The following is a 214,446-nucleotide window of genomic DNA, read 5'->3' as shown; positions in this document are numbered from 1 at the left end:
GGACGGTCCAGTTGTAGGGCACCTGGGCGTTCTTGCCGGTGCGCCCGGGCAGCGGATCGCCCTCGCTGAACGAGCCGAGGAGCGGGGCGGCGATCGGGAACAGGGCGAAGGGGATCCCGCAGGTCACGTAGCCCTCGTTGAGCAGGGCGTAATAGCCGGCCTCGGCGTCGCCCGGGACCTGCGGGCCCTTGGGGATCGGATAGCCCATGACGCAGGCCGCGGGCGGCGGGTCCTCGTCACCGGTGGTCGAGTCGCCGTGAGATGAACCGGTGGTCGGTGGCTCGACGCCCGTATCGGTGGGGCTCGTGCCGGGGCCGCCGGTCCCCGACCCCGTGGTCACGTCATTGCCGGTACCCGTGCCGGTGCCGGTGTCGCCGCCGTCGCTCGCCTGCCCCGGCGCTCCGGCGTCGCCGCAGGCGGCCAGGGCCAGGCACGTCACTCCGATCATCACTCTCTGTGTCATCGCAGCCATCGCGTCACTCCTTCTCCTGGACCGTCGCGCCTCCGCTCGGAGCGTCGACGGACAAATCGCCGCACACCGGCCGAACACCCGCCCGCGGCGAGCTCGGCCTGGACCCCGTGATCGACGCCAGGATGCCCCGCCGCGGTCGCGGCCGGCAAGGCGCGGCCCGCCGAACCACGAGCCGAGCGGCGCCGGACGTCGGCACGCGATGGCATGAGGTTCGGAGGGAGAGACGACATGTGGTGGACTACCCCCATTGCGGGGTCGATCGAGAGCTCAAGTTTGCGCCGCCCGCAGCGCGCGAGCGATGTGCTGGCGCATCAGCCCGTGCAGCTCCTTGACGGGGATGTCGGGGTTGACGAGCCAGCGGTAGAGCAGGCCGTCGACGACGCTGGCGAACAGCTCGGCCGCGAGCCCGGGGTCGACCTCGGCCGCGATCTCGCCGTGGGCCTGGCCCTCCTCGACCCACCGCGTCAACGCCCGCACGTGCGCCTTGTTCAGCTTGGCCACGTTGGCCCGGTACTCGGCGCTGGGGTCGATGCTGGCGTAGCGCAGCAAGTACATCGCCCGCAGCCCCTTCGGCTCGTCGACGATGAATTTGTAGAGCGCGTCGGTGACCCGCTGCAGCGCCGCCACCCCGGTGGCCCGACCCACCACCCCCTGCACCCGCCGCAGCCACTCCGCCGCGATGCTGTCGTGCACGTGGGCCAACAGCCCCGCCTTCGACCCGAAGCGATGCGTGACCAGGCCGCGCGAATAACCCGAGCGCTCGCCGATGCCCGCGAGCGTGGTGCCGGCGATCCCTCGCTCCACCAGCAGGCTCACGGCCGCCTCGGTCATCAACTGCTCGGACATCGCCGTTCGCTCCTCCTGCGTCCGCCTTCTTGCCTCGGAGATCATTGAGATTTGTTTCTTGTCAAAGCCTCGCGTTGTCAAAGCCTTCGGGGCGAAGGCGACTCTTACTTGCTGGCAGCAAGCAAGTTATGAAAAGTCCTCGCCCGCGTCAAGCCCTCTGTACGGCGTTCTGCGAGCGATCGGCCGCGGCCGGTGGGCGCGGGCGGGCGACACGGACGGCGATCGCAGGCCTCGCGGAACCGCGCGGCGGACACGATTCAGACCGCTCGTCGGCCGGCCGAGCAAGCCCGACCGCGAGGCCCGTCTCCAGGTCGACGACCGCGACCGCGGGCGCGTCGCCGCGGCCGTCCGCCACCGACGCGGGCTCGCGCGTGGGGATGGCCCGCGTCGGTGAATACACAGTCGTCGGCCCTCGCGATGCTCCTCCCAATAATGAGCGTCGGGCGTCACTCCCGCAGACCCGGCGAGGGCCGACGACTGCGAGGCAGCCGTGATCGAGGCCGACGCGCGCGCAAGCCGGGCCGAGCGACGAATGCATGCACGACGATCATGTTGGGAATTACCCTGGGCCTTCGCGGCCGGCGTCCGCGGCGAAACAGCGCCCCGCGAGCGCCCCGCTGTCGCGCTCGGTGTAGCGATTTCGCCCGGGCGAGCCGACGCCTTGCACTCCGCGCAAGACCCGCGTTCGAGCCGCAGGCGAGCGGCCGAACGCGGGTCCGTGACTGCTGTTTCGGGCGACGCGAGCGAGGGTGCCCACAATCGCCGCGGCGGGGGTTCAGCCGGACCGGGGCGTCCGCCCCTGGCCGCGGCCGACCTCGCGCTCCTGCGCCTGGCTCCGCTGCTGCTCGCCCTGGCGCCCGCTCGCCTGACTGGTCTGGCCCTGCTCCGACTCGGTCTGGCGCATGCCGCCCTCCATCGAGCGGCCACCCTCGCCCTGGCCCATCTGGGTGCCCCCGCCGGTCTGGCGCGCGCCGCCTTCCTGCATGCGCTCGCCCTGATTGCCCATGCCCTGGGTCGCGCCGGTCGAGCGGGTGCCCTGCTGCATGCGCTGGCCGCCCTCGCCCTGGCTGCCCATGCCCTGGGTCGTGCCGGTCGAGCGGGCCCCGCCCTCGCGCATGCGCTGGGACTCGCCCTGACTCGCCTCGCCCTGGCCCGCCATTCGGCCCTGCTGCAGCACCTCCACCAGGTGGCGCGTGGCCTCCCGCACGTGGTTCGAGTCCTGCTCGTGGATCTGGCGCAGCAGCTCCAGGCACTCCGGCGAATTCGCCTGCCTCGCGTCCTGCATGTATTGCTCGTAGGCGCGCAGCGCCTCCGACTTGTGCTGAATGATCGTCACCCAGTCGTATGCGAGATCGCTGAGCGGCTCTTTCTTGCTTCCCTGTTCGTCCATGGGGTCCTCCTTCGGGTGCCCAGTCCATGAGCGACGCCGGCGGCGGGGCCACAAAATAGTGCGGCCGTCCGGCGAATGCGGCGACCTCACCGGATGGCGTGTGCATGGCCCCGGTGGACCCGCGCGACGCGGCGAGGGTCGCGCGGCGGTCGCGGCCGCTGCCGGTCGCGAATACCCCGACGCCGATGGCCGCGCTGGACGCATTGATTCGCGCTGCTACGGTCTTTCCATGCAAACTCGCCTGATGACTCACCTGTGTGCGAGCGCCACGGCGATGGCGTTCGCGTTCGTCTCACTGGCCGCGCCCGCGGCCGCCGCCGCGGTGACGGCCGCGAGCGCCGAGCAACCGACCCCGCCCGCGCCCTCGCCGATCCCCAACCCCGATCCGGGGCCCACCCCGCCGCAGCCGCAGCCGCCGCCCAAGCAGCCGCCGCCGCCCAGCCCGGGCCCCAAGCCGCCCGACGCACCGCCTGCACCGACCCCGCCCGCGCCCTCTCCGACCCCGCCCGCGCCCTCTCCGCCGACGCCCCCGACCCCCTCGCCCCAGCCTCCGCCCACGCCCACGCCGCCGTGACGGCCATGAGGATGCTCGCGCGACCTCCCACCACGAATGAGCCGGCAAGACCCTGAGCGGCGAACACCATGGCTTCGCTCTTCGAACATCTCCGCGACGACCACCAGCAGATCAAGCGCGCGCTGCTGCGGCTGCGCAGCGCCCCGCGGGGCGAGGCCGCGGTGGCGCTGCTGCACGAGCTGCTGCGCCGCTACACCGCCCACGCGCGGGCCGAGGAGCACGTCTTCTACAGCTACATGATCCACGTGAAGGGCGTGCAGCAGCGGGCGCTCCTGGGCCTCGAGGAGCACCAGCGGCTCGACGCGCGGCTGCGCGAGGCCGAGAGCGTGGCGCCGGACGACCCGCGCTGGCGTTCGACGATCGTGGGGCTGTGCGACGCGATCCAGCAGCACCTGCAGGACGAGGAGAGCAGCCTGTTCACGCTGGCGCGCGGGGCCCTGAACGAGCGCGAGTCGACCGCGCTCGGGGCCTGCTTCGTCGCCGAGCAGGCCCGCATCTTCCGCGACATCAGCGGGCTCAGCGAATCGGCGGCCGCCCTCGCGGGCTCGCCGCGCTCGCGTCCCTGAGCCTGCATTCGAGTTCGGCGAGCCTCGATCCTGCGAATCGTCCTCCTCGCCGCGGCAGCCGCCCGGCGCGGCCGCGAGCTGCGCAACGCCTGGGGATCTCCCCGGAATCGCGGCACTCGCCCGGGCCGCGGCACAACGGCGCCGAGGCGCGGCGATTCGCCTCCCCGGCGGGCGCTCTGCCTCGGGCCGGTGGCTGCGAGGGGCCTGCTCACCCGTCATGATCGATCATAGTTGCGCCGACCTCGCCCCCTCAAGTTCCCTCCGACCGGGCCTTGCGCCCTCTGGTGAAACCATGTCTCACGAATTCGCGACAGCCTCGATCATCCTCCTCACCACCGTCGCGGCCGCCTGCGGCGGGTCGAAGACCGACGCCACCGCCACCGCCGAGCTGGCGCCGCTGGGGTCCAGCTCCGTCGACGGCACCGTGACGTTCACGCCGACCAGCAGCGGCCAGGTCCACGTCGAGGCGCGGATCAACGGCCTGCAGACCGGCGACCACGGGTTCCACATCCACGAGTTCGGCGACTGTTCGGCGCCCGACGGCAAGTCGGCCGGGGAGCACTTCAACCCCGACAAGACCGACCACGGCGCGCCCAGGGCCGCCCGGCACCACGCCGGCGACCTCGGCAACCTGGCGGGCGCCGGCAGCGGCAAGCAGACCACCCTCGACATGAACATCGAGGGGTTCACCCTCGACAGCGGGCCGCGGGGGATCCTCGGCCGCTCGGTGGTGGTGCACGCCGCCCCAGACGACTACACCTCGCAACCGGCCGGCAACTCGGGCGCCCGCATCGCCTGTGGCGTCATTCGTCTGCGCGGCGGCGACACCGAGCCGGTCACCGCGAACAAATGACGCGGCTCTCGGCGCACGAGGAAGGCCGTGCAGGGGTTTTTCCGCGTTGGCGAGGTCCACACCGGCCGATAGTCTTCCGGTTCCCGGCCCGCCGGCGCGGCCGCGGAGAACGATTGCACGGACCTCCCCCCACGCAGCGAACCTCGCCCGCAGGCCCGGTCTCGCGGCTCGGGCGGCCGCGCGTGCTGCTCGCGGAGGACCACACGCTGGTCCGCGAGGGCCTGCTCAAGCTGCTGGCGGACGAGCTCGAGATCGTGGGGGCGGTGGCCGACGGTCGGGCGCTGATCGGGGCGATCGAGCAATGTCGGCCGGACGTGGTCCTGCTCGACGTGTCGATGCCATTGCTCAATGGTTTCGAGGCGGCGCGGCAGCTGCGACGAATCGCGCCGCGCAGCAGCGTGGTGTTCGTGACGATGCACGCCGAGCCGGATTACGTGCACGAGGCGTTTCGCGCCGGCGCGCGCGGCTACGTGAGCAAGTACGCGGCCTCGGCCGAGCTGCTGTTCGCCATCCGGCAGGTGCTGGCGGGCGGCTCGTACGTGTCGCCGGCGCTCGGCGTGTCGCTCGCCGACCTCGTGGAAGCCCCGCGAGAGGCCCTCACCGACAGCCTGTCGCCGCGCCAGCGCGAGGTCCTGCAGCTCGTCGCGGAGGGCAGACCGGCCCGCGAGATCGCCGAGGTGCTCGGCATCTCGCGCAAGACGGTCGAGTTCCACAAGGCCAACATGATGCGAGTCCTCGGATTGCGCAGCATCGCCGAGCTCACCCGCTATGCTCTCGAGCACGGCCTCGTCGGAAGGGGCTGAGGCCGGGCGGCCCCGCCGACCAACCGCGCTTGAACGACGTCGGCGATGGTGTAACCTCGATACGAGGTGATGCATGCGCCCCAGCGTGATGCTCGTGGATGATCACACTCTGGTACTGGAGGCCCTCGCTGCGCTGCTGCGGCCCGAATTCGGCGTCCTCGGGCTGTTCACCGACGCCGCCGCGGCGCTGGCGGCGGCGCTCCGGCTGCACCCCGACCTCCTGTTGCTCGAGGTCGAGCTGCCGGGGCGGCAGGGCGTCGACCTCGTGCGACAGCTGCGGCGCAGCAACTCGGCGGTGCGCTGCGTGTTCGTCACCCAGCGGGCCGATCCGGTGCGGGCGCGCGAGTGCCTGGCCGCCGGGGCGTGGGGCTACGTGCTGAAAGACGCCTCGCCCGCCGAGCTGATCGCCGGCCTGCGCACCGTCGCGGCCGGGGGCGTCCACGTCTCGCCGCAGATCGAGGCGCTGCTGGCGAGGCGCGAGGCGAGCGCCCCGGGCCGGCGTCATTCGCTGGACCTCACCGAGCGCCAGCAGGAGGTCCTGGCGCGCGTGGCGGCCGGCATGGCGGGCAAGGAGATCGCCACCGACCTCGGCATCGCCCTCAAGACCGTCGAGTTTCACAAGTGCCGGATCTCCCGTCAGCTCGGGCTGAACTCGACCGCCGCCATGACCCGCTACGCGATCGAGCGCGGGCTCGTGCACGAGAGGAAGCGCGACTGATTCACGGCCCGGCGATCGGCACGCACAGCGCGACGCGCGTGCCGCGGCCGACGCCACTGTCGATGCGCACGCGCCCGCCGTGGCCGACGATCCGCTCCTGCACGCTGAGCAGGCCGAAGCTGCGGTTCGTCATGCGCTCGGCGCTCACCCGCTCGAGGTCGAAGCCGCGGCCGTCGTCGATCACGCGGATCACCAGCTGCTCGTCCTCCTCGTCGCCGACCTCGATGCGGACCGCCGAGGCACCCGCGTGCTTGACGACGTTGAGCAGCAGCTCGCGGACGCAGCGGAACAGCAGGTACTCCGGCTCGCCGACCAGCCGCGGCAGCGGCTCCTTTGCGGCGACGGTGATGGCGAGGCCGAACTGTCCGGTGGTCTCGCGGGCCAGCCAGCGCAGCGCGGCGACCAGGCCCAGGTCCTGCAGGATCGGCGGCCGCAGCTGAAGGGTGACCGAGCGGACGGCCTGGTGGGCCTGGTCGAGGATCTCGGCGATCTTCTTCAGGTTCTCGCGGCCCTCCGGGGCGAAGGCGGCGGGGGCGAGGGCGCCGAGCTGCAACCTGGCGGCGACGAGGTGCTGGCCGAGCACGTCGTGCAGCAGCGTCGCCAGCTCGCGCCGCTCGTTCTCCTCGACGCGGAACAGCGCGGCCGACAGCGCGCGCAGCAGCTCGGTCTGGCGCGCGGCCGCCTCGATGCGGCGCCGCTCGGCGCTGATGTCCATCAGCACGCCGACGACGCGGCGGGCCTGGCCGCCCGGCTCGCGCTCGGCCGTCTGGGCCAGCTCGCGCAGCCACACCGTCTTGCCGTCGCCGCGGTCGAGGCGGAACTCGGCGACATAGGTGGCGCTCTCGCCGGCGACGAAGCGGGCCCGCGCAGCCTCGCGGGCGGGCCGGTCGCCGGCGGCGATGCGAGCGTCGAACCACTCCCACAGCGCCGCGCCCTCGACCGGCGCGTCGACGTCGTGACCGACGAGCTCCGACCAGCGCGGGCTCGGACGCAGCTCCGCGGCCGGCCAGGTGTACTCGTAGAGCCCGGCGCCGCTGGCAGCGAGGGCCAGGGTCAGGCGCTTGTGCTCGAGCTGCAGCGCCGACTCGGCGTTGCTGCCCAGCATCGTCGCGGTCGCGTCGCGGTGAGCGTCGAGCGGCTCGTCGGGGACGACGGGCATCTCGCCGCCGCGGAGGTGCTGCGCCTCCATCTCGTCGATCAGCCGGGCGAGGCGGTCGACCTCGGCGTGCTGCTCGGCGTTGTTCGCCCCGGCCATCGGCGGTCTCGCCGTCAATCCTCACCCGTCAGTTCGCGCTCGCCGACGTCCCGAAGCGCGAGCACCACGATTGTGTAGGCCGCCGGCACCATCATCCTCCTTTATCACCGCGAGCGACGAACAGGCAAGTCCCTGGCGTCGTCTGCCGATGCGCATCGGAGATTTTGGTGAGCTGATTTACGAATTCGTCAGCGGCAGAATCGCGGCGCGCGTCGGCGCGCCGATCTACGAGCCCGCGCCAGCAGGCGCTGCCGTGGTGGCGTCGCCGGCCCCGTCGGTGCCGCCGCGAGCGGCGGGCCCTCCGCCGCGGTCTCGACAATCGCGACTCACGGGACAGCGGTGCTGCGATTGTCGACGGCGGCCGAGATCAACCTCTCCATGGCGATCCACGTCCGGTCCCACGAGCGCTCGCCGAGGAATGCGTCGGCCCGCTGCAACCACCGTCGCCGCTCGCTGCGCCGCAATTCGCACTCGACCGCGACGACGAATTCCTCGGGCGAGTCGGCGATCGCCGCCAGGCCCTGGACGCCGTACGGATCGATGAGCCCGGGCAGCGGCGTCGCCACGATCGATCTGCCGGCCGCGAGGTACTCGAGCGGTCGCTCGGGCTCGCGGACGCGGGTGTACGGCAGCAGCGCGACGTCCCAGCCGGCCAGGTACGCGGGCAGCCGGGCGTGCGGCCTGGCGCCGAGGTAGTGGATGTTGCTGCGCCGGGGCAGGCGGCCCGGCCGGACCCGGACGCCGCCGAGGAGCACGAGCTGGAAGTCGGCCCGCAGGTCGGCGATGCCGGCCAGCAGCTCGAGGTCGAGGTCCGCGTCGATCGGGCCGAGCACCCCGAGCCGCTGCCGCGGGATCGCGGCCTGGTCGAGCGGCTCGGGCAGGCGGCCGCGGGCCCGGCGGAAGTGCTCGATGTCCGCCCCGCCGAGGAACGCGTGCGTCGACGCCGGCGGGTCGGCCTCGGCGACGGCGACCTCGTGGCCGCTGACGAACACCAGATCGGCCGGGCAGGTCGATCCCCCGCCGCCGGACGGCGCCCAGCGCGGGTCGGTGCGATCGTAGACGGTGACGAGCGGGCGCAATTGTCGGCAGTCGCGGGCCACCTGCGGCGAATCGTGCCACAGCACGAATGACCGGACCGCGTGCGCGTCGATCAGCCGCTCGAGCAGCCCCGGCAGCGCCGCGGCGCGGTGGTCGCCGCGCGGCAGATACGGGGTGGCCACCACCAGCCGCGGCTCGGGCCGGTGGAAGTCGAGCCGCGGCGGACCGGCCGTGGCACGCGCGGCCTCGACGTAAAACACCCGCCGCCGGCGCGCGCAGCGGGCCAGCAATTGGCGGCACCACGGCGCGCCCCAGGGGCGGCCGGACACGCACAGCAGGTCGTAGTCGTCGGCGACGGCGGCCGGGGCGGCGCCGTCGCGGCCAGGGGCGCTGCCCTCGTCGCGCATCGTCACCGCGGTCTATGGACGAGCTCCCTGATCGTGCAACCCTCGGAAATACCACTGCGACGCGCGCCGGGAGGGCGTTCCGGCCGGCTGAGGCCCGCACGGGCGGCCGCCCTCTGCGCACGCGCCGGGCCGGCCTCGCCGCCGCCTTCGAGCCGCGCCGGTGCTGCGGCGGTCTCTGCAGAGTGACGGTCGTGCGAGTCGTCGCCGGCATCGAATCGCCGGCGCGACCCGTGAGGTACAGCGGCCCCGCGCTTGCCGCTCGCACGAGCGCGCCCACGCTCCCGGCACCGCGGGAGGAATCACCATGAACAAGCCCCAGATTTACGAGATCCTGAAGCTCGAACACGACGAGGTCGGCGAGCTGTTTCACCAGCTCGAGGAGGCCAAGGGCAGCGAGGCGGGCGAGCTGCTGAATCAGATCCGCCTGAAGCTGGTGCCGCACTCGCGGGCGGAGGAGGCCGTCTTCTACTCGCGCCTGCTCGAGGAGAAGACCACCGGCGACAAGATCCGCGAGAGCCTGGAGGAGCACCGTCAGGTCGACCTCCTGCTCGAAGAGCTCGACGCAGCCACCACCCGCGACGCCGACTGGGCGGCCAAGGCGCGCGTGCTCGCCGACATGGTCGGCCACCACGTCGACGAGGAGGAGGGCGAGCTGTTCCCGCTGGCGCAGCAGGTCCTGGGCGCGAAGGAGGCGCAGCAGCTGGCCCGGCAATACGAGGCCGAGCGCGACCAGATCGTGCAGAGCATGCTCGGCGAGGAGCGCGGCGCGGCCGAGTGAGCCGGCGACCGCGACCGCGGGGCCGCGCGGTTCCGCTTGCCGCCTTGCCCCCCCGATCCATACTGCAACCGACCACGGCGCCGAGAGCATAACAATCATCGCTACTTGGATTCAGGCTCGACGGCCTGACCTCGACGTCGCCCGTCGACGACGGACGAATCGACGGGCTCGATTCGTCACAGCAAGAAAGCGAGACACGTCATGGCAACCAACAAGGACGACCCCAAGCACCAGAGCCACGGACGCGGCGGCGAGCACAAGAGCGGCCGCGGGTTCGCCGGCATGGACGAGGAGAAACAGCGCGAGATCGCCAGCAAGGGCGGCCACGCAGCCCACGAGAAGGGCACGGCCCACGAGTTCACCTCGGAGGAGGCGCGCGCGGCCGGCCGCAAGGGCGGCGAGGCCGTCAGCCAGGACCGCGAGCACATGGCCGAGATCGGGGCCAAGGGCGGCCACGCGTCGCACGGCGGCCGCTCGCGCGGCGAGGAGGGCTCTCGCAGCAGCGAGGGCTCCCGCAGCGAGCGGCGCGGCGAGGAGGAAGAGGAGCGCCGCTCCCGCTCGCAGAGCGGCGGCCAGGGCCGCGGCGAGCGAGGCGAGCGCAACCGTTGAGCGCCGCGCACGAGGCTCGCAGCGACGGACGTCCGGCCCGGCTCGCCGGGCCGAGCGTCCGTCGCTCGCACATGGGAATGTGAGCACCCCGCAAAGCGCGGACCGCCCTTGACCTTCGCGCCGGATCGCCAAGCATTGTCGGCATGGCGACCGACGACGAATTCCCCGAAGGCACCCGCTCGCTGTGGCAGGACACCTGCGACCTGCCGACCTTCGTCCCGCTCACCCGCGACATCGAGGCCGACGTGTGCATCGTCGGCGCCGGGCTCGTCGGACTGACCGCGGCGCTGCTGCTCACGCGCGCCGGTCGTCGCGTCGTCGTGCTCGACAGTCACCAGCCCGGGGGCGGCAACACCGGCCGGACCACCGCGCACCTGTCGAACGAGCTCGACGACCGCTACTGCGAGCTCGCGCGCGTGCGCGGGCTCGAGGCGGCGCGGCAGGCCTGGGAGAGCCACACCGCCGCGATCGACTGCATCGAGGCGATCGCGCGCGACGAGGGCATCGACTGCGACTTCTTCCGCCGCGACGGCTACCTGTTCCTCGCGCCCGAGCACACCGAGGAGCTGCTGCGCCGCGAGCTGCAGACCGTGCACGAGTTCGGCTGGCGCGGGGTCGAGCTGCTGGCGAGCGCGCCGCAGTTCGACGGCCCCTGCCTGCGCTTCCCCGACCAGGCCCAGTTCCACCCGCTGAAGTACCTCGCCGGGCTGTGCGCCGCGATCGTGCGCGGCGGCGGCGTCATCCACGGCGACACGCGCGTCGAGGACGTCGAGGGCGGCGCCGTCGTCGTCACCAGGACCTCGCAGGGCGTGCACGTGCGCAGCGGCGCGGCGATCGTCGCCACCTGCTCGCCGATCTGCGACCTGTTCGCCATTCACAGCAAGCAGGCCTCGTACACCACCTACGTCGTCGGCCTGCGGGTCCCGCCCGGCAGCGTGCCGCCGGCGCTGTACTGGGACACCGGCGACCCCTATCATTATATCCGCCTGCAGGCGACGCTGGCCGGCGATGTCCTGATCGTCGGCGGCGAGGATCACAAGACCGGCCAGGCCGACGACGGCGAGCGGCGCTTCGCGGTGCTCGAGTCGTGGGCCCGGGCGCGCGTGCCGGCGGCCCAGGAGCGGCTGTACCGCTGGTCGGGGCAGGTGTTCGAGACGCTCGACGGCCTGGCGTACATCGGCGCCGACCCGGGCGGTGCCACCAATGTCTTCGTCGCCACCGGCGACTCGGGCATGGGCATGACCCACGGCACCGCGGCGGCGATGATGCTGAGCGCGCAGATCGTCGGCGACAACAGCCCGTGGGGCGGGCTGTACGACCCCAAGCGCCGGCCGCTGCGCAGCGCCAACGAGTACGTGCGCGAGAACGCCAACGTCGCCGCCCAGTACGCCGATTGGCTGCGCCCCGGCGAGGTCGACTCGGTCGCCGACGTCGCCCCCGGCTGCGGCGCGATCCTCCGCTCCGGCCTGTCGCGCGTGGCCGTCTACCGCGACGAGGACGGCGAGGTGCACGCCTGCTCGGCCGCCTGCACCCACCTGCTCGGCTCGGTGTCGTGGAACCACCTCGAAAAGACGTGGGACTGCCCGTGCCACGGCTCGCGCTTCGATCGCCTCGGCGACGTCATCGCCGGCCCGGCCCGCTCCAGCCTGCGCGTGCTCGACCCACGCACCCTGCGGTGATTTCGCCCGATCGGGTGCGCCCGAGCTCGCTGTCGATCGTCGATCCATGATCGATGGGCCGCGGGCAGCCGCCTCGCGGCCCCCCGGCTCGCTAGCCCAGGCCACGTCGACAACGCGGCCCGCGCTTTCCGGATCGGCGGCAGGCTCCGCCGGCGGGAGCGCGCCGAGCAACGGCAGTTCGGCGCCACCGGCCAGGCGACCGCGCGAGCGCGGCGCGGCAGGTCCTTCGCGTTCGTGGGCCCGCGCGAGCGCGACGTCGTCGAGCGCCCGCGAATCGAACATGTGCAGTGGCTGCATGTGGAAGGCCGCTTGCTCGAGGAGCTGACCCTCGATCTGGCCGCTCGAGCGGCGAGTGGGGCCGTCGCGGTCAATTCTTCTTGATCCGCCTTGCGGAATTCGATCGCCAATCCATAAGCGATTGGCATGAAGCACGCCCTTCTCGCCGGTGTTCTCGCAACAACCCCGGCTCCGGGTACCGGCGCTCCGGCTGACGAGCATACCCTCGAGACCGATGGCGAGGTGAACGGACACCGCGTACGCGTGCACTTGGCGGTCTCGGCGAATCCCGCGGTCGCGGAGATAGAGATGCGGATTGACGACCTCGTCGTGTTGGCATCCTCCGACGGCACCGAGGCCGGAAGCCGTAGTGTGATCCCCGACGAAGTTCTGGAATCCTCGGAGCTGATAGCGACCATGTTCGCCGCCCTTGCGGATGAGTCGCTCGTGCAGGCCTTGGAGGAAGAGCAGAGGGGCGCCTGCGGGTTCACAAAGTGGGGCCTGTCCGCGAAAGTGTAAGCCAGAATGCCCCATTCCTTGAGAGCTCTGCTGGTCCCGGCCGGGACCGGCGACGAGCGAACAAGGCTGTCCCAGCCCCAGCGGTGGTGGGTCATTCCGACCCTCGCTTTTTGGCATCGACGCACAGTCTGGCGGGTCGTCGGCCCCTGGTTCGGGCTGTTCGCTGCGACGTTCAGCACGGCTCTGGGGCTGGTCGCGCTGCCTTTTCTCGCCAAGATGGCGTTGCTGTTCGCCGGCAACACGCTCGCACTCGGGCTGTTCGAGCGCTACATTCGCCGGAAACTCAAGCGACGACGGCCCTGCGCGCTGCCGCCTCCGTCGGAACCGGCGCGAAGCATCACGAGCAGTGGGTGACGACAGTCAATGATCGATCGGCCGCGACCGCCCGCCTCGCGGCGCTCGCGTCTGGCCGAGCACCCGGGCCAACGTCGACAGCGCGCGGTCGAGGCGACGCAGCCCTCGCTGGGCCGGATCGGCGGCCACCTCCGCCGGTGGGAGCGCCGCGGGCAGCGGCAGCTGCGACGCGCCGACGAGCCGGTCGGCGAGCGCGCGGGCGCGGCTCGCCAGGTGCATCGCCTCCGCGTGGGCCCGCGCGCGCGCGGCCTCGTCGAGCGCCCGCGGGTCGAGCATCAGCAGCGGCCGCGCGTGGAAGAACACCGCCGCGAACGCGAAGAACAGCTGCGCTGTCTCGCGGGTCGCTCGCAGCGGCACCCCGCCGGCGGCGCCCTGGACCTCGCTCCTCACGTCGCGGAGCTTGCGGTCGCGGGCCCGCGCGGCCTCGCGGCGGGCCGGGCGATCGGGTCCGGGCACGGCGAACGCGGCCTCGAGGTCGCCGGCGAGCAGGTGCAGCCCCTCGACCATGTGGCCGCGGATCGTCGCGCGCGTCGACACCGGGAACACCAGCATCGCCACCGCCCCGCCGACGCCGACGCCGACCAGCGTCTCGACCACGCGCAGGTACAGCAGCTCGGTCGAGAACATGCCGAGCAGGCTGTACAGCACCGCGATCGCCGTCGTGAACGCGGCCACCATGAACGCGTAGGCGAACTGCAGCGTGTAATAGGCGACGAACATGCACCCGAACAGCACCACCAGCTCGAGGTAGACGTGGCCCTGCACCGCGTGCGCCACCAGCAGGCCGACGATCACGCCGGCCAGCGTGCCGACCAGGCGCTGCCACGCGCGCACCAGCACCGCCCCGCGCGTGTTGGCCCGGCTGAACACCATGAACGACGCCATCACCGCCCAGTAGGCGCGCGAGCTGGCGACCGCGTGACCGGCCGCCAGCGCCAGGCCGACGGCCAGGGTCGCCTGCGCGGCCAGGCGCAGCGACCAGCGCCACGTCGGCCGCGGCGTCGTCGCGCGGGGTTCGGCCGGCGCCGTGAGCCGCCCCGACGCCGGCGCCAGGTGGACGTCCGGGCGCAGCGCCACCAGCAGCGAGCGCAGCAGCGCGGCGATCTGCGCCAGCAGCTCCACGTCGCGGCCGTCGCTGCGGGCGAGCCGGTCGATCGCCGCGATCGCCGGTCTCACGGCCGCGTCCCCGCCCGCGCGCACGGCCTGGCGCACGGCCAGCAGCGCCGCCGCGATCGCCTCGCGCGTCGTCCGGTCGCGCGCCGTCGTCGGCACCACCGCGGCCGCCACCTCCTCGACCGCCAGCTCGAGCGCGAACACCTGCTCGCGCAGCGCACACCCCCCGGGGCCGCTCGGGTCGACGCGATCGATCTGCTCGTCGATCGCCAGCACCGACTCGTTGATCGCCCCGAGCGTGCGCCGCAGCGCCCGCATGCGCCGCGGCGCCTCGCGCCCCTCGACCACGATCGCCGCCACCTGGTGCAGCGCAACCGCGATGGTCCGCCGCAGCGCCGCCTGGCGCAGCGACAGCCGCGTCTCCGGCCGCTCGCGCACGACCCAGAAGCGGGCCGCGTAGGCCAGCGTCGAGGCGATGCCGACGCTCGTGAGCATCAGCGGCACCCGCGTCAGGTCGGCGCGGAAGAACAGCGCGAAGAAGTAGGCGAGGAAGGCGATCTGCCCGAGCGCCAGCCCGCGCGGGCCGTAGCGGCGCACCAGCACCGCGACGAACGCGAGCGCCAGGAACAGCACCTCGCGCAGCCCCGGCTGATGAGACACCAGCGCGCCGGCGACCAGCGCCGCGCCGGCGACGAACGGCACGAGGGCGGTGGTGATCCGCTGGGCCCGCGGCGTCGGGTCGTTGACGACGGCGACGCCCATCATCGCCACGTTGATCCCGACCAGGGCGATGCTCGTCGGCTGGCCGAGCGCCGCGGCGAGGCGGTGCAGCAGCGCCGCGGCGACGATCGCCGTCAGGGTCACGCGCGCGGCCTGGCGCAGGCGCACGAGCTCCGCGTCGGCGATGATCACCGCGTCGGCCAGCTGCGCCGCGTCGAACCCGCCCCGCCCGGGCACCTCGCCTCACTCCTCCTCGGAGCGTCGCCCGCTCGCGTGCGTCATGCCCGGCGCTTTTAATAATGGGCCGGAGCCGGCGCGCCACCCGCTCGACCGCGCCGGCCTCCCAGCGCCGGCGTCCCGGCCGAAGCGGCGGGTGGCGCGTCGGCGGCGCAGACCGCGACCATGCGCTTCACGACATGCTCTCCGGAGCATGTCCAGTACAACATGCCCTCGCGGACATGCTCCTCGGAGCATGTCCGAGAGTACCTGCTACGCCTCGACCGGCCGGTAGAGCACGTCGGTGCGCAGCACGAACTTCTCGCCGCGGGTGACCTCGCAGGCGCGGTGCATCACGCGGTGCTGGAACAGCAGCGCCCGCCCGCGCTGCGGCGTCACGCAGGCGTCGAGCTCGACGAAGTCGGTCGCCCCGCCGTCGAAGCCGTCGTTGAGGTAGAACACCAGCGTCAGCATGCTGCGCACCCCGTCGGCCAGCTCCACCACCGTGTCCCAGTGGGCCCCGTGGCGCTCGCCCGGGCCGTAGCGGTACAGCCGCAATCGCGGGTTGGCGCCGACCAGCGCCAGCCCCGACAGCCGCGCCGGCACCCGCTCGCGCACGCGGTCCAGCAGCGCGTCCGCCTCCGCGGCGTCGTCCCACATCACCCGGGTGTTGTTGCGCGTCTCCGGCTCGACCACCGGCCCCCCGCCGGCCCCGACGATCGGCGCCACCTCGGCCCGACCGGTCCGCATCTTCTCGACGTAGCTCGCGCAGTCGGCCGCGGACAGCGCGTCGTCGACGGTCCAGTACAGCGGGCAGGTCAGGTCGAGGAAGCCGGCGTACATCGGCGAATCATAGCAGTCCCCCGCCGGTCCCGGCCGCAGGCGCGAGCTCGCGCAAGCGCCCGCAGCGGCCCGCGCACGGCCACAGGAGGCCCCGATGGACGTCTCTGCGCGAGCGCGGCAAGATGCGCCGGTGAGCGGCACGCCCACCGAAATCGGCGACACCCAGGTGCCCGGAGCCCGCGGCACCGGCGACTGGGGCGACCTCGAGCTGCGGGGGATCCGCGGCCAGGTGATCGCGGGCCGCTACGAGCTGCTGGCGCTGCTCGGGCGCGGCGGGATGGGCATGGTGTTCAGCGCCCGCGACCGGGAGCTCGACGAGGTGGTGGCGCTGAAGATGCTGCACCCGTCGCTCAGCTGCGGGACGCAGGACCGGATCCGCCGCGAGGTCAAGCTGGCGCGCCGGATCACCCACCGCAACGTCGCCCGCACCTTCGAGCTCGGCGAGCACCAGGGCAGCCGGTTCCTGACGATGGAGTTCGTCGACGGCGAGCCGCTGGCGAACGTGCTCGAGCGCCAGCCCCGGCTGCCGGTCGAGCGCGCCGCGCCGATCTTCATCGCCGTGTGCGACGCGCTCGAGGCGGCCCACGAGGCCGGCGTCGTCCACCGCGACATCAAGCCCGACAACGTGCTCGTCGAGCCGCGCGGGCGCGTGGTCGTGACCGACTTCGGCGTCGCCGCCTTCAAGGACGAGTCGCAGGACGGCGGCGGCACCCCGGCCTACATGGCCCCGGAGCAGGTCACCGGCGGCGAGGTCACGCTGCAGACCGACCTCTACGCGCTCGGCGTGATGATGTTCGAGGTCCTGACCGGCGCCCTGCCATGGCCGGCCGACAGCGCGATCGCCAGCATGATGCGCCGCCTCGACGAGCCGCCGCCCGACGTGCTCGCCGCGGCGCCCGGCCTGCCGCCCGCGATCGCGGCGATCGTCGCCGGCTGCCTGGCCCGCGAGGCCCCCGCGCGCCCGGCCTCGGCCCGCGCGGTCGCCGAGGCCCTGCGCGCCGCGCTGCTCGAGGCCGACATCGACCCCGCGCTGCCGTCGTCGTCGACGCTGCTGGCGATCCAGGCCCCGTCGCGGCGCGACACGCCGGTCGCCGGCACGCCGGCGCGCACGCTCGCGGTCCTGCCCTTCGTCGCCGGGCCCGAGATCGACGGCTACGTCGCCGACGCGCTGGTCGAGGACCTGATCGACTCGCTCAGCGCGCTCAAGGGCCTGCGGGTCCGCGCGCGCACCCGCGTCGACGGCGAGCGCGACCCGCAGGAGGTCGGCCGCGCGCTCGCCGTCGGCTTCGTCGTCGACGGCTCGCTGCGCCGCCTCGGCCCCCGCCTGCGCCTCGGCCTGCGCCTCGTCGACGTCGCCAGCGGCTTCCAGACCTGGTCCGAGCGCTTCGAGGTCGCGCCCGAGCAGGTGCTCACCCTCGCCGGCCCGGCCACCCGCGCGATCGCGGGCGCGCTGACCCTCGACGAGCACGGCCAGGACCGCGAGGCCCCCACCGACCCCGCCGCCCTCGACCTCTACCTGCGCGCGCGCCATCACTACCACCTGTTCACCCCGCCCGACACCCTCCGCGCCGTCGAGCTGTTCCACGAGGCCGCCGCGCTCGACCCCGAGAGCCCGATGATCGCCTCGGGCCTCAGCATGGCCGCGGTCCGCCTGTCGTTCGTGCAGATGGACACCTCGTCCGCGCTGCTCACCACCGCCCGCGCCGCGGCCGAGCGCGCCCTGGCCCGCGCCCCGCAGCTCGGCGAGCCCTACCTCGCCCTCGCCAACCTGTCCCTCGTGACAGGCGACCAGGTGACCGCCGCCCGCCACGCCCGCAACGCGATCGCCCGCGCGCCGAGCTCGGCCGACGCGCACGAGCTGCTCGGTCGCCTGCTCCTCGAGGCAGGTCACGTCGAGGACGGCGAGCGCCGGCTCAGGGCCGCGCTCGAGCTCGACCCGCGGCTCAGCGTGGCCCGCTGGGAGCTGGTCCGCCTGGCCGCGTTCGACGGCGACTGGGACCGCCACGACCGCCTCGTGGCCGACCGGCCCGACCGCGAGCGGCGGGCCCCCTGGGCGGTGCTCGTCCGCTTCGCCACCTGGCGCGGCGACCCGGCCCTGCTCGCCCGCCTCGAGGCCGAGCTGCGCGACGATCCGGACGTGCAATTCCGCGAGCTGTACCTCGCCCTGCTCGGCGTCTACGACGGCCGCATGCCCCTGGCCCCGGTCCTCGCCGCCGTCGACCTCGAGCTCGGCCGCGCCGGCCACGGCACGCGCCAGCAGCAGTTCCTGCTGCAGCTCATGGTCGAGCTCGCGGGCGCGGTGAAGGACGACGCCACCGCGCTGAACCTGCTCGACCGGGCCGCGGCCGCCGGCGTGTTCGACCTGCTGTGGCTCGACCGCTGCCCGCTCTTGCTGCACCTGCACCAAGAGCCAGGTTTCGCCAGAGTGCGCGCGCAGATCCAGAGCCGCGCCGACGCCATCGTCGACGCGATCTGGAGCGGCTAGCCGCCCCCGGTCCTCAGGCGATTCGAATCATCACAGCTCGCCGTCGCTCAGATCGAGCGAGAGGGTGTGGCGAATCGAGGTCGCGGAGGTCGGCAGCCGGATGCTGTCGACGATCGCGCGGACGCAGCGATCGAGCGGCTCACTCGGATCGACCTCGACGTGCTGGATCTCCGCCAGCGCGACCCCTCGCCCGACATCGAGCGCCAGCGTGAGCCGGCCTGGCGCATCGGGGCAGCGGCGCAGCTCGGCGAGGTGCGCCGCGACAGCCGCGTGCACGTCGGCGCGCGTCGCCGGTGTCGCCGCCCGCCTCGGCGAGGCCGCCGTGTTCACCGGGATCATCGCCGCTCGTGCAGGAGGCGTGGGCGCAACGTCAGAACTCTGCTCCGTGTCGTCCTCGGTCGCGACCGTCGGGTCGAGCGCGGGCGCCGGCCACAGCGCCGCCGTCGCCGCTGCGAGCGCCGCGACGACGAGCGCGCCTGCAGCCATGATTCGGAGCGCACGCGACGGCGGAGCGTTCCGCTCGACGTGTCCGGCGGCCGGCCGAACCTCCGCGGCGGGGCTCCGCAGCTCGCGGAGCGCCTCGGCCTCGACGCGCAGCATTTCGAGCAGCCCGGCCATCGTCGCCGTGCGGCGCTCGGGCTCCGGCGCGAGGATGTCCTGAAGGTCAGCTGCGATGAATGTGTCGGCGAGCTCGGGCGCGCTGGCGATCACGCGCTCGCGGAGGCGTTCGCCGGCCGCCTCGCGCTCGCCCTCGGCGAAGAGCTCGCGCAGGGCCCCGTTGCCGCGCTGCTCGCCGGTGAGGAGGACGAACAGGACGACGCCGAGCGCGTACACGTCGGCCGCCTCGGACGGGTGCGCGCCGCGTCCCAGCTCGGGCGCGCAGAACGACGGATGACCGTGGATCGCGCCGACATCCGGCCGGAGCAGGGGAATCGAGGCATACCGCTGATCGGTCGCGGCGAAGAACGCCGCCGCGAGGCGGCACTCGCTGAGGTCGATGATACGCGGGCGCGGAGGCAGGCCGCGCTCGAGCAGGATGTTGCCGCCGTGGATGTCGCCGTGGACGATCCCGCGGGCGTGCGCCTCTGCCAGCGCCTCGGCGACCTCACCCACGAGCTCGACCGCGACGAGTGGGTCGATCGGGGCGCGCTTGAACGTCTCGCCCAGCGGCTCGCCGTCGATGTACTCCTCGACCATGTACCATGAGCCATCTTCGGCGTAGTCGCACTCGAGCACCCGCGGGAACGCGCGGTGCCTGAGCTTGTCGAGGGCCATGGCCTCGCGGCACAGCGCCGCCGCGACCTCGCCGTCGGGCAGCGCGCGCGGGACGATCTTCACCGCGACGTCGCGCCCGAGGGTGTGGTGATACGCCCGCCAGGTCTGGCCCCGTCGGCCCTTTCCGAGCAGCGTGCGCAGCTCGAGGCGCCGCTCGAACAGGCGCGGCGGGACCGTCGTGGTGCACGGCTCGCCGGCGCTCGCGCGCGAGCACTTCTCGACGAGGTCGGGCGCCGGCGCCTGACTGGACGGCGGCGGCCACACCTGCGGCGCCGGACGGAGCGGCAGCACGTCGGCGAGCGGCCACACCTGCGCGCCGGCCTCGCGCCAGCGGCCGCGAAACTCCCTCGCGCTGGCGATCCGCGCCGCCGGCTCGTCGAGCATGGCCTGCAGCACCACGCGTCGCAGCGGCTCCGGCACCTTCTCGAGGCCCGCCGGCGCGTCCTTCGCCGCGTTGCGCGTGAGCAGGCGATACAGCGTGCGCCCGAGGCCGAACACGTCGGTGCGGGCGTCGATCTGCACGCCGGCCTCCGGCGGGACGAACCCCGGCGTGCCGACGGCGACGCCGATCGCCGTGGGGTGGCGCACCGGCGTGACCTCGAGCTCCGCGTTCGCCTCGACCCTGGCGATCCCGAAGTCGATGAGCTTGACGACACCGCTCGCGGTCCGCATCACGTTCGACGGCTTGATGTCGCGATGGATCACGCCCCGTTCGTGCGCACAGTCGAGCGCGTCCGCGAGCTGGAGGCCCACCTGCCACACCTCCGCCAGCGGCAGCGGCTCGGCGTCGATGCATTCGGCCAGCGAGAGCCCGTCGACGAACGCGGTCACGAGGTAGCAGAGCCCGTCCCCGGTGCGACCGCAATCGATGAAGTCGGCGATGTTGGCGTGGCGGATGTTGGCGAGGATCTGGCCCTCGCGGCGGAATCGTTCCTCACGCCCGCCGTCGAGCTCGGGCCGGAGGATCTTGACGGCGACCGCCGCTCGCCCATGAAGATCACGGCCGCGGTACAGGCTCGAGGTCCTGGTGTAGACGACCCGCTCGTCCAGCCGAAAACGACCCGCCAGCGTCCTGCCGGTGAAGTTCTCGGGCGGCGCCTCCGCCGGTGCATTGTGGCTGGTCCAGGGATCCACCATCGCCTCGCCAGCGTGCCCGTCGAGCACGGGTCCGGTCAATGGCGGGTGACGCAAAAAAGGCTACCGAGGCAAAGGGTCCGGCCGGTGCGTGCATCATCAACGAACTCTCTCCTGGTTCGGGTTCAGCCACGCGTGAGGCTCGACGCAACGTGGGGTCGGAGGTCTACTGGTTTGCGTTTCAGCCACGCTTGCGACCCCTGGCGTCGTCGCACGAAAGTCCTACCGGCTTGCGTTCATCTGAGGCGACGCCCCGGCCGACGCCGGCAAGGCCGTCCCACGAGATTGCGTGCAGCCTCGCGTGAGGCTCGACACACCGGATGCTCCTCCCCTGCCCGTCTTCCGCCTCGCGGTCCGCACGGACGCTCCTACCGGGTTGTGTTCCGCCTCGCGTGCCGCCCAACCTCTGCACTACCGATTTGCCTTCTGCCTCGCGTGCCGCCCGCCCAACCGCCGCACTACCGATTTGCCTTCTGCCTCGCGTGAGGCACGTCGCAGGTACGCTCCTCCTTGTGTCCGCCTCGCGTACGCCCGGCCGACGTCGGGCCCTACCAGCTTGCCTTCAGCCGCGAGAGAGCCGGCCGACCTCGCCACTACCGACTTGCGTTCTGCCTCGCGTACGGGCCCCTGCGAGCGTCGGCACCGAGCCCTACCCGATTGCACGCAGTCGTGAGTGGGCCCCGGCGAATGTCGACACGGAGCGACGCGGACACCGCCGCATCACGGCGTTCGGCGACTTGACGGATCGATGTAAACATGGCCGCCGCTCACCTGGAGTACCTGACCCGGCTGCGCTCGTGGTACTCAGCGAGGGTGAGCACTGCTCTCGGCGTCCTCGTCTCGGCGGCGCTGGCCCTCGGCCCCGCTCCTGCCCGCCTCCCCCAGCGCTTCGAGGATCTCGAGGCGCTCGTCTCCGACCTCGCCGCGCAGAAGAGCTACCAGGCGCTCGCCGACGCGGCGGAGCGAGGCTTCGAGCGCCGGGACCTCGAGCCGTCGCAGCGCCGCTTGATGGCCTTCTTCGCCATCCGCGGCCTCCACGGCGTATACGAGGGCGAGGGCAAGGTGACGAACCTGTGCCGCGCCCGCCGTCTGCTCCGTCGCGTCGAACGAGACCCGGGCCTCGCCGACGACGCCTCGACCGCGGCGCGCCTGGCCAAGGTGACCGCGAAGCTGCTGGCGGCGGGCGGCGGCGAGAAGCAGTGCGCGAAGACCACGCCCCGGCCCGCCCTCGCGTCGCGCTCGCCGGCGAGCTCGACCGAGACCGCCGTCTCGCCGGCGCCCGCGACCGAGAGCTCCGCGGCGACGCCCGAGCCGGCCCCCACGGGCCAGCCGGGCACCGCCGAGCCCGCGGCGGCACCACCGCCGCCCGCGCAGGACGATCTCGTCGCGGTCGGAGGACGACCCGTGGGACATGCTCCAAGCGACATGTCCGAAGAGACCGGCGAGAACGCGCGAGCCGAGGGACCCGCGCGTCCGGTCCGCGACACTTCGCCGGCGGTGCCGTCGCAGCGTGAGGACGACCGCGGTCTGACGGCCCGCGCCCGCGGCGGAATCGCCTCGTTGTCGGTGGCAGCGGCGGCGGGGGCGGCGCTCGGCGTGAGCCTCCACTATCGAGGTCAGGCAGCAGGGCAGATCGCCGGCCTGGCGAGCCTCGCCGAGGCGCGCGGAGAGTCGACCCCCGCGGAGTACGCGGAGGCATACAGCCTCAACCAGAGCCACCAGCGCCTCACCGCGGCCGCCTGGGCCACCGGGTCCGTCGCGCTCGTCGGGCTCGTCACCGGCATCACGCTGCTGGCGGTGAAACAGCGCCGCACGACCACCGCCGCCGCGCCCTGGGCCAGCCCGACCGGCGCCGGCCTCACGCTCCGCGGCCACTTTTAAAAAGAAGAGGAAGAGAACAAAGGAGGACAAGTTCATGACGAACGCTCGCCTCGCCGTCCTTCTCGCCGCCCTCGCGCCGAGCGGCTGCCTCGACGCTCCCGCCTGGAAGGACTTCCCCAAACCGGGCAGCTCCGCCACCGCGGCCGACTCGTCGACCAGCAGCGGCGAGTGGCCCTCGCTCACCACCGGCAGCGGAGGCGGCATCCTGACGACGACGATCGACCCGGACCCGACGAGCACCGACGCCGTCACCGACACCGCCGGCACCACGGGAGCCCTGCTCGATCCGCTCATCGTCGGACACATCTTCGGCCCCGATCCGCTCGCGAGCGGCGGAGCGATCGCGGTGAGCATCGCCACCGAGCACGCCGACGGCGTCCGCATGCAAGTGGACGACGAGGCGCCGCTCGAGCTCACCGCCCTGGGCTCGGGCACCTTCGCCGGCGAGATCGTGATGGTCTCGGGCCTGGCCAATGGGACACATTCGGCGATCTTCACGGCCTGGCGCGCCGAGCTCGAGAGCGAGCCGCTCGTCGTCCCGTTCACGGTCGCGCTACCGGAGCCCGGCACCGAGCTGTTCTGGGAGAGCGCGGGGCTGATCGGCAAGGGCTCGATCGCCGCGCTCGCGGTCACCCCCGCCGGCGACGTGCTGGAATTCGGGACCTACTACCCGGCCAACCAGCCGCGCTGCTACCTGCGCCGGCGCGACCTCGCGGGCGCGTGGAGCGACGACGACCTGGTCGTCCCGCTGCCCGACACGACGTGCGCGGCGATCGACATGAAGGTCGCCCCGACGGGGGAGATCTTCACGCTCGCGAGCCGCACCGACAACAACGACACCCGCTGGACGCTCGGCAAGCTGACGAGCTGGGGCAGCCCGCTCGAGCACATCGGCCAGGGCATCGCGAAGGAGGACGCGTACGCGCTGGCGATCCACCCGGAGATGGTCGCGGTCTGCGGCGCACGCCCGCAGCCGACCCTCGACCTCGACGCGTTCGTGGCGATCTTCCGCCCGAACGCGCCGGGCCTCGTCAAGGCGTTCGACTACGTGGCGACCATGGAGCACGCCATCGACGAGACGGCGCGAGACTGCGTGTTCGTCGGCGACGAGCTCGCGCTCGTCGGCGAAGCCAAGGGACGTCACGACGGCGACATGCAACCTGAGCGCAGCCGCTTGTTCGTGCTCGAGCTCGCGGCCGACGCGCTTCAGCCGACCTGGACCGTGGCACCGGCGGGGCCGGGCACGCAGAGTGGTGCGACCGGCGTGGCCCTGGACGATCAGGGGCGCCTCATCCTCAGTGCCTACACTTGCGGCGACATCTGCGAGGCCGAGGGGGCGCTGCGGATGTTCACCCCGGGCATGGGCTTCGAGTGGCCCGTGTCACTGGGGCTCGGCATCAAACGCCCGCATGCCGTCGCATGGCACCCTGCGGGTTACGCCGTGGTGGTGGGAGCTCGCGAGACCGATCCCCTGTCCACCATCTTCTGGGCTCAGGCGTGGATCCCGGGGAGCAACCAGCCGCTTTGGACGGCCGAGCACAGCGACGCCGTGACGTTGCAGATCGCATACGCCGTCGCCGTTGGTCCCTATGGGCATGTGATCGCCGGCGGCATGGGTGCGCTGGGCTACCCCGCGATCGCCTACATCGGCGGCTAGCTTCAACCGGGGATGAAGGCCGAGCACGCCGTCTCGACCAGGTCGGTCGCCACATCGAACGCGGGTCCGAACGCCGGCACGTTGAGGCTCTCGATGTGGTGGTACGGGAAGTAGTACTTCGTCAACGTGCAGGCCGCATCATAGACGGGACACGTGGCGTCGCAGATCCGGAACATCACCACGGAGTCCGCGTCCCCGTGCTTCGCGTCCAGCAAGGCTTGCGCCCACTCCTTCGGCTTGCCCAGCGAATCCTGATCCGGCGGTCCGATGATCGTCACCATGAGAAGCGCGTCGTCTCGCAAAAAACCCTCGTTGCAAGCCCCAGACTCCGTCATCGCGGAGCTCACCGCAGCCGCCACCGCATCCCCGAGGCGGTTGTACCCCGAGGTGCCGACCTGCGCGAGACAGGTGAAGGTCTCGACCAACTCGGGCTGACCCTTCTCGATGTAGCGGCGCCCGCTCGCCAGCTCGCACGGCTTGTTCGGCGCGTTGAGCCCGGCGTTGAAGATCGTGCCTGCGCCCATATCCCCATCGCACGCGGACGGGGCGTGATCGCATGGATAGTCCATCGTCCCGCACAGGCCCTCCAGTTCCGGACACTGCGCAGTACACGTCGGCCAGCCCCAGTGATTATCCGCGTCCACAACCATGATGTGGTAGTCGAACTCGGCGAACTTCGTCTCGATCGTCTCGACGAAGTCCGGGAACGCAGCGACGAGCTTCGCCTGCCCCTCCGCCATGACCTGGTCGCGCGAGATCACGAACAGGAAGTCGATCTTCCCCTTGCAACCCGCCGGCTGCGGGCTCTCGACGTCCTGCTCCGTGCCGACGTCGAGCACGAGCGTCGTCGAGCCCGCGACGCTCGCGACGCTGTCCTCTCCGCTGCTGCCTGTCGCCGTCGTCGTGCCGGACGAACTCGCGGACGCCGCCGCGTCGCTCGTGCTCCCTGCGTCGGTCGTGCTCGGCAGCGTCGTCGCGATCGACGTCCCGAACGAGGACGACGCAGCCGCTCCCGGACCCTGGCAGGCCGCGAGCATGTACAGGCAAAGAAGTCGAGGCGTCGACATCTCTCGGAGGCTAGCGCGAGGGCGCGGATACGCGCAACCCTGGATACAAAACAGAACCGGGGCTCGCTCGCGCGGCTCGCACGACGGTCGCCTCCCCGCGCTCGCCCCTGTCGGCCAGAGTCTGTCGCCCCGTCGAACGGACGTCCGAACGCGGGCACGTCGAGACTCGCGGCGTGACGGTACGGGAAGTAGCACCTCGCCGAGGTACACACGCGAAACGTGATGACGCTTGATATTCAGTCGTCGACCCCGCATCGGCGACGGGCACATGTCGAGGGGCTGCGAGCGCAGCGCATCACCTGTGAAGCGTCGCCGCACCGTCGCCCGCTGGTATCCTGTCGCCGCCCGCGCATGTTCCTGCGTTGATCCCCACCATCTTCCGCAGAAGCACCCTTAGGCTTCAGCTTGCCGTGCGGTGTGTCCGCCCGGTTCCATTTCGTACAAGGGCGAGATGTCGCTCGGCGTCTCCATCCTCTCCTTCTTACTCCTGGAACCGACTGCCGCCTCCGGCGAAATTCCCGCACCGACACCGCCGTGCGGTGTGGCTCTGTCCCGACTCTTGGACTCAGCGATGAGCCACGGCTATTCCGTCGACATGGACGGTCAGGCGCTCAGCGGCACCAAGGGCACAGCTCGATTCAAGGCCAGATGCACCGACCACCATGTCGCGCTCGAGTTCGCCGAGGCGGCGGGCGGCACCCTGCACATCAACTTCAACCACGAGAACGGGCGGGCAATCTTGGAGCTCGTCGGCAGATACCCCGAGATCGGCACTGTGTCCCGCGTCTCCATCGTCGATGATTTCGGCGCCGAGCCTCTCACGGGGTCCACCCTGTTCGCCGCCGAGACGCCCAGCGAATCGGCCTTCGTGGAGCTCGACTTGTCCGGCGCAGTCGTCGCCGAATCCGGAGATGCACGGCTTCTGAACGCCGAGTTTGAGCCCGTTCTCTCCACGTCTACAGGCTGGTCTGACGCCCATGTCTTGATGTTCGCGCTCGCCGGCACGACTGGCGGCACCGAGGCCCAATCGATGGCCAAGCTCATGCTTACGGCCGTGGTGCCAGATCCGCGCGGCACCAAGAGCATCCTCGCGATGGGGGCAGCTTGCGGAACCTCTGCCGTGACGTGCACGCTCGCAGCGACCTGGTTTCCAACGCTTGCGCCCCCGTGCGTCAAAGAAAGCGTCATTTGCGGCGACATGATCGTCACCGCAGTCGGCTGCGCGGTGTTCTCCTGCGAGGACTAGTCGTGCCCGAGCGCCCCGCAAATCATCATCTGTCTCGCAGACAGCCCCTTGGCTTTCTGCCGACGTGGAGGTTCTGGAACGACTGGGAACGGCAACGCCTCGTCATGCCGCTCCTCCTGGCGGTCTCCGTGCCCGAGTCACTGCTGGTTATATTTCTCTGCATGTGGCTGGACGTCCCGTGGCTCTTGCCTCTATATGGCCTCCTGTCCGCACAATTGTTCTGTGGACTCGTCGAGCGACGAGTGCGCCGGGAGCTCCTTCGCGGAGGGGCGCGGCCGCTGCCATCATCCGAGGCACTCCGGCCCCATGACTGGATCTGGCTCGCCTGCATTGGAATCGTCAGCAGCCTGCTGCTGATATGGATAGCGGTGGCCTGGAGTCCAGTACCGGCGCTTTGCGGCACGCTGGCCCTGACCGCGCTCCTTACCGGCGCTGGGGTGACTTCGAGCCGTGCGCGCTTGGGAATGCGGTCGGCGAATCCGGCACTCCCGGACCGGCGGTGAAGGCTGGCGGCGGCCTGCTCGGCATGGTCGTGATCGTCGGCGCGTGCCTATTCGCGTCCTGCTTCGCCTCGTGCCCTCCTCCGGACCGACAAGTGACCGGTTGCGACAGCGGTGGCCGCCGTGTAAACCGGTCGTGTGTCCAAGCGCAACGCGCTCGTGCTCGCCGTCATCGCGGCAAACGTCGCGTGGATGCTCGCGTTCCGACACGCCGGTTTCGTACCTCGCGATGCCCCCGTGCTTCGCGGGGTGCTGTAGCCGCCCCCGGCATGTCGACCGCCATTCATTCCGTCAAAGTCACCGCGCTCAAGGGCGCCGAGATCAAGCTGACCGTGCGCTCGCTCGAGGGCAACCACGTCTCGTTCTGCCCGATCCTCGCCCTGCGCTGCCCGTCGTGCCCTTCGGAGCATGTCCTGCACAACACATCCAGGTAGCGGTCAGCGATGTCGCTACACGCTACCCGCCGCAGGCGCGGACATCCCACATTCTGCGCAGCTTCTCATCTCCGGCTCCTACGATTGTAACGTCGACCACACCGTCACCACGTGAACTTTGACGGACGGCCCGGATCACCGGCCGCCGCGCCGCGATCGGTTTACGAATACCGATGCGGCAGGATCCGCGTCCCTGGCGGCCGACAGCCACGAATCGTGGCGAGAGACTCTCGGTGATCGTCAGCGCGGGCCCTGTCCTACCTTTCCCCTCCCCGGTCGGCCATCTATCGCGCGCGACCGGCTCTATCAGGAGAACATCATGTCGAGCCGACGAAACGACCGCTATTGCCGTATCGGCCTGCTACTCGCGCAATTTGCCGTGATCGCCTGCGAGCCCGCCGACGCCGACGTCGCATATGACACGACCGGCGGCGACATGGAAGAACTCGTCGTGTTCGCGGAGCCCGGGGCCGCGGACGAGGACTCCTCGCAGCCGTGTATCACCCCCGAGGAATATGCGGTCTTGTTCGCCGACGTGGCGCGCAACACAGCCGCGCTCGGTCTGGACGATATGTCCTCCGGCGCGCGCCCGCGGCAGGCGGCGGTCCGGTTCGAGTGGCCGCTGCGGCAGGCGGGCGGCGCGGATCCGGGGTACCACGCGATCTCGAACTACGTCGATCACGCCGGTCCTGGTGAGGTCCTCGATCTGGCCTGTGGCAAGCGCAGCTACGACGGGCACCACGGTATCGACATCAGCTCGTGGCCGTTCCCGTGGCTCAAGGTGGAGACCTCGGAGATCGAGGTCCTCGCCGCGGCGCCGGGGACGATCGTCAGCCGCGCGGACGGGAACTTCGACCGGCGGTGCTCGTGGATCTCGGGCGCGAAGGCGAACTTCGTGGCGCTCAGGCACGTCGACGGCTCGACCTCGTACTATTATCATATGAAGTCGGGCTCGGTGACGAGCAAGCGGGTCGGCGACCCCGTCGCCGCCGGGGAGCGCCTCGGAGTCGTCGCCAGCTCGGGCGTGTCGACCGGCCCGCACCTGCACTTCGAGGTCCGCGACGCCGCCAACAACGTCATCGATCCCTTCGTCGGCGCCTGCAATCCCACGATCACCGAGAGCCGCTGGGTGTCGCCCCGCCCCTACTACGATCCGGCGATCGTCAAGCTGACGACGGGCTCCGCTGCCCCCGAGATGCCGGCCTGTCCGGAGCTCGAGGAGCCTCATCTCAAGCATCAGTTCTGCCGCGGCGACCTCGCCGTCTTCACCGCATTCTTCCGCGACCTCCTGCCGGACACCCCCGCCACGATGGTCGTACGCCGGCCCGACACGACCGTCGCGCTCCAGTGGCAACTGAACGTGTCTCGCCACCTGGCGAAGGGTTATTACTGGAAATCCTGGCAGCTGCCGGCGGACGCGCCCGCCGGGACCTGGTCCTTCGAGGCGACCTACGCCGGACAGAGCTTCACGCAGAGCTTCACCATCGCCAAGAAGGGCAAGGCCTGCGCCGCGAAGCAGTAGCGAGAGCTCGACGCCATCCAATCGCACCGCTCGGCCTCTGCGGAGCGCCTGCCCGATCCGGTCGAGGCCGCTCGCCGTCATGCGTGCTGCGCACAATCCGCTCTCGCTCTCGGCGCGGCCCGCGAAGCGAGCAAAGGCCGCGCCCGCCGGTTTGCGTGCGCTCGGCGCCCCGGGCCCTGCTTTCACCGCACGTTCCACGCCTCTGCTCGCCTTCCCGGCCGGCTCGCGCATACCTCCATCATCCCGACACCCCCGACGAAAGGCCCGCGGATGAGCCCGATAGGCATGAAAACGGTGATCGCCCTGTTCGACACGGCGGCCGACGCCAAGTATGCGCACGACGCCCTCCTCCTCCGCAAGTACGACCGCAGCGACATCAGCGTGGTCGCCAACGACCTCGCCACCTTGCACGAGGCGCCGCCGCACGCCGGCCAGATCGCCGCCGGGGCGCTGAGCGCGATCCTCGGCTCCGTCGCCTTCTCGGTCCCCTACGCCGGCCCTGTGCTCGCAGCCGGGCCGCTGCTCGGCGCGCTCGGCAGCGTCGGCTCGGAGGAGATCGATCAGCCCGACTGGCTGGCGAAGGCGCTGGTGAAGATCGGGGTCCCCGAGCCCGAGGCGCGCAAGTACTCCGACGCGTTCAACCAGGGCGGCGCGGTCGTCACGGTGCGCACGCGAGAGATCGACGCCGACAACGTCGCCCGCCTGCTCGCAGCCTGCGGCGCCGTCGACGTCGACGAGCGCCTGCGACCCGAGTCGCGCCAGCGCCCCACGGGCTGAGCCTCGCGGCGGTTGCCCCGCCCGCTCCTCGGCCGGAGTGACGTGGGCCATGCGATTCGCGCTCGTCGGCCGCGCAGAAGGCGAGCGGAACCGACAGCCGCGCACGAATCACCGCCGTCGCTTGCAGCGCCACGATTCACCGGCATAGCAGGACCACTGCTCGCAATCGAGCGTGATCCCCGCGCGCCCGGAGAATCGTGGCACAGCTCTTTCGCCCATCCGCCGATCGCCGCGTACGCCTGGTCCTGTGGGGCCTGCCGGTCGGCCTCTCGCTGGTCGGCGGCGTCGGCTACGCCCTGTCGCGCTCCGGGTGGAGCACCGGCGCCGGACGGGCCGTCGAGCAGCCGGTCCCGTTCAGCCACGAGCACCACGTCGGCGGCGTCGGCCTCGACTGCCGCTATTGCCACGAGACCGCCGAGCGGGCCGCGTTCGCCGGCGTCCCGGCGACCGAGACCTGCATGCATTGCCACGCCCACCTGTTCCCCGACAGCGACCTGCTCGCGCCGGTGCGCGACAGTTGGTCGACCGACCGACCGATCCGCTGGCAGCGCGTGCACGACCTGCCCGACTTCGTGTTCTTCGACCACAGTATTCACATCCACGCCGGCGTCGGCTGCGAGACCTGCCACGGCCGCGTCGACCGCATGCCGCGGATCCGCCAGTTCGCCGACCTGTCGATGAAGTGGTGCCTCGAGTGTCACCGCGACCCGACGCCGCACCTGCGCCCGCCCGACGCGGTGTTCGTCATGGGCTGGCGGCCCGACCCCGACGCCGCGCCCGTATCCCACGACGTCGACGCCCGCACCAGCTGCTCGGAGTGTCATCGATGAGCGCCGACCACGACCCCGGCCGCCGCGCCTTCTTGCAGCGCTCCCTCGCCGGCCTCGCCGCCGCCGGCCTCGGCGGCTGCCTGCAACGCGACCCGCCGGAGCGGATCGTCCCCTACGCGCGCCAGCCCGAGTACATCGTCCCCGGCGTCCCGCTGTTCTTCGCCTCCGCCTTCACCCTCGACGCCCACGCCTACGGGATCCTCGTCGAGACCCACGAGGGCCGCCCGACCAAGATCGAGGGCCAGCCCGAGCACCGCGCCAGCCTCGGCGCCACATGTCCCTTCGGCCAGGCGATGGTGCGCGAGCTGTACGACCCGCGCCGCTCGACCGGGGTGCGCCACGGCGGCGCGCCGAGCAGCTGGCCGGCGTTCCTGCGCGCGGCCCGAGCCCAGCTCGCCTCCGGCCGGCGCGTCGCCGTGCTGACGCCGCCGACCAGCTCGCGCATGCTGCAGCTCGGCGCGACGCGGCTGGCCGCGCGCTGCCCCGGCCTGCGCTGGTACACGTGGAGCTCGCTCGCGCGCGAGCCGGTGCACGCCGGCCTGCACCAATTGTTCGGCGTCCCGCTCGCCTGTCACCTCCGCCTCGACCGCGCGCGCGTGGTGCTGAGCCTCGACGACGACTTCCTGTTCACCGACCCCGGCCGGTTGCGCCACGCTCGCGCGCTCGCGCAGCGCCGCCGCGCCGAGCTCGGGCCCGACGACGCCCTGCGGCTGTACGCGCTCGAGAGCTTCCCAGGCCTCGTCGGCGCAGCCGCCGACCACCGCCAGGCCGCGCGCGTCGTCGACATCTCCGCGCGCGCGCGGGACCTGCTGCGCGGCCTCCTCGGCGATCACGTCGACGACCCGTGGCTCGCCGCCGCGATCGCCGACCTCAAGACCGCCGGGCCCGACGCCCTCGTCACCGCCGGCCCGCACCAGCCCGCGCAGGTCCACGCGATGGTGCACGCCGCCAACCATTTGCTCGGCGCCGCCGGCCGGACCGTCGTCTACACCGCGCGGCTCGAGCGGCAGCCGAGCGGCCCCGAGCACTCGCTCGCCGCCCTGGTCGACGCGATCGCCCGCCGCGAGCTCGACGCGGTGTTCGTCCTCGACTGCAACCCCGTTTACGACGCCCCTGCCGACCTCGACGTCGCCGCCGCGCTCGCCAGCGTCCCGTTCACCGCCCACCTCGGGCTCTACTGCGACGAGACCGGCCAGCGCTGCGCCTGGCACCTGCCGCTGGCGCACGCGCTCGAGGCCTGGGGCGACGCCGCCGCCGACGACGGCGAGGTCACCCTGTCGCAGCCGACGATCCGCCCGCTGTACGACGGCCTGAGCGCGCCCGAGCTGCTGGCCGCGCTCGCCGACGACCCGGCGCAGGGCCGCGACCTGCTCGAAAGGACATGGAGCGACCTGACCCCGGCCGGCGGCGACGTCGCGACCTGGTGGCGCGCCGCGATCCACGACGGCCGCCTGCCCGGGGCCGCCCCCACCGTGAGCCCCGCCGTCGCGCCGGCCGTGCTGGCCACATTGCTCTCGGAGCATGTCCCCGGGGACACCTCCGATGATTCGCTGGTGCTCGCGTTCCGCCCCGACCCGGCCGCCTGGGACGGGCGCTTCGGCCTCGACCCGTGGCTGCAGGAGCTGCCGCGACCGATCACCCGCCTCGTGTGGGGCAACGCCGCCTTCGTCGCCCCCGCGACCGCCGTCGCGCGCGGCCTGGTCCACGGCGAGCTCGCGCGGCTCACCGTCGCCGGCCGCAGCGTCGACGCGCCCGTCTACGTGCTGCCCGGTCACCCCGAGCAGCAGCTCACCGTCCACCTCGGCCACGGCCGCCGCGCCCCCGAGCCCGGCGCCGGCTTCGACGCCTACCGCCTGCGCACCCGCGACGCGCTGTGGGCCGCGCGCGACGTCGAGGTCGAGCCGCTCGGGCGATCGGGGCCGCTCGTCGTCGACCGCCACCGCGGCGGCGAGGACCAGCCCGGCGACGCCTACGCGCGCTGGCTCCCCCGCGGCGAGGTCGCCCAGCTGCCCTCGCCCGAGCTGCGGCCGGTGTCGCTGCACCCGACCCGCGAGTTCGACGAGCACGCGTGGGCGATGACCATCGACCTCAACGCCTGCATCGGCTGCAACGCCTGCGTGATCGCCTGTCAGGCCGAGAACAACATCCCCACCGTCGGCGCCGCCGAGGCCGCGCGCGACCGCATGATGCACTGGATCCGCATCGACACCTACGCCGACGAGCGCGGCGAGGGCCCGCGCTGGCGGTTCCAGCCGGTGCCGTGCATGCAATGCGAGCACGCCCCGTGCGAGGTCGTGTGCCCGACCGGTGCGACCCAGCACAGCCACGACGGCCTCAACGACATGACCTACAACCGCTGCTTCGGCACGCGCTACTGCTCGAACAATTGCCCGTACAAGGTCCGGCGCTTCAACTTCTTCGACTACGTCGCCGGCGACGCCGTCACCCTCCGCCTGCAGCGCAACCCGGACGTCACCGTGCGCACCCGCGGGGTGATGGAGAAGTGCACCTATTGCGTGCAGCGGATCCGCGGCGCCGAGATCGCCGCGCACCGCGAGGGCCGCAGCATGGGCGCGGTCGTCACCGCCTGCCAGGGCGTGTGCCCGGCCCGCGCGATCGACTTCGGCGACCTCGCCCGCGAGGACGACCCGATCCGCGCCCGGCGCCTCGATCCGCGCGCCTACGCCCTGCTGGCCGAGCTCGGCACCCGTCCGCGCACCAGCTACCTCGCCCGCCTGCACCACCCCAACACCGCCTTGCGCGGCCGCTCGCACGCAGAGGAGGACTGACGTGCCGTACCCGACCGACGAGACGCGCTGGATCGACGGCGATCACGACATCGCCTCGATCAATGACGCGATCGCCGACACCGTGCAATCGCCGCAGCACCGGCGCGCCTGGCTGCGCGCCCTCGCGGTCGCCGCCGTCGGGCTCGGCGCGCTGGCCGTGGCGGTGTTCGGCGTGTTCTGGTGGTACATCGGGGTCTGGGGCGTCGACGTCCCGGTCATGTGGGGCATCGCCATCACCAACTTCGTGTGGTGGGTGGGGATCGCCCACGCCGGCACGCTGATCAGCGCGATCCTTCTATTGGCCAATCAGGCCTGGCGGCGCTCGATCAACCGCTTCGCCGAGGCCATGACCCTGTTCGCGGTCGCCTGCGCCGCCATGTTCCCGCTGCTGCACCTCGGCCGGCCGGAGTTCTTCTACTGGCTCTTCCCCTATCCCAACACCTACGGCTACTGGCCGCAATTCCTCAGCCCGCTGGCGTGGGACTTCTTCGCCGTCGCCACCTACGGCACCGTCTCGCTGGTGTTCTGGTACATCGGCCTCGTCCCCGACCTGGGGACCATGCGCGACCGCTCGACCGGCCTGCGGGCGCGCGTCTACGGCGTGTTCGCGCTCGGCTGGCGCGGCTCGGCGCGCCACTGGGAGCGCCACCAGACCGCCTATTTGATGCTCGCCGGCCTGGCGACCACCCTCGTCGTCTCGGTGCACACGATCGTCAGCTTCGACTTCGCCGTCGCGCAGCTCCCCGGCTGGCACACGACCGTGTTCCCGCCCTACTTCGTGGCCGGCGCGATCTTCAGCGGCTTCGCCATGGTCCTGACGTTCCTGATCCCGGTGCGCGCCTGGCTCGGCCTCAAGGACTTCGTCACGATCCGCCACCTCGACCACTGCGCCAAGCTCATGCTCACCGCCGGCCTCGTGGTCGCCTACGGCTACCTCGCCGAGCTGTTCTTCGGCTGGTACAGCGGCGACCCGCACGAGCGCTCGCTGATCGCCAGCCACCTCCACGGCCGCTCCGCCCCGCTGTTCTGGACCATCATCGCCCTCAACGTCGTCCTCCCGCAGTCGCTGTGGTGGCGCCGGGCCCGGCGGCACATCGCCTGGCTGTTCGTGCTGTCGATCGCCATCAACCTCGGCATGTGGCTCGAGCGCTGGCTCATCGTCATCAGCTCGCTCGAGCACGGCCTGCTCCCGACCACCGGCGGCGCCTACTTCCCGACCTTCTGGGACTGGCTCACGCTGGCCGGCACGCTCGGCTTCTTCGCCTTCTTCATGCTGCTGTTCATCCGCTACGTCCCCGTGATCGCCATGTCCGAGCTGCGCGAGCTGGTGGCGCACCGGCGCCCGGAGGCCCCGTGAACGGCCTGCGCGGGCTCCTGGCCGAGTTCGCCGCCGGCGACGAGGTCCTGGCCGCCGCCCGCGCCGCGCGCCTCGCCGGCTACGTCGCGCTCGAGGTGTACTCACCCTGCCCGGTGGAGGGCGTCGCCGAGGTGCTGGCGTTCCGCACGCGCCTGCCGCGGGTCACCTTCGTCGCCGGGTTGCTCGGCGGCGCCGCGATCTTCCTGTTTCAGGTGTGGGTCCACGCGATCGAGTGGCACCTGAACATCGGCGGTCGGCGGGCGCTCGCGGCCCCGGCCTTCATCGTCCCGACCTTCGAGATCACGATCCTCAGCGCCGCGCTGCTCACCGCCTTCGCCATGCTGTGGCGAAACGGCCTGCCGCGGCTGCACCACCCGCTGTTCGCCGTGCCCGCGTTCGCGCGCGCCAGCCAGGATCGGTTCTTCCTGTTCATCGGCGCCGGCGATCCGCGGTTCCACGCCGGGCACGTGCGCGCCTTCCTCGAGTCGCTCGCCCCGCTGGAGGTCCACGATGTCCCGCGCTGACGCGATCGCCGTGCTCCTCGTCCTCGCCGCGTGCGAGCAGAAGATGCGCGACCAGCCGCGGCTCGACCCGCTCGAGGAGGCGCCGTTCTTCGCCGACGACATGGAGGCGCGGCGGCTCCCGCCGGGCGTCGTGCCGCGCGGGCAGGCGCGGCTCGATCGCCACCTGTGGGAGGGGCGCGCCGCCGACGACCAGTTCGTCGTCACCTACCCCTTCGCCCTCGACCGGGCCGACCTCGCGCGCGGCCAGCAGCGCTTCGACATTCATTGCACCCCCTGCCACGGCCGGCTCGGCGACGGCGACGGCATCGCCGTGCGGCGCGGCTACCCGGCCCCCCCGGGGTTCACCACCGCCCGGCTGCGCGACGCCTCCCCCGGGTACCTCTTCGACGTCGTCAGCCACGGCCGCGCCACCATGCCCGACTATGATCATATCGACGTGTTCGACCGCTGGCGGATCGTCGCCTGGGTCCAGGTCCTGCAATTGAGCCAGCACGCCCCCGCCGCCGTGCTCAGCGCCGACGACCGCATGCACCTCGTGGAGGCCTGGCGATGAGGTTGATGCTCGGCGCCACCCTCATCCTCACCACCCTCGCCGCGGCGGCCGGGCAGGCCTCGCCCGCGTTCCTGCGCGCGTGGCTGATCGCCTGGCTGCTGTGGCTCGGCGTCGCTCTCGGCGCCTTCAGCTTCCTGTGCCTCGCCCACCTCGTGCGCAGCCGCTGGGGCGTCGTCGTCGGCCCGCTGCTGCGCGCCGCCGCGAGCACGATCCCCCTGCTCGCGCTGCTGTTCCTGCCGATCGCGCTCGGCCTGCATCACCTCTATCCGTGGATGGACACCGCGTGGCTGATGGCCGGGCCCTTGCGCGCGGCCAAGGCGGCCTACCTCGACGCCTCGTTCTTCCTCGCGCGCGCGGTCGTCATCCTCGTCGCGTGGAGCGTGCTCGCGTGGCGGCTCGCGCACGCGCGGCGGCCCCGACCCGGGCTCGCCGCCCTGGCGCTCGTCGTCTACTTCCTCACGATCACGCTCGCCGCCGTCGACTGGGTGCTCTCGCTCGACCCGGACATGAGCACCAGCGCCTTCGGCCTCGCCGTCCTCACCGGTCAGGCCGTCGCCGGCTGGAGCGTCGTCGTCATCGCCGTCGCGCTCGTGCTGGGCCGCGGCTCGCACGCGCCGCTGATCCCGCCGGCGCGCCTGCAGGAGCTCGGCACCCTGCTGTTCGTCGCGTTGATGCTGTGGGGCTACATCGCCTTCACGCAATTCTTGTTGGTGTGGGGCGCCGACCTCCCGCGCGAGGCGCAGTGGTACGTCCGGCGGATCCGCGGCGACTGGGGCGTCGTCGCCTGGGCGCTGGTCGGGCTGCACTTCGCGGTCCCGTTCATCGCCCTGCTGATGCGCCCGATCAAGCGCGACGCCGCCCGGCTCGCCGGCGTCGCGGGCCTGCTGTTGCTGATGCACGCGGTCGAGCTGGTGTGGTTCATCGTGCCGTCGCGCCCGCAGCCGCTCGGCTGGCTCGACGTCGCCGTCCCGCTCGGCGTCGGCGCGTGGTGGGTCCTCGCATTCAGGCGGCTCCTCGCCGCCGGCGGATCACTGGTGGCCCTGCCCGCGGAGGACATCGATCATGTCTGAGCGTCGCTACGAACACGAAGATCTGGCCGACCACCGGCGCGCGCTGGCAGGGGCCGGCGGCGTCGTCGGCGGGCTTATCGCCCTCGGCTTCGTCGTCTCGGCCGTGGCCGGGCGGCTCGTCGGCGGCGCGCCGCCCGAGGGCGTCGAGGGCATGCTCCCGACCGACGAGCTGAACGCCTTGCGAGCGACCGTCGAGGCCGAGTGGGCCGCGCGGGCCGCCGCCTGGGAGTGGGTCGACGAGGCCCACGGCGTCGCGCGGATCCCCGTGTGGCGGGCCGCCGAGCTCGCGCTCGCCCGCGGGCTCCCGACCCGGCGCGACACGCCGCGGCCCGTCACCGCGCGGGGGTTGCGATGATCGCCAAGCCGTTCGACCTGCTGCCCGCGGCCGCCTCGACCACCAGCGGCGCCGTCGACCTCCTCATCATCCTCGTGTTCTCGATCATCGGCGCCGTCAGCCTCGGCGTGCTCGTGGCGATGGTCGTGTTCGCCGTCCGATACCGGCGGCGGCCCGGTCACCTCACCGGCGCCGAGCACTCGTCCGGGGTCATGTGGCGCACCGAGCTGCTGTGGTGCGGGGTCACCATGGTCGTGTTCCTCGGCCTGTTCCTGCTCGGCGCGCTCGGCTTCGGCCGCATCGAACAATTGCCGGACGACGGCGAGCCGCTCGACATCGGCGTCACCGCCAAGCGGTGGATGTGGTCGTTCCAGCACCCGAACGGCCAGCGCGAGCTGTCGCGCCTGCACGTCCCGGCCGGGCGGGTCGTCCGCCTCCACCTCACCAGCGAGGACGTGATCCACAGCTTTTACGTGCCCGCGTTCCGGCTCAAGCAGGACGTCGTGCCCGGCTGGCTGCGCACCGCCTGGTTCCGCGCGACCGCCCCGGGCACCTACGCGCTCGCGTGCGCCGAGTACTGCGGCAGCGAGCACGCGCGCATGCGCGCCGACATCGTCGTGATGGAGGCCCACAACTACGACCGCTGGCTGGCGCAGGGCGACGTCGACGGGCCGCCGCTGGCCGCCGCCGGCCGGCGGTTGTTCGAGCGCCTCGACTGCGGCGCCTGCCACGAATCGCACCTGCGCCGCCGCGCCCCGCCGCTCGAGGGCCTCTACGGCCGCCCCGTGGCCCTGCGCGACGGCAGCAGCGTCATCGCCGACGACGAGTACCTGCGCCGATCGATCCTCCGGCCCGACGCCGACGTCGTCGCCGACTACCAGGGCGACGTCATGCCGAGCTACGCCGGCCTCGTCAGCGACGAGGAGCTGCTGCTGCTCGTCGCCTACATCCGTTCGCTCGCGCACGCCGAGGGGGTGAGCCCATGAGGTCGTGGCTGACCACCACCGATCACAAGCGGATCGCCCTCCTCTACCTGGGGACGATGACGCTCTTCTTCGTCCTCGGCGGCCTCATCGCCACCGTGATCCGCCTCGAGCTGGCGACCGCCGCCTCCGACCTCGTCACCGCCGAGACCTACAACCGCCTGTTCACGCTGCACGGCGTGATCATGGTGTGGTTCTTCCTGATCCCCTCGATCCCCGCCTTCCTCGGCAACTACCTCCTGCCCTTGATGCTCGGCGCGCCCGACCTGGCGTTCCCGCGGCTCAACCTCGCCAGCTGGTACGTGTTCGTCGCCGGCGGCGTGCTCACCCTGAGCGCCATGATCGCCGGCGGCATCGACACCGGCTGGACCTTCTACACCCCGTATTCGACCACCTTCAGCGACTCGCACGTGGTGCTCGCGGTGCTCGGGGTGTTCCTCGCCGGCGTCTCGTCGGTGTTCACCGGCCTCAATTTCATCGTCAGCACCCACCGCCTGCGCGCGCCCGGCCAGACGTGGATGCGCCTGCCGCTGTTCGTGTGGTCGCTCTACGCGACCTCGTTGATCCTCGTGCTCGCGACCCCCGTGCTGGCGATGCTGCTCCTGCTGATCGCCGTCGAGCGCGGGCTGCAGATCGGCATCTTCGACCCCGGGGTCGGCGGCAGCCCGCTGCTGTTCCAGCACTTCTTCTGGTTCTACTCGCACCCCGCCGTCTACATCATGATCTTGCCGGGCATGGGCGTGGTCAGCGAGCTCATCCCCTGCTTCTCGCGCAGCCGCCCGTTCGGCTACGGGTTCATCGCCGCCTCGAGCCTGGCGATCGCCGTGTTCGGCTTCCTCGTGTGGGGCCACCACATGTTCGTCGCCGGCCAGTCGTACTTCGCCAGCGTGGTGTTCTCGTTCCTGTCGTTCGCGGTGGCCGTGCCGAGCGGGGTCAAGGTGTTCAGCTGGCTGGGCACGATGCGGCGCGGCGCGATCTGGCTGACCACGCCGATGATCTACGCGCTCGGCTTCGTCGGCCTGTTCACCATCGGCGGCGGCACCGGCCTCGCGCTGGCGATGCTCGCCGTCGACGTCCACCTCCACGACACCTACTTCGTCGTCGCCCACTTCCACACGATCATGGTCGGCGGCATGCTCATGGCCTACCTCGGCGGCCTGCACTTCTGGTGGCCCAAGATCAGCGGGCGCATGTACTCCGAGCGGTGGGGCCGGATCGCCGCCTACCTGCTGTTCGTCGGCTTCTTGCTGACCTTCCTGCCCCAGTTCGTGCTCGGCACCCAGGGCCTGCCGCGGCGCACCGCCTCGTATCCCGAGGAGTATCAGTTCCTCCAGAGCCTCTCCTCCGCCGGCGCGACGATCCTCGCGCTCGGCTACGTCCTGCCCGGCGTCTATCTCCTGCTCTCGCTGGTGCGCGGCCGGCCCGCCGGCGACAACCCGTGGGGCGCGACCGGGCTCGAGTGGCACACGACCTCGCCGCCGCCGCCGCACAACTTCGCCGTCCCGCCGCTCGTCCTCGTCGACCCCTACGATTACCCGCGCGCCCCCCAGCCCACGGCGGAGGCCCTCGATGCCTGACGACGTGCGCGAGCCGTTCGCCGATTCACAGCACCAGCGCGACGCCGTCGCGCTCGGGATGTGGGCGTTCCTCGGCCAGGAGGTGCTGTTCTTCGGCGTGCTGTTCGTGTTCTACACCAGCCTGCGCGTGCGTCACCCCGAGCTGTTCGCCGCCTACGGGCCGCGCCTCGACTGGCGCCTCGCCACGATCATGACGGCCACGCTGCTGGTCAGCAGCTTCACCATGGCGCTCGCGGTCCGCTTCGCCTTCACCCGCGCGCGCCGGGCCTTGCTCGTCGCGCTCGCGGCGACCATGGCGCTCGGGGCGGCGTTCCTGGCGATGAAGCTGTGGGAGTACGCGCACCACTTCGCGCGCGGCGAGACCCCGTTCGTCGACCTCGCCGGCAACGGCCCCGGCCCCGGCCCGCACAGCTTCTTCGGCCTCTACTTCGTGCTGACCGGCTTCCACGCCCTGCACGTGCTCGGCGGCCTGGTCGTGCTCGCGTCGCTGTGGCTGGTCGCCTGGCGCACGCCGGCCGCCCGCCTGCGCGCCACGCCGACCATGGCCGTCGGCCTCTACTGGCACTTCGTCGACATCGTGTGGCTGTTCCTGTTCCCGGCCCTGTACCTCGCGGCGAGGCTGACATGAATCACGACGAACACGACGTCCCCGCGCCGAAGCTCGGCACCGCGACGCTGGTGCTGCTCGCGCTGCTGCTGCTCACCGCGACCACCGTCGCGCTCGCCTTCGTCGCCCTCGCGCCGGCGCTGCACGTCGCGGCGGCGATGACGATCGCCGCCGTCAAGGCGCTGCTGGTCGCGGCGTTCTTCATGCACCTCGCGCGCGAGGCCGCCGCGACCCGCGTCGTCGCGCTCGTGTCGGTCATCCTGCTGGCGATCCTCATGCTGCTCGTGGTCGTCGACATCACCCACCTCGGCGGCGGCTGACGCCGCGCGAGCCGGCCTCACGAGCACCCCGCAGCGGGCCGTCCGGCGCGAGCAAACGACACCGCGCATACGCCCGGCATCGCTCGAGATCGACGGCGAGTCGCGGCGGCGCATATGTGCAGCGGTCGGGCGACTCTCACCGGCTGAGCCAGGTGCGGGCGGGCGAGCCCGAGCTCGCGTCTCCGGCTCCGCGGCGCGAGGGCGCTTCCGGGTGCACGCGACGCGCGCCTGCGCTAACGTCACGCCGTGCCCCTGGCCCACGCTTCTTCTCTCCAGGCGACGACCCTCGCGCTGGCCGGCGCTGCGGCGGCCCTGCTCCCGGACGACGCCGAGGCGTGCACGCCGGACGAGTGCGCCGGCGTCGACGTCTGGCGCGAGCTCGCGCCGCTCAACGCCGCGGCGATCCCCACCGACGGGGTGCTCGTGCTGTACGGCCTGAGGTACAGCGTCGTGTTGGATTCGGAGGCGGACTGGCTCGACGCCATCACCGTCACCGTCACACGCGACGGCCAGCCGATCGCCGGCGGCGTCGAGGCGCCGGGGATCCGCGGCGTCCTGCTCTGGCGCCCGGCCGCGCCGCTCGAGCCCGGCGAATACGCGGTGGTGGGCAGCCTCGACAACCCCGAACCGTGCGGCACCCACCTGGCGCTCGACTTCGAGTTCTCCGTCGCGGCCGAGCCCTCGGAGCCGCTGTCCCCGCCCAAGGTCGACACCTCCGCGGTGCTGAGCGTCCGCGGCACCACGACCTTTGAGGACCTGGTGTGCTGCGACGGGGCGATGCCGTTCACCGCCGTGTTCGACTGCCCGTCGCAGGAGCGCATCGAGTGGAGCGAGGGCTTCTGCGCGTCGCGCCAGGGCTTCGGGGTGCTGCGCGTCGACGTGTCGATCACCACCGACCTGCCGCCGGCCACCGACGCGCTGGTCGTGCGCGAGATGCTGGTCGACGGCGAGCCGCAGGGCGGCGACTTCCTCGACCTGCAGTCGGTCGGCGAAGCCAAGCCGTTCTGCACCGCGGTGCGGCTGACCAACCTCGCCACCGGCGAGGTCGTGGAGACCGAGGAGACCTGCCACGGCGACGACCCCGAGACCGCCGCCCAGCTCGGCATTCACGCGGTCGATCCCGGCGAAGCGCTGGCGATGCAGTGCTCGGAGAGCGCCTACACCTGCGAGCGCCACGAGGACGGCGATCGCTGGGACCCCGCAAATTGCTCGCCGTGGCCCGCCGACGCGGCGACGGGCGGCGAGCCGACCGAGGGGTCGTCGTCCGACGGGCCCGGCGGCGAGAGCAGCGACAGCGCCGCGTCGGGCGGCGCCGACGAGCCGTTCGGCCACGGCTGCGCGTGCGACGACCGCCCGTCTTCAGGCCCGCCCGGGGCGCTCGTGCTGCTCGGGCTCGGGCTGCTGCGCCGGCGCCGACGGATTACTCGGTGACGACGAGCACGTAATCGGTGGTGGTGGGCACCGTCCCGCAATCGGGGTTGTCCAGCGCCGGCCGGGCCCACAGCGTGAACGCGAACATCCCCGCCGCCGTCGGCGTGCCGGCGAGGACGCCCGTCTCCGCCGTGAACTCGACCCCCGGCGGCAGCTCGCCGAAGCTCAGCTCCCACAACGTGTTGCCCTCGAGCCCCGGCACCGTGAAGCTCACCTCCAGGGGAGTGTCGATCGCCACCGACTCGAGCGATTCGGGCATGATCGGCGGCAAGAAATTCTCGCAGCCCACGGCGGTCGTCGGCGGCGCCGTCGTGTCGCCGTCGTCCGTGGTCTCGCCGGCGGTCGCCTCGGTGTCCCCGCCCGTGTCCGTGGCGGTGCCCTCGGTGCTGTCCCCGTCCGTGGCCCCGGTCGGGTCGCTCGCGCCGCCGGTCGTCGTGTCCTGCGTGTCGGTGTCCGTGGTCTTGCCCTCGCCGTCCCCGCAGGCGACCAGAGTCAGGCTCAACATCCAGGCGCGCGCAATCCGTGAAGAAATTAGATTCATGCGCGGGCGTCTACCACGAGCTCGCGACAGCGTCGAGCGCCCCGCAGGCGGTGCACAGCGAACACTTTCCGCGGCTCGTCTTCGAACTCGCGCACGTGATCGCTCCGGTCGTGCCATCGGTGACCTCTTCACCCGCAGTCAGCGGCCTCCCGGTGCTCGACCTCGTCCGTCCATTCCTATCACCGCAACGAGCGCGAACAGGCCGGAACCACGCCGCGAATGACGTGCTGGTCGACGACGGTGAAGCTCGCCGGTCCTCGCTCCATTCGTATCACCGTCGGCCTCGCGGGACCCTGCGCCCGCGCCCCGCGATCGCCGGTCCTCGCCGCCTCAACGCCGCTTCTTCGCCGGCTTGCGCGCCTCACCGTCCGCCCCGAGCAGCGCGCCCGCCAGCATCCCCGCCAGCCACTCCTGATAGCGCTCCGCCGGCCAGCCGCGCACGAGCACCAGCGACCGGAACAGCTCGCGATTGGTCATCGCCCACAGCACGTCGCGCGCCGACTCGACGTCGAGCCCCTCGCGCAGGTGCCCGCCGGCGGCCAGCAATTCCACCAGCCCGCGCTGCGCCTCGCGGCGATCGAGCTCGCCCTCGCGTTCGAGCGCCGCCAGCTCGGGCGCGACCACCCCGACCCCGCGCAGCAGCTCGAGCTCGGCGCGCTCGCCCTCGTACACGGTGCGAGCGATCTTCGCCGCGAACGCCAGCCGCTGCCGCGGGTCCTCGGTCGCCAGCGCGGCCGTCACCGTCGCGTCGTAGACCGGCCCGAAGCGGGCCTGGTGGATCAGCTCCGCCACGATCCCGCGCTTCGAGCCGAACGCCGCGTACACCGTCGGCGCCGCCACCCCGGCCGCGCGGGCGATCGCGTCGATCGTCGTGCCCTCGTAGCCGTGCGTCGCCAGCAGCGTGCGGGCCGCGGCGACGATCTGCTGGCGCGTCGCGTCGGCCTGGCGCCGGCGCGACGGCGAGTGATACGGGCGGGCTTGCGGCTTCGCCATCGTGTCGTCTCTGCGCGGCCGACCTCGGCACGGATTCAATACGCGACCTCGACCAGCCTGCGCACCAGCGCCGGGTCGTCGACGTGCGCGAGCATGTAATCGGCGAGGTCTGCGCGGGAGATCGTCGCGGCCCCCGGCAGCGGCGCGTCGACGGCGAAGCGGACGTGACCCTTGCGACGTCCCTGCGTCAGTCGCGGCGGTCGTACGATCGTCCACTCGAGCGGGCTCTGCCGCAGCCGCTCCTCCATTGCGAGCAGGTCGGCGAATGGGTGGCGCAACAACGGCTTGAGGATGTGACGCACGAACAGACGCATCGGCCACGGCAGCAGCGCGGCGTCGCCGAGCGCGAGCGCGGACACGCAGGCGATCCGGCGCACCCCGCAGCGCTCCATCGCCGCCAGCATGTGGGCGACCGCGTCGCGGCAGATCGTCGTCGGCGCGCGCGTCGACGTCGCCCCGAGAGCCGAGAGCACCGCGTCGTGCCCGGCGATCGCCGCCTCGACGCCGGCCGGGTCGAGCACGTCCGCGCGGCGCACCGTCAGCCGCGGGTGCGTGAGCGCGACCGCCTCGGGCCGCCGCACCGCCGCCGTCACCGTGTGCCCGGCCGCCAGCGCCTGCTCGACCAGCTCGCGTCCCGTCCCGCCCGTCGCCCCGAACACCACCAGCTTCTTCGTCACGACGCACCTCCCCGCTCCAGCGACCCGCGCCGCACACCCGGAAATTTGGACATGCCGGACGATATTCAATATTGTTTGCTAAAGTCAAATGTCCGATTTCGCGCCATTCTTGGAGCGCTTCCGCGCAGCGCGGCTGGCCGGAGGAACCTGTCTTCGCGGACATATCGCACCGTATCAGCGAACTCGACAGTATCCGGCGTCGAATGCGAGCGCTGGCTGATCGGGCGGACGGCCACTAGCATGTGACAGCGGATGGACAGCGGACGACCGGACCACGAGGACTCGCGCGCGCGGCTCGCGGCGATCATCGACAGCTCGCACGACGCGATCGTCAGCAAATCGCTCGACAGCACGATCATGACGTGGAACGCCGCGGCCGAGCGGATCTTCGGCTACACGGCGAGCGAGGCGATCGGCCGCCCGATGACCCTCATCATCCCCGAGGACCGGCTGGCCGAGGAGACGATGGTATTGACCAAGATCCGCGCCGGCGAGGTCGTCGCCCACTTCGAGACGATGCGCCGGCGCAAGGACGGCCAGCTCATCCCGATCTCGCTGACCATCTCGCCGATCAAGGACCTCGACGGCAAGATCATCGGCGCCTCGAAGATCGCCCGCGACATCACCGAGAGCATGCGGGCCGAGCAGGAGCGGGCCCGGCTGCTCCTCGACCTGCAGCGCGCCAACCAGGCCAAGGACGAGTTCCTCGCCATGCTCGGCCACGAGCTGCGCAACCCGCTCGGCGTCCTCACCACCGCCGTGCACGTGCTCGAGCTCGAGCAGGACCCGCAGGAGGCCGCGCGCGTGCGGTCGATCATCGCCGCCCAGACCGAGCACCTGAAGCACCTCGTCGACGACCTGCTCGAGGTCGGCCGCGTCGTCGCCGGCAAGATCCGCCTCGACCTGCAGACCGTCGACCTCGGCGCGATCGTCTGCGCTCAGTTCGACGCGCTGCGGGCCGCCGGCAAGTTCGCCGACCACCACGTCTCGTGCGACGTCGCGTCGTTGCTGGTGCGCGCCGACCCGCAGCGCCTGCAGCAGATCCTCGACAACCTGCTCGGCAACGCCCTCAAGTTCACCCCGCCCGGCGGCACGATCGCCGTCGCCGTGCGCAAGGACGGCGGCGACGCCGTGCTCGAGGTCGCCGACAGCGGCATCGGCATGTCGCCCGAGCTGCTGCGCAGCGTGTTCGACCTGTTCGTCCAGGGCCAGCGCCTCCCCGACCGCGCCGAGGGCGGCCTCGGCCTCGGCCTCACCCTCGTGCGTCAGCTCGTCGAGCTCCACCGCGGTTCGGTCGAGGCCTTCAGCCCCGGGCTCGGTCAGGGCAGCCGCCTGGTCGTGCGCATGCCGCTGTCGACCGCCGACATCGCCGTCGGCTCGCCGCGTCCGACCCCGGCGGCCCGGCTCGCGCCGCAGCGGATCGTCCTCGTCGAGGACAACACCGACGGGCGCGAGATGCTGCGCCAGCTGCTCGAGTTCGTCGGCCACCAGGTCGAGGAGGCCGCCGACGGTCCCACCGGCGTCGAGAAGATCCTCGGCTGGCGCCCCACCGTCGCGCTCGTCGACATCGGCCTGCCCGGCTTCGACGGCTACGAGGTCGCCCGCCGCGTCCGCGCCGCCGAGCACGACGGCCCGCGCCCGCTGCTGATCGCCCTCACCGGCTACGGCCTCGCGGGCGACCGCAAGGCCGCCCGCGCGGCCGGCTTCGACCACCACCTGACCAAGCCCGTCTCGCCGAAGGACCTCGCGCGGGTGTTCCACGAGCACCAGCAGACCCGCGTCGACCCGGGCTGAGCGCCGCCCCGACACGAACGCGGCGCGGATCGCAGCCTGTCCCTTCAGGCATATCAACAATCTTCGCGATCCTGCCCATTTGGACATATCATCCCTCGCGCGGCGGTGCACATGTCTCTTCGGACACCTCGCCCCGCGAGCGATCCGCCGCTCCGGGCGACGCGGCCGCGAGGCGGGCGGGCGACAGCGCGTGACTTCTCGTCGCGGTCGTGCTGTCGTTGCGGCCATGCGTGACGCCCCCCGCAGCGAGACACCGATCCCGGGCCCTCCGCCCGATCCCTCGCGGCTGTCGACCGCTGCGGTCGTCGTCACGCTGACGCCGCTGGTCGGGCTGTTCGTCCTCGACATCGTGCCCGTCGGCCAGGAGATCGTCGGCGTGGCGCTCCTCGCCTGCCTGCCGGTCGGGCTGCTCCTCGGCATCGCCGCGCTGATCCAGCACTTCCGCAGCCCGCAGCTCCCCGGCATCGGTCGCGCGTGGTTCGCCACGATCGCCTCGCTCGCGCAGATCGCGTTGGTGGCGTCGGTCGTCGACGCGCTGCGCCACGGCCTGCACGGACGCGTGTTGCGCTGGCGCGGCCGGCCCGTGCTGCCGCCCGTGCGCGTGCTCGCCGGGCCCCCGCCGCCGATGATCGGCGCGCTCGAACCCGCCGATCGCCTGGCGCTGGCGAACCACTGGACCCGCGTCGCGCGTGAGGAGCACGCGTCGATCGGCGCCTTCGTCCGACTCGGCGCGGCGCTCCGGCATCACCGGGCTCCTCGCGCGCTCATCGACGCCGCCGCCGTCGCCGCCCGCCAGGAGGCCGACCACGCCGCCCGCTGCTTCGCGCTGGCGAGCGCCTACGCCGGCCGCTCGCTGGTCGCCGGTGAGCTCCCGCTCCCCGACGCCGGCCCACCGACGCTGGTCACCCTGGCCGTCGAGGCGCTGGTCGACGGCTGCGTGGCCGAGGGCACGGGCGCCGCCGAGGCGGCCGCGCTCGTGCGTGCTCGCAGCACCGTCGGCCCGGTGCACGAGACGCTCGCCGTCATCGCCCGCGACGAGGCCGAGCACGCGGCCCTGTCCCACGCCGTGTTGGCGTGGTGCCTCGCCGTCGGCGGTGAGCCGGTGCGGGCTGCGGTGACCCGCGCCGCCGCCCGTCTCATCGACCATCCCGCCCCGATGCACGGCACCACGAACAGCCCCGTGCGACGAGCCCACGGCATGGCCCTTCGCTTCGAGCGTGAAGCGGCGTGGCAGGCCGCGCTGGCGAGCGCCCTGACCAGGGCCGAAGAGTTCCAGCGCCCATGCGCCGCCTGATGCCCGATGGGCGTGCCTGCTCCCCGAGCGCCACGCGCGCGCCGCGGAGCTTCGCATGCCCCTTCGGACATGTCCCTGCGTTCACGCCGCCTTGAGCTTGCGATCGACCGCCTCGAGCACCCCCTTGCGGGCCTTGTGGTGCTCCTCGAAGCGGCGGATCTGCCGCAGCTCGTCGCGGCCGAGCTCGTCGAGCTCGCCGGCGATCTCCGGCACCGTCAGCTGCTCGTAGTCTGCGATCGCCAGCCCGCGGTCAGGAGAGCGACCGGCGCGGTCCTTCGCCTTCGCCGCCTTCGTCTCGCCGTACTCGCGCCGCTGCTTGTTGACGATCCGCGCCGCCACCTCCTCCTCGCGGCCCTTGTAGCGGCCCTCATGTTTGAACTCCTGTTTCAGCGCCTCGTACTCGCGCTCGCGCTTGGCGCTCGCTCCTCGTGGCATGGCAGCGCTCCTCTCCTCGCCGGAGACCATGCGCGACCTCCCGCGCCCGACAAGCGAGCGCGGCGGCCCGCGACGGCCTGTCCGAAGAGCCAGGCGAGGCCTCGGACCCGACCGCGCAATTTCGCGCATTCACCCGCCTGGCCGACCCCAGGCCCCTCTGAGGCCGGCTCAGAAACGCGCTTGCAACATTCACCCAAACGGGTGAATATCTCCACGCATGAGCCTCGACCACACCCTCGCCGCCCTCGCCGACCCGACGCGTCGGGCCATCTTGCAGCGGCTGAGCGGCGGCGAGGCGCGGGTCACCGACGTCGCGGCGCGGTTCCCGATCTCCCTCAACTCCGTGTCGAAGCACATCCGCGTGCTCGAGCGGGCCGGCCTCGTGCGTCGGCGGGTCGCGGGCCGCGAACACCTCCTCACCCTCGACCAGCGGCCCCTCGACGAGGTGGCGGCGTGGGTCGAACAGACGCGCGCGTTCTGGTCGAAGCGACTCGACGCGCTCGAGGCCCTGCTCGTCGCCGAAGACGACCACGATCACAAGGAACAGCCATGAGTGAACACGGACAGATCCTCGCCCCCGGCACCGTACGACTCGAGCGCATGCTCCCCGGCCCCATCGAGCGGGTCTGGCGCTACCTCGTCGACTCCGACAAGCGCGCGCGCTGGCTCGCCGCCGGCGAGTGGGAGCTGCGACCGGGAGGGCGCGCCGAGTTCCGCTTCGACCACGCCTCTCTCTCGGCGGAGAAGCTCACCCCCGAGCGCCACAAGGGCAGCGAGGGCGCGACCGGCACCGAGGCCGTGCTCGCCTGCGACCCGCCGCGGCTGCTCCGGCTCACCTGGGGCGGCCCCGACGAGCCCGCCGACGTCTTGTTCGAGCTCACGCCGGTCGACGGGCGCGTGCGCCTCGTCGTCACCACCCGGCGCCTGCGCAGCCGCGAGGAGCTGCTCGGCACCGCCGCCGGCTGGCACGCCCACCTGGCGGTCCTCGAGGACGTGCTCGCCGAACAGACCCCGCGCGGCTTCTGGTCGACCCACGAGGTCGCCGAGCAGGGCTACGAGCGGCGCATGCAGGTGATGGACGAGTATTTCCGCTGGTCCGCCGGCGTCGGCCGCGAGGTCCGCGATCACGGCGGCAGCTGGTCGTCGTCGATCCGGCGCCGCCTCGACGCCTCGATCGAGCGCGTGTGGGCGGCGTGGACCGACCCCGAAATTATCCCGAAGTGGTTCGGCAAGCCGGCCGGCACCTTCGCGGTCGGCGGCACCGTCGTCCTCGACCTCGCGCAGCCGCACCCCACGACTTGCAAGATCCTCGCGTGCGAGCCGCCCACCCGCCTGCGCACCACCTGGAATTACGGCGACCTCGGCGACAGCGAGGTCGAGCTCCGCCTCACCCGCGGCGACGTCGGCACCCTGCTCGAGCTCGAGCACTTCACCTGCCGCACCGCCGACGAGGCCCGCGGCACCGGCAGCGGCTGGGAGGTCGCCGTCCTCCACCTCGACACCTTCCTCCGCGGCCTCGCCCCGCCGAGCGACGTCATGCACCCGGCCATGGCCCACGCGTGGACCGTCGCGCCGGCGTGACGAATGTCCACAACGACATGTCCCTTCAGACATCTTTAAAAAAGACATGTCATGACGCTGCGCGCAGCGATCGACGCGTACGCGCTGCCGCCCGCGACGCGACGACAGGGCGCCCGAGCCGTCACGCCTCCCAGCTCACGGGCGCGAACGTCGGGCCGGGCGCGAGCAGAGCGGAGAATTCGTCGGCGGACAGGCGCCGCTCGAAGTCCTTGACCGCGATCCCGGCCTGACCGATCGCCGCGCTCACCGTCCACCAGGCGCCGGCGCACACGTCTCCGACCGCGTAGAGGCGCGGCGCCGAGGTCCGCTGGCGGGCGTCGACGCGCACGAACCCGGCCTCGTCGGTGGCGACCTGGCCGAGCACGAGCCCGCTGCACGGCGCCATGCCCACGCACACGACGACCGCCGCCGCCTCGACCCGGCGCTCGCCGGCGGGTCCGGCGAGCACGACCGCCTCGACGTCCGCGTCGCCGAGGATGGCCCTCAATTGTGTCTCGAGGAGCAGGTCGATCCGCGGCTCGGCGGCGACCGCCGCGCGAAAGTCGGGGCGCGCCCGCAGCTTCGGGCCGCGGTGGACCAGCGTGACCCGCGGGCACAGCCGGGCCAGCAGCGCCGCTTCCTCGAGCGCCACGTCGCCGCCGCCGACCACGACCACCGGGCGACCGGCGAACGCGGGGCCGAACCGTCGCGCCGCCGGCGACAGCCCGCGACCTGGAAGGTCGGCCTCCCCGGGCACCCCGAGGCGACGGCGGTTCGCGCCGGTCGCCAGCAGCACCGCCGTGCCGGTCAGCCGCTCGCCGGCCAGCTCGACGACGCCCGCGTCGACATCGATCCGCTCGACCCGCGCATCCACGCGGACCTCGCCGCCGAGCCGCTCGAGGTGCTCTTGCAGGCGGACCGCCAGCTCGGAGCCGGTCGCGACGTCGAGCCCCGGACAGTCGAGGATCGGCGTGTCGTTGACGAGCAGCTGGCCGCCGGGGCGCGCTCCGGCGTCGAGGACGACCGCTCGCAGGTGGAGCGCGCGGGCGGCGATCGCGGCGGCGAGCCCGCCCGGTCCGGCGCCGACGATGAGCAGGTCGTACTGCGCGGCCACGACCGAACTACCGGGGCTCCGCGGCGAAGTCGGCCGCCGTCCGCACGCACTCGACGGCGACCGAGCGGACCCGCGGCATGTCGAGCGGCTGCTTGACGATGCGCACCTTCGCAGTGACCTCGGGGTGGAGCTTGACGATCTCGCGGGCCAGGTCGACGGCGAGCGCCTCGATCAGCGCGTATCGCCGGCCCGCCACGTGCGCCGTGAGGTGGTTGGCGATCACGTAGTAATCGACGAGGCCGGCGAAGTTGTCGCTCGCGGGCCCGCGACCGAAGTTGGTCGTGAGCTCGAGGTCGACGAGCACCGTCTGCTGGACGCCGCGCTCGACCTCGTGGAACCCGATCTCGATGTCGAGCGCGAGCTGGTTGCAGTACACGGTGTCGCCCGTGCGTTGGTTCATGACGAGACACTCCTCGGGGGGGCTGCGGAGCAGCGAAGGTTCACGACGCGGAGACCTTAGCATGAACCTGCGGGCCGCCGACCGGGGGCGCACCGGCGGCTTCGGGCTCCGGCACCCAATTGCACAGGCTGATGCGTGCGGAGGGCCACGGGTCGCGCTCCCAGCGGTCGCCGACGTCGATGCTGCTGATCGAGCCGAACGCCTGTTCGAAGCGGACATAGCCGGCCGGGCCGAGGCCCGCCGCCGAGGCGAGCAAGATCCGCACCACCGTGTTGTGGGCGACCAGCGCCACCGCGGGCACCTGTCCCTCGGGACTGCCGCGGCGCGCGTGTCGGAGGATGATCGCCTCGATGCAGGGCACCACGCGCGCCGCCACGTCGAGCACGCTCTCGCCGCCCTCGGGCATGCGGAACTCGAGCATGTCGTCGTAACTGCGGCCCGCGAGCTCGGGGTAGCGCGCGCCCGCCTCGCTGAAGGCCAGCCGCTCGAGCACGCCGAGGTGCATCTCCCGCAGCGCGAACAGGGCCTCCGGAGCCGGGCGGGCCTCGCCGTGCGCGGCCAGCAGCCGCGCGCCGTCGGCCGCGCGCCCCAGGTCCGAGCTGTAGATCGCCACCAGCGGTCGCGCGGCCAGGGCTCGCGCCTGCGCCTGCGCCTGCGCCCTCCCCCGCGGCGACAGCGGCACATCGGCGTGGCCGTAGAACTCGCCGCGCAGGTCCGGCTCGCCGTGACGCAGGAGGTAGAGCCGCAGCGAGGTCACGTCGTCGTTCCTCCGAGCAACACGACAGCGACGACGGCCAGAGCGCGCATTTGCGGCGCAGAGTACCACGAGCACGACGCGGGGCGTAGCGCGCCGCCCCGCCCCTCTCCTCTCGCCGGCGCCCGACCGCCGGCCACGCCATCGGCCCGCCGTTCGTGAGGGAACCTCGCATCCGGGCGCCGCGGGCGCCAACCCTCGCCCTCGACCTCACGGCGACGGCGAGGTCGCGCTCCGCCCCACCGCCGCGGCGCCCTGCTCGACCGGCCACCATGCCAGGGACATGAACGTCGCGACATGTCCTTCGAGCAACATGACTGAAAGAACACATCATCACACCAATTCGCCGGGGACGGAACAGCGCCGTCCTCGCTGGCGTTATCGACCGCGCTCGTCGCCGTGTCGATACGTCCGCGCCGTCGTCCCACGCCCCTCACGCTCGCGTCCAGCCCGCGGGTCGCCCGGAGAGGCCGAGTTCGGCGACCCGCAGGGGCATCCCCGAGATCGCTCGCACGGGTGAGGCGCGAGCAGCAGCCATCCGAGCGCTGCGTCGAGGGCCGACGGGGGCCCGCAGGCAGCTCGCGTGCTCGCCACCGCGCATGGTCCAAGGGTCAGGTGAAAAACTGCCCCCCGGCGATCGCCTCCAGGCTCGGTTCCGGCCTACCATCTTCACATGCGCGGCAGCCCGTTCCCGCTCCTCCTCGTCCTCGTCTGCGCCTGCGCGGCCAGTCCCCCTGCGGGCACCGAGGGCGCCTCGACGACCGGCACGAGCGCGTCCGTGGGCCTCACCGACGCGACCACGAGTCCGGCCACCACCGAGGCGCCGGCCACCACCTCGACGACCGACGCCTCGAACTCCTCGCCGACCGGCTCCACCTCGCCGAGCACCACCACCAACGGCGCCAAGTTCGACCTCGGCGCGATGCCGGACGTCGGCGACACCGGCCCGGTCGACGAGAGCACCTGCGAGCTCGCGGCGATGAACCTCACCAGCGCCGGCTGTCTGTTCGCGCCGACCGTCGGCGACGACGGCACCGACCTGCCGTGGGCCGTGGTGGCCGCCAACACCAGCGGCAACGTCGACGCCAACGTCACCCTGTACGGCGCCGCCGGCGAGCTCCTCGAGGCCGCGGTCGTCCCGCCGAAGCAGCTCCACACCTTCATCCTGCCGGAGTTCTCGGCCGCCCTGTCGCAGCACGCCATGCCGGTGGCGACCGGCGTGCTGCCGCAGGTGCTGCGGCTCGAGAGCGACGTGCCGGTGGTCGCCTATCAGTTCAGCCCGTACTCGAGCTCGCAGGTGGCGACCGCCGACGCCTCGATCCTGCTGCCCGCGCACGCGTGGGGCCAGGACTACCTGGTGCCGAGCTATCACAACAGCGACTTCTCGGCGAGCTGGGTCAGCATCATCAGCATGGTCGACGGCAACGAGGTCACCGTCGAGATGCCGGCGACCATGCAGGGCGGCACCGAGGGCGGCGGCGGCGTGCCCGGGCTCGTCGGCGGGGCCAGCACCACGCACACCGTCGACGCCCAGCAGGCGCTGCGGATCGTCTCGCCGAGCGGCAGCGTCGCCGACTTCACCGGCATGCGGGTCAGCAGCACCGCCCCGGTCGCCGTCATGACCGGCTCGCCGGCGATGAGCCTGCCCGGCCCCGGCATGAACTATTACAAGGACTACCTCGAGGAGCAGGTCCCGCCGCGCACCGCGTGGGGCAAGGACTACGCGGTCGTCAAGTTCCGCCCGCGCAGCGACGAGCCCGACCTCTACCGCTTCCTCGCCGACAAGGACGGCACCGTGCTCACGTTCACCGGCGACCACCAGGGCGAGGTCGTCCTCGACGAGGGCCAGTTCCACGAGCTGCTGACGCCCGCCTCGTTCCGCGTCGAGGGCAGCGAGGCCTTCATGGTCGCCCACTACATGCTGAGCCAGGACCAGTCGAGCGGGCCGAAGAACGACGCCGAGTACCCCGGCGAATTCATCTCCAGCAATTGCGACGTGCCCTCCGACGACACCACCGAGCTCGGCGACCCTGCGATCACCTTCATCCCGCCGACCGCCCAGTACCGCAACAACTACACCTTCCTGACCCCCGAGACCTACGGCTGGGACATGATCACCGTGGTCGGCCCGCTGGCCGGCTGGGACACGATCGAGCTCGACGGCGCCGCGCTGCCGGCCGCCACCGACCTCGGCGTCGGCGGCCTCGGCTACGCGCGCTTCCTGATCCCCGACGGCCCCCACGACATCCGCAGTCAGACCGTCAAATTCGGCATCGAGGTCTACGGCTACGATTGCCGGATCAGCTACGCCTATCCCGGCGGCCTCAGCCTCGGCGAGATCAACCAACCGCCCGGGTGACCTTCGCTACAATCATCGCATGGTCCCGCCCGCCTTCAGTCCGCGCTGGCTCGTCGTCCTCCTCGTCACCGCCGCGCTCTGGATCGGCCTGGCCCTGCTCGCCGCGTCCCTCAACACCGGCCAGCCGCCCACGCTCGAAGCCGTGCAGGGCGCCTCGCTGTCACTGCTGCTCACCGTCGCCCTGCCGGTCGCGTTCGGCTTCCTCGGCGCCCGCCTCGGCTTCCTCGGCGCCCAGCTCGGCCTCGTCGTCGGCTACGTGCTGATGCTGCGCGCCTTCGCCGGCCCCAACACCGGCGGCTTCGAAGACCTGGCCGGCGTCGCCACCTTCCTCATGCTCGGCGCCGTCGGCCTCGGCGTCGGCACGCTCGCCGACATCATCCGCTACTTCGTCGGCAAGCCCCGCCCGCCCGCGTGACGATTGATTCGCAGGTCCCACGAAGCACTCGGCCTCACCCCGCCGCGTGCCGCTCGAAGATCGGGCGCAACCGCGTGATCAGCGGGTGACCGGGGAGCTCCTGCGCCTCGACGTCGAGCACGGCGACGAACGACTGGAACAGCCGCCGCACCTGCTCCTCGAACTTGCCGCTCCAATTCAGCTCGCCTGCGAGCGCGGCCGACTGCTTCTCGAGGACCGCCAGCACATCGTCGTACGGCGCCGCGGTCGGGATCTGGATGCGAAGGATCAGGCGCAGCAGCGCGTCGGTCTCGCTGAAGTCGTAGCGGCCCGAGGTCGGGTCCCAGAACCGCTCGAGCGGGATGTTCTCCCGGTGCAGCCAGATCCGCGCGTAGAACAGCGCATGCCCGACGCTCGACGCGGCGTCGATGTTCCACCCGGGAAAGCGCTGCGCCTCGCGCTCGGGCAGCAACGTGCCGCGCACGCCCTTCACCCGCAGTGATTCGCTCGCCGGCCTGCCCTCGGGGAGGCTGCGCACGAAGGTCTGATCGAACTCGAGGTGCTCGAGCGCCGGGAGCCGGAACACCACGTCGGGGAGCTGCCACATCAGCGCCACCCGGTGCCATCCGCCGAACGAGCGCCGCACGTACGAGTACGGATTGTTGGTGAGGACGAGGCGCTGCAGCTTCGTGCACCGCTCGAGGCTCGGCGGCAGGTCGACGAGACAGTTGGCCTCGAGCTCGAGGCTGCGGAGCTCGGCCAGCTCGCCGATCGAGTCGGGCAGCCGCTGCAGGCCGTTACCCCTCAGGACGAGCTCGCGCAGCCCGGTCAGCTCGCCGAGTCGGTCCGGCAGCGCGCGCAGCCGGCAGTGGGTGAGGTCGAGCTTGACGAGGTTGCGGAACGCGAACAGCTCGTCCGGCAGCAGCGTCAGGCCCTTGCCGGCGAGCGAGAGCGTCTTGACCTTCTCCCGGCTCGCCAGCTTCGGCGCCATCTTCCGCGCGAACTCCTGGCGGATGCTCGTCGGCGAGGCCACCAGGATCGAACCGCCCGCGGCGACCGAGCGCCGCGCCTGCTGGAGGTCGACGCTCTCGTTCCGGCGCACCGACGAGACGAACACGCCCGCCGGGTCGTAGGGGTCGGACTCGTCCGCGACGCCGCCCTGCACCGAGAGCACGTGGCCGCCCCAGCCGAGGTAGCGCAGCCCGTCGAGCCCGCCATCGGCCTGCACGGTGTGTTCGCTCGCGATCACGCGCGCCGAGAGCCGACCGCGCGCCCTGACGAGCCCGTGGTTGTACGCGCCGACGAGCTCCTCCGTGACGATGTCGCCGGCGACGTCGATGCGCGCCCCGCCGGTGGCGATCGCACGGGCGCGGAGGTTGCCCTCGACCTGCAGGAAGGGGCCGAAGTCGTCCTCGTAGCCGTAGAGCGCGCCGTCGATGTCGAGGTCGCCGCGCACCAGGATCCCGGCGAACGGCCGCCCGTCGTCGTCCTCGCAGCTCAGGATGCCCTCGCGGAATTCGATCCAGAGCGAGTGCGGGAGGCGCGTCGGACCGGGCAAGACGAGCACGCGGTCGGTCGGCTCCTCGCCGTTGCCGGGCCCGCGGAGGGCCGACGCGACATCCTCCCAGGCCGCGATCTCGTAACGGAGTGACGCGTCGACGAAGCCCTTCGCCACTCTCTGCTCGAGGCTCTTGCGCGCGAACGCGCGGGCCGCGTCCTCGCTCTCGAGCGACTTGCTCGTGCTCTTGCCGTCGGTCCCGACACGGCCCTGGGTCATCGTCACGGCCTCGCCGTCGATCACGTACGACCAGAAGTTCCTCGGCGCGACGAGACGATCGTGGAGGCGGAGGGCGGGAGCGATCGCGTCCTGCATCGCCGCGTCCTAGCAGAGAACCGGATGCGCGTGCGGCACGGGGCGACGCAGGGCGTCGTCGGATGAAAGCTCGGAGCGCGCATATCGTTCCAGGACAGCATGCCGTCCCGCCGCTGTGCGCTTCACATCTTCGCCGCCACCCCGCTGATGACGCTCGCCCGCCGGGTCCTCGCCCGTCCGGCGCGGAGCAGCCAGCCCGGCGAGGTCTACGACGGCGAGCTCCTCGCCCCCGCGTGGCGCGGGGACGAACGGCTCGATCCGCCCGTCCCGCGCGGTCGACTCGCGGTGACGACCTCCCGCGGCGAGCGGGCTGCCCTGTCGCGTCGGGTGCGGACGCGGCACCCGCGGGTGTTCTCGATCGCCAACGCGAACGATCGCTACAGCGTGTGGCTCGAGGGCTCCGGGGCCGCGACCCGGGCGCAGTTCCTCGTCCTGCCCGACGGCACCGCGGCGCCCGCGAGCAGCTGGGGCCCGGGCGGTGGCAGCGGCGGGACCGACACCGTGACCTTCCAGGTCGACGCCGCCTCGGCGCGCGGGCTCGCGGCGCTCTGGGGTGTGCCCGTCCGCGATCGATCACCGCTCGGCCAGGGCCTGATCGGGCGCTGGCGGCCGCGCAAGCGCCCGTTCAAGGCCGGCGAGCCGATCGAGATCGAGCTCGTCATCGAGAACACCGACGCCCGTGCAGCTCATGTCTCGGTCGGCGGTCGTCAGCGCGGGCCTCGCGACAATCGCTTCGAATTCGAGGTCCGCCGCGGCGACACGAAGCTCCCAAAGATCGAGGCCCACGACTTCGGCGGACCGATGACCTACGCGAAGGTCGTCCCCGGGGCCCCGATCACCCTGGCCGTCGACCTCCGCGCCTGGGCGGCGCTCGAGCGCGGGACCTACCAGGTCGCGTGCCGCCACGGCGTCGAGCTCGTCGTCGATCCGACGAACGGCGCGGGCTGGCCCGATCACGCCCACGAGCTGTGGCAGCTCGAGCTCAGCGGCGCCGTCGAGGTGCAGATCGACTGATCGACGGTCCGCCGCTCAGCCCTGGCCCTTCGAGAAAGCCTGCGCCGCGCGGAGGTTCTCCTCCGCCGCGCGCGTGCGCATCGTGACCGCGTCGATCAGCGTCTCGTCGCGCCGCGTCGAATCGATCCAGAAGCGCTGCGGGTCGCGGGGATCGTAGAGCACGCTGAAGATCCGCCCGGGCGTCAAGTCACCGATCTCGGCCGTGATGATGGGGAGGACCGCCTCGGCCACCACCTCCCCGCCGCCGATCGGCAGCAAGCGGACCTGCACGTGCATCGGTCGTCGCTCCTCGGAGACATGAACATGCTTGATCCCCCCGCCGCCTACTCTCCGCGACTCGATCGCCACTCGGATCACCGGCGGCTCGCCGGTCGGCTCGGCCCGCTCGACGCGCGCCTTGCAGAGCAGCCACGACTCCAGCGCCTCTTGGTGGCGCTTGCCTGCGGGCGACCGGTTCCACGCCTGGATCGCGGCCTGCTGTCGGATGATCGAACGGAGGAAGAATGCGGCCAGACCGCCGAACATGACCAGCCAGATCAGCGTCAGCCAGATGGGCATGCGACAGTCCTACGCTCGAACGGCGCGGCGGTCCAGTGCATCGCCGCCATGCACCGCGACCGCGCCTCGGGATGGGCGAACATCCCAGCAATTTCGGTCACGCCCGCGACCGCGCGCATCCGCCCCGACGCGCTGCGCCCCGCGCCTACGATTTCATCGGCAACACCGGCGCGAGCCAGGCCGCGTAGTAGGCCAGCACCTCGCGCGCCACGAACCACGGCTCCTTTAATAAACGCCGGCTCATCGTCGCCGGCACCGTGTATGCGAGCACCCCGGCGCGCTGGAACAGCAGCTTGACGCGCGGCTGGTGATAATAATGGCTGACCGCCAGCACGCGTCGCTCGCCGCGTTCGCGCAGCCAGGCCGCGGTCACGTCCACCGTCGCCGCCGTGTCGACCCCGAGCTCGTCGAGCACGATCGCCGCCGCCGGCACGCCGGCCGCGACCGCCCGCGCCTTCATCGCCGCCGGCTCCGAGCCGCCGTGGACTTCGTCGAGCGCCCCGCTCATCACGATCACCGGCGCCAGCCCGCGGTGGTACAGGCGGATCGCCTCGTCCACGCGATCGGCCAGCGCGTGCGACGGCCTGCCGTCGGCGTACACCCGCGCGCCGAACACCACGATCGCGTCGGCCTCGCGCGCGTAGCGGGTCGGGCCGAAGGTCAGCATCAGCACCAGCGGCAGCGTCCACGCCACCACCGCGGCGACCGCCAGGCTGCGCACGACCTGTCCCTTCGACCACGTCCGCGGCGGGCCCGGGCGCGCCGCCGTCCACGCCAGCGCCAGCGCCAGCGCCAGCACCAGCACCGAGCTGGGGAACGGCAGCGGCGTGGCGATCCGTCCGGCCGTCAGCAGGGCGAAGTAGACGATCGTGTCCCACGCCGCCGCCGCCGCGACGATCAGCAACGCGCAGGCCGCCGTCACCCGCGCCCGCCGCAGCGGTCCGAGCCCGCGGGCGATCAGCGCCGCCGCCAGGATCGCCTCGAGGAGCGTCGTACCTGGTCCCTGGGGCAGGCTGATCCACGCGCCCGTGACGTCGAAGCCGCCGCCGACCAGCAGCTCGCCGGCCACGTTGAGCGCGACGAACACGCCGAGCGCCAGGCCGACGTCCGCAAGCCAGGCGCGGGCGCCTGCGTGCTCTCCGCTGGACGAGGACATCGTCACCGGCTGCCACGCCCCGCCCGCGGCGAACATTCCCGCCGCCGCGCCCGATCTCGGCCAGCGGCCCCGCCCCCCGTGCAACAAATCGCGCACTTCGCGCAAACCATCTCTCAAAACATGCTCATAAGAACATGCTCTTATGAGCATGTTCTTATGAGCATGCTCTCACGAACATGTCCAATCGGTCACTCGCCCGCGTCACGCGGCGGCGCGCCGGCGCTGGCGAGGGCGGCCTCGGTCGCGCGCAGCAGCGGCTCTGCGGCCACCGGCGCCCCGGTCGCCTGCGTCATCCACAGGTCGGGGGTCAGCGCCCCGAGCGAGGCCATGCGCTCGAACTCGGGGCCGAGCTTGCCGGCCTTGTGGATGTGCTCTTCGATCTGGAACGCGATCAGGTGGCCGAGCGGGTAGTCGGCCAGGTAGAGCGGGTACGAGATCATGTGGCTGTAGATCCCGAGCAGGGGCGTGCCCGGGCTGCCGAGGACCGGGGCGTAGTAGCGGTCCCACGTGTCCTGGGCGATCTTCACCACCGCCTCGCGCAGCTCGGCCGGGCTCGCCTCGGGGTGGTCGTACATCCAGTGCCAGGTGGCGACGTCGACGAGGGCCACGCCGGCGATCTCGAAGGTCGCCCAGAAGTCGGCGAGCACCCGTTCGCGCTCGCTGGCGGCGTCGGGCTTGCCGACGCCGAGCAGCTCGAGGTCGCGGGCCTGGAACACGAACGCCAGCGCCTCGGTGAACGCGTTGTTCGGCACCCCGGCGAGCAGCGTGTGGTCGACGTTGTACAGCGAGAACACCTGCTCGACGTTGTGGCCGAGCTCGTGCACCGCGATGTTGTAGCCCTTGTAGTCCATGCCCTCGGCGCCGACGCGGGTGCGCAGGTGGGGGAAGTCGCCGCGGCGCAGCGACTGCAGCGCGTGGCCGGCCCCGCGCGAGGGGTCGACGAGGATGTGCTCGGCGAGGAACCTGGCGCGCGGCGGCGCGAACCCGAGGCCCTGGAGCAGCCGCGGCATGTCGCGCGCGAACGCCTCGGGCGTCGGGTAGCGGGCCTTCGTGCGCGCGTCGAGCTCGGCCTCGGGCAGCGACGCGTTGCCGCGGAAGCCGGCGTACCACAGGTCCTGCGGCCCGATCGGGCGGCCGAGGCGCTGCTCGATCAGCCGCGCCGTGCGACCCACCAGCGGCGACGTCAGCACCTGCTCGAGCAGCGCCTTGACGCGGGCCTCCGGCAGCTCGCGGCCGAGCTCGAAGCTGCGGGCGATCGCCGTCGGGGCGATCGGCACGAACGGGTCCTCGCGCTTGGCCGCGTGGAAGTTGGCGAGCAGCTTGCGGTAGCGGACGTCGTCCTCGCGCGCGCCGTCGGTGACCACCTCGCGGTTCGGCGCGTCGGCCTCGACCTCGCCCGCGGGCGCGGCGGTGACGGCGTTGGTGAACGGGTTCCAGTCGACGTGCGGGTTGTCGATCACCGCCGCCGGGATCGTCTGGGTCACGATCCGCTCCATCACCTTGACGATCGCCTGCTGCTTCTTCAGCCCGTCGGGGTCGGCGTAGCGGGCCTTGAGCTCGTCGCGCAGGTTCCAGTGGCTGATGAGGCGCAGGCCCGCGGGGAACAGGCGGGCGCCTGTCTCATCGACCAGGTGGTGCATCCACACGTTGTACTGGGCGATGTACAGGTCGGCGTCGGCGGCCGCGCGCGTGGCCGCCTGACGCACCTCCGCGGGGACGCGGCGGCTGAAGCGCGAGCCGAGGCGGGCCTCGGCCCACTGGCGCCGGCTGTACTTCGGGCCATGTTCGAGCCGCTCGGCCAGCGTCGTCTGCGGGAAGTTGAGCAGGACCACGAAGCCGACCTTGGCCTGGAACAGGTCCTCGGTGACGTGGGCGAACGGGTCGTAGGTCGCGAGCAGCGGGTCGACCGCGAGCATCGGACCGACGTCGACCTCGGTCGCGCGCCGGACCTCGCGCCCGACCTCGTGGGTGTGGCCGTCGATCTGCTCGAACACCGACTCGAGGCGGGCGAACGTCGCGTCCAGCTGGGCCTGGTCGCTGATGAACTGCTCGCGCACGAACGCCGCCAGGTCGCCGTCCTCCGGCCGCCACAGCGCCGCGACCTGCGCCACTCCGCGCTCGATCCGCGCGCGCTGGCCCTCCCCGTGCTTGCGCAGCAATTCGGTCGTCAGCGCCGTGAGGTCGGGCGGGGTCATCGGCGGGCTCTCCGGGATCGCGGTGGCGGGCGGCGCGTCCGGCTCGGCGGCCTTCGCCGGCCGCGCAACCGCCGCCGGCTGCGGCGGGGTCTCGCGGCGGTCGCAGGCGAGCGCGAGCACGAACGGGGCGATGGACCGGAGGCGGCGGAGGCGGCGGGCGAGGACGGACACGACCGGACGAGTGTATCCGGCCGGCCGGTCCTCGCGCATGTCCCGAGGGACAGATATCGGGCGGGAGGGCCCGCGGCTCAGTCGAGCACGTCGACGAGGGCGCTGGCGCTGGGGTGGCGGCCCGGGGCCTGCAGCTTGGCGGTGACGCGGTAGCGGCGGTGGTTGGCCGAGGGCTCGAGGTCGGCGGGCAGCTTGAGCACGAGGGGGACGCTGAGGCGCTCGCCGCGGGCCAGGTGGCGGCCGGCCAGCGGGATGGTGACGGCGGCGGCCTCGCGCCAGAAGTCGAAGTCGCCGTGCCGCGGGTTGTCGTAGATGAGCCGCTCCTCGTCGAGGCGGAGGAGCACGGCGTCGAGGTTCACGTCATGCTCGCCGCCGACCAGCTCCAGGGTGGCGTGGAGATCGTCACCCGCGCGCACAGCGCTCTGCAGGCCGCTCAGGGCGATCGCCTCGCCGTGGTTGCCGAAGGTGTGGCTGCCGAGCGTCTTGAGGCGGTCGATGAATCCCATGGGGCCCTCGACGGGCTCTTAGCACCACATGATGCTATCTTCATCTGAACCTATCTTCCTGTATTTCTTATCGGTGGACGCTAGTCCCGATTCTTGCCACTACATCCGGCCCCGGAACGATTAAGCTCTTTTCATCATCGATGGCGCCCTTGACTCCAGAAAAACAACCCTGGCACTCGCACCTCGCGGCCGACCTCCCGGCCGCGCTCGTCGTCTTCCTCGTCGCCCTGCCGCTGTGCCTGGGCATCGCGCTGGCCTCCGGAGCGCCGCTGCTGTCGGGGTTGTTCGCCGGGTTCATCGGCGGCCTCGTCGTCGGCGCGCTGAGCGGCTCGTCGGTGTCCGTCAGCGGGCCGGCCGCCGGCCTCACGGTGGTGGTCGCGGCGGGCATCACCGAGCTCGGCGCCTACTCCGCCTTCATCCTCGCGGTCGTCCTCGCCGGGGCCCTCCAGCTCGGCTTCGGCCTGCTGCGGGCCGGCGCGGTGGCCCACTTCGTCCCGGTCTCGGTGGTGCACGGCATGCTGGCGGCGATCGGCTGCATCCTGGTGCTGAAGCAGATCCCGCACGCGCTCGGCTACGACCTCGACTTCGAGGGTGACGAGAGCTTCGCCACCGAGGGCGGCGGCAACACCTTCTCCGACATCGTCCAGGCGGTCCAGAACGCCGACCTCGGCGCCTTCATCATCTTCTCCGCCGCGCTCGCGGCCCTGCTCCTGTGGCAGAAGTTCGGCAAGAAGTTGGTCGGCTCGTGGATGCCGCCGGCGCTGGTCGCGGTGCTCGTCGGCGCCGTCACCAACATCCTCTTCAAGCAATACGCGCCCGACCTGTACCTCACCGACGCCACGCACCTGGTCGCCATCCCCGACCTCAACGGCCTGTACGGCATCCTGTTCGCGCTGCCGTTCCCCGACTTCTCGCGCCTCGCCGACCCGGCCGTGTGGCGGATCGCCGCCACCATCGCCATCATCGCCAGCGTCGAGTCGCTGCTGAGCATCGGCGCCTCCGACAAGCTCGACCCGTTCCACCGCATCACCCCGACCGACCGCGAGCTCAAGGCCCAGGGCGCCGCCAACATCGCCTCCGGCCTGCTCGGCGGCCTGCCGATCACCGCCGTCATCGTCCGCTCGTCGGCCAACATCGACGCCGGCGCGCGCACGCGCATGTCGGCGATCCTCCACGGCGTGCTGCTGCTGCTCAGCGTCCTGGTGCTGGCGCCGATCCTCAATCACATCCCGCTGTCGGCGCTGGCCGCGGTGCTGATCGTCATGGGCATCAAGCTGGCCAGCCTGCGGGTGTTCCACGAGCAGTACCAGCGCGGCAAGGCCCAGTTCGTGCCGTTCTGCATCACCCTGGTGGCGATCTTGCTGACCGACCTGCTGGTCGGCGTGGCCATCGGCGTCCTCGTCGGCATCTACTTCGTCATCCGCAGCAACTTCACGTCGGCGATCGTGGTCGCCCACGAGGGCGACGAGTACATGATCCGGTTCGCCAAGGACGTCTCGTTCCTCAACAAGCCGTCGCTGCTGCGCGCCTTCTCGGCCATCCCGAACGGCGCCACCGTGCTGATCGACGGCACGCGGGCCCAGTTCATCGACCACGACATCGTCGACGCCATCGACGACTTCCTGGTGTCCGCCCGCGCCCGCAACATCACCGTCGAGCTGCGCCGCAGCGCCACCAGCCTCAACAACCACTTCAAGCAAGAGGCCGCCGCATGAACCCCGCCCGCCGCCTGCTCCTCGCCAACAAGTCGTGGGCGCAGGAGCGCCGCGCCATCGACCCCGAGTTCTTCGCCCGCCTCGCCTCCGGCCAGCAGCCGGAGTTCCTGTGGATCTCCTGCTCCGACAGCCGCGTCCCCGAGACCCAGCTGACCGTCACCGACGCCGGCGAGCTGTTCGTCCACCGCAACGTCGCCAACCTCGTCCGCGCCGACGACCGCAACGTCCTGTGCGTGCTGCAGTACGCGATCGAGGCCCTCAAGGTGCGCCACGTGATCGTCTGCGGCCACTACGGCTGCGGCGGCGTCAAGGCGGCCATCAACGGCGCCCCGCCCGGGCGCCTGTCCGAGTGGCTCGATCCGGTCGCCCAGATCTACGAGCAGCACCGCGCGCAGCTCGATCTCCTGAGCGAGGAGGAGCGCTGGGCCAAGCTCGTCGAGCTCAACACCGTCGCCCAGGTCCACCGCCTCGCCCAGACCGACGTCATCGAGAACGCCTGGGCCAAGTACAACTACCCGTATCTCCACGCGTGGGTCTACTCGCTGCCCGACGGCCTCATCCAGCCGCTGCTGACGCTCAGCCCGTCCGGCCCGCAGAAGCTGCTGTGATCCGCGCATGACGAGAAGGACATGTCCGTTTGGACACGTCCTATGTTTGACCAGGACGAGCGCCCCCTCGCCCGCGCCCGCGCCTGTGCGACCTGCGGCGAACGGGTCGGCTCCTCGCCCCGTCGCCGCGCCTCCTGCGCGGGGTTCCCCTCCATGTTCCCGGCGGCGCGACCTCGCCCGCCCGCCAGGCCCCGCCTCGCTGTGATCCGCGGCAAAAACGGCGATCTCGCGACCTCTTCCGGTCCCCACGCCGACCCGCCGCCGGCCGCGAGCGCGGCCCCGGGGAACGCGATATCGTGAGGCGATGTTGGCACCGCTCTCTGCGCTCGTGGTCGCGTCCAGCCTCCTCGCCGCCGCCGGGGACGAGCCGTCCACCGCGGCGACCGACAGCGCGAGCCCGCCGAGCTACATGCAGCCGGTCTACGTCGACCCGCCGCCGGGCCACTACGACCCGCCGCCGGGCTACTACGACCCGCCCCCCGCGTACTACGAATCGGACACGCCCGGCGGCGCGCCCGTCTACAAGGATCCGCCCGCCGGGTACTACGATCCACCGCCCGGCTGGTACGACCCGCCCCCCGGCTATTACATGCCGCCCGCCGGTCTACCCGCGCCGCTGCCGATCCCGCGCGAGCCGGTGGTGCTCGCCGACGACGCCTGGCAAAAGTGGGCCAGCCGCCACGATACCCTGCGCCGGCGCCAGATCGGCTGGGGCATCACCCTCGGCCTCAGCGTCCTCACCCTCGGCATGATCGCCGCCTTCCCCCCGGACGACTGTCGCGATTGCGGCCCGCTCGCCCGCCCGATCCTCGGCATCAGCGCCGTCATCATGACCAAGATCTCCCTGGTCTCGACGATCATCAACGGCGTCGCCCTGGCCCGCCACAACCGCAACCGCCCGGCCGCGACGCTGGCCCTCGGCCCCGGCTCGCTCCGCGTCGAATTTTAATTACAATCACGCACCTTTGGACATGCCGTATCGGGCAGGTCCATACGGTCATGCCCTTACGGGCATGTCCATAGGGACAGAAATTTTCTCACCACGCGACGGGCGTCGGCTGGGCCCGGTCGGTGACGCCGCCGTCGCCGAGGCCGCCGTACGCGTTGCTGCCCCAGCACAGCGCGCGTCCGTCGTCGGTGCGGACGCAGGCGTGGAGCTGGCCGACCACCACCTGGCTGGCCCCCGTCAGCGGCATCGGCGTGGGCACCGGGCAGTACGGCTCCGGCGGCGCCTGCCGGCGCTCGGTCGGCGCCGCGACGCTCACGTGCTCGCGCGGCTCGGCGCACTCGGGCCACAGCGCGCGCTCCCGGCCCCACTCGCGGCCCCAGCCGCGGGCCGTCCCGTCGAGCAGCAGCGCCGTGGTCCGGTACTGCCCGGCCGCCAGCTCCACCGCGTCGCGCAGGTCGACCACCGGCGCCGCCGGGCCGACGGTCGCCTCGCCGCCGTCGCCGCGCTGGCCGAACGTGTCGCCGCCCCAGCACATGGCTGTCCCATCGGCCAGCAGCGCGCACGCGTGGTCGAAGCCGGCCGTCAGCGCCACCGCGCCGGCGACCCCGGGCACCCGGTTCGGCGTCAGGTGGTCGCGGCCCGACGGCTCGCCGCACTGCCCGTACTCGTTCCAGCCCCAGCACAGCACCTCGCCGGCGGTCGTGCGCGCGCAGCTGAACGCGTAGCCGACCGCGACCTCCTCGACCGCCTCGAGGCGCACCACCGTGACCGGACCGATCGCCATCAGCCCGCCGTCGCCGAGCGCCCCGCGGGTGCCCTGACCGCGACAGACCACGCTGCCGTCGCCGACCACCGCGCAGTCGTGATCGAAGCCCAGCGCCAGCTGCCGGACCTCGCGCCAGCCCGCGACCGGCTGCGCCAGCGCGCGACCTCGCCGGACCTCCTCCTCGATCTCCGGCACCGCGTTGAAGCCCCAGCACCACACGCTCCCGTCGGCCCGCACCGCGCACGACCGATCGCCCTCGGCCGCCACCTGCACCGCGTCGTCGATGCCGGCCACGACCACGGGCCGGGCGCGCTGCGCCGCCGCGCCGTCGCCGAGCTGCCCGCTCGCGCCCATCCCCCAGCAGCGGATCGTCCCGCCGCGCAGGCGCGCGCACGTGTGGAACGAGCCGACCGCGAGCTCGGCGACGAACGGCTCCCCTGCGGTCTGCGCGGCCTCGTCGCCCGGCTCGGCCGGCGCGCGGCCGGCCCACCCGGACCCGCACCCGGTCAGCGCCGTCGCCACCATCGCCACGCCGATCCGCACGCCCCGCGAGCGTACTCGATCGCCGCGCTCCTGGGGCGCCCGCCGTCATGGTACAAGGCCGCTCGTGGATTCGCCGGCAGGACAGCTGCAACGCGCGCGAGAGCAGGCCCGGGGCCGCCTCGGCGACGGCTACGCGCAGGACCTGATCGACCAGGACACCCTCGACGAGCGCCTCGAGGCCGTCGAGCGCGCCGCCACGGTCGCCGAGATCGACGCCATCGTCGCCGACCTGCGCCCGGTCGAGACCACCGCCCTGGTCCCCGCGAGCACCGCCGTCGCCGTGTCCGGCCCGGCCGCTCGCATGCGCGTGCTGTTCAGCTCGATCGACCGCACCGGCGCGTGGCACGTCAGCCCGCGCACCCACGTGCGGGTCGTGTTCGGCAACGCCACCATCGACCTGCGCCAGGCCGTCCTCCCGGGCGGGCCGATCGAGCTCGACGTCCACCTCGTGTGCGGCAACCTCGACCTCATCATCCCGCCCGGCTGGCAGCTCGACAACGACTGCGGCGCGCTCCTCGGCTCCGTCGAGCAGCTGAGCGGCCCCCCGCCGCCCGGCAAGCCGCGTCAGGTGCTGCGCCTGCGCGGTCGCGTCATCTTCAGCAGCCTCACCATCCACGAGCGCCTGCCCGGCGAGAACGCCTGGGGCGCCCGCAAGCGGCGCAAGCGCGAGCACAAGGCCCTGGCCGAGCGCAGCGCCCGCGCGCTGCCGGCCGGCGACGATTGAGCGCCGCCTGCCGGGCCGTGCGCGACGGCGCATGCCCCTGCGCACATGTTCTTTTCAGCATGTCCTCTCGGACATGTCGATTCAGGCAGCCATCGCCGGCCGCCGGCCGCGCCGGTCGCGGAGCAGCGCCGCCGCGGTGACGAGCGCGCCGAGCCACTCCCAGGCGACCGCGCCGATGAACGACCCCGGGGCCGAGCCGGCCAGCATCAACCCGGCGAGCCCCCGGGCCCATGAACAGCCGCGCGCCGACGGTGAACGCGAAGAACCCCGGCCACCGGTCCGCCGCGCCGATCACGTAGAGCGCCCCCATGTCGACCGCGGCGACCGAGTTCGTCGCCAGGATACCGACGTGTCCGCTCCGGACCGCGGCCCGGAGACCCCGGTCGCCGCGCGTCAAAAAAATGTCCTTCGGGTCAGGTTGACGTCGTCGCCGGGCTTGGCGATCCTGCGCGGATGGAGCGAGTCATGCGTAATCGGAGCGTGCGGATCGGGGCGCTCGTGTGGGCGATCGGCTGGGGCGGCGGCTGCGGTCCGAGCGAGGGCGACACCGACGGCGCGAGCGGGGCCACCGGCGTCACCGGCGTCACCGGCGTCACCCAGGGCATGACGATGACCGGCGTCACCGGCGTCACCGGCGAGTCGAGCGGCACCGGGTCCGACTCCGGTGTGCCGACCAGCGGCGGCCCCGGCAACGCCACCGACGAGCCGACCGCCGGCGTCACCGGCAACGACTCGGCGAGCCCCAAGCTCGACCTGGCGATGGCCGACTTCGGCGCCCCGCCGCCCGGCGAGGGCTGCACCAAGGTCGACTTCCTGTTCGTGCTCGACAACTCGATCTCCATGGGCGACGAGCAGCAGAACCTCGCCAACAGCTTCCCCGGGTTCATCAGCACCATCCAATCGCAGGTGCAGGCCCAGGATTACCACATCATGGTGATCGACACCGACGACCAGGACAAGTGGGGCGAGAAGTGGGACAAGTGCCATGAGAAGTGCATGACCGACGATCCGGGCGACGGCTGCCTCACCGTCTATTTCCCCGACATCATCTGCGGCATGGAGCCGCCGGCGCCGGAGCCGTGCGATCAGACGCTCGGCGCCGGCCGCAGCCAGGGCGCCGGCGGCCCGCCGATCGCCTGCCCGATCGACGACGGCCTGCGCTACATGACGCAGGACCAGACCGACCTGCCCGGCACCTTCGATTGCGTCGCCAACATGGGCGCGACCGGCAACTCCAACGAGCGCCCGGCCGAGGCCCTGCTGCAGGCCCTCGGCCCGCAGACCCAGGACGGCGGCTGCCACCCCGGCTTCTTGCGCGACGACGCCGTCCTCGTCGTCACCATGATCTCCGACGAACAGGAGAACGGCTCGCCGGGCACCCCGCAGAGCTGGTACGACGATTTGCTGGCGCTGAAGGGCGGCAACGAGACCACCATCGTCATGCTGTCCCTCAACGGCGACGCCGAGACCATGGGCCAGGAGTGCATCCCCACCGCCAAGATGGTCGAGTTCGTCGGCTACTTCGGCGACCGCGGCATCATCGACAGCATCTGCGCCCCCGACTACAGCCCGTTCTTCCAGGAGGCCGTCGGCGTCATCGACTACGCCTGCGACGAGTTCGTCCCGCCGGGCTGACCGGGCCCGTCGCCATCCGCCACACCGCGGCCGCTCGCCCGCCTGCCACCGCGCGAGGTGCCTGCTCGCCGCGACATTACCGCGCGCCTCGGTCCGTTCGACCTCGCGCCCGCCCTGCGACGTCCCGGCGACTCCACCGACATCGCGGCCTTGCGCCGGCTCCCGGCGCGCCCCGGCGCTCGAGCCAGGCTCGATCTCCATGTGCACCGGCCACACCTCCGCGTATCGGGCCGCCGCGCGCCGCGCCCTCGGCTCGCTCGGCGCCGCGATCCTGATGATCACCGCAGCTGTCCAGGCGACCATGTCCGTCAAGACAGATGCCGCGGCCGCGACCCCGGCCGCCGAGCTCGAGCCGCGCGCCGACTCCGAGCCGGGCCGCCTCGCCGGCATCACCGGCGCACACAACAGCGTCCGCGCCGCGCTCGGGATCCCGGGGCTCACCTGGTCGCCCGCGGTGGCGCAGTTCGCCCAGGCGTGGGCCGACGAGCTCGAGGCCCAGGGTTGCGTCATGAAGCACCGGCCGGACGACGGGCCCGACGCGCAGCAGTACGGCGAGAACATCTTCAAGAGCTGGGGCTACCCGCCGCGAGCCGAGGACGTCGTCGCCAAATGGGTCGCCGAGGAGGCCGACTACGACGACGAGACCAATACGTGCAGCGGCGTGTGCGGCCATTACACCCAGGTCGTCTGGCGCGACAGCCGACGCCTCGGCTGCGGCATGGCCGTCTGCGGCGACCAGGAGGTCTGGATCTGCAACTACGACCCGCCGGGCAACATCACCGGCGAATGGCCCTACTGATTCGCCGGCCCTCCCGCGGGTGGGATGTCGTGCGCTCGGCGACGGCCGCGCCCGATCGCCGGGCGCTCGTACCGCAGCGGCGAAGAACCGTGGCAGGTGCCACGGACGCGGCGCGCCGGCCGATCTGCGTACACTCGCGCGTCATGCAGCTCCGCTCCTCCGCCTTCGAATCGATGGGCTCGATCCCCCGCAAGCACACCTGCGAGGGCGACGATCTGTCGCCGCCGCTCGAATGGAGCGACGTCCCCGAGGGGACCCGCAGCTTCGCGCTGCTCGTGCAGGACCCCGACGCCCCCGACCCGGCCGCGCCGCGCCGGATCTTCGTCCACTGGATCGTCGTCGACCTGCCGCCCGACGTGCGTCAGCTGCCTGCCGGCGCCGCGGCCAAGCTCCCGCCCGGCGCGCGCCACGGCAAGAACGACTACAACAAGGCCGCGTGGGCCGGCCCGTGCCCGCCGATCGGCCGTCACCGCTACTTCTTCGCCCTCTACGCCCTCGACACGCGGCTGCCCGACCTCCACGCCCCGACCCGCGACGAGTTCGAGGCCGCGGTCGCCGGCCACATCCTCGCGCGCGCCGAGCTCGTCGGCACCTATCAGAAAGAGGCCGCCGCGCCGCGCCGCGCCGGCTAACCGCCTGTCCTTGCGACCATGTTCGCTGTCTCTTCAGACAGCAACGGGTCCGCGCCGGGCCTGCGTCCTAGCCGATCATGATCTGCGGGAAGCCGGCGGTGATGACGCCGCCGTGGCTGGTCGCGTCGCCCATGCGGGCCGCGGGGGCGCCCCCCACCATCACCGTCGCCGAGCCGAGCGCGATCGTGTCCATGCCGCCGACCACGCACACGGCCGTGTCACCGACGCGGGCCGCGGGCTGGTACCCGATCATCACGGTCGCCTCGCCTTTGTTGATCGGGCCGCCGACGTGATACGGCAGCGGGCAGGTGTGAAGGTCGGTGACGCGGGCTGCGGGTGGCATGGCGTGACGTCCTCCTGTCGCTCAGGTGGGGGCCTGCTCGGCCGATGTGGGAGCGGTCGGCGCGGTCGGGCTCGCGTCCGCGGGCGTGCCGGGCGACAGCGCCGGCGAGGCCGAGCCGGCCAGCGCCGCGCCGCCGCTGTTGAGCAGGATCATCGTGCCCTGGATGCTGACGCCGTTCGCGTCGATGGTGACGAAGCCGCCGGGGCCCTGCAGGGTGATGCCGGCGGTCGCCTTCAAGATCAGCGTCGCGCCCTCGACCACCACCGTGCCGGTGACCTTGGCGCTGGCGTCGCCGCCGACGCTCACGGCGCTGTCGCCCGAGGTGGTGAGGTTGTGCGCCCCGCCGACCGAGACCTTCTGCGCCCCGTCGATCTTGAGGTCGAGGCCGCCGGCGATGCCGAGCGTCGTCTGACCGGTGATCGAGACGTCGACCGCCCCGCCGTAGCTCGCGGCCAGCGCTCCCCCGACCTTCGTCGTCACCGCGCCCTTGACCTCGGTGTGGGCCGCGCCGCCGATCTGCGTCCGCGCGTCGGCGCCGACGGTGCGGTGCTCGTCGTTCACGACCTGCGACATGCGGTCGTGCAGCACCTTGTGGTGCTCGTCGTTGCCGACGGTCTCGCGGCGGTCGTGCAGCACGCTGACGTCGACGTCGCGCTGGGCGTGGATGAAGATCTGCTCAACGCCCTTGGCGTCCTCGAAGCGCAGCTCGTTGAAGCCGGCGCCGGTGTAGGTCTCGGTCCGGATCGTGCTCTTGGTCTTGTCGTCGGGCAGCTTGTAGGGCGTGGCGTTGAGCCCGTGGTACACGCGACCGGTGATGATCGGGCGGTCGGGGTCGCCCTCGATGAAGTCGACGATCACCTCGTGGCCGACGCGCGGGATGAACATCGCGCCGTAGCCGTTGCCGGCCCACGCCTGGCTGACGCGGACCCAGCACGACGAGGTGTCGTCGGACTCGCCGAGGCGGTCCCAGTGGAACTGGACCTTGACGCGCCCGTGCTCGTCGACGTGGACCTCCTCGCCCTCGGGGCCGACGACCGTGGCCGTTTGCACGCCGCGGACCACCGGCCGCGGGGTCACGCGCGGCGTCCGGTACGGCACGTCGCTGGGGATGCAGGTGAACTCGCTGTGGTAGACGAGCTCCTGCTCGGCGGTGTGGTCGATGGTGCCGGGCTGCTCGCCGAAGTGTTGCACGCGCAGCAGGCGGTACTCGCCGTCGAGCTCGGCGCGCGGGTGGTCGGCGAGCGTGAACGCGAACCCGGGCAGGAGGCGCGGCGAGTCGCTGGTGCCGCGGCCGACGCGGCGCAGCGCCTGGGCCGCCTCGAGCTCGGTCTTCGCCAGCCGCTTGCCGAGCGCCGCCTCCTGGAACTCGCCGGGGTAGTCGTAGAGCTCGAGCGGCGGCCTGCCGGCGCCCTGCGTCGCCTCGAGCAGCACGTCGGGCTTGTGCAGGTTGAAGTCGCGCAGCGCCACCTGGTTGGGGCGGATCTCCTCGCTCACGCGGAACACCCCGACGTGCTCGTCGCGGACCATGTCGTCGATGCGGAACGGCAGCGTCGCCTCGCCCGGGATCATCAGCGCCCCGCCGGCGCGGTCGCTGATCCGCATCACGTGGCGGGTCGCCGCGTGCTCGAAGTAATAGACGATCCCCTCCTCCTCCATCAATCGGCTGATGAAGTGGAGGTCGCTCTCGCGGTACTGCACGCAGTAGTCGCGCGGCTGGTACGTGCCCGTGAGCTCGAACGAGACCTGGCGGCGCGGGTTGAGCCCGGCCTCCTCGAGCACCTGGCGCAGGATGTCCGGCGTCGACTTGTTCTGGAAGATCCGCGAATTCGTGCGGAGCAGCAGCGTGTACACCTGCGGCACCAGGGTGATGCGGTACATCGCCCGCGGCCGCATCTCGCCGGTGTACTCGGCGCGCAGGACGATGCCGTGGACCAGCCGCGGCTCGCCGGTGACGACGATCTTCAGCGCCGCGCTGCGGCCGACCAGCTCGCCGACCGCGATGTGCCGCGCGACCACGTCGAGGTGGAACTCGTACGGCGACGAGATCGCCTCGCTGCCGCTGAAGCGCACCACCCAGAAGTTGTCGGCGAGCCCCTCGATCTCGAAGGTGCACGAGCGATCTGCTTGACGCGCGACCAGCAGCAGCTCCGAATCCATCGCCGCCCTCCAGCCCGGCTCTTATCACGCGCGCGCACGGCGGCGCAACGAGCCCGGCCGGCCCGGGGCTGTTCCGCGCGACCCGGGCGGGACCGCGCTCCGGCTCGCGCACGACATGTCCATTTCGACATGACCTGATAGACATGTCCACGCTCCGCCCCGCGCCCGCCGCGGGCGCCGCCGGTCCGGGCTCGCCGCGGTCCTGGCGCGCTCACGCCCGGTTGGGCTACCCTGGCGCCCCCGTGGCTCACCCGTCGCGCCGCGCCCCGCTGTTCGCCGTGGTCGCGTTCGCCCTCGCGGCCGCGATCGCCTCGATCGCGGCCCGGGCGGTCCAGCACCGCGAGCGCGCGCGCAGCCACGACGAGCTGGTGCGCCGCACCCCGGCGATCGGGCGCGCCGGCTACGTCGGCTCGGCCGCGTGCGCGCCGTGCCACCCGGCGGCCCACGCCACCTGGGCGGCCACCTACCACCGGACCATGACGCAGCGCGCCGGGCCGGACAGCGTGCTGGCGCCGTTCGACGGCCGCACCCTGAGCGGCCCCGGCGGCCCGCACCGCCCGCTGCGCCGCGGCGACGAGTTCTGGGCCGAGCTGCCCGACCCCGAGGACAAGCTCGCGCGCGCGGCGGCCGGCTTGCCCATCGAACATGTCTCGGCGGTCATGCGCAGAGTCGTCATGACCACCGGCGCCCACCACATGCAGGTCTACTGGGTCGAGAGCCCGCGCGACCGCCGGCTGCACGCCTTCCCCTCGGCGTGGCTGACCGACGAGCAGGCGTGGGTCCCGGTCGAGAGCACGCTGCTGCGGCCGCCGCAGGGCGACGTCGTCTACACCTGGAACCGCGCCTGCGTGCCGTGCCACGCGGTCGCCGGCCAGCCGCGCATCGACGGGGCCGGCGTCGACACCCGCGTCGCCGAGCTGGGGATCGCCTGCGAGTCGTGCCACGGCCCCGGCCGCGCCCACGTCGACGCCCGCCGCAGCCCGCTGGCCCGCTACGCCTCGCACCTGTCCCCCGGACCAGATCCATCGATCGTCCACCCGGCCCGCCTCGACCACCGCCGCAGCGCCGAGCTGTGCGGCCAGTGCCACGGCGTCGCCCGCTTCCCCGACGAGGACGCCTGGCTGGCCCGCGGCGACCCGTTCCGCCCCGGCGAGCCGCTCGCGCCGCACCGCCAGCTGGTCCGCCACCCCGTCCGCGAGGCCCAGCCGTGGCTCGACGCCGTCCTCGACGAGGACCCGGAGTACCTCGCCGGTCGCATGTGGTCCGACGGCCACGTGCGCGTGACCGGGCGCGAGTACACCGCGCTGCTCGAGACCCCCTGCTTCCAGCGCGGCGAGCTGTCGTGCCTGTCGTGCCACCAGCTCCACGGCGCCGACCCCGACGACCAGCTGAGCGCCGCCGCGGGCGGCGACGGAGCCTGCGCTTCGTGCCATGTCCTTGCGGACATCCCGGCACACACCCGCCACCCGGCCGGCAGCGTGTCGTGCTACGACTGTCACATGCCGCGGACCAGCTACGGCCTGCTCAAGGCGATCCGCAGCCACGTGATCGACAGCCCCGACCTCGCCACCACCCTGGCCACCGGCCGCCCCGACGCCTGCAGCCTGTGCCACGTCGATCGCCCGCTGGCGTGGACCGCCGGCCACCTGCGGGCCTGGTACGGCCAGCCCGAGCCCGAGCTCGACGCCGACCAGCGGACCGTCTCGGCGGCTGTCCTTTGGGCCATCTCGGGCGACGCCGGCCAGCGCGCGCTGGCAGCCGACGCGCTCGGCCGCGGCGGCGACGCGGGGCCCGACTGGCGCGCGCCGATCCTCGCTCACCTGCTCGCCGACCCCTACGACGCGGTGCGCCAGATCGCCGCTCGCGGGCTGCGCGGGCTGCCGGCGGCCGCGGGCGTCGCCGTCGATCCGCTCGCGCCGGCCGCGGTCCGCGACGCGACCGCGGCCGCGATCCTGACCCACTGGCGCGCCGGTCCCCGCCCCGCAGCCGACCCCGCGCGTCTCGTCGACGGCGCCCGCGACCACGACATCGCCGCGCTGCGGGCCCTCGCCGACCGCCGCGACGACCGGCCGATCGACCTGAAGGAGTAGCCGATGCCCACGACGCGCGAGCGGACCCCCGAGGACTACGCCGCCAGGCACCTGCGCCGCGGCTGGCTGTGCCTGCTGGTGTTCCTCGCCGCCGGCCTCGCGCTCGAGTCGCTGCACGGCCTCAAGGTCGGCGCCTACCTCGACCTCGACCAGGCGGTGCGAAGGCACATGTGGACGCTCGCCCACGCCCACGGCGCGCTGCTCGGCCTGGTCCATCTCGGGCTGGCGGCGACGGCCCGCGCCCACCCGTCCCTCACGACATGTTCTCATGGACATGTCGCATCGAACAGCCTCGACCTCGCCAGCCTGCTGCTCCCGCTCGGCTTCTTCCTCGGCGGCCTGTGGCACTACGCCGGCGACCCCGGCCTCGGCGTGCTGCTGGTCCCGGTCGGCGGGGCGCTGCTGGTGGTCGCCGCCCTGCAGGTGCTGCTGGGCCTGCGCGCCGCGCCGCCGTGATCGTGCTATCTTGTCGACATGGCGACCGCTCGCAAGCTCGCGACCTACGACGACCTGCTCGCCTACCCCTCCGAGGTGAAGACGGAGATCTTCGACGGCGAGATCCACACCCAGCCGAGCCCCCTCCCCGGCCACGGCCGAGCCCAACTCGCCCTCGGCCGTTTCGTCGGCGGCCCCTTCGACGGGGACACGGAAGGGCCCGACGGCTGGTGGATCTTGCAGGAGATCGACGTCCGCTTCGAAGCCCACGACGTGGTCCGGCCCGACGTCGTCGGCTGGCGGCGCGCCCGCCTGCCCGATCCGTGGGATAAACGACCGATCGACGTCGTCCCCGACTGGATCTGCGAGGTCCTCTCGCCATCGACCGAGAAGGTCGACCGCGTGCGCAAGCTGCACCTCTACGCCCGCCACGGCGTCCCCTACTATTGGCTTGTCGACCCGGCCGCGCGCGTCCTCGAGGCGTTCGTCCTCGACGGCACACAGTGGCGAGTCGCCGGCAGCTACGACGACACCGCGCTGGCCCGCATCCCGCCGTTCGAGGCGATCGAGCTGCCCGTCGGGCGCCTGTTCCCGCCCCTGCCGCCTCCTGCCCCTTGAGACATATTGAATAGCGCATGTCTTTTCAGACAAGTCACTCGAGAGCGGTGTGCTGATCGGTGAGGTCGGCATTGCCCTCGATCACCCGGCTCGCGCCCGCTGTTGACCGAGGACGCCGAACCCGAGCGGTGGCTCATGGCCCGGCCCCAGCGGCCCGAGATCTCGGCGACGTCCGACGCCGGTCCTGGAGGCGAACCGCGTCGCCGCACGCGCCGCGGGTGGTCGCCGGCACGCGGGCGATCCGTCACTGCCCGCGCACGGGTTTCGCTCCGCGACGCTCTCTTGGCGCTGCGGCGCGGTCGGCCTAAGCTAGCCCGGCAGTGACTGCCCCGTCCGGAACCGCGCCCGCGCCCGCGCCCGAACAACCCGGCCCCGACGAGGCCGACCGGGCGATGGAGCAGCTCATGCGCTTCCTTGCGATCTTGCGCCGGCGCTGGCTCGTGGTCGCGGTCATGACGGTGGTCGCGCTGGCCGGGGCCGCGATCGCGATCACCGCCCTGCAGCCGCGCTGGCGGGCCAGCGCCACCGTCGTGCTCCACCTCGGCGGCCCGCAGGTGCTCGACAAGGTCAAGAACGTCACCGAGGACAGCGAGTCGCGCCTGCTGGCCTACAAGGAGTACTACCAGACCCAGCGCGAGATCATCGGCAGCCGCACCGTCGCCGAGCGGGCGCTCGCCGCCCTCGGCCTCGCGCAGGACCCGGTGTTCCTCGGCATCGCCGACATCACCTCCGAGGCCGAGCGGGTGGCCCAGGCCGCGGAGGTCGACCCGATCGAGCGGCTGCGCGGGATGGTGTTCGTCGAGGAGGTCCGCGGCTCGCGGGTGCTCAAGATCTCCGCCGACTACCCCGACCCGCAGATCGCCGCCGACATCGCCAACGCGCTCGCCGAGGCCTATCTCGCCCACGTCGACGCCTCGCGCGCGCGCACCGGCGACGCCGCCAAGGCCAACGTCGAGACCGAGCGGGCCAAGGCCCTCGCCGCCCTCCAGCTGGCCGAGCGCGCCCTGTCCGACTTCAAGCAGGAGCACGGCATCAGCTCGATCTCCCTCGCCGACCGCCAGAACGTCATCACCGAGGCGATCATCAAGACCACCGCCAACCTCAAGGACGCCGAGGCCGAGGCGTTCGCCGCCAGCGCCGTCCACGAGGAGGCCGAGCGGCTGCACAAGCAGGGCAGCATCGCCGGCGCCGGCCTGCTGCCGCCGCTCGAGCGACGTGTCTTCGAGGACATGCGCGCCGAGGAGCTCGAGGCCGAACGCGAGGTCGAGCAGCTCGCCATCAAGTACGGCGACAAGATGCCCGAGCTGCAGCAGGCCAAGAAGCGCCTGCGCGTGATCCAGGGCCGGATCGCCCGCGAGGAGAAGGAGCTGCTCGAGTCGCTCAAGGCCCGCGCCAACGCGGCCCGCAAGACCGAGAGCCGCCTGCGCGGCTCCCTCGACGGCGAGAAGGAGAAGGCGCTCGGCCTCACCCTGCTCGAGCGGCAGTACCGCGAGCTCGAGCGCGAGGCCAAGAGCGCCGCCGAGTCCTATGATTTGGTGTCGCGCCGCGACACCGAGATCGAGATGCTCGGCCGCGTGCAGTCGGAGGACATCGAGATCCTCGACCGCGCGACCCGGGGCCGCAAGCCGGTGTTCCCGCCCAAGGCCCTGCTGGTCGCCGTGGCCCTGGTCAGCGGCCTCACGCTCGGCGCGCTGCTGGCCCTCGGCGTCGACGTGCGCGACAACCGGATCCGCGGCCTCCTCGACCTCGAGCGCGCGCTCGCCGGCCTCGGCCTGCCCGTGCTCGGCCAGCTGCCGCTCCTGCCCGCCGACGCGCGGATCGGCGTCAGCAACCTCCGCGCCCAGCGACGCCAGCGCGACCTCCACACCCTGCTGTTCCCCCAGTCGCTGATGGCCGAGCGCGTCCGCGGCGTGCGGACCTCGCTCGGCTTCGCCGCCGGCAAGGACGGCCTGCGCACCCTCGTCGTCACCTCGCCCAACTCGTCGGAGGGCAAGAGCTCGACGGCCGTCAACCTGGCGATGAGCTTCGTCCAGGCCAAGAAGCGCGTCGTCCTCATCGACGCCGACATGCGCCGCCCGCGGCTCCACCAGGTGTTCGAGCCGCCGATCGGCCGCGAGGCCGACGGCCTCGCGCGCGTGCTGGCCGGCAAGTGCACGCTCGACGAGGCGATCATCACCGGCGGAGATGTCCCCGAGGGCATGTCCCTCCTGCTGTGCGGGGAGATCCCGCAAAACCCGTCCGAGCTGCTCGAGAGCCCGCAGACGCGCAAGCTGCTGGCCGAGCTCGGCGAGCGCTTCGACCTCGTCGTGCTCGACACGCCCCCGGTCCTGCCGGTCACCGACCCGCTGATCCTCGCCCGCCTGGCCGACGGCGTCGTCGTCGTCGCCCGCTGCCAGGCGACCACTCGCGCCGGCCTCCAGCGCGCCCTCGCCACCCTCCGCCGCAGCGAGGCCAACCTGCTCGGCGTGGTCCTCAACGAGGTCGACGCCCGCCGCGAGGAGGCCGGCTACGGCGCCGGTTATTATTCGTACCACGCCGATCCCGCGCGAGCCGCCGAGCGCGGCCCGGCCTGAGCGATCGCTACCGCGCGACATGCCCCCAAGGACATGTCCGCCTGGACATAACCGATCGAGCGAGGCCCGCGGGCCGCGGCGGGTCGAGGGGCCCCGCCCGCGACCCGCGCGTCACGTGCTCCGCTCGCCGCGCGTTTTCGTCGGCGCCCGCGTGGTACCGTCGCGCCATGACGAGACGTTCGCAGGTCTGGTCGTTGTCGGCGCTGCTCCTCGGAGCGTGCGGCGGCGGCGGCTCCGACGACACCTCCGGGTCGACCGCGTCGGCGACCGACACCGCCGATTCGACCGGCAGCGCGACCGACGATTCGACCGGCGCACCGACCGGCACCACCCCATCAGGCTCCACCGCCGATCCCACCGCAGAGCCCGACCCAACCGCCGAGCCCGACCCGACTGCCCCGACCACGAGCACCACCACCGGCGAAACCACGGGCCAAACCACGACTGCCACGAGCGAGACCACCGGGGACCCGGGCGTCGAGTTGCCGCCGCCCGACGGAGGCTTCGACTACCAGCTCGGCGGCGCCTACGACCCGCCCGAGGGCGTGCAGATCGTCTCGCGCGACCGCAACGATCCGCCCGCCGCGGGCCTTTACAGCATCTGCTACGTCAACGGGTTCCAGGCCCAGCCCGACGAGGAGAGCTTCTGGCTCGACGACCACCCCGACCTGGTGCTGCGCGACGGCATGGGCGACCCGGTGATCGACGAGGACTGGGACGAGATGCTGCTCGACACCAGCACGCCGGACAAGCGGGCCGCTTTGGCCGAGATCGTCGGCGGATGGATCTCCGGCTGCAAGGCCGATGGCTACCAGGCGATCGAGATCGACAACCTCGACTCCTACTCGCGCTCGCAGGATCTGCTCACGCAGGACGACAACGTCGCCTACATGGCCCTGCTGTCGGCCGCGGCCCACGCCGAGGGCCTGGCGATCGCGCAGAAGAACTCGACGGAGCTCCTCGATCGCGCGGACGAGATGGGCACCGACTTCGCGGTGGCCGAGGAGTGCAGCACCTATGACGAGTGCGGCGACTACATCGGCACCTACGGCGACGCGGTCCTGATGATCGAGTATGTCGCCGAGGACTTTGCGGCCGGGTGCGCCGCCTACCCGGGGATGTCGATCGTCCTCCGCGACCTCGACCTCACCACCCCCGGCGAGCCCGAGTACGTGCGCGACGCCTGCTGAGCGCCGCGTCCGACATGTCCTTCGAGACATGTCATGATTCAGCGGCCGCACAGCCGCTCGGCCAGCTGACGCTCGTACAGCGACTCGGGGACGAGGCCCGGCTGCCCGGTGCCCTCGATGTAGCCCTCGGGCTGGTCGAACGGCGCCGGCGGCTTTTTGCCCGAGAACGTGCCGGCCCCGCCGATCGCGTAGTTCTGGGCCGTGGGCGGGCGCTGGATGACCCCGACGCCCTGTTCGCCGGTGTCGTAGTTCCAGGCCACCGAGTGCACCGACGACCAGCCGTGGCTGGTGCCGTAGTCGCCGCGGTTGTACAGGCCGAGCACGACGAGCCCGGCCTTGGCCGGCTCGGACTCGACGATGTTGTCGTAGAGCAGCCCCATGCTCCAGCGCCGGTGGCCCTCGCTCGACGCGTTCGGGCCGGTGGACGTCGAGCGGTGGAACACCACGCCCGAGGTGTAGCTCGTGCCGTTCGAGACGAAGTGGTGGCGCCCGCCGGTCGCGTGACAGTGGGTGAAGAGGATCTGCTGGGCGTTGCTGACGTCGAAGTTGTACATGCGCTCGCCCGTGATCTGCGCCACCGGGTCGAGCGCCCGCGCATCGGCCACGGTGATCTGCGTGCCGGTCTGGATCGTCACCGCGGCGTAGCCGAAGTGCAGGGCGGTGAAGCGGCGCACCCACGCGTCCTCGAGCCCGCGCATGGCGATCGCCGACCAGGCGTGATCCTCGTCGTCGCCGCCGAGCGTCTCGATGTCGATGCGCAGGTCCTCGACGCCGACCTCGGTGACGAGCCCCTCGCGGTCGGCCTTGTAGACGTACGACTGCGACAGCGCGCGGTCGAGGTGGTTGAACACCGGCGCGTCGATCGTCAGCGTCGCGCCGTCGAGGCCCAGGACCTGGCGCTTGAACACCAGCGGCAGGGTGTTGCCGGCCCACGGCGCGTCCATCCCCGGCCCGCCGTGGTCGACCGCCGCCAGCCACGCGTCGGTGCACGGGTGCACGATCACCACGTGGTCGCCGACCGCGTAGAGCGACGGGTCGGCGACGTCGAAGCTGCGCGCGCCGACCGGCACCAGCTCGCTGACGATGTCGCTGCGCGTGTTCGGCAGCTCGGGCTGCCACTTGTGATTGTCGCCGCTGCCGACGACGATGACCACGCGCTGGTGCGGCTCGTCGCCGACGGCGCGGAGGATCGTGCTGCTGGCCGGATCGTCGCCGTCACCTGCGCCGCGCAGCACCACGCCGCTGTGGCGCAGGAGCACGGTGCCGTGGATCGGGTACTCGCCCGGCGCGAGCAGGACCGCCCCGCGCAGGCCGTCGACCCCGAGCGGCATGGCGCCGAGCTCGTCGATCGCCTGCTGGATCTGCGCCGTGTTGTCGCCGTCGACCGGACCGATCCCCAGGGCCATCGGCACGTCGGGGATCGCAGCCTCGCCGCGGTGGTAGCCGGCGTAGCTGAAGTCGGCGATCCGGTTGCCCTGATCGTCGGCGACGTAGGTCAGCGCGTCGCCCTCGACCGGCACGATCTGCGACGTCCAGCTCCCCGGCGGCTGCTCGAGCGGTGGCGGGCACTGGGCTGCGCCGGTCGTGTCGTCGCCGGTGCTGCTGGCCTCGCCGAGGTCCGGCACGAGCGTGGTGGCGCCCGGGCCGGTCGTGCCGACCCCCTCGGTCGTGCCGGCGCCCGTCGTCGGCTCGGTCGGCGTCGCGCCCGTGGTCGTCGTCGTCGCCTCGCCGGTGCTCGCGCCCTCGCTGCCGCTGCTGGTGGTCGTCGCGTCGCCGCCCGCGGGACAGGCCGCGAGCGCGCCCGACACGGCCATGCATCCCAGGCGAACGAGGCTCTCGCGCAATGTCATGCGGGAGGAGTATCAGCCGCATGGGGAGGCGACAAGCCGCGGGCGCCTGGGGGCACACCACCACGTCCGCACCTGCGGCTCACTCCTCGCAATATGTCCGAAAAAACATGTAAATCTCTCACGTCCGCGCGCATCGAACCGATCGCCATATCTCTTCTGACATGTTTTTTAAAACATTTTCCATCGGACATGTCCTTTAAGCCATCCAAACATCCGCCCTGGCGACCGCGCCTCGGCGGCGGCTGCGGAGTCGACGAGGTTCGAGACCGCTCGTGGCGTTGGCTCCGGGTGGCGCCGCCGCCCGGGCCGATGTCGAGCGGGCGGGCTTTTCGCGGGGGAAATGCGGCCGGGGACCACGGAGTAGATCTCCGGTCGGGCGCGGCCACGGAGGTGGGGGCAGGCCGCTCGCTCGCCCCCGGGAGCAGGCCCGAGGCAGCCCGACAGGCCAGGTCGAGCTCGGGCTAGTATCCTTGTCCGGTGCGTCAGGCCCCGCCGAACCGATCTGACGCGCGTTCTTGCCACTGACCTTGTCGCCCGATCCCCCCGTTCGCGGCTCCTCGTCGATGTCTCCTCCCAAGATCCCGTCCGTGGTGGTTCGCGGCCTCGAGCCCGAGGCCGCGGTCAGCTCGATCGCGCGCGACCGGCCGTCCCAGCCGCCGTGGTCGCGGATCTCGCTCGGGCTGGCGATCGCCGGGCCGGCGCTGTGGCTGGGTGGGGTGCCGTCGATCGTGGTGCCGCTGTTCTGCGCGATGGTCCTCGCGCTGTGGGTGCGGCTGTGTACGCGCAGCGAGAGCCCGCTGCGCGTGCCGTCGGGCGCGTACATCGGCCTGTTCGCGGCCGGCCTGACGCTGCTGCAGTGGATGCCGCTGCCGCTGTTCCTGCGCGAGCTGATGGCGCCCGGGCTGACCGCGCACGTGGCCGCGGCGCTGGCCGGCAGCGGGGCGACGCCGTGGCCGGGCCTCTCACCTGTCCCCGGGGACAGCGCCCTCGAGGCCGCGCGGCTGCTCGCCTTGACCGCGCTGTTCGTCGCCGCCGCGCAGATGTCGTGGCGGATCAGCGCCGGGATGGTCGCGCTGGCCGGCTCGCTGGTGGCGCTGATCGGGCTCACGCAGGCCGCGTTCGGCGTCGAGGCGATCTACGGCCTCTACCAGCCGCTGCAGGTCGACCCGACGGTCACGCCCGCGTTGCTGACGACCTTCGTCAACGCCAACCATCAGGCCGGCCTGTTCTTGCTCGGGGTCTTCAGCGCCGGCGCGCTGGCGGTGCACATGCGGATGCAGGGCCGTACGGCCACCGACCCGGGGCTGGTCGGGCGGCTGCGCGAGCGCCGGCTGGCCGCCCTGGCGGCGCTGGCGATCCAGGGCGCGGCGCTGCTGCTGTCGCTGTCGCGCGCGGCGATCGTCGCGCTGGCGGTGGTCGCCCCGGTGGCGCTGATGTTCGCCTGGCGCAAGGGACCTGCCCCTTCGAGCAGGTCGAGCCGCGACCCGCAGGACCGGCTGTGGCTGCAGCGCGGCGCGCTGGCGGTCGGGCTCGGGATGTTGGCGCTGGTGGTCGCGCGCCAGGGCGCGTGGGCCGAGCTGGCGACGCTGTGGCACGTCGACGAGGCCGAGACCAAGTTCCGGATCGCCTCCGACGCGGTGGCGCTGATCGACCTGTCGCCCGCGCTCGGCGTCGGCCGCGGCGCCTTCCTCGACCTGTTCCCGGCCGTCGACTCGCGCCCGCTCGGCGTCGTCCACACCCACCTCGAGTCGGCCCCCGCGGCGATGCTGGTCGAGTGGGGCCCGCTCGGCGGCGGTCTTATCGCGCTCGGCCTGCTGTGGTGGTGGATCGCCGCCATGTACACCACCGGCAGCGGCCGGCAGGTCAACGCCCGCCGCGTCGCGCTGTGCGGCCCGCTGGCCCTGGCGATCCACAACCTCGCCGACTTCAACCTCGAGTTCCTCGGCGTCGCCGCCCCGCTGTGCGCCCTGGCCGGCTCGCTGTCGGAGCGCCGCGGCTTCGTGCGCGCGCCGGCCCGCGCCGCCCTGCTGGTCGGCGGCCTCGTGCTCGCCGTGGCCGGGTCGCTGGCGCTGTGGGCCCAGCCCTACACCTGGCAGAACCGGTCCGCCGGCGACGAGGCGATCGTCTCCGGGGACATGTCCCCGGAGGCAGCTCAGCGCATGCGCCCGCTCGACGCGTCGCTGCACATCCTGCTGGCCCAGCGCGCGCTCGAGATCGAGGACTGGGCCCAGGCGCGGGCGCGGGCGACGGTGGCGAGCGAGCTGCAGCCGGCCAACTCCGACGCGTGGCTGCGGCGGGCCCACGCGGCGCGCGAGCTCGGCGACGCGGCCGAGTCGGCGAGCGCGCTGGCGCGGACGCTGGCGACGATGCGGCACCCGCCCGACCTCGACCTCACGCGCTACCTGCTGGTCCGCTACCCCAACGCCGAGGAGCTGGCGCCGCTGATGCCGAAGGAGCTGGCGCCGTGGGCGGTGGTGATGGAGTCGCTGATCGCCGAGGCCCCGGCCTACGCGGCGATCCTCGCGGCCGCGCGCAGCCAGGTCGACGGCCGCGAGCCGCCGGTGCTGCACATGCAGGTCCGCCTGGCCCTCGCGCTCGACAACCCGTCGCTCGCGCTGCACTACGCCCGCCTGCTGCGCATGCTGGCGCCGCACGAGGTGCACAGCCACCTGCTGCTGGCGCGCGCGCTGGAGAGCCAGCGGATCCCGCGGGAGCGCGAGCTGCAGCGCGACCTCGAGGAGGCGCTGTCGCAGGGCCTCGTCACCGACCCGGCCCAGGTCGCCCTGATCGAGGAGACCCTGCTCGGCTCGTTCCTCCGCGACGGCCAGCCCGACGCCCTCGCCCGCGCCCGCGAGCTGCTGCCCCGCCTGCTCGCCCGCCCCGGCGACCGCGCCGCGCTGCAGCGCCGCCACGCGCTCGAGCGGGCGCTCGCCAAGACTGGCCGCTAGGACAGGTGATCACAAAGGCGCCGCCGACGGCGCCATGTGGACTCGCAGCAGCTTGTCACGTGCGGGCTCGAGAATGCGCCGACCCTCGTGCCAGCTGTCCCGGCGGACAGGTCATGTGCCTGCCCGAGAAAGCGCCGAGGGCGGCGCGATTGCTCGCACCGCCCTCGACTCGCGGACCGTCGCCGCGCGGGCCTCAGCCCTTCTTGTTGCCGGCGTACTTCTTGATGAGTTCGTCCTGGACCTGGCGGGGGACCGCCTCGTAGCGCTCGAACTCCATCGTGTACTCGGCCTTGCCCTGCGACATGCTGCGGAGCTCGGTGGAGTAGCCGAACATCGTCGCCAGCGGGACGTGGGCCTCGATGACGCTGATGCCCATGCTCGACTCCGAGTTGATGATGTTGCCGCGGCGACGGACGAGGCCGCCCTGGATGCCGCCCTGGAACTCCTCGGGAGTCTCGACGGCGACCTTCATGATCGGCTCGAGCACCTGCGGAGAGGCCTTGGGCATGGTCTCCTTGAAGGCCGCGCGGGCGGCGATCTGGAACGCCATGTCGCTCGAGTCGACCGCGTGGGCGGCACCGTCGTTGACCTCCATCTCGACGCCGACGACGGGGAAGCCGATGAGCACGCCGCGGTCGAGCGACTGGCGGAAGCCGTTGTCGCACGACGGGATGTACTCGCGCGGGATCTTGCCGCCGACGACGTTGTCGACGAAGCGGTAGGTCTTGTCGGGCGCGTCCTCGGGCAGCGGGCGCATCACCCCGCCGATCTTCGCGTACTGACCGGAGCCGCCGGTCTGCTTCTTGTGGATGTACACGAACGGGACCTCCTGCGTGATGGTCTCGCGGTACGCCACCTGCGGCTCGCCGACGGTGGTCTCGACCTGGTACTCGCGCTTCATGCGCTCGATGTAGATGTCGAGGTGCAGCTCGCCCATGCCCTGGATGATGGTCTCGCCCGACTCCTCGTCGCGGTGGACGCGGAAGGTCGGGTCCTCCTTCGAGAAGCGGTTGAGCGCCTTCGAGAAGTTGGCCAGCATCTCCTTCTTCTGCGGGGTGACGGCGTAGCTGATGACCGGCGCCGGCACGAACATCGAGCGCATCGAGTAGATGACGTCGGACCCGGTGAAGGTGTCGCCCGACGCGCAGTCGATGCCGAAGAACGCCGCGATGTGACCCGCGCCGACCTCCTCGATGTCGACCATCTCGTCGGCGTGCATGCGCACGAGGCGACCGACCTTGTTCTTCTTGCCCGTGCGGGTGTTGAAGATCGTGTCGCCCTTCTTGACGTGACCCTGGTAGATGCGGATGTAGGTCAGCTGGCCGTACTTGCCCTCTTCGAGCTTGAACGCGAGGGCGCACAGCGGCGCGGCCTCTTCGCTCTTGAGCTGGACCTCGGTCTCCTTGCCGTCGCCGGCGATCTGGTAGGCGACGTTCTTCACCTCGAAGGGCGCCGGCAGGTACTTGACCACGCCGTCGAGCAGGTGCTGCACGCCCTTGTTCTTGTAGGCCGAGCCGCAGAACACCGCGGTGAAGTTGAGCGACAGGGTCGCCTTGCGCAGCACCGGCACGATCTCCTCGGCGGTGACGTTGGCGCCCTCGCCCTCGAGGAAGCGCTCCATGATGCCGTCGTCGAAGTCGCCCAGCGCCTCGACCAGCTTGAGGCGGTACTCCTCGACCGCCTCCTTGAGGTGCTCGGGGCACGCCTCGCGGCGGATGTGCTCGCCGTTGTCGCCGTCGAAGTACAGCGCCTCACGGGTGAGCAGGTCGACGACGCCCTCGAACTGGTCCTCGGCGCCGATCGGGTAGGTGACGAGGTGGGCGTTGTGACGCAGCTTCTCGCGCAGCTGGCGGGTGACCTTGAACGGGTCGGCGCCCGAGCGGTCCATCTTGTTGATGAACGCCAGCCGGGGCACGTTGTAGCGCTTCATCTGGCGGTCGACCGTGATCGACTGCGACTGCACGCCGGCGACCGAGCACAGCACGAGGATCGCGCCGTCGAGCACGCTGAGGGCGCGCTCGACCTCGATCGTGAAGTCGACGTGTCCGGGGGTGTCGATCAGGTTGAGGAAGTGGTCCTTCCACTCGAGGAAGGTGGCAGCCGACTGGATCGTGATGCCCTTCTCGCGCTCGAGGTCCATCGAGTCCATCGTCGCGCCGACGCCTGACTTGCCCTTGACCTCCTCGATCTTGTGGATCTTCCCCGAATAGAACAGGATGCGCTCCGAGAGCGTCGTCTTGCCGGAGTCGATGTGCGCGGAGATCCCGATGTTTCGGACCTTTGCGAGTTCCATGGTAGTGCTCTGCTGACCTTGCCGATGACGTGTGCAGGAGTCGGGGGTCCGGGCGTTCCCGGCAAAAGGGCGCGAACAAGTCCGCCGCCTGGCCCTCCGAGCCTGTTGTGCTGCTCAACCCCGCGGCCCCGCGCCTGGATGGCCCGCGGCCGAGAGGTTGAAGTTTTGCCCTGAAGCTCGAAAGGCAACCCCTTGGGATTGCTTTTGAGCGGGCGGAGCATGCCACAAGGTGCCTCGCTTGGCCGCTTGAGGCCGCCCGCCGGGGCGTGATCGTCCGCACCCCTCAGGCGCGCCGCAGGCGCCTAGGGGAGCGAGAGCCAGTGCTTCACCAGCGCCGCCGGCGTGAAGCCGAACCGCTCGGCGAGCAGCTTCCCGGGGGCGCTGGCCCCGTAGTGGTCGAGGCCGTGCTGGTGGGCGGCGAACCGGTCCCAGCCGAACGTGGTGCCCGCCTCGACCGACAGGCGGCGCGAGATCCCCGGCGGCAGGACACTGTCCTGGTAGGCCTTCGGTTGCGCGAGGAAGGCCTCCCAGCACGGCATCGAGACCACCCGCACGCGCTGGCCGTGGTCGGCCTGGAGCGTCTTGGCCGCGGCCAGCGCAGTCGCGACCTCGGAGCCGGTCGCGATCATGATCCCGTCGAGCTCGCCCTCCGGTTGCCACAGCACGTAGGCGCCTTCGTCGATCGCCTCGCGCGTCTCGGCCATGATCGGCAGGTCCTGGCGGGTCAGCAGGATCGCCGTGGCGCCGTCGCCGTGCCCGCGCTGGAGCGCCAGGCGCCACGCCGCCGCCGTCTCGCGCGCGTCCGCCGGCCGCACCACGTACAGGTCGGGGATCAGCCGCAGGCTCATGAGCTGTTCGATGGGCTGGTGGGTCGGTCCGTCCTCGCCGACCCAGAAGCTGTCGTGGCTGAAGATGTAGACCACCGGCGCCTTCATCAGCGACGACAGCCGCAGCGCCCCGCGCAGGAAGTCCGAGAACACCAGGAAGGTCGCGCCGTAGGCCCGCACGCCGCCGTGCAGCGCCAGGCCGTTGCAGATGCCGGCCATGCCGTGCTCGCGCACGCCGAAGTGCATCACGCGGCCGTCGGGGCGGGTCCGGCTCTGGGCCGGCAGCTTGAGCTCGACGCCGTTGGAGCCGGCGAGGTCGGCCGAGCCGCCGATCAGGGTCGGGTGGGCCTTCACCAGCGCCTCGAGGATCTTCTGCCCGGCCTTGCGGGTGGCCACGGCGGTGCCGGGCTCGAAGCTCGGGATCGCCCGCAGGACCTCGGCGGGGACCGCGTCGCTCTGCAGCGCCTCGAACTGGGCTGCCAGCTCGGGGTGGGCCTTGCGGTAGGCGTCGAGGCGGGCCTCCCAGGCCTTGCGCTGCTCGCCGAGCCCGCGCCGCTGCTCGGCGAGGGCGGCGCGGACCTCGTCGGGCACGCGGAACGTCTGGTCTTCGGGCCAGCCCATCGCCTTCTTGGTCGCCGCGACCTCGGCGTCGCCGAGCGGCGCGCCGTGGGCCCCGTGGGTGCCGGCCTTGTTGGGGCTGCCGGCGGCGATGACGGTGCGGCAGGCGATCAGGCTCGGCCGCCGGGTCTCGCCGCGGGCCAGCGTCAGCGCCGCCGCGACCTGCTCGGGGTCGCTGCCGTCGACGTGCTGCACGTGCCAGCCGTAGGCGGCGAAGCGGGCCGTGACGTCCTCGGTGAACGCGAGGTCGGTCGAGCCGTCGATCGAGATCTTGTTATCGTCATACAGGAAGACGAGCTTGCCGAGTCCGAGGTGTCCGGCCAGGCTCGCGGCCTCCGAGGCGATCCCCTCCATCAAGTCGCCGTCGCTGCAGATGCCGTAGGTGAAGTGATCGACGATGTCGTGACCCGGCCGGTTGTAGGTCGCGGCCAGGAAACGCTCTGCCAGCGCCATGCCGACGGCAGCCGCGAATCCCGTACCGAGCGGACCGGTGGTCACCTCGACCCCGATGGTATGTCCGTACTCGGGGTGGCCCGGGGTCTTGCTGCCCCACTGACGAAACTGCTTGAGCTCGTCGAGCGGCAGGTCATATCCCGTGAGGTGCAGCAACGCGTAGAGCAGCATCGACCCGTGGCCGGCGCTCAGCACGAAACGATCGCGGTCGGGCCAACGCGGATGCTCGGGGTCGTGGACGAGGAATTGCGTCCATAGCACCGACGCCATCACCGCCGCGCCCATCGGCATCCCCGGATGACCGGAGTTGGCCTTCTGCACGGCGTCGATGGCGAGGGTCTTGATCGTGTCGACGAGGAGCCCCGAAATTCGGGGATCGGGGCTCGAGGTCGCGGGGAACTCGCGGGGCGGCACGGCGGGCATGGCGGGTGCCTATCACGATTGCGCCGGCGCAGGCCGGCCCGGCCCCGGGACCTCGACGTGACCGAACGCCGGACTCTTTCGGCCGACGCCGACGAATCCACCGCACGGCCCGCGAATTCGCCTCACACGGGACCAGGCAGGAGATCGGACAGCCGACCCCCGAACAGCAGAACAGCAATGGCGGACCCGGCGCCCGGGAGGCGCCGGTGGCCACCGGCGAGCGACGCCGGTGATTGGCTCAGACGGCGGTGTACCGAGTGCCGCGCGCCTGGCCGGTCCACGTCACGGCCCCGCGCTCGATGAGGCGAGCCAGGGCGGTGCGGACCTGCAGCGGGGTGCCACCGACCACGGCCGAGAGGTCCGGCGCGGCCTGCGGCCCGGAGGCGTCCTTCAGGGCGTTCAGCATGGCCTGGTCGTAGGCGTCGCGGCCCGCGGGCGTGCGGGTGTCGACGACCGCCTTCGAGCCGCCGCGCTTCGCGGCCGGCGCGGGCGCCTCCTTGGCGGGCGCCGCGGCGCCGCGGCCCTTGCGGCCGGTGGGGGCCTTGGCGAGCGCCTGCGGGACCTTGACGGGCTTCGCGCCGCCACGGCCGCGCGGGGCCGCCGGGGGCGCTGCGCCGCCCTGGCCCAGCAGCTCGCCGATCGTGATCCCCTTCAGGAGCGAGCCGAGCTCGCCGGTCGCGAGCTTGCCGAGCTCAGCGAGGCTCATCTGGGGATTTGAACGGATCTGTTCGATCATCACGTCGCGCTCGGCATTCGCGACGGCATTGCGGAAGGTCGTCTCGAACCTAGACATCGTCTTAGCTTTTTGCATGACCCGAGATCCCAGGTCAATCCATATTCGTCAGTTCCGGGCAAAAATCTTCGTTCGCTCAGTCCCACCACTTGGCGGCTGCTACCACTCCGGCCAGTCGACCCGTTCGACGCGGTACTGCTGCGCCAGTCCCCGCCCACTTCGATTTCCCCCCGCGGCCCGGGTCCCCAGAACGGGCATCCCCCAACCGATCGGCCCATGCGGAACGATTGGATGTCCCGCGTTTACACGCCCGTTTCGTTTGCCCGCCCGCTTCGTCGGACCCGCGTCTTTGCGCCCCCGACCGTCGACCGAGCGCTTTGCGGCCTGCGCGGGCGCTTTGGGGCGCTCGCCCGGTTCGCGCGGGACCCCGGATTCGGCGACGGCCGTCCGGCGACACTGTTCATACCGGCGGCGACGCCGGCCCGACTCGTCGGCATCGGGCGGCTACCTGCGCGAACGCTCGCGCGCCCCCTCTACTGTATGCCGCGAAACGGGCGTCGGTCCGATATTAGCTGCGCCCGTACTTCGTTTTCAGCGGACGCTCGTCCGCCGGCGCAGCGTATGCGCGGGCGCGCGCAGACATTCTCTTGAGGTGACTCGCTACGTGACCACCTTAAGTAAGGAGGCCAAAACGAAGAGGGGGACGGTCGCAGCCGCCCCCCTCACAGTCGGGACATCGCCGCACCAGACGACCGGTGCGGCGGTCCGGGTCAGTAGCGGTAGTGCTCGGGCTTGAACGGGCCCTCTTGCGAGACCCCGAGGTATTCGGACTGCTTCTCGGTGAGCTTGGTGAGCTTGGCGCCGAGCTTTCCGAGGTGGAGGCGGGCGACCTCTTCATCGAGGCGCTTCGGCAGCACGTACACCTTGCCGCGGGCATAGCGGCTCTGCTCGGTGTAGAGCGACAGCTGGGCGAGGACCTGATTCGTGAAGCTATTGCTCATCACGAAGCTGGGGTGCCCGGTGGCGCAGCCGAGGTTCACCAGGCGGCCGCGGGCCAGCAGGATGATCGCGTGACCGTCGGAGAACACGAAGCGGTCGACCTGCGGCTTGATGTTGATCTCGCGGACCGACTTGTCGGAGGTGAGCCCGGCCACGTCGATCTCGCTGTCGAAGTGGCCGATGTTGCAGACGATCGCCTCGTCCTTCATCCGCCGCATGTGCTCGAGCGTGATGACATCGCAGCAACCGGTGGCAGTGACGAAGATGTCGGCGACGCCGGCCGCCTCGTCCATCGTCGTCACCTGGAAGCCCTCCATCGCCGCCTGCAGGGCGCAGATCGGGTCGACCTCGGTGACCAGCACGCGGGCCCCGAACCCGCGCATCGACTGGGCGCAGCCCTTGCCCACGTCGCCGTAGCCGGCCACGACCACGACCTTGCCGGCGACCATGATGTCGGTCGCGCGCTTGATGCCGTCGGCCAGGCTCTCGCGGCAGCCGTAGAGGTTGTCGAACTTGCTCTTGGTCACCGAGTCATTGACGTTGATCGCCGCGATCTTCAGCTCGCCGCGCTCCGCCATCTGATACAGGCGGTGGACCCCGGTGGTGGTCTCCTCGCTGACGCCGAGGCAGTGCTCGAGCGAGCCGATGTGCTCCGGCCGGTGCAGCACCAGCGTCAGGTCGCCGCCGTCGTCGAGCAGCAGGTTGGGCGGGCTGCCGTCGGGCCAGCGGATGGTCTGCTCGACGCACCACCAGTACTCCTCCTCGGTCTCGCCCTTCCACGCGAACACCGGCACGCCGGTGGCCGCGATCGCCGCGGCCGCGTGGTCCTGCGTCGAGAAGATATTGCACGACGACCACCGCACCTCGGCGCCGAGGTGCGTCAGCGTCTCGATCAGCACGGCTGTCTGAATCGTCATGTGGAGGCAGCCGGCGATCTTGGCCCCCTTGAGCGGCTTCTCCGCCCCGTACTTGGCGCGCAGCGCCATCAGCCCCGGCATCTCCTTCTCGGCCAGCGCGATCTCCTTGCGCCCCCAATCGGCCAGGCCCATGTCGGCGACCTTGTAGTCGGGCGTGGTGGGCGGTTGAACCTTCACAGTGCTTGCAGTCATCGTCTACCTTGATCCTCTCGCGAACAATGCGAATCCAGTCTCGTCAAGCGCGGTACTCCGGCACCCAGCCGGCGGCGTCCTTGAACAGACGCACGCAGCGGATCTGCCGCCGCTCGGTCAAAAAGAAGCGGTGGTAGAGCATGGCCGGGACCACGATCAGGTCGCCGCGCTCGACCTGGACCCGGATCCACCGCTCGTCGGCGCCGCGGATGTCGAAGATCCCCTCGCCCTCGAGCACGAAGCGGACCTCGTCGTCGCGGTGCAGGTGCTCGTCCTTGAACTTCGCCAGCAGCCCGTCGAGGTTCGGCGTGTCCGGCCGCAGCTCGATCACGTCCTGCGTGACGTAGCCGCGGGCCTCCCGCAGCCGGTCGAGCGCACCCTGGAAATCGTCGTCCGGCAGGCGCTCGTAGAGCACCCCGACCGCCGCGAGGTCGGCCAGCGTCGGCCCCTCGCGCCGCGCGTCCGAGCCCGCAGGGCCGTGAAGCGAGTCCTCGAGCCAACCGAGCTGCATGGTCCCCTCCTCCGCGTCACTTGGCGCCGAGCGGCAGGCCGAGCCGATGCGACTCGACCACCGCGCGGAACAAATAGTCGTAGCTCTCCGCCTGCGTCTTCGCCTGCACCCAGTCGCGGCCCCACACGTACACCCCGTGCCCGGCCACCAGCACCGCGTCGACGTCGGGGTACGCCAGCATCGCCTCGGCCATGCTCGCCGTCAGCTGCGACTCGCGCGGCGTGTTGGCGATGATCGGCACCCGCAGCGTGTCGAAGCAGCCGAACCCGCGCAGGCCCTTCTGCATCTCCAGGCCCTGGCACACGAATTCGCCCGGCCCGCCCTGGGGCGCGAACAGCCGCGCCGCCAGCACCGCCCACACCGAGTGCGAGTGCATCACCGCGCCGGCGCCGCGCAGGCGGTAGGCGTTGAAGAACAGCGGCCGACACTCGCTGACCTTGAGGCCATGTTGCGGCCCGCGCACCACCTCGCAGTCGTGCTCGCCGGTGGCCTCCGCGCTCAGCAGAAAGATGTCCTCCGGGCGCAGCCGCTCCTTCTGCACCCCCGACGGCGCCATATAAATGCCGTCGGCGCCGCGGATCGAGATGCCGCCGCCGGTGCCGCTGACCCACCCGAGCTGATAAAACAGCCGACAGAGCTCGCAGATGAGCTCGGGAATCGACTGGTTCGACGCGTCTTCGCGGGGCGCTGCGGACATCGAGGCGGCGGGAGTCTACCCCCTGCCCCCAGGCCCGTCACACCGCGCCGAGTGTGGATCCTCGCTTCCCGCGCCGGCCCCAGCGACGTTCCACATCGTTCGCGCCGCCCGCCGCGCGGCCCCGCGGCCCCGGCGAAACCTTACGTACGCCGCGCCGCCGACGTGATTCATCGCCGTGGTCGGCCGCTCCCGATTGTCAGCCCCGGCGGACGTTCGACCGGGCGCCGGCTCCGGCGTATTCGTAGCTGTCTCTCGGGACATCTGTTGCCGCGACGAAATCCTCGCAGCGCGCCCGGCCGTCGGCGTCACACCAGGGCCCGAGCGAGGCCGCTCGCGGGCGCCGCGCAGCTGCAACCTCCGCCTCGTCCCCCGCGGGGGAACCGTCGCATGCAGCCGTCGTCGTCGCCGAATCGTCGGGGTCCGTCGGACCCTCACTGTCCGCATCGCCGGCCCCGCCGCCGCAGTCGACGAAGTTGTGGTCGCACGACCCGACGGTGCCCAGCATCGTCAATCCCTGCCCCGGATCGGCGCGCAATGTGCGTTGCTGCCGATCGGTGACATCGACCCGCGAAAGCACCTCTCGCGGCGGGCGGCGGCGCGAGCGGCAGCGCGGACGCCTCGCCCGCGAGCGGCGCGCCGGTGACGAACGCCACCCATTCGAAGCTCCGGCGCGCGCAGCCGGTCACCATCAGCGTCTCGCCGACGAACATGTACTCCTCACGGTTCGTCACCGCGGCTGCCGGCGGCGCCGTCGCCGGATCGGGGCCGTGCACCACCCCGGGCGGCGGGCCCAGGTGGCGAACGGCGGTGCCAGGTGTGGCCGAGGACGCCGTAGGGGCCCGCAGGCGACCCCCTGGTGTCCCACGCGACCCCCGACGGCGCCCCCGCGAAGGCGATCGACCGACGCGCGTCATCGGGGATCCGACGGAAGCAATCGCCGTACTCGCTGCTGGTCTCGAGGACATCTTCGAGGCCGGTCTCCGTCGGCAGATTGCCGAGAGACGACTGACACCCGTTCCAGTCGGTGACGTCGCGCTGCGAGATCCACCGAGCAACCACTTCTGGGAGCTGCGCGGCGGACCGCGACGATTGCGGACGTTGCGAGATCTCGCGAGGGAATTGCAGCACCGTCATGCACCGCGTGTCGCTCGCCCAGCCGACCGGCGTGCGCGCCGGCGCGGCCGCGATCGGCGACACTGTCGCAATCGCGCCACTGCCCGACGATATGCCGGGACTTCACGGGTATCCCGGCCGGCGCCGGCCCGGGACCGCCAGACCGACCAGCGCGAACAGCCCGAGCGCCGCCGGCGCCGGGGCGCCCTCGACCCCGCACGCGCATCCACGCCCGCCGAGTCCTGAATCCTCCATCGGCGGCCCGGACGACGACTCCGAGGAGTCCGGCGAGCCGCCGGGCATCGGGCCCTCGGAGCTCGTCGGTGGCGCTTCGGAGCCGCCGGGGTCCGCGTCCGGGCCGGTCGCCGGATCTGCCGTCGTGGTGCCGTCATCGCAGCCGAGGAGCGACCCGCACTCGCCCGGGTCGTCGTCCTGGGCCGGCAATACGACCACCAGTTGCAGCGGGTGGGCCGCGAACGTGCGCTGTGCCGGATCGGTGACATCGACGCGCAGCGCCACATTCTCCCCGACGGCCTCCGGCGGGGCGCGAAACGGCAGCGCGAACGTCTCGCCCACCAGCGGCGCGCCGCTCGACGCCAGCTGCCAGTCGAGCTCGCCGCCGTCGGCGATCGACCACCACAAGCTCAGCGTCGAGCCCGGCAGCGCCCGCGCGCAGCCTTCCAGCTGCAGCGACGCGTCGGCGAACATGAAGTCGTCGCGGGTCGTCACCGCGGCCGCGGGGGTCACGTCGAGACCTGGCCCATCGACCACGTGGACCACGCCCGGACGCACCTGCCACACATTGATCGCCGGCTCCCAGGTGTAGCCTTCGACCACGTAGGGCCCCGCCGGCAGCGACGCGGTGTCCCAATCGACGCCCTTCGCCGCCTGCGCGAACGAGATCGGCCGGCGATCGTCGTCGGCGGTGATCCGATGAAAGCACGGCGCCCATTCGCTGGTCTCGAGCACGTCGGCGTCGCCGAGCTCGTCCGGGACGAGCCCGAGCTCGCCGGCCGCCGCCACGTCCGTCCACGACAGCCAGGTCGGCAGCGGCGTCTGTCGGCTGTGGCCGCGGCAGAACGCGACGAACTGGTGCCGCCGACTGTCGGCCACCTCCATCGGCGGCGGCGGGACCATCGTATCCTCGTGGGGGATCTCGTAGTCGAGGTGCAGCAGCGTGCTCTGGCTGCGATCGACCACCGTCATGCACGGCGTGTCCTGCGGCCACACCACCGGCGTGCGCGGGTGGTGGACGGGCGTCTGCGGCAGCAACAGCACCGCGACCGCCGCGATCGCCGCGCCCGGCATCACCGCACGGCCCGTCGTCGGCGCGGCCGCAGCAGCAGTCCCAGCGCGGCCCACCCCGCGCCGCCGCTGCTGCGACAGCCACAACCGGTCGAACCCGGCTCCGTCTCGGGCGTGGTCGTCGCCGCGTCGCCGGTGCTCGTCGCCTCGGTGCTCGTCGCCTCGGTGTCCGTCCCGGTCGTCGGGCTGTCCCCCGTGGACCCCCTGCTGCCCCCGCTGTCCCCGCAGGTCCCCGAATCACCGCCCATGAGGAATGACCCGCCGTCGCTGCAGCTGCCGCCCGTGTCGGTGTCGTTCTTCTCGAGCACCACGAGCAGCGAGACCGGGTAGGCCGAATAGGTCCGCTGCATCGGGTCGGTGACGTCGACCCGCAGCGCCACGCTCTGCGCGACCGCGTCGAGCGCCGGCGTGAAGGCCAGCGCGATCGTCTCGCCCTCGAGCGGCTGGCTGGCGAACTCCTGCCACTCGAGCGTGTCGACCGGGGCCCAGTAGCCGGTCAGCGTCGAGCCGGGCATCGCCCGCGCGCAGCCCTCGAGCACGTACGATTCGCCGGGGAACACGAACGCGCCGTCGTCATTGGTCAGCGCCGCCGCCGGCGGGGCGGTGGCCGGGTCCGGGCCGTCGACCACGTGCACGACCCCCGGCCGGCGCGACCAGCGGTTGAGCTCGGGCTCCCAGGTGTAGCCGTCGATCCGCCAGGCGCCGGCGGCCAGCCCCGCGGTGTCCCACACGACCGGCAGCATCGCCTCGGCGAAGGTGATCGGCCGGCGCTCGTCGTCGGGGGTGATCCGCACGAAGCAGTCCTTGTAGACGCTGCTCGTCTCGAGGACATCCTCGTCGTCGATGGGCGCCGGCTCGATCATCGTCTGCGCCGCCCAATCGAGCCACACCTCGGCGTCGGCCCAGGACAGCCACACCGGCGGCGGCGTCTGCGGGCTGTCGTCGCGGCAGAAGGCGACGAATTGGTGGCGCCGACTGCTCGGCAATTCGTCGGGCGTCAGCTCGATGTCTTCGTAGGGGATCGTGTACTCGAATTGCAGGGTGCTCGCCTGACTGCGATCGACCACCGTCATGCAGGCGATGCCCTCGGGCCAGACCACCGGTGTGCGGGGATGGCCCCCGTTGCCGGCCCAGGCGGCCCCGGGCGCGGTCAGACCGGCGATCACGAGCGCGACGCGAACACGACCTCGCACGGCTCCACTATACCGCGAGGTCGACGCCGGCGCCGCGCGCGGCCGGGCCCGCTCATCCGCGCGGGGGTGCGAAAGCCCGCGTCCGCCGCCGACGCAGCCCCAGCAGCACCAGCCCCGTCCATGCCCACGAGCCCGCGAGCCCGCCGCTGTGACAGCCGCACGCGCCCGGCGACGTGCCGTCGATCGGCGTCGTCGTCGCGGCGTCGCCGGTCTCGCCGGTGGTCGAGCCGGTGGACGAGCCGGCCGCTCCGGTCGAGCCGGTCGGCTCCGGACCGTCGCTGCTGTCGGGCCCGCTGCTGTCGCCCGCGCTGCTGTCGTCGCCGCAGCTCATCATGCCGATGAAGTTATTGGTGTCGCTGCAATCCTCGCCGGTGGTCGTCTCGCCGTTGCCGGGCAGGATGACGACCAGCGCCCGCGGAAACGCCGAGAACGACCGCTGCATCGGATCGACGACGTCGACCCGCAGCGCCACCGTCTGCCCCACGGCCTCGAACGGCGGCTTGAACGGCAGCGCGATCGTCTCGCCCTCGAGCGGCACGCCCTCGGCGAACACGTGCCATTCGAGCCCCGACTGGCCGGTCAGCGACCAGTAGCCGGTCATCGTCGAGCCCGGCAGCGCCCGCGCGCAGCCCTGCAGCATCAGCGTGTCCTCGCCGAACAGCAGGTCCTCGGTGTTCGTCAGCGCCGCCGCCGGCGGCACCGCGGCCAGGTCGGGCCCGTCGACGACGTGCACCACCCCGGGGCGCTTGCTCCAAATGTTGAACGCCGGCTCCCACGTGTAGCCCTGCAGGATGTAGGGCCCGGGCGCGAGCGCGGTGGTGTCCCAGTCGAAGCCCTTGGCCGCCTCGGCGAAGGTGATCGGGCGCCGCGCCTCGTCGGCGGTGACGCGGACGAAGCAATCCTTGTAGATCGCGTTGGTCTCGAGGACCTCCTCGTCCGTGTAGTCGGTCTTGTCGGCGATCCCCGCCGCCTCCGCGAGCTCGACGTCCTTCCACGCCAGCCACACCGGCAGCGGCTCCTGCGGCGTGTGATTGCGGCAGAACGCGACGAATTGGTGGCGCCGGCTGTCGGCCACCTCGTCGGCGGTGACCATCGTGTCCTCGAACGGGATCTCGTAGTCGAAGTGCACGATCGGCGACACGCTGCGGTCGATCACCGTCATGCACGCGGTGGCCCCGGGCCACTGCACCGGCGTCCGCTCGTGGATCCCGTTGCCGGCCCGCGCGGTCGCCGGCGAGAGCAGCGCCGCCGCGACCAGCGGCAGCCCGAGAGTGCACAGTCGGACGGGGCGCATCACCGACAATCTACTCCGGCCCCGGGCCCGCGGGAACCTCGCCGGCGACGAACCGAGCGCAGCGGAGCACCGGCAGCCGCGGGTACTTCGGCCAGCTCGGATCGCGGTCGTGCTCGGCGCAGCGCCAGAACGTCGACCCCCTGGCCGAGTCGATGCGGCGCCCCGACACGCAGCGCGCGCACAGCCCGGGGTCGGGCGAGACGGGGGTCACGCGCCTCCGTCCCCGCCGCCCGCGGGCGGCAAGATGAGCTGCTCTTCATGCGCGAGGATCCCGAGCCCGACCGCGAGGCGGGCGGCGAGCATGGTGCGCCCGCTGAGCTGCCCGCGGCGCAGCGCCGACGCGCCGACCAGCAGACCGACGCCCCACGCCAGCAGCGCCGCCACCTGCGAGTTCTCCAGCAGCAGGTAGCCGATGATCGCGCTGAAGATCCAGATCATCAGCACCGTCCGCGCCGCGCCTTGCACCGGCTCGCTGGCGTCGGCGACCTGCCCGGCCACGCGCAGTTCGAACTCGCCCTCGACCACGCGCAGGCCGATGTAGTCGGGCCCGATCCGCAAGAACCGCAGCATCGGCTTGAGGCTGCGCATCATCTCGTCGGCGCGCAGCACCGTGCGCCCGCGCAGCACGATCGCCCCGTCGGCCGGGTCGCGCTCCTGCAGCCCGCGGCGGAAGCCCTCGGTGTACAGGTCGATCGCCGCCTGCCCCGCCGGCAGCCCGGCCTCGCGCGCGGCCGCGACCTGCAGCGCGTGCTCGTCGCCGCGCCAGCCCTGGCCGGCGCGCGCCAGCTGTCCCTTGGAACCTGTCTCTTGCACCGTGTCGTTCGAGTCAGTCATGTTCGGACATGTCCCTTCAGGCACGTTGCAGCCGGCGGCGCATCGCCGCGGCCACCGGGGCGGGGACGTAGCGGGCGAAGTCGCCGCCGTGGCCGGCGATCTCGCGGACCAGCGAGCTCGAGACGAACTGGTGTTCGGGGCCGGGGATGAGGAACACGGTCTCGATCTCGGGGCGGAGGTCGCGGTTGGCGGAGGCGATCTGGAACTCGGGCTCGAAGTCGCCGTGGGCGCGCAGGCCGCGGACGATCACGCGCGCGCCCTGCTGGCTGCAGAAGTCGATCATCAGGCCGTCGTACCGGTCGGCGCGCGCGCGCGGCAGGTGGGCGATCGACTCGGCGATGAGGGCCACGCGCTCGTCGACGCTGAAGTAGCCGGTCTTGGTCGGGTGGCGGCCGACGGCGACGATCACCCGGTCGAACAGCCGCAGCGCGCGCTCGACGATCTCCACGTGACCGCTGGTGATCGGGTCGAAGGAGCCGGCGTACACGGCCGTGAGGGGGCGCGGGAGGTCGGTCGACGAGCCGGGGTCGGGTGCGGACACCGGCGCAGTATACTCCCCCGCATGCTCCGCCCCGCACCGGCTGTCCTCGTCGCCGTCCTGCTCGCCGCCTGCGGTGGCACGCCGACCCCGCCGGCGCCGACGAAGGTCGAGCAATCGACGCACCCCGTCGATCACCAGCCGATCGCCCGCGACCCGCACAACCCGTTCCGCCGCCCCGACCGCGACCCGCCGCCGCCGCGGTCCGAGCCGCAGATCCCGGCCGCCGAGCTCGACGCCGCCCTGGCCGCCGCCGCCGCCGCGCGCACCGCCGGCGACGACGCCGAGGTCGCGCGCGTCCTGTTCCCGTGCGCCAACAAGATCCCCAAGAGCACCCGCTGCGAGGGCGAGCTGGCGATGGCCCTGGCCAAGTCGCCGGGCCGCAAGGCCGAGGTCCAGTACTTCCTCGACCACGCGATCGCCGACGACGATCCCGCCGCCGACGCCGACTTCTACGCCCGCCTCGCCGACGCCCTGCTCGGCCAGTCGATGCAGCAGCAGGCGGCCGTCGCGCTGCAGCGGCGCCTGACCCGCCTGCCCGAGCCGGGCGCCGCCGACTACGCGAGGCTGTCCGAGGTCCTGCAGGGCGTCCCGCAGCGCGAGGCCGAGGCCGCGGAATGGCTGCAGCGGGCCTTCGAGCGCGACCCGTTCAAGCTGCAGTACCTCCGCGACGCCGGCGTGTTGTTGTCGCAGGTCCCGGGGCGAAGTGCGGAAGCGCTCGTCCTCCTCGAACGCTACCGCGACGCGATCCGCGGCATCCAGCCGGAGGAGATGGACTCCCTCGAGCGGCGAATCGCGCAGGTGCGCTCCCAGCTCGAGCCGGCGCCGGCCACGGCGCCTGCGCAGGGTCGGGGAGCGAATCGCGGTACTCCGGACTGAGCGCCTCGCAGGCGGCGGCAGGGCCCGCAGGAAAGCGCCTAGTTTGACCAGCCGCCGCGCGATGTGCGACCCTTGAGCGCCCCCGTGGACAATAAGCGCAACGGATCCGGTCCTCCTCCGCCCCCGCGCAACGGAGGCCGCCAACCTTCGCCTCCGGGCCGCGCTGCGCCGTTTCAGTTCACCGACGACGACGACGAACCGGCCCCGCAGCGCCCCCAGGGTCCGGGGGAGAGCTTCCCCGAGCTCGCGGCCGACCTGGTCGACGACGAGGCCGCCGCCCAGGACGGCGAGCTCGGCGATTCGGGGCTGAACCAGGGCCAGCAGCAGCGGCAGCCGCCGCCCTCGCCCCTGCGTGAACGCCGCGGCGCCTTCCTCGACGACGGCGAGATCGCGCTCCCGCCCGGCCTCTCGCAGGTCGTGCGCAGCCAGGCCAGTCGGTTCCCCTTCCGCGACGTCGTCGACGACGACGACGCCGAGCTCGGGGCCGCCTTGACCCCCGCCGACGACGAGCCCGCCCCGCCGTGGGCCGACGACGACGACGACGCCCCGACGCAGGCGCTCGCGTCCGCGAGCAGCCCCGACGCCCCGACCACGACCTGGTCCAAAGAACCTGTCCTCAAGGCCAGACCTGCGCCCGGCGAGGAGGACGACTTCGGCGAACTCAACGAGCAGTCGCGGCTGGTGATGCCCGACCTGTCGCGCAGCGGGCGACGGCCCGCGCGCGAGGAGGACGACTTCGGCGAGCTCAACGAGCCGTCGCGGGCGTTCCCGGCCGCCAAGCCGCGCCCCTCGGGGCCCGAGCGCGACGCGCCGACGGTCAAGCGGCGGGTCGACTCGGCGGCGGTGGGCGCCGCCATCGATCAATCCGGGCTGGCGCCGGCGCTCGAGGTCACGCTCCACCCGATCGACGACGCCCCGCTGCCGCCGCCGCCGATGGCCCAGCTGGCCGACGACGAGACCTTGCCGCCGCTGATCGCCACCCACGCGGCGCAGAGCGGGGTCGCGTTCACCCGCGCCGACGTCACGGGCGAACTCGCCGACGAGCCGGCCCCGCCGCCCGACGAGTCCGAGCCGACCCGGCCGCTCTCGGCCCTGGCTGTCTCTCAGGACAGCTCGCGTCAATCCGTGCTCACCCCGATCCGCGTCGCCGACATCGATGACGACGACGACGACAGCGGCGACAGCATCGTCGCCCCGGTGCACCTGGCCCCGCCGCCCAGCGAGCCGCTCGGCGAGCCGTTCCCGCTCGACCTGTGGAGCGACCCCGACGAGCTGATCGGGCGCGACATCGGCCGCTGGCGCCTGGTCAAGCCGCTCACCCACGGCATCACCAGCCGCGTCTACGCCGCCGTCGACGAGCAGGAGGACGGCCGCCACGTCGCCGTGCGCGTGCTCGGCCCGATGCACTCGCCGACCGGCCGGCGCGGCCGTCAGTTCTTGTACGAGGCCCAGCAGCTGGCCAAGCTGCGCCACGACTCGATCGTCGAGGTCCTCGACGCCGGCATCACCGCCGACCACCTCACGTATTACGTGATGGAGAAGGTCGAGGGCGACTCGCTGGCCGCCGTGCTGCGCGCCGAGGGTCCGCTGCCGTGGCAGCAGGTCGCCATCCTCTTCACCCAGATCTGCGAGGCCCTGACCGTCGCCGCCGACAAGGGCATCGTCGCCACCGACCTCAACCTCGGGGCCGTCGTCCGCCTGCACACCAGCGACGACGAGGCCCGGCGGCGCCAGCCGATCAAGGTCCTCGGCGTCGGCATCGCCCCGGTCGCCAGCACCTACCGTTCGGCCGAGGGCCTCGTCGAATCGAAGGGCACCCCGCCCGGACAGGCCGAGTACATGGCCCCCGAGCTCGCCAGCGGCGGGATCCCGGGCGAGGCCACCTCGGTCTACGCGCTCGGCGTCATGATGTACGAGCTGCTGACCGGCCGGACTCCGTTCCGCGGCGACAGCTTCCTCTCGATCATCAAGAAGCAGATGTACGACGAGCCGAACGCGCCGCGGCTGGTCGTCCCGCAGCAAGAGATCGCCGAGCCGTTCGAGGAGGTGGTGCTGAGCGCGCTGGCGAAGGATCCGTCGCGCCGCTACGCCTCGATCCGCGAGCTGCACGAGGCCGTCCTGGCCGCCCGCGCCCGCGAGGGCGAGCTGCGCCGCGCCACCGCGATCCTCGCCCTCGACCCGACCGACTGGGACGAGGAGAACGCCCGCCGGGCCGAGCCGCCGGAGGTGCGGGCCGCCGCGGCCCAGGTCGAGCCGCAGCCGCTGGCCACCTTCACCGCCGACCTGCGCCAGCGCGACCCGGCGCTGGCCGCCGCCGTGCTCGACGCGCCGCCGCCCCCCGCCGCCCGGCCGGTCCGGAGCACCCCCGTCCCGCAGCCGCGGGTCTCGCAGCCGTCCGAACCGCGCGCCATCCCGATCGCCCCGCAGGTCCGGAACGCCGCGCCCTCGGGCCCCGCCGCCCGGCCCGAGCCGAGCATGATCCTCTCGCACCTGGCCCCGCCGATCCGCGCGCCCGAGCCGGTCCTGCCGCGGCCGAAGACCGCGCCCCTGCCGGTCATCGTCGTCTCCCCGCCGGTCGCCCCCGCGGCCTCGCCCAACTTCGTCCGCAACGTCAGCCTCGCCGTCATCCTCGGCGCCGCGCTGGTGTCCCTCGTCCTCATGGTGTCGCGCCGCCAGCCCACGCCCGCGCGCAAGGACGACCCCGTCGTCGACGCCCCGCGGCGCGCCAAGGACACCCCGCGCCCGCGCAAGCCGACGCGAGACACCCGCTCCGCCAAGACCGTCGACGAGGCCCAGCCGATCGTCGTCGGCGCCTCCGGGGCGAGCGCGCCGGAACCTGTCCCCGAGGCCATCCCCGCGCCGCCGCAACCTGCCCCCGAGGCCATCCCCGAGCCGCCGCCGCAACCCGTCCCCGAGCCGACGCCGGCGGTGGTCGCCCCGACGCCCGAGCCCGAGCCGCCGCCCGTCGCCAAGCCCGAGCCGACGCCGCCGCCCGTCGCCAAGACCGAGCCGCCGCCCGTGGCCAAGACCGAGCCGGCCAAGACCAAGCCGAAGCAGCCCAAGCCGGCCAACAGCGACCTGCCGCTGCGCATCGAGCCGACCCGCCTGAAGTCCTACTTCAACGCGATGGCGCCGCGCGTCGTCAAGGCCTGCGGCGGCAATCCGGCCGCGGCCGGCACGAAGGTGACCGTCAAGATCACCGTCGACGTCAACGGCAACGTCAAGGCCACCGCGCAGGACAAGGCCAAGGGCACCACCCTCGGCAACTGCGTCGAGAACTTCGTCGAATCGAGCCGCTTCAACGAGACCCAAAAGGGCGGCTCGCACACCCACGTGTTCGGGTTCTAGCCGGCCCAGCGCCATGCCGCCGGATCCCACCCGGCGGCCGCATCACCGCCGCGCAGCAGCGGATCGAGGAACGCCCGCACGGCGTCGCTCACCTCGGCGAGCGTCGACCACGGCAGATCGTGCTCCCTGGCCAGCGCCGCGTACGGCCTGTCCCACGCGTCCGGCGGATCGGGGAACAGGACCGGTACCGGATGCGTGCGGCGAAACGAGAACGTCAACTCGAGCGCCGACCGGACGCGAGACCCGTCGAGCGCGCGGATGCTCGCCAGGAGCGCGATGTCCGGGAGATCCTTGACGCGCGAGTTCATGTGTTTCCGCGGCAACGTGTAGGCGTGCAGCTTCTCGGCGATATGGGTCTCGAGCGGATACAACCGGAGCGACGGCGCCTGCACGCCGATGAAGGCGAGTGAGTCTTCGGCGACCCCGAGATCCGGCTCGCCGAAGGTCGGCTCGCCGAAGCCGACGTCGACGCCGAACGGGTTTCCGAACGGTTTGCCCGCCAGCTTGCACGTGACCCTGAACCGGCGTCCGCCATAGACGGCGCCGTCGTTGTCGATCTCCGGATGATCAGGGTCATCGTCGATCTCGAATCGCAGAAAATCGCCGAGCTCGGCGGCGACGGCCCCTCGTAGCTTTGCCAGCAGGTCCCTCGGCTCCCCCATTCAGCGCAGGTCCACGTCCTTCGTCGCCCGCGCGCGCTCGATGCGGAGTTCCAGGGCGACGCCCCCCTTCAGCGTGACCGCCTCACTGAATCCGGCGAAGACTCTGGCGAGAAACCGTTCGAACACCAGCCGCTGTCTTTGTCGTGGAAGCGAGTTTCTGGTCGTCACGGCCGCCCGCATCCGATCCTCGAGCGCCTTCTTGAACCCTTCAGGAGAGTGGTAGGTCTTGATGGTCATGACTTGATGCCGCCGAAGGGTTGAAGCGTGCGCTCGACGTCCGCGATCTCGCTGCGGGCGACCAGGCCTCGTCGGAGCGCCTGGGCGACCGCCTGCTGCAGGTGCTCGGGCGACAGCCCAGCCTTTGCGCAGTCCTGCAGCGTACGACGCACCGACGTGATCGGCACGGCCCCGTGCCATGCCCGGTCCGCCTCGGGCACTTCGTCGAAGTGCACGACGAGCCCGTCGAGCAGCTCCCGCCGGCGCCAGCTCGGCGGCAGCGTGATGTGAACCCGCGCGGGCAGGACGTCGGAGAGCTCGTACAGCGCCAGCGCGGTCTCGTGGGAGAACACGCCTTCCTGATCGGACTGCAGCCAGATCGCCGTCAGATCTTCATGCTCGCCGGGGGGATACCGCACCAACCGGTACACCCCGCGATGCACCCGCAACACGCGCCCGCGCTTGAGATGCGCCTGCAGATTCGGCCGCGAGATACCGGCGGCCTGCGCCTGAGCCACCGAGAAGTGGCCGTCTTGCGCCGATGCGAATTCGAAGACCCGATCCCAATCGGGCCCATTTTCGCGCCGCCTCATACAGAAAAGTTAAATCCCATTTTACTTTTCTGCAAATTGGCTCCATCACGCATGTCACGCCAACAGAAAAGTTAAATCCCATTGAACTTTTCCGCATGGCTGCTTCGCCGCCCCGAACCTGCCCCCGAGGACACCTTCACGCCCGTTCGCGGATCAGCCGAAACAGCAGCCGATATCCGCGCCCGCTCTCCGGCTGCCAGCCTTCTTCTCGGGCCCGTCGCACCATCAGGCGCACCAGCATCGGCGTCACGGACGTCTGGTGCGGCGACGCGGTGTTGTCGGGGCGCGACAGGCCGACGTCGACGATCAGCACCGCCGGGGAAGGCGGCGCCACGCGCTGCACGGCCACCAGCATCGGCGTGATGCCGGCCGCCTGGCTCGCGGTGGCCTTGCGGCGGATCTTCCACACCCACTCCTCGTCGGCGATCCGGACCGTGCGGCTGCCGCGGGACTGGAGGCTCATGCGTTCAACTCGCCTGGCGCAGCAGCAGGTCGGCCCGCAGTTCGCGGGTCGCCAGGCAGGCCTGGTGCAGCGCCCACTGGCCCTTCGCGCGGTGCAGGTGATGTTCGCCGGCGCCCGGGAAGCGCTGTGGGTCCCAGCCGAAGTAGCGCTCGTTGAGCGCGTCGGCGGCGAAGCGGGCCGTCAGCTCGAGCGCGATCCACTCGACCCCGTGGACCAGGTTGCGCCGCTCCACCGGCTCGAGCGCGAAGCTCAGCGCCCCGAGGTAGCCGTCGAGCGCGGCGGCGAAGATGGCGGCGTCGAAGCTCGCCGCCCCGCGCTCCTCGCCGGCGGGGTTGCACCACGAGCGCCAGGCGTCGCCGAGCTCGTGGTGCAGCGGCATCGGCGCCACCGAGTCGAGGTCGATCAGGCAGCGCGCTTCGGCCTGTCCTTCGGGACCTGTCGCATCGAACAGGATGTTGTTGAACTTGAGGTCGCCGTGGCCGACGCGCAGCGGCGCCGCCGCCAGCGGAGGCAGCGCCGTCGCGCCGGCGAGCACCGCGGCTGCGAGCGGCTCGACCTCGGCGAACAGGCGGTGCTCGCGGTGCTCCGCCACCGCCTGGGCCAGCGTGCGCAGGTGGGTGGGCGTGTCGTGGAGCGTGCGGCGGACCGCGAACGGGTGGTCGAGGTCGACCAGCGTCGAGTGGAAGCGGCCGACCAGCGCCGCCGCCGAGCGGGCCTGGGCCGGGCTCGCCACCGCGTCGAAGCTGGTCCCCGGGACCCGCGTCATCGCCCGCCAGATCCCCGCCGGCCCGAGGTCGGCCCAGCGGGCCCCGCTCGTCGTCGTCAACAGGCGCGGGCTGGCCTCGCCGCGGCCGCGCAGGTGCTCCGTCACCGCCGCGATGTTGTCGTGGATCTCCGGGCTGAAGATCGGGCTGACGCGCTGGACCACGAACTCGCCGGCGGGGCTGCGCACGGCGAAGGTCGAATTGATGAGCCCACCGGTCAGCGGGCTGGCGACGCCGCCCGCGAGCTCGGCGTAGTGCGCGAGGGCGCGGGCGAGGTCGGCCGCGTCGGGGGCGGGGCGCGTCATTTGAGGTACTTGTTCATGACCCGGCGCAGGCGCGGGAGCATCAGGAGCACCATGAAGCAGGCGAGCAGCGCGCCGCCGAAGTTGAGGAAGAACACCCCGGACTTGTGCTCGAACAGCGAGAACAGGCCCGAGAGGATGCCGGACAGCTTGTTGCCGATCGACGTCGACAGGAACCAGCCGCCCATCATGAGCGCGGTGAGGCGCGGCGGGCTGAGCTTGGACACCAGCGACAGGCCCATCGGGCTCAGGCACAGCTCGCCGAGGGTGATGACGCCGTAGGTGGCGACGAGCCACATCGCCGAGCCCTTGTCGGCGCCGTTGTGGGTGGCGAAGGTGGCGGCCACCATCACCAGGGTCGAGAGCGCCGTGATGAACAGGCCGAGCGCGATCTTCCCCGGGGTCGACGGCTCCTTGCCCTTGCGGCGCAGGAACGAGAACAGGCCGACCACGAACGGCGTGAGCACCACGACGAAGAACGCGTTGACCGACTGGAACAGCTCGGTCGACACCAGCTTGGTCTGGGCGTCCTTGCACTTGGCCTGGGTCTCGGGCGGGATCACCTCGGCGGTGCACTCCGCGGCCGGCGGCTTCGGCCACTGGTCGCGCGGCATGTTGTTGAAGTACGGGTCGGGCCCGAGCTCCTTGGCGGGCTTGCCGTCGGGGCCCTTGACGGGGTCGCCGTGGCCGTCGCGGATGATGACCTCGCGCAGGCTGGTGTCGACGCGCTGGACGGCGCCGACGACGTCGGCCACGGGGACGACGACCTCGGGGATCTCGCGCCGCGTGTACTCGTTGGCCCATTTGGTCAGGGCGGCGCCGTTCTGGTGGAAGATGGCCCAGAACGCGATCACGGCGGCGAACAGCGGCAGCAGGGCGCCGATGCGCTCGCGGTCCTCGCCGTCGGCGCGGCGCCACAGCGTGAAGTAGTAGTACGTGACGGGGATGCAGGCGAACAGGAACGCGTCGTTGGACTTCGACAGGAAGACCGTCTTGCCGGCGCCCAGCACCATCTCGGGCAAGAACCACCCGAGCGCCCCGAACACCGCCGCCGGCCCGAACACCGCCGCGAGGATCTGCCCGACCGGCTGGTCGCCCGGCTTGGCCGGCTTCAGCACGTCCGCCTCGGCGGTGTGCTTCATGCCGCTGAGGAACCACGCCACGCCGAGGAACATGCCGATGCCGGCCGCCATGAAGGCGTAGCCCCAGCCGTAGGTGTTGCGCAGGTAGGCCGCGACGAAGTTGCAGATGAAGGCACCGATGTTGATGCCCATGTAAAAGATGTTGAAGCCCGCGTCCTTGTAGTCGCGGTAGCGCTCGTCGTTGTACAGGTTGCCGACCAGCGTCGAGATGTTCGGCTTGAAGAAGCCGTTGCCGAGGATGATCAGCAGCAGCGACAGGAAGAACGTCGGGCCGAAGCCCGGGATCGCCAGACCGCAGTAGCCGAGGCCCATCAGCAAGCCGCCGATCACGATCGAGCGGCGATAGCCGAGGACGCGGTCGGCCAGCAGACCGCCGATGAACGGCGTGAGATACACCAGCGCGATGTACGTGCCGTAGATGTCGCTGCCCTGCTCCTCCGACAGACCGAGCCCCGACTTGGCCGCGATCGCGTTGGGCCCCTCGGTCATGTACAGGAAGAAGATCCCGAGCATGAGATAAAAGCCGAAGCGCTCCCACATCTCGGTGAAGAACAGGACCGGCAGACCGCGCGGGTGGTTCTTGAACATCCGGCTCACGATAGGGCCCGACAAGCCCGGGCGACAAGCCCCGATCCGGGGCCCGGCGGCCGGGTCGCGGCGCGCCCGCAGCGGCGCAGGCTCACGGCTCGAGCGAAGCGACCGCGAGCGAGGCGACCGCCGCGGTCGCAGGCTCCGGCAAACACCGGTTCACTCGCCGTTCGGGCGGCCGACCGTGACAGCGCGACGTCCTGCGCACCCGCTCGCGCGGCCATCCTCGCAGCGGACCGAAACCGCGGCTCGCGCGGCCATCCTTGCGGCCCGGCAATCGTCGCAGCCGCCGAGCCGGACGATTACTGCTTCGGCTCCAGCCGCGCCTCGAGGGCCCGGATCCGGGCCAGCACGTCGGCGTGCTCCGACGACTTGGCCCAGTTGGCCTGGATCGAGGCCATCTGCTCGTCGTACTGGCGGTACATCACCCGCGCGCGGCGCAGCCGCTCGAGGTCGGGCGTGACCTCGTAGCTGCGCTCGTAGACCACCGCGAGGTTGAAGATCACCGCCCCGAGCACCTCCGGCGCGGCCGGGTCGTTGCTGCTGCGGATCAGCTCGTAGGCGGCGCGGAACTTCTCGATCGCCACGTCGAAGTCGGTCAGCTCGTAGGCCTTCTGGCCCTCGTCGTAGAGCTTGCGGGCCTTGGCCATCGGGTCGCCCGGCCCCGGCGTGATCGTCGACGGCGGCGGCGGCAGCGGCCCCGTGAGCGGCGGAGCGGCCCCCGGCTCGGCCACCGGCGGGGGGCCCGGCGGGAGGCCCGGCGCCATGCCGACCACCCGCGCGCCGACCACCTGGTCCGCCTCACCGTCGCGGCGCATGACGATCGTCGAGTCGCGGTCGATGTAGACCTGCGCGGCGACCTGCTTGCCGTCGGGCCACCTGGCCAGCAGCGCCGTCGGCTCGTCGTTCCCCGACACCGACCAGCGCTGCTCGCGGCTGGTGTTGCCGTCGACCGTGACCTCGGCCCCGGCCGGGTCGGTCTCGACGCGGACCACGTAGCGTGCACAGCCGAGCGCGGCCACCAACGTGAGGCACCCGAGGGTCGAGGCGAGCGCGGAGCGTGTCCCTGGCATGCGGGCGGTCAGGATACACTCTCGCCGGCGATGGAGAAACCCGGCCCGTGGCCGCCCCGGCCCCAGCTCGACGCCCTCCACGCGCGCTACGTGCAGGAGGTGGTCGAGGACCTCAGCCTGTGCCCGTTCGCCCGCAAGTGCCGCGAGCTCGGGCGCCTGCACCGGCCCACGTTCTTGAACCCGCCGAGCCCGCACGAGGCCGCGCGGCGCCTCGCCGACCTCGTGACCGCGCACCCCGACGCCGAGGTCGTGCTGCTCACCTTCGTCACCCGCGGCGCCCTGCCCGGGACGCCGCCGGCGCCGACCGCCGGCGAGCGGGCCTTCGCCGACACCGAGCGCTTCGAGGAGTTCGTCAAGGAGGTCCGCGACGTCTACGCCGGCCTCCCGCGCGTCCCCGCGCGCTTCTACATGGTCGCCTTCCACCCGGCGTACACCCGCGTCGAGTCCGGCCGCCCGCTCACCCCCGACTCGCTGGTCCCGCTGCTGCGCCGCACCCCCGACCCCGTGATCCAGTGCATCCGCGCCGATCTGCTCGACCAGATCCGCCGCCAGGCCCAGACCGCCGCCGAGGCCCGCTTCCGCGAGGAGATGGCCCGCCTCGGCCCCGAGTTCCTGATCCTCGCCGAACGCGCGATCCAGTCGGACCCCGAGCTCAGCCAGGACATCGCCCGCCACAACTTCGCCAGCGTCGGCGCCGGCCCCGGCCGCCAGCGCCTCGAGGCGACCATCGCCGACATCCTCGCCAGCCGCCGCGCGCTCGAGCGCGAGTGACGTGATTTAATAAGCCTTGTCGCAAGGACATGCCCGATCGAGCATGTCTTTTCTGACATTGTCTGAAGGACATGTCTGATACGACACGCCGGCACCGGACGAGCAGCCCGGGGGGCCGCGGCCGAAGCCGCGCGGAGCGCGGCCTGTGTCTCGCGCTCCATGTCGCTCGCACGCGCGAACCCGGTCGCGCGCCTGTTCCGCGAGCACGCGCCGGCGCGGCGACCTCTCGCGCTCATGTCGCTTGAACACGCGACATCCTCCGGAACGAGACGCACAACGTCCATGCCCTCAAGGACATGCCCTGAGGAACGCATGTTATTCGGCGAGGCCGCGCTCATCCGCCGCCTGCGGGCGCGGGGCACAGCGTCAGCGACAGCAGGGGCACGTACCCTGGATCGGCCTGCATGCTCTTCACCAGCACCGGCGCCGCCGCGGTGGACAGCACCAGGCCCTGCTCCGCGCCCGGGTCCGCCAGCCAGCTCGCCAGCAGGGCGCCGGCGATCGGCGTGCTCGCGCGGTACTCGTGCGAGCCGGCGATCAGCGGGCCGAGCTCGATCGTCGCCGCCGGGGTGCTGCCGCTCGCCGGGCCCTGTCCGCTCGACCAGGGGTGCTTCGCCTCCGCGCCCTCGATCCAGCGGTACTCCCAGCTCGAGTCGCCGACCGCGGCGGCCGCCGCGTTCTTGTTGCCCTCGACCCACACGTCCTCGGCCGCCACCACGCCGACGGCGAACACGATGTCCTGGCGGTCGCTGGCCCACCACGGCACGATCGCCAGCGTCGCCGACGCGATCGCCATGTCCGGGTGGGCCTGCATCGCCGCCGCCACCCCGAATTCGACCACGTACTCGCTGCGGCCCTCGGCGGTCGCGCCCACCGTCGCGTAGATCGTCTGGCCGTAGTTCTGCTGGGCGCACGGCAGCCCCGGGTTCATCACCGTCAGGTCGCTGTCCTGCCACGGGCAGTGGTTCCCCGCGCTGGTGATGAAGAACGCGTCGCGGACCGGCGCCAGCGGCCCGAGCTGCACCTCCTCGCCCGGGCAGGTCGGCGGCGCGTCGGCGGTCGTGGTCGTTCCGACATGTTCTGTCGTCACTGTCGCTTCGGACATGCCCATGAGGACATTCGTGGCCTCGACCGCGCCCGTGGTCGGCGCGCCGGTGCTCGTGCCGGCCGTCGTCGCGGCGGCGGACGTCGTCGACGCCGACTCGCCGGTGCCGTCGCTGCCGGCCTCCTGGCCGTCGTACGCGGGGTTTTGGCTCAAGCACCCGGCCAGCAGCGTCGCCGCCGCGGCCGCGAAGGGCAGGCGCATCCTCGATCTCCGCGCCTACTCTAACAGAACACGGTTCGAGCGCCGTCGTGTGTGCACCGGCCAGCCTGCCCCACATCGCCCTCCGCGCTCGTCCAGCAGCCTCAGGCATTGCCCGTCGGCGACGTCCGCCGACGGCGGCATGACCGCGCATGGCCGCGGTCCGGGAGGAGGATCATGATGGATCACGGAGGACGAGTGGTTCAGGGCGCGTTGAAGTACGCGTGGATCGTGTAGCCGGGCTGCGTCAGCGGCTTGACCGACCAGCGGTAGTGCTGAATCCACAAGTCGTCGGCGCAGGTCTCACCGCGCGGCTCGATCCGCAGCGTGCATTCGCCCCACGAGCCCTCGCCGAGCGGCTCGCACTGGAATTGCTCGCCCCAGTCCGCGCCGCCGGCGGGCGCCTGGGTGGTGTCGAAGGTCTGGAAGTGCAGCCAGCTCCCGGGGAAGTTGGGGAAGGGCGGCGCTTCGAAGCCCTGGATCTCGATCTTGAAGTCGTCACCGCCCGGGTACTGGTCGGCGTGGCCGGCGCCCGGGGCGCGGAAGATCATCTTCTGATCGTCGCAGTCGGTGAAGGCGTGGCCGTTCGGGTAGACGAGGACGGGGTCGTTGCTGGGCGGCAGCACGTCGAGGGGCGCGGCGGGCGGCGACTGGCAAGCGTCGGCGAACGTGACCTCGCCGGAGTGGGCGACGTCGAGGAGGCATGTCTCGCGGAGGATCGCCGGGCACGTCTCGCACGCCGTCTGCGCGAGCTCGTTGTACTGCCCGTTCGTCCCGACCTGCGAGGTCGGCATCAGGATGTACGGCTCGCCGCGGAAGGTGGCGGCGCTGGTCCCCCCGTCGTAGTCGAACAGCGACGCCGCCGGGTCGACCCGCCACGCCGCGTCGAAGGTCCCGGGGCCCTTGGCGTGCAGCTGCTCGAAGCTCACCGGGTGCGCCATGAACTGGCCGCCGCCGAGGCCGATGTCGTCGGCGCGGTCGCCGTCGGCGTCGCCGAGGAGCCCCTCGACCGCGCCGGCGCGCCCCCCGACCAGGCGGACGGCGATGTCGAGGTGCCGGCGCTCCACCACCTGCGCGCCGACCCGGGTCACCACGACCTGGTCGCCCGTCGGGTAGTCGATCACGTAGGTCTGCTCGTCTGTCCGCTCGATGCGCCCGCTCCCGAGCTCCTCGTCTTCCCCGGGCATCAGCGTCCTCGCGGTGCCGTCGATATACAGCTCACCTCCTTGCCGGCGGGTGTAGATGCCGACGCGGCGGCCATCGACGACGGTCGCCAGCGCCGTATTGAAAGAGAGCCCCAGGTTGCCGTCGGCCGGCTCCTGGCGGGTCTGCACCTCGAACGGCGCGCCCGCGGTCGCGCGCGTCAGCACGAACTCGCCGCCGGCCTGGAAGTCGAACAACAGACCGTCGTGCGACACGAGGTGGACGTCGCCCCAGGTCGCGCCGCCGGGCGGCGGCTCCGGCTCCGGCTCGCACAGCTCCGGCACGCTCGGCAGCTCCCAGCACTTCTTGAGCAGCTCGACCTCGAGCAGCGTCACCTCCTGCGGCTCGAACAGCTCGCCGCCCAGCCACACGTCCGAGTGCCAGCCGACCTCGGCCCCGCCCTCGATGAACGCCGTCAGGCAGCCCTTGCAGAATTCCTTGGTCGCCTTGGCGCCGAGGCTGCCCTTGAGCGCGGCGTAGGGGCCGGTCAGGAACGCGAGCCGGAGCTCGTTCTCCAGCGAGAGGGTGGCCTTCACCTCGCCCTCGACCTCGAGGCCGACCTCGGGCTCGAGGCCCTGGGCGTCGCCGCTGGCCTGCGGATCGACGGACGTACGCCAGCCGGCCGCGTCCTTGACGATCTCGAACGGCGCGCTGAGCGAGCCCTTGAGCGCCGCCTTGAGCGCCGCCGAGAACGAGACCTTCGGCAGCAGCCACACGCTGAGCGGCACCGGCAGGGGCAAGGTGCCGAGGTAGAACTCGCCGAGCTCGAGCGGGTCGCTCTCGAACTCCTGCTTCACCGCCACCGCGACCTCCGCCATCGGCTTGCCCTTGACCTCGACCGCGTCCATGCCGAACCACCCGAAGTCGAGGACGAAGCGCTCGATGACGACGCCGGCGAACACCTCGACCTCGGCGAGGCCGCCCTGCACGTCGGCGGCGATCTTCACCCCGAACTTGGACTCCTCGTCCTCCTCCGCCGCGAGCAGCGCGTCCTTCACCGGCCCGCCGGAGCCGGCGCCCGGCGGCGCGGCCACGGGCGTCAGTACGCCGGAACAACTGCCGCCCGGACAGCCGGCGTTCGTGGTGTCGATCTGGACGTCGCGGGCGCCGAAGAAGCCGCCCGCGATCGCGCCCTCGAGCCCCACCGCCTCGCCGATCACCACCAGCGACTCGCCATTGTGCACCACCTCGACCGCGCGGACCATGTAACCGCCGGCCCCGCCCTTGCCGACGATCACCTCGCCGGGCGCCACGCTGGGTACGTCGTCGGCGCCGGCGAACTTCAGCTTGACCGTCGCGAGCTCCGGCGGCTCCACCGGATCGACCACGGCCGCGACGAAGCCCTTCGCCTGCTCGGGGAAGCGGACCTCGGGCCTGAACTCGAGGTGGTTGGCGAAGATCGAGGTGGCGGCCCAGATCCGCCGCTCGCCGTCGCTGACGAGGAGCGCGGGCCGGTGCTCGCCGACGGCCGCGAAGGTGTGGGAGGGCAGCGCCGCGACCTTGATCCCGCCGGTGTCGAGCGGGCACGGATCGAAGGTCTGCTCGGGCTGGCCGTCGCCGTCGAGGTCGAGCGCGCAGCTCGGCTTGGTGTCCGGCGCGGCCGCGAGCTTCCAGCCGAAGTGCGCCGCGACAGGCGCCTCCCCCCAACCCTGCTCGGCCGGGTCGAAGCGCTCGACCGCGAGGCGCGGCACGTCCTCGCAGGACGAGTGGCCGCCGTGACCGGCGACGACCAACCTGCCGTCGGCCTCGTAGGGGTTCTGAGAGCTCGACAGTCGCTGCAGCGGCTCGCCGAACACGAGGTCGACCTCGAAGAAACAGGGCGGCAGGCGGACCCACAGATGGCCGCCGTCGGGCCCGATCGGCGCGGTGTGCATGTCGAAAGCCTGCGGCAGCGGCTTCTTCGTCAGCACGGCGGGCGTGATGCCCGCCGTCGTGTAGGAGACGAGCGAGACCCGCGAGCCGTGCTCCGCGGCGCAACCGGGATCGAGGCCGAAGCTCAGCTCGACGAGGTCGTTCGGGCGAGCCAGCGCCCCGAGGCCCTCGCCCAGCGAATTGCTGACGTCGGTGGTCCCGTCCTCGTGGTGCAGCACGAGCTTGAGATCGTCGAAGCAGCTCGCCGGCGAGAGCGCGAGCAGCTCTCCTTCTTCGAGCAGCTCCTCGCGGACGGTCGGCGCAGCCCCCGGCGGGGCGTCGCAACCGAGCACGCCGGCGAGGGTCAGCGAATGGATGAACAGGCGATGATGACGGTGATGCATGATCGATGATCGAGCGGAATCAAGGTCGATTGTCGGGACGTTCGAGCGCGCGCGGTCGCAACGCACGGGCGACCGATCGCGGGCGCGTGCATCTCGACGCCGGAGCTATTCGTGAGCGAGGCCGGCGGCGAGGGCGGTTCGTGGTTGCATGACGTCTCGGGCGGACAAGTCGGGGAGCCGCGGAATCAATTGCCGATTCTTCGAACTTTTTTCGCGCCCCCCACCGCGCGCCGGCGCGCCCGGCCGGCCCGGCCGATCCACGGGCAATTCTTCCGCCGTCCCGACGGGTGCGAAGCAACAACATGTCCTTCAGGCCATGATTGAATGCACATGTCTCCCCGTTCACGATCGGCCGCTCGCCGGTGAGCGGGACCGACGCGCGACCTTTCACGTCCCCGAGCTCGCACCGCGGAACCGAGGCCCAGCGACGGCCCGGGGCACGGACAAATGCCCGGTGCGCGCAAACCTGTCCGCAAAGACAGCGCGCAGGAGACGCGGAGGCATGCGCGGTAGCGGCCACGCGGCGGGCGTGAAGGACGGCCGCCGGAGCCTGTAGAATCGCGGCCATGGCCAGGGTCATCGACATCAAGTGCCCCACCTGCAGCGCCCCGCTGCAGATCACGCCGGGGGCTCAGCAAGTGACGTGCAAGTACTGCGGCGGGACCTCGGTGATCGACCGCGGCGCGGCGAGGCCGGCGGGCGGCGGGACCGTCGTCCAGGCGCCGAAGCCGAACACGGCGCCGCTCGTGCTCGCGGGGGCGCTCGCGGGGCTGGCGACGATCGGGGCCGGGGTCGCGCTCGCGGTCAACACCGCGAGCGTGGACCTGCCGGCGATCGCCCCACCGGGCGCGCCGGCGACGGCGGCCAAGGGCAGCGCGGCGGCTGTCCCCGACAAGCTCCGCTTCGGCGACCAGCCGATGCTCGCCGACGTCGACGGCGACGGGACGATCGACGTCGTCGGCAAGGTCGACCAGACGGGTGACCCGTACACGATCGCGGCGTTCAACGGGCGCGACGGCGCGATCCTGTGGCAGACCGAGCCGCTGACGAAGGACGCGCAGGACGGCTCGGCGAAGCGGGCGATCGTGCACGGGCGCCTGCTGTCGATCGACGGGCTCGGCAAGGTCCAGGCCTACGAGCTGCGCACCGGCACGCCGGCGTGGTCGACGCTGCTCGGCGAGAAGGCGCAGCGGGTCTGCGCCGGCGAGTCGCTGATCGTCGTCGAGACCGCCGACGAGGTCCGCCACGGCCTCGACCCCCCGTCCGGCAAGAAGCAGACGCTCGACAAGAAGACCCCGTGCACGCCGGTGTTCTCGTCGGACGAGGAGGAGACGCCCGGCTACACGATGATCGGCTGGTGGGACTTCGACAAGCACCGCCTCGACAAGAACGAGGTCGACGGCCTGTCGGCCCACCGCGCGCTGATCCCCGCCGACCCCGAGGCGCCGCGCTTCGTCCTCGGCAGCCGCGACAAGGGCACGTCGGTGGCGATGGTCGGCGCCGTCGCCAAGCGCGACGTGCTGTGGAAGGACGTCGTCCCCGGCGTCGACCCGCTGACGACCACCGTCAACGTGACCACGCAGCAGGCGGCCTACGCCGACGGCCGCCTGGTGATCCCCTACAACATGAAGGACTCCGGCGGCGGCGTCCGCATGGCCTGCTTCGACGCCAGGACCGGGACGCGCCTGTGGGACGTGCAGGTGCACAAGGGCAGCCAGGTCAGCAGCGGGATCGCCGTGACCGCCGACGACGTGTTCTACGCGACGTGGACCGAGCTCCACGTGCTGTCCCTCAAGACAGGCGAGCTCCGGTTCCGCCTCGGCAAGAGTTTTTGATAAAGATCGGCGCCGAGCCGCCCGGTGAATGTCGAGAGCCCGCTTGCGGGGCTGGCATGGCATACGGATCGCCGGCCGCTCGCGGTCGAAGCCCGCGAGTCCTGGGGACTCGCGGGCTTCCGGGCGAATCACCGGCGCGATCCGGCGGTCGTCCGGGCTCGCGTGTCACTGCTCGAAGCAGTAGAGGCGCTGCGCGGTCGAGCAGTTCGACGCGTTGACGAGGCCGGTGCTGGTCCAGTTGCCGTTGATGGCGTTGTTGCGGCCCTCGTAGCCGATGACGAGGAAGCCGCCGCTGGCGGTCCAGCCGCTGCAATCCTCTTCCAGCGAGAGGCCGCTCGCGGACGTGCCGGTCCAGATGTCGGCCTGGGGCGACATGTCGCCGAACTCGTTGATGTTGATCGGCACGTCGATCGTGCCGTCGACGAGGTCGGCCCAGGTCTGGGCGACCTCCTGGCCGTCGAGGCGGGCGTAGCGGGTGGTCGACTTGATGAAGCGGCTGGCCGGGTTGCTGGTGTTGTTGCTGACCCACGCGTCCCAGGTGCCGCCGAGGCCGGCCGCGTTGGCGCGGGCCTGGCACTTGGCCTTGGCGCCGGAGATGCCGCCGAGGTTGCCGTTCCAGCTGGTGCTGGTGTTGAAGACGCGCTTCGGCTTGGTGCAGTTGGCGTTGCAGAGGTCGCCGTTGGCGACGTTGCCGTCGTCGCACTGCTCGGCGGGCGAGGTGGTCTTGAGCACGCCGTCGCCGCACTTGGCCGTCTTGCAGGTGTTGAGGCAGGCGTCGGCGTTGGAGCCGTTGCCGTCGTCGCACTGCTCGGTGCCCTGCTTGAAGCCGTCGCCGCACTTCGGCAGGAGGCAGGCCAGGGTGCAGCTGCCGGTGTTGCTGTTGTTCGCGCCGAGGTCGCACTCCTCGCCGGGCTGCTTGATGCCGTCGCCGCAGCTCGCCATCTTGCACGCGTTGGTGCAGGTGTCGTTGTTGATGAAGTTGCCGTCGTCGCAGGCCTCGCCCGGGCCGACGAAGCCGTCGCCGCAGATCTGCTTGGTGCAGTTGGCCTTGCACGCCTTGGTGTTGCCGTTGTTGGCCCCGTCGTCGCACTGCTCGACGCCGGCGCGGATGAAGCCGTCGCCGCACACGGCGGTCTTGCAGGCGAGCGTGCAGGCGCCGGTGTTGCTGTTGTTGTTGCCGGCGTCGCACTGCTCGCCCTTGCTGGGCTGGACGTAGGCGTCGCCGCAGAACGGGAGCAGGCACTTGTCGGTGCAGCCGTCGTCCTGGTTGCCGTTCTTGCCGTCGTCGCACTGCTCGGCGCCGTCCTCGATGCTGTTGCCGCAGATCTCGAGCACGCAGGTGGCGCTGCAGCCGTCGTCGCTGGCGACGTTGCCGTCGTCGCACTGCTCGCCCGGGCCGACGTCGCCGTCGCCGCACACGTTGAGCTCGCAGTTGGCGTTGCACGCCTGGCCGGGGCCGTTGCCGTCGCCGAGGTCGCACTGCTCGGGGTTCAGGCCGAGGGTGTTGACGAGGCCGTCGCCGCACGCGGCCTCCTGGCACGACGAGGTGCAGTCGGCCTGGTCGGAGTTGAGGTTGCCGTCGTCGCACGCCTCACCGACGACGTCCTGGGTGAAGCCGTCGCCGCAGGCCGCCGCGGTGCACGAGGCGGTGCAGGCGTCGGTGTCGATCGCGTTGCCGTCGTCGCACTGCTCGGTGGCGGCGACGATGCCGTCGCCGCAGGTGGCGACGGTGCAGGCGTTGGTGCACTCGTCCATGTCGTCGTCGTTGCCGTCGTCGCAGGCCTCGCCGGGGCCCGGGACGCCGTCGCCGCACACGTTCGGCTCGCACGCGCTGGTGCACGGCTTGCCGACGCCGTTGTTGGCGCCGTCGTCGCAGGTCTCGTCGGGGCCGAGGATGCCGTCGCCGCACACGTTGAGCGCGCAGGCCCCCGTGCACGTGTTGTCCGGCATGCCGTTGCCGGGGCCGTTGTCGCACGCCTCCTCCGGGCCCTGGTCGCCGTCGCCGCACACGTTCGGCGAACAGTCGGCCTTGCAGGCCTTGCCGGGGCCGTTCTCCGGGCCGTCGTCGCAGCCCTCGCCGCCCGCGACGACGCCGTCGCCGCACACGGCCGGCATCACCCCCGTCGTGCTGTCGGTGTCGGTGCCCGCGGTGTCGGTGTCGGTGCCCGCGGTGTCGGTGTCGGTGCCCGCGGTGTCGGTGTCGGTGCCCGAGTTGCTGGTCGAATCGGTCGACGAATCGGTGGTGTTGCTGGTCGAGTCGGTGGCCGTGTTGCTGGTCGAGTCGGTGGCCGTGTTGCTGGTGTCCGTATTGGTGTCCGTCGCCGGGTTGGTGGTCGAGTCGGTGTCCGTCGCGGACCCGGGTCCCACGGTCGTCGTCGTCGGCGTGGAGCTGCCCTCGGTGACCGACGTCATGTTGGTGGTCGTCGGCACGGTGTCGGTCGACGGCGCCGTCGACGACGCGTCGGTCCCGCTGCTGCCGGACCCGCTGTCGGTGTCGGTCGACGCCGTGGCCGAGTCGTCGTTGTTGCAGGCGAACGCGAACAGATTCACGCACAACAGAGCCGTAGTGGTGGACAGACTATTTTTGCGACGCATACCGCGATGGTTACGCGCCGCCCCCTCGACCTTCAACCGCAAAGCTGAATCATGCATCAGGTCGAATGTGCGCATGTGCCCGCTGCGCCGGCTGTTCGCGCGCTGGCACGCGTGCACGCGGTCCGCGGGCGGAGACCCGCGCCGCAATTCTCCTGCGATCGAAGCGTGAATCGAGCCATGAATTCAACCTGTCCAACCTGTCCGCGGAGACAGGTTGTCGCCTGGATGCCACGTTGACAGCGACGGCGCACCTGTGGTGCCTTGACATGCGCTCCAGGAGTCCCCCGATGCGTCGCCACGCCGCCCTCGCCTCGACCCTCATCATCGCCGCCTGCCACGGCTCCGAGAGCGGCGAGACCGGCGAGACCGCCGCCACCGACGCGGCCGGCGAGACCGCCGCCACGGCTGACACCTCGACGACCTCCGGGGCCACGACGCCGACCACCACCGAGGCGCCGACGACCACCACCGACGACTCGACCGGCGCGAGCGCAGACGTGCCCGGTTGCGCCGGCGGTTCCTTCATACCTGTCCCGAAAGACACATCGTTGCCGGGGCCGTGGCCGGTCGGCGCCCGCACCGTGTCGGTCGGCGATCTGACGGTCGAGGTGTGGTACCCCGCCGCCCTCGGCAGCGAGGCCGGACACGAGCAGATCCGCTACGACATCCGCTCCGGCCTCCCGGACGCCGAGCAGGGCAAGGTGCCCGACGCCGACAACCCGTGGCAAACCTGCGAGTGCTGGCGCGACCTCCCGCTCGACGAAGACCACGGGCCCTACCCCGCGGTGCTGTTCGTCCACGGCACCGCCGGGTTCCGCTCGCAGTCGCTCGAACACATGGTCCACTGGGCCAGCCGCGGCTTCGTCGTCCTCGCCGCCGACCACCCGGGGTTGTGGCTCAAGGACCTGCTCGGGTCGCTGTGCGGCGGGCCCAACGTCCCACGAGACCTCGCCGGCGACCTCGCTCAGATGCTCGCGGCGATCGAGGCGCCGGCCGGCGAGCTGGCGTTCCTCGCCGACCACGTCGACGCCGACCGCATCGGCATGGCCGGCCACAGCGCAGGCGGCAGCGCGATCGCCGGCGCGGGGGCCTCGGCCCGCGTGCTGATCCCGATGGCCGCCGGCGGCGTCGAGGCCGGCGCAGCGCTCGAGTCGACGCTGATCCTCGGGGCGCTGAGCGACCAGGTGGTGGCCTACTCGGAGCAACAATCGGGCTTCGAAAACTCGCCCGCGCCGAAGCGCCTGGTCGGCATCGCCGAGGCCGGCCACCTCGCCTTCTCGAGCCTGTGCTCGCTGAAGAACGCGCAGGGCCAGGACTTCCTCGCCATCGCCGAGGCCAACGACGTGTGCGGGGCCCAGTTCGCCGGCTTGCTGTTCGACTGCAGCCCCGACTACACGCCCGACGCGACGAGCTGGGAGATCGCCCAGTTCGCGTCGTCGGCGGCGCTCGAGTCGGTGCTCCGCTGCACCGACGCGGCCGACAACTTCGCGGAGCTGCAGGCGAAGTTTCCCGCGGTCGCGGAGTATCAAGAGGCGCTGTGACTCGGGTCGCCCGCGGGGCTCGGTGTGGTGCTTCGCGAATTGCCGACTGCGCCTCGCGGGGGGTCCGGGGAAGGGTCGGCGGCGAGTTCAGCGTCCCGATGACCCCTCCTGCGTCGGGGTCATCTTGGCCTCGTATTCGCCGCCGACCCTTCCCCGGACCCCTGGCACGGCTGCAGCCGTGAGGGGCCGACACGCCGTCCTCGGCTTCGATGGCGGATGTCCCATGGGGCAGGTTATCTGCGCCTGTTCGACGGCCAGGGCTGGCCGCCGAACAGACGCTCTCTCAAATCATTACCGGCGTGTCCTCGGTCCGCGGCGAACGCTCTCGCGGTGCGCGGCGGCGATGTCCGCCGCACGCTTGCTCACGGCGAGAATCTGTGCTGCGATGGCGACTGCAGCTATCGCCGTTGCGCCGCGCACGTGGCGACAATGACCGCACGGGGACGATTCACACCCGCGGCACCGTGATGAGGACAATCGTCGCCACCGCGAAAACGTGACGCCGACGCTCGCGCTCCGAATCGCCGCGAATCTGCGAGTCAAGACACGCGCCGGCGAACGGGCGCTCAAGCTCCGGAATCGCCGCCGCTCGGCGGCCGGGGTGGATTGCGCAGGCGGTCGCGGATCGCCTTGAGCTCGGCCACTACCAGCAGATCTTTGGGTCGACCGACCGACTCCTTGATCGTGATCAGGTGATCGAGGGCGATGACCTTGCAGGTGGCGCCGAGGAAATCCACCTTCTCGGCGGCGCTGTCGAGCTCGGCGACGCTGGCGATCGGCGGCACCTCGCCGAGGACGTCGAGCCGGCCGCTGTCGGTGACGAGGTAGAGATTGCGATGACGGGCGAGCTGCTCCGGGGAGACGTCGAGCTCGCCGAGATCGGGGCGGGCGGCGTTGCGCGGATGCAACGGTCGCAGCGCCGCGAGCAGCCGCGCCATGTTGTCGGCGGTGAACACGGCCGCGACGTCGAGGTCGTCGGTGTTGTACGCGGAGCCGTGCACCACCGCCGCGACGCCGCCGAGGATCACGAAGTCGAATCCGGCGGCGAGCAGCCGCTGCAACAGGTCAGGCGTGTCTTGCACGGCTCAGCCCTGCGCGCAGGAGCGCCACCGCTTGCTGCGTGCGGTGCTTTTGCAAGATCCGCTGCTCCGGCGTGAGCGACAGGTTGCGCTCGAGCAGGGCCACGTCGATCCCCAGCTCGATCGCGCGGTCCCAGTCGGGGCCGTAGCTCGGCCAGTGCGCGCGGAAGACCGGACGGAGGTCGATCGGGGCGTCCACGGCGCCAGCGTAGCACGGCGCTCAGGGCGCCAGGAGCTTGAAGGCCCAGGTCGCGCCCTCGCGGATGTAGACGAAGCGCTCGTGCAGGCGGCCGTCGTGGCCGACCCAGAACTCCCAGGCGTCGGGCTCGACGGCGTAGCCGCCCCAGTTGTCGGGTCGCGGCACGGGGTGGTCGCCGATCTCGTGGGCCAGCGTCGACACGCGGTCGAGCAGCTGCTGGAAGTCCATGATCGGTCGGCTCTGCGGCGAGGCGACGGCGCCGAGCTGGCTGAGGCGCGGGCGGGAGGCGAAGTAGGCGTCGGACTCGGCCGCCGGCAGGCGGACGACGCGGCCCTCGACGCGGACCTGCACGTAGAGCGTCGGCCACCAGAACAGCAGCGCGGCGCGCGGGTTGTCGTCGAGCTCGCCGGCCTTGCGGCTGTCGTAGTTGGTGAAGAAGCGCAGGCGCCCGGCCGGGTCGAGGCCCTTGAACAGGACCATGCGGGCCGAGGGGCGGCCGCTCGCGGTGGCGGTGGCCAGCGTCATCGCCTCGGGCATCGCCATCCCGCTGGCGACCGCCGCCGCGAACCACTCCTGGAACAGGGCGAGGGGCTGGAGGTCGGGCTCGGGCTTGCGCACGGACATGGCCGCGATGGTGTAGCGCGAAACCCGGGCCCCGGCGCCCGCGCCGGCGGTGAGTCAGCGCTCGTTCACGGCCGCGATCGCCTGCCCCTTCGAACATGGCCCAGACACCATGTCCCGAAGAACATCCACGCGAGCCCGCCGCCGCCGCGCCCCGTCGCGCAGGCGCAGCCCGCGGACCCGGCCTCGGGCTCGCCGGTGTCCGTGTCGGTGTCGGGCTCGGCGCCGACCTCGATCACGACCGGCTCGGAGCGGGTGACGTGGCCGGCGGCGTCCTCGGCGACGGCGACGAGGGTGTAGCTGCCGCTCGGGAACACCGCGGTGCCGAATTTCCACGGCGGCTCGTCGTCGTGGCCCGGGCTCTCGCCGTCGATCTCGAGCGCGACCTCGGCGACGCCCCAGCCGACGTCCTCGGCCTCGACCTCGATCTCGAGCTTCACCTCGGGCCCCGGATACGCACCCGGGCTCGGGCTCGTGATCGCGACCGTCGGCGGCGTGGTGTCGGGCTCGGCGTCGAAGGCGGCGCCGCAGCTGGTGCCGGCCGGCCCGACCGGGGCGGCGGCGCAGAGGTCGTCCCACGCCCCGGCGCCGACGCTGTCGGCCGGCGCGAAACCGCTGCAGCGGAAGTCCGGCCGCCAGCTGCCGTCGTCGTCGTGGCACGGCGTGAGGTCGACGTCGGCCTCGGCCTCGATCCACGGGATCGCGTCCCACGCGTAGGCGTAGTGGCCGATCCCCCCGCAGCCGGCCGCGTGCACCGAGGCGACGCCGAACACCCGCCAGGTGCCGTCGGCGGTTTGGATCAAGGCCGGGCCGCCCGAGTCGCCGGCGCACACGCCCGGCTCGCCGAGGCCGCCGACCTCGAAGTAGTCGGCGAGCACGAGCCGCACCGGCGCGGCGGCCCAGCGCTTGGGCCCGTCGCCCGCGCCCGACTCGCTCTCGCCGTAGCCGACGATCACGGCCTCGGCCCCGGGCTCGACGAGCGCGGTCTCGCAGCCGAACGCGATCGGCACCACGGGCACCGGCGCGGGCTCGCTCAGGCGACAGAAGGCCCAGTCGGCCCCCTCGTCGCCGAGTCCCGCGTAGTCGGGGTTCGTACGGCAGAGATCGGGCTCGACCGCGTGGTCACGGTCGTCGGCCGACTGGCCGAAGCGGACCTGACCGATCGCGTCCCCGCAGTGCGCCGCGTACAGCACGACGCGCGGATGCACGAGCGTGCCGGTGCAGCGGGTGTCGACGCCGTCGAGCGCGACCACCCCCGGGAAGGCGCAGATCTCGGCCTCCGCGCCGCCGAAGATCGGCACCGGAGGCGTCGGTGCGGTGGTCCGCGCGCCCGCCGCTCGCGCCTCGCCGGCCGACACCACGGCCACGAGCGCCGCCCCCCGACATGCCCAGCGCCGCCACCGACGATGCATCGCGCGAGGATGACACATGAGCTTACCGGGGTGCAGCCGCGGCGCGACAATTGCTGACGCTGCCCGGCGCGGCGCGTATCATCGCGCGGCCGGCCGCGGCCGGACGACCCCCGACGCTCGGAGATGTCGATGCCCGTCAGCCTCTCGTGGCTCATCCTGACCCTCGCGACCGCCGCGGCCGCCGAGCCCGCGGCCACGCCCTCGACCTCCGAACCGGCCACCTCCGAGCCCGCGCCGGCAGCCGCCTCCGAGCCCGCGCCGGCGCCCACCTCCGCGAGCGAGGCCGACGCCCGCGCCGAGCAAGCCGCGGCGCTGTACGGCCAGCGCAAGTACCTCGAGGCCGCGCAGATGCTCGAGGAGCTGTGGAACTCGGTGCACGAGCCGCGCGACCTGTTCAACGCCGGCCTCGCGCGCCTGGCCCTCGGCCACCGCGCGCACGCGATCCGCTACTGGGAGCTCTATCTCCAGCAGCCCGGGATCCCCGAAGACGGGCGCGAGCAGGCCGTCAGCCGCAGCAAGAAGGCCCAGGCGGCCGCCACCGGCGTGCTGGTGCGGATCGCCCCGTCGAGCGTGGCCGAGCTCGGCGCCATGCTGACGCTGACCCGCGTCGACGACGACAAAGACAGGCGCCCGCCGCTGGTGTTCGAGCTGCCGCCGCACGCCCCGGAGTTCACCTCGGGCGGCAAGACGATCTACGTCGACCCCGGCAAGTGGCAGCTGAAGATCGGCGCGCCGACCTACGGGACCTCGACCCGCGACCTGACCATCAAGCCAGGTGGAGCGGGCTTCGTGCTCGAGGTGGCGCTGGCCAGCGACCCGGCGTTCCGCTCGGCGACGTTCCAGGTCGAGCCCGGCGAGGCGGTGGCGGCCGGGGCGACGGTGACGCTGCAGCGCATGGTGCTCAACGCCGAGCCTGTCCCCTGCCCGCTCGACGGCCACGGCAAGTGTGCGGTGCGCATCGAGCCCGGCGACTGGGAGGTCACGGTGCAGGCGCCCGGCTACCAGCGCTACGTCGAGAAGGTCACCCTCGGCGCCCAGCCGACGGCGACCTTCGCCGTCGCGCTCGCGCCCTCGCTGACGCCACCCACGCCCGCCACGCCCGCGCCGGTGGAGGCCGGCGCCGCGCCGACGCCCGAGGCCCCCGCGCCGCCGCCGGTGCCGGAGCGCGTGCCGAAGAAGGCGCGCATGCGCCTGTCGACGGGCCTCATCGTCAGCGGCGTGCCGGTGTTCATCACCGGCCTCGCCGTCGCGGTCCACGGCAGCAACGTCTACGACGAGAAGAAATTGACCAAGGTCGCCAACGGCGACCTGGTGCCCGCAATGCGCATGCGCTCCGCCGGCGCGGGATTGATGGGTGGGGCCATCGGCCTGTGGGCGACCGGCCTGACCGCCGAGTTCGACGTGAAGCCGTGGGTGTGGTGGACCGAGCTCGGCGTCGGCGCGGCCGCCCTGCTCACCGGCGGCGTGTGGAGCGGCGTCAGCACCTCGCGCTGGAACTCCAACTCCACGTCCACGCTGGTCTGCAACAACAACGAGGGCGTCGATTGCTTCACCGCCCACCGCCTCGCCAGCGGCTTCTTCCTCGGCCTCGGCGCCGGCACGATCGTCGGCGCCGCCACCGGCCTGATCGTCCAGCGCTTCCATCTCCGCCCGTCCCGCGTCAGCTTCGCGCCCACCTTCTTCGGCGGACAGACCGGCTTCCTCGTCCAGGGGCGGTTTTGAGCGCTCGCAGCGTGTGAGTCTAGCCCGGCGCGAAGGCGGCGGCGGTGCCGCCCCCGGTCCTTCGCAAGCGGCTAGCATGCCGCAATGCTGACTTCCGTTCGTCACCTGGTCGCTGCGCCGCTCTGTCTCTGCACCCTGCTCCCCGCCTGCGGCGACGACGGCACCCCCGCCGCCAGCGACACCGAGGCCGGCACCAGCGACGGCACCAGCGGCGACGGCACGGCCACCGACGACACGACCAGCGCCGGGCCGACGACCACCGAAGACACGCCCACGACCACCGTCGAGACGACCGACGGCCCCGCGCCGACCACCGACGATCCCGACCCGACGACGACCACCACCGACCCCACCGGTGACCCGCCGCCCTCGCCGTGGGACGGCGAGCCGCTGCCCGACGCGCCGCCCGGCGAGTGGAACTGGATCGACTTCCCCGACTCGATGTGCCGCGACGGCAGTAGCGCCGGCATCGGCGTCCGCTACGGCACCGGCGACGGCCTGGTGATCTACTTCCAGGGCGGCGGCGCCTGCTTCAACGCGCTCACCTGCGCCCAGAACCCGTCGAGCTTCAACGGCGCCGGCTTCGACGGCAGCAACAACGGCATCTTCGACCCCGGGCCGATGAACCCGGTCGGCGATTGGACCCACATCTTCGTGCCGTACTGCACCGGCGACGTCCACGCCGGCGACCGCCCCGATCAGATGTCGGAGGCGGGCATCCAGCAGTTCGTCGGCTTCCGCAACGTCGCCGCCTACCTCGAGCGCATCGTCCCGACGTTTACCGGCGTCGGCCACGTGCTCGTCACCGGCGAGAGCGCCGGCGGCTTCGGGGCCGCCTTCAACTACGACCGCATCGCCGACGCCTTCCCCGGCTCCAGGGTCACCCTGCTCGACGACTCCGGCCCGCCGCTCGGCTTCGAGGTCGCGCCGCTGTGCCTGCAGCAGAAGTGGAGCGACCTGTGGGGCTTCGACGACACGATCCCCGCCGGCTGCGAGGACTGCTTCCCCAGCCAGGGGGGCGGCATCGTCAACATCGGCGCCCACATCGCCAAGAAGCACAGCACCCAGCGCCTGGCGCTGATCTCCTCGACCGGCGACTCGGTGATCCGCTTCTTCTTCGGCTTCGGCGGCAACGACTGCACCGCCCTGCTCCCCAACACCCCGCAGCAGGCGTTCGAGGACGCCCTGATCGACGCCCGCGACAACTACTACAACGAGCCCGCCGGCGTGTGGGGCAGCTTCTTCGTCGACAACAGCGAGCAGCACACGTTCCTCAGCGGCAGCCTCTACTCGGCCCAGTCCGACGGGGTCGCGCTGATCGACTGGGTCACCGACCTCGTCGGCGGCACCGCCACCCACGTCGGGCCCTGATCCCGAGCCCTGTCGTGAATAGCGCGAGGGACATGCTCGTAAGGGCATGTCCCTCTTCGCATGTCCTTTCAAACATGCCATGAGAGTCATGCAGCAAATCGACCCGATGGCCCATGGAAGCCCTGATGGAGGGTCGGGCCATCATCGCCCCAAGGGTGAGCCGGCTCTCGTCCTCGCGCGAGCGCTCGGCCTTGTCATCACAGACCTCTTGCTAGACTGCGCGCATGGTCAAATCGGCGCTCGTATCGGTCGCATCGTCGCTGCTCGTGGTCCTCGCGGCCTGTGGCAACACCACCTCCGACGGCGCCACCGACGGCCTCGGGACCACCACCGGCAGCACCACCGACGACGCGACCGGCACCTCGACCTCCGACACCGCGGTCCCGACCACCACCGTCGAGCCGACCACCAGTGATTCGACCACCGGCGAGGTCGGCCCGCCGCCGGTCGACTACGTCATCATCGCCGCCGACAAGCTGGCCGACGTCGCCGGCGAATTCGGCGAGCACCGCAGCGCCGGCGGGCACACCGTCGCGCTCGTGCGCATGAGCGAGATCCTGGCCGACGGCGGCGATCCGGTCGAGGCGATCCGCGAGCGCCTGCGGGGCTACCACGCCGCGCGCGACCCCGACCGGCCGCTGTTCGTCCTGCTCGTCGGCGACGCCGAGCCGGGCGGCCCGGTCGACGCCGACACGGTCCCGCTCGGCGAGGTCGTCCAGGTGCTGGAGATCGAGCCGCCGATGGCGATCCCCTCCGACCACCTCTACGCCGACCTCGACGACGACGACATCACCGACCTCGCCGTCGGACGGATCCCCGCCCGGGACCCTGCCGCCGTCACCGCCGCCCTCTTAAAAACCATCCGCCACGAGCAGGTCCGCAGCGTCGGCCCGCACAACCGGCGGATCAACATGTTCGCCAGCGCTCTCGGTCAGGGCGCCCTGGTCGACAGCCTGGTCGAGAAGCTCGTCAACACCGCCCTCGACGAGATCCCCTACGAGTTCGACATCACCATGACGTACGGTTTGCAGAGCTCGCCCTACGTCTACGTCCCCGAGCAGTTCAGCGACAAGGTCGTCGAGCGTATCAACGAGGGCTCGTTGATGGTCACCTACATCGGCCACGGCAGCCCCACCAGCTTTCCTCCGCTCGAGTGGAACGGCCAGCTCCACCCGCTGCTCGACGTCGAGGCCCTCGGCGACCTGGCGATCACCGGTCGCAGCCCGATCGTCACCCTGATCGCCTGCGCCATGGGCTCGTTCGCCGGCCCGGACGACAGCGTCGGCGCCTCGCTGCTCGCCGCGGCCAACGGCCCGGTCGCCGTGCTGTCCTCGACCGAGCTCTCGTACGTCTACCCCAACACGATCTTCATCCGCGAGCTCGGCCTCGTCATGACCGCCGAGCGTCCGGCCACCATCGGCGAGGCGTTCGTGCGCGCCAAGCAGCGCGTCATGACCCAGGTCGACGGCTTCCGCGCCCAGATCGACAACGCCTTCGGCCTCTCGCTGTCCGACGCCGACATGGACGCGCTGCGCCGCAGCCACCTGCACCTCTACACCCTGTTCGGCGACCCCGCGCTGCGGATCGGCTACCCGGAGCCGGCCGCCGTCGGCGTCGCTCCGGCCGCCGTCGCGCCGGGCGGCAGCGTCGACGTCGACATCACCGCCGCGGGCCTCGGCGACGGCCTCGCGCACATCACCCTCGAGACCGTGCGCTCGAAGATCCCCGGCGAGCTCGTGCCCGTCCCGCCCGACGGCGATCCGCAGCGCGACGCCGTGCTGGTCGCCAACTACGAGGCCGCCAACGACAAGGTCGTCCTCGGCACCGAGGCCGCGCTGGTCGGCGGCGCGGCGCAGGTCAGCCTGGCGGTGCCGGCCGATCTGCCCCGCGGCCGCTATCACGTCAAGGTCCGCGCCGACGACGGCAGCGCCGAGGCGATCGGCGCCGTCGAGCTGATCGTGGACGACTGACGGGCACGTGCTCGAAGCGCCGCGGGCGTCTCGGCGAAGCCGGCCTGTCGCAGATGACGCAATCAACATGTTCTACAGGACATGTTATTTTCAACATGTCCCATTGCACATGGCCTGAAGGCCCTGTCAGTCCGGCAGCCGGCACACGCCGTAGTCGGCCCACATCGGCGGCGCGTCGGCGCCGTAGACGGGCATGCAGGTCTCGGCCGCGCTGCCGCACTGGGCGGAGCCGTCGCCGACCTCGCACAGCGACGAGCAGCAGCTCGCGCCGTCGCAGCCGTCGAGCGCGGTCGCGGACACGCAGACGAGGCCGGCGCCGCACTCGCCGACCCCCTGGCACGGGTCGCCGGCTCCGCCGGGGACCACGACCTCGATGCAGGCGAAGTCGCCGCTGACCAGCGAGCAGGCCTGGAGGTCCGGGCAGTCCTGCGCGAGCGGGTCGCACGCGACCGACGGCTCCGGCTCCTTCTCGCCGGTCGAGTCGGGAGGGTCGGCGGTGTCGGTCGTCGTCATCGGGCCCATCTCGAATTGAACGCAGCCGGCGGCGAGCAGCGCGAGGACGGCGAGGAGACGCGGTTTGGCCATGGGCGCGAGCGTACCCCGGCCCGGGCCTCCACGGGCAGACGGCGATCCGACCTCGGGGCGTGGTAGTGTGCGCCGGTGAAGCACGAGACCCTCAGCCTCCCCGGAGACGGCGTGACCACGCACGTCCACGTGTGGACCCCCGACGACGGCCAGCCGGTCCGCGGGCTGGTCCAGGTGCTCCACGGCCTGGCCGAGCACGCCGGCCGCTACGAGGGCCTGGCGCGCGGCCTGTGCGACGCCGGCTTCGCGGTCGTGGCCCACGATCACCGCGGCCACGGCCGCAGCGCCGCCGGCCCCGACGAGCTCGGCTTCTTCGGCGAGCGCGACGGCTGGGGCGCCGTCCTCCTCGACGCCGCCCGCGTGCGCGCCCACGCCCGCGAGCGCTTCGGCGACGTCCCGTGGGCGCTGCTCGGCCACAGCATGGGCTCGGTGATCGCCCTGCACGACCTCGCCACCAGCGGCGCCAGGCCGGCCGCGGTGGTCCTCTCCGGCGCGACCGGCAAGGTCGGCGCGCTGCTGCGGATCGGTCAGGGCCTCATCCAGGTCGAGCTGCGCCGGATCGGCGTCCGCGGGCGCAGCAAGCTGCTCAACGCCACCGCGTTCGGCACCTACAACCGCGCCTTCCGCCCCAACCGCACCGAGTTCGACTGGCTGTCGCGCGACGAGGCCCAGGTCGACGCCTACATCCACGACCCGCTGTGCGGCTTCCTGCCGACCACCTCGCTGTGGCGCGACCTGGTCGGCGGCCAGGCCCGGCTGCAGACCGCCCCCTTCCTCGAGCGCCTGCCCCGCGTGCCCTACTCGGTCATCGGCGGCGACCTCGACCCCGTCGGCGGCAAGGGCCGCCAGGTCGAGGCCCTCGTCACGATGATGCGCAAGCTCGGCCTCCAGGTCGACCTGCGCCTGTGGCCGGGCGGCCGCCACGAGATGTTCCACGAGACCTGTCGCGGCGACGTCGTCGGCGAGACGGTCGGCTGGCTCTCCGGCCACCTCGCCCGCTGACCCGCGCCCGGGGGCGGATGCTCGGCTGGCCGCGAGGACAGGTCGCGCCTCCGGCCACCCCGCACGGCGACTGGTCGCCTGTCCGTGAGGACAGGCCTCAACCGTCGAGTCGACCGCCGTCCCGGACCGCCACCTGATGCTCCGGCGTGTCCCCTGGAACATGTCCATCGGGACACGCGAACGGCCCGCCGAACAGCACGCCGCCGACGATCCACAGGCCGACCGCCTGGAACAGCACGAACGCGGTCTCGAACGCGAGGCCGTCCGGCAGCGGCACGCCGAGCGCGGCGAACGCGACGAAACAGAGGTCGAACAGCCGGCCGATCGACGTGCCGCCGAGCGCCAGCGCGGGCCCGGCGAGGGCGATCGCCAGCGCCGGCGCGCACACGAGGGCGACCGCCAGGCACACCAGCGGGCGCGGCGGGAGGAGGGTCCGGCGCCGCGCGTAGTGGACCGCGGAGCCGAGCAGCAGCACCAGCGTGACGAGGCACGAGATCTCGGCGGCGGGGTCGAACGGGACGTACCAGAGCACGTCGAGCATCAGACCGACTCTCAGCACGATGTTGAGCACGGCGACGGACCCGACCAGCCAGAAGAACGCCCGCATCTTCACCAGGATACCCCGACGCCGCCCCCGTTCAACCCGCCGAACCCTCGCTCGTCCTCGCGTCTCGCCCCGATCGCGGCACGAACGTCATACCGTCACGACCGCGACCTGACGCGCCGATTCGCTGGATGTCCGAAGAGACAGGTCACGGGAAGTCGCCGACCTTGGCGCCGGGTGGGCTCGTGACTCGAGCGCCGAACACGCGGACCCGCGCACACTGCGCGGTGCCGCTGGCGGCATTCGCTGTAATATCCGGGCTGGCTCGCGTTACGGAGGGGACGCGATGGCCTCGCGCTCTCTCTCCCCTGCGCCGCGTGACCCGGAAGCCGCACGCGCGTCCGCCGTGGAGAGCGTCGGCGGGCTCGTCGAGCTGGCCCGCGGCGGCGACATGCGCGCGTGGTCGGAGCTGTACCACCGGCACTACGAGCGGATCTTCAACCGGCTGTGCTTCTACCTCGGCGAGGCGTCGGTCGCCGAGGACCTCACGCAGGAGACCTTCGCGCGCGCGGTCGTGGTGCTGCCGAGCTTCGACGGGCGCGCCGCGTTCTCGACCTGGCTGTTCGGCATCGCGCTCAACGTGGCGCGCAACTTCATCCGCGAGCGGCAGACGCAGCGCCGCGCCGAGCGACGACTCGCCGACGTCGAGGCGCTGCGCCACGGGCCGGACGTCGCCCGCATGCACCTGCAGCAGGCGCGCAAGCAGGCGCTGTACGCCGCGCTCGCCGAGCTGAGCGAGCCGCTGCGCGAGGCGTTCGTGCTGCGCGAGCTCGAGGAGCTGTCGATGGCCGAGGCGGCCGCGCGAGCGGGAGTGTCGGCGAACAACATGGCCGTGCGGGTGTTCCGCGCGCGTGAAAAAGTCCGGGAGGCGTTGATCCGCGGCGGCTGGTTGACGACACCGACGGAGGAGGCGGGTTGATGCACCTGGAAGATCCGCTCGACGGGTTCCTCGGCGACGCGCGCGAGGCGGTGCGCGCCGAGGCGGACCGCGGCGGTCGCCGGCGCGACTTCGCGGCGATGATCGCCCGGGCGCACGCGATCGACTCGCAGGGCGTGTCCCGCGAGGCGGTCGCCGAGGCGGCACGATTCGCCCCGGTGGTCGCGCTGCCGCGGCCGCGGCTCGCACCGGCCCCGGCGCGCGAGGAGGACTCGAGCCCGGCGCCGACGGCCCCGCGGCGCAGGCTCGGTTGGCTGATGGCCGCGGCCGCGGGCCTGCTGCTCGCGGGCGCGTTCGCGGGCGCTGCCACCCAGGCCCGGCGGGACGGCGCGGCGACGGCGAACGCGGCGCCGCTCGTCGCTCCGCAGCCGGATCGGCCCAGCACGACCGCGACGCCGCCCGGCGCCGGCGCACACAGACATGTCTCAAGGAACGTCTTTTTAAAGACAGGAGACGAAACATCGCCCCCCGAGTATGAAGACGGAGATGCCTCTGAGGACATGTTCTTGAAGACAGAAGACGAGCGCACCGCGCCGCCCGCCCGCGGGGAACGCGGACATGCCTCCGAAGACATGCCCGTCAGGACATGTGACGAGGACCCCGCGCCGCACCCCGCGGCTGAGCACTCTCACGATTCACAGAACATGCCCGTCAGGACATGCGATCAGCGCTCCGCGCCGCTCGCCGCGGATGATCACGTACATGCCTCAAAGGGCATGCCCAGCGAGACAGGACACGGCTCGGCGTCGCGGCGCGACGGAGCTCGCGGCGAGGCGACGCCGGAGCGCCAGGTCGCGGCAGATCGCGCGGACGAGCCGCCGCGGCGCCGCGGGGTCAGTTCCCGACGGCGCGCCGAACAGCCGCCGGCCGAGGCAGCGACCGACGAGGCCGCATGGGTCGCGCTCGATCGGGCCGCGCGCGAGGCGTGGCGGCGCGGCGACACCGAGGAGGCGCGCGCGCTGCTGTCTGCGCTCGTCCGCACCGACGCGGCGGCGAGCACGGTCGAGCTGGCGTACGGCGACCTGTTCGTGCTGACGCGCAAGGCCGGCGACCAGCAGGCGCTGGCGCGGCTGTGGCAGCGCTACCTCGCCCGCTTTCCGCGCGGTCTGTACGCCGAGGACGCGCGCGTCGGTCTGTGCCGCCGCGCGACCGGGGTCGAGGCGAGCGCGTGCTGGGACCTGTACCTCGGGACATGGCCCGAAGGCGCACACGCCGACGAGGCCCGCGCGGCTCGCGGAGGCGAGGGGCCATGAAGTTCGCCTGTAATGCCGGTGTTTGCCACCGGTACTCAGGGGCGAGCCGCCGTGAGCGCGGCCAGGAGCAGAATTAAAGATGATGTTGAATTCGATCTTTCGCGCCCTCATGGCGCTGGTGGTCTCTCACGGGCTGATCGCGTGCGACGTGATCAACATCGAGATCTCCGACGGAGACGACGACGACGACACGGCGACCGACGGCGAGCTGGATGACTCGACTTCCTCGACCAGCGCGACCACCGGTCCCGTCGAGGCCACGTCGAGCACCGGCACCGGTATCGAGACAGGACCCGGCGAAGGCACGTCGAGCACCAGCACCGGCTTCGAGACCGGCACCGGGCCCGGCGAGGCCACCTCCAGCACCAGCACCGGCACCGACACCGGCGAGGCCACCTCCAGCACCGGCACCGGCACCGACACCGGCGAGGCCACCTCCAGCACCGGCACCGGCACCGACACCGGCGAGGCCACCTCCAGCACCAGCACCGGCTTCGAGACCGGCACCGACACCGGCGAGGCCACCTCCAGCACCAGCACCGGCTTCGAGACCGGCACCGACACCGGCGAGGCCACCTCCAGCACCAGCACCGGCGTCGATACCAGCTCGAGCTCGTCGAGCGGTTGACGCATTCCTGACGCAGCACGCGTGCGGCTCGCAGTTCATGCCTCGGTCGTGTGCCTCGCGGGCTTGCTCGCGGGGACGACCGCGCGCGCGTCGATGCGGCGAGACGAGGCCCCGGCGATCGACAGGGCGGCGATCGTCGTCAGCGTGGGCGCGGGGCTCGACCCGGAGGCGCTGCACGAGGCGCTCGCGCTGCGCGAGCCGGGGATCCACATGCACGACGACGCGCAGGGCGAGCCGTCCTGTCGATCCTCGCGCCGCGATCCGGCAGACCGGCAACGAGATGGAACCGACGAGCAGCCCGGTTGCACGCTCGTTCGCATCGAGCGCGAGCCGACGGGGAGCCTGCGGATCTCCGTGCGGCTCGACGACGGACGGGTCTTTGTAAGATCCTGGTCGGCCACGCCCGCGGAGCCCGAGCGCGCCGCGGCGACCTCGCTCTCGCACCTCCTGGCGGCGATCGCCGACGGCACCGCAGAGCAGGAGCCCCCCGCGGTGGAGACGACGGTGCCCGCGTCCGCGAGTCCGACGAGCGCGCCTGAGGTGTCACCCTCGCCGGTCGCCTCGCGTCCGCTCGCCGAGCAGCCCTCGCCGCAGCCGCCGCGGTTCGAGTTCGGCCCGACGGTCGGGCTCGTGACGGCCTTCGGGGTCGGTCCACCGGTCGCCCTCGCCGGCTCGGTCGGCAGCGGCGGCCTCGTCGGCGTGGAGGTGCGCCATCGCAGCGGCTTCATCGTCGGCGTCGAAGCGCGCGGGCTCGGAGTCCGCGCCGACGAGCTCCGACTCGCGCGCCTGCGCCTGGCTGTCGCGCTCGGCCACAGCCTCCGCCGCGGGCGCTTCGAGCTGCGCACGCGCGCGGCCGTCCTCGTCGAACCGTGGTGGGTCGTCACGCGGGGCGGCGCGGCGCGCCCCCAGAGCGGCCCTCCCTTGCTGGGCGCCGCGCTCTCGCTGACGCCGGGGCTGTCGCTCCCGCTCGCGCCCGCAGTGCGCCTGGACGTCGGACTGCGCATCGAGGCGGCCGTGAGCGCACACGCGGCCGCCGGCGCCGCCGTGCAGTTGGTCGATTCGGCCGGCGCGCCGCTGTTCCGAATCGGCGGAGTCGAGCTCGCCGCGGTGGCGGAGCTCGGCGTGCGCTGGGGCCGGACGAGCCGCGCAGCCGCGGGGAAGCGGGCGCCGGCGAAATAGAAGTCGATCTCGGACTGGCGTCTTTCAGAACATGCCCGGTAGAACATGTCCATCAGGGCATGTCTTTAAAAACATGCCCGAACGGCTGTTTGGAATTAACCCCGCGGCAGCGGGTGGGCCGCCAGCCAGGCCTCGACCTCGCGGAGCAGGCGCTCGGCCTCGGGCTGGGCGCGGAAGATCGCCGCGGCCGACTCGGCGAGGCCGCGGGCGCGTATCCGGTCGCCGCCGCTGTCCCACAGCGCGCGGGCCAGCTCGTTGCGCGCGGCTCCGAGGTAGCGGGCGTCCCGCGGGCGGCGCTCGAACAGCGCGATCGCGGCCTCGAGCGGCGCGATCGCCTCGGCCGGGCGGCCCATCTCGGTCAGCGATATGCCGATGCCGGTGAGGTAGGCGCCGGTGTCGGGGTGGTCCTCGCCGAGGGTCTCGCGCTGCAGCGCCAGCGCCCACTCGAGCTGCTCCTTCGCCTCGGCCGGGCGGGCCGTGTTGATGAGCACCGACGACAGGTTGTAGGCGACCTTGGCCGCGTCGGGGTGCGGCTTCGGCTGCCTGGCGTAGATCTGCAGGGTCGTGCGATAGGCCTGCTCGGCGCGCGCCAGGTCGCCGCGCGTCGCCTCGAAGTTGGCGAGGTTGCCGAACGCCGCCGCGGTGCTGAGGTGCAGCGGCCCGTACACGCGCAGGTCGATCGCCAGGGCCCGGCGCAGCTCGGCCTCGGCGCCGGCGACGTCGCGCTGATCGAGCAGCGTCGTACCGAGGTTGTTGGCCAGGTCGGCGACGACCGGGTGGTCGGCGCCGAGGTGCTGCTCGGCCAGCGCGAGCGCGCGTCGGTACTCGGCGGCCGAGGCCTCGTGCTCGCCGAGGTCGAAGAAGCTGCGGCCGTACTGGCGCAGCGCGGTGAGCAGGCGCGGGTCGGCCGGCGGGGCGTGCTGGGCCAGCGCGGCCACGACGGCGCGCAGGCGCGTGTTCGCGGCCTGCCAGTCGCCGGAGCTGCGCTCCCCGAGCGCCGCCGCCAGCTCGAGCTCGGCGCCGAGCAGCGGGTCGTCGCCGGCGCGGGCGTAGGCGGCCCGGGCGTGGGCGACGGCGCGCCGCGCCTCCTCGGGGCGGGCCAGCTCGTCGGCCAGCAGCGCCGCCAGCCGGGTCCACGCGCGCGTCGCCGCGCGGTCGTCTCGCGCCGCCTCGGCCGCCCACAGCGACTGGTAGTAGGCCTCCTCGGCCTCGGCGCCGGCGCCCCGGCCCTGGCGCGCCTCGCCGACCACGCGCTGGGCGGCGGCGGCCAGCGCCTGCCAGCCGCGCACGCGCGCCGCCGCCCCGGCCGCCCCGGCGTCGGTCTCGGCGACGGCGAACCGCCCGGCCTGCACGAGCGCCGCCGCGCGGTCGACCTCGGCGCGGCCGCGGCGGGCCTCGTCGTCGTCGCCCTCGCCGTCGCGCAGCAGCGCCGCCGGGTCGCGGCAGGTCGCCGGCTCCGGCAATTCGTGGGCGATGGCGACCGCCGCCTCGACCACGTCGCGCTCGCCGGTCTGCAGCAGGCGCACGCGCTCGCGCAGGGCCGCGCGCCGCTCGTCGAGGCAGGCCGTCCGCCGCGCCAGCTCGACCTCCGTCTGGTGGCCGTACACCCGGGTCGCCTCGCACGCCGCCCGGCGCTCGTCGTGCCAGCGCGCCGCCCAGGCGTCGAGGGCGCTCACCGCCGTCCCGGCCACCGTCGCCGCGAACGGCAAGCCGCTGGCGGCAAAGCCCTGCCGCAGCGCCCGCGCGGCCTCGCGGTCCCACACGCCGTCCAGCAGCGACGGGTCGTCGCGGCACAGCTGCGGCGGCGGCGAGCGGCCGCCGCCCAGCAGCACCACCAGCGCGGCCGCCACGACCAGGCCCGCGGCCGCCAGCAGCGTGCCGCGGCGGCCGCGGTGCAGCCGGCGCTCGCACGCGTCGATCAGCGCCTGCATCCCCGACAAGCGCGCCTGCGGGGCGTCGGCCAGGCCGCGCAGCAGCAGCTGCCGCAGCCACCGGGGGAACGCCCGCCCGCCGCTCGCCGCCGGCGCGGGCTCGGCGGCCGGCGGGCCGCGCCAGGTGGTCTCCGGCAGGCGGTACGGCGCGCCCGCCAGCGCCTCCCACAGCGCGGCGCAGAAGCTGTACTGGTCGGAGCGGGCGTCGACCGCCGCGCCGCGCCACTGCTCCGGGGCCATGTACGCCGGCGTGCCGACCAGCGCGCCGGTGGCCGTCAGCGAGGCCGAGGCCAGCGACGCCGGCTCGCCCGCGCTCGCCTCGCTCGGCGCGACCGCGAGGCCGAAGTCGACCACCCGCACGCGCCCGTCGGGCCCGACCAGCGCGTTGCCGGGCTTGAAGTCGCGGTGCACCACCCCGGCCGCGTGGGCGTGCGCGAGGCCGCGGGCGGCCTGCAGGTACATGTCGAGGATCGCCCGCCACGGCCGCGCCGCCTCGGTCTGCCAGCGCGCCAGCGTCGGCCCCGGCACGAATTCCATGGCGATGAACACCTCGCCGTCCGACTCGCCGACGTCGTAGATCGGCACGACGTTGGGGTGGGAGATCCGCGCCAGCACCCGCGCCTCGCGGGCCAGCCGCTCGCGCAGGTTGGTCGCGCCGGCCTGCGGCCGCACCAGCTTGAGCGCGACCCTGCGGTCGAGCTCGGGGTCGTAGGCGGTGTAGACCACGCCCATGCCGCCCGCGCCGCGCACGTCGAGCACGAGGTAGCGGCCGCACGTCGAGCCGCGCGCGCGCAGGCGCGGCCCCGCCGGCCCGGGCTCGTCCGCGCCGGCCGGCATCGCCACGCGAGCGAGCGCCGCGAGGGCCTCCCGGCACGCCGCGCAGGCGTCGAGGTGAGCCTCGAATGCGCTCGACGCCGCGACATCGAGCGCGCCCTCGGTGTAGGCCACGAACGTGCTGTCGTCGGGGCAATCCACGTCGGCCGGCGCTTATACCCCGCCGCCCCGACGCCGTGTAGCATCCGCCTCCCATGTCCGGGCCTCTCGACCTGCTGACGGCGCGCTGGAGCGAAATTCCGCCGCCGCTGCGCGAGCAGACCGACGCGGCCGCGCTGGCCCACGCGTGGCAGACGATCGCCGAGGCATGGCCGGAATTCGCCGACGACCCGCCCGCGTTCTTCGCCCGCGTCGCCCCGCGCCTGGCCCCGCAGGCCGAGGTCGCGGCGATCGTGTGGCCCGACCTCGCGCTCGCCGACGCCTGCCTGCGCGCGCTGCCCGGCGCGCTGGCGGCCTTCGAGGCGGCCCACGGCGACGCCCTCGACGCCGCGCTCGGGGCCGTCGGCGTCGGCGCCGACGAGCGGGCCGAGGCGCGCCAGCGGCTGCGGCTGCGCCTGCTGGTCCGGGAGACAGGTGAAGCGCCGCGCCTCGCCAGCTACTCCGGCCGCGGCCCGCTGCGCGCGTGGCTGCGGGTGGCCACCGTGCGCGAGGCGCTGATGCTGGTCCGCTCGGCCCGCCGCCGCGCGGCCCACGAGATCGACGACGACGGCGAGCTGCTCGAGCAGGCCGCCGTCGCCGAGGACCCGGAGATCTGGCTGCTGCGCGAGCGCTGCCGCGAGGAGCTGCGCGCGGCCCTGCAGGCCGCCGTGGCCGCGCTCGACAGCCGTGAGCGCACCCTGCTGCGCCTGTCGCTGCGCGACCGCCTCACCGTCGACCAGCTCGGCGCGCTGTTCCGCGTCCACCGCTCGACCGCGGCCCGCTGGCTCAAGGCGCTGCAGGCCAAGCTGCACGCCAGCACCCGCGCCGAGCTGGCCCGCGCCCTCAACCTCGAAGGCGCCGAGATCGAGTCGCTGATCCGCGCGATCGGCAGCCGCATCGACATGAGCCTCGCCGGCTCGCTCGAGCCGCCGACGCAGTGAGCGCCTGACGACATGTCCTCAAGGACATGCCGGTCCTGCGCCCCGGCTCGCGCGCGACCTGTCCCGCGAGACACCTCGATCGCAGCCCGGCGTCCGGGCTCGCTCCAGCGCGCCTGCGACCTGCCCCCGCGCGCTCCCGGATGTGAGCTCGCACAAGCGAACGGGTCCGCGACGCGGCGCGACAGCGCCGATCGGCCGGCATCTGTCCGGTGAAGCGAAATCCAGGAGAACCAATGTCGATCGAGAAGAAGTTGTCTGCCCTGCTCGCCACCCTCCTTTTCTCGTTCGCGGCCCCGATCGGCTGCGGCAAGGACGAGGCGTCCGTCTGCGACGAGGGCGAGACCCAGGCCTGCGCCTGCACCAACGGCAAGATGGGCGCGCAAGCGTGCGAGGACGGCGAATGGGGCGAGTGCTCGTGCGACGGCGGCGACCCCAGCGGCGGCGACCCCACGGGCGGCCCCACCAGCGACCCCACGACCAATCCCACCACCGACCCCACCACCGACCCCACCGGCGACGACACCGGCGACGAGTCCAGCGTGGGCAACCCCTGCACCGTCCCGGGGGACTGCGCCGGCGGCACGATCTGCGTGGTCCAGAACGGCGACGACGTCCAGGGCATCTGCACCGTCGTCTGCAGCGACTGGACCGACTGCTCGTCGTCGAAGATCGGCCAGTCGTTCTGGGAATGCTGCGACCTGTCCAACGGCAGCTTCGCCTGCGCCCCCGACACCTGGGAGTGCGACGAGTAATTGATCAGGGGAATGTGCCGCGATCGCGGCCCCGAGACCCGGCTGGCGCTGCGGCGCCAGCCGGCGCCTCGACGGTGCCGACGCATTCACGGCACCCGGCAGCTGCGGGGCGTCGAGGCCGACTCCCCGGCGCGGCCGCTAATTGTCGAGGTGCAGGTGGATCTTCTCGAGCGCCACCTTCAGCGCCTTCTCCTTGGCCGCCTCGTTGCCCGCGGGCGTGCCGCCGTCGGCCTTGCCGCCGGCGCTGTCGAAGCTGTGGCCGGCGTCGGGGTACACGGTGATGTCGTAGAGGTTCTCGACGTTCATCTTGGTCGCGACCTGGCCGGCCTGGATCTGGCGCGAACCGGTGCCGTACTCGGTGCTGCAGTGCTCGACCAGCGGGTCGTCGCTGGCGTGGAGCACGAACAGGGGGGCGGTCGCCAGGTACTTGTTCTCGACGGCGGCGCTGTTGCTGGTCGACAGCGGCACCGTGCCGTCGAAGCCGCAGCCCGGATAGTAGGCGATCCCGACCTTGAATTCGGGCCGCCCGGGCTTGATGTCGGGGATCTCGATGTCGACGGTGCCGGCCTTGTTCTCGCGGAAGTACTGCAGCGCGTGCTCGACCTGCCAGTGCAGCCCGAGCATCGTCATCGTCCCGCCCTGCGAGAAGCCGAGCAGGCCCATGCGGTCGCAGTCGACCTCGGGGAGGTCGCACAGGTAGCGCGACGCGGCGTCGAGGTCGTAGATCCGCCCGAGGATCTGCTCGGTGTTGGCGTCGAAGGTCTTGGGCATCTTGTCGGCCTGGGAGTGCTTGTCGCAGAAGCCGCGGGCCGAGTAGCTCGACGGCAGCAGCACCGGGTAGCCGAGCTCGGCCAGGCGCGTCGACCAGGTGGCGAACTGCGACTCCATCTGGTCGCTGCACGGCCCGTTGTTGCTCTTGCCGTCCTTCAGCAGGCCGCCGGAGCCGTGCAGCACCATCATCGCCGGCCGCGGGCCCACCGGCTTCGACCACACCGGGCGCACCAGCTTGGCCGGAATCTTCAGCCCTTGCGCGTGCAACGACGCCGGGATCGTCACATCGAGGGTCTCAACCCCCAGGATCTCCGCGTCGGGATCGAGCCCCCCGCCGCCGCCATTGTCAGCACCACCGTCCGAGTCCGCGATCGGGAAATTCGGCCAATTCTTGCTCTCCTGCTCGTCGGGGGCATACGTCTCGTTGACACATCCGACAGCGAGCACAGCCACGCACATCGTCGACTTCGCCAGGGTTCTTGCGAGAATCATCGAGACACCTCCGAGGCCGACGATCTCGTCCCATCAACAATCCGTCAATGATGCGTGTCCTCCGCGCTCGCAATTGCGCGCGCGGCGGTGATTGCACATATGCCCTTCGAGACATGTCCTACCAGGCAGGTCACGAAGGACCCACGAGGCGTGAGTGATGTCTCCAGGTACATGCGCGGCGGCGGTCGGCGCGCTGGCCCCGACGCAGTCTGCGGAAGAGGTCACCCAGCCTGCCGCAAGAACGTGACTTTTTTCAACGGGGCAGCCTCATCCGTCAGCGCTCTGATCTTGGAACGGCGGCCATCCCGCCGACAGACTTCTCCGTTGTTCGGCGCCCGACGGCCCTCGTGGCGCTCCCAGGCGCCCACAGCGCCCGATGTGACGTCCAGCGCTTCGAGGCGTACGAGATCTGCCCTGTCATCTTCAACCCAGGCGCGGCCCCCCGCGACTTGACAGCCTTCGCGGCGCGGTCGGCCGCCTCACGGGCGCTACCGAGCGCGCGCGCCGGCGCGTGGCGAGGACGCGCGAGCGGTCTGCGCTCTTGGTCCTCACATTTGCCGGCGGCATTGTCTCGGAAGCCATATGAACATAGCTCCGGGGGCGTGCCGCCCCGACGCGAGTTCGCCGAGTCCCGCGAGTGAAGGACAGTAGCGATTCGTGCCCCGGCTGCGGCGCTCGCCGCCATCTCGCGTCGAGCTCACCACACACGACCGGCGGCGCATCGACGCCGCCGTGTTCGTGTTCTTTTAAAGGAGGCAGGTTCTCAGCCGAACAGCGGCAGCATGTCGGTGATGATGCCGAACTTCTTGGCGGCCGCGCTCTCGCTGAGGCCGGCCATCTCGCGCAGGGCGACGTGGACGTGGGGGGCGGTGATGACGATGCCGTCGTCGGACTCGTCGAGCTCGAGCGTGTCGGGGTCGACGCCGATCGGCAGCTGCTCGAGCTCGGTGGTCCCGCCGATGACGCGGCCGCCGCCGCCGAGCAGGCCCGGGTTGCCGCTCAGGAACATGGCCGAAGAGACAGGCCAGTGGTCCTTGCCGGACCCGGCGTCCATGCCGTTGTAGCCCTTGCCGCGGCCGAAGTCGGAGCCGACCATGACGATCAGGTTGGAGTCGAGGCCGGCGGCGGCGGCCTGGCTCATCACGTAGTCGATGCCCCACAGCAGCTTGGCCAGCTGGCGCACCTGCACGGTGTCGTGATTGGCGTGGGTGTCGAAGCCGCCGAGCTCGAGGTTGACGCCGACGGCCAGGCCGGCCGAGAACGCCGCCATCGCCAGCTGCGTCTGCTGGGCCATGCGCTCGAGGTCCCCCATCTCGTTCGGCAGGTCGATCAGCGCGTCGGGCAGCGCCACCGAGGCGAGCGCGTCGAGGTTGCCGCGCGCGAGGTACAGCTCACCGGCGGCGCGCTCGATCTTCGGCAGGTTCTGCTTGGCCTTGAACGCCGCCAGCCGCTCCTGCTGGGCCGCGGCCACCCGCGCGAACGTGTCGGCGTGCATGTACGTCGACGTGCTGTTGGGGTCGGCCGGGTTGGTGCGGTTGGGCTCGGCCAGCTTGCGGAACGAGCCGACCGAGTTGAGGCGCGTGACCGGGATCAGGTTGCCGGTGCCCGAGTAGCCGCCGCCGGAGATGAACGCGAGCGGGTGCTCGGGCGCCCGCTCGGCGGCCACCAGCGCGGCGAAGTTGGGGTACCCGCCGTCGTGGCGGCCCGACCAGATCGTCACCACGCCGCGGTCGTGGTTGTTGGTCTGCATGTTGAGGCCGTTGATCACGACCAGCTTGCTGGCGTACTTGGCGAAGAAGTCGGCGTTCTTCATCAAGTACTGCGGCGACAGCGGGTCGGTCACCAGGTTGGCCGGGAGCTGGATGTCGGCGTAGTGGATGTCGCCGACGGCCGTGGGGTCGACCGGGTCGTAGTCGTAGAGCCGGTTGAAGGTGCCCTTGGGCTTGGGGTCGCACAGGTACACCGGGTCCCAGCCGCCGCGCGCGCTGATCATGACGTAGAACGGCCCCTTGTAGGGCGGCAGGGCGGCGCGGGCGTGACGGGGCAGGGCGACGGCGAGCCCGGTCCCGGCGGCGATCTTGAGGAAGCTGCGGCGATGCATGGTCGTAGTCTCCGATCTCGCTGGGTGGGCTCACTCGTACAGGAAGGCGAAGTCCGACAGCAGGTAGGCGACGACGGCCTGCCAGGCGCGGATGGTGTAGAGCTCGTCCTGGGTGAGCTTCTGCTCGTCCGGCAGGGCGACGCCGGTGTTGGGGTCCTTGGTCGCGCCGCACGGGCCGAGGCCGGTGCCCTCGAGGTCGTCGGCGATGTTCTGCGCGCCGGCCAGCCAGACCTCGCGGTACAGCTCGTAGGTGCGCTCGAGCTCGGGGTCGTCGCTCGCCAGCACCTCGCCGAGGATCCGCTCGTGCAGGTACTGGATGTTGGCCTTGATCTCGGCCGCCTTGAAGTCGGGCGTGTCGGCCGGCTCGACCAGCGGGAACAGCAGGCGCGCGTCGGCCGGCTTGCTGAAGTCGAACGCGGTCGCGTTGCACGACACCTCGGCCGCCATGCGCTGGGCCACGCTCGCCATCAGCTGGTTGATCGACGACAGCCGCTGGACGATGTTGTTGGAGTCGATGCCGCCGTAGAGCAGCTTGAACTCGCCGTTCAGCAGGTCGCCGGTGCCGCCCCAGCGGACCCCGGTGGTGGCGATGACCTTGCGCGCCAGCAGCTCGGGCGTCGACAGCCGGCCGGTGCCGACGTGCGCGAGCTCGGCCTTGTGCGCCTCGCTCGGCTCGTTGGCGACCTGCACCCCGCGGTAGTACGGGCTCAGGATCAGCTTGACGATGATCGCCTTGAGGTTGTGATTGTCGGCCACGAACGCGGCCGCGACCGCGCGCATGAAGGCGTCCTGGGTCTGCCACGCCGCCAGCTGCTGCTGGTAGTCGGGCGCCTGCGCGTTGGTCGGGTAGCGCGCCGGCTCCTCGCCGGTCAGCGCCTGGTACATCTTGTAGGTGGCCGACAGGCTGAAGCGCGGGTCGGCCACGACCTTCTGCGCCAGCCACTGCACGCCGGTCGCCGCCAGGTCGGTCGGCATCAGCTCGAACTGGTAGCCGGGCGCGAACATCTCGGGGAACCACACCGGCTTCTCGAGCAGGAACTCCTGGTTGTTGCGGTCGAACATCTGGAACGCCCCGGCGATCGGGTCGATCGTGATGTGACACTGGGCGCAGGTCGGGTCGTCGCGCGTCGGGTTGGCGAACGCCGCCCCGGCGTCGGGGTCGATCGCCTGGCTGGCCAGCGCGAGCACGTCGGTGGCCAGGAACTGGTCGTAGACCTTGCGCGCGCGGTGGCGGTTGCGGTTGGTCGGCGTGGTCGGGAAGCGGTTCAACCACATCGGCGAGGTCAGCACGCCGGCGTGCGGATAGGTCATCTCCTTGCCGTTGCGCGTGACCTTGAGGACGCCGGGCTGCAGCTCGGTCGGGTCGCTCGGGTCCTCGAACTCCGCGGCCACGCCGTAGAGGAAGGCCGAGTCGGGCGTGAACACGGTGTAGTCGGCCGTCAGGACCTCGGTGAACGGGCGGTCGTTGCGGACGATGTACGTGATCAGGTCGAGCGGCTCGCGGGCGACCGCGCGGTAGATCCGCTGCTTCTGGTCGTCCGGCATCGGGTTCTCCTTGTCGAAGTACTTGGCGACGTTCGGCCAGTCCGGGTTGCCGGAGTTGATCGCGTTGAGCGAGCCGCCGCCGTAGTACATGTCGGTCAAGAAGGTGTCGTTGAGGATCTCGGTGAGGCGCGCGTAGAAGGCGTCCTCCGTCATCATGTCCTCGAGGACATCCACCAGCGCGGCCTCGCCGTCGGCCTCGACCGCGGCGACCTCGTCGTCCGCCGGCAGGCGGCCGACCAGGTGCAGCGCGGCCTTGCGCAGGGTCTGCACCTCGTCGAGCATGACGACGTCGGGGAAGCTCTCGTCGGCGCTCGGCGGCGGACACTCGATCGGGTCCTCGAGCTGCTCGAGCAGCGCCTGGATGTTCTTATAGAGCTCGCTCTCGGGCGGCAGCACGGCGCCGCCGCCGTGCTCGACGACGCCGCTCGGCTTGGCGAGGATCAGCGGCGTGTCCTCGAACTCGTAGCCGGCCAGGCTCTCGATGTTGGCCAGGTTGGCCTCGATGAAGCCGGGGTACACGGGCGTGAGCAGGCGGAACTTGGCGCCCTTGGCCGCGGCCGAGCCGGTCGGCTCGTGACACTGCACGCACAGCGTGCCCATGCCCTTGGACCACACCTTGTCGGCGAAGAAGTCGCGCGTCGAGTAGCAGTCGCCCGGCTCGCCGGTGGTGCCCTCGCTGCCGGCGCTGGTCGGCCCGTCGGTGGTCGGCGTGTCGCCGGCGCTGCCGGTCGTGCCGGTCTCCGCCCCGCTCGTCTTGGACCCCTCGGTGTCGACCTGCGCGTCGGGGTCCTGACACCCTGCCGCGAAGAGAGCTGCCCCGAGAGGCAGGTAGACCATTCGTCGGCTCAGCCGCGTGTTCTCGACCATCGCGTACGCCCCCCTCACCCGTGCGCGGCAAGGTAGCCCGCGGCGGCCGCCGGAGACAATCAGGAGCGGCGACGACGGCGGATGCAGGCGGGCCTGCGCCGCCACGATCGCGCATCGACGGCGCCGCACTCGCGACGGGGGTCCGGGTCACGCCGACGCGACGCCGGGCGAGCGCGCAGGCGTGGAGCGGCGCCGCGTGGTCGCCCGACCCCGGGCCAACGATCGCCGGGCAAGGTGCACCGATCTCCGTGATGTCGCCCTCGCGCCACACACGGGGGCGCGCGGGCGAATGCATGGATGTTTTTAAAGACATGTCACGGCATTCCGCGGGGCGCAGGCCGTGATCTCCGGAGCGCGGCGAGCCTGTCCGGGCAGCCCGATCGCCGCCGGACGGACGCCGCGGCGCGCCGGAACGGGGCGACGCGCCCGGCCGCCTGGAATGGGGACAGCAGCGTGACAATTTCGCGCGCGGCGCCGAAGCGCTCCGCCGGCCTGCGGGCCGCGGCCAGGTTCGCCGCTCGCTCCACTCGGGCCGCGTCGCCGAACCGCATGCTCGCTGCTGGGCTGTCGACGACCCGCGATCGTGGGAGGTCGAGGACGTAGCCGGCTGGTCGGCGACTGCGACGGGGACGGCCGTCCTCACCAGGCGCGGGCCGGCGCGAAGAAGACGAGCGCGAAGACGACGAGCGCGAAGAACACGAGCGCGAAGACGACGAGCGCGAAGAACACGAGCGCGAAGAACACGAGCGCGAAGAAGTCGCGCTCCAGCGCCACCACGCAACCTCAGCGGGCCCGCGCGCTCGTGGCCGTCGACTTCTTCGCCGCCGGCTTCTTCGCCGTCGCGCTCGTCTTCGTCGCCGGTTTTTTCGTCGCCGCCGGCTTCGCCGCCTTCTTCGCCGCCGCCGCCTTCTTCGCCGCCGTGCTCGTCTTCGCCGCCGCCGGCTTCTTCGCCGCTTGCCGGGCCCGGTGCTCGCGCGCCTTGGCGATGTACGTCACCGCGTCGGGCGTCTTGCAGTCGGTGTCGCCGTGGTCGACCGCGACCGGGCCGATCTCGCGGGCAGCGGCGGTGGCCAGCTTCGCCAGCGCATCGCTGCGCGCGCCGATGGCGATCAGCGTCCAGTTCATCGCCTCGCGCGTGCGGTTGGCGGCGCCGTGGATCTCGCGCTCGATACGGGGCAGCAGGGCGGCGAAGAAGCTGTCCTCGAGGTCCTGTGACTCTTTGGCCAGGTGCGAGACCAGCACCCAGCCGGCCCGTCGCCGCGACTCGTCCGCGTCGTCGAGCCAGGCGGCGACGGCCGTGGACGCCGCCGGCACGTGCACGCCGACGTGCCCGATCAGCGTGTCGGTCTGCAGGTTGCACGCGGACTCGGCCTGCCAGGCGCGCAGGGCCTCGAGGTCGAACGCGGCGGGGTCGGCGATCATGGCCGCGAGCACGCGCGCGTCGTGGTTGCCGCTCTGCCACAGCGCCCGCGCCAGGGCCTGGTCGCGCCCGAGCCGCTTGCGCAGCTTGTCGAGGTCGCCGAACTTGACCCCGAACATCGGGTCGACGGCGCCGTGGCGGCGATAGGTCTTGCGGGTCTGCTCGCTGCCGAGGGCCTCGAGCTCACGGAGGACGTCGCGGGGGGATGACATCACCGCCACGCTCGCGCGGCCCCCGGGCCGGCGTCAAGCGGTATACTCGCGGCGATGTCCTCGCCTGCCCCATCGGCCCACGCCGCCCGCGCCGGGGCGTGGGCGCTGATCGTCGCGCTGACCATCGACCTCGTGTTCTCCGTCCTGGGGCGGCTCTTGCCGATGCGGGCGATGGGCGCCGAGGAGCCCGGCGCCGTCGAATGGTTCCGCTGGCTGCAGTGGTTCGGCGACGCCAGCCTGCCGCTGCGGGCGATGGTCGCCGCGATCGCCGTGGTCGCGCTGCTGCGCCTGCGCCGAGGGACAGCCGATGCTGGCGCACGGGCCATGTTCCTCGGGACAGGTGCCTTGACGGCGCTGGCGACCGGGTGGGCCGCGTGGTCCGGCTGGGTGTTCGCCACCGACGCCGAGGCGGCGCAGGCGAGCGCGGCGACGGTCCGCGTCGTCGCCACCGTCCTCGAGCAATCGGGCGACGCGCTGCTGCTGGCGGCGCTGTGGCGGGCGCGGCGGGCCTGGGGCAGCGGAATCGGCCTGGCGTGGTCGTGCGCCGCGCTGTTCTACGGGTTGCGGCTGGCGCTCGTGCTCGGCTTCGCGTTCCTCGGCCCGACCCAGGTCGACCAGGCCGGCTTCGTGCGCCATCAGCTGATGCACCTCGCGTTCGTCGCCAGCTGGACCGGCGCGCTGATCGCCGCCCTGTTCGCCCACGCGCGCGCGGCCCCGGACGAGCCCGCGCGCGCGCGCCTCGTCGCGGCCGCCGCCGGCCTCGACATCTATTTCCGGGCGCTCGTCGCTCGCGTCACCATCGTCGTCGTCGGCGGGGTCGTGACCCTCGCGTTCGGGCTCACCTCGCCGGCGATGCGGGCGAAGCTGCTGTTCGCGGCGCTGGCGCTGGCGGTGCCGACCATCGTCGCGCAGGTCGCCGGCCTCACCCGCTACGCCGACGCTCCGATCAAGATCGGTCGCGGCGCCCTCGGCGTGGCGCTGCTGAGCAGCGGCGTCGGCCTGACGCTCGAGATCCTGACACTGGCGCTGTTCCACGCGGCCGTGTGGCCCGAATCCGCGGCGAGGTTCGGCCGCGGGGAGCAAGAGGTGCTGCAATCGTTCGGGCTGTGGGGCCAGGGCGTCGCGCTCGTCACCGCGGTCGCCCTCCTCATCTCGCTGCGCCGCGCGGCCACCGGCCTCGAGTCGGCCGCGCTGCGGCGAAGGGCCGCGAGGCTGGCGGTCGCGCTGGTCGCCGTGATCGCGTCGAGCTTCGCGCTGCTGCGATTGTTCGGCGAGGCGCTGGCTCGCGCCCCGCTGGCGCTGCTCGGCCTCGGCGCCGTCGCGCTCGTCGTCGGCGTGACGATGTTCATCTCGTGGCTGCGCCTGATCGAGGGCGTCGCGCAGGAGCTGCGCGCCCGAGCCAGGGTGTCGTGAAAGTCTTTCGGGACATGTGCGACACGGCCCGAGCTTCACGCTGACGCTCGCGGACACCACATCAAAAACCCGCGCGCGACATCGCTGGGCGGGCGTGGCCACGATCACCGTGGAATGTGCATCACGTGCTCGCAGCCGGCGTTCTGCGAGCATAACGCCGATATTGATAGGTTCTTGAGGTCAGGTCTCGAAGTCCTGATACCCACTTGATCATCGGTGCCCTTAGGCTTGAAGGCGTCGAGTTCGCCGTCGGCCGATTACGCATCGGCCGACACTCCGGGTCCCGACCGCGACATCGCGAATGTGGGCCGGACCACCCTCTCTTTCAAGGAAATGCTGCGCCATGAATCGACACGCTTCGACCGTCGCATTTGCCCGACCCACCGCCACTCGCCGGCGCCGCAGCGCGGCTGCCGCCGAGGAGCCGTCGCGTCCGGCTGAACTCGAAGAGACCGTGTTGCCGACCATCCCCGTCGACGTGAGCGACGCGCAGGGTCTGCTCGCCGCTTATTTCCGCGGGCTATCGGCGGTCGAGGTGATGAACAAGGACGAGGAGCTGGCCGCCGCGGTGCGGATCGCCAGCCTGCGCGCCACCTTCTGGCGCTCGATCCTGAATTATCCGCCCTTCATCGACGGTATCTGCGATCTGGCGCGCGAGGTGCTGCCCGCGGAGGTATCCCCGGCGGAGGCGCTCGACACCATGAAGCGGACGTCGCGAGCGCTCCGCGACCGCGATCTCCTGAGCCACCAGAAGGCGTTCGAGGCGGCCCGTGAGGCGCTGTCGGAGAAGATGGGCCTCGCGGACGTCGACAGCCTGGTGTCGGACCGGATCCTCGCCGACCTCGCCAACGTCGAGCAGGGCAACAACGACGGCCTGAGCATGCGCCTCAAGCTGCCGCGCAAGGGCAGCGTGCCGTTCCTCCAGTACCTCACCACGGTGCGCGCCAACCACGTCGCGCTCGTCGCCGCCAAGAACGCGTTCGTCAAGGCCAACCTCCGCCTGGTGGTGACGATCGCCCGCCGCTTCAACCACGGGTCGATGCCGCTGCAGGACCTGATCCAGGAGGGCAACATCGGCCTGATGAAGGCGGTCGACCGCTTCGACCACCGCAAGGGCTTCCGCTTCTCGACCTACGGCTCGTGGTGGATCCGCCACGCGATCAGCCGCTCGATCACCGACAAGGCCCGCAGCGTGCGCCTGCCGGTGCACATGACCGACGCCTACAACAAGGTCAAGCGGGCCCGCCGCGAGTTCGAGGCGCTGCACGGCCGCCGCCCGACCGACGAGGAGATCGCGACGCTCACCGGCGTCAGCGTCGAGCGGATCCGCCGCATGCGCTGGGCTCTGGTCGAGGCGCCGATCAGCCTCGACCAACCGCTGTCCGACGAGAGCGGCCTGACGATCCTCGACACCATCGAAGACGACAATCAGGTGTTGCCCTCGGAGCAGATCGACAGCGCGCTGCTGATGGAAGGCCTGCAGGAGGCGTTCGCCACGCTCGCGCCGATCGAGGCCGACATCCTCCGCAAGCGGGTCGGCATGGACGACGAGCCCGAGATGACGCTGAAGGAGATCGGCGAGCGCTACTCGCTGTCGCGCGAGCGGATCCGTCAGCTGCAAGAGCAAGCGCTGAGCAAGCTGCGCAGCGAATTCGAGAAGCGCGCGCTGCTCTGAATCGGTCGACCGCGGGTGAGCGAGTTGCGCACACCCGCGGTCGTCGGCTCAGAACATTGATCCTCTCGCATCGCCCCGGGTGCGACGCCGCCGAATCGGCGACGGCTCGTGCTCGCGAGCAGGGTGCGGGCTCCCCCTGCCCGTCCCCGGCGAGCTGCGGCATGATCGGAGGACTTCGCGTATTCCTGAATTGCGCCGTCGCACGCGTGCGTCGACGGTGACGTGTCCGAGGACCCGTGACCACCCGCCTCCACTCCCCCGCGCGCCGTCAATTCGTCCGCCAGGCGGTGCTCGACGCATTGCGCGAGCTCGACCCGCGCGTGACCGTGCGCCGGCCGCTGCTGCTCGGGGTGGCGCTGGCCGCCGCGCTGGCGACCGCGCTGGCGCTGCTCCGCCCCGACGCCTTCTCGGTCGCGACGTCGATCGCGCTCTGGGTCATGGTGATGGTGCTGGCGCTCAGCGCCGTGGTGGTGCGAATGGGGGCGAGCAGCCTCACGATTCGTCTGCAGCACACCGGCGACCTGACGGCGCGACGTCTGCGAGAGCTGAAGCGCGACGCGCAAGCCGAGGTGATCCCCGCGTCGCGCCTGCGTCGCGGCGACCTGGTCCACGTGCCCGCGGGCGACGACATCCCGGCCGACGGCGTGGTGGTGGCCGGCAGCGCGGTGATCCGCAGTACGCTGAGCGGGCGCTCGGTCCCGCTGGTGCGCGAGAGCGGGGCCGATCGCCGCGCGCTGGTGGCCGGCTCGTCGGTGCTCACCGGCTGGCTGATCGTCGACGTGTGGAGCAACCCGGGCGAGGACTTCCGCCAGCGCCTGCTGGCGCTGGCCGAGCGGGCCCGCCTGGTCGCGCGCCAGGAGCCGCAAGGTCTGGCGGTGCTGGTGCTGGCGCTCACGGCCACGGCGCTGGCGGCCGGCGCCGCGCTGCAGCCGTGGGCCGCGCTGGCGACCCGCGGCGATCCGGCGGCGCTGGTCGACCTGCTCGCGCTGCTGGCCTGCGCGGTGCCGACGAGCTTCGCCGGGCTGCAGGCCGCGCTCGACGTCGCGACCTTCAAGCGGCTGCTGCGGCACAACGTGGTGACCGGCGCGGGCTCGGTGGTGCGGGCGCTCGGCCAGGTCGACGTGCTGCTGCTCGAGCGCGCGAGCGTGGCGGTCCGCGGCAACTGCGAGGCCGACGAGCTGATCCCGATGCCCGGCGTGGCGGTCGAGGAGCTGGCCGGCGCGGCGTTCCTCGCCAGCCTGGCCGATGAGACACCCGAGGGTCGCAGCGTCGTCGCGCTGGCGGAGCGCCGCTACGGCCTCGTGCCGGCGGGGCTGCAGCACGCCCGCTTCCTGCCCGGCTCGGGCCCCGGGCGCCTCACCGGCGTCGACCTGCCGGGCCGACAGCTGCGCAAGGGCGACGCCGACGCGATCCGTCAATTCGTGCGCGAGCACAGCAGCGTCGAGCCCCCCGACGAGTTCCGCGCCGCGGTGCAGGCGGTCGCGGGCGAGGGCGGCGTGGCCATCGGCGTGGCCGACGGGGCGCGGATCCTCGGGGTGATCAGCCTGCGCTGCCGGGTCCGCGAGGCGCTGGCGCGGCTGCGGCGCTGCGGCGTGTTCACGGTGGTGTCGACGGCCGACACGCCGGCGGCGGCGGCGACGCTGGCGGCCGAGGCGGGCGTCGACGACTTCCTGGCCGAGGCGACGCCCGAGGGCAAGCTGGCGCTGATCCGCCGCCATCAAGCGGCGGGTCGCAAGGTGGCGATGGTCGGCGACGGCAACCACGACGGCCCGGCGATGGCCCAGGCCGACGTCGCGGTCGCGCTCAACGCCGGCCCGCTGGCGGCCCGCGAGGCCGGCGGCCTCGTCGACCTCGACGGCGACCCGACCAAGCTGGTCGAGGCCGTCGAGCTCGGCCGCCAGCAGCGCGCGGTCGGCCGCACGCTCGCCGCCTGGTGCCTCGCGAGCGACCTCGCCCTCGCGCTCGCGCTCGTGCCGCTGGTCATCTCCGAGGCGATGGTGCGGGCGTCGGGTCAGATGTCTCTCGGGACATGCTCCGAAGGACTGTCGCTGCTCGACCCGCTGGCGCTGCACTCGCCGCGCAGCGCGGTGCTCGCCGGCCTCATCGTCCACGCGCTGACCCTGGCCTTCGTGGCGCCCCTGGCGCTACGCTGGCGGGGCCCCGCGCGCAGCCGCCTCGGCGCGGCGCTGATCGGCGCCGCGGTCACGCTGGTGGCCGTCAAGTCGCTCGACCTGTTGCTGTTCGCCGTGTTCGCGCCAGACCTATGAGCCTGATCCACCCCATCGAGGAAAAGAGCGTGTCCGACGCGCGGCGCGGGCGGATGACGCTGTACTTCGGCGCGGCACCCGGGGTCGGCAAGACGTACGCCATGCTCGAGGCGGCCCAGCGGCTGCGGCGCCAGGGCGTCGACATCGTCGTCGGGGCGGTCGACACCCACGGGCGCCCCGAGGTCGCCGAGCTGCTGGTCGGGCTCGAGCGCCTGCCGTCGCGCACCGTGGAGATCCGCGGCAAGCTGGTCGAGGAGTTCCACCTCGACGCGGCCCTGGTGCGCCGCCCGGGCATGCTCATCCTCGACGACCTCGGGCACGGCAACGCGCCCGGCTCGCGCCACGCCCAGCGCTGGCAGGACGCCATCGACCTGCTGGCGGCCGGCGTCGACGTGCTGTCGACCCTGTGCGTGCAGCAGCTCGAGAGCCAGCACGACGTGGTCGTGCAGATCACCTCGATGCGGGTCCGCGACCTCGTGCCCGACGCGATGTTCGAGCGCGCCGACCACGTCGAGTTCATCGACCCGCCCAACAAGGAGGTGCTGGCGCGCCTGCAGGACGGCAAGGTCTACATCCCCGAGCAGGACGCCCGCGCGGCCGCGGCGATGTACCGCAAGAACAGCCTGCTGGCGCTGCGCGAGCTGGCGCTGCGGCGCATGTCGCAACGGACAGGTCGCGAGAACCTGATCTACCGCAGCGCCCCGCGGCTCGGCGCCGGCCCGGTGTCGGAGCGGATCCTCGTGTGCATCGACCCCAGCCCGCTCGGGCCGCGGCTGATCCGCGCCGCCTTCCGCATGGCCACCGGCCTGCGCGCCGAGTGGCTGGCGCTGTACGTCGAGACGCCGCGGCTGGCCCTCGCCGGCGAGTCGGCGCGGGCCCAGGTCGGCGAGACCCTGCGGCTCGCCGAGCAGCTCGGGGCCGAGGTCGTGCACATCAGCGGCGCCCGCATCGACCGCGAGATCCTCGGCTTCGCCCGCGCCCGCGGCGCGACGCGCCTCATCATCGGCAAGCCGCTGCAGCACCGCTGGCGCGACCTCCTGCGCGGCTCGCTGGTCGACGCCCTGGTGCGCGGCTCGGGCGACCTCGACGTGCACGTGATCGCCGGCGACATCGCCCCGCACGAGGTCGCGCCGGTGCCCGCGCTGCGCTCGCCGATCCGGGTCGCGGCCTACTTCTGGGCCGCGCTGACGGTCGCCGCGATCGCCGCCACGCGGCTGCTGCACCTGCCGCTGTTCTACGTGATCGTCCTGCTGCTGGTCGGCATCTCGCTGGTCGGCTCGCGCCTCGGCCGCGGGCCGGCGCTCGGGGCCGCGCTGCTCAGCATCCTCGCCGTCGAGGTGACGATGCGGATCGGCCCCGAGGCGACGCCGATCGAGGACCTGCAGCGGGGGGCGATCTACCTCGGCATGCTGCTGCTGGCGCTGTGGGTCTCGGGCCTGACCGAGCTCAGCCGTCGCCAGGCCGAGGCGGCCCGCATCGACGAGCGGCGGCTGACCGCCCTGTACCTGCTGAGCCGCGAGCTGTCGCAGCTGCGCAGCGAGGTCGACATCGCCGAGTGTGCGATCCGACATGTCAAAAAGACCATGTCCGCACGGACAGTCATCCTCTTGCCGGGGCACGACGACCAGCTCGCGCCGGTCGCCGGCACCGACATCGAGCTGACCACCGACGCGCGCGAGGAGGGCGTGGCCCGCTGGGCCTTCGAGCACGGGCCGGCCGGGCGCGGGACCGACACGCTGAAGGCCGCGCAGGCGCTGTACCTGCCGCTGACCGCCGCGGGGCGCACGATCGGGGTCCTGGGCGTCGCCCCGGACGACCCCGACAAGCTGGCCAGCCCGGCCGAGCGCCAGCTGCTCGACGCCATGACCGGGCCGGTGGCGCTGGCGCTGCAGCGGGTGCGGCTGGCCGAGGAGGCGCAGATCGCCGAGGTCCGCGCGCGCGAGGAGGAGCTGCGCGGCTCGCTGCTGTCGTCGGTCAGCCACGACCTGCGCACGCCGCTGGCCTCGATCACCGGGGCCGCCAGCGCGATGATGGACAGCGGCGACGCGATCGCGCCCGAGACCCGGCGCGACCTGCTGCAGACGATCTACGAGGAGGCCGAGCGGCTCGGGCGCCTGGTCGGCAACCTGCTCGACATGACCCGGCTCGAGGCCGGCGCGGTGGCCCTGCGGACCGACTGGGTCTCGCTCGAGGACCCGATCGGCTCGGCCCTGTCGCGCCTCGACCGCCGGCTGGCCGGGCGCGAGGTGCAGGTGACGCTGCCGCCGGACCTGCCGCTGTTGCCGCTCGACGAGGTGCTGTTCGAGCAGCTCATCCTCAACCTGCTCGAGAACGCGTGCAAGCACACCCCCGCGGGCAGCCCGGTGCGGGTGGTCGCGCGGGTACAGGGCGGGCGGGTCGTGGTCGAGGTCGCTGACCGCGGGCCGGGGCTGCCGGCCGGCGAGGAGGAGACGATCTTCGAGAAGTTCGTGCGCGGCAGCAAGGCCAACACCCAGGGCTTCGGGCTCGGCCTGGCCATCTGCCGCGCGATCGCGGCGGCGCACGGCGGCGAAATCACGGCCGAGAACCGCGCCGGCGGCGGAGCGGTGTTCCGGATCAGCCTGCCGATCGGCGTCGGCCCGCCCGAGCCCGGCCCCGACACTTCGCTCGCGTCGATGAGCGGCCCCCAGGGCGTGCTACACAACACGGCGAAGATCCTGCTCCAGCCCGCGGGGCTGGAGGCGGAGACGACGACATGAGCGAACAGGGGCCATTGGTACTCATCGTCGAGGACGAGGCGCCGCTGCGGCGGTTCTTGCGGGCGGCGCTGGTCGCCCAGAACTACCGCCTGGTCGAGGCCGAGACGGCGGCCGAGGGGCTGCAACGGGCGACCGAGCACAACCCCGACATCGTCCTGCTCGACCTCGGCCTGCCCGACGGCGACGGCCTCGACGTCACCTCGCGGCTGCGCGAGTGGACGCGCGTGCCGATCATCGTGCTGTCGGCGCGCGGGCAGGAGCGCGACAAGGTGCAGGCGCTCGACGCCGGCGCCGACGACTACCTGACCAAGCCGTTCGGCACCAGCGAGCTGCTGGCGCGGATCCGCGTGGCGCTGCGGCGGGTCGCCGAGCGCACGCCGACCGAGGAGCCGATCGTGTCGCTCGGCGAGGTCACCGTCGACCTGGCGCGCCGGCTCGTCACCCGCGCGGGCAAGCCGGTGCACCTCACGCCGCACGAGTACAAGCTGCTCACCACCCTCCTCAAGTACGCCGGCAAGGTCGTGACCCACAAGCAGCTGCTCAAGGAGGTGTGGGGCCCGCAGGCGGTCAGCCAGACCCACTACCTGCGCGTCTACATGGCCCAGCTGCGGCAGAAGCTCGAGGGCGACCCGGCGCGGCCGCGCTACCTGACCACCGAGCCGGGCGTCGGCTACCGCCTGCGCTCCGAGGACGACATCGCCGGGGGCGCCTCATGACCGGCACGCACGACCGTCGCGCCGCGCGCGACCTCCACCGCTCGCTGTTCCGCACCACCCAGGCGCTGCCGGCCGTGGCCGACGAGCTGCCGGTGCCGCGCCTGCGCCGGCTGATGTTCAAGGCGCTGGTCCTGCCGCTCGCCGCGATGCTGCTGCTGTGCGGCCTGCTCGCGCTCAAGGTCGTCGCCACCGCCGCGGACGGGGCCGAGTCGACCCGCGCCCGCAGCGTGATCGCCGAGGCCAACCGCGTGCAGCGGCTCGTCATCGACCAGGAGGCCGCCCTGCGCGGCTACGTGATCGACCACGAGGACATGTTCCTGCCGCCGCTGCACCTCGGGCACGTGATGGTCCCGGCGGCGCTGCGCCGGCTCGCCGAGCTGGCGGCCGACGACGGCGAGCAGCAGGCCCGCGTGGCCGCGCTGTCGGGCGCGTACGCCCGCTGGTCCGCCGCGACCGGGCTCGCGCCCGTCACCGGCAAGACCGGCGCGGCGCTGGTGCGCCCGGGCGAGGCGTCGCGGCTGCAGCTGGCCGCCCGCGAGGCCCAGCTCGACAACGTGCGCCAGCTGGTGCGCGAGCTGGTCGACGCCGAGGAGCAGCGCCTGCGCGCCGCCGAGACCCAGGGCGGCTGGGCGCGCGCGACCACGCTGGTGGGCGCCGCCGTCGCGCTGGCGCTGATCGGCTTCACCACCACCGTGCTGCGGCGATCGATCCGCCGCATGGAGGGCATCTACGCCAAGGCGCTGGCCCTGCGCCGCCACAGCGAGGCCAACGAGCGCGCCGCCCGACAGTCCGCCGAAGCCCTGGCCGCCGAGGTCACCGCCCAGAGCCGCGAGCTGCAGGCCCGCTTCCGGGCGATGCGCGACGAGCTCGAGCTGGCCCGCGCCAGCCTGCGCGCCAGCTGATCTTTCAGACATGCTTTGAAAAGCTTGTTGCGAGAGACATGTTCCTCGCGACATGCTCCCGAGTTCATCTCACTCGTCGCCGCCGACCTCGGCGAAGGCGCGCCTGTACAGCCAGGTCTTGACGTCCTCCTGGCTCATGCACCACAGCAGGTAGCCGCCGAACACCAGCGGCACGCCCAGCTGCAGCTGGAGCGACAGCGGCAGGTAGCTGATGAGCGCGCCGACCTGGAACACCGCCAGGATCCCGACCAGGATGTTGAGCACGCCGACCACCAGCGCCAGCGACCGCGCGCCCTCGCTGCCGCGGACGAGGCCGATCACCAGGAACAGCTTGAGCGCCAGGTTGACGTAGTTGGGGATCGTGTAGTTGCCCTCCGTGATGTGCATGACCTGCATCACCGTGGCGAGGGCGAGGAGCGCGAGAGCGACGATCAGCTTGACTGGCATGGGGGTATGAGGACGAGACCGCACCCGGCCGCGGGGGTCAAGCGGTTTCTCACGGGACGGCCGCGGCCGACGTCCACGTGGACGAGCGGCCGATGTCGCGGTGATGACATCCCACGCGGTGCAAACTGCTCGTTCCGGCCGACCCCTACCATTCATCGTCGCGCCGCTGCGGTAGCATGCATCGTCGTGTTCGATATGCACGACCGGCGCGCCACGAATCGCGCCGCATCTATACCCCTGATCCGTCGAGGTTGTCTCATGTCCCACAAGATCGTGGTCGCGCTCTCCGTTCTCGCCGTCGCCTTACCCGCAGCAGGTTGCAGCGACGACACTGTCACCACCGATTCGACCGACGCGCCCGGCACCACCGCGGGCCCGAGCACCGGCACCACCGCCGACGCCCCGCCGACCAGCTCGAGCGGCGCCGCCACCGAGACCGCCACCACGGGCGACGACACGACCACGAGCGGCGCCCTGCCGACGACGACGACGGGCGCGACGAGCACCGGCGAGGCCACCACGACCACGACCACGACCGCCAGCACCGGCGAGACCACCGACACGGGCGTCGCGGGCGCCTGCGACGACGGCGTCGCCTGGGTCCGGCACATCGCCGGCGCCACGCAGACGAACATGTTCAACGACCTCGCCATCGACGCCGAGGACAACGCGATCGCGGTCGGGCACTTCTATGAGCGGGAGACCGACTTCGGCGGCGGAAACCTGAACTTCGAGGGGTACGACGACGCGTTCATCGCCAAGTACGGCCCGGACGGCGAGCACCTGTGGAGCCAGAGCTTCGGCGACGAGGATGCGCAGGAGCTGTACGGCGTGGCCGTCGACGGCGACGGGCGGATCGTCGTCGCCGGCGAGTTCCGCAGCACCATCGACATGGGCGGCGGCACGCTGACGAGCGTCGGGAAGGACGACATCGTCCTCGCCGCGTTCTCGCCCGCGGGCGAGCACCTGTGGAGCCGCAGCTTCGGCAGCCCCAAGATCGACACGGGGGTCCGCGTGGCCCTCGACGCCGACGGCGACATCGTCCTGCTCGCGCGCTCGAAGGCGCCGGTCGACTTCGGCGCCGGACCGCAGGGCGACGCGTTGAACGTCGTCCACGTCGTCAAGTTCGACCCGGCGGGCGCGCTGCTGTGGCACCGCAGCTTCAGCTCGGGGGACATCGACGGCCATGACGTCGCCGTCGACCCGGTCGGTGACATCGTCGTCGTCGGCGAGTTCTCGGGCACCGTCGACTTCGGCGGCGGGCCCGAGGCGAGCGAGGACCTCAGCAACGTCTACGTCGTCAAGCTCGACGCCGACGGCCAATTCCTGTGGATGCGCCGGAGCGGCGGCTTCGCGGTCGACGGCAAGGCCTTCGTCGTCGGGGCGAAGACCGACCTCGACGGCAACATCAACCTCGCCGGCTGGTTCGGCGGGAGCTTCGACCTCGGCGGCCCCCCCCTGGTCTGGTTGGGCGGGTACGACCTGTGGATCGCCTCGCTGACCGCGACCGGCGAGCACCGCTGGAGCGACCGTTACGGCGCCGGCACGAAGGGCTGGCAGTTCGCCAGCGACGTCGCCGGCAACGATGCCGGTCAATTCGCCCTCGCCGGCAACTTCGAGGACTGGATGCAGTTCACCAGCGGCACCGTCAGCGCCCAGTGGGATTGGGCCTACGACGCCTGGCTCGGCCGCTTCGGGCCGGACGGCGTCGACGACCACGTGCGCTCGTTCGGCGGGCCCGGCAACCAGCACGGCGACGTCGTCGGCATCAACGACGACGGCAGCATCTGGCTCGGCGGCGTCTTCAACGCGCCCTTCATGGCCGGCGACGAGTTGCTCGAGCCCTCGGATACCTGGCAGGGCTACCTGCTGCGCCTGTGCCCGTGAGCGGCCGCCTCCGCCGCTCTGCCGTCTCTTGCCAGCCGCCGCGCGGCCGACTACGTTCGCGATCATGCCCCTGGTTTCGCGCCTGCCCCGTCTCACCGTCGCCGCGGTCCTGTTCGTCGCCTGCGAGAGCAAGGACCCGCTCGACTCCGCCACCAACCCCACGGCCGTCACCGACCCGTCCGCGGGGCCCGGCGGCGACATGACCGAAGGGCCAGGTTCGAGCACCACGGCCGACACCGGGCCGACCACCGGCGGCACCGCCACCGACCCCGAGCCGACCTCCGGCGGCACCACCACCGGCACCACCGACGACGACGCCGCCACCGCCACCGGCGACCCGACCTCCGGTGTGGAGCTCAGTCACGACCTCGACATCCAGCCGATCTGGGACGCGAACTGCCTCACCGGCTGCCACACCGCCGGCGGCACCGCGGCCTCCTGGTTCGTCCTCGACGTCGGCGCCGCCTACGACGAGATCGTCCTCCAGAGCTCTTTCGAGGTCGCCTCGATGGTCCTGGTCCAGCCCGGCGACGTCGAGAACAGTTACTTGTGGCACAAGATCAACGACACCCACCTCGAGGTGGGCGGCGCCGGCACGGCCATGCCCCCGCCACCCGCCGCGCAGCTCTCGTCCGCCGAGCTCGGGAAGATCGGCCAGTGGATCGAAGGCGGCTGCGCGCCCTGAGCCATCGCCGGCGCGAGTCGCCCCGACCTCGCGCTCACACCACCACGCAGATCCCGACGTCCTCGAAGCCCTGCGGGGCCATGCCCTGCTCCCACCAGCCGACGCACTGCATATCGTACGCGAGGCACGAGTCGGCGAGGTCGAGGTCGCAGAAGATCGAGCAGCAGTACAGGTCGTTGCAGCCGGCGACGAATTGGCTGTCGAGGCAGGTGTGGCCGGGGTCGCAGCCGTTGCTGTAGGCGCAGCCGTCTCCGACCGCGCCCACGTCGCCTGACGCGTCCGGGGCGCACACGAACACCTCGCCGTACGGCACGCACAGGTTTTCGAACCCGCAGTAGTCGAAGTCGAGCGGATAGCAGTGCTCCAGGCACTGCGGATCCTCGCCGACGATCGCGCAGGTCTCGCCGACGCCGCAGGTGATCGCGTCGCAAGGGTCGTCGCCGCCGCTGTCCGTGTCGGGGAGGATGAAGCCCCGCGAGTCGCTGGCGCTGTCGTCCCACGTGTCGGTCTCGACCCCGGTCGTGCGGTCGACGGTCGTCATCGGGTTCGAGACGTTCGAGGCGTTCGAGACGTTCGTCGTCGACGGGTCGCCGCCGGTCGTCGTGCCGGGGTCGTTCGAGCTCGCCGTCGTCGTCTGCGTCACGCCGCCCTCGGTGACGCCGTCGCTGACGCCGGTGGTCCCGCCGGTGGTCGTCGGGTCCTCGGGCTCGCCGTCGCTGTTGCCATTGCTGTTGCTGTTGCTGTTGCTGTTGCTACCGGCGCCGGGGACACACTCGTCGACGAAGCACTGCAGCCCCGCGAGGCACTGCCCCTGAATGCACGGCCCGGTCAACTGACCCGGTCCGCCAGTCAACTGCGGCTCGGAGTCGTTACAGGCGAACAGAAATAATGCACTGATTGTGAGCGAGTACGCGCGTATCATTGCCACGCGGGCACTTTAACACGGCGCGACTTCACGGCGTCAAGGCGACCACGGCGGCGGCGGATTCACGAGTCCCGGCGCCCCTGCGGCCTCCGCGGGCCGCCGCGAAAGCTCGCAGTCGCGGCGGAACATCGTCCCGGACGGCGTAGCCGGTCGATGCGCGCCAGCGACCCGCCGCGCTGTCTCCATCTCGCTCAGAACTGCGACGCGCTCGGCCACGGCGGCAGGGCCACCGCCTCGCTCAGCGCGGCCAGCGAGGTCAGAGGGATCCACGCGAACTGCGGCCGGTAGTCGAGCTCGTACGCCAGCTCGTGAAAGCTGCGCTCGATCACGCAGGCGCGCAGCAGCGGCGACGCCTGGGCGGCCGGCAGCGGCGAGCCGGGCGAGCCGGCCGCGTCGTAGCCGGCCAAAAACGCCGCCGACGTCGCCGCCTCCCAGTCCGGGCCGGCCCCGCCGACCAGCGCGGCGTAGGCGAACGAGCGCAGCATGCCGGCGACGTCGTGCTGCGGCAGCTGCCGCAGGCTGCGCTCGACCAGCGGGCGGGTCGGCTCGCCCTCGAAGTCGAGGATCGACCATGACCCCGAGGACGGGTCGTAAAGGACCTGTCCCAGGTGATAGTCGCCGTGGATCCGGATCTGCACCCCCGCGGCGCCGCGCAGCCGCTCCTCGGCGTCGGCCAGCAGGGCCTCGCTGCGGGTCGCCGTGAGCTCGGCGAGCTTGCGCGCCTCGGGCGGCAGCTCGCGGTAGCGGTGCGCCAGCCGCCCGAGCGCCGCGGCCGCGGTCTGGCGCAGCCCCTTGACCCACCGGGCCCGGTCGGCCGCCACCACCGCGCGCGTCGCCAGCCCGGTCGACTCGTCGTCGGTCGTCAGCGCCTCGTGCAGCGCCCGCGTGGCCGCCCCGAGCGCGCGCGCCGGCTCGATCATGTCGGGGCGCGACAGCGCGAAGGTCCAGCCGTCGACGCGCCCGGGCAGGAACGCGTGCAGCACCCCGGCCGCCGCCGAGCCCTCGCCGGTCTCGACCGTCAGCTCGGCCAGCAGCGGCGGCGCGTGCCGGAACCCGCGCGCGGTGAGGAAGCGGCCGAGCTCGATCTCCGGGTGGCGGCCGACCTCGACCCGGCGGAACAGCTTGAGCACGCCGGCCTCGCCGAGCACCACCGCGGTGTTGCTCTGCTCGCCGCCGACCAGCCGCGCCCCCGTCAGCGCGCCGGCGCACAGCGGGCTGCCGACCCGCGTCGACCAGCTGGCGCCCTCGCCGACGAAGCTGGCGCCCGCGCGCAGCCCGGCGGCCAGGGCGACGAACACCTCGGGCGCGTCGCTGGCCTCGACCAGCGCGATCTCGGCCCCGTCGGCGCGCAGGCGAATGCTGTTCCTTGGGACATGTTCGTGAGGACCTGCCCCATCGACCATCATCGTGCGCAGCAGCACCTGGGTGGTCCACGGCCGCTCGGCCTCGGCGACCAGCAGGCACAGGGCCGCGTCGGCGCCGACCCTGGCGGCGCCGACCAGGCGGACCGAGCGGGCGCCGGCGGGGAACCACCGCCGCCGGGCCAGGAACTCGAGCCATGTCCCGGAGGACAGCTTGCCGAGGGCCGCGAGGTCGAGCGTCGGCGGGGTCACGGCCCCTCCGGGCGCCAGCCGGGCGCTTGCAGGGCGAACCAGAAGAACGCGTGCGGCGACATGGTCAGGAGGTACGGCAGCTGGCCGATCCGCGGGAACGGGCGGTCGCTCCACAGCTCGACCGGGGTGTAGCCGTCGTAGGCGCGCAGGTCGAGCTCGGCGAACTGGGCGAAGCGCGACAGGTTGTGCACGCACAGCAGCAGCTCGTCGTCCTGGCGGCGGAAGAACGCCAGCACCGCGCGGTTGTCGGGGTGCAGCGCCTCGAAGCTGCCGCTGCCGAACGCCATGAAGCGCCGGCGCACGCGCACGAGCCGGCGCATCCAGCGGAGCAGCGACGTCCCGGTGCGCTCCTGGGCGTCGACGTTGATGTCGGAGAAGCTGTAGGGCGGGTCGACCAGCACCGGCGCGAACAGGGCCGCGTTGTCGGCCCGCGAGAAGCCGGCGTTGCGGTCGGCGTTCCACTGCATCGGCGTGCGCACCCCGTTGCGGTCGCCGAGGTAGATGTTGTCGCCCATGCCGAGCTCGTCGCCGTAGTACATCACCGGCGTGCCGGGCATCGACATCAGCAGCGCGCACATCAGCTCGATCTGCCGCCGGCCGTTGTCCATCAGCGGCGCCAGGCGCCGGCGGATGCCGATGTTGATGCGCATCCGCGGGTCCTTGGCGTACTCGCGGTACATGTAGTCGCGCTCCTCGTCGGTCACCATCTCGAGCGTGAGCTCGTCGTGGTTGCGGAGGAACATCGCCCACTGCGAGTGCTCGGGGATCGGCGGCGTGCGCGCGAGGATCTCGACGATCGGCGTGCGGTCCTCGCGGCGCAGCGCCATGAACATGCGCGGCATCAGCGGGAAGTGGAACGCCATGTGGCACTCCGGGCCCTCGTCGCCGCCGAAGTACGGCAGCACGTCCTCGGGCCACTGGTTGGCCTCGGCGAGGAACACCCGCCCGGGGAACTCGGCGTCGAGCGCGGCCCGCAGCTCGCGCAGCACCGCGTGCGTCTCCGGCAGGTTCTCGCAGCTCGTGCCCTCGCGCTCGCACAGGTACGGCACCGCGTCGAGGCGCAGCCCGTCGACCCCGAGCGCCAGCCAGAAGCGCATGACGTCGAGCACCAGCTTGCGCACCGTCGGGTTGTCGAAGTTGAGGTCGGGCTGGTGGCTGAAGAAGCGGTGCCAGTAGAACTGGCCGGCGATCGGGTCCCAGGCCCAGTTCGAGTTCTCGGTGTCGGTGAAGATGATGCGCGCCCCGGCGTAGCGGGTCGGGTCGTCGCTCCACACGTACAGCTCGCGCTCGGGCGAGCCCTTCGGGGCCCGCCGGGCCCGCTGGAACCACGGGTGCTGGTCGGAGGTGTGATTGATGACGAGCTCGGTGATGACCTTGAGCCCGCGCAGGTGCGCCTCGGCGAGGAAGCGCTTGAAGTCGTCCATCGTCCCGTAGCGCGGGTTGATCGACTCGTAGTCGGCGATGTCGTAGCCGTCGTCCTTGAGCGGCGACGGGTAGAACGGCAGCAGCCACAGGCACGTGATACCGAGCTCGGCCAGGTAGTCGAGCTTGGCCGTGAGCCCCGGGAAGTCGCCGTAGCCGTCGCCGTCGCTGTCGTGGAACGACTTGACGTGGAGCTGGTAGATGATCGCGTGCTTGTACCAGAGGGGGCCTTCTTCGCTCATGTGACCTCCACGTCGATGTAATTGCGCACCAGACGGAACAGGTGCCCGGGTTGGCCCGCGGGATCGAGGCGAACGTAGTTTCGGCTGCCCCGCCACTCGTAGCGCTCGCCCGTGACCAGGTCCTCGACCAGGTAGGCCTCGTCGGCGGCGATCCCGAGCACCTCGAGGGGCACCTCGACCCACCCGTCCTGCTCCTGCGAGTGGTCGCAATTGATCGCCACCAGCACGTCGCCGACCGGGCCGGCCGCGCGCTTGAGGTAGAACAGGATGTTCGGGTTGTCACATGGATGAAAGGACAGGTTGTCGTAGCGCTGCAGCGCCGGGTGCTCGCGGCGCAGCCGGTTGAGCGCCGTGATCTCGGCCGCGAGGCTGTCCTTGACCGCGTAGTCGCGGTGGCGCAGCTCGTACTTCTCCGAGTCGAGGTACTCCTCCGAGCCGGCGCGCAGCGGCGTGTTCTCGTACAGCTCGTAGCCGCTGTAGATGCCGTAGGTCGGCGCCAGCGTGGCCGCCAGCAGCAGGCGGATGCGGAACGCCGGGCGCCCGCCCTTCTGCAGGTGCTCCGGCAGGATGTCCGGCGTGTTGATGAAGAAGTTGCCGCGGTAGAACTCCTTCATCGGCCCCTGCGTCAGCTCGGTGAAGTACTCCTGCAGCTCCTCGGCCGTGGTCCGCCAGGTGAAGTAGGTGTACGACTGCGAGAACCCGGCCTTGGCCAGCCAGCGCATGCGCTTGGGCCGGGTGAACGCCTCGGCCAGGAACAGCACCTCGGGGTGCTGCCGCTGCACCTCGGCGATCATCCACTCCCAGAACGCCAGCGCCTTGGTGTGCGGGTTGTCGACGCGGAAGATCGTCACCCCGTGGGCGATCCAGAACAGCACGATGTCCTTGCACGCCTGCCACAGCGCCTCGCGGTCGTCGCACCAGAAGTTCAGCGGGTAGATGTCCTGGTACTTCTTCGGCGGGTTCTCGGCGTACTTGATCGTGCCGTCGGGGCGGACGAAGAACCACTCGGGGTGCTCCTTCAGCCACGGGTGATCGGGCGAGCACTGCAGCGCGTAGTCGAGGGCGATCTCGAGGCCGAGGCTCTTCGCGGTGCGGGCGAAGCGGTCGAACTCCGCCAGCGTGCCGAGCTCCGGCGCGACCGCGGTGTGCCCCCCGGCCTCGCCGCCGATCGCCCACGGGCTGCCGACGTCGCCCGGGTGGGCCACCAGGCTGTTGTTCTTGCCCTTGCGCGAGGTCCGGCCGATCGGGTGGATCGGCGGCAGGTAGACCACGTCGAAGCCCATCGCGGCGATGCGGTACAGCGCCCGCTCGGCGTCGGCGAAGCGGCCGTGCACGCCCGGCTCGCCGCACGAGCGCGGGAAGAACTCGTACCAGCCGCCGAAGCGGGCGCGCACGCGGTCGACGTGGACCGGCAGCACGCGCCCGTACTCGGTCAGGTCCTCGGGCGCGTGGTGTCGCGCCATCAGCGCCCGCAGCTCCGCGTCTTGCGCGGTGACGGCTCGCTCGGCCGGACCGCGATCGGGGTCGCGCAATTCTGCGGCGAGCCGCATGAGCAACCTCCGCTCGCCGTCGCCGGCGGCGCGCGCGGCGGCGTCCACCATCGCCGCGCCCTCGAGCAGCTCGGAGTGGATCGCCTGACCCGCCGCGAACTTCTTCTCGAGCTCGACGCGCCAGGTCGTGAAGCGATCGGTCCACGCCTCGATCGTGAATCCCCATGCGCCGATGCGGTCGAGAGCGACGCGGGCGTACCAGCGATCGCTGTCGTAGTCGTAGCGCAGCGGCGTGGTGTGCCACGCGCCGTCGGGGCCGTGCCAGCGCGCCTGCGCGGCCAGACGGTCGTGGCCGTCCTTGAAGATGTCGGCCTCGACCGAGAGCTCGTCGCCGACGATGCGCTTGACGGCGTGGCGACCGTCGTCGAGCGCCGGCGACACGGCCTCGATGATGATCCGTTCAGGGGTGCGGGAGGGGGAGCGGACGACGTTCGATGGCACGGCGGGGGTCTGGGGGCGAGTTGCCCGCCGGGGATGTAAGCGCAAACTCGGGACCATGTCACGCCTGCTCGTCGTCTCCAACCGCTTGCCCGTCACCGTGGGCGCCGCACAGGGCGAGGCCATCGTGACCCCGAGTATGGGCGGCCTTTCGACCGGGCTACGCGGACCCTTCGAGCGCTCGCAGGGGCTGTGGATCGGCTGGCCCGGCGACCTGTCCGGGCTCGACGACGCGGGCCGCGCAACCGTGATGAAGGAGCTGCAGGCCCTGCGCACGCTGCCGGTCGAGCTCACCGCCGACGAGCTCCGCAGCTACTACGAAGACTTCGCCAACGGCGTGCTGTGGCCGGTCTTTCACTACTTGCTCGACCGCATCCCGCTGCACTCCGGCGGCTGGGAGATGTACCGCCACGTCAACGCCAAGTTCGCCGCCGCGGTCGCCGCGCAGTACCGCCCCGGCGACACGATTTGGGTTCACGACTACCAGCTCCTGCTGCTGCCGGGCATGCTGCGCGAGCAGCTGCCCGGCGCGCGCATCGGCTTCTTCCTCCACATCCCGTTCCCCGCGTCCGAGGTGTTCCGCATGCTGCCGTGGCGCGAAGATGTCCTTCGGGGCATGCTCGGCGCCGACCTCATCGGCTTCCACACGCCGTCGTACGCCCGCAACTTCGCCTCCGCCGTCGTGCGCCTCCTCGGCCACGAGCCGGTCGTCGACGAACTGGCGGTCGCCGGGCGCAAGGTCCGCTTCCGGGCGTTTCCGATGGGCATCGACACCGAGACCTTCACCGCCCCGAGCCCGCCGCACGCCGGCGAGTTCCAGCCGCGCCCCGGCGAGCACCTGCTGCTCGGCGTCGACCGCCTCGACTACACCAAGGGCATCCGCCGCCGCCTCTCCGCCGTCGAGCGCGTGCTGACCCGCCGCCCCGACCTGCGCGGCAAGCTGCGCATGCTGCAGATCGCCGTGCCCTCGCGCGAGAGCGTCACCGCCTATCAGGACTACCGCCGCCGCGTCGAGGAGATCGTCGGCGCGATCAACGGCCGCTGCTCGAGCCTCACCGACTCCCCGCCGATCCACTACATGTACCGCGGCTTCCCCCAGGAGCAGCTCATCAGCCTCTACCGCGCCGCCTCGGTCATGCTCGTCACCCCCACCCGCGACGGCATGAACCTGGTCGCCAAGGAATTCGCCGCCTCGCGCACCGACGGCGACGGCGTGCTCGTACTCAGCGAATTCGCCGGCGCCGCCGAGGAGATGCCGGAGGCGCTGCACATCAACCCGTTCGACGTCGACGGCATGGCCCAGGCCATCGAGCAGGCGGTCGACATGGCCGAGGGCGAGCGCCGCAGCCGCATGGCCGGCCTGCGCGCGCGCGTGCTCCGCTTCGACGTCCACCGCTGGGCCGAGGACTTCCTGGCCGCGCTCGCCGACGCCGAGATCGGCGCCCCCCTCGAGCCCACCCCGCTCCTCGCGCTCGGCGCCGCCGCCGAGGCCGCCCGCGCCGCCGCCCTCGCCGGCCGCCGCGTCGTCATGCTGCTCGACTACGACGGCACCCTGGTCCCGATCGCCCCCCGCCCCGAGCTCGCCGCGCCCGACCCCGAGCTGCTGCGCCTGCTCGAGAAGCTGTCCACCAAGCCATGGCTCTCGATCCATGTCCTGTCGGGCAGGCCGTGCCCCGACGTCGACCGCTGGCTCGGCGCCCTGGCGATCGGCCTGCACGCCGAGCACGGCATGTACTCGCGGATCGGCGGCGAGTGGCGGGCCCGCGGCGCGGTGCCCGAGGACCTGCGCGAGAAGGTCCTCGCCACGCTCGAGCGCGTCGCCTCCAACACCCCCGGCAGCCACGTCGAGCTCAAGGCGGCCGGGCTGGCCTGGCACTACCGCCTGGCCGAGCGCGAGCAGGGCGCCCACCAGGCCCGCGAGCTGCGGCTGCACCTGCGCGAGCTGCTGGTCGGCACCTCGCTCGAGGTCCTGCTCGGCGACAAGGTCGTCGAGGTCCGCCCGCGCGGCGTCCACAAGGGCCTCATCGCCCGCGAGCTGATCCGCCCCGGCGACCTCGTGTTCTGCGTCGGCGACGACCGCACCGACGAGGACATGTTCGCCGCCGCCCCCGAGGGCGCCGTGACCGTCAAGGTCGGCCCCGGCGCCACCGCGGCCGCCAGCCGCGTGTCCGACGTCGCCGGCACCCGCGCGCTGCTGCGCGCCCTCGCCGAGACGCTGTGAGCGCGTGTCTGCACGGACATGCCTGTGAAGACATGTCCATGACCACATGCCCGGACGGACATCCCCTCGAAGACGCGCATTGAAGCCGTCCGCGCGGGCACGCCCGGGGGCGAATGTCCACACCACACGGGTGTGGCCAAAACGCCGCAGCTCGAGCGACCCGCCGCGGATCGATCGAGCATTCCGGTATGTGCAGAGGACAGGTCCGAGGATGGCAGGAGAGATCTCTCCAGGAACCCGCGCGCTCTGATGCAAATGCCAACCGGCGAGACATTGACCCGAGATTGCCGTAGAACTTGTATTTCTATTAAAAATGCCAAAACGAACATCGACCCCTTATACCCGGATACAGCTCGCCGGACGCTGCTGTGCCCGGTCGTCAGGGGTCCGAGCAATCGCAAACGTGTGAGCGCCATCGCCAGGTGAAGGATTCCGCGGAGCGAACGGCGGATTATCGAAACAGTGTCTTTGTCAGCATCGGGGGATTGTCGCGGCAGTTGACTTGTGGATATGGTGCCGCTGACCTCGGGATGAAATGATCCCACCTTGCCCGAGGGCAAGGGTTCTTCAGACATGTTCCAGGGGCCAGGCCACGCCTTCGTGGCGCTGAACGCCTCTGGAGGAGGAATTCGCATGCTTCGCGCCGCTGGAGTCTCGTCGATCGTCTCGTGTTTCCTGCTGTCGGCCTGCTACGTGGGGGGAGGTGAGGGAGACCCGCTCGCGCCGCGGGAGCGGGTGGTCACCGCGGACGAGGTGGCGGACCTGACCGGCGCGGCGGTGCTGGAGGTCGACCTCGGGGGCGAGGCGGTGCGGTTCTCGTTCGAGGCCGGGCCGATCGACTTCACGCGGGTCGTGGTGGTCGGGGCCGACGGCCGGCGGGCGCTGATGCACGACCTGCTGGCCGCGCACGCGGAGGCGTGGGGCGTGGCGCCGGCCAAGTCCGGGCTCGAGGACAGCTTCGTGGTCGACGCCGGGATGGTCGCGGCGGCGCTGAAGCAGGCGCCGACCAGGCTGCTGTGGGCCCAGCAGGCCGCGTTGCAGGCGCTGCCGCGGGTCGACCAGGTGGTGCTGGCGAACGAGGGGACGCCGGAGTTCGTGGCCGGCGACCTCGGGTTCCTGCCGAAAGGCGAGCCGCGTGCGGCCGCGCAGGCGTACCTGCAGGAGATGGCCCCGGTGTTCCGCATGCACGGCGGCACCGACCTCGAGCCGGTGCGCACGCGGGACGACGCGCTCGGCCAGGTGCACGTGAAGTTCCGCCAGTACCTCAACGACCTGCCGGTGGTCGGCGGCGAGCTGACGGTCCACGCCGACGGCGTGAGCGGGCGGGTCACCGCGGTGTCGGGCCGGTTCGTGGCCGGCGAGGCGCTGGCGCGCGACCCCGAGATCGAGGGCGAGGCGGCGCTGACGACCGCGCTGGCGACGCTGCCGGCGGACGCGGTGAGCACCGACGTGCCCGACCTGGTCTACGTGGTGACGCCGGAGTCGGTGCACCTCGCATGGATGGCCGAGGTGCAGTACACGAGCGCGGAGGGGCCGGAGCGCGACCTGGTGTTCGCGGACGCGAAGACCGGGGCGATCGTCGCGCGGCACCCCCAGATCCACCACGCGCTGTCGCGCAAGGTGTACACCGCGAACAACGGCCAGTCGCTGCCGGGCCAGCAGATCGCCGACCCCGCCAACTCGAACGACCTCTCGGCCAGGGACGCGTTCAACTACTCGGGCACGGTCTACAACTTCTACAAGGACCGGTTCGGGCGCGACTCGTTCAACGGCGCCGGGGCGACGCTGCACTCGACGGTGCACTTCGGCGTCAAGTACGACAACGCGTTCTGGGACGGCCAGCGGATGGTCTACGGCGACGGCAGCGGGCAGTACTTCTCGTCGCTGGCGCGGGACCTCGACATCGTCGCCCACGAGCTGACCCACGCGGTCACGCAGTACGAGGCGAACCTGGTCTACCAGAACGAGTCGGGGGCGCTCAACGAGGCCTGGTCGGACATCATGGCCGCCTCGCTGCAGGCGCACGTCAACGGCGGCGCGGTGTCGGACGCGACGTGGAAGCTGGCGGAGGCGTCGTGGACGCCGAACACCGCCGGCGACGCGATGCGCTACATGGCCGACCCGATCGCCGACGGGCAGTCGTACGACTACTACCCGACGCGCTACCAGGGCTCGCAGGACAACGGCGGCGTGCACATCAACTCGGGCATCGCCAACCTGGCGTTCAAGCTGCTGGTGACCGGCGGGACCCACCCGCGCGGCAAGACCAACACGCAGGTGACGGGCATCGGCATCACCAAGGCGTCGAAGATCTTCTACGACGCGCTGGCGACGTACCTGTCGGCGAACTCGACGTTCCAGGGCGCCCGCAACGCGACGGCGCAGGCGGCCACGGCGATCCACGGGGCGGGCTCGGCCGAGCTGGCCGCCGTCCACGCGGCGTGGACCGCCGTCGGGGTGCCCGGCGACCCGGGCGGCGGCGGCGGCGGCGGCGGCGGCGGCGGCGGGAGCTGCAGCGGGACGCCGTACCAGGGCACGCTCAGCCAGGGCCAGTCGCAGGCGCAGCCGAACGGGGGGTACTACTACCAGGCGAGCTCGAAGACCCACAAGGCGTGCCTCACGGGCCCGGCGGGCTCGGACTTCGACCTGTACCTGTACAAGTGGAACGGCAGCACGTGGGCGCTGGTCGCCAAGTCCGAGACCGCCACCAGCAGCGAGTCGATCAGCTACGCCGGCACCGCCGGCTACTACACCTACGACGTGGTCGCGTACAGCGGCTCGGGCAGCTACACCGTGACGCTCGGGGTCCAGTAGACCCGCACGGAGCCGGCGTGAAGGCCAGGGCCTCCGCGCCCGCTGAATCTGCCTCTCGGGGCATGCTGCAAAGCACATGTCCGTGCAGGCATGCCCGCGAGGACATGCCCGCACGGACACCCGTCACAGCTGCAGCCGCGCCCGCAGCTCCTGCACCCGCGCCGCCGCGGCCGGGTCGAACTTCGGCGCGCACTCGTTTAAAAAATCGGTCACGCGCGCGTGCGTGAAGGAGACCGCGCCCGCCTCGCCGAGGCTCTGCTGCTTGCTGAAGGCCCCGCAGCCCTTCGCCAGCGCCTCGAACCGCCACCCCGGCGCAGCCGCGGCCATGGCGGCCAGCCCCGGCGCGCACTCGCGGCCGCACGCGGGGATCTCGGCGCAGGCCGCCGCGAGGATCGGCGTCAGGGCCTCCGGCGCCACCGAGCCGGCCGCCTCGAGCACCACGACCGCGTCGGCGACGTCGAGCGGCCCCGGCGTCGCGTCGACCTGGGCCTGCAGCGCGTCGGCGAGCGGACAATTCGTCACGCCCTGGACCATGGCGGCCATCCGGACGGACACCGCGCGGAGCTCCAGGTCCATCGGCGTGTCCGGGTCGGTGGCGATCTTCAGGTCCCGCGAGACGGCGACCCTCGCCGCCGCCGCGATCGCCTCCTTGAAGCGCAGGTCGGGCTGACGCCTGGCGATCACGTGCGGCGGCGCATCCGCGGCGCACACCGCCGTGGCCTCGTGCCACCCCGGCGGCCTCTCGACCGGCACCGGCTGACAGGCGCACCCGAGCAGCGCTGCGAGCAGGAATCGTCGCGGCATCGAGCCCCAGGGTACCCGATCCGCGCCCAGAACGCCGAGAAGCTCGGCTCAGCGCCAATTGATCGTGCCCGAATCGCAGCAGGAGGTCGATACCGGCGCCGGGATCACGTCCTTCAGCCAGCAGCGGGGGTTCGGGCCCTGGTAGTGCGGGCGCACGTACGTGAAGGCCACGCACCTGGGATCGTTCCAACAGGCGGCCTCACACTCGGCAGAGCCGGCCCACCACGGCAGGTCGAAGTCGGAGTAGTCGCCGCCGGGCCGATCCCAGGCGATCTCGCGCGTGACTTGCTTGACGCCCGAGTAGCAGCAACCCGACGCCTGCGGCAGCGGAGCGGCGGACTTCAACCAGCACACGGCGCTCGGCCCTTGCACGCCGGGATGGACGTACGTGTACGCCTGGCAGCGCGCGTCCTCCTCGCACATGGTCTTGCAGATGTTGAAGTCGGCGGCGATCTCGACGCTGAAATAGTCGGCGCCCGGTCGGTCGACGCCGAGCTCGACGCTCGCGGGCGCGGCCGAAGCGGCCGGGGCGACGGCGAACAGCGACGCCGAGACCCATGCGGGCATGATGATGGATGCGAGCTTCACGATTCACCCTCCTTGCAAAGGCGCCGCACGGGATGGCATCGGCGCGAGGGAAAGCGAGTGGTCCGCGTCACTCGCACTCTGCCTCGCCGACCGCACCGAGACTCCTCGCCTCGTCGCCGACACGGCGCCGCCGCGCCGCCCGGGCTTCACGCTCCATCCGGTGGCTCGCTAGCCTCGCCGCCCGCACGTCAGGCCGCGCTCGCCACCACGATTGGCGAGGTCGTCCCGGCCCGTCGCGGCCCGTATGGGCCACGGACGGCGAGTTCAGCGAGCCTTCCAGGCTCGCCCGCTCGCCGACCTGGGCGAGTCGTCGAGCGAATCGGTGATCGAGAAATTCGCGTACGCCCGCGCGGTCCGCCGCGCAACCCGGGCGGAACTGCTGGAGGCCGATCGCCGCCGACCTCGCCCCTCCGTCGCGCGACGAGCCGCGACGACCTTTCCGCGCCGTCACGCCTTGCGCCGGCGCTGCAGACCGCGGCGAGCCGTTCGCCGCATCCGCGAGCGCGGCGAATTTTCGCAGAATTTCTCCGGCGTCGCGCCCGGCGCTTGCGAGCTCGGCCGTACTTCGCCGACGGCGCGCGCGATCTTTCGTCGCCGAGAGCGCAAGGAGCTCCGCGTCTGCGACGCTCGCGCTCGCCCGCCGGGTGCGCTACAACGCGGGCGCTCGTGACCCCGCGCGACCTCCCCGCGCCAGCGCGCCCGCGGCTGTTGCAGCCCCCGCCTCCGCCGCCGCGGATCCCCTGGCTGCTCGTGATTCTGTTTGCGATCGGCCTCGGCGTCGGCGCGCGCTGGTACGTCGACCGCGGGCGGGCCGCCAACCTCGACGCCACCCAGGTCCTGGTCGCCCGCGGCGGCCTCACCGACCTGCACGCCGCCGCGGATGCCTTTGCGGACATGTCTTATCGGACATCCTGCCGCTTCACCGCCGAGGCGCTGGTGCGGGCCCAGGCCGCCGCCGAGTACGACGACGATCGCGAGGGCGCGCGCGCGGCGATCGCCCGCGCCGAGCTCGAGCGGCCGCAGTGCGGCGACCTGGCGATCGCCGACGGCCTGCTCGCCCTGGCCGACGGCGACCTCGCCGCCGCCGCCGCCGCGCTCGACCTGCCGACCACCTCGCTGTCTCGACCCGCGCGCGCCTGGCTGCAGGGCACGCTGGCGCTGGCCGGGCGCGGCGACATCCCCGCCGCGATCGCCGAGATCGACGCCACCCTCGCCGCCCACCCGGCCGCGATCGCCCCGCGGCGGGCCCTCGTGTGGCTGCAATTCGAGACAGGTGACTTCGGCGCCGCGCTGCAGACGCTGGCCCGCGCGCGCACGGCCGGGCTGGCCCACCTCGGGCTCGCCGCCGACGAGGCGCTGCTGCACGCCCTGCTGCGGCGCGAGCTCAGCGGCGTGGCCGACCTCGCCGATCAGCTGCTCGCGCTCGACCCGGCCGCGCTCGGTGCGCGCGACCTCGCCCACGCCGCGCTCGCACGGGCCCTCGTGCACGTCCACGCCGGCGAGCCCGCGGCCGGCCTCGGGCGGGCCGCGGCCGCCTGGCCGGCGCTGGCACCGTGGGACGCGCACGCCCGCCGGCTCGCGCTCGAGCTGTCTCTCGAGGCAGGTGATGCCGAGCGCGCGCGCGAGCTGCTGGCCCAGCTCGGCGTGCCCGAGCCCGAGGCGTCGATCGTGCGCGCCTGGTCGCTGCTGGCCGAGGGCGACGTCATGGCCAGCCTCGTCGCCCTGTCCGCCTGTCCGCAAGACCACCCGCGGGTCGCCTACCTGCAGGGCCTCGCCCTCGTCGAGCAGCGCCGCTTCGCCGAGGCCGAGCCGTGGCTCGAGCGGGCCGACCGCATGTTGCCCGGCCGCGTCGAGGTCGAGGTCGCGCGCGCCCGCGTCGCCGCGCACACCCAGGCCGGCACCACCGCGCTGCGCAAGCTCGAGGGCATCGCCGCCGCCGAGCACTACGCCCCGCGCGCCTACACCGGCCTGGGCGAGGCCTACCTGTCTCTCGGGACAGACTCGAAGGACCTCCGCCAGGCCCAGCGCGCCCTGACCCGCGCCGTCGAGAAGGAGCCGCGCCCGGCCGAGGCCATGCTGCTGCTCGGCGACGTGTGGCAGAAGCGCCGGCTCAAGGTCCCCGAGGCCGAGCGCAACGCCCTCGCCTGGTACGAGCAGGCCGCGGCCGCCGGCCTCCGCCTGCCGCGCTACCGCGAGGCCCTGGCCCGCTACCTCGCCGACATCGGCCAGGGCGCGCGCGCCGAGGCGATGCTGCGCGAGCTGTCCAAAGAGCCAGGCATCGACCCCGCCACCCCGCTCGCCCTGCTCGAGCTGGCCCTCGCCCGCGCCGCCGACCAGGACGCCCCCCCGCCGCCCGAGGCCGACGACTGGCTGGCCGCCGCCGCGACCCTCGGCGCCGACCCCGACGCCCTGACCCGCGCCCGCGCCCGCCTCAACCTGGCCCGCGGGACAGGCCTCGCCCGCTCCGGCGGTGAGCTCGACAAGCTGCTGCGCCGGCGCCCGTACGACATCGACGCGCGGATCCTCGCCGCCCGCGTGCTCGTCGCCCAGCGCGACCTCGAGGCCGCCGAGACCCTGGTGCGCCAGGGCTTCTACGCCGCCGAGCCCGGGCGCGACGAGGTCGCCACCGCCCGCCTCTTCATGGCCTGGGCCGAGATCGCCCTCAAGCAGCGCAAGCGCAAGCAGGCCGCGCTGCACGCCCGCGCCGCCTTCAACCGCATGCTCGGCGAGCAGCGGCCCACCGTCGAGCTGCTGGCCGCCGTCGACTTCGCCACCGAGATCTTCCTCCGCACCGAGCAGCACAAGCTCGCCCTCGGCATGACCCGCGAGCTCACCGAGGCCCTGCCGTTCCACGGCGACGCCTGGCGCCTGCACGCCCGCGCCCTGTTCGACGCCGGCGACTCGCCCAAAGCCGCCACCCGCGCCGTCACCAAGGCGCTCGAGCTCGACCCCGACAACGTCCGCGCCCTCGAGCTCCGCGCCCACGTCGCCGCCCGCGCCGGCGACCGCAAGACCGCCCGCGAGGTCCTCGCCCGCGCCCTCGAGCTCGAGACCCGCGAGCCCGACCGCCAGCGCATGCGCGAGTTCCACCGCCGCCACCTCGGCGAGTGACACCTGTCCCGAGAGGCAGCCCCGGCCGTCCACCGCCAACAGTTCTTCTCCCCCGCGAGGCCCCTCATGAGCGACGACATCTCCGGCCGCGGCGACCCGCGCAAGACCCTCGAGCTGCTGTGGGGCCGGGCGCCTCGCCCCTCGCGCGGCCCGAAGGCCCGCCTCTCGGTCACCGACGTGGTCGCCGCCGCGATCGCGCTGGTCGACGCCGAGGGCCTCGCGGCCCTGACGACCCGCCGCGTCGCCGAGGATCTCGGCGTCTCGCCGATGTCGCTCTACACCTACGTGCCCGGCAAGCCCGAGCTGATCGACCTGATGCTCGACGCGCTGATGGGGGAGATCCGCGCTCCCACCGGCGCGACGTGGCGCGAGCGCCTGGCCGACGTCGCGCGCCAGAACTGGGCCCTCGTGCTGCGCCACCCGTGGATGATCGAGGTCGTCACCCACCGCCCCGGCCTCGGCCCCAACTCGATCGCCAAGTATCACCTCGAGCTGTCCGCCCTCGAGGGCATCGGCCTCGACGACCTCGAGATGGACCGCGCCCTCACCCTCGTCCTCGACTACGTCGCCGGCGCCGTGCGGGGCGCCGCCCGCGAGCGCACCGTCAAGGAGCGCACCGGCATGACCGACCGCGAGTGGTGGGCCCAGGTCGGCCCCTTCCTCGCCGAGGTCTTCGACGCCGAGCGCTTCCCGATCGCCGCGCGCGTCGGCCAGGTCGCCGGCGAGACCTACGGCGCCCACGACCCCGCCGGCGCCTTCGCCTTCGGCCTCGAGCGCGTCCTCGACGGCCTCGAGCTGCTCGTCGCCGGCAAGCCCCGCCGCCCCGCCTCGTGACCCTCGCCCGCAAAGCTCCGCTATGATGGACCGATGAGTGACACGCGAGTGAAGAAGTGGATCGTACTCGTCGCGCTCGTCGGGTGTGGCGGCAACACCTCCGACACGACGGTCGGCACGAGCACCGGCACGACCACGGGCACCACCACGGGCGCCTCGACGTCCGGCCCCGAGCCGACCACGGCAGAGCCGACCACCCACGCCCCATCGACGACCTCGACGTCGACCGGCGGCGAGCCGACGACCAGCGACACCACCACGGGCACCGCCACCACCGTCGACACGACGACCACCACGACCACAGGCTGCGCCGACGGCGACGGCGACACCCTGTGCGACGACGCCGACAACTGCCCGGGCGTGTCCAACCTCGATCAGGCCGACGCCGACGAGGACACTGTCGGCGACGCCTGCGACCTCTGTCCCGCCGTCGCCGACCCCGAGCAGCTCGACGGCGACGCCGACCTGATCGGCGACGCCTGCGACCTCTGCCCCACCGCTGCCGATCCCGAGCAGCTCGACGGTGACGCCGACCTGATCGGCGACGCCTGCGACCTCTGTCCCGCCGTCGCCGACCCCGAGCAGCTCGACGGTGACGCCGACCTGATCGGCGACGCCTGCGACCTCTGCCCCGCGGCTGCCGATCCCGAACAGCTCGACGGTGACGCCGACCTGATCGGCGACGCCTGCGACGTCTGCCCCGACGATCCGGACCCCGAGCAGGCCGACGCGGACGGCGACGGACAGGGCGACGCCTGCGATCTCTGCGCCTACGACGGCCCCGAGGCGGTCCTGTTCCCCGATCCTGCCATGACCCCGGACGAAGTGACGATCGCCGACGTGTTCTTCACCGCCACCGACAAGCCGGTCATCGTCGTCAGCCCCGGCGCCGCCATCCAGCTGCAGTTCGACTGGACCATCAAGAGTTGCCCGTGCCCCGGCTGCATCAACCAGGGCTACATCGGCATCCCGGACGAGACCACCGCCGCCTGCTTCTACAGCGGTCCTGCGGGCTGTGACGGTCAAATGGACCACGCCGTCACCGACTTCGTCGCCCCCGACACGCCCGGCACGTACCTGTTCGAGTTCCAGCGGGTCCAGAACTTCGCGTGCAACCCGAACGATCCCTCCTGGCCGTGGGACGTCGCCGTCGCCGCGGTCTGCGTCGTCCCGTGACGGCGGCATCGACGCCTCCACCGACGCACCACCTCGCGCGGCGGTGGCCGATTTCCCCGGCCTCTCGGGCCTGCGGACGCGGCAGCGCCGCCGCCTCCCCGCGCACGTCTCCCCCGCATCGCCCGCCCCTGCGAGCGGCCCCTCGTCGGGGCCCGGGGGACGCCCCTGCGCCGGCCTCGCCTCGACGGGCCAGGCGGCTCCTGGCATAGTCCCCGGCGCGCCATGGCTCCCCCCTTCGACCTCCTCGTCCGCGGCGGGACATGCGCGCTCCACGGTTCGGTCGCCGTCTGCGACCTGGGGGTGACCGGCGGTCGGGTCGTGGCGATCGGCGACCTCGCCGGGGCCGAGGCCGAGCGCGAGCTCGACGCGCGTCACCTGCACGTCCTGCCCGGCGTGCTCGACACCGGCGGCTACCTGCGCGACGAGGGCGGCAGCGCCCTCGTGCTGGCCGGCGTCACCGCGGTGTTCGACGCGCACCCGCACCCGACCACCGCCGCCGGCCTCGAGGACAAGCTCTCGCGGGCGCGCGGCCGCGCCCACTGCGACTACGCCTTCTTCATCGCCGCGGCCACCGACCACCTCGACGACCTCGACCGGCTCGAGCGCCTCCCGGGCTGCAGCGGCGTCGTCCTCTCGCTCGGCACCGACGACGAGCCGCTGCACCGGGCCCTCTTCTGCGGTCAGCGTCGCGTCACCGTCTCGTGCGAGCCCGACCCGCACCCCGAGCCGGTCGCCGCCGGCGCCGCCGTCGACCTCTACCGCGACGAGGGCGACGCCGCGCGCGCCCTCCAGCGCTTCCTCAACATGGCCAAACGGGCAGGTCGCCGCGTCCACGCCTCCAGCGTCGACGGCGACGAGGCCCTGGCCTTGCTGACGCAGCACCGCGAGCTCGCCACCGTCGGCCTCGCCGCCGCCGACCTCGACCCCGACGCGCCGACCGCCGCCGCGCTGTGGCGGGCCGTCGCCGGCGGCCTCGTCGACGCCCTCGGCAGCGGCCCCGAGGCCGCCCCCGGCGGTCCGCACCTGCTGCTGCCGGCCATGCTCGAGCACGTCCACGCCGGCCGGCTCGGCCTGCCGCAGCTGGTCGAGCTCCTGTCCTCGGGGCCAGCCCGGATCTACAACGTCGCCCGCAAGGGCCGGATCGCCCTCGGCTACGACGCCGACCTCGTCCTCGTCGACCTCGGCGCCGAGCAGACCCACGCCGGCGTCCGCTACCACGGCTGGCCGGTCGCCACCGTCCTGCGCGGCGAGCTGCTCGCCCGCGACGGCCGGCTCGTCGCCCCCCCCGGCGGCGCCCCCGTGCGCTTCTCCGACACCCTCCGCATGGTCGTCTTGTAGCCTGTCCCTCCGGACAGGCCCGGTCCCGCCCTGCGCACGGCCGTGCACACGCCTGCCCGCGCGGCCGCACGACCTGCCCCTCCGGACATCCTCGGTGCGGCGCCCGAGCCCCGAGCTCGACCTGTCCCTTCGGACATCCGACCACGACGTTCGGACGCCCCGGCCGCCCGCCGGCGCCCGCGCGCGCCGCCGCGCGACCTGTCCCTGCGGACATCCGCCGCGCGGCTCACGAATCCCGGCGCGCCCCTCCCGCGCGTCGCCGCGCCCACCTGTCCCTGGGGACAGCCGTCTCCCGTCTCCTCCCGCGCCCGGCTGTCACATGTCCCCAAGGCCAGGCGCGCCCGCGCGCCTCGCGGCGGTCGCGCGACCCATCGACCTGCCCCAAAAGCCAGCCGGTGATTTCACCCGCGGACGTCGCCGGCGCAGGTCGGGGCGGCCACCAGACGTCGGCGTCGCGCCGGCACGCGCTCGCCGGCACGCGCGCCTGCGAGCCCGCGCCGCCGCGGGTTTGCTGTACAGTCCCGCCGATATGCGTACACGGCGATTGACTCTGGTGGGTGTGTGGACCGTCGCGGCGACGGTCGGTTGCAGCGACGACGGCACGGGCTCGGCGACCGAGATGGTAGGTCCCACGCTGCCCGGCCCGACCGAGACCGACACCCTCGGCACGCTCACCGGCACCGCCGCGCCGACCACCAGCGAGGCGGGCACCGCCAGCGACGGCAGCGAGACCACGCCCGTCCCGACGAGCACCGACTCGACCACCGAGCCGGTCGACCCGAGCGCCACGCAGGGCGACACCGAGACCACCGGCGGCTGCGACTGTCCGGCCAACTTCAAGTGCAAGTACGACACCTGCATCCCTGACCTCGGCACCTGCACCACCCACGACGACTGCCCCGGCGACTCCTACTGCGACCCCGACGGCGAGTGCATCCCGTACGGCGTCCCCGAGGGCGTCATCAACGACCCCGAGTGTCAGAAGGACGACATCCCCGAGGGCATCACGCCGGTCGTGCAGTGCGAGTGGAGCGGCGTCGCCGACCCGATGAACGACCCGACCGCGAAGTCGACGTACGTCTACACCACCCCGATGGTCGCCGACCTCAACCTCGACAACGACCCCGACAAGCTGCAGCCCTCGATCATCCTCAACACCTGGACCACGATCGGCAACATGGGCCGGATCGGCACCCTCCGGATCTTCGACGGCCGCACCTGCGAATTGCAGCTGCAGGCCGGCGGCGCCGACGAGCCCGACGACTCCAACCGCCCCGGCTACTCCGCGCACTGGGCCATCGGCGACCTCGACGGCGACGTCCCGCAGGGCGGCCGGCCCGAGCTGGTCGGCTACCACCGCGTCACCAGCAACGCCGACAACGGCCCGCTCAACGTCTACGCGTTCCGGATCGTCGACGACGGCGACACGCCGAAGCTCGAGCGCATGTGGTACGGCCGCGACTGCGAGACCGACACCGTCCTCAACTTCGGCAGCGCGGGCGCGACCTACGGCCCCAGCATCTACGACCTCGACGGCGACGAGTTCCCCGAGATCGTCGTCGGCGACCAGGTGTTCGACGGCGACGGCTGCCTCCTCACCACCTGGGCCGCCAGCGGAGCGACGCACATGCCGGTCATCGCCGACGTCGACCTCGACGGCGGCATGGACTTCGTCAACCACCGCCGCGTCGCCGGCTGGGACCCGGTCGCCGGCGAGTGGGTCACCAAGCCGTGGTTCATGGCGGCCAACCAGCCCGGCGGCTACGTCGCCGTCGCCAACGCCGGCCTCTACTCGGTGGTCGACGGCGTCGACCCCGAGCAGACCCCCGAGGTCGTGGTGCTCAGCGTCAGCAACAGCATCGGCCGCCTGCGGATCCAGAGCATCACCGGCGAGACGGTGTGGGGCCCGATCCAGCTGTACGCCAAGCCCAACGAGGTGATCGGCCAGGGCGGCCCGGTCACGATCAGCGACTTCGACGGCGACGGCCAGGTCGAGTTCGCCAGCGCCGCCGCCACCTACTACGCCGTCTACGACCCCGACTGCGTCGCCGCCCTCAACGGCGAGAGCCCGCCCGAGCGCCCCGGCGGCAAGTGCGAGCGCTCCCCCGAGCAGATGGCCAAGAACCTGCCCGACGGCGTGCTGTGGGTCCAGCCCTCGCAGGACCTGTCGTCGAACATCACCGGCTCGTCGATCTTCGACTTCAACGGCGACGGCGCGGCCGAGGCCGTCTACCGCGACGAGTGCTACCTCCGCGTCTACGACGGCCGCAGCGGCGTGGTCCTGTTCAGCGCCCCGGCCTCGAGCGGCACCGGCAACGAGTACCCGTCGATCGCCGACGTCGACGGCGACTTCGCCACCGAGATCGTCGTCCCGCGCACCAACTACAACTCCTGCCCGGCCAAGGACCCGCTCTACCCGATGGCCGCCGATTTCGTGGCGCGCCCCGGCTTCGTCGTCTACCGCGACCCGCTCGACCGCTGGGCCAACTCGCGCCCGGTGTGGAACCAATATCAATACTCGATCACCCACGTCACCGACGACGCCCGCATCCCCTCCGCCGCCGCCTTCCTCAACAACTGGCAGCAGCCCGGCCTCAACAACTTCCGCCAGAACGACCAGGGCGACACCGGCAAGCTCAACATCGCCGACCTCACCATCGAGCTGACCGACCTCGGCACCCTGTGCCAGAACCAGGGCGGCATGATCGACCTCCAGGCCGAGGTGTGCAACCGCGGCACCAACCCGGTCCAGGACGGCGTCGTCGTCCAGTTCCTCGAGAACACCGACCCCAACGCCCCCGTCGACCAGGCCACCGTCGTCTGCGAGGCCACCACCACCAAGCTGCTCAAGCCCGGCGAGTGCGAGACCGTCACCTGCACCGCCAACCTCCAGGGCGGCGGCACCGTCTACGTCGACGTCGACCCCGAGGACAAGATCGCCGACTGCCACCCCGGCAACAACCTCGGCGCCGACGCCCTCGACATCTGCCCGGGCTGAGCGATGCGGCATGTCCTCTCGGACATGCCCCGAGCGCCAGCCACGCGACGCACATGAGCCCACGCATCTCCGCTACCCGAGCAGAGCGCGCTCGTGACGCGTCGCGCACGCGCGAGCGCACTGGCCTCGACCGGTCGCGTGCGCTACCGTGACGCTCGCATGCGGCCTGCAGGCCTCCGCCTCTTCCTCGGCGTCTCGCCCTGCCTCGTGGGCGCCTGCATCCCCGTCGAGCCCGAATGGGTCGTCACCGACGCCCGCTTCCGCGGCCTCAAGGTCGAGGTCGTCGAGCCCGGCGGCTACGCCTCGCTGCTCAACGTCCCCGAGGGCGAGTACCGGGCGACCGCGCTGCCGCTCGACACCATCGAGCTCACCTGGCACGCCACCGCCCCGGAGGCCGAGCTGCCGCCGCCGATCTGGCTCGCCTCCTCCGTTAATTTCTTCGTGTCCGGCAACAAGTTCGTCCTTCAGAAGCTCGACCTCGCGTCGCTGGAAGACTGCCCGGTGCCGCTGCCGCTCTCTCCCAGCAAAACCTGCCGCCTCGGCGAGGGCCGGCAGATCCGCGTCAGCCTCGGCGGGGCGTTCTCCGCCAGCGACGATTTTCCGTTCTACGTCCCGCTCGTCATCGTCGGCTCCCGGCGCACCGACCTGGCCTCCGCGACCTGCCTCGAATTCCTGGCCTCGAACCCGGTCCCCCCCGCCGGCTCCTGCCTGTTCACCGCAGACGGCATCCGGTTCGGCCCGCGATGGATCGTCCTCCCGTTCGACTCCGAGTCCGTCATTCCGCAGGAGATCCGCGAGCAGGACGTCGACACCAACCCCAGGATCGCCGGCTTCGCCGTCACGCGTGCGCGCGGCGACACGCGCATCGAGCTCGTCGCCGACCTCGATGACGACGTCCCCGTGCGCCGCGGCGAGCGAATCACCGTCGAGCCGATCTTCACCGCCGGCTCCGCGCAATCGTATTACATCATGGTGGGCGGCGACAAGGACGTGCCCTGGTCCGGCGAGCCGTCGCTTGAGTTCGAGGAGCTCCAGTGGCGCGGCTGGTTCAGCGCTCCAATCGAAGGCTACGAGCCGACCTACGACGAGTGGTCCACCCCCCTGCAATGGACCGTCCCGCACGACATCGTGCCGACAACGCTCTACGTCGACGCGAGGGACGACCGTAGCGGCGTCGACTTCGCCGAGCTGCGCTTCGTCGCCGACGGCTCCGAGCCATGATCCTCGGCCTCCTCGCCCACCTCGCCGTCACCGCCACGCTCGCCGCGCCCGCGGCCGTCGAGCGGCCCGCCCGCGCCGTCGCCCAGGGCCAACTGCGCAGCGCCGGCGAGCGCACCCCCGTCGCCGGCGCGCGCATCATCGCCACTGCGCGTCGCGGCCTGCAGTGGCAGCGCTCGGCCGTCTCCGGCCCCGACGGCCGCTTCGTCCTCGAGGACCTGCCGAGCCACGACTTCAACCTCGTCATCGTCGCCGCCGGCCACCAGCGTCTCGAGCAACCGACCCCCGCGAGCTTCTGGCGCCGCCGCAAGCCGCCGGTGATCTATCTGCAACCAGCAGGCGCAGGCGGCTATCGCACGATCGTCCAGCAGGAGCGCGTCACCCGGCCGAGCGCGACCAGCACGCGCCTCTCGCCCGAGGAGATCGCCAACCTCCCGGGCAGCCAGGGCGACCCATTGCGCGCCCTGCAAAATCTGCCCGGCGTCGCCCGCGTCCCCGGCGGCCTCGGTCTGCTCATTCTCCGCGGCGCCGCCCCCAATCAATCGCAGGTGTTCTTCGGCGAGCACCCGCTGCCGCGCGCCTTCCACATCCCCGGCCTCGCCAGCGTCGTCCAGCCCGGCGTCCTCCAGGGCCTCGAATACGTGCCCGGCAACTTCTCCGCCCACTATGGCAACGCCGTCGGCGGCCTCGTCCACCTCACCCCGCGCGTCGGCCGGCGCGACGGCGTCCACGGTCACGCCAAGCTCGACATCACCTCGGCCGGCGCGCTCGTCGAGGGCCCCTTCGGCAAGGGCGGCTCGGTCCTGCTGGCCGCCCAGACCGGCTACCTCGACCTCGTCCTCAGGAGCCTGCCCGAGGACGTCACCCGCGGAGACCTCGTTTCCCCCCGTTACCACGACTATCAATTCATCATCGACCACCCCGCGGGCCGCGGCGCCACCATCACCGCCCGTCTGCTCGGGGGCAAGGACACACTGAACATGTTCTGGGGCGGAGCCGAGCGGCACCTGTTCTCCAGCATGCAGAACGGCTTCCACCGCGTCGACCTTGCCTACCGCAAGCGCCACGGCTCGTGGGACTTCCTGCTCGCCCCGGCCGTCCGCCTCGACCGGACCATCAACAGCACGGACAGCTACCAGCGGCGCCGCAGTGATGTCGTCGGCCTCCTGCGCGCCGAGGCCAGCGTGCGCCCGGTGAAGCCGCTCCACATCACCCTCGGCCTCGACACCCAGCTCGACCGCTACACCACGCAGCTCAATATCTCGTACATCGAGAATCCGGTCGACGACTCCGGCCGCGACCTCTTGACCACCACCGGCCTGTATCTGTCCTCGCAGCTCGACGTCGGCCGCTTTGCGCTCATCGCCGGCGCGCGCTTCAACGCCTTCACCGGCGCAGAGAACCACGCGCTCGCGTTCGACCCGCGCCTGCTCCTGCGCTACACGCCGCACCCGCGGGTGCGGATCCAGCTCGCCGCCGGCGTCTATTCCCAGCCGAGCCTGCGCCGCTCGATCCTGTCCAGCGGCTTCATCTCACCCGACAACTCGATCCCGACCGACAGCTTCCTCTTCCCCAAGGTCGTCCTCCCCGGGGCGTTGCGCTTCCTCGATCCGCAGCTCGAGTTCGAGCCCACCGGCCGGATCGGCGCCATGCGGGCCACCCAGTACAGCGCCAACCTCCACCTCGATCTCACCGATTCGCTCGACCTCGAAGCCACCCTCTTCTATCGCCAGATCCGCGGCGGCCTCCCGCCGCTTCCACCCGGGACCGCCATCCCCGGCCCGACGCCACCCCAGAACGACTCGGCCGCGCTCGCCATCGGCTCGGCCACCCACGGCGTCGAGGTCATGCTGCGCCACGACCTCACCGCGCGGCTCTACGGCTGGCTCGCCTACACATGGATGCGCTCGACCGCCCACATCACCTTCTTCGACCACGTCGACCGCCGCCCCGCCGACTTCGATCAGCGCCACAACCTCGTCATGTTGGTCGGCTACAAGCTGCCGCGCCGCTGGTCGATCGCCGCCCGCTTCCGCCTCGTCACCGGCCTGCCCTACACCCCCTACGTCGGCAGCTTCGAAGGCGTCCAGGGCGATCCGATCCCCATCATCGGCGCCGCCAACAGCGCCCGCATGCCCGTTTTCCACCAGCTCGACCTGCGCATCGATCGCACGTGGATCTTGCACCGCAGCATCGTCGCCGCCTACCTCGACGTGCAGAACCTGTACAACCGCCAGAACGCCGAGGGCGTGCTCTACTCGCTCACCTACGCCAGCACGCGCGCGGTCGTCGGTCTCCCGATCTTGCCGATCCTCGGCCTCAAGGTCAGCTTCTGACCCCCCACGTCGCGCCGCATCACGATCGCCGGCCTCACGGATCGCCGTCGCGCCAAACCGCCACTACCAGCAACCCCGCACAGGCCGCGCTCACCCCCGCGTTGACGTGCAGGTCCGCGGGCGCGAGGCCGACGTGGTGCCCCCAGTACAGCCACTGCGTCGCCGCGTCCCACAGATAGAACCCCGCGTTCGCCAGCACGATCGCCCGCCGCTCCCGCGCCCGTCGCATGCGCAGCGCGATCGACGTCACCGCCGCCACGAACAGGTGGAAGCTGCCGATGCTGAACCACATGAACTCGCGCGTCGGCGTCATCGCCCCGCCGCGATACGTCGCGTCGAGCGGCCCCGGCGCGACGATCGCCGTGTACGCGATCAGCAGGTTGAACAGCACATACGCGACGACGATGAATTTGCTGGCCCGCGGCACGCCAGCATCGACGCTACCACGAGCGCGCGCAGTGTCGCCATTGCCGACCGGCCTGTCGACCAGGTGCACCACCCATCACTGGCACCGCCTCGGGCCCGACCACGAGCGCCAGTGCCTGCGCGCCGGCCTCGTCACCCCCCCCGCCTCGCGCGTCGCGGCCGTTCTCCACGTGTCTCACGCAACATGTCCCAAAGATCACATTTTATAAGAATGTCCCGAAGGACATACTCGCAGCTCGCGCAGCCCGGAGCCTCGACTCGTACCTGGTCCGACGCCGACGTCGCACCCACATGGAGCCGCGCGGCAGGCCGGGCGCGCGCCTGCGCGCCCGCGCAACTTCTGGTTCGTCCGCGTCAGGCGCCGGGCCGCGCCGCGTATACTTCGAGACCTCGGCCCGGGGGCGACGCTGCTGTTCTGGCTCGGCCCGCTCAACCTGTTCATCGGCCTGTTCAACCTGCTGCCCGGCTTCCCGCTCGACGGCGGGCGGATCTTGCGCGCGCTGCTGTGGCGGGCCACGGGCGACCTCCAGGGCGCCACGCGCTGGGCCTCGCTGTCGGGCCAGGCGATCGGCCTGGTCCTGGTATTCGCCGGCCTGTCGATGATCTTCGGCGCGCGCCTGCCGATCTTCGGCGCCGGCGTGGTCTCGGGCCTGTGGATCAGCGTGATCGGGTGGTTCCTCGCCAGCGCCGCCGCCATGAGCTACCGCCAGCTCGTGATCATGCACCTCGTCGAGGGCGTGCCGGTGCGGCGATTGATGCGCAAGGAGGTCGCCGCGATCCCGCCGACGCTGCCGGTCGCCCGCCTCGTCGACGATTATCTGATGGGCACCGACCAGCGCGCCTTCCCCGTGCTCACCGACGACCGCCTGGTCGGCCTCGTCTGCCTCGAGGACGTGCGCGTGGTCGACCGCGACGTGTGGAACGAGATCGAGGTCGGCACCATCATGACCCCCGTCGCCGCGCTCGAGACGGTCGGCCCCGACGACGACCTCACCGCCGCCATGCGCGCCTTCAGCCGCAAGGACGTCGAGCAATTGCCGGTCCTCCAGGGCGACCGCCTGGTCGGCGTGCTGCGCCGGCGCGACATCCTCAAGTGGCTCGAGCTGCAGGCGCCGCGCGGCGAGCGGCCGGCCCAGCCGCGACCGGCCTGATCGAGCAATGCAGCGACCAGGCCGGCGGCGGCCGGTCGGCGCGCACCCTCATTGTTCGTAGCAGCCCCCGCGCGACCGCGGTCCCACGATTCACCGGCGCTGGCGGGGCGGCTGGCGCCGGCGCGAATTCGTCGAACGCTGCGGATATGTCACGAATCAAGCACTCCCTCCCGCTCACGGTCGCGTTCGCCGTGGCCCTGCCGTGCGCCGCCGCGTTCGCCATGCCGCCGGACCAGCCGCAGCCGTCGACCCCGACGACCGGCACCCAGCCCCCGGGAACGGGCACCCGGACCCCGGGCACCGGCACCACCACGCCGGCCCCCGGCACCACCACGCCGGCGACCGACGGGCTCACCGACGAGGAGATCGTCACGTTCCTCGAGGTCTACAACGACGTCGGCCTCGACAACAACCGCAAGCACCGCAAGTCGATGAAGGACAAGCGGGTCAAGAAGTTCGCCGAGACCCGGATCAAGCACGCCAACGGCGCCAAGAAGCGCCTGACGACCATCCGCACCCGCAACAAGTTCAAGCCGAAGCGCAGCGGCGACGTGACGAACTACGAGACCACCGTGGTCGAGGCGTACGGGGACCTCGACAACACCAAGAAGGGCCGCGAGTTCGACACCGCGTACATCGACGACGAGATCCAGGTGATGACCAACATGGTCGACACGATCGACCGCGTCCTCCTGCCCAGCGTCGACCTGCCCGAGCTGCGCGACGAGCTCACCACCATGCGCACCGAGGTCCAGGGCGACATCCGCGAGGCCGAGAAGATCCGCGACAGCCTGCGCGAGCAGCAGCCCGTCACCTGAGTCGAGCCATGCGCGCCGTCCATCACCTCGCAGCCGCGGCGGCCCTCGCCGTCCTCGGCCTGGCCTGCCACCGCGAGCAGCCCGACACCGCCGCGCCGGCGCCCGCGACCGCGCCCACGGGGCCGAGCGAGCGCTTCTACGGCGCGCTGGCCCCCTACGGCACCTGGATCGACGACGCCGCGTACGGCTGGGTGTGGCTGCCGTCGCCGGCGATCGTCGGCGCCGACTTCTTCCCGTACATGACAGGCGGCCGGTGGCTGTACACCGACGCCGGCTGGATGTTCGACAGCAACTACTCGTGGGGCTGGGCGCCGTTCCATTACGGCCGCTGGGCCTTCGACGCCGGCGTCGGCTGGATGTGGGTCCCCGGCGACGTGTGGGGCCCCGCGTGGGTCGACTGGCGCTGGAACGACGGCTACGTCGGCTGGGCCCCGCTGCCGCCGGTCGTCGCCGGCGCGCGCGAGGAGCCGCGCTCGCACTGGATCGTCGTCGCCGCCAGCGACCTCACGCGGCCGCAGCTGGACGGCTACATCCAGCCGAACGCGCGCGGACAGGCGGTCTTCGCCGCCAACGCCACGCACCCCGCGGCCCAGCCGGGCTGGCGCTCCGGCCCGCCGGAGCAGTTCATCGCCGCGGCGACCGGGCACCCCGAGCCCCCCGTGCACCTGCCCCCGCCCGACACCAGCAGGCTCGTACGCTCGCGCGTCGCCGGCGACACGGTCGAGCACACGCCGGTCGAACCGGCGCCCCCGCCCGCCGCGACGATGTTCTCGCACAACCCGCCCGAGTTCCCGCTGCACAAGCTGCGGCCGCACACCACCCACGCCGAGGTGTTCGACGCCCCGCCCCGCCCCGCCGGCGGCTCCGCCCGCGGCCGCCACCGCGGCGAACGCTGGCTGTGACCGGGCCGCACATGCTCGTATGGACATGCCCACCAAGGCATGTCCGTACAGACATTGCGCGACGAACATGTCCTCTCGCGCCAGCGGCGCCTCAGTCCTCCCACACGACCAGCACCTTGCGCTGCTGCCACCATTGCTCGAGCGTGCGCCCCGGGTCGATCACGCAGGCGATCGTCAAGGGGCTGAGGCGCACGCTGATCGGGTGCGACGCCTTGCCGTCCCACGTGCCGATGTCGACCACCTCGGTCCCGGCCAGCTGCAGGCCGTGGCGTCGCAGGTAGTCGAGGATCGCCGGCACCTGCAGGTCGACCCCGGTCGTCGCCTCGGCGTGCGGGTTCCGCAGCGTCTTCGCCAGGCCGATCAGCTCGCGCAGATCCTCCGGGTGGGCCGCAAAATGTGCCTCGTAACTCTTTAAATAAACCGAATCGAGCGCCTCCTCCTGGCGCACGAATTCGCCGTCGATCTCGTAGCCGATCGCCCACCGGTCCTCGCCGTACTTGCGATCCCACTCGCGCTGACGCCCCGCGCGCTGCTTGACCCCGCCGGCCTTGCCCAGCCGGCGCTCCACCACCCGCCAACCCATGCCTCAGCCCTCCTTCGTCTCGCCGGCGGGTCGCAGCGCCTCGTTCAGCAGCTCGAGCAGCGGCGTCTCCTTCGTCCCCGCAGCACCCGGACCCGCCGCCGCGACGTCCTGCTCCGCGCGGATCGCCGCCGCGACCACATGCGCGCCCGCCGACTCCCCCGAACCTGCGACGAACGCCGCCGCCACGCCGAGCGCAGCCTCGCTCACCGCGGGCGCGCTCGTCGCGATCGGCTCGCTCGGCTCCGCCGGCCTCACGGGCTCGCTCGCCGCACCCGTCGCGTCTTCGGGCTCGCTCGCCGGCGGCTTCGCGAACGGCGTGCCGGGCAACAGCTCCACACGCAACCCACGCTCGCCGTCCGCCTCGGCCACCGGCGCGCGCGTCACCGGCAGCACCGCGTTCGTCGTCGGCGAGGTTCCCGGCGTGGCAGCCGGCGCGCTGATGAAGACGTGGCGGACGAGCTCCGGCGCTCCCGACCCCGACCCGCGGAAGACCGTCCGCTCCGCGCTCCGCGGCGCCCCCGGCGGGGCGAACCTCGGCAACGGCGCCGGCTCCCCCGGCACCAGCGTCCGCCCGCTCACCACCGGCTCTTCCGGCACCAAAGTCCGCCCCGTCACCACCGGCCCCTCCGGCACCACCGTCCGCCCCGTCACCACCGGCCCTTCCGGCACCACCGTCCGCCCCGTCACCACGGGCTCCTCCGGCACCAAGGCCCGCCCGCTCACCACCGGCCCTTCCGGCACCACCGGCCCTTCCGGCCCCGCCGTCCGCCCGCTCACCACGGGCATCTCCGGCACCGTCCCGCTCGGCAGCAATTCCGCCGCGAACGCCCCCCTCACCACACCGGGCAGCCCGTTCTCGAGCGATTCTCGGCTCATCGCATTCGCCGTGACCGCGGCCGAATCACTCGCCGCCGGCGTGCCCGCATTCCCGGACGAGCCGCCATTCGTCGCGGTGGTTACCGCCGCCCCGCCCGCAGGCCTCGCCCCTGCGACCCCCGCCACCACGCCCGCGCGCCCGGCCTCGCCGAGCACCTCGTCGACCGTCGATGCCGGTGCCGGCGCGCGCGCCGACACGACTGCCCCTTGGGGCATGTCCTTCGGCTCCTGTCCTCCAGGACCTTGCCCTCCTGACATGTCCTGAGCGAGGTGCGCGTGCCCCAGCGGCGAGACCGCCACCGAGAAGGCGACGCAGGTGGTCGCCACCGCCGCGAACACCAGCGTCGTCAGCGACTCGGTCCCCGGCACCGCGGCCGCCCAGGGCAGCGCGGCCAGGCCCGCGACCAGCATCCCGCGCGGCCAGCCGAGCGCCAGGGCCGAGAACGTGCGCTCGTCGACCCCGCGCAGCACGAGGCGGGCCGCCAACAGGCGCAGCACCACCAGCATGAGGCCGAGCACGATGCCCATCGCCACCAGGCCCCACGGCGGCCCGAGGCCCAGGCCGATGAACGTGAACAGCAGCACCCGGGTGATCTCGACCGTGCGCCCGTGGTCGTCGAGCGCCGCCCGGAAGTCCTCGTCGGCCGCCTCGACCACCGTCCCGCGCGGGCGGAACAGCGCCGCCACCAGCGGCCCCGCGTTGCTGACGACCGCCCCGAACACCAGCACCGCCAGCGCCCCGATCCCCCCGAGCGTGTCGGTCACCACGTACAGCGCCAGGATCGCCGCCAGCGTGTACGGGTAGACCCCCCGGCCGGGGCCGACGCGGCGGATCGCGGCGATCCACAGCAGCCCGGCGAACGCCCCGAACGCCAGCCCGAGGCCGAAGCCGGCGGCGATCGCCGCGTAGGCCTTGCCCGCCGGCACGCGCAGGCTCAGCAGGTCGATGCACACCGCCGTCGCCGCGATCGCCAGCGCCCCGGTGACCGCGGCCTCGCGCTCGAGCGTCGCCACCAGGCCGGGGTGGGCCCGCCGGGACAGCGTCGGCGCGTACACCTCCGGCGCGGTGCACAGCATCAGCGCCCCGAGCATGAACGCGTGCGTCCAGCCCCACGACGGCGGCAGCAGCTGCAGCCCCGCCAGCGCCAGGCTGAACAGCGCCACCAGCGGCACCACCAGGGCGGCGCCGACCAGCGCCAGCTTGCGCGCGCGCCCGACCTGCTCGCCACCTGCCCCGAAGACCATGTCGCGCCCGGCCTCGAACAGCACGATGATCAGCGCGACCGCGGCGAAGAACGGCGCCAGCGCGGCGATCGTCGCCTGAGGCACCAGCCCCGTGGCCCGCAGCCCGACCCCGAGCAAGATCAGCCACACCGCCTCGGGCACGCCCGAGCGCAGCGCCAGCGGTCGCACCGCCGCGGCCGCGGTCAACAGGCAGGCGATGGCGACGAGGAAGACGGTGACGGGCGCCATGGGGGACCGTCAGTGTGCCACAAGGGCCGCGACCTGCGCCCCGCCGCCACGGCCTGCGAGCGGCCCGGGTCTACTTGGCGAGCCGCCGCGCGAAGTAGAGCCCCGCGTAGACCTTGAGGTCGACGTGCGCCCCGCGGGCGACCCGCTCGGCCAGCCAGTCCTCGACCTCGGCGAGCGGCACCTCGAACACCGTGATCTGCTCGTTGCCGTCGCCGCCCCCGGGCCCGACCTTGCGCAGCCCGGTCGCCACGAAGATGCTGATGCACTCGCTCGTCAGCCCCGGCGAGCTCGGCCCGTGGGCCACCTGCTCGATCTTGTCGGCCTCGTAACCTGTCTCTTCGGTCAGCTCACGATTCGCCGCGGTCGCCGCCTCCTCCGACTCGTCGCCGGGCGTGTCGCCGACCAGACCGGCCGGCAGCTCGATCGCCACCCCGCCGAGCGCCGGCCGCGGCTGCTCGATCAGCACCAGCCGCCCGTCCTGGGTGACCGCGACGATGGCCGCCGCCCCGCTCGCCCCGGTGCGCTCCACGTACTCCCACTTGCCGCGGCGCACGAGGCGCAGGAAGCGCCCGCCGCCGATCGTCTCGGTCGCCGGATTGATCGCATCGGACAGGCTCGACATGCCCCCCGACTATCGCAGCCGCCGGGCGCTTTGGCCAGGGCTGCCGGTCACGCGCCGCCCCCGACCTTCACCCCGCGCGGCCGTCCGGGTAGCCTGGGGCTCCCCCGTGACGCCCGCCCGTCTGCTCAGCCTCGACGCCCTGCGCGGCCTCGCCGTCGTCCTGATGATGGAGCAGCACATGGCCGTGTGGCTGTGGCGCTCCGAACCCGGCGTCTCGCCGATCGCGCAGGCGCCGGTGCTCATGGCCCTCAACGGCCTCGGGGGCCTCGCCGCGCCGACCTTCATCACCCTCGCCGGCGCCGGCACCACCCTCCTCGCGCGCGCCCGCCCCACCGGCGTCGACGCGATCCTCGTCCGTCGCGGCCTCATCGTCATGGGCTTCGGCTGGCTGCTCAACCTGCTCACCCCGAGCTGGTTCTCCGCCGGCTCGTGGTTCGTCCTCCACCTGATGGGCCTCGGCATGGCCACCGCCCCGCTGTGGCGGCGCCTGTCCGATCGGGCATTGCTCATCGGACAGGCGCTCCTGCTGCTCGCCGCCCCGCTCGTGCAGCACTGGCTGCGGACCCCCGAGCTGCTGGTCAACGACCGCATGCGCCGCCTCGACCTCCCCGGCGGTCCGTTGCGCCTCGCCTTCGCCGAGGGCCAGTTCCCGATCGTCCCCTGGCTCGGCCTGTTCCTCGGCGGCATCGTCGTCGGGCGCTGGCTGCAGCAGGGCCGCACCGCCCCGATCCTGCGCATGGCCTCCGTGCTGCTCGTCACCGGCGTCGCGCTCGCGGCCGTCGCCCTGCGCACCGGCCCGCACGTGGGCGTGTGGGACCGGCTGTTCCAGATCCGCCTCAGCTTCTATCCGGCCACCCCGGCGATCGTCCTGTTGCTCCAGTCGGGCACGCTCCTCCTGCTGCTCGGCGCGCTCGCCCTCGAGAGGCGCGGGCGGATCGGCGAGCGCGGCTGGCTCGTCGCGCTCGGCCGCGCCTCGCTCACCTTGTTGCTGGTGCACGTCGTCGTCTTCCGCGAGCTGACGCGCCCCCTCGGCGCGTGGCAGGCGTTCAGCGCCGAGATCGCGCTCGCCATCGTGGGTGCCTGGGTGATCGTGTGCGCGCTCGCTGCGCGTCTGTGGCAGCGGGTGGGCTACCGCTACGGCGCCGAGTGGCTGCTCCGGATCTTCGGCGGTTAGACCGCTGGCGGAGATCGCGGCGCATGCTCTGGTCGCGTCTATGCAACCGGCCCAAGTGATCGCTGCCGCCGCCAGCGCCGCCGAATCCTCCGTGCGGCGCAAGTCGCGGTTCACGACCTTACCGCCGCAGGTCCTCGATTTCGCGCTGTCGCTCGCCTCGCAGGGTCGCGCCATCGTGCTCGTCAGCGTCGTGCTCGCGGTCGTCGTCGTCCTCGCCGCCGACCACACGCCGGCGGCGATCCTCGGCTGCGGCGCCTTCGTGCTGATCCAGGCGTTCTCGTTCTTCAACCCGCTGTCCTTCGACCGCGCCCGCACGCGCACCCGCGACCTCCTCCGCTACCTCGCGATCGCCGGCCTGCTCGTGCTGCTGCCCGGCCAGCTCGGCCCCGACGCGCCGGTCATGTTGCTGGGCCTCGCCACCGCCTGCGCCGCCCCGCTGTCCTTCGCCCCGCGCCTGGCCGCCGCCGTCGTCGGCGTCCTCAGCGTCGCCTGCGCCGTCGGCATCTTCGTCGCCGGCGGTCCCGCCTCCGAGGCCGTGATCGCGGCGCTGACCGTCGCCGCCGCCGGCGTCCCGCTCAACCTCGTGCTCGCGCACCACGGCCGCAGCGGCGAGATCCTGCGCAGCGCGCTCGGCCGGCTCGAGCGCGAGGTGGAGAGCCGGCAGCAGATCGAGGACCAGCTGCGGCGCACCCACGACGAGCTCGAGCGGCGCGTCGAGGAGCGGACGATCGCGCTCACCCGCGCCAACCGCAAGATGGAGTCGGAGATCCGCGTGCGCCGTCAGGCCGAGGAGCAGGCGCTCGAGGCCAACCGGATCAAGAGCTCGTTCCTCGCCAACATGAGCCACGAGCTGCGGACCCCGCTCAACGCGATCATCGGCTACAGCGAGATCTTGCTCGAGGACACCACCCGCCTCGGGCTCCGCCAGCTGCACGACGACCTCGGCAAGATCCACGGCTCGGCCGAGCACCTGCTCGCGCTCATCAGCGACATCCTCGACCTGTCGAAGATCGAGTCGGGCAAGATGGACATCAACGTCGAGGCGTTCAACCTCGGCGACGTGCTGAGCAGCGTCATGTCGCACCTCGCCCCGCTGGCCGAGCGCAACGGCGACACCCTCAAGCTCCGCTGCTCGCGCGACCTCGGCGAGATCAAGACCGACCGCACCAAGCTGCACCAGATCCTGAGCAACCTGCTCAGCAACGCCTGCAAGTTCACCCACAACGGCCGCATCGAGCTGTCGATCAAGACCCAGGCCGAGGGCGGCCGCTCGTGGTACCGCTTCGAGGTCAGCGACACCGGCATCGGCATCGCCCCCGACGTGCTCGAGCGCCTGTTCGCCCCGTTCGTCCAGGCCGACAGCTCCACCACCCGCAAGTTCGGCGGCACCGGCCTCGGCCTCGCCATCAGCCGCCACTACGCACGCATGCTCGGCGGCGACATCACCGTCCGCAGCCAGCCCGGCGTCGGCTCCGTCTTCACCCTCCGCCTGCCCCAGGAAGCCATCGACCCCCGCAAGGCCGGCGTCCTCCTCGTGTCGCACTTCTGAGGTGTTCTCTCTTTTTTAAAACATGCTCTTCAGGGCATGTTCGATCGAACAGCTCGCAGCGCACCGCGCGAACCCCCGCGCCGGGCCCATGGCCCGCCGCTGGACATCGCGCCGCAGGTCGGCGACAACCAGGACATGCGCCGTCGTCCCCCCCGACCCTGCCTCGCTCCGTGACCCGGACGTCTCAGCGCCGGCCGCCGCACGTGCTCACCCTCGGCGAGATGGGCGCCGGGGACAAGCGCTTGTACGTCGCCCGTGTTCAGGCCCCGATGCCGCTGCCTCCCGGCCCGCTCGTCTCGACCTTCTTCACGCTCTTCGTGTTCACCGCGGGCAGCGGGCGAGGGCAGCACCTCGAGGCGATCGATCTCCGCGCCGGCGACGTCCACCTCGTCCCTGAAGGCGTCGAGCACCAGCCGCTCGACATCGGCGACCTGCAGGGCTGGATCGTCGGCGTCGATCCACTGCTGCTGCGCGCCCTCGGGCCGCCGTGGTTGCCGGGACAGTCGCGGCTCCGCGGCGACGCGGTCCCCGCTCCGGCGCGCAGCCTCCTGGTGCGCGGGCTGCTGTGCCTGCGACCCGGGCCGGCCCGGGTCGGGCGGATCGAGCACCTGCTCGCCGAGATGGACGCGGAGCTGCGCGGGCGCAATTGGGGCGCGGAGATCGCCGCGCACGCGCTGCTCGCCCTGCTGCTCACGGAGCTCATGCGCGAGCTGCAGGAGCACGCGCCCACCGCGTCGCCGCTGCTCGGCGGGCTCGTGCGCGACGCCCTCGCCTTCATCGAGGCGCACTGCCTCGAGCCCCTCTCGCTGAAGGACGTCGCGGCCGCGGTCGGCCGCACCCCCTCGCACCTGGCCAACGCGATCCGCCACGAGACGGGCCTGACGGTCGGCGACTGGCTGCGCGAGCACCGAATGTCCGAAGCTCGACGACGCCTGCGCGACACCGACGCGAGCGTCGAGAGCATCGCCAGCCAGGTCGGCTACGCCGATGCCACTCACTTCATTCGCACCTTTCGCCGGGCCCACGGCATGACCCCGCGTGAATGGCGAGAGCGGCGGCGCGCCGCCCCGTGACCGCGTTCTCCACCGACCCCAATCCGCGCCGATCTCCGCCCCAAGCCGCGCTCTACCCCAAGCGTGGTCGGCCTCTACCCTCGGGGCATGACGAACAGCGCAACGACACCCCGCCGCCGCGTCCTGGTGGTCGGACTCGGGATCAGCGGCATCGCCACCGCCCTGCGGCTGCACAGGCTCGGCTGGGAGCCCGTGATCATCGAGCGCGCCGCCGGCCGGCGCCGCGGCGGCTACGCGGTCGCCCTGTTCGGCACCGGCATCGCGTCCGCGGCCCGGCTCGGCGTGCTCGATGCGGTGGGCAATCGCCTCGGCCCGCCAGTCCAGACGTTCGAGATCGATCGCAGCGGTCGCCGGCGCAAGGGTATGGGCCTCCCCGACCTGCCCAGCGGACCGCGGCTGGTGCTGCGCGGCGACGTCGAGAACGCGCTGTACTCCGCGCTCCCCGCCGACGTGGAGATCCGCTTCGCCACCAGCCCCGTCGCCATCGCCCAGGACGAGCGCGGCGTCGACGTGACGACCAGCAACTCGGCGACCGGCGCGACCGCGAGCGAACGCTTCGACCTCGTGGTCGGCGCCGACGGTTTGCGCTCGACCGTGCGGAGGCTGGTCTTCGGCCCGCACGAGCGGTTCATGCACCCGATGAACTACATGATCGGCGCCTGCGTCCTCAGCCGCCCCGTCCTCGGCCACCCCACCAGCGACGGATTCGTCATGGCCGAGGCCGGGCGCTCGGCGTGGGTGTTCCCGTTCGTGAATCACAACCCCACCGTGCTGTTCTCGTACCGCGTGGACGACGTCGCGGCGCAGTTCCGCCGCCCCGCCGTCGACTCGGTGCGCGCCGCGTTCGGCCCCGAGCCCGCCGGGCCCGTGCTCAGCCAGCTGTTCGACGACTACGCGGCGGCGGACGAGCGCCTGTTCGATTCGGTCGAACAGGTCCGCATGGCTCGCTGGCACGAGGGTCGGGTCGTCCTGCTCGGCGACGCGGCGTGGTGCCTGACGCTGTACTCGGGCATGGGCGCCTCGACCGGGATGGCCGGCGCCGAGCTGCTGGGCAACATGCTCGAAAAACACCCCGGCGACCTGCAGCGCGCGCTGAGCGAGTGGGAGGCGAAGCTGCGCCCGTTCACCGCGAGCCTGCAGCAGACGGCGACGACGATGCGCCAGCTCTTCACGCCCAGCGGCGAGCTGCCGCGGCTCCTCCGCGCCACGATCATCCGCCTGAGCAACAGCCCCGTCGCGCCGCTTATTAAACGGCTGCTCCGCCCCGGCGGCCTGACCGAGCTCGACATCGTTGCGGCCTGAGCTCAGGTCCTCGCATACCGCTCGGGTCCGTCAGGAAGCACATGCGACCGGTGCGCCTGCGCGACCGCGCCCCAGCGAGCAAAGTTGGCCCGGGCCTCGCGGAGGGTCATCCCGTTCGCGTTGCTGGGTCGATCGGGCTCGTCCATCCCGTCATCCTCCCAGAAGCAGACGCGGCAGATCGCGTACTGGCCGCGTTCTCCGAGGCTGCGGTAGCCGCAGCACAGGCACGGGGCGAGCAGCTCCGCCTCCCCCTCGACCGCCTCACGAACTCCGAGGGCGACGATCCGCCGCTCGAGATACGCATTGGTCACACCGAAGAACGACTGTGCGAGATGGAGGTCGAGCAGCGGATCGTAGCGAGGGTTCAGCGGATCCGTCGGTTCGGCGCCGGACTGGAGCTCGCCGCGGAGGGCCTCCGGGAGCTCGCTCCACAGCGGCCCTTCGCCTTCCGTCGCCCATAATTCCCGCAATTCTGCCTCGCGCTCGACCGGAGAGAGCCTGGCGCGCAGGTCACGAGCGAGGAGCTGAATCGCCTGTGCTCTGATCATGGTACGTCGAATGATCCGGACACATTTTTCACGTCGGGCCCTGCTCGACCAGCCACGCGTCGACGGCCGCGACCGACTCGCGCTGCTCGGCCGCGACGAACCCCTCGCGGGCCTTCTTCGCCTCCGCCAGCGCCCGGGCTCGGTCCTGCCCGACCACCGCTCGGGCCAGCTCGAAGCGCGCCGCCGGCTCGCCGGGCTTGCCGGCGAGCCTCGCCACCTGTCGCTCGAGCAGGGGCACCGCGACGAGCGGCCGTCTCTCGGCCACGTGGACCGCCGCGAGGTAGCCGAGCGTCACCGCGACCTCGCGATCCTCGCCGCCGAGGCTCTTCTCCTGGATCGCCAGCGCGCGCTCGAGCAGCCCCTGCGCCGTCGCATGCGCGCCGAGGGCCTTCTCCACCATCGCCAGGTTGCCGAGCGTCCGGGCCAGGTCGGGGTGATCGGGCCCGAGCGCCTTCTCGCGGATCGCCGCGGCGCGCTCCAACAGCGCCCGCGCCTCCGCCGGCGACCCCTCGGCCTGGCGCACCCCCGCGAGCGCGCCCAGCGTCGTCGCCACGCGCGGGTGCTCCGGGCCCAGCATCCGCTCTTCGATCTGCAGCGCCCGCGCGAGCAGCTCGGCCGCCTCGGGCAGCGCCCCGGCCCGCCTGCGCGCCTGCGCCAGGTTGCCCAGGATCGACGCGACCGCGCGGTGCTCCGGTCCGAGCGCGCTCGTCCGCAGCGCCAGCGCGCGCTCGAATTGGGCCTGGGCCGCCGCGACCGACCCCTCCGCCAGCTCGACGATCCCGAGGTTGATCAGGCGTCCGGCTTCGCGGAGCCCCAGGCGATCGCCCGCGCGGGCGATCGCCTGCTCGGCGCGCCCGGCCCACGCGCGCCCGTCTTCACCTCGGCCACGAGCGAAGCCGACGACGTCGATCAGGTCGCTCGCGACGTCTGCGGCCACGTCCCAGGCCTCGGCGCTCACGGCCGCGTGATAGGCCGCCACGCACGCCGCCTCCCCGTCCGCGTACGAACCCGACGCGGCGAGCAACACGCCCTCGAAGCCGCGCGCCGCGGCCCACAGCGGCGGCCATGCCAGCGTCTGTTCCACCTGCGCGCGCACGGCCGTCGCCTTCTCGAGCGCCTTCACCGACTGCCCGGCGAGGTGCAGCCTCCGCGCGCGCGCCAGCTCTGCGCGGGCCGTTCGCAGCGCCGCATGACCGTCGCTCGGCGTCGCCGGCTGGCGGCCCAGCCACGCCTCGTCGAGGCACGGCCCGATCGGCCGCAAGCCCGACGCTGGCAGCTCCGCCGTCTGCACGACCGTCGCGTCCGCCTGCGCGAACTCTTCCACCAGCACCTCGAGCTCGCTGCGGCGATCGGCGAGGCACCACTCCGCGCGTCCGCGGAGCTCGGCGCTCCACTCCGCCTTCGCGCAGACATCGACGCTCGCCGTCTGCCACGCCCGCGCCTGCTCCTCGACCCACGGCAGCACCTTGTCGGCGGTGGCGCCCGCGTCCTGTCCGCCGGCGGCCACGAACGCCTGGCGCACGCGCCCCTGCGCGCCCTCGTTCCAGGTCGCCTCGAGCTCCGCGCCGGCGGCCTCGCACGCCGGACGGTCCGCCTCGCGGCTCGCCCCGCCGCAGCCGCACACGAGCCCGACCAGCGCCGCCGCGAAACTTCGGGTCCGCACCATGCCGCGATCGTACTGCCGCCTGCGCCGGCGAGGAAGCGACATCGCCGCTCCGCGAGACCGTCGTCGCGCGGGCGCACCGGCCTTCACGCGAGCCTGCAGCGCATGTCGTGAGCGACACCCCGCCCGTCCTCACGACGGTCGCGCGCCGCACATGACCCGAAGACCATGTCCCAGGCTTCGGCAGGGCGCCGGTGCTCCTCGTGTCGCGCTTCTGAGCGGACGAGACCGTTCAGCGCCGTGGAATCATGCACGGCGAGCGCCGTGGCGGTCGCGGCCTGTCCTCGTCGACCCCTGGCGGCGACGGTCGAGTGGCAGAATGGAGCGAGCGCCGCCCCGGGTCGGCCCGAGACGCGTATATGCGGTCATCGATGACGCTCGCTCGATCGCCGGCTGCGCTGATTCGCACCCTCCGGGAGCGCCGATTCGGAGCTGTCCGATCTCACGCAGACATGTGCGACCGCTCACGCGCCATCTCGACATTTCCGTCTCGCGAATGCGAGGTGCATGATAGGGTGTTTGTCCGCGACTGAATGCAGAGCATGATGCATTCCATCGCACACGGCGTGGTTGGCCGAATGCGTCGACTCTCGCGCCTCGGCGCGACATTGAGCAAATGGGGGGGGACATGACGAGGATCGATGGCACTCCGACCGGACCGCTGAGGCTGTCCGGTCTGGTGGCGGCGCACGAGCAGGGTGATCTCGTGCAGCTCACGCATTGCGGAGCGCTGCGACGCTCGCTCGTGCCGGCCGCGGTCTATCATTGGTTGCGCACCGTCGCCTCGATCACGAGGGAAGCCGTGCGCGACGACTGGGACGACGAGTCGGTGCCGACGGTCCTGTCGTGGCTCGATCGGCTGTCCGAGGCCGGCATGCTCGTGCCCGGCGGCGCCGACGAGGTCGCCGCCCACTTCGAGGCGCTGGCGGCGGCCCCCGAGCCCCAGGCCGCGCCGCCCGTCGCGCTCGCGCGTCGCGGCGCCGCCCAGGCCCCCTCGCGCGCGCTGCACGTGGGGCTGTCCGGTCAATGCACGATTCAGCTGCTGGAGCGGGCCATCTGCACGCGCTGGGCCGCCCGCGGGGTCAGCTCGACCACCAGCTACGCCTGGTTCGACGCCGAGTCTCCGTTCCGAGACCTGCCCGACACCTGCGATTTCTTCGTGCTGCACATGTTCATCGTGCGCGAGCTCTTTCCCCTGTTCATCGCGTTCGAGAGCGGCGAGCGGGCGGAGGTCGACCACGAGGTCCAGCGCCTGCGCGAGCGCGTCGCCGGCACCGTGCAACGCGCCTCGCTCGCGGCCGGGAGCCGCCTCTGCATCGTCCACACGATGAGCCGCGCCTCGGTGTCGCCGTGGGGCGTCACCGACGTCGTCTACAAGAGGGCGCTGGACGCGATCAACGCCTCGATCTACGACGCGGTCGACGCCACCGACAACGTCCTCGTCCTCGACGAGGACGAGCTGCTGTCCGAGGTCGACAAGCGCGGCGTCGTGGACCATTTATACGCCGTATACGCGCACCACGGCTACGCGGCCGCGAACTTCCGCAACGTGATGCCGCCGTGGGGCGACGCCCGCGCCATGGACCGATTCCTGGCGCTGACGGTCGACCGGTACCTCGATCTGTTCCACGCCTGGTCCGGCATCGACCGGATCAAGCTGATCATCGTCGACCTGGACAACACGCTGTGGCCGGGCGTCTGCGGCGAGGAGGGGTTCAACTGGCACGACGCCGACACGGGGTGGATCTTGCATGACCCGTTCTCCGGCATCCATCAGGCGCTGCGATTGACCGCGGTCCGGGGCGTCCTCCTCGCCACTTGCAGCAAGAACAACCGCGACCACGTCCTCGACGACTGGCGCCGGCGCGCGGAGCTCTACGACGAAGTGGGCCCGCTGCACCCCGATGAATTCGTGGCGCATTCGATCGACTGGGACCCCAAGGGTGCTCGCATTCGGGCCCTGCTGGAGACGCTGGGCGTGGCCGCCAGGGACGCGCTGTTCGTCGACGACAACCCGGTCGAGCGCGCCGAGGTCAAGCGCGCGGTGCCGGACATCGAGGTCTTCGACGGGCCGATGTACGCGGCGCGAGCGTTTCTGCTCGAGCACCCGCGCCTGCAATTCGCCAGGATCTCCGACGAGGCGCGGATGCGGGCGAGCTCGATCAAGGCCGGCTTCGAGCGCGAGGCCCTGCGCGAGCAGTCCCGGTCGGACCAGGACTTCCTGCGCAGCCTCGACGTCCGGTTGCGCGTGGGCCCGGCCGGGCACGACGACATTCATCGCGTCGCCGAGCTGCTCGCGCGGACCAACCAGTTCAACACCACGCACGAGCGGTTGGGTCGAGACGCGCTCGAGCCCCTCGTGCGCGAGGGCAAGGTGTGGGTCATGCACGTCGCCGATCGATTCATGTCGTACGGCCTCACCGGCGTCGTCGTGTTGAACGAGGCCGGCGTGCGCCTGTTCGTGATGAGCTGCAGGGCGCTCGGCCTGCGCGTCGAGCTGCCGTTCATCGGTGCGGTGCTGCGGGCGTCCGGGCTGGCGCACCGCGAGCCGCTGGCCGTGCTGCGCGAGTGTCCGCGCAACGAGCCCTGCAGGTCGGTGTTCCAGCGCGCAGGGTTCCAGCGCCGCGACCACGACACCTGGGTCCTCGCGCAGGAGTCGGACCTCTATCGAGACGACGCCGGCATCTACCACATGGAAGTCGCCGCGGCCGGCGGCGCGCGTTAGGCTCGCCGGTCGCCCCGTGGCGCCTCGCGGGCGCTCACCCGCGAAACGCCCGCCGGACCGGGCCACGCCGCGAGCTGCACTCGACGGCGTCGCCGATGCACCACGAGACGATCTGCGTCCTGGCGCCCGCGGCCCTCAGGTGCTCGTCCAGCTCGCCGAGGAGCACGCCCTCGGAGTCCGGCGCGCCATGCTCACCCGAGACCGACCCGAGCTCGCCCCACCAGTGCGCGTACGGCAGGTAGTAGGCCGCGTCGACGGCGGCGCACACCTCCGCGACGCCCGACGGGGCGAGGGTGAGCAGGTGGGAGCACATCGACGGCAGCCGCTCCATCTGCGCGGGCGACAGCGTCGTCCAGTACAGCCCGTTGTCGATGTAGAGCGGGCTGAACACGCTGAACGACCTCAGGTTGCTCAGGACCATGTCGATCGGCCCCAATCGCTCCCGGACGCGCTCCGCGACCTCGCGCATCGAGCCCCTGGCGTCGTTCCCCGAGTCGACGAGCAGCCACGAGCTGTAGTCGTCGTTGCGGACGACGTAGGTGTTGCCCCAGCTGCGGAGGTCCGCGTCGTACGGGTGCTCGAACCGCAGCGGCTGCTCGCCGTAGAACGGCAGCACGTGCACCTCGAAGTCCCCGAACTTGAGGGGTGGGTCCCACCAATCGACGGCGAATACGTTCACGAAGCCGCAGCGGCGCAGCTGCGCCGCCATGTCGCCGCAGATGATGCTCGACCGCGGGACCTTCGGCACGACGATCGGCGTGTCCCTGGGGAACATCAGCAGCGTCGACAGGCACCAGTGGTCCTCGTGATGATGCGTGATGAGGATCGCGTCGACGCTGCCCTCCAGATCGCGCCTGTCGAAGTCCGTCACCTGCGCGCCGAACAGCGAGTGCAGGTGCGGATCGACGAGGATCCCCGTCGACCTGCTGCGGTACAGCAGCGACGCGTGCTGCAGGCGGTGCACGCCGCTCGCGAGCCCCACGAGCCGCGAAGGTCGGCCTGTCGCCTCGGTGAAGAGGCCGTCCTCCATGAGGATGTCGAAGACGGACCGCTGCGGCTCGTCGAGCCGCCGCCGGATCGTCGCCCGGTCGTGGACCCCGCAGGCGCCCAGGCTGAAGACCGACCGCAGCGTGGTCAAGCCGCCCTCGACCTCGCCGAGGTCGATCTCCGAGAGCGACCCGCCCTCGCTGATCAGCAGCCCGCTCGCCTCCCACTCCGCGAACAGGAACTCCGGCCGCAGGGCGAAGGACTCCTGCACCGTCTCGGGGTCGATGACGAAGAACTCCGCCGCGCGAGGAAATACCGCGTGGGCGGCGAGGACCGAGCGCCGCAGATCGCCTGTCTCCGCGATTCGCGCCCCGACGTCGGCGATGAACGGCTGCAGGGACTCCAGCCATTCGTGCTGGGGATAGCTGATCCTGAAGGTGACGTTTTCGCTGACACGGACCGCTGTCATGTCGCTCTCCTTCGATTCGCGGCGTCGTGACGGCGGCCGCGTCGCCCAATGCGCCGACGGACGCGGGAAATCAGAGGATTCGAGGGACGCGCCATGCGCGGCGATGCGCCGCCATGTCTACTGAGACTCGACCCCCGCGCCCGGATACTGCTCGATTCCACGGCCTCACCCGCCCATTCCGCCGGCCTCGATTATACACGCCATCTCTGCACGTACAGGCTCGCAGCCTGCGAGAATGCCTTCAGGCCACGGCTGCCGCTCGCTATTGCCCCGCGTGAACGATCACGAGGATGAAGCCCCGGGCTCGGAGGCCGCGACGCGGCCTCGCACGGGCATGATGCCACGCGTCGAGCGCGCGTCGTGAGACTGTCCACGACACCGTCGCCGCCGTTCCCCGTCCATCGATCCCGATGTTCGTGGTGCGACCTCGCGCTCGACGGCCGGGCCAGGCCGCCGGCTCGAGCGTAAGGCTGGCAGAGATGACCTGCTCTCCAGAACATATTCGGAAGAACATAAACCAGAGGACATGCTTCATCGAACATGTCCTCTCGTCGCCTGCGCCCCTGCCTCAGGGCGGCGGCGTGTTGTCGTCGTCGTCGAGCTTGATCACCGGCAGCGGCGGGCGGGTCGGCAGCGGCGGCGGGCGCGGGCGGTTGCTCGCGGGCGGCGTGATCGCCTCGGCCACCGGCCGCACCGGCTGGGGTCCGCTGGCGTTGTGGCGCGCGATCGTCGGCCCGCGGGGGGCGTCGAGCTCGGCCTCGAGCGGCGGAGGGGCCGCCTCCATCGTGTCCGTCGTGCGGAACTTCGTCCGCGGGCGCGGCGTGTCCTCCTGGACCATCCCGCCGCTGTCCATCGACTGGCTCATGAAGATCGCCTCGGACACCCCCGACTGGTTGGCGCGCGGGGTCGCGGCCGGCTGCGGGCTCGTGCGGCCGACGATCGGCCCCGACTGGCGGCCGGGCGGCGGCGTCTTCGGCGACGGGCGCCACAGCGGGCGCCACAGCCCGCCCTGCGCCGCGCTCTGCCAGCCCCACGGCAGCCAGCGGATCATCGACCACGCCAGCCACAGCGCCCACGCCAGCATCAGCCCGCGGTACCACCACAGCGACACCGACAGCACCCACGGGCGCGGCATCAGCCCGCCGACGCCGTCGACGTACTCGATGCGGTCCTGGTACCAGCGCAGCGAGCCCGCGTACGAGCCGTTGCCCTCGATCTGCATGTCGGGCTGGCCGAGCAGGCCGGCGTGGACCGCCGCGACCAGGGCCGAGCAGGCCGCCAGCGTCCACGCCGCGATCGTCAGCTGGCGCAGCGCGAACCACCCCGGCGCCAGCTCGACCTGGCGGCGGCGCCAGCCGAGCAGCAGGAACCACCCGATCACCAGCATCGCCTCGGGCACCGGGATCGTCGACAGGCCGAGCCCGAGCAGGAACCACTGGTGGGCGCGCAGCGGCGAGACCGACAGGCGGCCGAGCACGCCCGCCGCCAGGAACAGCACCACGATGTAGCTCCAGAACAGCACCGCCGGCCCGAGCCGCGGCCCGCCGAGCAGCAAGACCCACCGGCTCGCCGGGAACTCGACGTGCACCTCGGCGTTGACCGCCGCCGCCCCGAGGTCGACCATCGGCGCGGTGTAGCGCTGGCCGAGCGTCGCCGCCTCGCGCCACTCGAGCTGCACGCGCTGCACCCCCGGCGCGATCGGCAGGCGCACCTGCTGGCCCTCCTGGCCGATCGGCTGCTGCGAGCCGTTGATCAGCACCTTCTGCAGCTGGGCCTCGGCCGGCAGCGCGACCGTGTGGTGGCCGCCGCGAGACGAGCGCAGCTCGAGCGCCAGCTCGGCGTCGACCGCCCGCATACCTGGCCGAAGGGTCAGGCGCGCGAAGTCGAGGGTCAGCGTCTCGCCGGGCACGCCGGCGGGGCGCGAGATGTCCAGAAGGACCTGTTCTCCGGGCCAGGGCATCCAGACCTGCAGGCCCTCGGCGCCGCGGCGGATCGGCGGGATCCCGCCGGCCTCGACGTGCCACACCGGCCCGACCATCACCTCCCAGACCTCGCTCCACGGCGCCCCTGTGGCCGCCGCCAGCACGATCTGCGGCGCGATCGGCAGCACCGACGTCCACTCGACCACGTCCTCGTCGGGGCGCATGTTGACGAGCACCGCGCCGGCCTCGACCCGCTGGTCCGCGGTCGTCACCGACTCGCCGGGCAGGAGCGGCACCTTGAGCACCACCGCCGAGCCGCGCGGCGTGGCGCGGATGACCCGGGTCGTCACCTCCCACGACAGGCCGAGGGTCAGCGCCCGCTCCACGCGGACGAACGGCGGCAGCGTGCCGACCTCGAGCGTCTCCGGCTGGGTCGCGTCCTGCTTGCTGATCCGCGTCAGCTGCAGCACCTCGTCGGCGAGCCCGTCCTCGTGCAGGCCGGCCACCGTCCAGCCCTCGGCCTTGGCGGTCACGCGGTGGGGTCCGACCGGCAGGCGCAGCTGGATCGTCTCGCGGTTGGGCAGCGGGCCCTCGAGCACCACCTCGTGGCGGCCCGGCTCGAGCGCGATCCGCAGCGCGCCGTCGGGGGTGCGCACCAGGCCGCCGGTCGTCGGCGAGCCGTCGACCGTCACCGTCGTCGGCAGCCAGTGGTCGGCCGAGCCGGGCAGCGGCGCCTCGACCTGGGCGGCCGCGTGGATCTCCACCACCAGCCGCAGCGCCGCCTGGCTGGCCTCCAGGCGCATGCGCGGGCTCGTCACGCAGTCGGGCAGGCACGCCGGCGCCTCGGTCAGGCGCGCGCGCAGCTGCTCGAGCGTGGCCGCGTCGGGCACCTGCGCCGCCGCGCTGCTCGGCAGCAGCAGCGCGGCCGCCAGCGTCATCATCACCGTCGCCCCGACCGCCGGGTTCGGGCGCTGCGCCGGCGGCACCGAGCGGCGGCGGCGGAACACCCCGAACACCGCCATCACCAGCGCCACCAGGAACAGCACGCGCACCCCGGCGAGCGCCAGGTTCACGTGCGGCGGCACCAGCAAGAAGCTGACCGTCTGCGAGCGCTCGACCGGCCCGCTCCAGCGCAGCGGCACCGAGCGCCACGACCAGCGCGGCACGCCGGGGCCGGTCTGGACCACCGTGCTCGCGTCGTACTCGCGCAGCTTCTTCTGTTGGCGCAGGCGGTACTCGCCGGACAGGCTGGCGCGCGACGACTGCACGATCGACTGCACGTCGATCGTCTCCTCCGACTCGTCCCACTGCTCCTTCTTCCCGCCCTTCATCGGGAAGCGGCCCTCGCCGCCGCGGCGCGCCGAGTCGGCCGCCCCGTCGAAGTCGACCTGCTGGGCCTCGAAGTCCGCCGCGGCGGGCGCCATCTCGGTCTGCGGCGGCGCCATTTGGTTCGCCATCTTGTCGGTCGCGAGGACCAGGCCGAAGTCGTCGCGCCCGCGCTCCTCGAGCGCCGGGTACAGCCCCTGGCGGATCTGCTGGATCGAGAACACCGCGCAGATCCCCGCCAGCGTCACCAGCGACGCCAGGCGGTAGCCGCGGACCGCCGTGCGCAGCCAGCCCTCCGGCAGCGCGCGGTGCAGCGCCTCGCCGATCAGCACGAAGATCCACACCGTGCGCGGCGCCATCCACTCGGGGAACACCAGCCCCAGCGTCACCACCGCCAGCACGCCCCAGGCGAAGCCGTACAGGCGGGCGATGGCGATGGCGATCACCAGCACCATGAACAGGTCGAGCAGCGTCCAGCGGCCGAGCCAGGTGTCGTCGACCTGGTCGACCCCGGTCGCGTGCAGCACCTTCCAGCCCGGCGGCAGGTGCAGCGTGCCCGACACCGCCGCGAAGTCGTGGTCCCAGTCGACCGCCGACACCTGCGGCTGCAGCCCGCCGGCGGGCACGCGCAGGTCGGCCGTCAGCGACACGTTGGGGTCGCGCAGCTCGACGCCGGCCCTGGCCGGGTCGTCGCGCGCCGTGATGAATTGCGGCTGCCCGCTGACCGCCACCGCGCCGAGGCGGGCCGCGCCTTGCACCTCGAGGCGGCGCGTGCCCTGGACCTGGCCCTCGATGCGGTCCTTGACGGTGAACCCGCGGCCGTCGAAGTCGAGCCACCAGTCGCGCGCCAGCGCCAACCGGTCGGGTCCGCGGTCGGCCTCGCCGCGCTGCGTCACCGTCAGCTGCAGCGCCTCGCCGGGGCGGGCGCGGAACGCCGGGAACGAGCGCCACGCGTCGGGCAGCTGGGTCTGCTGGGGGTCGACCGCGGTCAGCCCGGAGAATTCGACGCGGCGCAGCTCCGACGCCGGCTCGAACACCCACACTTCTTCGGCGGCCCACGGACCTTCGTTGCTGCCGAGGGCGATCTGCTGCAGGTCGCCCGGGTGGCGCGCCTCGATGCGGATCGTCCACGCGCCCGGGCGCACCTGCACGCGCACGCGGCCGTCGGGCTCGAGCCGCGCCGGCAGCTCGCTCGTCACCTCCATCGCCACGAAGTCGGGCAGGAGCGCCGTGCCGAGCAGCTCCTCGCGGCTCTTCCCGGCCACGTGCAGCGAGATCTCCGTCGTCAGCCGCAGCGGGATCGCGTCGCTCACCTTGCGGTGCACCACCACGTCGAGCAGGTTCTGCTCGCTGGCCGCCTCGACCTTCTTCTGCAGCCACAGCGTCCCGTCGTTGTCGCGGCGCGGGAACGACTCCGGCTTGCCGCGCAGCTTGAGCGCCAGCAGCCCCGTCTCGGCCGGCACGCCGAGCTTCTCCGGCATGCTGTCCCACAGGAACGCGCCGGTGATCCGGTGGGCCCCGGGCGTCAGCTCGACCGCCGGGCGGCCGCCGCTCGCCACCACCACCGCCGGCTGGCCGTCGACCTCGACGTCCTGCGGCCAGCGGCGGGCGTCGCCCGGCAGCGGCACCACGCCCCTGGCGTACAGCTGCCAGCGCTGGGCGAACGTCCCGCGCTCGTCGGTCAGCTCGAGCTCGAGCTGCGACGGCCAGGCGCAGCGGCGCTCGCTCGTACTCGCATGTACGTACGGACATGCCCGATCGGACAGGGGCTGGAGCACCCACGGGACCCACGGACGCAGCGCCTCCGGGATATCGGCGGGGAGCCCCGCGGCCGGCTCGGCCGCGGCCCGTGGAGGTGCGGCCGCGGCCTCGGCCGCGGACAGCAGCATCATCAGCGCGAGGACCCGGAGCAGCGGTCGAGGCGTGGAGCGAGTCATGTGGGGGAACCAAGGGTACAGCGAGCCCATGCGACCCGGACAGGGCGGTCGGCCCCCACGACGAACTCGACCTCGCCCACACGCTCCGACCGTGGCACCCTGCCTGCGTGTCTTCGCCCACCGACTCCGAGCTGCGTGACATCCTCGCGCGCACGCGCACGATCGCCGTCCTCGGCGCGCACACCGACCCCAACAAGCCCGCGTGCTACGTCCCCGACTACCTGCACGGCGTCGGGTACAGCGTCCGCGCCGTCAATCCGGTGTTCGCCGGGCGCGTCATGTGGGGTTCGCCCTGCGTCGCCGTGCTGACCGACCTGGGCCCGCTCGCCCCGGGCGAGCTCGACATGGTCGACGTGTTCCGCCGCCCCGAGTTCCTCCTGGACCATGTCCCCGAGATCCTGGCCGTGAAGCCGAAGCTCGTGTGGCTGCAGCTCGGCATCCGCCACGGCGAATTCGCGCGCACCCTCCGCGAGGCTGGCATCGACGTCATCGAGGATCGCTGCACCCTCGCCGAGCACCGCCGCCTCGGCGTCCCGCCGATCCGCGACTGAGCCGGCGCGCTCCCGCCCACCCCGCCGCGAACGGACCTGGCGCCCCGAGCTGAACCATCCTCGGCATCCTCGTCCGGTGCGCCGGAGCCTCGCCCTGCAGCTCGCCGCATGCACGCCGTACGTCGCGCTCGCCGACGGCGTCGCTGACGAGCATGCGCAGCGGCCGGTGGCGCTCCGCGGTCATGTCCGCCGCAGCGACACCGGCGAGCCGATCACGGGCGCCCTGGTCTTCATCGAGTGTGACTGCCTCGAACGCCCGCGCGAGGTCATCACCACCGGAGGTCCTTACGAGTTTACCGACCTGCCGCCCGGCAGCTACGACGTGTTGATGCTCCACGAGTTCGCGGTGCGCAGGAGCTTCACCGCGGCGCCCGGCGAGCGCTGGTACATCGGCTTCGACGTCCCTCCCGCTCGCTCGGGACGATGATCGTTGCCGCCGCAAACGCGACGACGCGCAGGCGGCAGCGCCTGCGCGTCGTCTCGGCCGCGAGAGGCCGTCACGCGATCATCGCGTCGATGACGCCCGGCTCGAGCTCCGGGTCGCCGAAGTCTTCGACGAGGTCGCCGGTGACCGCGCTGAGGATCGTGTTGTGGAACTGGTTGTGCGTCACGCCGCCGGCGTCGATGTACTGGCCGGTCTTGAGGTAGCCGCCGCAGCTGCCGGCGCACACCCACGGGATGTTGTTGTAGGTGTGGCTGACGCCGGCGCCGAGGTCGTTACACCAGATCGCCACCGTGTCGTCGAGCAGCGAGCCGACGTCGGTCTGCAGCGCCTGCAGGCGGTCGAGCAGGTGCTTGAACAGCTTGGCGTGCTCGCGGTCGATCACGTGGTGCTTCGACTGCGCGTCGGGGATCGGGTCGCCCTCCGAGCCGTCGGCGTAGATCCGGTGCGAGATCTGGTGGAAGCGCGGCAGCTGGACCCCGTCGATCCAGTACTGCGTGCCGTCGTTGCCGTCGCCGATCTGCAGCGTCGCCGCGCGCGTGTAGTCGCACGAGAACGCGAACGCGATCAGGTTCATCTGCATGCGCGTGACCGTCTGGATCAGCTCGTCGGCGCCGTTGTAGTCCTGCTGCGCCTCCATCTCCATGATCTCGGCGTCGGACGGCAGCTCGCACAGCAGCTCGATCTCGAGGTCGCGGATCGCCTCGAAGTGGATCTGCAGGCGGTCGCGGTCGGCCTTGCTCATGTCCTGCTTGCTCATGAGCGCCTGCATCTGCTCGCGCACGAGGTCGTTGACGCTGGTGCGGCGGGCCTTGATCTTCATCGCCACCTCCTGGGGCAGCGCGGTGATGCCGACGATCTTGGTGTACACGCTCCACGGGTTGCGGTCGGCCGCGCGCAGGTCCTTGGCCGCGCGGTAGCTGAGCACCTCGTTGATGTAGCCGGCCATGCGGCCCGCGTAGAGCGTCAGCGGGTCGGGATTGCTCGCCGGGTTGAGCTCGCGGGCGATGCGGTTGTCGACCGACTCGCCCATCGCCAGCGACAGGTTGCCTGACGGGTCGTCGGACACGCGGGCCGCGGTGAGGCACTGGTTGCCGCCGCCGGAGTGGCCGCAGCCGTTGCCGGGGAAGCCGAAGCGGGTGCCGCGGACCAGCAGCAGCTTGTCGGCGTAGTCGGCGAGCTCGCTGACGGCGCGCTCGGCGTCGACGGTCGACATGCTCTCGCTGGTGAGCTGGCCGAGGCTGACCGGCCAGAAGCGCTCCGGCTCGCCGTTGTCGGCCTGGGCGCAGCCGTTGGCCTGGCGCACGTACACGCAGTAGCGCGGGCGCTCGGTGGCCGCCTTGACGTCGCGGGGCAGGAGGCTCGGGAGGAACGGCAGCGCGACGGTGGCGCCGCCGATGCCGGTGATGAAGGCGCGTCGGGAGAAGTTGCTGGGAAGTCGCATGGCTTATTCCTCCACCGGGGCGCGGAAGCGGAACGCGTCGCTCGTGGTCAGCTCGACGATGAGCTCCTTGATCGAGTAGAGCCCGTCGCGCGAGCCCTCGGCGAGGCGCTTGATCTCGGCGTTGTCCTGCAGCTTGGGCACGCGCGCGTAGCCGTACTCGAGCAGGTGCGAGACGTAGCAGCGGTGGGCCTCGTCGCTCGACGCGATGATCTTCGCCAGCTCGGCGCCGCCGTTGAAGCTCTGCTTGCCCTGCACAAAGTTGAAGTCGCCCGTCGCGTCGACCGGCTTGCCGGCGTCCATCGTCTGCCAGCGGCCGAGCGGGTCGTACTGCTCCATCGCGAACCCGAGCGGGTTGATGAGGTAGCCGTGGCACGCCTCGCCGCAGGTGCCGATGCCGGTGTGGCGGTCGATCAGCTCGCGCAGCGACTCGCCCTCCATCGCCGGCGGCGGCGGCGGCACGTTGTTGGGCGGCGGCGGCAGCCCCGTGCACAGGATCTGCAGGTTCAGGAACACGCCGCGGTGGATCGGGTCGTTCTGGGTCGAGCTCGCGTTGGCCGCCAGGTAGCCGAGCTGCGTCAGCACGCCGGCGCGCTGGCTCGGGTCGAGGTCGGTCTTGACGAGCTGGTCGGTGAACTCGCCCTGCGCCCCGTACAGCGGCGCCAGCGTCGCGTTGACGAAGCTGTACGGCGCCGACAGCAGCGTCTTCACGTCGCCGACCTCGTGCTCGAACACGACGTCCTCGACGAACATCATCGTCTCGGCGCGCATCATGTCGCGCATCGGCTCGGCGAACTCGGGGAACTTGTCGGCGCTCTTGTTGATCTTGCTGTAGCTGTCGACCTTGAGCGTCTGGTAGTGGAACGACGCCACCATGTCGCGCGCGCGCTGGTCTTCGAGCATGCGCGCGGCCTGGGCCTCGACCCCGGCGATCGTGTCGAGCCCGCCGGACTGGGCCGCCTCGAACAGCTCCTCGTCGGGCATCGTGTCCCACAGCATGTACGACAGCTTCGACGCCACCTCGAAGCCGCTCAGCTGGATCCGCCCGTCGTCGTCGGCCACGTCGCTGGTCTCGACGCGGTAGAGGAAGTACGGCGACTGCAGGAACGTCTGCAGCACCACGCGCACGCCCTCGAGCACCGGGTCGGAGCCGCCGAGGGCGACGCCCTCCTGGAACACCTGCATGTGGCGCTCGATCTCCTCCGGCGTCAGCGGGCGGCGGTACGCTCGCGGCCCGAACGACTCGATGAACCCGCGCCCGCGCGCGTCGCTGTCGCCCTCGGTCGGCACCAGCAGCGCGACCAGCTCCGGGTCGGCGATCACCTGCTCGGCGATCTCCTCGGCCGCGCGCTGGTAGTCGGTCCACAGCGTCGCCGACACCACCAGCTTCTCGCTGTTGTTGTCGTAGCCGCCGCTGATCGGGTCGCCGATGAACAGCGACGACTTGCCGGTGGTCTGCTCGAGCAGCAGCAGGTCACGGATCGTGTTCTCCCACTGGCGATGCGACAGCCGCGGCACCCGCGACGACTCCGGCAGCGCGGGGATCTCGGTCCCGCCGGTGTCGCTGGTCCCGCCCGTCGGTTCGTCGCCCGAGGTCGGGGTCGAATCGGAGTTGCCGCCTTCGGTCACTCCGCCGGGTCCGCCGTCGGTGCCCGCGGTGGGTTCACCGTCGGTCTCTTGCGCCGGCGCACCCGTGTAACACCCCGCCGTCAGGATCAGTCCCAAGGGCCAGGCCCCCACAGACCGCCACCAAAGCGCTCGTCGTCGCTGAGCCATACGCTCGCAATGTCCCGGCAGCGGCCGGCGCTGTCAACCGTGGGCGATCCCCGATGGACTGGCAGCGACGCTGCGGGGGCCGAGAGCCCCGCGATCTGCGTGTGTAGCCGCGCGGACGAGCGCGGATACGACCGACGAAGCCCGGCTCAGTGCGTGGTGTCTCGCAGCTTCTGCAAGCTGCCGTCGGCGAGCATGCGCTCGACGTCCGAGAAGCCGCCGATCAACGTCCCGCGCACGAACACCTGGGGGAACGTCGGAAAGCCCGACCACAGCTTGATCGCCAGCCGCTCCTTCCACTGGCTCAGATAACTGCCGTACTCGAGGTACGTGAACGGCACCCCTGCGGCCTCGAGCGCGCGGCGGGCCTTCTTGACGAACGGGTTCTGGGCCATGCCGACGACGACCACGGGGTCGCGGGCGATCGCGGCGACGACGGCGTCGACGACGTTGCGGTGGTAGCTCTGGATCTGCTCGCGGACGTGCGGCGCGAGCGAGGACTCGGGGAGGAGCGGGCGGGACGACATGGGCGCGAAGGGTGATGCCGGATCCGCCCGTGGCAAGCAGCCGC

The 214,446-nt window shown here is 72.2% G+C and carries 171 protein-coding genes (1 of these 171 running past the window's edge); 92 read left to right on the top strand and 79 right to left on the bottom strand.

Going from position 1 to position 214,446, the window contains the following annotated elements; all coding sequences use genetic code 11:
• From K7C98_RS05140 to K7C98_RS05130, 3 genes are all read right to left on the bottom strand, one after another.
• On the bottom strand, positions 1-472 hold the 5' end (the start) of the coding sequence (locus K7C98_RS05140; RefSeq protein WP_224190386.1) for a c-type cytochrome. The gene continues 1,130 nt to the left of window position 1, outside the view; the window shows 472 of its 1,602 coding nt (coding positions 1-472); the start codon lies at positions 470-472; the stop codon falls past the left edge of the window.
• Between the two features lie 267 nt (positions 473-739).
• Positions 740-1,318 (bottom strand): TetR/AcrR family transcriptional regulator, encoded by a 579-nt coding sequence (locus K7C98_RS05135; RefSeq protein ID WP_224190385.1) that lies wholly within the window; start codon positions 1,316-1,318, stop codon positions 740-742.
• Between the two features lie 775 nt (positions 1,319-2,093).
• Positions 2,094-2,708: a hypothetical protein gene (locus K7C98_RS05130; RefSeq protein ID WP_224190384.1), complete on the bottom strand. Its 615-nt coding sequence runs from the start codon at positions 2,706-2,708 to the stop codon at positions 2,094-2,096.
• A 229-nt stretch (positions 2,709-2,937) separates the two neighbouring features.
• Here K7C98_RS05130 and K7C98_RS05125 point away from each other — a divergent pair, with 229 nt between their 5' ends.
• The 5 genes from K7C98_RS05125 (at position 2,938) to K7C98_RS05105 (ending at position 6,222) form a co-directional block, all read left to right on the top strand.
• Positions 2,938-3,282, top strand: coding sequence for a hypothetical protein (locus K7C98_RS05125; protein ID WP_224190383.1), 345 nt, complete (start codon positions 2,938-2,940; stop codon positions 3,280-3,282).
• A 68-nt stretch (positions 3,283-3,350) separates the two neighbouring features.
• Positions 3,351-3,848: a hemerythrin domain-containing protein gene (locus tag K7C98_RS05120; protein ID WP_224190382.1), complete on the top strand. Its 498-nt coding sequence runs from the start codon at positions 3,351-3,353 to the stop codon at positions 3,846-3,848.
• A 292-nt stretch (positions 3,849-4,140) separates the two neighbouring features.
• On the top strand, positions 4,141-4,701 hold the full coding sequence (locus K7C98_RS05115; RefSeq protein WP_224190381.1) for a superoxide dismutase family protein: 561 nt from the start codon (positions 4,141-4,143) through the stop codon (positions 4,699-4,701).
• A gap of 182 nt (positions 4,702-4,883) precedes the next feature.
• Entirely contained in the window at positions 4,884-5,504 is a 621-nt protein-coding gene (locus tag K7C98_RS05110; protein WP_224190380.1) for a response regulator, read from the top strand.
• A 73-nt stretch (positions 5,505-5,577) separates the two neighbouring features.
• The gene (locus tag K7C98_RS05105; RefSeq protein ID WP_224190379.1) at positions 5,578-6,222 is read left to right on the top strand and encodes a response regulator; all 645 of its coding nucleotides are present in this window, start codon (positions 5,578-5,580) and stop codon (positions 6,220-6,222) included.
• A 1-nt stretch (position 6,223) separates the two neighbouring features.
• Here the strand turns inward: K7C98_RS05105 and K7C98_RS05100 are convergent, their stop codons facing one another.
• Together K7C98_RS05100 and K7C98_RS05095 are read right to left on the bottom strand one after the other, a co-directional pair.
• Positions 6,224-7,477 carry a PAS domain-containing sensor histidine kinase gene (locus tag K7C98_RS05100; RefSeq protein ID WP_224190378.1) on the bottom strand — a complete coding sequence of 418 codons (1,254 nt, stop codon included), beginning with the start codon at positions 7,475-7,477 and terminating at the stop codon, positions 6,224-6,226.
• Positions 7,478-7,803: 326 nt separating this feature from the next.
• Entirely contained in the window at positions 7,804-8,922 is a 1,119-nt protein-coding gene (locus K7C98_RS05095; protein WP_224190601.1) for a glycosyltransferase, read from the bottom strand.
• A gap of 304 nt (positions 8,923-9,226) precedes the next feature.
• Between K7C98_RS05095 and K7C98_RS05090 the strand changes: the two genes are divergently transcribed.
• The 6 genes from K7C98_RS05090 to K7C98_RS05065 all read left to right on the top strand — a co-directional run bounded on the left by K7C98_RS05090 (position 9,227) and on the right by K7C98_RS05065 (position 13,137).
• Complete coding sequence (locus K7C98_RS05090) at positions 9,227-9,700, top strand: hemerythrin domain-containing protein (RefSeq protein ID WP_224190377.1); 474 nt, start codon at positions 9,227-9,229, stop codon at positions 9,698-9,700.
• 201 nt (positions 9,701-9,901) lie between these two features.
• Positions 9,902-10,309 (top strand): KGG domain-containing protein, encoded by a 408-nt coding sequence (locus K7C98_RS05085; RefSeq protein ID WP_224190376.1) that lies wholly within the window; start codon positions 9,902-9,904, stop codon positions 10,307-10,309.
• A 143-nt stretch (positions 10,310-10,452) separates the two neighbouring features.
• The gene (locus tag K7C98_RS05080; RefSeq protein WP_224190375.1) at positions 10,453-11,988 is read left to right on the top strand and encodes an FAD-dependent oxidoreductase; all 1,536 of its coding nucleotides are present in this window, start codon (positions 10,453-10,455) and stop codon (positions 11,986-11,988) included.
• Positions 11,989-12,222: 234 nt separating this feature from the next.
• Positions 12,223-12,369, top strand: coding sequence for a hypothetical protein (locus K7C98_RS05075; RefSeq protein WP_224190373.1), 147 nt, complete (start codon positions 12,223-12,225; stop codon positions 12,367-12,369).
• 42 nt (positions 12,370-12,411) lie between these two features.
• On the top strand, positions 12,412-12,783 hold the full coding sequence (locus tag K7C98_RS05070; RefSeq protein WP_224190372.1) for a hypothetical protein: 372 nt from the start codon (positions 12,412-12,414) through the stop codon (positions 12,781-12,783).
• An 18-nt stretch (positions 12,784-12,801) separates the two neighbouring features.
• The gene (locus K7C98_RS05065) at positions 12,802-13,137 is read left to right on the top strand and encodes a hypothetical protein (protein WP_224190371.1); all 336 of its coding nucleotides are present in this window, start codon (positions 12,802-12,804) and stop codon (positions 13,135-13,137) included.
• Between the two features lie 6 nt (positions 13,138-13,143).
• Here the strand turns inward: K7C98_RS05065 and K7C98_RS05060 are convergent, their stop codons facing one another.
• Both K7C98_RS05060 and K7C98_RS05055 read right to left on the bottom strand, forming a co-directional pair.
• Entirely contained in the window at positions 13,144-15,207 is a 2,064-nt protein-coding gene (locus tag K7C98_RS05060) for an FUSC family protein (RefSeq protein ID WP_224190369.1), read from the bottom strand.
• 252 nt (positions 15,208-15,459) lie between these two features.
• Positions 15,460-16,029 (bottom strand): prolyl hydroxylase family protein, encoded by a 570-nt coding sequence (locus K7C98_RS05055; RefSeq protein WP_224190367.1) that lies wholly within the window; start codon positions 16,027-16,029, stop codon positions 15,460-15,462.
• Between the two features lie 130 nt (positions 16,030-16,159).
• Between K7C98_RS05055 and K7C98_RS05050 the strand changes: the two genes are divergently transcribed.
• A complete protein-coding gene (locus tag K7C98_RS05050) occupies positions 16,160-18,514 on the top strand; it encodes a protein kinase domain-containing protein (protein WP_224190366.1) in 2,355 nt (784 codons plus the stop codon).
• A gap of 30 nt (positions 18,515-18,544) precedes the next feature.
• On the opposite strand, the gene K7C98_RS05045 is transcribed toward K7C98_RS05050, so the two are convergent.
• Positions 18,545-20,926 (bottom strand): serine/threonine-protein kinase, encoded by a 2,382-nt coding sequence (locus tag K7C98_RS05045; protein ID WP_224190365.1) that lies wholly within the window; start codon positions 20,924-20,926, stop codon positions 18,545-18,547.
• Between the two features lie 810 nt (positions 20,927-21,736).
• On the opposite strand from K7C98_RS05045, the gene K7C98_RS05040 reads away from it, so the two are divergent.
• Together K7C98_RS05040 and K7C98_RS05035 are read left to right on the top strand one after the other, a co-directional pair.
• The gene (locus tag K7C98_RS05040; protein WP_224190364.1) at positions 21,737-22,804 is read left to right on the top strand and encodes a hypothetical protein; all 1,068 of its coding nucleotides are present in this window, start codon (positions 21,737-21,739) and stop codon (positions 22,802-22,804) included.
• Between the two features lie 34 nt (positions 22,805-22,838).
• Positions 22,839-24,461, top strand: coding sequence for a hypothetical protein (locus K7C98_RS05035; RefSeq protein WP_224190363.1), 1,623 nt, complete (start codon positions 22,839-22,841; stop codon positions 24,459-24,461).
• 2 nt (positions 24,462-24,463) lie between these two features.
• Here K7C98_RS05035 and K7C98_RS05030 read toward each other — a convergent pair whose 3' ends face one another.
• On the bottom strand, positions 24,464-25,300 hold the full coding sequence (locus K7C98_RS05030) for a hypothetical protein (protein WP_224190362.1): 837 nt from the start codon (positions 25,298-25,300) through the stop codon (positions 24,464-24,466).
• A 679-nt stretch (positions 25,301-25,979) separates the two neighbouring features.
• Between K7C98_RS05030 and K7C98_RS05025 the strand changes: the two genes are divergently transcribed.
• The 16 genes from K7C98_RS05025 (at position 25,980) to K7C98_RS04950 (ending at position 42,382) form a co-directional block, all read left to right on the top strand.
• Positions 25,980-26,774 carry a hypothetical protein gene (locus K7C98_RS05025; RefSeq protein ID WP_224190361.1) on the top strand — a complete coding sequence of 265 codons (795 nt, stop codon included), beginning with the start codon at positions 25,980-25,982 and terminating at the stop codon, positions 26,772-26,774.
• Positions 26,775-27,543: 769 nt separating this feature from the next.
• Positions 27,544-27,708 (top strand): hypothetical protein, encoded by a 165-nt coding sequence (locus K7C98_RS05020; protein ID WP_224190360.1) that lies wholly within the window; start codon positions 27,544-27,546, stop codon positions 27,706-27,708.
• Positions 27,709-28,027: 319 nt separating this feature from the next.
• A complete protein-coding gene (locus K7C98_RS05015; protein ID WP_224190359.1) occupies positions 28,028-29,230 on the top strand; it encodes a M23 family metallopeptidase in 1,203 nt (400 codons plus the stop codon).
• Positions 29,231-29,515: 285 nt separating this feature from the next.
• Positions 29,516-30,007: a hypothetical protein gene (locus K7C98_RS05010; protein WP_224190358.1), complete on the top strand. Its 492-nt coding sequence runs from the start codon at positions 29,516-29,518 to the stop codon at positions 30,005-30,007.
• A gap of 197 nt (positions 30,008-30,204) precedes the next feature.
• The gene (locus tag K7C98_RS44620; RefSeq protein WP_224190356.1) at positions 30,205-30,837 is read left to right on the top strand and encodes a cytochrome c3 family protein; all 633 of its coding nucleotides are present in this window, start codon (positions 30,205-30,207) and stop codon (positions 30,835-30,837) included.
• Complete coding sequence (locus tag K7C98_RS05000) at positions 30,834-33,626, top strand: 4Fe-4S dicluster domain-containing protein (RefSeq protein WP_224190354.1); 2,793 nt, start codon at positions 30,834-30,836, stop codon at positions 33,624-33,626. The genes K7C98_RS44620 and K7C98_RS05000 overlap by 4 nt, the downstream gene beginning before the upstream one ends.
• Position 33,627: 1 nt before the next feature.
• Complete coding sequence (nrfD, locus tag K7C98_RS04995) at positions 33,628-34,983, top strand: NrfD/PsrC family molybdoenzyme membrane anchor subunit (protein WP_224190353.1); 1,356 nt, start codon at positions 33,628-33,630, stop codon at positions 34,981-34,983.
• Positions 34,980-35,507, top strand: coding sequence for a DUF3341 domain-containing protein (locus K7C98_RS04990; RefSeq protein ID WP_224190352.1), 528 nt, complete (start codon positions 34,980-34,982; stop codon positions 35,505-35,507). Before nrfD ends, K7C98_RS04990 begins: the two co-directional genes overlap by 4 nt.
• Positions 35,494-36,060 carry a c-type cytochrome gene (locus K7C98_RS04985; protein WP_224190351.1) on the top strand — a complete coding sequence of 189 codons (567 nt, stop codon included), beginning with the start codon at positions 35,494-35,496 and terminating at the stop codon, positions 36,058-36,060. Before K7C98_RS04990 ends, K7C98_RS04985 begins: the two co-directional genes overlap by 14 nt.
• Positions 36,057-37,130 carry a hypothetical protein gene (locus K7C98_RS04980; protein ID WP_224190350.1) on the top strand — a complete coding sequence of 358 codons (1,074 nt, stop codon included), beginning with the start codon at positions 36,057-36,059 and terminating at the stop codon, positions 37,128-37,130. The genes K7C98_RS04985 and K7C98_RS04980 overlap by 4 nt, the downstream gene beginning before the upstream one ends.
• A complete protein-coding gene (locus tag K7C98_RS04975) occupies positions 37,123-37,485 on the top strand; it encodes a hypothetical protein (protein WP_224190349.1) in 363 nt (120 codons plus the stop codon). The genes K7C98_RS04980 and K7C98_RS04975 overlap by 8 nt, the downstream gene beginning before the upstream one ends.
• Positions 37,482-38,450: a cytochrome c oxidase subunit II gene (gene coxB / locus K7C98_RS04970; protein ID WP_224190348.1), complete on the top strand. Its 969-nt coding sequence runs from the start codon at positions 37,482-37,484 to the stop codon at positions 38,448-38,450. The genes K7C98_RS04975 and coxB overlap by 4 nt, the downstream gene beginning before the upstream one ends.
• Positions 38,447-40,024, top strand: a complete 1,578-nt coding sequence (locus K7C98_RS04965; protein WP_224190347.1) for a cytochrome c oxidase subunit I — start codon at positions 38,447-38,449, stop codon at positions 40,022-40,024. Before coxB ends, K7C98_RS04965 begins: the two co-directional genes overlap by 4 nt.
• Positions 40,017-40,652: a cytochrome c oxidase subunit 3 gene (locus K7C98_RS04960; RefSeq protein WP_224190346.1), complete on the top strand. Its 636-nt coding sequence runs from the start codon at positions 40,017-40,019 to the stop codon at positions 40,650-40,652. Before K7C98_RS04965 ends, K7C98_RS04960 begins: the two co-directional genes overlap by 8 nt.
• Complete coding sequence (locus tag K7C98_RS04955) at positions 40,649-40,951, top strand: cytochrome C oxidase subunit IV family protein (protein ID WP_224190345.1); 303 nt, start codon at positions 40,649-40,651, stop codon at positions 40,949-40,951. The genes K7C98_RS04960 and K7C98_RS04955 overlap by 4 nt, the downstream gene beginning before the upstream one ends.
• Before the next feature lie 246 nt (positions 40,952-41,197).
• Positions 41,198-42,382: a hypothetical protein gene (locus K7C98_RS04950; protein WP_224190344.1), complete on the top strand. Its 1,185-nt coding sequence runs from the start codon at positions 41,198-41,200 to the stop codon at positions 42,380-42,382.
• Here K7C98_RS04950 and K7C98_RS04945 read toward each other — a convergent pair.
• The 3 genes from K7C98_RS04945 to K7C98_RS04935 all read right to left on the bottom strand — a co-directional run bounded on the left by K7C98_RS04945 (position 42,372) and on the right by K7C98_RS04935 (position 44,593).
• Positions 42,372-42,887: a hypothetical protein gene (locus K7C98_RS04945; RefSeq protein ID WP_224190343.1), complete on the bottom strand. Its 516-nt coding sequence runs from the start codon at positions 42,885-42,887 to the stop codon at positions 42,372-42,374. The genes K7C98_RS04950 and K7C98_RS04945 overlap by 11 nt on opposite strands.
• A 366-nt stretch (positions 42,888-43,253) precedes the next feature.
• Positions 43,254-43,916, bottom strand: coding sequence for a TetR/AcrR family transcriptional regulator (locus K7C98_RS04940; RefSeq protein ID WP_224190342.1), 663 nt, complete (start codon positions 43,914-43,916; stop codon positions 43,254-43,256).
• Positions 43,917-43,951: 35 nt separating this feature from the next.
• Positions 43,952-44,593: an NAD(P)-dependent oxidoreductase gene (locus K7C98_RS04935; RefSeq protein WP_224190341.1), complete on the bottom strand. Its 642-nt coding sequence runs from the start codon at positions 44,591-44,593 to the stop codon at positions 43,952-43,954.
• Between the two features lie 252 nt (positions 44,594-44,845).
• Between K7C98_RS04935 and K7C98_RS04930 the strand changes: the two genes are divergently transcribed.
• Together K7C98_RS04930 and K7C98_RS04925 are read left to right on the top strand one after the other, a co-directional pair.
• Positions 44,846-46,387 (top strand): PAS domain-containing hybrid sensor histidine kinase/response regulator, encoded by a 1,542-nt coding sequence (locus K7C98_RS04930; RefSeq protein WP_224190340.1) that lies wholly within the window; start codon positions 44,846-44,848, stop codon positions 46,385-46,387.
• Between the two features lie 226 nt (positions 46,388-46,613).
• On the top strand, positions 46,614-47,681 hold the full coding sequence (locus tag K7C98_RS04925) for a hypothetical protein (protein WP_224190339.1): 1,068 nt from the start codon (positions 46,614-46,616) through the stop codon (positions 47,679-47,681).
• A gap of 81 nt (positions 47,682-47,762) precedes the next feature.
• Here K7C98_RS04925 and K7C98_RS04920 read toward each other — a convergent pair whose 3' ends face one another.
• Entirely contained in the window at positions 47,763-48,116 is a 354-nt protein-coding gene (locus K7C98_RS04920) for a hypothetical protein (protein ID WP_224190338.1), read from the bottom strand.
• Between the two features lie 217 nt (positions 48,117-48,333).
• Between K7C98_RS04920 and K7C98_RS04915 the strand changes: the two genes are divergently transcribed.
• Together K7C98_RS04915 and K7C98_RS04910 are read left to right on the top strand one after the other, a co-directional pair.
• Positions 48,334-48,669 carry an ArsR/SmtB family transcription factor gene (locus K7C98_RS04915; RefSeq protein ID WP_224190337.1) on the top strand — a complete coding sequence of 112 codons (336 nt, stop codon included), beginning with the start codon at positions 48,334-48,336 and terminating at the stop codon, positions 48,667-48,669.
• The gene (locus tag K7C98_RS04910; protein ID WP_224190336.1) at positions 48,666-49,697 is read left to right on the top strand and encodes an SRPBCC family protein; all 1,032 of its coding nucleotides are present in this window, start codon (positions 48,666-48,668) and stop codon (positions 49,695-49,697) included. Before K7C98_RS04915 ends, K7C98_RS04910 begins: the two co-directional genes overlap by 4 nt.
• Before the next feature lie 121 nt (positions 49,698-49,818).
• Here the strand turns inward: K7C98_RS04910 and K7C98_RS04905 are convergent, their stop codons facing one another.
• From K7C98_RS04905 to K7C98_RS04895, 3 genes are read right to left on the bottom strand one after another with little or no spacing between them, the layout of a single operon-like run.
• Entirely contained in the window at positions 49,819-50,790 is a 972-nt protein-coding gene (locus K7C98_RS04905) for an NAD(P)/FAD-dependent oxidoreductase (RefSeq protein ID WP_224190335.1), read from the bottom strand.
• Positions 50,791-50,797: 7 nt separating this feature from the next.
• Positions 50,798-51,190 (bottom strand): dihydroneopterin aldolase, encoded by a 393-nt coding sequence (locus K7C98_RS04900; RefSeq protein ID WP_224190334.1) that lies wholly within the window; start codon positions 51,188-51,190, stop codon positions 50,798-50,800.
• A 40-nt stretch (positions 51,191-51,230) separates the two neighbouring features.
• Entirely contained in the window at positions 51,231-51,947 is a 717-nt protein-coding gene (locus K7C98_RS04895; protein WP_224190333.1) for a histidine phosphatase family protein, read from the bottom strand.
• Between the two features lie 670 nt (positions 51,948-52,617).
• Between K7C98_RS04895 and K7C98_RS04890 the strand changes: the two genes are divergently transcribed.
• Both K7C98_RS04890 and K7C98_RS04885 read left to right on the top strand, forming a co-directional pair.
• Entirely contained in the window at positions 52,618-54,303 is a 1,686-nt protein-coding gene (locus K7C98_RS04890) for an IgGFc-binding protein (protein ID WP_224190332.1), read from the top strand.
• 19 nt (positions 54,304-54,322) lie between these two features.
• On the top strand, positions 54,323-54,718 hold the full coding sequence (locus K7C98_RS04885) for a hypothetical protein (RefSeq protein WP_224190331.1): 396 nt from the start codon (positions 54,323-54,325) through the stop codon (positions 54,716-54,718).
• A 34-nt stretch (positions 54,719-54,752) separates the two neighbouring features.
• Here K7C98_RS04885 and K7C98_RS04880 read toward each other — a convergent pair whose 3' ends face one another.
• Positions 54,753-56,570 (bottom strand): WGR domain-containing protein, encoded by a 1,818-nt coding sequence (locus tag K7C98_RS04880; protein WP_224190330.1) that lies wholly within the window; start codon positions 56,568-56,570, stop codon positions 54,753-54,755.
• 99 nt (positions 56,571-56,669) lie between these two features.
• On the opposite strand from K7C98_RS04880, the gene K7C98_RS04875 reads away from it, so the two are divergent.
• A complete protein-coding gene (locus K7C98_RS04875) occupies positions 56,670-57,584 on the top strand; it encodes a hypothetical protein (protein WP_224190329.1) in 915 nt (304 codons plus the stop codon).
• Between the two features lie 15 nt (positions 57,585-57,599).
• Here K7C98_RS04875 and K7C98_RS04870 read toward each other — a convergent pair whose 3' ends face one another.
• From K7C98_RS04870 to K7C98_RS04855, 4 genes are all read right to left on the bottom strand, one after another.
• Positions 57,600-58,142 carry a hypothetical protein gene (locus tag K7C98_RS04870; protein ID WP_224190328.1) on the bottom strand — a complete coding sequence of 181 codons (543 nt, stop codon included), beginning with the start codon at positions 58,140-58,142 and terminating at the stop codon, positions 57,600-57,602.
• Between the two features lie 145 nt (positions 58,143-58,287).
• Complete coding sequence (locus tag K7C98_RS04865) at positions 58,288-59,298, bottom strand: YdcF family protein (RefSeq protein ID WP_224190327.1); 1,011 nt, start codon at positions 59,296-59,298, stop codon at positions 58,288-58,290.
• A 188-nt stretch (positions 59,299-59,486) separates the two neighbouring features.
• Positions 59,487-61,493 carry a hypothetical protein gene (locus K7C98_RS04860; RefSeq protein ID WP_224190600.1) on the bottom strand — a complete coding sequence of 669 codons (2,007 nt, stop codon included), beginning with the start codon at positions 61,491-61,493 and terminating at the stop codon, positions 59,487-59,489.
• A gap of 248 nt (positions 61,494-61,741) precedes the next feature.
• On the bottom strand, positions 61,742-62,170 hold the full coding sequence (locus tag K7C98_RS04855) for a hypothetical protein (RefSeq protein WP_224190326.1): 429 nt from the start codon (positions 62,168-62,170) through the stop codon (positions 61,742-61,744).
• Positions 62,171-62,310: 140 nt separating this feature from the next.
• Here K7C98_RS04855 and K7C98_RS04850 point away from each other — a divergent pair, with 140 nt between their 5' ends.
• The 3 genes from K7C98_RS04850 (at position 62,311) to K7C98_RS04840 (ending at position 65,442) form a co-directional block, all read left to right on the top strand.
• On the top strand, positions 62,311-63,885 hold the full coding sequence (locus K7C98_RS04850; protein ID WP_224190325.1) for a SulP family inorganic anion transporter: 1,575 nt from the start codon (positions 62,311-62,313) through the stop codon (positions 63,883-63,885).
• Positions 63,882-64,493 (top strand): carbonic anhydrase, encoded by a 612-nt coding sequence (locus K7C98_RS04845; protein WP_224190324.1) that lies wholly within the window; start codon positions 63,882-63,884, stop codon positions 64,491-64,493. Before K7C98_RS04850 ends, K7C98_RS04845 begins: the two co-directional genes overlap by 4 nt.
• A 304-nt stretch (positions 64,494-64,797) precedes the next feature.
• Complete coding sequence (locus tag K7C98_RS04840) at positions 64,798-65,442, top strand: hypothetical protein (protein WP_224190323.1); 645 nt, start codon at positions 64,798-64,800, stop codon at positions 65,440-65,442.
• Between the two features lie 88 nt (positions 65,443-65,530).
• Here K7C98_RS04840 and K7C98_RS04835 read toward each other — a convergent pair whose 3' ends face one another.
• Complete coding sequence (locus tag K7C98_RS04835) at positions 65,531-66,751, bottom strand: RCC1 domain-containing protein (protein WP_224190322.1); 1,221 nt, start codon at positions 66,749-66,751, stop codon at positions 65,531-65,533.
• Positions 66,752-66,815: 64 nt separating this feature from the next.
• Between K7C98_RS04835 and K7C98_RS44615 the strand changes: the two genes are divergently transcribed.
• Positions 66,816-67,475, top strand: a complete 660-nt coding sequence (locus K7C98_RS44615; RefSeq protein WP_224190321.1) for a DUF1707 SHOCT-like domain-containing protein — start codon at positions 66,816-66,818, stop codon at positions 67,473-67,475.
• Positions 67,476-67,556: 81 nt separating this feature from the next.
• Here K7C98_RS44615 and K7C98_RS43370 read toward each other — a convergent pair whose 3' ends face one another.
• Positions 67,557-67,682, bottom strand: coding sequence for a hypothetical protein (locus tag K7C98_RS43370; RefSeq protein ID WP_263429156.1), 126 nt, complete (start codon positions 67,680-67,682; stop codon positions 67,557-67,559).
• A gap of 258 nt (positions 67,683-67,940) precedes the next feature.
• Here K7C98_RS43370 and K7C98_RS04825 point away from each other — a divergent pair, with 258 nt between their 5' ends.
• From K7C98_RS04825 to K7C98_RS04815, 3 genes are all read left to right on the top strand, one after another.
• Positions 67,941-69,110, top strand: coding sequence for a hypothetical protein (locus K7C98_RS04825; protein WP_224190320.1), 1,170 nt, complete (start codon positions 67,941-67,943; stop codon positions 69,108-69,110).
• 199 nt (positions 69,111-69,309) lie between these two features.
• Positions 69,310-69,909, top strand: coding sequence for a CAP domain-containing protein (locus tag K7C98_RS04820; RefSeq protein ID WP_224190319.1), 600 nt, complete (start codon positions 69,310-69,312; stop codon positions 69,907-69,909).
• Positions 69,910-70,052: 143 nt separating this feature from the next.
• Positions 70,053-70,541 (top strand): YbhB/YbcL family Raf kinase inhibitor-like protein, encoded by a 489-nt coding sequence (locus tag K7C98_RS04815; RefSeq protein WP_224190318.1) that lies wholly within the window; start codon positions 70,053-70,055, stop codon positions 70,539-70,541.
• A 67-nt stretch (positions 70,542-70,608) separates the two neighbouring features.
• Here K7C98_RS04815 and K7C98_RS04810 read toward each other — a convergent pair whose 3' ends face one another.
• Positions 70,609-70,884 carry a PAAR domain-containing protein gene (locus K7C98_RS04810; protein WP_224190317.1) on the bottom strand — a complete coding sequence of 92 codons (276 nt, stop codon included), beginning with the start codon at positions 70,882-70,884 and terminating at the stop codon, positions 70,609-70,611.
• Between the two features lie 21 nt (positions 70,885-70,905).
• Positions 70,906-73,041 carry a type VI secretion system Vgr family protein gene (locus K7C98_RS04805; RefSeq protein ID WP_224190316.1) on the bottom strand — a complete coding sequence of 712 codons (2,136 nt, stop codon included), beginning with the start codon at positions 73,039-73,041 and terminating at the stop codon, positions 70,906-70,908.
• Between the two features lie 242 nt (positions 73,042-73,283).
• On the opposite strand from K7C98_RS04805, the gene K7C98_RS44610 reads away from it, so the two are divergent.
• The 5 genes from K7C98_RS44610 (at position 73,284) to K7C98_RS04780 (ending at position 79,947) form a co-directional block, all read left to right on the top strand.
• Positions 73,284-75,131 carry a HEAT repeat domain-containing protein gene (locus K7C98_RS44610; protein WP_224190315.1) on the top strand — a complete coding sequence of 616 codons (1,848 nt, stop codon included), beginning with the start codon at positions 73,284-73,286 and terminating at the stop codon, positions 75,129-75,131.
• A gap of 3 nt (positions 75,132-75,134) precedes the next feature.
• Positions 75,135-75,587: a hypothetical protein gene (locus tag K7C98_RS04795; protein ID WP_224190314.1), complete on the top strand. Its 453-nt coding sequence runs from the start codon at positions 75,135-75,137 to the stop codon at positions 75,585-75,587.
• Between the two features lie 18 nt (positions 75,588-75,605).
• Positions 75,606-76,184: a Uma2 family endonuclease gene (locus tag K7C98_RS04790; protein WP_224190313.1), complete on the top strand. Its 579-nt coding sequence runs from the start codon at positions 75,606-75,608 to the stop codon at positions 76,182-76,184.
• A gap of 320 nt (positions 76,185-76,504) precedes the next feature.
• On the top strand, positions 76,505-78,757 hold the full coding sequence (locus tag K7C98_RS04785) for a GumC family protein (protein ID WP_224190312.1): 2,253 nt from the start codon (positions 76,505-76,507) through the stop codon (positions 78,755-78,757).
• A gap of 167 nt (positions 78,758-78,924) precedes the next feature.
• Complete coding sequence (locus K7C98_RS04780) at positions 78,925-79,947, top strand: endo alpha-1,4 polygalactosaminidase (RefSeq protein WP_224190311.1); 1,023 nt, start codon at positions 78,925-78,927, stop codon at positions 79,945-79,947.
• Positions 79,948-79,985: 38 nt separating this feature from the next.
• Here K7C98_RS04780 and K7C98_RS04775 read toward each other — a convergent pair whose 3' ends face one another.
• A complete protein-coding gene (locus tag K7C98_RS04775) occupies positions 79,986-81,797 on the bottom strand; it encodes a hypothetical protein (RefSeq protein ID WP_224190310.1) in 1,812 nt (603 codons plus the stop codon).
• Between the two features lie 563 nt (positions 81,798-82,360).
• Between K7C98_RS04775 and K7C98_RS04770 the strand changes: the two genes are divergently transcribed.
• On the top strand, positions 82,361-84,745 hold the full coding sequence (locus tag K7C98_RS04770; protein WP_224190309.1) for a hypothetical protein: 2,385 nt from the start codon (positions 82,361-82,363) through the stop codon (positions 84,743-84,745).
• 193 nt (positions 84,746-84,938) lie between these two features.
• Here the strand turns inward: K7C98_RS04770 and fusA are convergent, their stop codons facing one another.
• The 13 genes from fusA to coaD all read right to left on the bottom strand — a co-directional run bounded on the left by fusA (position 84,939) and on the right by coaD (position 99,688).
• Positions 84,939-87,038, bottom strand: a complete 2,100-nt coding sequence (gene fusA, locus K7C98_RS04765) for an elongation factor G (protein ID WP_224190308.1) — start codon at positions 87,036-87,038, stop codon at positions 84,939-84,941.
• A 302-nt stretch (positions 87,039-87,340) separates the two neighbouring features.
• The gene (gene tkt / locus K7C98_RS04760) at positions 87,341-89,359 is read right to left on the bottom strand and encodes a transketolase (RefSeq protein WP_224190307.1); all 2,019 of its coding nucleotides are present in this window, start codon (positions 89,357-89,359) and stop codon (positions 87,341-87,343) included.
• A 238-nt stretch (positions 89,360-89,597) separates the two neighbouring features.
• Entirely contained in the window at positions 89,598-90,170 is a 573-nt protein-coding gene (locus K7C98_RS04755; RefSeq protein WP_224190306.1) for a hypothetical protein, read from the bottom strand.
• 692 nt (positions 90,171-90,862) lie between these two features.
• Entirely contained in the window at positions 90,863-92,200 is a 1,338-nt protein-coding gene (gene ahcY / locus K7C98_RS04750) for an adenosylhomocysteinase (RefSeq protein WP_224190305.1), read from the bottom strand.
• 43 nt (positions 92,201-92,243) lie between these two features.
• Positions 92,244-92,711 (bottom strand): 1,2-dihydroxy-3-keto-5-methylthiopentene dioxygenase, encoded by a 468-nt coding sequence (locus tag K7C98_RS04745; protein WP_224190304.1) that lies wholly within the window; start codon positions 92,709-92,711, stop codon positions 92,244-92,246.
• A gap of 16 nt (positions 92,712-92,727) precedes the next feature.
• Positions 92,728-93,408 carry a methylthioribulose 1-phosphate dehydratase gene (mtnB, locus tag K7C98_RS04740; RefSeq protein WP_224190303.1) on the bottom strand — a complete coding sequence of 227 codons (681 nt, stop codon included), beginning with the start codon at positions 93,406-93,408 and terminating at the stop codon, positions 92,728-92,730.
• Between the two features lie 717 nt (positions 93,409-94,125).
• Positions 94,126-94,467: a hypothetical protein gene (locus K7C98_RS04735; RefSeq protein ID WP_224190302.1), complete on the bottom strand. Its 342-nt coding sequence runs from the start codon at positions 94,465-94,467 to the stop codon at positions 94,126-94,128.
• 177 nt (positions 94,468-94,644) lie between these two features.
• Positions 94,645-95,829 carry an MYXO-CTERM sorting domain-containing protein gene (locus K7C98_RS04730; RefSeq protein WP_224190301.1) on the bottom strand — a complete coding sequence of 395 codons (1,185 nt, stop codon included), beginning with the start codon at positions 95,827-95,829 and terminating at the stop codon, positions 94,645-94,647.
• Complete coding sequence (locus K7C98_RS04725) at positions 95,829-97,019, bottom strand: hypothetical protein (protein ID WP_224190300.1); 1,191 nt, start codon at positions 97,017-97,019, stop codon at positions 95,829-95,831. Before K7C98_RS04725 ends, K7C98_RS04730 begins: the two co-directional genes overlap by 1 nt.
• A gap of 52 nt (positions 97,020-97,071) precedes the next feature.
• Entirely contained in the window at positions 97,072-98,313 is a 1,242-nt protein-coding gene (locus K7C98_RS04720; RefSeq protein WP_224190299.1) for a hypothetical protein, read from the bottom strand.
• Positions 98,314-98,323: 10 nt separating this feature from the next.
• Positions 98,324-98,524 (bottom strand): hypothetical protein, encoded by a 201-nt coding sequence (locus K7C98_RS04715; protein WP_224190298.1) that lies wholly within the window; start codon positions 98,522-98,524, stop codon positions 98,324-98,326.
• Positions 98,521-99,147, bottom strand: a complete 627-nt coding sequence (locus K7C98_RS04710) for a hypothetical protein (RefSeq protein ID WP_224190297.1) — start codon at positions 99,145-99,147, stop codon at positions 98,521-98,523. The genes K7C98_RS04715 and K7C98_RS04710 overlap by 4 nt, the downstream gene beginning before the upstream one ends.
• A 16-nt stretch (positions 99,148-99,163) precedes the next feature.
• Entirely contained in the window at positions 99,164-99,688 is a 525-nt protein-coding gene (gene coaD, locus K7C98_RS04705) for a pantetheine-phosphate adenylyltransferase (RefSeq protein ID WP_224190296.1), read from the bottom strand.
• A gap of 21 nt (positions 99,689-99,709) precedes the next feature.
• Between coaD and K7C98_RS04700 the strand changes: the two genes are divergently transcribed.
• On the top strand, positions 99,710-100,564 hold the full coding sequence (locus tag K7C98_RS04700) for a hypothetical protein (protein WP_224190295.1): 855 nt from the start codon (positions 99,710-99,712) through the stop codon (positions 100,562-100,564).
• 84 nt (positions 100,565-100,648) lie between these two features.
• The gene (locus K7C98_RS04695; protein WP_224190294.1) at positions 100,649-103,912 is read left to right on the top strand and encodes a serine/threonine-protein kinase; all 3,264 of its coding nucleotides are present in this window, start codon (positions 100,649-100,651) and stop codon (positions 103,910-103,912) included.
• Here the strand turns inward: K7C98_RS04695 and K7C98_RS04690 are convergent.
• The 7 genes from K7C98_RS04690 to K7C98_RS04660 form a co-directional block, all read right to left on the bottom strand.
• Positions 103,909-104,574 (bottom strand): nucleotidyl transferase AbiEii/AbiGii toxin family protein, encoded by a 666-nt coding sequence (locus K7C98_RS04690; RefSeq protein ID WP_224190293.1) that lies wholly within the window; start codon positions 104,572-104,574, stop codon positions 103,909-103,911. The two genes, K7C98_RS04695 and K7C98_RS04690, sit on opposite strands and share 4 nt — an antisense overlap.
• Positions 104,575-104,811 (bottom strand): nucleotidyl transferase AbiEii/AbiGii toxin family protein, encoded by a 237-nt coding sequence (locus K7C98_RS04685; protein WP_224190292.1) that lies wholly within the window; start codon positions 104,809-104,811, stop codon positions 104,575-104,577. It lies immediately after the preceding gene.
• Complete coding sequence (locus tag K7C98_RS04680; protein WP_224190291.1) at positions 104,808-105,383, bottom strand: type IV toxin-antitoxin system AbiEi family antitoxin domain-containing protein; 576 nt, start codon at positions 105,381-105,383, stop codon at positions 104,808-104,810. The genes K7C98_RS04685 and K7C98_RS04680 overlap by 4 nt, the downstream gene beginning before the upstream one ends.
• Positions 105,384-105,519: 136 nt before the next feature.
• Positions 105,520-105,846: a hypothetical protein gene (locus K7C98_RS04675; protein ID WP_224190290.1), complete on the bottom strand. Its 327-nt coding sequence runs from the start codon at positions 105,844-105,846 to the stop codon at positions 105,520-105,522.
• A gap of 4 nt (positions 105,847-105,850) precedes the next feature.
• Positions 105,851-106,915 (bottom strand): aminoglycoside phosphotransferase family protein, encoded by a 1,065-nt coding sequence (locus K7C98_RS04670; protein WP_224190289.1) that lies wholly within the window; start codon positions 106,913-106,915, stop codon positions 105,851-105,853.
• Positions 106,912-108,642: a peptide MFS transporter gene (locus K7C98_RS04665; protein ID WP_224190288.1), complete on the bottom strand. Its 1,731-nt coding sequence runs from the start codon at positions 108,640-108,642 to the stop codon at positions 106,912-106,914. Before K7C98_RS04665 ends, K7C98_RS04670 begins: the two co-directional genes overlap by 4 nt.
• Positions 108,643-108,944: 302 nt before the next feature.
• Complete coding sequence (locus K7C98_RS04660; RefSeq protein WP_224190287.1) at positions 108,945-109,715, bottom strand: tetratricopeptide repeat protein; 771 nt, start codon at positions 109,713-109,715, stop codon at positions 108,945-108,947.
• 30 nt (positions 109,716-109,745) lie between these two features.
• On the opposite strand from K7C98_RS04660, the gene K7C98_RS04655 reads away from it, so the two are divergent.
• A complete protein-coding gene (locus K7C98_RS04655) occupies positions 109,746-110,486 on the top strand; it encodes a hypothetical protein (protein ID WP_224190286.1) in 741 nt (246 codons plus the stop codon).
• A gap of 334 nt (positions 110,487-110,820) precedes the next feature.
• Here the strand turns inward: K7C98_RS04655 and K7C98_RS04650 are convergent, their stop codons facing one another.
• Positions 110,821-111,792: a hypothetical protein gene (locus K7C98_RS04650; protein ID WP_224190285.1), complete on the bottom strand. Its 972-nt coding sequence runs from the start codon at positions 111,790-111,792 to the stop codon at positions 110,821-110,823.
• A gap of 200 nt (positions 111,793-111,992) precedes the next feature.
• Positions 111,993-115,247 carry a VWD domain-containing protein gene (locus tag K7C98_RS04645; RefSeq protein WP_224190284.1) on the bottom strand — a complete coding sequence of 1,085 codons (3,255 nt, stop codon included), beginning with the start codon at positions 115,245-115,247 and terminating at the stop codon, positions 111,993-111,995.
• Positions 115,248-115,813: 566 nt separating this feature from the next.
• Between K7C98_RS04645 and K7C98_RS04640 the strand changes: the two genes are divergently transcribed.
• Positions 115,814-117,082, top strand: coding sequence for a zinc finger domain-containing protein (locus tag K7C98_RS04640; protein ID WP_224190283.1), 1,269 nt, complete (start codon positions 115,814-115,816; stop codon positions 117,080-117,082).
• A 165-nt stretch (positions 117,083-117,247) separates the two neighbouring features.
• On the opposite strand, the gene K7C98_RS04635 is transcribed toward K7C98_RS04640, so the two are convergent.
• The gene (locus tag K7C98_RS04635) at positions 117,248-119,632 is read right to left on the bottom strand and encodes a DUF4215 domain-containing protein (protein WP_224190282.1); all 2,385 of its coding nucleotides are present in this window, start codon (positions 119,630-119,632) and stop codon (positions 117,248-117,250) included.
• A 332-nt stretch (positions 119,633-119,964) separates the two neighbouring features.
• Here K7C98_RS04635 and K7C98_RS04630 point away from each other — a divergent pair, with 332 nt between their 5' ends.
• On the top strand, positions 119,965-121,218 hold the full coding sequence (locus K7C98_RS04630) for a hypothetical protein (protein ID WP_224190281.1): 1,254 nt from the start codon (positions 119,965-119,967) through the stop codon (positions 121,216-121,218).
• 566 nt (positions 121,219-121,784) lie between these two features.
• On the opposite strand, the gene K7C98_RS04625 is transcribed toward K7C98_RS04630, so the two are convergent.
• The 4 genes from K7C98_RS04625 to K7C98_RS04610 all read right to left on the bottom strand — a co-directional run bounded on the left by K7C98_RS04625 (position 121,785) and on the right by K7C98_RS04610 (position 124,529).
• Positions 121,785-122,300, bottom strand: a complete 516-nt coding sequence (locus K7C98_RS04625; protein WP_224190280.1) for a hypothetical protein — start codon at positions 122,298-122,300, stop codon at positions 121,785-121,787.
• Complete coding sequence (locus K7C98_RS04620) at positions 122,284-122,496, bottom strand: hypothetical protein (RefSeq protein ID WP_224190279.1); 213 nt, start codon at positions 122,494-122,496, stop codon at positions 122,284-122,286. Before K7C98_RS04620 ends, K7C98_RS04625 begins: the two co-directional genes overlap by 17 nt.
• A 21-nt stretch (positions 122,497-122,517) precedes the next feature.
• Positions 122,518-123,120, bottom strand: coding sequence for a pyridoxamine 5'-phosphate oxidase (gene pdxH / locus K7C98_RS04615; protein ID WP_224190278.1), 603 nt, complete (start codon positions 123,118-123,120; stop codon positions 122,518-122,520).
• Positions 123,121-123,185: 65 nt separating this feature from the next.
• The gene (locus K7C98_RS04610; protein ID WP_224190277.1) at positions 123,186-124,529 is read right to left on the bottom strand and encodes a trypsin-like serine protease; all 1,344 of its coding nucleotides are present in this window, start codon (positions 124,527-124,529) and stop codon (positions 123,186-123,188) included.
• Between the two features lie 129 nt (positions 124,530-124,658).
• Here K7C98_RS04610 and K7C98_RS04605 point away from each other — a divergent pair, with 129 nt between their 5' ends.
• From K7C98_RS04605 to K7C98_RS04595, 3 genes are all read left to right on the top strand, one after another.
• Positions 124,659-126,251 carry a PEGA domain-containing protein gene (locus K7C98_RS04605; RefSeq protein WP_224190276.1) on the top strand — a complete coding sequence of 531 codons (1,593 nt, stop codon included), beginning with the start codon at positions 124,659-124,661 and terminating at the stop codon, positions 126,249-126,251.
• An 84-nt stretch (positions 126,252-126,335) separates the two neighbouring features.
• Positions 126,336-127,622 carry a pectinacetylesterase family protein gene (locus K7C98_RS04600; RefSeq protein ID WP_224190275.1) on the top strand — a complete coding sequence of 429 codons (1,287 nt, stop codon included), beginning with the start codon at positions 126,336-126,338 and terminating at the stop codon, positions 127,620-127,622.
• Positions 127,623-127,846: 224 nt separating this feature from the next.
• Positions 127,847-129,592: a C25 family cysteine peptidase gene (locus tag K7C98_RS04595; RefSeq protein ID WP_224190274.1), complete on the top strand. Its 1,746-nt coding sequence runs from the start codon at positions 127,847-127,849 to the stop codon at positions 129,590-129,592.
• Between the two features lie 126 nt (positions 129,593-129,718).
• Here K7C98_RS04595 and K7C98_RS04590 read toward each other — a convergent pair whose 3' ends face one another.
• Positions 129,719-130,177 (bottom strand): hypothetical protein, encoded by a 459-nt coding sequence (locus K7C98_RS04590; RefSeq protein WP_224190273.1) that lies wholly within the window; start codon positions 130,175-130,177, stop codon positions 129,719-129,721.
• Between the two features lie 75 nt (positions 130,178-130,252).
• Between K7C98_RS04590 and K7C98_RS04585 the strand changes: the two genes are divergently transcribed.
• The gene (locus K7C98_RS04585; protein WP_224190272.1) at positions 130,253-131,179 is read left to right on the top strand and encodes an alpha/beta fold hydrolase; all 927 of its coding nucleotides are present in this window, start codon (positions 130,253-130,255) and stop codon (positions 131,177-131,179) included.
• Positions 131,180-131,276: 97 nt separating this feature from the next.
• On the opposite strand, the gene K7C98_RS04580 is transcribed toward K7C98_RS04585, so the two are convergent.
• Positions 131,277-131,786 (bottom strand): hypothetical protein, encoded by a 510-nt coding sequence (locus K7C98_RS04580; protein WP_224190271.1) that lies wholly within the window; start codon positions 131,784-131,786, stop codon positions 131,277-131,279.
• 343 nt (positions 131,787-132,129) lie between these two features.
• Between K7C98_RS04580 and K7C98_RS04575 the strand changes: the two genes are divergently transcribed.
• The 4 genes from K7C98_RS04575 (at position 132,130) to K7C98_RS04560 (ending at position 135,780) form a co-directional block, all read left to right on the top strand.
• Positions 132,130-132,702, top strand: a complete 573-nt coding sequence (locus K7C98_RS04575) for an RNA polymerase sigma factor (protein ID WP_224190270.1) — start codon at positions 132,130-132,132, stop codon at positions 132,700-132,702.
• On the top strand, positions 132,702-133,973 hold the full coding sequence (locus K7C98_RS04570; protein ID WP_224190269.1) for a hypothetical protein: 1,272 nt from the start codon (positions 132,702-132,704) through the stop codon (positions 133,971-133,973). Before K7C98_RS04575 ends, K7C98_RS04570 begins: the two co-directional genes overlap by 1 nt.
• Before the next feature lie 82 nt (positions 133,974-134,055).
• Positions 134,056-134,601, top strand: a complete 546-nt coding sequence (locus K7C98_RS04565; RefSeq protein ID WP_224190268.1) for a hypothetical protein — start codon at positions 134,056-134,058, stop codon at positions 134,599-134,601.
• 21 nt (positions 134,602-134,622) lie between these two features.
• A complete protein-coding gene (locus K7C98_RS04560) occupies positions 134,623-135,780 on the top strand; it encodes a hypothetical protein (RefSeq protein WP_224190267.1) in 1,158 nt (385 codons plus the stop codon).
• 95 nt (positions 135,781-135,875) lie between these two features.
• Here the strand turns inward: K7C98_RS04560 and K7C98_RS04555 are convergent, their stop codons facing one another.
• On the bottom strand, positions 135,876-138,686 hold the full coding sequence (locus K7C98_RS04555) for a protein kinase domain-containing protein (protein ID WP_224190266.1): 2,811 nt from the start codon (positions 138,684-138,686) through the stop codon (positions 135,876-135,878).
• Between the two features lie 53 nt (positions 138,687-138,739).
• Here K7C98_RS04555 and K7C98_RS04550 point away from each other — a divergent pair, with 53 nt between their 5' ends.
• Both K7C98_RS04550 and K7C98_RS04545 read left to right on the top strand, forming a co-directional pair.
• The gene (locus K7C98_RS04550) at positions 138,740-139,624 is read left to right on the top strand and encodes a sigma-70 family RNA polymerase sigma factor (RefSeq protein WP_224190265.1); all 885 of its coding nucleotides are present in this window, start codon (positions 138,740-138,742) and stop codon (positions 139,622-139,624) included.
• Between the two features lie 233 nt (positions 139,625-139,857).
• A complete protein-coding gene (locus K7C98_RS04545) occupies positions 139,858-140,376 on the top strand; it encodes a hypothetical protein (RefSeq protein WP_224190264.1) in 519 nt (172 codons plus the stop codon).
• 138 nt (positions 140,377-140,514) lie between these two features.
• Here K7C98_RS04545 and K7C98_RS04540 read toward each other — a convergent pair whose 3' ends face one another.
• From K7C98_RS04540 to K7C98_RS04525, 5 genes are all read right to left on the bottom strand, one after another.
• Positions 140,515-141,639, bottom strand: coding sequence for a dienelactone hydrolase family protein (locus K7C98_RS04540; RefSeq protein ID WP_224190263.1), 1,125 nt, complete (start codon positions 141,637-141,639; stop codon positions 140,515-140,517).
• A gap of 763 nt (positions 141,640-142,402) precedes the next feature.
• The gene (locus K7C98_RS04535; RefSeq protein WP_224190262.1) at positions 142,403-143,740 is read right to left on the bottom strand and encodes a DUF1501 domain-containing protein; all 1,338 of its coding nucleotides are present in this window, start codon (positions 143,738-143,740) and stop codon (positions 142,403-142,405) included.
• A gap of 30 nt (positions 143,741-143,770) precedes the next feature.
• On the bottom strand, positions 143,771-146,122 hold the full coding sequence (locus tag K7C98_RS04530) for a DUF1588 domain-containing protein (protein WP_224190261.1): 2,352 nt from the start codon (positions 146,120-146,122) through the stop codon (positions 143,771-143,773).
• Between the two features lie 669 nt (positions 146,123-146,791).
• A complete protein-coding gene (locus K7C98_RS43360; protein ID WP_263429154.1) occupies positions 146,792-146,926 on the bottom strand; it encodes a hypothetical protein in 135 nt (44 codons plus the stop codon).
• A gap of 9 nt (positions 146,927-146,935) precedes the next feature.
• Positions 146,936-147,784 carry a DNA alkylation repair protein gene (locus K7C98_RS04525; RefSeq protein ID WP_224190260.1) on the bottom strand — a complete coding sequence of 283 codons (849 nt, stop codon included), beginning with the start codon at positions 147,782-147,784 and terminating at the stop codon, positions 146,936-146,938.
• 54 nt (positions 147,785-147,838) lie between these two features.
• Here K7C98_RS04525 and K7C98_RS04520 point away from each other — a divergent pair, with 54 nt between their 5' ends.
• From K7C98_RS04520 to K7C98_RS04495, 6 genes are all read left to right on the top strand, one after another.
• Positions 147,839-149,197, top strand: a complete 1,359-nt coding sequence (locus K7C98_RS04520) for a hypothetical protein (RefSeq protein ID WP_224190259.1) — start codon at positions 147,839-147,841, stop codon at positions 149,195-149,197.
• 457 nt (positions 149,198-149,654) lie between these two features.
• Complete coding sequence (locus K7C98_RS04515) at positions 149,655-150,872, top strand: sigma-70 family RNA polymerase sigma factor (protein ID WP_224190258.1); 1,218 nt, start codon at positions 149,655-149,657, stop codon at positions 150,870-150,872.
• Positions 150,873-151,108: 236 nt separating this feature from the next.
• On the top strand, positions 151,109-153,139 hold the full coding sequence (locus tag K7C98_RS04510; RefSeq protein ID WP_224190257.1) for an HAD-IC family P-type ATPase: 2,031 nt from the start codon (positions 151,109-151,111) through the stop codon (positions 153,137-153,139).
• Positions 153,140-153,168: 29 nt separating this feature from the next.
• Complete coding sequence (locus K7C98_RS04505; protein WP_224190256.1) at positions 153,169-155,877, top strand: ATP-binding protein; 2,709 nt, start codon at positions 153,169-153,171, stop codon at positions 155,875-155,877.
• Positions 155,874-156,593: a response regulator gene (locus K7C98_RS04500; protein ID WP_096329922.1), complete on the top strand. Its 720-nt coding sequence runs from the start codon at positions 155,874-155,876 to the stop codon at positions 156,591-156,593. The genes K7C98_RS04505 and K7C98_RS04500 overlap by 4 nt, the downstream gene beginning before the upstream one ends.
• Positions 156,590-157,495 carry a CHASE3 domain-containing protein gene (locus tag K7C98_RS04495; RefSeq protein ID WP_224190255.1) on the top strand — a complete coding sequence of 302 codons (906 nt, stop codon included), beginning with the start codon at positions 156,590-156,592 and terminating at the stop codon, positions 157,493-157,495. The genes K7C98_RS04500 and K7C98_RS04495 overlap by 4 nt, the downstream gene beginning before the upstream one ends.
• A gap of 69 nt (positions 157,496-157,564) precedes the next feature.
• Here the strand turns inward: K7C98_RS04495 and K7C98_RS04490 are convergent, their stop codons facing one another.
• Positions 157,565-157,942, bottom strand: a complete 378-nt coding sequence (locus tag K7C98_RS04490) for a hypothetical protein (protein WP_224190254.1) — start codon at positions 157,940-157,942, stop codon at positions 157,565-157,567.
• A gap of 258 nt (positions 157,943-158,200) precedes the next feature.
• Here K7C98_RS04490 and K7C98_RS04485 point away from each other — a divergent pair, with 258 nt between their 5' ends.
• Both K7C98_RS04485 and K7C98_RS04480 read left to right on the top strand, forming a co-directional pair.
• Positions 158,201-159,829: a hypothetical protein gene (locus tag K7C98_RS04485; RefSeq protein ID WP_224190253.1), complete on the top strand. Its 1,629-nt coding sequence runs from the start codon at positions 158,201-158,203 to the stop codon at positions 159,827-159,829.
• A gap of 64 nt (positions 159,830-159,893) precedes the next feature.
• Positions 159,894-160,514: a hypothetical protein gene (locus K7C98_RS04480; protein ID WP_224190252.1), complete on the top strand. Its 621-nt coding sequence runs from the start codon at positions 159,894-159,896 to the stop codon at positions 160,512-160,514.
• A 34-nt stretch (positions 160,515-160,548) separates the two neighbouring features.
• Here the strand turns inward: K7C98_RS04480 and K7C98_RS04475 are convergent, their stop codons facing one another.
• The 4 genes from K7C98_RS04475 to K7C98_RS04460 form a co-directional block, all read right to left on the bottom strand.
• On the bottom strand, positions 160,549-161,442 hold the full coding sequence (locus tag K7C98_RS04475; RefSeq protein WP_224190251.1) for a hypothetical protein: 894 nt from the start codon (positions 161,440-161,442) through the stop codon (positions 160,549-160,551).
• Positions 161,443-161,630: 188 nt separating this feature from the next.
• Complete coding sequence (locus tag K7C98_RS04470) at positions 161,631-163,052, bottom strand: phosphotransferase (protein ID WP_224190250.1); 1,422 nt, start codon at positions 163,050-163,052, stop codon at positions 161,631-161,633.
• Complete coding sequence (gene treS / locus K7C98_RS04465) at positions 163,049-164,716, bottom strand: maltose alpha-D-glucosyltransferase (RefSeq protein ID WP_224190249.1); 1,668 nt, start codon at positions 164,714-164,716, stop codon at positions 163,049-163,051. The genes K7C98_RS04470 and treS overlap by 4 nt, the downstream gene beginning before the upstream one ends.
• A complete protein-coding gene (locus K7C98_RS04460) occupies positions 164,713-166,707 on the bottom strand; it encodes an alpha-1,4-glucan--maltose-1-phosphate maltosyltransferase (protein ID WP_224190248.1) in 1,995 nt (664 codons plus the stop codon). The genes treS and K7C98_RS04460 overlap by 4 nt, the downstream gene beginning before the upstream one ends.
• Before the next feature lie 55 nt (positions 166,708-166,762).
• Here K7C98_RS04460 and K7C98_RS04455 point away from each other — a divergent pair, with 55 nt between their 5' ends.
• Both K7C98_RS04455 and K7C98_RS04450 read left to right on the top strand, forming a co-directional pair.
• The gene (locus K7C98_RS04455) at positions 166,763-168,925 is read left to right on the top strand and encodes a bifunctional alpha,alpha-trehalose-phosphate synthase (UDP-forming)/trehalose-phosphatase (RefSeq protein ID WP_224190247.1); all 2,163 of its coding nucleotides are present in this window, start codon (positions 166,763-166,765) and stop codon (positions 168,923-168,925) included.
• A 633-nt stretch (positions 168,926-169,558) separates the two neighbouring features.
• A complete protein-coding gene (locus tag K7C98_RS04450; protein ID WP_224190246.1) occupies positions 169,559-171,739 on the top strand; it encodes a M4 family metallopeptidase in 2,181 nt (726 codons plus the stop codon).
• 123 nt (positions 171,740-171,862) lie between these two features.
• Here K7C98_RS04450 and K7C98_RS04445 read toward each other — a convergent pair whose 3' ends face one another.
• Entirely contained in the window at positions 171,863-172,543 is a 681-nt protein-coding gene (locus K7C98_RS04445) for a hypothetical protein (protein ID WP_224190245.1), read from the bottom strand.
• Positions 172,544-172,591: 48 nt separating this feature from the next.
• Positions 172,592-173,131, bottom strand: coding sequence for a PAN domain-containing protein (locus K7C98_RS04440; RefSeq protein ID WP_224190244.1), 540 nt, complete (start codon positions 173,129-173,131; stop codon positions 172,592-172,594).
• Between the two features lie 666 nt (positions 173,132-173,797).
• On the opposite strand from K7C98_RS04440, the gene K7C98_RS04435 reads away from it, so the two are divergent.
• From K7C98_RS04435 to K7C98_RS04405, 7 genes are all read left to right on the top strand, one after another.
• Entirely contained in the window at positions 173,798-176,242 is a 2,445-nt protein-coding gene (locus K7C98_RS04435; RefSeq protein ID WP_224190243.1) for a tetratricopeptide repeat protein, read from the top strand.
• Positions 176,243-176,308: 66 nt separating this feature from the next.
• Entirely contained in the window at positions 176,309-177,076 is a 768-nt protein-coding gene (locus K7C98_RS04430; protein ID WP_224190242.1) for a TetR/AcrR family transcriptional regulator, read from the top strand.
• 33 nt (positions 177,077-177,109) lie between these two features.
• Positions 177,110-178,252 (top strand): thrombospondin type 3 repeat-containing protein, encoded by a 1,143-nt coding sequence (locus tag K7C98_RS04425; RefSeq protein WP_224190241.1) that lies wholly within the window; start codon positions 177,110-177,112, stop codon positions 178,250-178,252.
• Between the two features lie 222 nt (positions 178,253-178,474).
• Positions 178,475-179,590: an amidohydrolase family protein gene (locus K7C98_RS04420; protein ID WP_224190240.1), complete on the top strand. Its 1,116-nt coding sequence runs from the start codon at positions 178,475-178,477 to the stop codon at positions 179,588-179,590.
• A 529-nt stretch (positions 179,591-180,119) separates the two neighbouring features.
• A complete protein-coding gene (locus tag K7C98_RS04415; protein ID WP_224190239.1) occupies positions 180,120-182,588 on the top strand; it encodes a hypothetical protein in 2,469 nt (822 codons plus the stop codon).
• Between the two features lie 159 nt (positions 182,589-182,747).
• On the top strand, positions 182,748-183,809 hold the full coding sequence (locus K7C98_RS04410) for a hypothetical protein (protein ID WP_224190238.1): 1,062 nt from the start codon (positions 182,748-182,750) through the stop codon (positions 183,807-183,809).
• Positions 183,806-186,142: a TonB-dependent receptor plug domain-containing protein gene (locus tag K7C98_RS04405; protein WP_224190237.1), complete on the top strand. Its 2,337-nt coding sequence runs from the start codon at positions 183,806-183,808 to the stop codon at positions 186,140-186,142. The genes K7C98_RS04410 and K7C98_RS04405 overlap by 4 nt, the downstream gene beginning before the upstream one ends.
• A gap of 34 nt (positions 186,143-186,176) precedes the next feature.
• On the opposite strand, the gene K7C98_RS04400 is transcribed toward K7C98_RS04405, so the two are convergent.
• Positions 186,177-186,638, bottom strand: a complete 462-nt coding sequence (locus K7C98_RS04400) for a hypothetical protein (protein ID WP_224190236.1) — start codon at positions 186,636-186,638, stop codon at positions 186,177-186,179.
• A gap of 307 nt (positions 186,639-186,945) precedes the next feature.
• On the opposite strand from K7C98_RS04400, the gene K7C98_RS04395 reads away from it, so the two are divergent.
• The 3 genes from K7C98_RS04395 (at position 186,946) to K7C98_RS04385 (ending at position 189,439) form a co-directional block, all read left to right on the top strand.
• Positions 186,946-187,719, top strand: a complete 774-nt coding sequence (locus K7C98_RS04395) for a CBS domain-containing protein (protein WP_224190599.1) — start codon at positions 186,946-186,948, stop codon at positions 187,717-187,719.
• A gap of 146 nt (positions 187,720-187,865) precedes the next feature.
• On the top strand, positions 187,866-188,537 hold the full coding sequence (locus K7C98_RS04390) for a DUF4142 domain-containing protein (RefSeq protein ID WP_224190235.1): 672 nt from the start codon (positions 187,866-187,868) through the stop codon (positions 188,535-188,537).
• A gap of 8 nt (positions 188,538-188,545) precedes the next feature.
• Positions 188,546-189,439 carry a DUF6600 domain-containing protein gene (locus K7C98_RS04385; RefSeq protein ID WP_224190234.1) on the top strand — a complete coding sequence of 298 codons (894 nt, stop codon included), beginning with the start codon at positions 188,546-188,548 and terminating at the stop codon, positions 189,437-189,439.
• Positions 189,440-189,530: 91 nt separating this feature from the next.
• On the opposite strand, the gene K7C98_RS04380 is transcribed toward K7C98_RS04385, so the two are convergent.
• The 3 genes from K7C98_RS04380 to K7C98_RS04370 all read right to left on the bottom strand — a co-directional run bounded on the left by K7C98_RS04380 (position 189,531) and on the right by K7C98_RS04370 (position 192,993).
• Positions 189,531-190,022: a hypothetical protein gene (locus K7C98_RS04380; RefSeq protein ID WP_224190233.1), complete on the bottom strand. Its 492-nt coding sequence runs from the start codon at positions 190,020-190,022 to the stop codon at positions 189,531-189,533.
• A 3-nt stretch (positions 190,023-190,025) separates the two neighbouring features.
• Positions 190,026-192,371 (bottom strand): cation:proton antiporter, encoded by a 2,346-nt coding sequence (locus tag K7C98_RS04375; RefSeq protein WP_224190232.1) that lies wholly within the window; start codon positions 192,369-192,371, stop codon positions 190,026-190,028.
• Between the two features lie 70 nt (positions 192,372-192,441).
• Positions 192,442-192,993: an NUDIX hydrolase gene (locus K7C98_RS04370; RefSeq protein WP_224190231.1), complete on the bottom strand. Its 552-nt coding sequence runs from the start codon at positions 192,991-192,993 to the stop codon at positions 192,442-192,444.
• A gap of 106 nt (positions 192,994-193,099) precedes the next feature.
• Here K7C98_RS04370 and K7C98_RS04365 point away from each other — a divergent pair, with 106 nt between their 5' ends.
• The 4 genes from K7C98_RS04365 to K7C98_RS04350 all read left to right on the top strand — a co-directional run bounded on the left by K7C98_RS04365 (position 193,100) and on the right by K7C98_RS04350 (position 198,091).
• On the top strand, positions 193,100-194,167 hold the full coding sequence (locus K7C98_RS04365; RefSeq protein ID WP_224190230.1) for a heparan-alpha-glucosaminide N-acetyltransferase domain-containing protein: 1,068 nt from the start codon (positions 193,100-193,102) through the stop codon (positions 194,165-194,167).
• Between the two features lie 40 nt (positions 194,168-194,207).
• On the top strand, positions 194,208-195,716 hold the full coding sequence (locus K7C98_RS04360; protein WP_224190229.1) for a sensor histidine kinase: 1,509 nt from the start codon (positions 194,208-194,210) through the stop codon (positions 195,714-195,716).
• 170 nt (positions 195,717-195,886) lie between these two features.
• Positions 195,887-196,789, top strand: a complete 903-nt coding sequence (locus K7C98_RS44605) for a helix-turn-helix transcriptional regulator (protein WP_224190228.1) — start codon at positions 195,887-195,889, stop codon at positions 196,787-196,789.
• A gap of 87 nt (positions 196,790-196,876) precedes the next feature.
• Positions 196,877-198,091, top strand: a complete 1,215-nt coding sequence (locus K7C98_RS04350) for an FAD-dependent monooxygenase (protein ID WP_224190227.1) — start codon at positions 196,877-196,879, stop codon at positions 198,089-198,091.
• Between the two features lie 2 nt (positions 198,092-198,093).
• Here the strand turns inward: K7C98_RS04350 and K7C98_RS04345 are convergent, their stop codons facing one another.
• On the bottom strand, positions 198,094-198,639 hold the full coding sequence (locus tag K7C98_RS04345; RefSeq protein WP_224190226.1) for a CPCC family cysteine-rich protein: 546 nt from the start codon (positions 198,637-198,639) through the stop codon (positions 198,094-198,096).
• Positions 198,640-198,667: 28 nt separating this feature from the next.
• The gene (locus tag K7C98_RS04340; protein WP_224190225.1) at positions 198,668-200,302 is read right to left on the bottom strand and encodes a tetratricopeptide repeat protein; all 1,635 of its coding nucleotides are present in this window, start codon (positions 200,300-200,302) and stop codon (positions 198,668-198,670) included.
• 628 nt (positions 200,303-200,930) lie between these two features.
• Here K7C98_RS04340 and K7C98_RS04335 point away from each other — a divergent pair.
• Positions 200,931-203,027, top strand: coding sequence for an HAD-IIIC family phosphatase (locus tag K7C98_RS04335; RefSeq protein WP_224190224.1), 2,097 nt, complete (start codon positions 200,931-200,933; stop codon positions 203,025-203,027).
• Positions 203,028-203,061: 34 nt separating this feature from the next.
• Here K7C98_RS04335 and K7C98_RS04330 read toward each other — a convergent pair whose 3' ends face one another.
• On the bottom strand, positions 203,062-204,483 hold the full coding sequence (locus K7C98_RS04330) for an MBL fold metallo-hydrolase (protein ID WP_224190223.1): 1,422 nt from the start codon (positions 204,481-204,483) through the stop codon (positions 203,062-203,064).
• 568 nt (positions 204,484-205,051) lie between these two features.
• Positions 205,052-209,668 carry a hypothetical protein gene (locus tag K7C98_RS04325; protein WP_224190222.1) on the bottom strand — a complete coding sequence of 1,539 codons (4,617 nt, stop codon included), beginning with the start codon at positions 209,666-209,668 and terminating at the stop codon, positions 205,052-205,054.
• A 107-nt stretch (positions 209,669-209,775) separates the two neighbouring features.
• Here K7C98_RS04325 and K7C98_RS04320 point away from each other — a divergent pair, with 107 nt between their 5' ends.
• Both K7C98_RS04320 and K7C98_RS04315 read left to right on the top strand, forming a co-directional pair.
• A complete protein-coding gene (locus tag K7C98_RS04320; RefSeq protein WP_224190221.1) occupies positions 209,776-210,219 on the top strand; it encodes a CoA-binding protein in 444 nt (147 codons plus the stop codon).
• A gap of 76 nt (positions 210,220-210,295) precedes the next feature.
• Positions 210,296-210,646: a carboxypeptidase-like regulatory domain-containing protein gene (locus K7C98_RS04315; protein WP_224190220.1), complete on the top strand. Its 351-nt coding sequence runs from the start codon at positions 210,296-210,298 to the stop codon at positions 210,644-210,646.
• A 70-nt stretch (positions 210,647-210,716) separates the two neighbouring features.
• Here K7C98_RS04315 and K7C98_RS04310 read toward each other — a convergent pair whose 3' ends face one another.
• The 3 genes from K7C98_RS04310 to K7C98_RS04300 form a co-directional block, all read right to left on the bottom strand.
• A complete protein-coding gene (locus K7C98_RS04310) occupies positions 210,717-212,105 on the bottom strand; it encodes a DUF1552 domain-containing protein (protein WP_224190219.1) in 1,389 nt (462 codons plus the stop codon).
• A gap of 3 nt (positions 212,106-212,108) precedes the next feature.
• Positions 212,109-213,827: a DUF1592 domain-containing protein gene (locus K7C98_RS04305; protein ID WP_224190218.1), complete on the bottom strand. Its 1,719-nt coding sequence runs from the start codon at positions 213,825-213,827 to the stop codon at positions 212,109-212,111.
• A 197-nt stretch (positions 213,828-214,024) separates the two neighbouring features.
• The gene (locus K7C98_RS04300; protein WP_224190217.1) at positions 214,025-214,402 is read right to left on the bottom strand and encodes a glutaredoxin domain-containing protein; all 378 of its coding nucleotides are present in this window, start codon (positions 214,400-214,402) and stop codon (positions 214,025-214,027) included.
• Positions 214,403-214,446 lie beyond the last annotated feature (44 nt).

This window comes from Nannocystis pusilla (assembly GCF_020073745.1).
Classification (GTDB): Bacteria; Myxococcota_A; Polyangia; order Nannocystales; family Nannocystaceae; genus Nannocystis; species Nannocystis radixulma.
The sequence above is the reverse complement of the archived record's forward strand: the minus strand, read 5'-3'. Positions and strand labels throughout refer to the sequence as shown.

What these genes read in the sequence shown, in the direction of transcription:
- K7C98_RS05135 (WP_224190385.1), bottom strand. Translation starts at nt 1,318, where the DNA reads ATGTCCGAGCAGTTGATGACCGAGGCGGCCGTGAGCCTGCTGGTGGAG.
- K7C98_RS05130 (WP_224190384.1), bottom strand. Translation starts at nt 2,708, where the DNA reads ATGGACGAACAGGGAAGCAAGAAAGAGCCGCTCAGCGATCTCGCATAC.
- K7C98_RS05125 (WP_224190383.1), top strand. Translation starts at nt 2,938, where the DNA reads ATGCAAACTCGCCTGATGACTCACCTGTGTGCGAGCGCCACGGCGATG.
- K7C98_RS05120 (WP_224190382.1), top strand. Translation starts at nt 3,351, where the DNA reads ATGGCTTCGCTCTTCGAACATCTCCGCGACGACCACCAGCAGATCAAG.
- K7C98_RS05115 (WP_224190381.1), top strand. Translation starts at nt 4,141, where the DNA reads ATGTCTCACGAATTCGCGACAGCCTCGATCATCCTCCTCACCACCGTC.
- K7C98_RS05105 (WP_224190379.1), top strand. Translation starts at nt 5,578, where the DNA reads ATGCGCCCCAGCGTGATGCTCGTGGATGATCACACTCTGGTACTGGAG.
- K7C98_RS05100 (WP_224190378.1), bottom strand. Translation starts at nt 7,477, where the DNA reads ATGGCCGGGGCGAACAACGCCGAGCAGCACGCCGAGGTCGACCGCCTC.
- K7C98_RS05095 (WP_224190601.1), bottom strand. Translation starts at nt 8,922, where the DNA reads ATGCGCGACGAGGGCAGCGCCCCTGGCCGCGACGGCGCCGCCCCGGCC.
- K7C98_RS05090 (WP_224190377.1), top strand. Translation starts at nt 9,227, where the DNA reads ATGAACAAGCCCCAGATTTACGAGATCCTGAAGCTCGAACACGACGAG.
- K7C98_RS05085 (WP_224190376.1), top strand. Translation starts at nt 9,902, where the DNA reads ATGGCAACCAACAAGGACGACCCCAAGCACCAGAGCCACGGACGCGGC.
- K7C98_RS05080 (WP_224190375.1), top strand. Translation starts at nt 10,453, where the DNA reads ATGGCGACCGACGACGAATTCCCCGAAGGCACCCGCTCGCTGTGGCAG.
- K7C98_RS05070 (WP_224190372.1), top strand. Translation starts at nt 12,412, where the DNA reads ATGAAGCACGCCCTTCTCGCCGGTGTTCTCGCAACAACCCCGGCTCCG.
- K7C98_RS05055 (WP_224190367.1), bottom strand. Translation starts at nt 16,029, where the DNA reads ATGTACGCCGGCTTCCTCGACCTGACCTGCCCGCTGTACTGGACCGTC.
- K7C98_RS05045 (WP_224190365.1), bottom strand. Translation starts at nt 20,926, where the DNA reads ATGGTGGATCCCTGGACCAGCCACAATGCACCGGCGGAGGCGCCGCCC.
- K7C98_RS05035 (WP_224190363.1), top strand. Translation starts at nt 22,839, where the DNA reads ATGACGAACGCTCGCCTCGCCGTCCTTCTCGCCGCCCTCGCGCCGAGC.
- K7C98_RS05025 (WP_224190361.1), top strand. Translation starts at nt 25,980, where the DNA reads ATGTCGCTCGGCGTCTCCATCCTCTCCTTCTTACTCCTGGAACCGACT.
- K7C98_RS05020 (WP_224190360.1), top strand. Translation starts at nt 27,544, where the DNA reads ATGTCGACCGCCATTCATTCCGTCAAAGTCACCGCGCTCAAGGGCGCC.
- K7C98_RS05015 (WP_224190359.1), top strand. Translation starts at nt 28,028, where the DNA reads ATGTCGAGCCGACGAAACGACCGCTATTGCCGTATCGGCCTGCTACTC.
- K7C98_RS05010 (WP_224190358.1), top strand. Translation starts at nt 29,516, where the DNA reads ATGAAAACGGTGATCGCCCTGTTCGACACGGCGGCCGACGCCAAGTAT.
- K7C98_RS05000 (WP_224190354.1), top strand. Translation starts at nt 30,834, where the DNA reads ATGAGCGCCGACCACGACCCCGGCCGCCGCGCCTTCTTGCAGCGCTCC.
- K7C98_RS04985 (WP_224190351.1), top strand. Translation starts at nt 35,494, where the DNA reads ATGTCCCGCGCTGACGCGATCGCCGTGCTCCTCGTCCTCGCCGCGTGC.
- K7C98_RS04980 (WP_224190350.1), top strand. Translation starts at nt 36,057, where the DNA reads ATGAGGTTGATGCTCGGCGCCACCCTCATCCTCACCACCCTCGCCGCG.
- K7C98_RS04975 (WP_224190349.1), top strand. Translation starts at nt 37,123, where the DNA reads ATGTCTGAGCGTCGCTACGAACACGAAGATCTGGCCGACCACCGGCGC.
- coxB (WP_224190348.1), top strand. Translation starts at nt 37,482, where the DNA reads ATGATCGCCAAGCCGTTCGACCTGCTGCCCGCGGCCGCCTCGACCACC.
- K7C98_RS04965 (WP_224190347.1), top strand. Translation starts at nt 38,447, where the DNA reads ATGAGGTCGTGGCTGACCACCACCGATCACAAGCGGATCGCCCTCCTC.
- K7C98_RS04960 (WP_224190346.1), top strand. Translation starts at nt 40,017, where the DNA reads ATGCCTGACGACGTGCGCGAGCCGTTCGCCGATTCACAGCACCAGCGC.
- K7C98_RS04955 (WP_224190345.1), top strand. Translation starts at nt 40,649, where the DNA reads ATGAATCACGACGAACACGACGTCCCCGCGCCGAAGCTCGGCACCGCG.
- K7C98_RS04945 (WP_224190343.1), bottom strand. Translation starts at nt 42,887, where the DNA reads ATGTTGAGCCTGACTCTGGTCGCCTGCGGGGACGGCGAGGGCAAGACC.
- K7C98_RS04940 (WP_224190342.1), bottom strand. Translation starts at nt 43,916, where the DNA reads ATGGCGAAGCCGCAAGCCCGCCCGTATCACTCGCCGTCGCGCCGGCGC.
- K7C98_RS04930 (WP_224190340.1), top strand. Translation starts at nt 44,846, where the DNA reads ATGGACAGCGGACGACCGGACCACGAGGACTCGCGCGCGCGGCTCGCG.
- K7C98_RS04925 (WP_224190339.1), top strand. Translation starts at nt 46,614, where the DNA reads ATGCGTGACGCCCCCCGCAGCGAGACACCGATCCCGGGCCCTCCGCCC.
- K7C98_RS04920 (WP_224190338.1), bottom strand. Translation starts at nt 48,116, where the DNA reads ATGCCACGAGGAGCGAGCGCCAAGCGCGAGCGCGAGTACGAGGCGCTG.
- K7C98_RS04915 (WP_224190337.1), top strand. Translation starts at nt 48,334, where the DNA reads ATGAGCCTCGACCACACCCTCGCCGCCCTCGCCGACCCGACGCGTCGG.
- K7C98_RS04910 (WP_224190336.1), top strand. Translation starts at nt 48,666, where the DNA reads ATGAGTGAACACGGACAGATCCTCGCCCCCGGCACCGTACGACTCGAG.
- K7C98_RS04900 (WP_224190334.1), bottom strand. Translation starts at nt 51,190, where the DNA reads ATGAACCAACGCACGGGCGACACCGTGTACTGCAACCAGCTCGCGCTC.
- K7C98_RS04890 (WP_224190332.1), top strand. Translation starts at nt 52,618, where the DNA reads ATGCGCGGCAGCCCGTTCCCGCTCCTCCTCGTCCTCGTCTGCGCCTGC.
- K7C98_RS04885 (WP_224190331.1), top strand. Translation starts at nt 54,323, where the DNA reads ATGGTCCCGCCCGCCTTCAGTCCGCGCTGGCTCGTCGTCCTCCTCGTC.
- K7C98_RS04880 (WP_224190330.1), bottom strand. Translation starts at nt 56,570, where the DNA reads ATGCAGGACGCGATCGCTCCCGCCCTCCGCCTCCACGATCGTCTCGTC.
- K7C98_RS04875 (WP_224190329.1), top strand. Translation starts at nt 56,670, where the DNA reads ATGCCGTCCCGCCGCTGTGCGCTTCACATCTTCGCCGCCACCCCGCTG.
- K7C98_RS04870 (WP_224190328.1), bottom strand. Translation starts at nt 58,142, where the DNA reads ATGCCCATCTGGCTGACGCTGATCTGGCTGGTCATGTTCGGCGGTCTG.
- K7C98_RS04865 (WP_224190327.1), bottom strand. Translation starts at nt 59,298, where the DNA reads ATGTCCTCGTCCAGCGGAGAGCACGCAGGCGCCCGCGCCTGGCTTGCG.
- K7C98_RS04860 (WP_224190600.1), bottom strand. Translation starts at nt 61,493, where the DNA reads ATGACCCCGCCCGACCTCACGGCGCTGACGACCGAATTGCTGCGCAAG.
- K7C98_RS04855 (WP_224190326.1), bottom strand. Translation starts at nt 62,170, where the DNA reads ATGGGATTCATCGACCGCCTCAAGACGCTCGGCAGCCACACCTTCGGC.
- K7C98_RS04850 (WP_224190325.1), top strand. Translation starts at nt 62,311, where the DNA reads ATGGCGCCCTTGACTCCAGAAAAACAACCCTGGCACTCGCACCTCGCG.
- K7C98_RS04845 (WP_224190324.1), top strand. Translation starts at nt 63,882, where the DNA reads ATGAACCCCGCCCGCCGCCTGCTCCTCGCCAACAAGTCGTGGGCGCAG.
- K7C98_RS04840 (WP_224190323.1), top strand. Translation starts at nt 64,798, where the DNA reads ATGTTGGCACCGCTCTCTGCGCTCGTGGTCGCGTCCAGCCTCCTCGCC.
- K7C98_RS43370 (WP_263429156.1), bottom strand. Translation starts at nt 67,682, where the DNA reads ATGCTGGCCGGCTCGGCCCCGGGGTCGTTCATCGGCGCGGTCGCCTGG.
- K7C98_RS04825 (WP_224190320.1), top strand. Translation starts at nt 67,941, where the DNA reads ATGCGTAATCGGAGCGTGCGGATCGGGGCGCTCGTGTGGGCGATCGGC.
- K7C98_RS04820 (WP_224190319.1), top strand. Translation starts at nt 69,310, where the DNA reads ATGTGCACCGGCCACACCTCCGCGTATCGGGCCGCCGCGCGCCGCGCC.
- K7C98_RS04815 (WP_224190318.1), top strand. Translation starts at nt 70,053, where the DNA reads ATGCAGCTCCGCTCCTCCGCCTTCGAATCGATGGGCTCGATCCCCCGC.
- K7C98_RS04810 (WP_224190317.1), bottom strand. Translation starts at nt 70,884, where the DNA reads ATGCCACCCGCAGCCCGCGTCACCGACCTTCACACCTGCCCGCTGCCG.
- K7C98_RS04805 (WP_224190316.1), bottom strand. Translation starts at nt 73,041, where the DNA reads ATGGATTCGGAGCTGCTGCTGGTCGCGCGTCAAGCAGATCGCTCGTGC.
- K7C98_RS04795 (WP_224190314.1), top strand. Translation starts at nt 75,135, where the DNA reads ATGCCCACGACGCGCGAGCGGACCCCCGAGGACTACGCCGCCAGGCAC.
- K7C98_RS04790 (WP_224190313.1), top strand. Translation starts at nt 75,606, where the DNA reads ATGGCGACCGCTCGCAAGCTCGCGACCTACGACGACCTGCTCGCCTAC.
- K7C98_RS04780 (WP_224190311.1), top strand. Translation starts at nt 78,925, where the DNA reads ATGACGAGACGTTCGCAGGTCTGGTCGTTGTCGGCGCTGCTCCTCGGA.
- K7C98_RS04775 (WP_224190310.1), bottom strand. Translation starts at nt 81,797, where the DNA reads ATGACATTGCGCGAGAGCCTCGTTCGCCTGGGATGCATGGCCGTGTCG.
- K7C98_RS04770 (WP_224190309.1), top strand. Translation starts at nt 82,361, where the DNA reads ATGTCTCCTCCCAAGATCCCGTCCGTGGTGGTTCGCGGCCTCGAGCCC.
- fusA (WP_224190308.1), bottom strand. Translation starts at nt 87,038, where the DNA reads ATGGAACTCGCAAAGGTCCGAAACATCGGGATCTCCGCGCACATCGAC.
- tkt (WP_224190307.1), bottom strand. Translation starts at nt 89,359, where the DNA reads ATGCCCGCCGTGCCGCCCCGCGAGTTCCCCGCGACCTCGAGCCCCGAT.
- K7C98_RS04755 (WP_224190306.1), bottom strand. Translation starts at nt 90,170, where the DNA reads ATGCAAAAAGCTAAGACGATGTCTAGGTTCGAGACGACCTTCCGCAAT.
- ahcY (WP_224190305.1), bottom strand. Translation starts at nt 92,200, where the DNA reads ATGACTGCAAGCACTGTGAAGGTTCAACCGCCCACCACGCCCGACTAC.
- K7C98_RS04745 (WP_224190304.1), bottom strand. Translation starts at nt 92,711, where the DNA reads ATGCAGCTCGGTTGGCTCGAGGACTCGCTTCACGGCCCTGCGGGCTCG.
- mtnB (WP_224190303.1), bottom strand. Translation starts at nt 93,408, where the DNA reads ATGTCCGCAGCGCCCCGCGAAGACGCGTCGAACCAGTCGATTCCCGAG.
- K7C98_RS04730 (WP_224190301.1), bottom strand. Translation starts at nt 95,829, where the DNA reads ATGCCGGGCGCGGCGATCGCGGCGGTCGCGGTGCTGTTGCTGCCGCAG.
- K7C98_RS04720 (WP_224190299.1), bottom strand. Translation starts at nt 98,313, where the DNA reads ATGCGCCCCGTCCGACTGTGCACTCTCGGGCTGCCGCTGGTCGCGGCG.
- K7C98_RS04710 (WP_224190297.1), bottom strand. Translation starts at nt 99,147, where the DNA reads ATGACTGACTCGAACGACACGGTGCAAGAGACAGGTTCCAAGGGACAG.
- K7C98_RS04700 (WP_224190295.1), top strand. Translation starts at nt 99,710, where the DNA reads ATGCTCCGCCCCGCACCGGCTGTCCTCGTCGCCGTCCTGCTCGCCGCC.
- K7C98_RS04690 (WP_224190293.1), bottom strand. Translation starts at nt 104,574, where the DNA reads ATGGGGGAGCCGAGGGACCTGCTGGCAAAGCTACGAGGGGCCGTCGCC.
- K7C98_RS04685 (WP_224190292.1), bottom strand. Translation starts at nt 104,811, where the DNA reads ATGACCATCAAGACCTACCACTCTCCTGAAGGGTTCAAGAAGGCGCTC.
- K7C98_RS04680 (WP_224190291.1), bottom strand. Translation starts at nt 105,383, where the DNA reads ATGAGGCGGCGCGAAAATGGGCCCGATTGGGATCGGGTCTTCGAATTC.
- K7C98_RS04675 (WP_224190290.1), bottom strand. Translation starts at nt 105,846, where the DNA reads ATGAGCCTCCAGTCCCGCGGCAGCCGCACGGTCCGGATCGCCGACGAG.
- K7C98_RS04670 (WP_224190289.1), bottom strand. Translation starts at nt 106,915, where the DNA reads ATGACGCGCCCCGCCCCCGACGCGGCCGACCTCGCCCGCGCCCTCGCG.
- K7C98_RS04665 (WP_224190288.1), bottom strand. Translation starts at nt 108,642, where the DNA reads ATGTTCAAGAACCACCCGCGCGGTCTGCCGGTCCTGTTCTTCACCGAG.
- K7C98_RS04660 (WP_224190287.1), bottom strand. Translation starts at nt 109,715, where the DNA reads ATGCCAGGGACACGCTCCGCGCTCGCCTCGACCCTCGGGTGCCTCACG.
- K7C98_RS04655 (WP_224190286.1), top strand. Translation starts at nt 109,746, where the DNA reads ATGGAGAAACCCGGCCCGTGGCCGCCCCGGCCCCAGCTCGACGCCCTC.
- K7C98_RS04650 (WP_224190285.1), bottom strand. Translation starts at nt 111,792, where the DNA reads ATGCGCCTGCCCTTCGCGGCCGCGGCGGCGACGCTGCTGGCCGGGTGC.
- K7C98_RS04645 (WP_224190284.1), bottom strand. Translation starts at nt 115,247, where the DNA reads ATGCATCACCGTCATCATCGCCTGTTCATCCATTCGCTGACCCTCGCC.
- K7C98_RS04640 (WP_224190283.1), top strand. Translation starts at nt 115,814, where the DNA reads ATGGCCAGGGTCATCGACATCAAGTGCCCCACCTGCAGCGCCCCGCTG.
- K7C98_RS04630 (WP_224190281.1), top strand. Translation starts at nt 119,965, where the DNA reads ATGCGTCGCCACGCCGCCCTCGCCTCGACCCTCATCATCGCCGCCTGC.
- pdxH (WP_224190278.1), bottom strand. Translation starts at nt 123,120, where the DNA reads ATGTCCGTGCGCAAGCCCGAGCCCGACCTCCAGCCCCTCGCCCTGTTC.
- K7C98_RS04610 (WP_224190277.1), bottom strand. Translation starts at nt 124,529, where the DNA reads ATGCATCGTCGGTGGCGGCGCTGGGCATGTCGGGGGGCGGCGCTCGTG.
- K7C98_RS04605 (WP_224190276.1), top strand. Translation starts at nt 124,659, where the DNA reads ATGCCCGTCAGCCTCTCGTGGCTCATCCTGACCCTCGCGACCGCCGCG.
- K7C98_RS04600 (WP_224190275.1), top strand. Translation starts at nt 126,336, where the DNA reads ATGCTGACTTCCGTTCGTCACCTGGTCGCTGCGCCGCTCTGTCTCTGC.
- K7C98_RS04595 (WP_224190274.1), top strand. Translation starts at nt 127,847, where the DNA reads ATGGTCAAATCGGCGCTCGTATCGGTCGCATCGTCGCTGCTCGTGGTC.
- K7C98_RS04590 (WP_224190273.1), bottom strand. Translation starts at nt 130,177, where the DNA reads ATGGCCAAACCGCGTCTCCTCGCCGTCCTCGCGCTGCTCGCCGCCGGC.
- K7C98_RS04580 (WP_224190271.1), bottom strand. Translation starts at nt 131,786, where the DNA reads ATGCGGGCGTTCTTCTGGCTGGTCGGGTCCGTCGCCGTGCTCAACATC.
- K7C98_RS04570 (WP_224190269.1), top strand. Translation starts at nt 132,702, where the DNA reads ATGCACCTGGAAGATCCGCTCGACGGGTTCCTCGGCGACGCGCGCGAG.
- K7C98_RS04565 (WP_224190268.1), top strand. Translation starts at nt 134,056, where the DNA reads ATGTTGAATTCGATCTTTCGCGCCCTCATGGCGCTGGTGGTCTCTCAC.
- K7C98_RS04550 (WP_224190265.1), top strand. Translation starts at nt 138,740, where the DNA reads ATGTCCGGGCCTCTCGACCTGCTGACGGCGCGCTGGAGCGAAATTCCG.
- K7C98_RS04545 (WP_224190264.1), top strand. Translation starts at nt 139,858, where the DNA reads ATGTCGATCGAGAAGAAGTTGTCTGCCCTGCTCGCCACCCTCCTTTTC.
- K7C98_RS04540 (WP_224190263.1), bottom strand. Translation starts at nt 141,639, where the DNA reads ATGATTCTCGCAAGAACCCTGGCGAAGTCGACGATGTGCGTGGCTGTG.
- K7C98_RS04535 (WP_224190262.1), bottom strand. Translation starts at nt 143,740, where the DNA reads ATGCATCGCCGCAGCTTCCTCAAGATCGCCGCCGGGACCGGGCTCGCC.
- K7C98_RS04530 (WP_224190261.1), bottom strand. Translation starts at nt 146,122, where the DNA reads ATGGTCTACCTGCCTCTCGGGGCAGCTCTCTTCGCGGCAGGGTGTCAG.
- K7C98_RS04525 (WP_224190260.1), bottom strand. Translation starts at nt 147,784, where the DNA reads ATGTCATCCCCCCGCGACGTCCTCCGTGAGCTCGAGGCCCTCGGCAGC.
- K7C98_RS04520 (WP_224190259.1), top strand. Translation starts at nt 147,839, where the DNA reads ATGTCCTCGCCTGCCCCATCGGCCCACGCCGCCCGCGCCGGGGCGTGG.
- K7C98_RS04500 (WP_096329922.1), top strand. Translation starts at nt 155,874, where the DNA reads ATGAGCGAACAGGGGCCATTGGTACTCATCGTCGAGGACGAGGCGCCG.
- K7C98_RS04495 (WP_224190255.1), top strand. Translation starts at nt 156,590, where the DNA reads ATGACCGGCACGCACGACCGTCGCGCCGCGCGCGACCTCCACCGCTCG.
- K7C98_RS04490 (WP_224190254.1), bottom strand. Translation starts at nt 157,942, where the DNA reads ATGCCAGTCAAGCTGATCGTCGCTCTCGCGCTCCTCGCCCTCGCCACG.
- K7C98_RS04485 (WP_224190253.1), top strand. Translation starts at nt 158,201, where the DNA reads ATGTCCCACAAGATCGTGGTCGCGCTCTCCGTTCTCGCCGTCGCCTTA.
- K7C98_RS04480 (WP_224190252.1), top strand. Translation starts at nt 159,894, where the DNA reads ATGCCCCTGGTTTCGCGCCTGCCCCGTCTCACCGTCGCCGCGGTCCTG.
- treS (WP_224190249.1), bottom strand. Translation starts at nt 164,716, where the DNA reads ATGAGCGAAGAAGGCCCCCTCTGGTACAAGCACGCGATCATCTACCAG.
- K7C98_RS04455 (WP_224190247.1), top strand. Translation starts at nt 166,763, where the DNA reads ATGTCACGCCTGCTCGTCGTCTCCAACCGCTTGCCCGTCACCGTGGGC.
- K7C98_RS04450 (WP_224190246.1), top strand. Translation starts at nt 169,559, where the DNA reads ATGCTTCGCGCCGCTGGAGTCTCGTCGATCGTCTCGTGTTTCCTGCTG.
- K7C98_RS04445 (WP_224190245.1), bottom strand. Translation starts at nt 172,543, where the DNA reads ATGCCGCGACGATTCCTGCTCGCAGCGCTGCTCGGGTGCGCCTGTCAG.
- K7C98_RS04430 (WP_224190242.1), top strand. Translation starts at nt 176,309, where the DNA reads ATGAGCGACGACATCTCCGGCCGCGGCGACCCGCGCAAGACCCTCGAG.
- K7C98_RS04425 (WP_224190241.1), top strand. Translation starts at nt 177,110, where the DNA reads ATGAGTGACACGCGAGTGAAGAAGTGGATCGTACTCGTCGCGCTCGTC.
- K7C98_RS04420 (WP_224190240.1), top strand. Translation starts at nt 178,475, where the DNA reads ATGGCTCCCCCCTTCGACCTCCTCGTCCGCGGCGGGACATGCGCGCTC.
- K7C98_RS04415 (WP_224190239.1), top strand. Translation starts at nt 180,120, where the DNA reads ATGCGTACACGGCGATTGACTCTGGTGGGTGTGTGGACCGTCGCGGCG.
- K7C98_RS04410 (WP_224190238.1), top strand. Translation starts at nt 182,748, where the DNA reads ATGCGGCCTGCAGGCCTCCGCCTCTTCCTCGGCGTCTCGCCCTGCCTC.
- K7C98_RS04405 (WP_224190237.1), top strand. Translation starts at nt 183,806, where the DNA reads ATGATCCTCGGCCTCCTCGCCCACCTCGCCGTCACCGCCACGCTCGCC.
- K7C98_RS04390 (WP_224190235.1), top strand. Translation starts at nt 187,866, where the DNA reads ATGTCACGAATCAAGCACTCCCTCCCGCTCACGGTCGCGTTCGCCGTG.
- K7C98_RS04385 (WP_224190234.1), top strand. Translation starts at nt 188,546, where the DNA reads ATGCGCGCCGTCCATCACCTCGCAGCCGCGGCGGCCCTCGCCGTCCTC.
- K7C98_RS04380 (WP_224190233.1), bottom strand. Translation starts at nt 190,022, where the DNA reads ATGGGTTGGCGGGTGGTGGAGCGCCGGCTGGGCAAGGCCGGCGGGGTC.
- K7C98_RS04375 (WP_224190232.1), bottom strand. Translation starts at nt 192,371, where the DNA reads ATGGCGCCCGTCACCGTCTTCCTCGTCGCCATCGCCTGCCTGTTGACC.
- K7C98_RS04370 (WP_224190231.1), bottom strand. Translation starts at nt 192,993, where the DNA reads ATGTCGAGCCTGTCCGATGCGATCAATCCGGCGACCGAGACGATCGGC.
- K7C98_RS04360 (WP_224190229.1), top strand. Translation starts at nt 194,208, where the DNA reads ATGCAACCGGCCCAAGTGATCGCTGCCGCCGCCAGCGCCGCCGAATCC.
- K7C98_RS04350 (WP_224190227.1), top strand. Translation starts at nt 196,877, where the DNA reads ATGACGAACAGCGCAACGACACCCCGCCGCCGCGTCCTGGTGGTCGGA.
- K7C98_RS04345 (WP_224190226.1), bottom strand. Translation starts at nt 198,639, where the DNA reads ATGATCAGAGCACAGGCGATTCAGCTCCTCGCTCGTGACCTGCGCGCC.
- K7C98_RS04335 (WP_224190224.1), top strand. Translation starts at nt 200,931, where the DNA reads ATGACGAGGATCGATGGCACTCCGACCGGACCGCTGAGGCTGTCCGGT.
- K7C98_RS04330 (WP_224190223.1), bottom strand. Translation starts at nt 204,483, where the DNA reads ATGACAGCGGTCCGTGTCAGCGAAAACGTCACCTTCAGGATCAGCTAT.
- K7C98_RS04325 (WP_224190222.1), bottom strand. Translation starts at nt 209,668, where the DNA reads ATGACTCGCTCCACGCCTCGACCGCTGCTCCGGGTCCTCGCGCTGATG.
- K7C98_RS04310 (WP_224190219.1), bottom strand. Translation starts at nt 212,105, where the DNA reads ATGCGACTTCCCAGCAACTTCTCCCGACGCGCCTTCATCACCGGCATC.
- K7C98_RS04300 (WP_224190217.1), bottom strand. Translation starts at nt 214,402, where the DNA reads ATGTCGTCCCGCCCGCTCCTCCCCGAGTCCTCGCTCGCGCCGCACGTC.